Annotated in this window: 174 protein-coding genes and 3 pseudogenes; 77 read left to right on the forward strand and 100 right to left on the reverse strand. The window is 61.4% G+C overall.

Annotated features, from left to right (window positions below; all coding sequences use genetic code 11):
- Positions 1-91: 91 nt before the first annotated feature.
- Genes gspD through gspG form a run of 5 tightly spaced genes read right to left on the reverse strand, consistent with a single transcriptional unit; the run spans position 92 to position 5,249 of the window.
- Positions 92-2,365 carry a type II secretion system secretin GspD gene (gene gspD, locus CI807_RS24845; protein WP_095016640.1) on the reverse strand — a complete coding sequence of 758 codons (2,274 nt, stop codon included), beginning with the start codon at positions 2,363-2,365 and terminating at the stop codon, positions 92-94.
- Entirely contained in the window at positions 2,362-2,874 is a 513-nt protein-coding gene (gene gspM, locus CI807_RS24850) for a type II secretion system protein GspM (protein ID WP_095016641.1), read from the reverse strand. The genes gspD and gspM overlap by 4 nt, the downstream gene beginning before the upstream one ends.
- Complete coding sequence (gene gspL, locus CI807_RS24855; RefSeq protein ID WP_095016642.1) at positions 2,867-3,925, reverse strand: type II secretion system protein GspL; 1,059 nt, start codon at positions 3,923-3,925, stop codon at positions 2,867-2,869. The genes gspM and gspL overlap by 8 nt, the downstream gene beginning before the upstream one ends.
- Positions 3,922-4,791, reverse strand: coding sequence for a type II secretion system minor pseudopilin GspK (gene gspK / locus CI807_RS24860; RefSeq protein WP_157742078.1), 870 nt, complete (start codon positions 4,789-4,791; stop codon positions 3,922-3,924). The genes gspL and gspK overlap by 4 nt, the downstream gene beginning before the upstream one ends.
- Positions 4,792-4,799: 8 nt before the next feature.
- Positions 4,800-5,249, reverse strand: coding sequence for a type II secretion system major pseudopilin GspG (gspG, locus tag CI807_RS24865; protein WP_016980111.1), 450 nt, complete (start codon positions 5,247-5,249; stop codon positions 4,800-4,802).
- Between the two features lie 148 nt (positions 5,250-5,397).
- On the opposite strand from gspG, the gene gspI reads away from it, so the two are divergent.
- On the forward strand, positions 5,398-5,763 hold the full coding sequence (gene gspI / locus CI807_RS24870; protein ID WP_068933882.1) for a type II secretion system minor pseudopilin GspI: 366 nt from the start codon (positions 5,398-5,400) through the stop codon (positions 5,761-5,763).
- Here gspI and CI807_RS24875 read toward each other — a convergent pair.
- Positions 5,750-6,181, reverse strand: a complete 432-nt coding sequence (locus CI807_RS24875; RefSeq protein WP_095016644.1) for a type II secretion system protein N — start codon at positions 6,179-6,181, stop codon at positions 5,750-5,752. The two genes, gspI and CI807_RS24875, sit on opposite strands and share 14 nt — an antisense overlap.
- A gap of 93 nt (positions 6,182-6,274) precedes the next feature.
- Here CI807_RS24875 and gspH point away from each other — a divergent pair, with 93 nt between their 5' ends.
- Both gspH and CI807_RS24885 read left to right on the forward strand, forming a co-directional pair.
- Complete coding sequence (gene gspH / locus CI807_RS24880) at positions 6,275-6,727, forward strand: type II secretion system minor pseudopilin GspH (RefSeq protein ID WP_016980114.1); 453 nt, start codon at positions 6,275-6,277, stop codon at positions 6,725-6,727.
- Positions 6,724-7,344 carry a type II secretion system protein GspJ gene (locus CI807_RS24885; RefSeq protein ID WP_095016645.1) on the forward strand — a complete coding sequence of 207 codons (621 nt, stop codon included), beginning with the start codon at positions 6,724-6,726 and terminating at the stop codon, positions 7,342-7,344. The genes gspH and CI807_RS24885 overlap by 4 nt, the downstream gene beginning before the upstream one ends.
- On the opposite strand, the gene CI807_RS24890 is transcribed toward CI807_RS24885, so the two are convergent.
- Genes CI807_RS24890 through CI807_RS24900 form a run of 3 tightly spaced genes read right to left on the reverse strand, consistent with a single transcriptional unit; the run spans position 7,341 to position 9,506 of the window.
- Positions 7,341-8,267, reverse strand: coding sequence for a DUF4880 domain-containing protein (locus tag CI807_RS24890; protein WP_095016646.1), 927 nt, complete (start codon positions 8,265-8,267; stop codon positions 7,341-7,343). The two genes, CI807_RS24885 and CI807_RS24890, sit on opposite strands and share 4 nt — an antisense overlap.
- Before the next feature lie 37 nt (positions 8,268-8,304).
- Positions 8,305-8,850: an RNA polymerase sigma factor gene (locus CI807_RS24895; protein WP_016980117.1), complete on the reverse strand. Its 546-nt coding sequence runs from the start codon at positions 8,848-8,850 to the stop codon at positions 8,305-8,307.
- Positions 8,847-9,506: a TonB family protein gene (locus CI807_RS24900; RefSeq protein WP_177409603.1), complete on the reverse strand. Its 660-nt coding sequence runs from the start codon at positions 9,504-9,506 to the stop codon at positions 8,847-8,849. The genes CI807_RS24895 and CI807_RS24900 overlap by 4 nt, the downstream gene beginning before the upstream one ends.
- A 201-nt stretch (positions 9,507-9,707) precedes the next feature.
- Between CI807_RS24900 and CI807_RS24905 the strand changes: the two genes are divergently transcribed.
- Positions 9,708-10,019 carry a hypothetical protein gene (locus CI807_RS24905; protein WP_095016647.1) on the forward strand — a complete coding sequence of 104 codons (312 nt, stop codon included), beginning with the start codon at positions 9,708-9,710 and terminating at the stop codon, positions 10,017-10,019.
- Here the strand turns inward: CI807_RS24905 and CI807_RS24910 are convergent, their stop codons facing one another.
- The 8 genes from CI807_RS24910 to CI807_RS24945 all read right to left on the reverse strand — a co-directional run bounded on the left by CI807_RS24910 (position 10,020) and on the right by CI807_RS24945 (position 17,555).
- Positions 10,020-11,264 carry an OprD family porin gene (locus CI807_RS24910; protein ID WP_095016648.1) on the reverse strand — a complete coding sequence of 415 codons (1,245 nt, stop codon included), beginning with the start codon at positions 11,262-11,264 and terminating at the stop codon, positions 10,020-10,022.
- An 89-nt stretch (positions 11,265-11,353) separates the two neighbouring features.
- Positions 11,354-12,739, reverse strand: a complete 1,386-nt coding sequence (locus tag CI807_RS24915; RefSeq protein ID WP_177002930.1) for a tripartite tricarboxylate transporter permease — start codon at positions 12,737-12,739, stop codon at positions 11,354-11,356.
- Entirely contained in the window at positions 12,739-13,224 is a 486-nt protein-coding gene (locus CI807_RS24920) for a hypothetical protein (protein ID WP_095016650.1), read from the reverse strand. Before CI807_RS24920 ends, CI807_RS24915 begins: the two co-directional genes overlap by 1 nt.
- 51 nt (positions 13,225-13,275) lie before the next feature.
- Positions 13,276-13,671 carry a hypothetical protein gene (locus CI807_RS24925; RefSeq protein ID WP_095016651.1) on the reverse strand — a complete coding sequence of 132 codons (396 nt, stop codon included), beginning with the start codon at positions 13,669-13,671 and terminating at the stop codon, positions 13,276-13,278.
- Between the two features lie 2 nt (positions 13,672-13,673).
- On the reverse strand, positions 13,674-14,129 hold the full coding sequence (locus CI807_RS24930; protein WP_095016652.1) for a MaoC family dehydratase N-terminal domain-containing protein: 456 nt from the start codon (positions 14,127-14,129) through the stop codon (positions 13,674-13,676).
- Complete coding sequence (locus CI807_RS24935) at positions 14,126-15,352, reverse strand: CaiB/BaiF CoA-transferase family protein (RefSeq protein ID WP_095016653.1); 1,227 nt, start codon at positions 15,350-15,352, stop codon at positions 14,126-14,128. Before CI807_RS24935 ends, CI807_RS24930 begins: the two co-directional genes overlap by 4 nt.
- A gap of 17 nt (positions 15,353-15,369) precedes the next feature.
- On the reverse strand, positions 15,370-16,266 hold the full coding sequence (locus CI807_RS24940; RefSeq protein WP_095016654.1) for a hydroxymethylglutaryl-CoA lyase: 897 nt from the start codon (positions 16,264-16,266) through the stop codon (positions 15,370-15,372).
- A 2-nt stretch (positions 16,267-16,268) separates the two neighbouring features.
- Positions 16,269-17,555, reverse strand: coding sequence for a hydroxymethylglutaryl-CoA reductase, degradative (locus tag CI807_RS24945; RefSeq protein ID WP_095016655.1), 1,287 nt, complete (start codon positions 17,553-17,555; stop codon positions 16,269-16,271).
- A gap of 133 nt (positions 17,556-17,688) precedes the next feature.
- Between CI807_RS24945 and CI807_RS24950 the strand changes: the two genes are divergently transcribed.
- Both CI807_RS24950 and CI807_RS31920 read left to right on the forward strand, forming a co-directional pair.
- Positions 17,689-19,065 carry a PLP-dependent aminotransferase family protein gene (locus CI807_RS24950; protein WP_095016656.1) on the forward strand — a complete coding sequence of 459 codons (1,377 nt, stop codon included), beginning with the start codon at positions 17,689-17,691 and terminating at the stop codon, positions 19,063-19,065.
- 14 nt (positions 19,066-19,079) lie between these two features.
- Positions 19,080-19,175: pseudogene (locus tag CI807_RS31920) on the forward strand (hypothetical protein); the annotation flags it as partial.
- Positions 19,176-19,306: 131 nt separating this feature from the next.
- Here CI807_RS31920 and CI807_RS24960 read toward each other — a convergent pair.
- Positions 19,307-20,377: an NAD(P)-dependent alcohol dehydrogenase gene (locus tag CI807_RS24960; protein WP_095016657.1), complete on the reverse strand. Its 1,071-nt coding sequence runs from the start codon at positions 20,375-20,377 to the stop codon at positions 19,307-19,309.
- A 147-nt stretch (positions 20,378-20,524) separates the two neighbouring features.
- Here CI807_RS24960 and CI807_RS24965 point away from each other — a divergent pair, with 147 nt between their 5' ends.
- Together CI807_RS24965 and CI807_RS24970 are read left to right on the forward strand one after the other, a co-directional pair.
- The gene (locus CI807_RS24965) at positions 20,525-21,343 is read left to right on the forward strand and encodes an alpha/beta fold hydrolase (RefSeq protein ID WP_095016658.1); all 819 of its coding nucleotides are present in this window, start codon (positions 20,525-20,527) and stop codon (positions 21,341-21,343) included.
- Between the two features lie 111 nt (positions 21,344-21,454).
- Positions 21,455-22,441 carry an NAD(P)H-quinone oxidoreductase gene (locus CI807_RS24970; protein ID WP_095016659.1) on the forward strand — a complete coding sequence of 329 codons (987 nt, stop codon included), beginning with the start codon at positions 21,455-21,457 and terminating at the stop codon, positions 22,439-22,441.
- A 4-nt stretch (positions 22,442-22,445) separates the two neighbouring features.
- Here CI807_RS24970 and CI807_RS24975 read toward each other — a convergent pair whose 3' ends face one another.
- From CI807_RS24975 to CI807_RS24995, 5 genes are all read right to left on the reverse strand, one after another.
- A complete protein-coding gene (locus tag CI807_RS24975) occupies positions 22,446-22,739 on the reverse strand; it encodes a type II toxin-antitoxin system RelE/ParE family toxin (protein ID WP_095016660.1) in 294 nt (97 codons plus the stop codon).
- Entirely contained in the window at positions 22,727-22,999 is a 273-nt protein-coding gene (locus CI807_RS24980) for a CopG family ribbon-helix-helix protein (protein ID WP_095016661.1), read from the reverse strand. Before CI807_RS24980 ends, CI807_RS24975 begins: the two co-directional genes overlap by 13 nt.
- 104 nt (positions 23,000-23,103) lie before the next feature.
- Positions 23,104-24,231: an alkene reductase gene (locus CI807_RS24985; RefSeq protein WP_095016662.1), complete on the reverse strand. Its 1,128-nt coding sequence runs from the start codon at positions 24,229-24,231 to the stop codon at positions 23,104-23,106.
- A 79-nt stretch (positions 24,232-24,310) separates the two neighbouring features.
- Positions 24,311-24,988 (reverse strand): type 1 glutamine amidotransferase domain-containing protein, encoded by a 678-nt coding sequence (locus CI807_RS24990; protein ID WP_016980125.1) that lies wholly within the window; start codon positions 24,986-24,988, stop codon positions 24,311-24,313.
- Positions 24,985-25,614 (reverse strand): TetR/AcrR family transcriptional regulator, encoded by a 630-nt coding sequence (locus CI807_RS24995; protein ID WP_095016663.1) that lies wholly within the window; start codon positions 25,612-25,614, stop codon positions 24,985-24,987. Before CI807_RS24995 ends, CI807_RS24990 begins: the two co-directional genes overlap by 4 nt.
- A gap of 159 nt (positions 25,615-25,773) precedes the next feature.
- Here CI807_RS24995 and CI807_RS25000 point away from each other — a divergent pair, with 159 nt between their 5' ends.
- Positions 25,774-26,718 carry a GlxA family transcriptional regulator gene (locus tag CI807_RS25000; RefSeq protein WP_016980127.1) on the forward strand — a complete coding sequence of 315 codons (945 nt, stop codon included), beginning with the start codon at positions 25,774-25,776 and terminating at the stop codon, positions 26,716-26,718.
- Here the strand turns inward: CI807_RS25000 and CI807_RS25005 are convergent.
- On the reverse strand, positions 26,696-27,202 hold the full coding sequence (locus tag CI807_RS25005) for a GNAT family N-acetyltransferase (protein WP_095016664.1): 507 nt from the start codon (positions 27,200-27,202) through the stop codon (positions 26,696-26,698). The genes CI807_RS25000 and CI807_RS25005 overlap by 23 nt on opposite strands.
- A gap of 179 nt (positions 27,203-27,381) precedes the next feature.
- Between CI807_RS25005 and CI807_RS25010 the strand changes: the two genes are divergently transcribed.
- Positions 27,382-28,251: an undecaprenyl-diphosphate phosphatase gene (locus CI807_RS25010; RefSeq protein ID WP_095016665.1), complete on the forward strand. Its 870-nt coding sequence runs from the start codon at positions 27,382-27,384 to the stop codon at positions 28,249-28,251.
- Positions 28,252-28,341: 90 nt separating this feature from the next.
- Here the strand turns inward: CI807_RS25010 and CI807_RS25015 are convergent, their stop codons facing one another.
- From CI807_RS25015 to CI807_RS25035, 5 genes are read right to left on the reverse strand one after another with little or no spacing between them, the layout of a single operon-like run.
- The gene (locus tag CI807_RS25015; RefSeq protein WP_095016666.1) at positions 28,342-29,298 is read right to left on the reverse strand and encodes a Dyp-type peroxidase; all 957 of its coding nucleotides are present in this window, start codon (positions 29,296-29,298) and stop codon (positions 28,342-28,344) included.
- Positions 29,299-29,348: 50 nt separating this feature from the next.
- Positions 29,349-30,167 (reverse strand): sugar phosphate isomerase/epimerase, encoded by an 819-nt coding sequence (locus tag CI807_RS25020; RefSeq protein ID WP_095016667.1) that lies wholly within the window; start codon positions 30,165-30,167, stop codon positions 29,349-29,351.
- Position 30,168: 1 nt separating this feature from the next.
- Entirely contained in the window at positions 30,169-31,368 is a 1,200-nt protein-coding gene (locus tag CI807_RS25025) for an NAD(P)/FAD-dependent oxidoreductase (protein ID WP_095016668.1), read from the reverse strand.
- A 2-nt stretch (positions 31,369-31,370) separates the two neighbouring features.
- Entirely contained in the window at positions 31,371-31,691 is a 321-nt protein-coding gene (locus tag CI807_RS25030) for a MocE family 2Fe-2S type ferredoxin (protein WP_028619741.1), read from the reverse strand.
- Between the two features lie 28 nt (positions 31,692-31,719).
- Positions 31,720-32,814, reverse strand: a complete 1,095-nt coding sequence (locus CI807_RS25035; protein ID WP_095016669.1) for a fatty acid desaturase family protein — start codon at positions 32,812-32,814, stop codon at positions 31,720-31,722.
- A gap of 162 nt (positions 32,815-32,976) precedes the next feature.
- On the opposite strand from CI807_RS25035, the gene CI807_RS25040 reads away from it, so the two are divergent.
- Positions 32,977-34,026 carry a LacI family DNA-binding transcriptional regulator gene (locus CI807_RS25040; RefSeq protein ID WP_095016670.1) on the forward strand — a complete coding sequence of 350 codons (1,050 nt, stop codon included), beginning with the start codon at positions 32,977-32,979 and terminating at the stop codon, positions 34,024-34,026.
- A gap of 183 nt (positions 34,027-34,209) precedes the next feature.
- Here CI807_RS25040 and CI807_RS25045 read toward each other — a convergent pair whose 3' ends face one another.
- A complete protein-coding gene (locus CI807_RS25045; RefSeq protein WP_095016671.1) occupies positions 34,210-36,171 on the reverse strand; it encodes a sigma-54-dependent Fis family transcriptional regulator in 1,962 nt (653 codons plus the stop codon).
- Between the two features lie 184 nt (positions 36,172-36,355).
- Between CI807_RS25045 and CI807_RS25050 the strand changes: the two genes are divergently transcribed.
- Genes CI807_RS25050 through CI807_RS25060 form a run of 3 tightly spaced genes read left to right on the forward strand, consistent with a single transcriptional unit; the run spans position 36,356 to position 39,082 of the window.
- Positions 36,356-37,360 carry a Gfo/Idh/MocA family oxidoreductase gene (locus CI807_RS25050; RefSeq protein WP_095016672.1) on the forward strand — a complete coding sequence of 335 codons (1,005 nt, stop codon included), beginning with the start codon at positions 36,356-36,358 and terminating at the stop codon, positions 37,358-37,360.
- Positions 37,357-38,136, forward strand: a complete 780-nt coding sequence (locus CI807_RS25055; protein WP_095016673.1) for a TIM barrel protein — start codon at positions 37,357-37,359, stop codon at positions 38,134-38,136. Before CI807_RS25050 ends, CI807_RS25055 begins: the two co-directional genes overlap by 4 nt.
- 19 nt (positions 38,137-38,155) lie before the next feature.
- A complete protein-coding gene (locus CI807_RS25060; protein ID WP_095016674.1) occupies positions 38,156-39,082 on the forward strand; it encodes a sugar ABC transporter substrate-binding protein in 927 nt (308 codons plus the stop codon).
- A 90-nt stretch (positions 39,083-39,172) separates the two neighbouring features.
- On the opposite strand, the gene yghU is transcribed toward CI807_RS25060, so the two are convergent.
- Genes yghU through CI807_RS25085 form a run of 5 tightly spaced genes read right to left on the reverse strand, consistent with a single transcriptional unit; the run spans position 39,173 to position 44,154 of the window.
- A complete protein-coding gene (gene yghU, locus CI807_RS25065) occupies positions 39,173-40,006 on the reverse strand; it encodes a glutathione-dependent disulfide-bond oxidoreductase (RefSeq protein ID WP_095016675.1) in 834 nt (277 codons plus the stop codon).
- Between the two features lie 33 nt (positions 40,007-40,039).
- Positions 40,040-41,140, reverse strand: a complete 1,101-nt coding sequence (locus tag CI807_RS25070; RefSeq protein WP_095016676.1) for an agmatine/peptidylarginine deiminase — start codon at positions 41,138-41,140, stop codon at positions 40,040-40,042.
- 7 nt (positions 41,141-41,147) lie between these two features.
- Positions 41,148-42,230, reverse strand: a complete 1,083-nt coding sequence (locus tag CI807_RS25075; protein WP_095016677.1) for an extracellular solute-binding protein — start codon at positions 42,228-42,230, stop codon at positions 41,148-41,150.
- Positions 42,227-43,108, reverse strand: coding sequence for an N-carbamoylputrescine amidase (gene aguB, locus CI807_RS25080; RefSeq protein ID WP_095016678.1), 882 nt, complete (start codon positions 43,106-43,108; stop codon positions 42,227-42,229). The genes CI807_RS25075 and aguB overlap by 4 nt, the downstream gene beginning before the upstream one ends.
- The gene (locus CI807_RS25085; RefSeq protein ID WP_095016679.1) at positions 43,105-44,154 is read right to left on the reverse strand and encodes an agmatine/peptidylarginine deiminase; all 1,050 of its coding nucleotides are present in this window, start codon (positions 44,152-44,154) and stop codon (positions 43,105-43,107) included. Before CI807_RS25085 ends, aguB begins: the two co-directional genes overlap by 4 nt.
- 134 nt (positions 44,155-44,288) lie before the next feature.
- Between CI807_RS25085 and CI807_RS25090 the strand changes: the two genes are divergently transcribed.
- The 3 genes from CI807_RS25090 to CI807_RS25100 are packed head-to-tail and all read left to right on the forward strand — an operon-like array spanning position 44,289 to position 46,312.
- Positions 44,289-45,155 carry a LysR substrate-binding domain-containing protein gene (locus CI807_RS25090; RefSeq protein ID WP_095016680.1) on the forward strand — a complete coding sequence of 289 codons (867 nt, stop codon included), beginning with the start codon at positions 44,289-44,291 and terminating at the stop codon, positions 45,153-45,155.
- The gene (mug, locus tag CI807_RS25095) at positions 45,152-45,685 is read left to right on the forward strand and encodes a G/U mismatch-specific DNA glycosylase (RefSeq protein ID WP_095016681.1); all 534 of its coding nucleotides are present in this window, start codon (positions 45,152-45,154) and stop codon (positions 45,683-45,685) included. The genes CI807_RS25090 and mug overlap by 4 nt, the downstream gene beginning before the upstream one ends.
- 30 nt (positions 45,686-45,715) lie before the next feature.
- Positions 45,716-46,312 (forward strand): glutathione S-transferase, encoded by a 597-nt coding sequence (locus CI807_RS25100; RefSeq protein WP_095016682.1) that lies wholly within the window; start codon positions 45,716-45,718, stop codon positions 46,310-46,312.
- 6 nt (positions 46,313-46,318) lie between these two features.
- On the opposite strand, the gene CI807_RS25105 is transcribed toward CI807_RS25100, so the two are convergent.
- Positions 46,319-47,086 (reverse strand): SDR family NAD(P)-dependent oxidoreductase, encoded by a 768-nt coding sequence (locus CI807_RS25105; RefSeq protein ID WP_016980150.1) that lies wholly within the window; start codon positions 47,084-47,086, stop codon positions 46,319-46,321.
- A 137-nt stretch (positions 47,087-47,223) separates the two neighbouring features.
- Here CI807_RS25105 and CI807_RS25110 point away from each other — a divergent pair, with 137 nt between their 5' ends.
- Positions 47,224-48,372 (forward strand): aldose epimerase family protein, encoded by a 1,149-nt coding sequence (locus tag CI807_RS25110; RefSeq protein WP_095016683.1) that lies wholly within the window; start codon positions 47,224-47,226, stop codon positions 48,370-48,372.
- Between the two features lie 106 nt (positions 48,373-48,478).
- Here CI807_RS25110 and araH read toward each other — a convergent pair whose 3' ends face one another.
- From araH to CI807_RS25150, 7 genes are all read right to left on the reverse strand, one after another.
- Positions 48,479-49,447: an L-arabinose ABC transporter permease AraH gene (gene araH / locus CI807_RS25115; RefSeq protein ID WP_095016684.1), complete on the reverse strand. Its 969-nt coding sequence runs from the start codon at positions 49,445-49,447 to the stop codon at positions 48,479-48,481.
- Positions 49,448-49,456: 9 nt separating this feature from the next.
- Positions 49,457-50,959 carry an L-arabinose ABC transporter ATP-binding protein AraG gene (araG, locus tag CI807_RS25120; RefSeq protein WP_095016685.1) on the reverse strand — a complete coding sequence of 501 codons (1,503 nt, stop codon included), beginning with the start codon at positions 50,957-50,959 and terminating at the stop codon, positions 49,457-49,459.
- Positions 50,956-51,960: a substrate-binding domain-containing protein gene (locus CI807_RS25125; RefSeq protein ID WP_010211214.1), complete on the reverse strand. Its 1,005-nt coding sequence runs from the start codon at positions 51,958-51,960 to the stop codon at positions 50,956-50,958. The genes araG and CI807_RS25125 overlap by 4 nt, the downstream gene beginning before the upstream one ends.
- 153 nt (positions 51,961-52,113) lie before the next feature.
- Positions 52,114-52,977: an SMP-30/gluconolactonase/LRE family protein gene (locus tag CI807_RS25135; RefSeq protein WP_095016686.1), complete on the reverse strand. Its 864-nt coding sequence runs from the start codon at positions 52,975-52,977 to the stop codon at positions 52,114-52,116.
- Positions 52,978-53,013: 36 nt separating this feature from the next.
- On the reverse strand, positions 53,014-54,594 hold the full coding sequence (locus tag CI807_RS25140; protein ID WP_095016687.1) for an aldehyde dehydrogenase (NADP(+)): 1,581 nt from the start codon (positions 54,592-54,594) through the stop codon (positions 53,014-53,016).
- Positions 54,595-54,604: 10 nt separating this feature from the next.
- A complete protein-coding gene (gene araD1 / locus CI807_RS25145) occupies positions 54,605-55,594 on the reverse strand; it encodes an AraD1 family protein (RefSeq protein ID WP_095016688.1) in 990 nt (329 codons plus the stop codon).
- A gap of 15 nt (positions 55,595-55,609) precedes the next feature.
- Positions 55,610-56,932: an MFS transporter gene (locus CI807_RS25150; protein ID WP_095016689.1), complete on the reverse strand. Its 1,323-nt coding sequence runs from the start codon at positions 56,930-56,932 to the stop codon at positions 55,610-55,612.
- 192 nt (positions 56,933-57,124) lie between these two features.
- Between CI807_RS25150 and CI807_RS25155 the strand changes: the two genes are divergently transcribed.
- Together CI807_RS25155 and CI807_RS25160 are read left to right on the forward strand one after the other, a co-directional pair.
- Positions 57,125-58,861 (forward strand): IlvD/Edd family dehydratase, encoded by a 1,737-nt coding sequence (locus CI807_RS25155; protein ID WP_095016690.1) that lies wholly within the window; start codon positions 57,125-57,127, stop codon positions 58,859-58,861.
- A gap of 48 nt (positions 58,862-58,909) precedes the next feature.
- A complete protein-coding gene (locus CI807_RS25160) occupies positions 58,910-59,632 on the forward strand; it encodes a FadR/GntR family transcriptional regulator (RefSeq protein WP_016978830.1) in 723 nt (240 codons plus the stop codon).
- Between the two features lie 322 nt (positions 59,633-59,954).
- On the opposite strand, the gene CI807_RS25165 is transcribed toward CI807_RS25160, so the two are convergent.
- Positions 59,955-61,046, reverse strand: coding sequence for an NADH:flavin oxidoreductase/NADH oxidase (locus tag CI807_RS25165; RefSeq protein ID WP_095016691.1), 1,092 nt, complete (start codon positions 61,044-61,046; stop codon positions 59,955-59,957).
- A gap of 90 nt (positions 61,047-61,136) precedes the next feature.
- On the opposite strand from CI807_RS25165, the gene CI807_RS25170 reads away from it, so the two are divergent.
- Positions 61,137-61,436, forward strand: coding sequence for a helix-turn-helix transcriptional regulator (locus CI807_RS25170; protein ID WP_095017622.1), 300 nt, complete (start codon positions 61,137-61,139; stop codon positions 61,434-61,436).
- Positions 61,437-61,479: 43 nt separating this feature from the next.
- Here the strand turns inward: CI807_RS25170 and CI807_RS25175 are convergent, their stop codons facing one another.
- Positions 61,480-62,235, reverse strand: a complete 756-nt coding sequence (locus tag CI807_RS25175; protein ID WP_095016692.1) for a Fic family protein — start codon at positions 62,233-62,235, stop codon at positions 61,480-61,482.
- The gene (locus CI807_RS25180) at positions 62,232-62,495 is read right to left on the reverse strand and encodes a hypothetical protein (RefSeq protein WP_095017623.1); all 264 of its coding nucleotides are present in this window, start codon (positions 62,493-62,495) and stop codon (positions 62,232-62,234) included. Before CI807_RS25180 ends, CI807_RS25175 begins: the two co-directional genes overlap by 4 nt.
- Positions 62,496-62,657: 162 nt before the next feature.
- On the opposite strand from CI807_RS25180, the gene CI807_RS25185 reads away from it, so the two are divergent.
- The 5 genes and pseudogenes from CI807_RS25185 to CI807_RS25200 all read left to right on the forward strand — a co-directional run bounded on the left by CI807_RS25185 (position 62,658) and on the right by CI807_RS25200 (position 69,632).
- Positions 62,658-63,548 (forward strand): bestrophin family protein, encoded by an 891-nt coding sequence (locus CI807_RS25185; RefSeq protein WP_095016693.1) that lies wholly within the window; start codon positions 62,658-62,660, stop codon positions 63,546-63,548.
- Between the two features lie 145 nt (positions 63,549-63,693).
- A pseudogene (locus tag CI807_RS32185) lies at positions 63,694-64,773 on the forward strand (cache domain-containing protein); the annotation flags it as partial.
- 327 nt (positions 64,774-65,100) lie between these two features.
- Positions 65,101-65,637 (forward strand): annotated as a pseudogene (locus tag CI807_RS32190) (methyl-accepting chemotaxis protein); the annotation flags it as partial.
- Between the two features lie 263 nt (positions 65,638-65,900).
- Positions 65,901-68,309 (forward strand): glucose/quinate/shikimate family membrane-bound PQQ-dependent dehydrogenase, encoded by a 2,409-nt coding sequence (locus CI807_RS25195; protein WP_095016695.1) that lies wholly within the window; start codon positions 65,901-65,903, stop codon positions 68,307-68,309.
- A gap of 57 nt (positions 68,310-68,366) precedes the next feature.
- Positions 68,367-69,632: a carbohydrate porin gene (locus tag CI807_RS25200; RefSeq protein WP_095016696.1), complete on the forward strand. Its 1,266-nt coding sequence runs from the start codon at positions 68,367-68,369 to the stop codon at positions 69,630-69,632.
- Here CI807_RS25200 and CI807_RS25205 read toward each other — a convergent pair.
- The gene (locus CI807_RS25205) at positions 69,629-70,804 is read right to left on the reverse strand and encodes a XylR family transcriptional regulator (RefSeq protein ID WP_016978823.1); all 1,176 of its coding nucleotides are present in this window, start codon (positions 70,802-70,804) and stop codon (positions 69,629-69,631) included. The two genes, CI807_RS25200 and CI807_RS25205, sit on opposite strands and share 4 nt — an antisense overlap.
- Positions 70,805-70,942: 138 nt before the next feature.
- On the opposite strand from CI807_RS25205, the gene xylA reads away from it, so the two are divergent.
- From xylA to CI807_RS25225, 4 genes are all read left to right on the forward strand, one after another.
- Positions 70,943-72,259, forward strand: coding sequence for a xylose isomerase (gene xylA, locus CI807_RS25210; protein ID WP_095016697.1), 1,317 nt, complete (start codon positions 70,943-70,945; stop codon positions 72,257-72,259).
- 150 nt (positions 72,260-72,409) lie between these two features.
- Positions 72,410-73,411 carry a D-xylose ABC transporter substrate-binding protein gene (gene xylF, locus CI807_RS25215; RefSeq protein ID WP_095016698.1) on the forward strand — a complete coding sequence of 334 codons (1,002 nt, stop codon included), beginning with the start codon at positions 72,410-72,412 and terminating at the stop codon, positions 73,409-73,411.
- Complete coding sequence (gene xylG, locus CI807_RS25220) at positions 73,408-74,964, forward strand: D-xylose ABC transporter ATP-binding protein (RefSeq protein WP_095016699.1); 1,557 nt, start codon at positions 73,408-73,410, stop codon at positions 74,962-74,964. Before xylF ends, xylG begins: the two co-directional genes overlap by 4 nt.
- Positions 74,965-76,101, forward strand: a complete 1,137-nt coding sequence (locus CI807_RS25225; RefSeq protein WP_095016700.1) for a sugar ABC transporter permease — start codon at positions 74,965-74,967, stop codon at positions 76,099-76,101.
- An 86-nt stretch (positions 76,102-76,187) separates the two neighbouring features.
- Here the strand turns inward: CI807_RS25225 and CI807_RS25230 are convergent, their stop codons facing one another.
- The 3 genes from CI807_RS25230 to CI807_RS25240 all read right to left on the reverse strand — a co-directional run bounded on the left by CI807_RS25230 (position 76,188) and on the right by CI807_RS25240 (position 79,032).
- Positions 76,188-76,520, reverse strand: coding sequence for a hypothetical protein (locus tag CI807_RS25230; protein ID WP_256578623.1), 333 nt, complete (start codon positions 76,518-76,520; stop codon positions 76,188-76,190).
- A gap of 51 nt (positions 76,521-76,571) precedes the next feature.
- Positions 76,572-77,309 (reverse strand): hypothetical protein, encoded by a 738-nt coding sequence (locus CI807_RS25235; protein ID WP_095016701.1) that lies wholly within the window; start codon positions 77,307-77,309, stop codon positions 76,572-76,574.
- A gap of 223 nt (positions 77,310-77,532) precedes the next feature.
- A complete protein-coding gene (locus CI807_RS25240) occupies positions 77,533-79,032 on the reverse strand; it encodes a CoA-acylating methylmalonate-semialdehyde dehydrogenase (RefSeq protein ID WP_095017625.1) in 1,500 nt (499 codons plus the stop codon).
- 109 nt (positions 79,033-79,141) lie between these two features.
- Between CI807_RS25240 and CI807_RS25245 the strand changes: the two genes are divergently transcribed.
- The 5 genes from CI807_RS25245 to CI807_RS25265 all read left to right on the forward strand — a co-directional run bounded on the left by CI807_RS25245 (position 79,142) and on the right by CI807_RS25265 (position 83,260).
- Complete coding sequence (locus tag CI807_RS25245; RefSeq protein WP_095016702.1) at positions 79,142-80,083, forward strand: LysR family transcriptional regulator; 942 nt, start codon at positions 79,142-79,144, stop codon at positions 80,081-80,083.
- Between the two features lie 127 nt (positions 80,084-80,210).
- Positions 80,211-80,474 carry a hypothetical protein gene (locus CI807_RS25250; protein ID WP_218168643.1) on the forward strand — a complete coding sequence of 88 codons (264 nt, stop codon included), beginning with the start codon at positions 80,211-80,213 and terminating at the stop codon, positions 80,472-80,474.
- A gap of 85 nt (positions 80,475-80,559) precedes the next feature.
- Positions 80,560-81,504, forward strand: a complete 945-nt coding sequence (locus tag CI807_RS25255; protein WP_095016704.1) for an ornithine cyclodeaminase family protein — start codon at positions 80,560-80,562, stop codon at positions 81,502-81,504.
- Positions 81,501-82,634, forward strand: coding sequence for an FAD-binding oxidoreductase (locus CI807_RS25260; protein ID WP_095016705.1), 1,134 nt, complete (start codon positions 81,501-81,503; stop codon positions 82,632-82,634). The genes CI807_RS25255 and CI807_RS25260 overlap by 4 nt, the downstream gene beginning before the upstream one ends.
- Positions 82,634-83,260, forward strand: a complete 627-nt coding sequence (locus tag CI807_RS25265) for a transcriptional regulator (protein ID WP_016978348.1) — start codon at positions 82,634-82,636, stop codon at positions 83,258-83,260. The genes CI807_RS25260 and CI807_RS25265 overlap by 1 nt, the downstream gene beginning before the upstream one ends.
- A gap of 120 nt (positions 83,261-83,380) precedes the next feature.
- Here the strand turns inward: CI807_RS25265 and CI807_RS25270 are convergent, their stop codons facing one another.
- On the reverse strand, positions 83,381-84,157 hold the full coding sequence (locus CI807_RS25270) for an ABC transporter substrate-binding protein (protein WP_095016706.1): 777 nt from the start codon (positions 84,155-84,157) through the stop codon (positions 83,381-83,383).
- 263 nt (positions 84,158-84,420) lie between these two features.
- Between CI807_RS25270 and CI807_RS25275 the strand changes: the two genes are divergently transcribed.
- The 4 genes from CI807_RS25275 to CI807_RS25290 all read left to right on the forward strand — a co-directional run bounded on the left by CI807_RS25275 (position 84,421) and on the right by CI807_RS25290 (position 90,306).
- Positions 84,421-86,121 (forward strand): AMP-binding protein, encoded by a 1,701-nt coding sequence (locus CI807_RS25275; protein ID WP_095016707.1) that lies wholly within the window; start codon positions 84,421-84,423, stop codon positions 86,119-86,121.
- Between the two features lie 150 nt (positions 86,122-86,271).
- Entirely contained in the window at positions 86,272-86,727 is a 456-nt protein-coding gene (locus tag CI807_RS25280; protein ID WP_033903091.1) for a (2Fe-2S)-binding protein, read from the forward strand.
- The gene (locus CI807_RS25285) at positions 86,727-88,946 is read left to right on the forward strand and encodes a xanthine dehydrogenase family protein molybdopterin-binding subunit (RefSeq protein WP_095016708.1); all 2,220 of its coding nucleotides are present in this window, start codon (positions 86,727-86,729) and stop codon (positions 88,944-88,946) included. The genes CI807_RS25280 and CI807_RS25285 overlap by 1 nt, the downstream gene beginning before the upstream one ends.
- Before the next feature lie 16 nt (positions 88,947-88,962).
- Positions 88,963-90,306 carry a cytochrome c gene (locus tag CI807_RS25290; protein ID WP_095016709.1) on the forward strand — a complete coding sequence of 448 codons (1,344 nt, stop codon included), beginning with the start codon at positions 88,963-88,965 and terminating at the stop codon, positions 90,304-90,306.
- 2 nt (positions 90,307-90,308) lie between these two features.
- Here the strand turns inward: CI807_RS25290 and CI807_RS25295 are convergent, their stop codons facing one another.
- Together CI807_RS25295 and gabP are read right to left on the reverse strand one after the other, a co-directional pair.
- Positions 90,309-91,385 (reverse strand): GlxA family transcriptional regulator, encoded by a 1,077-nt coding sequence (locus CI807_RS25295; RefSeq protein WP_033903088.1) that lies wholly within the window; start codon positions 91,383-91,385, stop codon positions 90,309-90,311.
- A complete protein-coding gene (gabP, locus tag CI807_RS25300) occupies positions 91,382-92,791 on the reverse strand; it encodes a GABA permease (protein ID WP_095016710.1) in 1,410 nt (469 codons plus the stop codon). Before gabP ends, CI807_RS25295 begins: the two co-directional genes overlap by 4 nt.
- Before the next feature lie 362 nt (positions 92,792-93,153).
- On the opposite strand from gabP, the gene CI807_RS25305 reads away from it, so the two are divergent.
- The 6 genes from CI807_RS25305 to CI807_RS25335 all read left to right on the forward strand — a co-directional run bounded on the left by CI807_RS25305 (position 93,154) and on the right by CI807_RS25335 (position 101,233).
- Positions 93,154-94,311: a serine hydrolase gene (locus CI807_RS25305; RefSeq protein WP_095016711.1), complete on the forward strand. Its 1,158-nt coding sequence runs from the start codon at positions 93,154-93,156 to the stop codon at positions 94,309-94,311.
- A gap of 70 nt (positions 94,312-94,381) precedes the next feature.
- Positions 94,382-95,167 (forward strand): flagellar basal-body rod protein FlgG, encoded by a 786-nt coding sequence (flgG, locus tag CI807_RS25310; RefSeq protein WP_095016712.1) that lies wholly within the window; start codon positions 94,382-94,384, stop codon positions 95,165-95,167.
- A gap of 63 nt (positions 95,168-95,230) precedes the next feature.
- Positions 95,231-95,980, forward strand: a complete 750-nt coding sequence (locus CI807_RS25315) for a response regulator (RefSeq protein ID WP_095016713.1) — start codon at positions 95,231-95,233, stop codon at positions 95,978-95,980.
- Positions 95,977-97,038, forward strand: coding sequence for an ATP-binding protein (locus tag CI807_RS25320; protein WP_095016714.1), 1,062 nt, complete (start codon positions 95,977-95,979; stop codon positions 97,036-97,038). Before CI807_RS25315 ends, CI807_RS25320 begins: the two co-directional genes overlap by 4 nt.
- Positions 97,039-97,256: 218 nt before the next feature.
- Positions 97,257-97,577: a hypothetical protein gene (locus CI807_RS25330; RefSeq protein WP_016978385.1), complete on the forward strand. Its 321-nt coding sequence runs from the start codon at positions 97,257-97,259 to the stop codon at positions 97,575-97,577.
- A gap of 185 nt (positions 97,578-97,762) precedes the next feature.
- The gene (locus CI807_RS25335; protein WP_095016715.1) at positions 97,763-101,233 is read left to right on the forward strand and encodes a hypothetical protein; all 3,471 of its coding nucleotides are present in this window, start codon (positions 97,763-97,765) and stop codon (positions 101,231-101,233) included.
- 48 nt (positions 101,234-101,281) lie between these two features.
- Here CI807_RS25335 and CI807_RS25340 read toward each other — a convergent pair whose 3' ends face one another.
- From CI807_RS25340 to CI807_RS25405, 14 genes are all read right to left on the reverse strand, one after another.
- Positions 101,282-101,695, reverse strand: coding sequence for an ester cyclase (locus tag CI807_RS25340; RefSeq protein ID WP_095016716.1), 414 nt, complete (start codon positions 101,693-101,695; stop codon positions 101,282-101,284).
- A gap of 150 nt (positions 101,696-101,845) precedes the next feature.
- Positions 101,846-102,892: an EscU/YscU/HrcU family type III secretion system export apparatus switch protein gene (locus tag CI807_RS25345; RefSeq protein WP_095016717.1), complete on the reverse strand. Its 1,047-nt coding sequence runs from the start codon at positions 102,890-102,892 to the stop codon at positions 101,846-101,848.
- Positions 102,893-102,895: 3 nt separating this feature from the next.
- The gene (sctT, locus tag CI807_RS25350; RefSeq protein WP_095016718.1) at positions 102,896-103,708 is read right to left on the reverse strand and encodes a type III secretion system export apparatus subunit SctT; all 813 of its coding nucleotides are present in this window, start codon (positions 103,706-103,708) and stop codon (positions 102,896-102,898) included.
- Positions 103,709-103,714: 6 nt separating this feature from the next.
- Positions 103,715-103,984 carry an EscS/YscS/HrcS family type III secretion system export apparatus protein gene (locus CI807_RS25355; RefSeq protein ID WP_016969171.1) on the reverse strand — a complete coding sequence of 90 codons (270 nt, stop codon included), beginning with the start codon at positions 103,982-103,984 and terminating at the stop codon, positions 103,715-103,717.
- Between the two features lie 124 nt (positions 103,985-104,108).
- Entirely contained in the window at positions 104,109-104,762 is a 654-nt protein-coding gene (gene sctR, locus CI807_RS25360; RefSeq protein WP_016978391.1) for a type III secretion system export apparatus subunit SctR, read from the reverse strand.
- On the reverse strand, positions 104,759-105,760 hold the full coding sequence (sctQ, locus tag CI807_RS25365) for a type III secretion system cytoplasmic ring protein SctQ (protein WP_095016719.1): 1,002 nt from the start codon (positions 105,758-105,760) through the stop codon (positions 104,759-104,761). Before sctQ ends, sctR begins: the two co-directional genes overlap by 4 nt.
- Positions 105,757-106,203: a hypothetical protein gene (locus CI807_RS25370; protein ID WP_016978393.1), complete on the reverse strand. Its 447-nt coding sequence runs from the start codon at positions 106,201-106,203 to the stop codon at positions 105,757-105,759. The genes sctQ and CI807_RS25370 overlap by 4 nt, the downstream gene beginning before the upstream one ends.
- Positions 106,204-106,444: 241 nt before the next feature.
- Positions 106,445-107,767: a FliI/YscN family ATPase gene (locus CI807_RS25375; RefSeq protein WP_033901351.1), complete on the reverse strand. Its 1,323-nt coding sequence runs from the start codon at positions 107,765-107,767 to the stop codon at positions 106,445-106,447.
- Positions 107,764-108,348: a FliH/SctL family protein gene (locus tag CI807_RS25380; protein ID WP_095016720.1), complete on the reverse strand. Its 585-nt coding sequence runs from the start codon at positions 108,346-108,348 to the stop codon at positions 107,764-107,766. The genes CI807_RS25375 and CI807_RS25380 overlap by 4 nt, the downstream gene beginning before the upstream one ends.
- Complete coding sequence (locus CI807_RS25385; RefSeq protein ID WP_095016721.1) at positions 108,345-108,959, reverse strand: type III secretion protein; 615 nt, start codon at positions 108,957-108,959, stop codon at positions 108,345-108,347. Before CI807_RS25385 ends, CI807_RS25380 begins: the two co-directional genes overlap by 4 nt.
- On the reverse strand, positions 108,956-109,738 hold the full coding sequence (sctJ, locus tag CI807_RS25390) for a type III secretion system inner membrane ring lipoprotein SctJ (RefSeq protein ID WP_095016722.1): 783 nt from the start codon (positions 109,736-109,738) through the stop codon (positions 108,956-108,958). The genes CI807_RS25385 and sctJ overlap by 4 nt, the downstream gene beginning before the upstream one ends.
- 4 nt (positions 109,739-109,742) lie before the next feature.
- A complete protein-coding gene (locus CI807_RS25395) occupies positions 109,743-110,177 on the reverse strand; it encodes a hypothetical protein (protein ID WP_016978397.1) in 435 nt (144 codons plus the stop codon).
- 9 nt (positions 110,178-110,186) lie between these two features.
- Positions 110,187-110,420: a hypothetical protein gene (locus CI807_RS25400; protein ID WP_095016723.1), complete on the reverse strand. Its 234-nt coding sequence runs from the start codon at positions 110,418-110,420 to the stop codon at positions 110,187-110,189.
- A 12-nt stretch (positions 110,421-110,432) separates the two neighbouring features.
- Positions 110,433-110,996 carry a hypothetical protein gene (locus CI807_RS25405; protein ID WP_025999889.1) on the reverse strand — a complete coding sequence of 188 codons (564 nt, stop codon included), beginning with the start codon at positions 110,994-110,996 and terminating at the stop codon, positions 110,433-110,435.
- Between the two features lie 48 nt (positions 110,997-111,044).
- Between CI807_RS25405 and CI807_RS25410 the strand changes: the two genes are divergently transcribed.
- Positions 111,045-111,809: a tetratricopeptide repeat protein gene (locus CI807_RS25410; RefSeq protein WP_095016724.1), complete on the forward strand. Its 765-nt coding sequence runs from the start codon at positions 111,045-111,047 to the stop codon at positions 111,807-111,809.
- Between the two features lie 5 nt (positions 111,810-111,814).
- Here the strand turns inward: CI807_RS25410 and CI807_RS25415 are convergent, their stop codons facing one another.
- The 7 genes from CI807_RS25415 to CI807_RS31520 all read right to left on the reverse strand — a co-directional run bounded on the left by CI807_RS25415 (position 111,815) and on the right by CI807_RS31520 (position 117,578).
- Positions 111,815-112,195: a hypothetical protein gene (locus tag CI807_RS25415; protein WP_016977620.1), complete on the reverse strand. Its 381-nt coding sequence runs from the start codon at positions 112,193-112,195 to the stop codon at positions 111,815-111,817.
- A gap of 14 nt (positions 112,196-112,209) precedes the next feature.
- The gene (locus CI807_RS25420) at positions 112,210-113,490 is read right to left on the reverse strand and encodes a type II and III secretion system protein family protein (protein ID WP_095016725.1); all 1,281 of its coding nucleotides are present in this window, start codon (positions 113,488-113,490) and stop codon (positions 112,210-112,212) included.
- On the reverse strand, positions 113,487-115,619 hold the full coding sequence (gene sctV / locus CI807_RS25425) for a type III secretion system export apparatus subunit SctV (RefSeq protein WP_095016726.1): 2,133 nt from the start codon (positions 115,617-115,619) through the stop codon (positions 113,487-113,489). The genes CI807_RS25420 and sctV overlap by 4 nt, the downstream gene beginning before the upstream one ends.
- Positions 115,616-115,951 carry a lipopolysaccharide assembly protein LapB gene (locus tag CI807_RS25430; RefSeq protein ID WP_016977474.1) on the reverse strand — a complete coding sequence of 112 codons (336 nt, stop codon included), beginning with the start codon at positions 115,949-115,951 and terminating at the stop codon, positions 115,616-115,618. The genes sctV and CI807_RS25430 overlap by 4 nt, the downstream gene beginning before the upstream one ends.
- Positions 115,951-116,307: a hypothetical protein gene (locus CI807_RS25435; RefSeq protein ID WP_033901343.1), complete on the reverse strand. Its 357-nt coding sequence runs from the start codon at positions 116,305-116,307 to the stop codon at positions 115,951-115,953. The genes CI807_RS25430 and CI807_RS25435 overlap by 1 nt, the downstream gene beginning before the upstream one ends.
- A gap of 136 nt (positions 116,308-116,443) precedes the next feature.
- Positions 116,444-117,331: an FHA domain-containing protein gene (locus tag CI807_RS25440; RefSeq protein ID WP_095016727.1), complete on the reverse strand. Its 888-nt coding sequence runs from the start codon at positions 117,329-117,331 to the stop codon at positions 116,444-116,446.
- 85 nt (positions 117,332-117,416) lie between these two features.
- Positions 117,417-117,578: a hypothetical protein gene (locus CI807_RS31520; protein WP_016969018.1), complete on the reverse strand. Its 162-nt coding sequence runs from the start codon at positions 117,576-117,578 to the stop codon at positions 117,417-117,419.
- Between the two features lie 601 nt (positions 117,579-118,179).
- Here CI807_RS31520 and CI807_RS25445 point away from each other — a divergent pair.
- Together CI807_RS25445 and sodC are read left to right on the forward strand one after the other, a co-directional pair.
- A complete protein-coding gene (locus CI807_RS25445) occupies positions 118,180-118,641 on the forward strand; it encodes a transcriptional regulator (RefSeq protein ID WP_371858018.1) in 462 nt (153 codons plus the stop codon).
- Between the two features lie 115 nt (positions 118,642-118,756).
- Positions 118,757-119,278 carry a superoxide dismutase family protein gene (sodC, locus tag CI807_RS25450; RefSeq protein WP_016977469.1) on the forward strand — a complete coding sequence of 174 codons (522 nt, stop codon included), beginning with the start codon at positions 118,757-118,759 and terminating at the stop codon, positions 119,276-119,278.
- On the opposite strand, the gene CI807_RS25455 is transcribed toward sodC, so the two are convergent.
- Complete coding sequence (locus CI807_RS25455; protein WP_095016729.1) at positions 119,275-120,135, reverse strand: Dyp-type peroxidase; 861 nt, start codon at positions 120,133-120,135, stop codon at positions 119,275-119,277. The two genes, sodC and CI807_RS25455, sit on opposite strands and share 4 nt — an antisense overlap.
- Before the next feature lie 138 nt (positions 120,136-120,273).
- Between CI807_RS25455 and CI807_RS25460 the strand changes: the two genes are divergently transcribed.
- Both CI807_RS25460 and CI807_RS25465 read left to right on the forward strand, forming a co-directional pair.
- Positions 120,274-121,890, forward strand: coding sequence for an NADP-dependent glyceraldehyde-3-phosphate dehydrogenase (locus tag CI807_RS25460; RefSeq protein ID WP_095016730.1), 1,617 nt, complete (start codon positions 120,274-120,276; stop codon positions 121,888-121,890).
- Between the two features lie 23 nt (positions 121,891-121,913).
- Positions 121,914-122,972 carry an FUSC family protein gene (locus tag CI807_RS25465; protein WP_025999812.1) on the forward strand — a complete coding sequence of 353 codons (1,059 nt, stop codon included), beginning with the start codon at positions 121,914-121,916 and terminating at the stop codon, positions 122,970-122,972.
- Between the two features lie 181 nt (positions 122,973-123,153).
- Here the strand turns inward: CI807_RS25465 and CI807_RS25470 are convergent, their stop codons facing one another.
- Positions 123,154-123,912: a TetR/AcrR family transcriptional regulator gene (locus CI807_RS25470; protein WP_016977465.1), complete on the reverse strand. Its 759-nt coding sequence runs from the start codon at positions 123,910-123,912 to the stop codon at positions 123,154-123,156.
- Between the two features lie 360 nt (positions 123,913-124,272).
- On the opposite strand from CI807_RS25470, the gene CI807_RS25475 reads away from it, so the two are divergent.
- The 4 genes from CI807_RS25475 to CI807_RS25490 are packed head-to-tail and all read left to right on the forward strand — an operon-like array spanning position 124,273 to position 128,902.
- Positions 124,273-124,980: an ABC transporter ATP-binding protein gene (locus CI807_RS25475; RefSeq protein WP_095016731.1), complete on the forward strand. Its 708-nt coding sequence runs from the start codon at positions 124,273-124,275 to the stop codon at positions 124,978-124,980.
- Positions 124,977-126,194, forward strand: coding sequence for an ABC transporter permease (locus tag CI807_RS25480; protein WP_095016732.1), 1,218 nt, complete (start codon positions 124,977-124,979; stop codon positions 126,192-126,194). The genes CI807_RS25475 and CI807_RS25480 overlap by 4 nt, the downstream gene beginning before the upstream one ends.
- Positions 126,187-127,665, forward strand: coding sequence for a TolC family protein (locus tag CI807_RS25485; RefSeq protein ID WP_095016733.1), 1,479 nt, complete (start codon positions 126,187-126,189; stop codon positions 127,663-127,665). The genes CI807_RS25480 and CI807_RS25485 overlap by 8 nt, the downstream gene beginning before the upstream one ends.
- A complete protein-coding gene (locus CI807_RS25490) occupies positions 127,655-128,902 on the forward strand; it encodes an efflux RND transporter periplasmic adaptor subunit (RefSeq protein ID WP_095016734.1) in 1,248 nt (415 codons plus the stop codon). Before CI807_RS25485 ends, CI807_RS25490 begins: the two co-directional genes overlap by 11 nt.
- 74 nt (positions 128,903-128,976) lie before the next feature.
- Here the strand turns inward: CI807_RS25490 and CI807_RS25495 are convergent, their stop codons facing one another.
- Genes CI807_RS25495 through CI807_RS25525 form a run of 7 tightly spaced genes read right to left on the reverse strand, consistent with a single transcriptional unit; the run spans position 128,977 to position 136,118 of the window.
- Positions 128,977-130,368, reverse strand: a complete 1,392-nt coding sequence (locus CI807_RS25495) for an FAD/NAD(P)-binding protein (RefSeq protein ID WP_095016735.1) — start codon at positions 130,366-130,368, stop codon at positions 128,977-128,979.
- A gap of 12 nt (positions 130,369-130,380) precedes the next feature.
- The gene (locus tag CI807_RS25500; RefSeq protein ID WP_095016736.1) at positions 130,381-131,148 is read right to left on the reverse strand and encodes an ABC transporter ATP-binding protein; all 768 of its coding nucleotides are present in this window, start codon (positions 131,146-131,148) and stop codon (positions 130,381-130,383) included.
- Between the two features lie 3 nt (positions 131,149-131,151).
- Positions 131,152-132,492, reverse strand: a complete 1,341-nt coding sequence (locus CI807_RS25505; RefSeq protein ID WP_095016737.1) for an ABC transporter substrate-binding protein — start codon at positions 132,490-132,492, stop codon at positions 131,152-131,154.
- Between the two features lie 21 nt (positions 132,493-132,513).
- Positions 132,514-133,563 (reverse strand): branched-chain amino acid ABC transporter permease, encoded by a 1,050-nt coding sequence (locus CI807_RS25510; protein ID WP_095016738.1) that lies wholly within the window; start codon positions 133,561-133,563, stop codon positions 132,514-132,516.
- 4 nt (positions 133,564-133,567) lie between these two features.
- The gene (locus CI807_RS25515; RefSeq protein ID WP_034106908.1) at positions 133,568-134,449 is read right to left on the reverse strand and encodes a branched-chain amino acid ABC transporter permease; all 882 of its coding nucleotides are present in this window, start codon (positions 134,447-134,449) and stop codon (positions 133,568-133,570) included.
- Complete coding sequence (locus CI807_RS25520; protein WP_095016739.1) at positions 134,449-135,219, reverse strand: ABC transporter ATP-binding protein; 771 nt, start codon at positions 135,217-135,219, stop codon at positions 134,449-134,451. Before CI807_RS25520 ends, CI807_RS25515 begins: the two co-directional genes overlap by 1 nt.
- The gene (locus tag CI807_RS25525; RefSeq protein ID WP_095016740.1) at positions 135,216-136,118 is read right to left on the reverse strand and encodes an AMP-binding protein; all 903 of its coding nucleotides are present in this window, start codon (positions 136,116-136,118) and stop codon (positions 135,216-135,218) included. The genes CI807_RS25520 and CI807_RS25525 overlap by 4 nt, the downstream gene beginning before the upstream one ends.
- A gap of 381 nt (positions 136,119-136,499) precedes the next feature.
- On the opposite strand from CI807_RS25525, the gene CI807_RS25530 reads away from it, so the two are divergent.
- Entirely contained in the window at positions 136,500-137,390 is an 891-nt protein-coding gene (locus tag CI807_RS25530; protein WP_095016741.1) for a hypothetical protein, read from the forward strand.
- 68 nt (positions 137,391-137,458) lie between these two features.
- Here the strand turns inward: CI807_RS25530 and CI807_RS25535 are convergent, their stop codons facing one another.
- From CI807_RS25535 to CI807_RS25555, 5 genes are all read right to left on the reverse strand, one after another.
- Positions 137,459-138,853, reverse strand: coding sequence for an LLM class flavin-dependent oxidoreductase (locus tag CI807_RS25535; RefSeq protein ID WP_095016742.1), 1,395 nt, complete (start codon positions 138,851-138,853; stop codon positions 137,459-137,461).
- Positions 138,853-139,179 (reverse strand): acyl-CoA dehydrogenase, encoded by a 327-nt coding sequence (locus tag CI807_RS25540; protein WP_095016743.1) that lies wholly within the window; start codon positions 139,177-139,179, stop codon positions 138,853-138,855. The genes CI807_RS25535 and CI807_RS25540 overlap by 1 nt, the downstream gene beginning before the upstream one ends.
- Positions 139,180-139,188: 9 nt before the next feature.
- On the reverse strand, positions 139,189-140,385 hold the full coding sequence (locus CI807_RS25545; RefSeq protein ID WP_095016744.1) for an SfnB family sulfur acquisition oxidoreductase: 1,197 nt from the start codon (positions 140,383-140,385) through the stop codon (positions 139,189-139,191).
- Between the two features lie 194 nt (positions 140,386-140,579).
- The gene (locus CI807_RS25550; protein ID WP_095016745.1) at positions 140,580-140,927 is read right to left on the reverse strand and encodes a hypothetical protein; all 348 of its coding nucleotides are present in this window, start codon (positions 140,925-140,927) and stop codon (positions 140,580-140,582) included.
- Between the two features lie 177 nt (positions 140,928-141,104).
- Positions 141,105-141,668: a helix-turn-helix domain-containing protein gene (locus tag CI807_RS25555; RefSeq protein ID WP_025855939.1), complete on the reverse strand. Its 564-nt coding sequence runs from the start codon at positions 141,666-141,668 to the stop codon at positions 141,105-141,107.
- A gap of 92 nt (positions 141,669-141,760) precedes the next feature.
- Here CI807_RS25555 and CI807_RS25560 point away from each other — a divergent pair, with 92 nt between their 5' ends.
- The 7 genes from CI807_RS25560 to CI807_RS25590 all read left to right on the forward strand — a co-directional run bounded on the left by CI807_RS25560 (position 141,761) and on the right by CI807_RS25590 (position 148,903).
- Positions 141,761-142,705: a DMT family transporter gene (locus tag CI807_RS25560; RefSeq protein ID WP_016977448.1), complete on the forward strand. Its 945-nt coding sequence runs from the start codon at positions 141,761-141,763 to the stop codon at positions 142,703-142,705.
- Between the two features lie 158 nt (positions 142,706-142,863).
- A complete protein-coding gene (locus tag CI807_RS25565) occupies positions 142,864-145,785 on the forward strand; it encodes a monovalent cation/H+ antiporter subunit A (RefSeq protein ID WP_095016746.1) in 2,922 nt (973 codons plus the stop codon).
- Positions 145,785-146,129: a Na+/H+ antiporter subunit C gene (locus tag CI807_RS25570; RefSeq protein ID WP_003192163.1), complete on the forward strand. Its 345-nt coding sequence runs from the start codon at positions 145,785-145,787 to the stop codon at positions 146,127-146,129. Before CI807_RS25565 ends, CI807_RS25570 begins: the two co-directional genes overlap by 1 nt.
- Positions 146,126-147,808, forward strand: coding sequence for a monovalent cation/H+ antiporter subunit D (locus CI807_RS25575; RefSeq protein ID WP_095016747.1), 1,683 nt, complete (start codon positions 146,126-146,128; stop codon positions 147,806-147,808). The genes CI807_RS25570 and CI807_RS25575 overlap by 4 nt, the downstream gene beginning before the upstream one ends.
- Positions 147,805-148,293, forward strand: a complete 489-nt coding sequence (locus CI807_RS25580; RefSeq protein ID WP_095016748.1) for a Na+/H+ antiporter subunit E — start codon at positions 147,805-147,807, stop codon at positions 148,291-148,293. The genes CI807_RS25575 and CI807_RS25580 overlap by 4 nt, the downstream gene beginning before the upstream one ends.
- Complete coding sequence (locus CI807_RS25585; protein WP_005789171.1) at positions 148,290-148,568, forward strand: K+/H+ antiporter subunit F; 279 nt, start codon at positions 148,290-148,292, stop codon at positions 148,566-148,568. Before CI807_RS25580 ends, CI807_RS25585 begins: the two co-directional genes overlap by 4 nt.
- Positions 148,565-148,903, forward strand: a complete 339-nt coding sequence (locus CI807_RS25590) for a Na+/H+ antiporter subunit G (RefSeq protein WP_016977444.1) — start codon at positions 148,565-148,567, stop codon at positions 148,901-148,903. The genes CI807_RS25585 and CI807_RS25590 overlap by 4 nt, the downstream gene beginning before the upstream one ends.
- Before the next feature lie 98 nt (positions 148,904-149,001).
- On the opposite strand, the gene CI807_RS25595 is transcribed toward CI807_RS25590, so the two are convergent.
- Positions 149,002-149,460 carry an HIT family protein gene (locus CI807_RS25595; protein WP_095017626.1) on the reverse strand — a complete coding sequence of 153 codons (459 nt, stop codon included), beginning with the start codon at positions 149,458-149,460 and terminating at the stop codon, positions 149,002-149,004.
- Between the two features lie 101 nt (positions 149,461-149,561).
- Between CI807_RS25595 and CI807_RS25600 the strand changes: the two genes are divergently transcribed.
- Entirely contained in the window at positions 149,562-149,891 is a 330-nt protein-coding gene (locus CI807_RS25600) for a helix-turn-helix domain-containing protein (RefSeq protein ID WP_038849474.1), read from the forward strand.
- Here CI807_RS25600 and CI807_RS25605 read toward each other — a convergent pair.
- The gene (locus CI807_RS25605) at positions 149,888-150,670 is read right to left on the reverse strand and encodes an SDR family oxidoreductase (protein ID WP_095016749.1); all 783 of its coding nucleotides are present in this window, start codon (positions 150,668-150,670) and stop codon (positions 149,888-149,890) included. The two genes, CI807_RS25600 and CI807_RS25605, sit on opposite strands and share 4 nt — an antisense overlap.
- 236 nt (positions 150,671-150,906) lie before the next feature.
- On the opposite strand from CI807_RS25605, the gene CI807_RS25610 reads away from it, so the two are divergent.
- Together CI807_RS25610 and CI807_RS25615 are read left to right on the forward strand one after the other, a co-directional pair.
- Positions 150,907-151,659 carry a 3-oxoacyl-ACP reductase family protein gene (locus CI807_RS25610; RefSeq protein ID WP_095016750.1) on the forward strand — a complete coding sequence of 251 codons (753 nt, stop codon included), beginning with the start codon at positions 150,907-150,909 and terminating at the stop codon, positions 151,657-151,659.
- A 23-nt stretch (positions 151,660-151,682) separates the two neighbouring features.
- Positions 151,683-152,270 (forward strand): TetR/AcrR family transcriptional regulator, encoded by a 588-nt coding sequence (locus CI807_RS25615; RefSeq protein WP_095016751.1) that lies wholly within the window; start codon positions 151,683-151,685, stop codon positions 152,268-152,270.
- Here the strand turns inward: CI807_RS25615 and lepB are convergent, their stop codons facing one another.
- Positions 152,271-152,939, reverse strand: coding sequence for a signal peptidase I (gene lepB / locus CI807_RS25620; protein WP_095016752.1), 669 nt, complete (start codon positions 152,937-152,939; stop codon positions 152,271-152,273).
- Positions 152,940-153,050: 111 nt separating this feature from the next.
- On the opposite strand from lepB, the gene CI807_RS25625 reads away from it, so the two are divergent.
- The 3 genes from CI807_RS25625 to CI807_RS31930 all read left to right on the forward strand — a co-directional run bounded on the left by CI807_RS25625 (position 153,051) and on the right by CI807_RS31930 (position 154,973).
- Positions 153,051-153,602 (forward strand): dihydrofolate reductase family protein, encoded by a 552-nt coding sequence (locus CI807_RS25625; protein WP_095016753.1) that lies wholly within the window; start codon positions 153,051-153,053, stop codon positions 153,600-153,602.
- Between the two features lie 44 nt (positions 153,603-153,646).
- The gene (locus tag CI807_RS25630) at positions 153,647-154,345 is read left to right on the forward strand and encodes a peptidase E (protein ID WP_095016754.1); all 699 of its coding nucleotides are present in this window, start codon (positions 153,647-153,649) and stop codon (positions 154,343-154,345) included.
- A gap of 301 nt (positions 154,346-154,646) precedes the next feature.
- The gene (locus CI807_RS31930) at positions 154,647-154,973 is read left to right on the forward strand and encodes a DUF6124 family protein (RefSeq protein ID WP_095016755.1); all 327 of its coding nucleotides are present in this window, start codon (positions 154,647-154,649) and stop codon (positions 154,971-154,973) included.
- 80 nt (positions 154,974-155,053) lie between these two features.
- On the opposite strand, the gene CI807_RS25640 is transcribed toward CI807_RS31930, so the two are convergent.
- The 5 genes from CI807_RS25640 to CI807_RS25660 all read right to left on the reverse strand — a co-directional run bounded on the left by CI807_RS25640 (position 155,054) and on the right by CI807_RS25660 (position 161,352).
- Positions 155,054-156,838, reverse strand: a complete 1,785-nt coding sequence (locus CI807_RS25640; RefSeq protein ID WP_095016756.1) for a DUF2326 domain-containing protein — start codon at positions 156,836-156,838, stop codon at positions 155,054-155,056.
- Entirely contained in the window at positions 156,835-157,074 is a 240-nt protein-coding gene (locus tag CI807_RS32195; RefSeq protein WP_095016757.1) for an ABC-three component system middle component 8, read from the reverse strand. Before CI807_RS32195 ends, CI807_RS25640 begins: the two co-directional genes overlap by 4 nt.
- A complete protein-coding gene (locus tag CI807_RS25650; protein WP_095016758.1) occupies positions 157,055-158,005 on the reverse strand; it encodes an ABC-three component system protein in 951 nt (316 codons plus the stop codon). Before CI807_RS25650 ends, CI807_RS32195 begins: the two co-directional genes overlap by 20 nt.
- Positions 158,006-158,244: 239 nt before the next feature.
- Positions 158,245-159,633 (reverse strand): cysteine--tRNA ligase, encoded by a 1,389-nt coding sequence (cysS, locus tag CI807_RS25655; RefSeq protein WP_095016759.1) that lies wholly within the window; start codon positions 159,631-159,633, stop codon positions 158,245-158,247.
- An 18-nt stretch (positions 159,634-159,651) separates the two neighbouring features.
- Positions 159,652-161,352, reverse strand: coding sequence for a glutamine--tRNA ligase/YqeY domain fusion protein (locus CI807_RS25660; protein WP_095016760.1), 1,701 nt, complete (start codon positions 161,350-161,352; stop codon positions 159,652-159,654).
- A gap of 248 nt (positions 161,353-161,600) precedes the next feature.
- Here CI807_RS25660 and CI807_RS25665 point away from each other — a divergent pair, with 248 nt between their 5' ends.
- Together CI807_RS25665 and lpxH are read left to right on the forward strand one after the other, a co-directional pair.
- A complete protein-coding gene (locus CI807_RS25665) occupies positions 161,601-162,104 on the forward strand; it encodes a peptidylprolyl isomerase (RefSeq protein WP_095016761.1) in 504 nt (167 codons plus the stop codon).
- Positions 162,101-162,850: a UDP-2,3-diacylglucosamine diphosphatase gene (lpxH, locus tag CI807_RS25670; protein ID WP_095016762.1), complete on the forward strand. Its 750-nt coding sequence runs from the start codon at positions 162,101-162,103 to the stop codon at positions 162,848-162,850. The genes CI807_RS25665 and lpxH overlap by 4 nt, the downstream gene beginning before the upstream one ends.
- 114 nt (positions 162,851-162,964) lie before the next feature.
- Here the strand turns inward: lpxH and CI807_RS25675 are convergent, their stop codons facing one another.
- From CI807_RS25675 to CI807_RS25690, 4 genes are read right to left on the reverse strand one after another with little or no spacing between them, the layout of a single operon-like run.
- Positions 162,965-164,494, reverse strand: coding sequence for a DHA2 family efflux MFS transporter permease subunit (locus CI807_RS25675; protein WP_016977436.1), 1,530 nt, complete (start codon positions 164,492-164,494; stop codon positions 162,965-162,967).
- Positions 164,494-165,693, reverse strand: coding sequence for an efflux RND transporter periplasmic adaptor subunit (locus CI807_RS25680; protein ID WP_095016763.1), 1,200 nt, complete (start codon positions 165,691-165,693; stop codon positions 164,494-164,496). The genes CI807_RS25675 and CI807_RS25680 overlap by 1 nt, the downstream gene beginning before the upstream one ends.
- A gap of 15 nt (positions 165,694-165,708) precedes the next feature.
- Positions 165,709-167,157 carry an efflux transporter outer membrane subunit gene (locus tag CI807_RS25685; RefSeq protein WP_095016764.1) on the reverse strand — a complete coding sequence of 483 codons (1,449 nt, stop codon included), beginning with the start codon at positions 167,155-167,157 and terminating at the stop codon, positions 165,709-165,711.
- On the reverse strand, positions 167,154-167,627 hold the full coding sequence (locus CI807_RS25690) for a MarR family winged helix-turn-helix transcriptional regulator (RefSeq protein ID WP_016977433.1): 474 nt from the start codon (positions 167,625-167,627) through the stop codon (positions 167,154-167,156). Before CI807_RS25690 ends, CI807_RS25685 begins: the two co-directional genes overlap by 4 nt.
- A gap of 168 nt (positions 167,628-167,795) precedes the next feature.
- On the opposite strand from CI807_RS25690, the gene CI807_RS25695 reads away from it, so the two are divergent.
- From CI807_RS25695 to CI807_RS25725, 7 genes are all read left to right on the forward strand, one after another.
- Positions 167,796-170,582 (forward strand): ATP-binding protein, encoded by a 2,787-nt coding sequence (locus CI807_RS25695; protein ID WP_095016765.1) that lies wholly within the window; start codon positions 167,796-167,798, stop codon positions 170,580-170,582.
- Positions 170,569-171,756, forward strand: coding sequence for an EAL domain-containing response regulator (locus CI807_RS25700; RefSeq protein ID WP_095016766.1), 1,188 nt, complete (start codon positions 170,569-170,571; stop codon positions 171,754-171,756). Before CI807_RS25695 ends, CI807_RS25700 begins: the two co-directional genes overlap by 14 nt.
- 51 nt (positions 171,757-171,807) lie before the next feature.
- On the forward strand, positions 171,808-174,963 hold the full coding sequence (locus CI807_RS25705) for a hybrid sensor histidine kinase/response regulator (protein WP_095016767.1): 3,156 nt from the start codon (positions 171,808-171,810) through the stop codon (positions 174,961-174,963).
- A gap of 22 nt (positions 174,964-174,985) precedes the next feature.
- Positions 174,986-175,630, forward strand: coding sequence for a response regulator (locus tag CI807_RS25710; protein ID WP_016977429.1), 645 nt, complete (start codon positions 174,986-174,988; stop codon positions 175,628-175,630).
- Positions 175,631-175,712: 82 nt separating this feature from the next.
- Positions 175,713-176,303, forward strand: a complete 591-nt coding sequence (locus CI807_RS25715) for a fimbrial protein (protein ID WP_095016768.1) — start codon at positions 175,713-175,715, stop codon at positions 176,301-176,303.
- A 60-nt stretch (positions 176,304-176,363) separates the two neighbouring features.
- Positions 176,364-177,113 carry a molecular chaperone gene (locus CI807_RS25720; RefSeq protein ID WP_095016769.1) on the forward strand — a complete coding sequence of 250 codons (750 nt, stop codon included), beginning with the start codon at positions 176,364-176,366 and terminating at the stop codon, positions 177,111-177,113.
- Positions 177,114-177,198: 85 nt separating this feature from the next.
- Positions 177,199-179,679: a fimbria/pilus outer membrane usher protein gene (locus CI807_RS25725; RefSeq protein WP_095016770.1), complete on the forward strand. Its 2,481-nt coding sequence runs from the start codon at positions 177,199-177,201 to the stop codon at positions 179,677-179,679.
- Positions 179,680-179,888 lie beyond the last annotated feature (209 nt).

Genomic DNA, 179,888 nt, shown 5'->3' on the forward strand with positions numbered 1-179,888 from the left:
CTTTTGGTTACTTTTGGGCCTTTCCAAAAGTGACCCGCTGTAAGAGCGGAACCATAAGCCGCCGTTACCGCAGCAACGGATATGTACACAGTCAAGGCCGCCCCCCAGAAACAGGAATCGCCTTCTCCACCGAAGGCAACTGCGGCGCCTGCACATCCGGCATCGCCCAACTATGCTCCGGCTGCAACCCCCCTTGCGCCCGCCGCATAAACTCATACCGATTCAACGTAATACTGCGCCCCGCCCCACTGTCCCGAATAATGTAAGGCCGCAAAAACACCATCAGATTGGTCTTGTTCACACTGCGCTTTTCATTCCTGAACAAGGCCCCCAACCCCGGAATATCCGACAACCACGGCACCGCATCATTGCTTTGGCTATACCCATCCTGCAGCAACCCACCGAGCACCATGATCTGCCCGTCATCCAGCAAAATACTGGTATCGATCGCGCGCTTGTTGGTCACCGTCCCCGCCTCCACCGACGCCCGCGTATCCACCGTACTGACCTCCTGGTAGATATCCAGCTTCACCGTGCCGCCCTCGGAAATCTGCGGCCGCACATTCAGCTTCAGCCCCACCTCCTCACGCTGCACCGTCTGGAACGGGTTGTTGCTGGTGCCCCCGCCGCCAGTCACATAACTGCCAGTGACAAACGGAATCGTCTGCCCCACAAAAATGCTCGCCGCTTCGTTGTCCAGCGTCAGCAGGTTCGGCGTCGATAGCACGTTGGTGCCACCCTTGCTCTTCAACGCACGCGCCAACACCTTGAGGTCGAGCACCTTGCCGATACCGGGAATATCCACCGTACCGTTGACCAAGCCCACGTTCAGCCCCTTGGGCAACACGTCGATACTGGTGGGGCTACCCGGCTTGCCATTTACGCCGCTGCCGCCGAGGTTCACGCCACCAAACCCGCCTTTGCCACCGAGATTGCCGGCCTGCCACTGCACGCCAAACTCAGTGGCATCGTCTTCGCCGACTTCCACGATCAGGCTTTCGATCACTACCTGGGCGCGGCGCTGGTCGAGCATGTCGATGACTTCACGCAGGTTGCGGTACAACGGGTCCGGCGCGGAGATCAGCAGGGTGTTGGTGGTGGCGTCGGCCTGGATGGTCACACCCCCGGCGCTGAACGCGGTGTCCTGATCTTTGGCGGTACCACTGGCGTTGTCGGTTGAACCCGTGGATTGACCGTAACCGGATTGCACACCACTGCCGGTGGGTGTGCCGCTGCTGTTTTGCGCGTTGCTCGCACCTTGGGTGTTCTTGCCATTGCCGCCCATGGCACTGAGCTTGCCACGCGCGTCGTCGCTGACACCGGAATCGCTTTCGCCGGTCAACAACCCGCGCAGCGATTGCGCCAATTTTCCCGCCTGGGCGTTGCGCAGGTACACCACGTGCATGTTGCTGGGGTTGCTCTGGGCGTTGTCGAGTTTGTAGATCAGGTTGCGCGCCAGCTCGGTGCGCTCCGGGCTGCCGGAGCGGATGATGATCGAGTTGGAGCGCGGGTCGCCGATCACGTTGATCTTCTGGGTCTGGTCGGCGCCCTGGGTTTCCAGCAGTTCGGAGACCATCGCGGCGATGTCCACGGCGATGCCGTTCTGCACCATCACCACGTCGGTGTCGATGGCGCTGGGGGTGTCGATGCCGTTAATGATCTGCGCCACCCGCGCCAGGTTTTCCGCGTAGTCGGTGATGACGATGCTGTTGTTGCCGGGGTAGGCGTTGATCGGGTTGTTCGGCGACACGATGGGGCGCAGCACCGGGATCAGGTTCACCGCGTTCTCATACTGCAGGCGGAAGGTGCGGGTCTGCATGCCGCTGCTGCCGGCGCTGTAGATCGGCCCACCGAGCAATTTGGCATCGGCTTCGGGCACCACCTGGGCCACGCCGCCGACGTCGACCACGCTGAAGCCCTGCATGCGCAGCGCCGCCAGCAGCATATCGTAGGCCTGATGCGCCGGCACCTGGCCTTCGCTGACCAGGGTGAGGTTGCCCTTCACACGCGGGTCTACCAGGAATTGTTGGCCGGTGGCGCGGGACAGCGCGCGGACCACCGCCTGGATATCGGCGTCGACGAAGTTGAGCTGGACTGGCTGGTCACCCAATGGGTTGCGTGCCTTGACCACCGCCGGGGCATGGCCGCGTGCGCTGTTGGTGACCCGGTGTTGCACGGGGGCCTTGGGGGGCGGTTCGCGCAGGCGATCCTGCAAGGTCTCGCCGTTGCTACGCGTCTCGGCCAGCGGTTGGCCGAGTTCGCTGTCCACCAGCAACGGCTTAGCGGCCTGCTGGCTGCTGCACGCACTCAGGGCCAGCACCAGCAACGGCGCGACCAGACGAAACGGGGGAACTGACCACTTCATGAAGCTTCCTTAGCGCCAAGCGCCTGATCCATGCGAACGGTCCCGGACACAGTGCCGGCCGAGTTGTCGACGGTGTCGAGGGTGCGTTGCAATCGCGCCTCGGACACCTCCAGGGAAAACGAACGGGCATTGCCCAGCAGCCACCCCACCACGGCATCGGCCGGCGCGTTGTCAAAGGTCAGCCGCCAACCCGTGGGTTCCAGCGCCTGCAACTGGTAATGGCCTTGCAGACCCGCGCCATCCAAGGCCTGGCGCAGGGTGGTTTCGTCGCCCTGACGGGGCGCGGCGACATCCTGCAACAGCACCTGCAAGGCTGCGGCCTGGGCGCGCAGCTTGGGGGTTTCGGCCTGCCAGTAATCGATCTTCTTCAGCGCGGGCTGCACCAGCACCAACCAGGTCAGCAAGCTCGCCAGCACCAGCCCGGCACCACCGAGCAGGCGTTTTTCGCGCAGGGCCAGGCCGTTCCAGAGCACTTGGGCCTGGCTGCGCAGTCGCTGCACTTTATTCATCGCCGGCTCCTGGCTTTTCTGCGGCCTGGGCCGGGGCAATCGTCCAGGCATGCTCATCGCGGCTGGCGGTGAAACCGGCCTGGGCCAACGCCGCCTGCCACTCACCTTCGGCGGTCGGGTTACGGCTGTCGGCGAGCAATTCCACATGCAATCGGCCCTGTTCAAAGCTCAGGCTGTCGACGCTGCCGACCATAAACGGCAGGTTGCTACCCGCCAATTGCAGCAGGCTGATGAAGCGTTGGCCGGGATCAGCAGCGGCACCGTTCTGGCGTGCGGCCAATTGCTGACGGGCTTGCTGCAAGGGGTTGAGCACCACCGGCAATTCGGGAAACGCCTGGCGCACCTGCTGGCTCATCAATGCTTTGAAGCGCTGGCCTTCCTCGACCTGGCGCGCGGCATACAGGTTGAGGCCGAGGGCCCAGATGGCGGTGGCGAGCGCGACACACGCGAGCGCCCTGCCCCATCCAACAGTCGAAGGTTGACGCAGACGGCCGTGCAAGCCCCACGTGGGTACCGCTCCACTCCAACGCTGCGCCGCTTCAACCAGTGGTATATCCAGCGCCTGCAAGCCGAGCGGATGCACCGTGCCTTGTTGCAGGCTGTCACGTGTCAACAGATAGCCGTCATCCAACGCCGCAGCGCCCACCGGCAAGGCAAAGGGTGCCGGGTACAGGCCGCGCAGCTTGAATGGCAATTGGGCAATCCGCTCCAACCCGGTCTTGGGTACCCAAGCGACTTGCACACGCCCATCACTTTCGCGCGGGCCGTGGGCCACCTGCATCTGCTCCACCGGGCCGAGGATCAGCGCCTGCGCCGCACAGGCCACCGCCGCAGCCGTTTTCGCAGCAGGCAATGGTGGCAACTCCAGGCTGGTGAGCAGGCTGTCGCGCGGGTGCAGGAAACAGTCGACGGCCTGGCGGGACTTGGCCAGTTGCGCCAGGCTCGAATAACCCTCTTCAACCACCACGCCACGCTCCAGCCAGGCAAACGTGACCTGGCTTTCGGCGGTCAATTGATCCAGCGGCGGCAAGCCGATGCGCAAGCGTTTCATACGCCCACCCGCGACCAGATCACGCGTGGCTGACGGTCTTCGGGACGATGCAGCAAAGCATCAATCGTCACCCGCCGCTGCTCCCGCCTGGCCTGGCCCTGCACGCGAAACCATTCGCTGGTAATGCCCACGTGCACCGAATCCACCTCCACCTGAGGTAAACGCAAACGGTTGACGAAATCCCCACGGTTGATGAACCACTGCCCGCTGTCGCGCTCGGCCACCAACCCATGGGCCTGGGACAGACTGAGCTGCGGCACCACCGCGCTGAGCACTTCGGCACTGGCGGTGTTGCCGTTGACCCAAGTCTGGCCGGGCAACACGCTGATATAGGCCTGCATGCGCTGCAGCACGACGGGGTCGAGCCCTTCGATGCCGCTCAGGTCATCCAGGCTGCGCAGCATCGGGTATTTGGCAGGCGGCTCATAAGAAGCAATCACCCGCTGGCTGATGCGCCGGCTCACCGCCGGATCGACACCGATCAGTCGGCACAGCCGTTCGAAGCTCTGCAATTGATCAGCATCCACCTGCTGGCGATTGACCAGATTGCGCAAGTTGAACTTGCCTTGCTCGTCCTCGATCCGCCCCTCAAAGACGCCGCGTTGAACGCGGGCCCAGGGTTGATCGAGGCGCGTCAGCACGTCCTTCTGGCGTGCATCCCAGAGCATCTGTCGGCTGCGCTCAAGGCCACCCTGCAACAGCCATTGGCCCTGGATGCGCAATTGCTCGGCTTCCAGACCACGGGTGAACACGGTCTGGCGCGTGAGCATGGCGCCGGCCAACACGGCGACCACCGCAGCGATCAGCAAGGCGCTGATAATCGCCATGCCGCGCTGCTTCGCCGCTGGGGGCGAATACCGTTTCATGCTGGGCCTTACAGCTGCCAGGAGCCGATATCGGCATTCACACCCTCACCATCCGGCTGGCCGTCGGCACCGAGGGAGAACACGTCGACCTCACCATTGGCGCCTGGGTTGAGGTAGTGATAAGGGTTGCCCCAAGGGTCGTTGGGCAACCGTTCCAGGTAGGCGCGCCAGTTGCTGTTCTTCGCGTCCGCCGGGCGCTCCACCAGCACTTTCAATCCCTGGTTCATGCTGGGGTAGGAACCGTGGTCGAGGCGATAGAGTTTCAGCGCCTGCATCAACCCACCAATGTCCTGCTTGGCCGCCGTGGCCCGTGCCTGGTCCGGCCGGTCCAGCACCTTGGGCACCACCATGGCGGCCAGGATCCCGAGGATGACCACCACCACCATGATCTCGATCAAGGTGAAGCCACGCTGCCCGCGAGGGCCTGGCAATGGGGACGTTAGGCGCGCGATATCCATCTCGACATTCCTTGGCTTGAGTGCAATTCGAGCCGCAGTGTTGCAAGAACACATGTCAGTCGTATTGAAAATCCTCGGGAGTTTCGGTCGCCAATCGGTCAACTGCCGGCGCTAGTCTGCGGGCCTGTTTCCCGGCTTTGAGAGCGCCATGTACGGCCGTCGCAAGGAGCAAGGTTTTACCCTGATCGAGGTGCTGGTGGCCCTGGCGATCATCGCCGTGGCCATGGCCGCCGCCGTGCGCGTGGCCGGGCTGATGACCCAGAGCAACGGCTTGCTGCGGGATAAATCGATCGCGTTGCTGGCAGCGCAGAGTCGCCTGGCAGAACTGCGCCTGGAGGGCCACTTGCGCAGCGGCAAGAAGACCTTCGAGTGTGATCAAGGCCGCCTGAAACTGCGTTGCGAGCAAACCATCAACGCCGATGGCCGCCTGTTTCAGGTCAACCTGCAGGTGCTCGACGCCAGCCGCGAAGCGCCACCCCTGGCGCGGCTGGACACCCAGGTCATGGCCGAGTGAGCAGCGGCAGCGCAGGGCCGTCCGGCAACTTGTCGAGGTTGACACGCAGCTTCTCGCCACCGCGCTCGATCTCGACTCCATCGCCTTCGATGGCCGTCAACCGCACGCCGGGGCTGAGGCGTTCACCCACTAGAAAGCTGCGCGGCGGTCCGTCGTTGAGACTCAAGATCGCCACCGCACCACGGGCACCTGCCAACACGCCAGTGACTTTGACTTGCAGCGCTGTTGGCGCATTGGAAAACCATTGCAGCGCCGGGTTATCGCTGCGCGCCGCCAGTGCCTGGGGCGTGGCTTGGGGCGTGTGGGATTCTGCCGTGGTCAGCAGCAGCGGCGTCCATACCGCCACGCCCGCCAGGGCAGCCAGTACACCCAGCGCCTGCACGCCGTGGGCCAGGGTGAAACGAGGGGCAAATGCCATGGGGAGGACCTCCTGTTTGTCCGTCGCTCCAGCCTACAGATCAATTCGCACGCTTTTATTTCACAGACTCCCCAGTTCTCCAGGAAGCCCGCGATGAAACAGCAAGGTTTCACCCTGATCGAGCTGATGGTGGTGCTGGTGATCATCGGCATCGCCAGCGCCGCCATCAGCCTCACGATCAAACCCGACCCGCTGCACCTGTTGCGCAAAGACGCCGAGCGCCTGAGCCAGTTGCTGCAAATCGCCCAGGCCGAAGCCCACGCCGACGGCCGTCCCATCACCTGGCGTGCGGATGCCAAGGGCTTTCGCTTCAACCGCCGTAGCGATGACGGGACGAGCGTGGAGTCTTTCCAGGGCGACACCCAACTGCGGCCGCGTCTCTGGGAAAGCACGCCCATGCAGATCAACATCGAACCCCGGCAAACCCTGGTGCTCAATGCCGAATGGATCAACCCACCGCTGCGGGTGGTGCTGTCCGACGGGCAGCACAGCCTCAGCCTGCAACGCGACGCCGCCGGCTTGATGCGCGTAGTGAGTCAACCATGAACACCTCCCAGCAAGGCTTCACCCTGATCGAAGTGATGGTGGCGATCATGCTCATGGCGGTGGTCAGTCTGATCGCCTGGCGCGGGCTGGACAGCGTGACGCGCGCTGATCAGCATTTGCAGGCGAGCAGTGAGCAGACGGAGGTGCTGCTGCGGGCACTGAACCAGATGCAGCGCGATATCAGCTTGCGCGCCAGTGTTGAGCTGGTCGCCACCGATGTGGCACAAGACGAGGCGCCCAAAACCGAAGGGCTGGCCGCCGTGACGGTACGCAGTTCCGACAGCAAGGGCTTTCGGCTGGACGTGATCCGCAGCGCCCCTATGGCCGGGGATGGGCTGCAACGCGTGCGCTGGTGGCTCAAGGGCGACTCACTGTATCGCGCAGCCGCTCCGGCACGGGACCGTTATCCACTGCCCGCAGCCAAGGATGGGGTGGTGGTGTTGACGGGGGTGAGTGACTTGCAGGTGCGGGTGTGGGAAGCGGATAAAGGCTGGCGACAGTTGAGTGGAAATCGTCGGGAAGATCCGCTGGGACTGGAAATCAGTTTGTTGCGGCAGACGCCGCAGGGCATGGAAAAGTATCGGCAGGTGGTGGGGCCGTTGAGGTCTTTGAATTAACTCAACAACACCACCCCACCCGGCAACTCCGTGCACTTGGCCCCATACGCATCGCGAATCAACAACGCCACGCCCGCCAACTGCTGCAAACTGAACCGCGCCTGCACCCGGCGCTGGCCCAGTTCTTTGTTGAGCAATAACAGCATGCCCGGCCGGTAGCGGTTGATCTCATCCACCACCGTCGCCAGCGTGGCGTTGTTGAACACCAAAATCTGTTCACGCCAGGCCACGACCGCCTGGGTGTCTACCGTGGTCACTTCACTGACGCCAGCAATGCCGTAGGTCAGTTGCCGACCGCCATCCAAGCGCACACTGCGTCCGGCGATATCCACCGAGAGCGAGCCCTCGATACAAGTCACGCACACGTTGTGGTCGGTGTTGCGCACGTTGAAGCGTGCCTGCGCCGCGCTCACCCAGCCGTCGCCAGCCTGTACCTTAAGCGGTTGGGCAACGTGGGCGAGCACTTCGACTTCGCCTTCAAGCAGTTCAATGCCCTGCCCCACCCGACTGATGCGGGTCTGGGTGTTGAGTTCCAGGCTGATCCCCTCGCTCAACAGCACCTGGCGCTGCTCACCGACTTCGGTGCGATAGTCCGCCGTGAGCCCGGCAAAGCCACCCGGCACACCGACGCGCACCATCACCACCGCGGCCGAAGCGGCAATCGCGCCGCCCAGGAACGCCCGTCGACCAAAGCTGCTCGGTTGCGCCACCTGGTCGAGGGCCGGTGTGAGTTGCTGCCACAGCACCTTGGCCTGCTCGAATGCCTGGGCATGCTCCGGGCTCTGCGCGCACCAGGCTTTGAGCGCCTTGGCATCGGCCACGGTGGCGCGGCCCGAGGTCAGCAGGAGCAGCCAGTCGCGGGCTTCATCGTGCAGGGGGCTGGCGGCGGATGACCGGGCGTTGGGGAAGCTGAAAATATTCAAGCGCGCACGTACTCACGGATTTATCAGGGACTCGACACTAAGACGGTTTTCCGGCCCCGGGACCGAACCGCTGAATCACTTTTCTTTCGAGGCGCTTGGCACAGTGGCCCAGGGCGGCCTTGATTTCCTTCTCGACCATGCGCGTGGAGATGCCGAAACGCTGGGAAATCTCCAGGTGCGGCGCCTCTTCCAGGCGGGCGGCGATGAGGATTTTGCGGCGGCGTGCCGGCAGTTCGTAAAGCGCCTTGACCAGCGACTGGATTTCTTTCTGGCCGCCCACCACCCGCGACGGGTCCTGGGCTTCGTCGGCGCTTTGCAGCAGTTCTTCCACTTCACTGCCGGTGAGCAGGCGCGCATCGGCCTGGCGGCGGTCAGCGGCGATGTTCAGGGCCATGCGGTACAGGTAGGCGTTGGGCTGTTGCAGGTTGGGCGGCACGTCCATGCGGTCGACCCGCAGGTAGGTTTCGTGCAGCACGTCGTTGGCCAGGTCTTCCGAGCCCAGGCGCTTGCGCAAACGCACCTTGAAGTCTTCGTAGGAGGCCAGGAACAAGCTGACCATCGTACTGTGCCCGGTATTTTTCATCCGCCCCAGGTTCCTTTCGCTGCTGTGCATTCCATGCGTGTTCCTGTTGTGTCAGGCATCAGAAGTAAAGTCACCGGTTGGCGCAGTGAACTCGGCGCCGGGCGTTGGACCCGGGCTGCACTCAGGCTGCGTACCAGTGCTTCATCGCGTTGTTCATCGCCGGTGGAGCTGACCAGCCGACTGTGTTCAATCACCCCGTTTGGGTTGACCCATACCTGCACCAATGCCCGAAAACTGCCGGGCCGGGTCAGCGGCGAGCGGCACAGGCTGGTCTCGATGGCTTGCTGCAATGCCGTCGCGTAGCTGTTGTTGATCCGCGCGGCGCTGCGTGTCGCCGCCCCTTTTGTGGGCGGTGGCTGACTGACCTGCGGGGTCTGCAAGGTAAACGCATCGCTGCGTGCATAACGTGCCATCAGGCCACTCCCTGTCAGCAACATCGCCAGTGCTTCTTGCGCCGTAAAGCGCCCGCGTACCCCGATGGAGCGCCGGCCCCGCGTCAACTCGCGGTCCACCAGCACCGCCATCCCGGTGGCGCGGCTGTAGGCTTGCAGTGCGTGCTCCAGATCTTGCGCCGGCAGGTCCAACGACAGCAGCGGTGACTCTGCCTGCGCCGCACGACCGCCAGCCAGCAGCAACAGCAAGACCAGGACGCACATGACGCGCCTCCAGCCCCCCTGTTCACCCCCTGCTCTGCATCGCTGCACGGCCGACGCGCCCTAGAAAACCGTCATCCTGAGGCCAGTTTATGAACCTGATGTTACGGTGATAGCAAAAAAAACATCACGGTGACGAGAAGCCCGCTGCACTACACTTTCAACCCTTACCGGCCCACTCCTCAGGGCCTGCCAGGAGGCCCGATGAAGCTGTTACCGACCCTCGCCAGCCTGTTGCTGTGCGCTGCCTTGCCCGTGTTCGCCCACGCCGAAAACGCTGCCGGCACGTGCGCCGAAGTCAGCGTGGATGGCTACAAGGCGCCCGACTATGGCTGCCTCAGCCAGCAGATGGGCAACGATACCAATGCGACCAAGGCGGCGAAGAAAAACCGCGACGCCCAGAACATCCCTGTGGAAAAACGGCCGCCGAACGCGGTGGGTTTATCCACCCCGGCGGCGACCAGCGTGCGTATGGGCAACACGTTCGGGACGTCGGTAAAACCGCAGCGGCCCTGACTACAGCAATGACAGTGGGTAACTGATGATCAAGCGGTTTTCATCGAACTCATTGGTGCTGAAGTCCCGACGCAAGGTCGAATTGCGCCAGCGCACATTGAGGTTTTTGGCCGGTCCGCTCTGCACCACATAGGCCAACTCGGATTCGCGCCCCCATTCTTCACCGTCGGTACGTGCGCCGACATGGGCATTGCTGCCGCGGATATAGCGTGTCATCAGCGTCAGGCCAGGCAAGCCTTGGGCGGCGAAGTCGTAGTCGTAGCGCAGTTGCCAGGAGCGCTCTTTGGCGGCGTCGTAGCTGGAGTTGTAGCTGTCGTTGGCCAGGCTGGTGCCGGCGGTGCCATTGACGCGCATCCAGCCGTTGTCGCCGGACATCCGTTGCAACCCGACATAGACCGTATGCGCGCCGGTTTTGGCCGAAAGCATGGCCGATAAAGCGCGGTTCTCCAGGTTGCCGGCCAATGCCTTGCCGTTCTCCTCACCGGAGAAAAATCCCAGGTTGGCGCCCAACACCCAGCCGCCCATGGGTTGGCTGTGGGTCAAGTTGAAGTAGCGTTGCTGGTAGATGTCGGCCAGTTCTGAATACCAGGCGCCGACCTGGGTTTTTTTGTCGTTGAACAGGTACTCGGCCCCGCCGAAGTTGAAGCGGTCGGAGGTGGCATCCGGACGACCAGCCATGAACATGTCTTCCATGCTGGCATCGTTACGTGGGCTGTTGGCGCGGAATTGGCCGCCGTAAAGGGTCACGCCGCTGAATTCTTTCGAGGTCAACTGCGCGCCGCGAAAGGTCTGGGTCAGCGAACGGCCATCGTCAGAACGCAGCACCGGCAAGGCCGGCGCCCATTCCCCGGCCTTGAGTTCGGTGTTCGACAGCTTGGCCTTGAACGCCACGCCGAGCCGGCCGAAATCGTCCGCCGGGCGCCCATCGTCATGCACCGGCAGCAATTGGGTATTGGCGGTGCCTTTGCCGCCATCGAGCTTCAGCGAATATAGCCCCAGCACGTCCACGCCAAAGCCGACCACGCCTGCGGTGTAGCCGGAGCGCGCGTCAAGGATAAAGCTCTGGGTCCACTCCTCAGCCTTGGCCTGGGGGTAGTTGCCATCGACAAAGTTGCGGTTCAGGTAAAAATTACGCAGGTTCAGCGAGGCTTTGCCGTCTTCCAGGAAGCCATCGGCGTAACTGCTGGCGGCGCTGAAGACAAGGCAAGTGAACACAACAGGGTTGGAGCGCAAAAGGATCTTCATTTTTATTATTCCTTTCTGGGAGGCAAACGCCTCCCGTCGCAGATAACCGGTATCTGCTGGCTAGAGTGTTGAGGTGAGGTGTTGCGGGTTTAGTGGCCGGTCAACGCGATGATTGCAGGCACCGTCAGGACCGCCGTGTAGTAGCCCATGAATTGCACGCCGATGTTGAACCCCAGGAAGCGCGCCAGGAACCCGCCGAGCAAGCCCACGGTGATGATCACCATGAGACCGAGCAGCCCGCCTTCCCAGATACCGATCACCAGCACCAGGCCGATAAAGGTCGCAATCACCGCCTCATGACTGATCTTGCGCACCACATAAGCCGCCGCGCCGTGGGCGAAGTTCATGGTGAAGGGGTAAGCCACCAGGATCGCCACGATCACCGCAAGCATGCCGTAGCCGAGGAACTCCCAGGTGTTGAGCAGGTTATGCAGGTTGTTGATTTCACCGGTGGCGTTGTCGACGAAAAACCGTGGTGGCGCGTTGAACAACGGCGCAGCCGGGCCCGCTGCCACCGGGCTGAGGGGCAAACCGAATGCCATCAGCGGGATCAGGGTTTCAGCGATGTAGGTCGACTCGGTCACCCCGTTGCGCGCGGTGATCACCGTGGTCAGGCGGTCATAGGCATGCTTGATCCGCGAACCAATCACTTCGCCCATGATCACCGTCATCGCCACCGGGCTGAACACGAAGGTGGCGCTGGACACGCTGGCGGCCATGGCCGTCACACGCACCTGGCGCGGGTTGATGACCTTGAACGGGTTGGGGAAATAGCCACTCCAGCCCTTCACGTCCGGTGCCAGGGAAAACACCCGGTACTGATCGCGCCGCATGCGCTGGCGCTCGCTGGGAGCCAATAGCGAAAACAGCGAGGCAATCAGCGGCGCCACGGCAATACCCAGGAAGTAGCTTACCGACAGCTTGACCCCGTATTGCCCCGTCAGCGATTGCAGCGCCACGATCACCACCACGAACGGCACCAGAGCCAGCACTGCGGCCCAACGGCCCGCCGAGAAGTAGGCGATGGTGAATGCGGCGCACAGGAATACCCAGGGCGCGAACTGCTTGATCACCCCGCCAAACGGCGCCAGCAACACGGCGAACAGCACCGACAACGGCACCGCAATCAAGGCCGCCACCGCTCCGCCGGAGATCATCTTGCGCAGGGCTATATGCGGCACGCCGAGCTTGCGCAGGTAGTTCGCATCGGCAAGCAACGCCGTGGCCGAAGTGTCGCCGGGAATCCCCAGCAACGCGGTGGGCACGGCATGGGTCATGTGCTTGGCGACTGCTCCAGCGAGAAAGAACGTCAGCACCCCGGCTGGAGGCGCACCGAGGAGCACCACCAGCATGGTCAGGGGCGCCAGGGTGGTGGTTTCGTCAGTACCGGAGACCAGTCCGATGGCGGCAAACACCACCGCGCCGAGCAGCCCGAGGGCGAAGGCCATCATGATTTCATGCAACAAGATGTCCATCACCCGCGCCCTCCGCTGAGGCTGGCCGTAAGTGCGGGCGTCGCCGTGACGGGCACATTTTCTTCGCGGGCCTGGGCTTCGCGGAACAACTCATACAGCTCCAATTCACGCAGTTCCGCGATCACCTCGGCGGACAGGTCTTCCAGACGTCCCAGGCTGCCGTACTCCTTGAGCAGATCGGCCACCACTTGCTCGCGAAAGCTCTGGTCGGCGACGTTTTCCTGTACATCGCGCTTGGGCGCAAACAGCCTGGCACTGATCGCGCCGCCGGCGAGACAGCCGAGAATGCCGATCAACATGGCGTAGGCACGCGCCATCTGCGCCGACTCCACCACGTAGTGCAACAGGTGTTGCGCCGCAAAATACGCACCGAGGCTGACCACTGCGCCAATGCCGATGGACAGCGCCAGGTGACGCGCGTCAATGGTGTCGCCCCAGACTTCATACAGGTGTTGCTTGTCCGGCGGTAAAAGGGGTTGCTGCATGGTGCCCTCCGGCCCTTTCGGGCTTGTTGTTTTTATAAGGGGGGTGAAGCTTCAGGCCTTGCGAACCGTGGCGCGACCCACCGTGGTCGCCTGGCCCTGCTGATTGACTAGCTGCAACAGCAACGTGATGCAGTTGCCCTCCACCGCCTGGATCTCACCCTTGGCGGTAAACACATCGCCCACATAGGCGGCGCGACGGTTGCTGTATTCGAACGCCACCAGTTCGTCCGCGTCCGCCATCCAGTCGTAGAGCAACTGCGTCAACCAGTCACCCTGCAACGGGCCGTCCACCAACAGCGCCGGGTGGCCCTCGCTTTCCCGGGCGTAGGCCAGGTCGTAGTGAATGCGGTGTGCGTTCCAGATCGCCGCGTTGTACAGGAACAACTGCACCGTGCCCGGTGAGTATTGGCGTTCGGGCAACGCCTGGCCGATTTCGATCAGGGGCATGGTTACCTCGCTATCCGGGTCAGGTGTTCGATCACCAGCGGTTCGCCCGCCTCGCTTTCGAAGCGGTTTTCGAACACCAGGAAAATCAACGGTCCGTCACTGCCTTGTTTTTCATGGATATCCACCAAGGTCTGGCGGCAAACCAGCACATCACCCGGATAAATACGCCGGTGCGCCTGATAGCGGCTGCCCCCGGCCAGAATACGTTTGAGTGGCAGCTCCGGCAGCAGCGCGTTATCCGGGAAGTGGCCGTCCTCACGCAGTTGGTCCAGGGGCAACACCGGCATCAGCACGCTGAACAGAAACATCAGCGGCGCCTCATCCCCCGCCAGGAACCGTGCCTGGCGCTGGCCAGTGGCGACCGCGTATTTACGGATATCCTGGCGGCTGACTTCAAAGCGCACGGACGGCAATGCCAGGCCGATGCACGCCTTGATCTCGGCGGTAAGCAGGCTCAAATCACACCTCGCGCGACCAAGTCGTCGTATTGCGCCTGATCCAGGCCCAGCCATTCACGGTAAATCTGTTGGTTGTGCTGGCCGACGCCAGGGGCGCTGGCGCCTTTCTCCAAGGTGCCACCGGAAAGCTTCACCGGGTTACCGAACACCTCGAAATGCGCGCCTTGGCATTCGACGCTGACGACCATGTCGCGCTCACGCACATGGGGATCGGCCACCACTTCATCCATGCTCTTGATCGGTGACAACGGGAAGCGGTCGCCGGTCAGGGCCTCCAGCTCGGCCTTGGTGTAGGCGGCGCACCAACCTTCGACGATGGGCTTGACCCGCCGCAGGTAGGTGGCGTGGTCGAAACGCTTGGCCATGGTGTCGATTTCCGGGTCACTGGCCAGGGCCGCATCACCAAACGCATGGCAGGCCTCGCGCCAGAATTTGTCGGTGTAGGCACCGAAGAAGACGAAGCCGTCCTTGCACGCATAACGACCGTAGGGCTTGACGAAGGGATGGCCGTTGCCAGTAGGCCCGACCACTTCGCCGGTTTCGGTGTAGGTGACCAGGGCGTTTTCGGTCAGGGAGATGATCGAATCCTGCTGGGACACGTCCACCAATTGGCCCTGACCGCTGCGCTCGGCCTCACGCAGGGCCCCAAGGGTTCCGATGGCGGCATACAGCGCCGCCGACAAATCCCCCAGCACCGTGCCGACACGCATAGGTTCTTCGACAGTGCCATTCATCGACCACAACCCACCAGAGGCCTGGGCGCTGCTGTCAAACGCCGGGCGTGATGAGTTGGGCCCATGCTGGCCGAAGCCACTGATGGCGGTAAACACCAGCGCCGGGTTGACCGCCTTGAGAACCGCGTAGCCCAGGCCCAGCTTGTCCATGGTACCGGGGCGGAAGTTCTCTATAACGATATCGGCCTTGCGCACCATGTCCAGGAAGGTTGCCTTGCCGTCCGGGTGCTTGAGGTCCAGGCACACCGCCTGCTTGTTGCGATTGAACTGCGCGAAAAAGCCGCTGACCGGCGCGCTGACGCTGCGGCTCATGGGTGGGAATTCGCGGGTCAGGTCGGGATCGGTGGGGTGCTCGATCTTGATCACGCTGGCGCCCATGTCCGCCAGCAGCATGGCGCAATAAGGCCCGGCCACCACGCGGGTGAGGTCGAGTATGGTCACGCCCTTGAGCGGGCCGAAGCCGGCCAAGGTGGTTGCGAGAGGGTTCATGGGTGCTCCACGTATTGTTATTGGATGCGTGCGCGCAGTGCCTTGGCAACCCGCGACGCGCCGCTGCGGTGCAGCTGGCTATCAATAAAGACGCCTACCTCGATCAATTGTGCAAGGTCGACGCCCGTGGCGATGCCTTGGCCTTCAAACAGGTACACCAGCTCTTCAGTCGCTACGTTGCCAGTGGCGCCCGGTGAGTAAGGGCAACCCCCCAGGCCGGAGACAGAGCTGTCGAACACGCGAACGCCAGCGTGCCAAGCGGCCTGCACATTGGCCACGGCCATGCCATAGGTGTCATGGAAGTGCCCGGCCAATGCGCTGAGCGGCACTGCGTCGGCGCAGGCCTCGATCAACCGCGCGGTTGCCCCTGGCGTGCCGGTGCCAATGGTGTCGCCCAGGCTGATTTCATAGCAGCCCATGGTGTACAGGGCCTTGCTGACGGCGACCACTTGTTCGACGGGGACCGCGCCGGTAAACGGGCAGCCCAGCACACAGGACACGTAGCCGCGCACGGCAACGCCTGCCTCCAGGGCTTTGGCGAGCACCGGCTCGAAGCGCTCCAGGCTCTGAGCGATCGAACAGTTGATGTTCTTCTGCGAAAACGCCTCGGACGCGGCGGCGAACACCGCCACCTCACGGCAACCGGCGGCCAGGGCCATGTCCAGGCCTTGCAGGTTGGGCACCAACGCGGTGTAGGTCACGCCGGTGCGCTGGCCGAGGCCGCGCAGCACGGCATCGGAATTGGCCATTTGCGGCACCCACCGCGGCGACACAAAGGCCCCCGCCTCGAGGGTGCGCAAACCGGCATCGGCCAAGCGCTCCACCAAAGCGATTCGAGTGTCTACCGACAGGCTACGCGCTTCATTCTGCAAGCCGTCGCGCGCGCCCACCTCCACCAGCCGAACGCTGTCCATGCTCACTGCCCGCGCTTGTCGAGCAGCAGCGCGCGGGCACTGTCGGCACGCACGTCGTGGGTCGCGACCATGCGCTCGACCAGCCACTGCACTTCGTCGCCCTTGGCCCCAGCGGACAGCGCCACGTTGCGTGCATGCAGCGCCATATGCCCACGCTGGATACCTTCGGTGGCCAGGGCCCGCAAGGCACCCAAGTTCTGTGCCAGGCCGACGGCGACGGCGATTTCACCGAGTTCCTGGGCAGTTTTCACCCCTAGAATACGCAGCGACAGTTGCGCCAGCGGATGAGTCTTGGTGGCGCCGCCGACCAGGCCCAGGGGCATGGGCATTTCCAGGGTACCGACCAGGTGGCCCTGGCTGTCTTTCTCCCAGGTGGTCAGCGAACCGTAGTGACCGCTGCGGCAGGCGTAGGCATGCGCACCGGCTTCCACCGCGCGCCAGTCATTGCCGGTGGCAACCACCAAAGGGTCGATGCCATTCATGATGCCCTTGTTGTGGGTGGCGGCGCGATACGGGTCGATGGCAGCAAAGGTGTAGGCATCGATCACGCCTTCGATCACCTCTTCACCGCTGTATTCGGCGGTGGCCAAGTGTTCCGGGGCGATGCGCAACTGCGCGCGACACAGGCGCAGGTCGGCCAGGTTGGACAGGATGCGCAGGCGCACTTTGCCGCCGGTAAGGCGCTCCATCAGCGGCGCCACGGCCTCGGCCATGGTGTTGACGGTGTTGGCGCCCATGGCGTCGCGCACGTCGACGATCAGGTGTGCCACCAGCATCGGCCCGCGTGGACTGTCGGCGAAGGTGTGCACTTCGATGTCCCGGCAACCCCCGCCCAGCGTGTTCAGTAGCTGGTCCTTGCTATTGGCCAGGGCGATGATTTCGTCTTTGTTGCGCAGCAGGCTCAAGCGCGCATTAAACGGGTCGGGTATGCCGATGATCTGCACCTGCGCACGCATCAACGGCGCGCTGCTGGAGGTCTGGAAACCACCGGCCGGGCGGGTCAACTTGGCCATGAACGATGCGGCGGCGACCACCGACGGCTCCTCTACCACCAGCGGGATCACCACGTCGCGACCGTTGATACGGAAGTTGCTGGCGACGGCGTACGGCAACTCGAATTTGCCGATGACGTTCTCGATCATACCGTCGGCGATTTCCAGCGGCAGCGCACCGGCATCGCGCAGCAACGCCAGGTCTTCGTTGCTCAGGCCGAGCAAGGGTTGCAGGTGCTCAAGGCGCTGACTGGGGGTGAGGCTGCGGAAATTGGGCAAGCGGGAATCGATCGACATGCAGGGCTCCTCATGGAGTCATTTGTTATTGGATGCCGTCAAATTGCCCCATCTGTAGCCTTGAAAGAAGGTACAGTTTTGCCGGACAGTTCAGACACTGTACCCATCAGAAGCATCCACAAGGAATTGCAGCATGTCGCGCACGACCCTCGCGCAACAGGTGGCCAGCGCCATCGCCCAGCAAATCACCGACGGCGCCCTCAAGGCCGGCGAGAAGCTGCCGTCTCTGCGCGAATACATGCGCCTGCATGGGCATTCGAAGAACACGGTGATCACCGCCTATGAACACCTGGCCGCCGAGGGGCTGGTGGAGGCGCGCCACGGCCAGGGCTTTTTCGTGATCAAGCGCGTGGCCCACACCAGCGAAGAGGAAGACAGCCAACCCTACAACCGGGCCCTGGACACCATCTGGATGATGCGCCAGCAGTTCGTGCGCGACCCTGGCCACTCGCATCTGGGTGAAGGCTTTCCGCCAGTGGAATGGCTGATGGACATGCGCCTGGACAAGTTCCACCGCCAGGTCGTGCGGGCCGGCGTGACCACGTTGTTTCGCTATGGCACACGCCTGGGTAATGCCGGACTGCGCACACGGCTGGTGCAAAAACTGGCGGACTACGCGCTGCCCGTCTCACCGCGCCAACTGGTGACCACCCTGGGCGCCAACCACGCGATGGACCTGATCATCCGTCGTTACCTCAACCCCGGCGACCCGGTCCTGGTGGAAGACCCCGGTTACTACCCGCTGTTCGGCAAGCTGCAATTGCAAGGCGCGCGCATGTTTGGTGTGCCCCGCGAGCCCGACGGGCCGAACCTGCAGGTGCTGGAGCAGTTGATCAAGGCTCATCGCCCGCGCCTGTTCTTCCTGCAGTCCATCGGCCACAACCCCACCGGCTCGGACCTGTCCCCGGCCAAGGCGCACCAACTGCTGCGGATCGCCGAGACCTACGACCTGCTTCTGGTGGAAAACGATGCAATGGCCGACTTCAAGCCCAGCTCCGCGATCAAGTTGTCCGCCCTCGACCAGCTCAACCGCACGCTGTACGTCGGCAGTTTTTCCAAATCGGTGTCGGCAGCGTTGCGTGTGGGGTTTATCGCCGGCAGCAAACAACGCGTGGAAGAACTGGCGGACATCAAGATGATCCTGCACAACAGCGGCGCCGAATACAGCGAGCGCACTATCGACGTGATCCTCGGCGAAGGGCAGTTTTTACGGCACCTGTCGCGCCTGCAAGACCGCCTGCGCCACGCCACTGCACGCGGCCTCGACCTGCTCGACGACCTCGGCGCCGAGGTATTTTGCCGCCCGGAGCAGAGCCTGTACCTGTGGGCACGCTTCCCGAATATCGAGGATGCGAACGTGCTCACCCGGCATTGCCTGGCACAGGGCGTGATGCTCGCGCCCGGCTCGATCTTCTCGACCCAGCCCAAAGATACCTCGCCCTGGACCCGCCTGAACGTGGCGTACCTGGATGACCCGGTCTTTTGCCGGATCATCCGCGAGCTGCGATAAGCCCTTTTGACAGAAGGGTGCTGGGCACGGTGATGGGCAAGCGTGCGGAGATGGTTGGGGGCGTGGTGTTGATGCTGGTGGGCGCGACAATTCTGTACGAACACCTCTAGGCCTGAAGCCTGACCCACCTGTAGGAGCGAGCTTGCTCGCGAAAAACTCAAGGGCACCGCGTTTATCCTGAATAGCCGCGTTACCGTTGACGTTCTTCGCGAGCAAGCTCGCTCCTACGGACAAGCAAACGTCACGCCGCGGCGTGGCTTTCCTTTTTCAGGCTGTCCATATCGATCACAAACCGGTACTTCACATCGCCCTTGAGCATCCGCTCATAGGCCTCGTTGATGCCCTGGATATCGATCATTTCGATGTCCGAGACAATCCCGTGCTTGGCGCAAAAGTCGAGCATGTCCTGGGTTTCCTGGATCCCGCCAATCAGCGAGCCGGCCAGGCTGCGGCGCTTGAAGATCAGGTTGAATACCGTCGGCGACGGGTGCGGGCTGTCGGGCGCGCCGACCAGGGTCATGGTGCCGTCACGCTTGAGCAGGTTGAGGAACGCATCGAGATTGTGCGGTGCCGCAACGGTGTTGAGGATGAAGTCCAGGCTGTTGGCGACCTTGGCCATTTCGTCAGCATTCTTGGATACCACCACTTGATCGGCGCCCAGGCGCAGGCCGTCTTCACGCTTGTTGGGTGAGGTGGTGAACAGCGTCACATGGGCGCCCATGGCATGGGCGATCTTCACCGCCATATGGCCCAGGCCGCCCAGGCCCACCACGCCGACCTTCTTGCCGGGGCCGACCTTCCAGTGATGCAACGGCGAATAGGTGGTAATGCCCGCGCACAGCAACGGCGCCACGGCGGCCAGGTTGGACGCGTCGTGGGAAATGCGCAGCACGAACTTCTCCTTGACCACGATGCTGTCGGAGTAGCCGCCGAAGGTGTTCTCACCGCCGAATACCGGGCCGTTGTAGGTGCCGGTAAAGCCGTTCTCGCAGTATTGTTCCTCGCCCTCGGCGCAGGACGCGCAGTGCTGGCAACTGTCGACCATGCAACCGACGCCGGCCAGGTCACCGACCTTGAACGTCTTGACGTTGCCCCCCACTGCAGTCACGCGACCGACAATTTCATGGCCGGGCACGGAAGGATAAAGGGTGTTGTTCCATTCGTTGCGCACGGTGTGCAAGTCGGAGTGGCAGACCCCGCAGTAGAGAATGTCGATCTGCACATCATCCGCCCCCGGCGCACGGCGCTCGAAGGTGTAGGGCTTGAGGGAATCCTTGGCGTTCTGGGCGGCGTAACTGTAAGTCTTGGCCATTTCGTTCACCTGTGTGATCTGACGTTGGAAGTCAATCGACCAGCATAGACGCTCAACCGTTCAACCGAGCACAGGCGTACAAGCCCTTCGTCCGGTTTAGCGCAATAGTGAGCTAGCATTCTCTTCCCACCCTCCCAGGAGTTTTCCATGAGCACATTCGTTGCCAAAGACGGTACCCAGATCTACTTCAAGGACTGGGGCAGCGGTAAACCCGTGTTATTCAGCCATGGCTGGCCGCTGGATGCCGATATGTGGGAATACCAGATGGAATACCTGAGCAGCCGCGGCTTTCGCACTATCGCATTCGACCGCCGTGGTTTCGGCCGGTCGGACCAGCCGTGGACCGGCAACGACTACGACACCTTCGCCGACGATATCGCCCAGTTGATCGAGCACCTGGACCTCAAGGACGTGACCCTGGTGGGCTTCTCCATGGGTGGCGGCGACGTGGCGCGCTACATCGCACGCCATGGAAGCGCGCGCGTGGCCGGCCTGGTGTTGCTCGGCGCGGTGACACCGATTTTCGGCCAGCAAGCCGATTACCCGCAGGGTGTACCCCTCGACGTGTTCGCCGGCTTCAAGGCCGAGTTGCTGAAGGACCGCGCGCAATTCATCAGCGATTTCAACACGCCATTCTATGGCCTCAACAAAGGCCAGGTCGTCTCCGCAGGCGTACAGACCCAAACGTTGCAGATCGCCTTGCAGGCGTCCCTCAAGGCGACCGTGGACTGCGTCACCGCGTTCTCCGAAACCGACTTCCGCCCGGACATGGCCAAGATCGACGTGCCGACCCTGGTGATCCACGGCGATGGCGATCAGATCGTGCCGTTCGAAACCACCGGTAAAGTCGCGGCCGAGCTGATCAAAGGTGCCGAGTTGAAGGTGTACAAGGACGCGCCACACGGGTTTGCTGCCACCCATACCCAGCAGTTGAACGAAGACTTGCTGGCGTTTCTGAACCGCTGAAACGTCCTCCCCCTACTGGCGCGTATGCGCTGGTAGGGCCGGGTTCCGATTGAATCAACAGCCAGGTAAGGTGGTCCCACTTCATACGCTCACCGCAACAGGACCCGCAAAATGCCCCTGCCTACCGACATGACCTTGATTGAAATCACCACCCCTGGCGGCCCGGAAGTGCTCAAGCCGCGCCAGGCGCCGGTGCCCTCCCCGGCAGCCGGTGAAATCCTGATCCACGTGCACGCCGCCGGCGTCAACCGCCCGGACGCCTTGCAGCGCGCCGGCAAGTACCCGATGAAACCCGGCATGAGCCCAATCCCCGGCCTGGAAGTGGCGGGTGAAGTGGTGGCCCTGGGCGATGGCGTGACCGAGTACGCCGTCGGTGACAAGGTGTGTGCGCTCACCAATGGCGGTGGTTACGCCCAATACTGCGCAGTGCCCGCCAGCCAGGCGTTGCCGGTTCCCGCAGGCATGGACTGGATTCAAGCGGCGGCCATCCCGGAAACCTTCTTTACCGTATGGGCCAACCTGTTCGGCATCGGCGGCGCCCACAACGGCCAGCGTGTGCTGATCCACGGCGGCACCAGTGGTATCGGCACGACCGCATTGATGCTGTGCCGCGAGTTCGGCATCCAGGCATTTGCCACCGCCGGCAGCGAAGAAAAATGTGCAGCCATTCGTGCCCTGGGCGCAGAAGCGATCAACTATCGCGAACAGGATTTCGCCCAGGTGATCGGTGATCAAGGCGTGAATGTGATCCTCGACATCATGGGAGCCTCCTACCTCAACAACAACCTCAAAGCGCTGGCGATGGACGGTCGCCTGGTGATGCTGGGGTTCCTCGGCGGCGCCAAGGCCAATGAAGTGGACTTGCTGACCATCCTCGGCAAACGCGCAATCGTCACCGGTTCGCTGCTGCGCGCACGGACCAAGGACGAAAAAGCCGCAATCGCCGACCAACTGCGCCAGCACGTATGGCCAGTGCTGTCAGCTGGGCGCTGCCTGCCGATGATCGACCAGGTGTTCGATTACACCCAAGCCGATCAGGCGCATGCGCGGATGGAAGGTGGGGATCATATTGGCAAGATTGTGTTGCGGGTGAAGTGATGCGTCAGTAGCCCACCTCTCGCTGATGTCGGAAGGCCAATACATAAACCGCCGACTCAGATGGGACAAAGCGATAGAGCGCAACATACCCGGCGCCTCCAAAGGCTATGACCAGTTCACGCAACTCAGGTAACTCGTCGAAAGGTCGGCCAACGTTAGGGTCCGTCTCCAGGCGCATCAACTGGTTCTTTATCGTTTGAGCAGCCCGTTGTGCGACCTGGGGTTCTTTTTCGCTCAAAAAGCGACGGCACCGCTCCAATCCTGCTACGGCTGTTTCGGTAATAATCAGTCGTGGCATTTGGGCGGCTCGGACGCGTGTTCGGTCCCCCAACTGTCAAGCCAACCTTGGGTTTCGGAGCCGGTCAGGTGCAAGCCTGTTTCTTGATACGCCTTCCAAGATGCCAGTGCTTCCTGCTTGAAACTCTCACGGGCCTCCTCTCTTTCGACATACTGGGCGAGCGCTTCCCGCATGATCCAATGAGCGGTGCGCTGCCGCGCACCGGCCAGTTGTTGGATACGATGCTTCAAGTCATCATCGATTTTTATGGACGTTGCCATGATGCGCCCTCTTCGATATTCAAAGGTATTACCTTTAGATACGTTAGCGCGCACTGCCTGGTCTGTCTATTTCGACTATTGATTTCTGACGAAGCGCATTCACTTCAAGCTTGCGAATAGATTGGGTAATCGACATACCCCGCTTCCGTCCCGCCATACAACCCGTCAGCACGCAGCGGATTCAACGGCCACCCGTTGAACAGCCGCTGCGGCAGATCCGGGTTGGCGATGAACGGCCGCCCGAACGCGATCAAGTCCGCCAGCCCCGCCTCTACCCACCGCGCACCGCGTTCAGCGGTGTAGCGGCCGGCGTAGATGATCCGCCCGCTGAACGTCTCGCGCACTGCACGACGGAAGGTTTCAGGCAGGTCGGGGGCGTTGTCCCAGTCGGCTTCGGCGATGGAGACGTAGGCGATGCCCGACGCTTCCAGCACCTTGATGGCTTCGATGTAGGTGTGGTGCGGGTCGTCTTCCACAAGGCCGATGTACACGCGGTCCTGATCGGTGCCACTGAACAACGGCGAGAAGCGCACGCCCAGGCGTTCCGGCCCGACCACGGCGCTCACCGCTTCGACGATCTCGCTCAGAAAACGCAGACGGTTTTCCAACGAACCACCGTACTCATCGTCACGTTGATTGGCATGAGCCGAGATGAACTGGTTTACCAGGTAGCCATTGGCCGAATGGATTTCCACCCCATCAAACCCCGCATCCAGCGCATTGCGTGCAGCCTGGGCGTAGTGCCCGACCAGTTCTTTAACCTCCTGTGTCGCCAACGCACGTGGCACAGGCGGCTGTTTCAACTCACCCTCGCCCGGCGCCGTTTCGATAAAGGCTTTGGCTTGCAGGGCCTGGAGGGCCGACGGTGCGACTGGCACCGCCCCTTCTGGCTGCAAGGCGTTATGCGACACGCGACCGACATGCCACAACTGGGCAAAGATCACCCCGCCCTCGGCATGCACTGCGTCGGTGACCTTGCGCCAACCGTCGATCTGCGACGGGGTGTAGATGCCCGGTGTCCAGGCGTAGCCCTGGCCACGTGGCTCTATCTGCGTGCCTTCGCTGACCATGAAACCGGCACTGGCCCGCTGGCGGTAATACTCAGCCATCAAGTCGGTGGCGATATCACCCGGTTGGGCGCTGCGCTGGCGCGTCAATGGCGGCAAGACAATACGGTTGCTCAGCGTATGGTGACCCAGCTTTATTGGGGTACTTAAAACATTGTCAGTCATCTAATCATTTCCAAATTCTGGGCGTGCTAAAGCATTGGCGACTTATAAAAGTCGCCAATGAACCAAGCGGTCTAATTAATTAAGCGGTGAGTTTCAGCAGGGCTTTAGCGACATCACTGGAACTGCCAGGATTTTGCCCGGTAACCAACAAGCCGTCAGTAATGACAAAGGACTGCCAGTCAGCGCCTTTCTCATAAAGGCCGCCCAGCTTCTTGAATTCATCTTCCACCAGAAACGGCACCACATCGGTCAGCTCCACCGCCGCCTCTTCCGAGTTGGAGAACCCGGTGACGCGACGCCCCTTGACCAACGGTTCACCATTGACCGCCTTGACGTGACGCAGCGCGCCCGGTGCGTGGCAGACAAAGCCGATGGGCTTACCAGCACGCTCGAAGGACTCGATCAGCGCGATCGACACCGGCGATTCGGCCAGGTCCCACAACGGGCCGTGGCCGCCTGGGTAGAACACGGTGTCGAAATCGTCGGCGTTGACCGAGTCCAGTTTCACCGTGGTCGCCAGGGCTTGCTGGGCGGCAGGATCGGCGGCAAAGCGCTGAGTCTGTTCGGTCTGGAAATCCGGTTGGTCACTCACCGGGTCCAGCGGCGGCTGGCCGCCGGCCGGTGAAGCCAGGACGATCTCGGCGCCGGCGTCCTTGAACGCGTAGTAGGGTGCGGCAAACTCTTCGAGCCAGAAGCCGGTCTTGCGCCCGGTATCGCCAAGCTGGTCGTGAGAGGTCAGTACCATTAATACTTTCATTTTCCAGTGCCTCGATAGGTGTGAATGTCAGTTTCTTCCGGCTGACCCAACAACTGCCGGGTCAACCCCAACGCCTCATCAAAAGGCGCCGTAGTACGGGTGATCTTGCTCATGACGCTGGTCCCCAACCACAACGCATACAGGCGCTGGGCCAGGCTGTCCGGGTGTTGCGTAATCGCTAACGAGCCGTCTTCGACGCCCTGCTGCAAGGCCTCAGCCAGCAACCCGATGGTGCGTGCAGTGCCACGTTGCAGGGCCAGGCGCATCGGCTCTGAAAGGTCTGACACCTCCGCACCGAGTTTGACGGCAAGGCATTTGCCCGCGTCGGTGCAGCCGGTCTGGTTGTCGATCCAGCATTGCCAATAAGCCATCAACTTGGCGTGCTGGGTTAAACCTGGCTGCTCGAACAGTTTCTGCATACCGTGCACATAGTTGTCGAAGTAGTGGTCGAGCAATACAACGCCAAACGCATCTTTGGAGGTGAAGTAGTGATAAAACGAACCTTTGGGTACGTCGGCGGTTTGCAGTATTTCGTTCAGGCCCACCGCAGAAAATCCTTTGCGGCCAACAATCAATTGCGCCGTATCAAGAATGCTCTGGCGTACCGTTTTAGTTTCGTTGTTCATCGGATTAGACCAGTCGTCTAGTTCGTTGAGGGAATGTTAGGAGCCTGGCCAAACCCGCACAATGTCAGATCCGCAAGGATTTCGGACATCCGCCAAAGTCGGTTGCCGTTTTCCCGGCAGCCGCCGACAATCCCTGCTCCCCCCTCCCGGAGACATGCGATGCACAGCGTTGCGCTGATGGTTTACCCGAACTTCCAGTCCCTGAGCCTCAGCCTGGGCTCGGTGTTCGAGTGCGCGAACCTGCTGCGTGGCGAACCGGCTTATGAGTTTCACTTGGTGTCGGAGAGCGGCGGCGCGGTGATGACGTCCCAGGGCTTTTCGGTGAACACCACGCCGATTCGGCCGGAGGGCTACGACACGCTCATCGTCAGCGGCTACCTGGAGTTCCGCCTGCCGGAGGCCAACCTGCTGGAACTGGTCAAGGCCGCCTCCGCCCAGTCGCGGCGCGTCGCCTCGTTGTGCATGGGCATCTTCGTGCTGGCCGAAGCAGGCTTGCTGGAAGGCAAGCGCACCACCACCCACTGGATTCACGCGCCGGCCTTTCGCAAGCGCTATCCGCACATTCATTTGGAAGAAGACAAGCTGTTCGTGGTGGACGGCCAGGTGTGGACCGGCGCCGGCATGAGTGCCGGGGTGGACCTGGCACTGGCGATGGTGGAAAACGACCTGGGCAGCGATCTGGCACGGCGCATTGCACGAAAACTGGTGATCGCCCAACGCCGGGGCAGTGAACAGTCGCAGTTGTCGGCGCTGTTGGAACTGGACCCCAAGTCGGACCGCGTGCAACTGGCCCTGGCCTATGCCCGCGAGAACCTGACCCACGACTTGTCGGTAGACGCCCTGGCCGATGTCGCCCGCCTCAGCCCGCGCCAGTTCAGTCGGGTATTCCGGGAAGAGACCGGACAAACACCGGCCAAAGCCATCGAGTCGCTGCGGGTAGAAGCGGCACGGGCGATGATGGAAACCAGTCGCCACCCGGTCGAGGTGGTCGCCCGCGAAACCGGGTTTGGTGATCGCGAGCGCATGCGCCAGGCATTTTTAAGGGCGTTCGGGCAGCCGCCGCAGGTGATGCAGCAGGCGTTTAATGCAGCGCCGCCCGCGTAATCAGGTAACTCACCAACTGCGGGTCATCCTCCAGCTCAATCGTTTGCACCGGACGCGGCAGGTTATCCAGCACCGTGCGCCAGAACGCTTGGGACACTTCATCCTGATCATAGAAGCGCACCAGCCAATCGGCCTCGCCGCTGCACAGCACCTGGCTGGCAATGGCGCGGCCGATGCCTTTGCGGCGATAGCGTTTGAGGACGAACAAGTCAGCCAGCTCCAGGGCCTCAATGCCCGGCAGCTCGCTGCCTTCGATCAACAGGAACCCCGCGATATAGCCGTCCACCAACAGCAGGTTGGCGCTCCATTGCGGGTCCTGCCAGTAGCGGACCAGGTGTTCGTCATGGATGTAGAAACGGCCATCGGCCTCGACATCTTCCTGTTCCCAGTCAGAGGATTCATAGGCGTAGTACTGGTAAAGATTGCGGATCAGCTCGGCGTGCTCCGGGCCGGTCTGGATCAATTCGACGGTGACTTCGGGCATGAGACTCTCGGTGAAAAAACACAGGGCGCCATTGTTCACAAAACCGGTGGGCAGGCCAAGAGAGCGGCCAACCTTTCTACTTGCTGAACCGATTGCAAATAGGTGTTGCCTCGACCGAAACCCTGAAACATTTCGAATAGACTCCGCGAAATTGCCGCTCTCTTTCAAGGACACGTATTTTGACAAACGCCTGTACCGCCGGCCTGGACGTGGGTTTTGCCTCCCTGGACTACCTGCAGATCTTCATCCTGGGCGTGATCCAGGGCATTACCGAGCTGCTGCCGGTGTCGTCCACCGCCCATATGCGCGTAGTACCCGCCCTGCTCGGCTGGCAGGACCCCGGTTCAGCATTCTCCGCGGCGATGCAGTTGGCGGCGCTGGCGGCAGTGGTCAGTTACTTCTGGCGAGATGTGCGCCAGGTGACCACCGGCAGCATCGACGCCGTGCGCAGAGGTGACTACAACGATCGCTGGTTCAAGCTGGCGGTGGCGATTGTGCTGGCGACCCTCCCCATCGGCATCGCCGGCCTGGCGCTGTCTTCAACCCTGAACGCCTGCAACTCGCCGTTGCGCGGGTTGATGGTGATCGGTATTTCCTGCGTGGTCATGGCCGTGCTGCTGGCGGTGGCCGAAGTGCGCGCGCGCCACACCCGCGAGGTGAGCGAGATGCGCCTGCGGGATGCGTTGATCGTGGGCGTTGCGCAGATTGGTGCGCTGATTCCAGGGGTTTCGCGTTCCGGTTCCACGTTGACCGCCGCGCTGTTCCTCAACTTCAAGCGTGAGGAAGCCGCACGGTTCTCCTTCCTGCTCGGCTTGCCCGCCATCGCCCTCGCCGGCTTGAAGGAACTGTGGGTGCTGCTGCACGCCGACATGCCCGCCCATGCCTGGCCGCATTTGCTGTTCGGCCTGGTGGTGGCGAGCCTCTCGGCGTTTTTTGCGATCTGGGGCCTGATGAAGTTCCTGGAGCGGTTCTCCACCTGGCCGTTCGTGATCTATCGCGCGTTGCTGGGGGGGTTCCTGATCGTAGCCGTCAGCACCGGCTTACTGTAGGAGCGAGCTTGCTCGCGGAGAACGCACAGGCGCCGCAGCAAACCCGCAAGCCCGCGTTATCGTTGACGACCTTCGCGAGCAAGCTCGCTCCTACAGTTTGCGCTCGGCCAGTTCTTCCAACAGATCGGCCGAAGGCACGAAAAACAGGCCGCCGGTGACCGCCGTGCTGAAATCCAGCAGGCGGTCATAGTTGCCGACCGGACGGCCGACGAACATGTTTTCCAGCATCAATTCCAGAGGCTCCGGCGAACGTGCATAGCCGATAAAGTAGGTGCCGAACTCACCGGCACCGGGGCGGCCGAAAGGCATGTTGTCGCGCAGGATCTTCACTTCATCCCCGTTCTTGTCGGTGATGACTGTCAGCGCACTGTGGGAATTGCTCGGCTTGGTCTCTTCGTCCAATTCGATATCCGACAGCTTGGTCCGCCCGATCACCTTCTCCTGGGCCTCCACCGTCAGGCCGTTCCAGGCTGTCATGTTATGCAGGTACTTCTGCACCAGCACGTAACTGCCGCCGCGAAATTCGCTGTCCTCATCACCGACAATGGTGAACCCTTCGGCCTTGCGCCCCACCGGGTTCTCGGTGCCGTCGACAAAGCCGATGATGCTGCGCATGTCGAAATAGCGGAAACCCTGGACCTCATCCACCACCTTGACGCTGTCGCCCAGGGCCGCCATCACGTGGGTGGCCAGTTCGAAGCACAGGTCCATCTGTTCGGCGCGGATATGCAGCAGGATATCCCCCGGTGTAGACACGGCTTTGCGCCCTTCCACGCCGAATTCACGAAACGGATGCAGCGCCGCCGGGCGCGGTGCGCCGAACAGCCGGTCCCACGCGTGCGAGCCAAACCCGCAGACGCAGGTCAGATTGCCCGCCGGCACGCGCTTGCCCACCGAACGCACCAAGCCGGCGATGTCAGCACACCAGCCCCGCACCGTGTCTTCACTGCCGGGGGCAACGGTGGCAACCATGAAAATCGCGCTGCTGGTGATGGGATGGCAGACGGACTGCGGCTCAAGGGGCGGCTGAACAGAAGATGGCGTCATGGTGAAAGTCCAGGCTAAAGGGCAAGATTGAACCCGCGCAGATTAGCAGATCATGCCTGACAGCTCTCCCACACGTCGCGAATCAGCGCCTGCATCTTCAGCGCTTCGGCCCAGCGATTACTGATCTCACGCCCGTCCGCGTCGGTAATCGCATAGGGCGGCGGGCCCAGTTCACAGGTGAAAGACAGGCTCTGCGGCGTGTCGGGCCGGGCCAGCCAGTCTTCGATCCCGTAGCGCCACCACTGGGTAAAACGCTGTACCCAGGCTTGGTGTTGGGGAAAAGCCATGGAGACTTGCACCTGCTCGCTGCTGGCGACACGGCCGTGGAACCCCCAGCTGTGGCGCAAAATCGTACGGATCTGTTCGTCGTCTTCAGGCGTGCCCGGTTCGGGCAGTTCACGCCCGACCACGTAGTGGGACAGGTCGGCCAGCAGCTTCAAGTCCGGCATCTGCGCCAGCAGGTCGAGGGTGAACAGCAGGTCGTTGGTGAGGCGATAACGGTGGGTTTCCAGCAACACCGGAAAATCCACCTGCTCAGCCAGGCGTTGCCAGCCTTCGATCAACCGGGCCGCCTCGGCTTGGGTGCGCGGGCGTACGTCGGCTTGCAGGGTGAGGTGGTGGCAGCCATAGCGGCTGATCACCTCCAGCGCAGCGGCCAGGTCATCCACCGATTGCGGGAACAATTGGCCCTCGATCTGCAAGCCTCTTGAGCTAGCCGCCGCGTGCAAACGTGCGACGTCGGCAGGTTGCCAGTAATGATCGGTAATGCCGTCAAAACCGGCGGCCTGGATGCGGTCGAGATGGGTGTCGAGGCAGCCGGGTTCGGTCTGCATGGCCCACAGGGATTGGAACACCAGGAATTGGCGCATATCAGCCTCGCAGCAAGAGTTTGAGGGACAGCTCGGGGTTGGCCAGGCTGGCGGTATCGAGCGCAATCCGCGCGCTGATCAGGCGCTCGCAGAGCTTGATGTCCTTGGCCACGCTGTTGCCCGGCGCCCAACCACAGGCGCCTTGCAAGTGCTGATCGCTATCGAGGTAGAACAGCAACAGGCCGCCGCTCGGTAATGGGCGGCTGACCACTGTCGGGGTGATTACGCCCACGGTCTGCAAGCCCCAGTCGTACTGATCGGACCAGAAACCGGGCAGCGCCTCGAACGGCACTTCGCGCCCCAGCAGATTCAGCGCCGCATGCCGTCCCTGGGCTTCGGCATTGCGCCAGGTTTCCTGGCGCTGATAGAGACCGTCGAGGCGAAACTCGCACACATCGCCGGCGGCATAGATGTTCGGCGCGCTGGTGCGCAGGTACGCATCGACACGAATGCCCTGCCCCACCTCCAGCCCTGCTGCTGCCGCCAGTTCGAGATTGGGTTGCATGCCGATGCCGACCACAATCAGGTCGCAGGGCAATCGCTGCCCGTCCACCAACAGCACGGCATCCGCCTGGATGGATTCCAGCGCCACATTCAAACGCACCTGCACACCGTGCTCGCGATGCAGATCCAGCAACGCCTGGGAGATAACCGCTGGCAGCACACGCCCCGCCAGGCGCGGCCCGGCTTCCAGCACCGTCACCTCACAGCCCAGGCCACGTGCGGTCGCCGCCACTTCCAGGCCGATAAAACCACCGCCCACCACCACCAGCCGTGTGCCGGGGCGTAAGGCGCTGCGCAACGCCAGCGCTTCATCATGGGTACGCAGGTAAAGCACATTGGCCTGCGCCTGGGGCAATCGCCGCGCCCGGCCGCCGGTGGCCAATAGCAGACCGGCGTAAGGCAACCATTGTCCGTCGGCGAGTTGCAGGCGATGTTGCTGCGGTTCCAGATGAGTCACCGGGTTACCGGCGATGTGTTCGATACCCAGTCCGGCCAGTCGCGCACTGTCGCATAGGCTGTATCCGGCCAGATCCGCCGTGCCTTGCAACAGGCCTTTGGACAACGGCGGCCGCTCATAGGGCAAGTGCACTTCATCACCAATCAGGATCAGGCGGCCGGTATAACCTTCTTCGCGCAGGGTCAGCGCCGCCCGGCCACCGGCATGACCGGCCCCGACGATAATCAACGGAGCGTTCATCATCAGGCCGTGACAGCGAGCAACACCCGCCCCGCTTCGACCCGCACCGGGTAGGTCTTGAGGTTGACGCACACCGGCGCGCCGAGGGCCTTGCCCGTACGATAATCGAAGCGTCCGTTGTGCTTGGGACACTCGATCACGTGGTCCATCACCAAGCCGTCGGCCAGGTGGATTTTCTCGTGGGTGCACAGGCCGGCGGTGGCGAAGAATTCATTCTCGGCCGAGCGGTACAGCGCGTAGGTGTGCGGGCCGTGGTCGAAGCGCAGCACGTCTTCTTCGTCGATTTCGCCCACGGCGCAGACGTCGATCCATTGATCGTTCATGGTGTTTTCTCTTGTTCTAGGGGGGGATTCAGCCAGCAGCCGTTTCTGCATGCACCGGGGCATGGGCAGCCGGATCGGCTTTTTTGTGGATCGGGCGCTGGATGAAGTAGGTCGAATCGCTGCGCTGCCTCCAGATCGTCGGCAGGATTTCTTTGTACGCCTCGAACAGGTTGGCGTACGGCGGCGGGCAATCACTTCGAATCTCTTCGTGCAGTTGCGCGAGGGCGTGGTACGGCACCATCGGGTACATGTGGTGTTCGAGGTGGTAGTTCATGTCCATGTAGATAAAGCGCAGCACGCGGTTCATGTAGATGGTGCGGCAGTTGCTGCGGTGGTCCAGCACGTCTTCGGCCAGGCCGACGTGCTGGGTAAGGCCGAAGATATAGCCGAGCCAGGCACCATAGAGGCTCGGCAGACCAATCAGCATCAGCGGCAGCCAGCTGTGCAGGTACAACGCGGTGCCAATCACCAGGGCATAAATGCCGACCCAGATCCGAGCTGCGCGAAACACCTTGGGCCATTCGGATTCGGGGATGAAGTCGGCTTCCTGGGCGCTAATCTTGCCAATGGCATGCCGCGCCACACCGCTGAAGGTTTTCCAGGCCAGGGGCAGGTTGAACAGGCTCAAGAACATCATCAAAAAGCTTGGCGGGCGCGGCTCGACGATCTCCGGGTCGCGGCCGACCACGATGGTGTCGGTGTGGTGACGGGCATGGCTCCAGCGCCACACGTGGGGTTCAAAAATGCACATGAAGCTGGCGACCTGATACAGCCCGTCGTTCATCCAGCGGGTCTTGAACGCGGTGCCATGACCTGTTTCGTGCCAACGCGGATTGGATGCAGTGCCGTAGAGCACGCCATAGGCGAGGAAAAACGGCACACAGGCCCAAGTGCCCCAGAACCAGTAGCCACCAAAACCGGTGGCAAACAGCGCGATCACCCAGATGGCCGTGTCGAGCAAGGCCGGGCCGTCGCGGCGCTGCATCAGTTCTTTCATGCGTTTGCGCGAGATGGGCGACTGGTACCAACTGGCCGAGACCAGGCCCCTTTCAGCCGCGCGGGCGGCTTCGGGGCCGGTGAGGCTGTAATCGCGCCGGGCGGTGTGAGCGGTGTGTTCAGGCATTGTTATTGTTCTCCGCAAGCGGGTGGTTTCAGGTGCTGTGTGAAACCCACCTTAGAGAACCAATCTTTCACCCTCAATGCCTTGAATCCATTCCCTATCAAGCTATCATCCAGGCCCAGCGGGGCTTGATAGTTTTCTATCAAGACGCTCAAGGGGCCTGTCATGAACAACAATAAACGCCCAACCATCGCCACCGTCGCCGCCCAGGCGGGGCTCAGCGTGGCCACCGTCGACCGCGTGTTGAACGCACGTGCGCCGGTCAATCCCGAGACCGCCGAGCAGGTGTTCCAGGCGGCCGAAGCCGTGGGGTATTTCGCGGCGCGGTTGATCGGCCAGCGCATTCGCGAACGCCGGCCGACCTATCGTTTCGGCATCCTGTTGCTGGCCACCGCCCAGGCGTTCTATGCCAGCCTGGCGCAAGCCATCAACGCCGCCGCCGAACAGCATGCCGGCGCCAACCTGACGTGCCAGTTCGAGTACATCGTCGATCGCACGCCCGCCGCCATCGTCGCGCAAATTGAACAACTGGCCGTGCAATGCGATGGCCTTGCGGTGGTGAGCTTTGCCCATCCGCTGATCAACGCCTGCCTCAAGCAGATCCGCGAAGCCGGTGTGCCCGTGGTGGCCCTGCTCTCGGATATCCACGAACAGGCCGAAGAACCCTACGTGGGCCAGGACAACCATGTGGTCGGCCGCACCATGGGCTGGCTGCTCGCCCGCACCTGCGGCGCCCGCAAAGGCAGCGTGGGCATCCTGCTCGGCGGCCACCGTTTCCTCGGCCACCAGGCACGGGTCGAAGGCCTGCACAGCTACCTGGCCGAGCACGCGCCGGGGCTCAAACCGTTGGAACCGCTGATCAACCTGGACAACTGCGACATCACCGAAGAAGCCACCCTCGACCTGATCAGCCGCCACAGCGACCTGCGCGGATTATGCGTGGTGGGCGGCGGCGGTGACGGCATCATCAGCGCCTTGGCGCAGTTGCCCAAGCGGCCGGCGTTGTGTTGCATCCTGCAGGAGTCGACCGCGCTATCACGTCAGGCGCTGGGCCAGGGGTTGATCGATGTGGTGATGGATTCGCAGCCGGGGCAGACAGCGACGGCGTTGGTGCGGCTGATGGTGGAGTTGCAGAGTGCAGAGGGGTTCGATCCTGTGCGGCAGCGGGTGTATGTGCCGCCGCAGATTGTGACGTCCGAGAATAGGGGCAACTGAACGTGCCGCCTTCTTTTGTGGCGAGCGGGCTTGCCCCGCGCTGGGGCGCGAAGCGGCCCTAAAACCAGGCGCCTCGGTTTATCTGAACAAATGCGGTGGTCTTATTGGGGCCGCTTCGCAGCCCAACGCGGGACAAGCCCGCTCGCCACAATAAGCCCGCTCGCCACAGGGGGTTCTTGGCTCTCAGTTGCGACGGAAATCCCCGGCATTCAGGCCAAACCGACTCATCTTGTTGTACAGCCCACCCCGCGACACGTTGAGCTGCCGCGCAGCCAGACGGATGTTACCGCCGGTGCTGTTGAGCGCGGCGACGATGGCGTGCATTTCGTGGCTGCTCAGGTCCTGGGCAGGCGGCGCTTCGTGGGCGCGCAGCGGGGTGCGTTGGCGGCTTTCCAAAGGCAGATCCACCGGTTCGATCAGCTCTCCCATCGCCAGGTTGGTCGCCCGTTCGATGCTGTTCTCCAGCTCGCGCACATTGCCCGGCCAGCCATAGGCTGACAGCAGCGCCATCGCCTCCGGCGAAAAGCCCTGCACCGATTTACGCAACGAGCGCGCGCAGCGGGCGAGAAAATGCCGCGCCAGCAGCGCAATGTCTTCACGGCGCATGCGCAGCGGTGGCACGGTCAGGTTCAGCACGTTGAGGCGGTAGTAGAGGTCTTCACGAAACGCGCCTTCCGCGACCGCCTGGCTGAGGTTGCGGTGGGTGGCGGCGATGATGCGCACGTTCACTTGCCGCGAGTTTTTCGCGCCCACCCGAGTGATTTCACCCTCCTGCAACACCCGCAGCAGGCTGACCTGGGCATCGAAGGACATGTCGCCAATCTCATCGAGAAAGATGGTGCCGCCATCCGCCAGTTCGAACTTGCCCGCCGAGCCGCCACGGCTGGCGCCGGTGAACGCGCCTTCGACGTGGCCGAACAGCTCGCTTTGCACCAGGTCCCGTGGAATCGCACCGCAGTTGACCGCCACAAACGGGCCGTTGCAGCGCTCGCTGCCATTGTGGATGGCCTGGGCGAACAGCTCCTTGCCGGTGCCGCTTTCGCCAAGGATCAGGGTGGTGGAATCGCTGCGGCTGGCGATGCGCCCCAAATGCAGCGCGTCCTGGATCGCTCGCGAGCTGCCCTGGATGGTGTCGAAGGTGTAGCTGGCCTGGGTGCCGATGAGTCGCCGGGTGATTTCGCGGATACGGCGGTTCTCGCGCAGTGACACGATCACCCCGCCCTGCTCCAGCGGGCACACCGAGACCAGGCAGGCGAGTTGGCTGCGGTTGTGCAGGTGGAAGGTGCAGTCGAGGTCGCGCACGGGTTCGCCAAGGACGTCGTTCAGTTCGCTACGGCCCAGTTGCTGGAAAGGCCGCCCGATCAGCTCCAGCCCGACGCCAAACAGCTGCCTGGCATAGCGGTTGAGCGCCTTGATGCAGCCGCGTTCGTCGAGCACCACCAGGCCTTCGTTGAGCACTTCGAGGACAGTCTGCTGTTCTTCCAGCAGCCCTTGCAGGGCCATCTGCCGCGATACCGCGTCGGCCGCAGCCTGCACCGTGCCGAGGGTATGGAAGTGAAACCAGCCGGGCTCGGCGGTCAGCGTCAGCATGGCCACGGTCTGGCCCTGGGCATTCTTGATCGGCGCGGCGGCGCAATGCATGCGGCGCTGGCGCAGGCCGACGCCGAAGTTTTCCTCGGCCAACACGTACACCAGGCGATCCTCGGCCAGCGCCAGGCCGGTGCAGTTGGTGCCTTGCACCGATTCCAGCAGGCGACTGCCCACCGGAGTGATGTCCAGCCCACAGAAATACAGGGTAGTACCGTCGACATCGGTGAGGTTGATATGGCCGCGCGGGTTGTAGGCCAGCAAGCCATGCATGACCTGCGCGGCGGCCTCGATCAGCACCCGGTGTGCGGCCTGGGTGGCCGCCAGCGTGTCGGCGGCAACGAAGCGGTACGCGTTGTCGGCCGGGTCGATACCGGCCTGGACGCTGCGCCGCCAAGAATCCCAGATCACTTGACGCACGTGCATCGGGCGTTCGATCTGGCCGGCCAGGCAGTCGCGCCAGGCCTGTTCCAGTGCGGCAACCGGGCCATCATTCAGCGCGGCAGGCCCCAGGGCCGTGAGGTAGTCGAGGTCTTGCACGCTGAACGCCATGCTCATTGGGCGGTATCCATGTTCATGTTTTTGACATGTCAGTATAGGCATGTCATCAAAATGAACACTTTTTGTTTATAGATAATTATTAATCGTTATTTATCAACACGTTAATAAATGGCACAAGCCTTGCTCTTACCCCTTTGCCATCAGGACCGTCCTGCGGCCAATAACAACAAGGGGTTATTTCATGAGTACACAGAACATCCGCCTGGGCTTGATCGGTGCCGGCCGCATGGGCAGCTTCCACGGCCTGACCGCCGCGCGGCATATCCCCGGTGCCAGCCTGGCAGCGATTGCCGACCCGACGCCAGGCCAGGCCGCCCGCCTCGCCGCTGAACTGGGCGTGAGCAAGGTCTACACCGACCCGCAGCAGTTGCTCGACGACCCGGACATCGACGGCGTGCTGATCGCCGCCCCCGCCCGCAGCCACGCAGAGCTGGTGATCAGCGCCGCCCGCGCCGGCAAGGGCATCTTCTGCGAAAAACCCATGGCCATCACCCTCGATGAAGCCGACCGCGCCATCGCCGCTGCGGCCGAAGCGCGGGTGCCGCTGCAAGTCGGGTTCAACCGGCGCTTCGCCAAGAGCTTTCGCACCGCGCACCTCGACGTCGCCGCCGGCCGCATCGGCACCCCGCAGTTGCTGCGCTCGCTGACCCGCGACCCGGCACTGAACAACCCGGCCAAGTCGCCGCAATGGGTGATCTTCCTGGAAACCCTGATCCACGACTTCGACACCCTGCGCTACCTCAACCCTGGCGCCGAGGCGGTGCAGGTCTACGTGATGGCCGACGCTTTGATCGCCCCGGAATACAAAAGCAAAGGTTTCCTCGACACCGCCGTGGTCACGATCCGCTTCGACAACGGCGCCATTGCCACTGCCGAGGCCAACTTCCAGGCCGTGTACGGCTACGACGTGCGCGGCGAAGTGTTTGGCAGCGCCGGCATGCTGAGCATGGGCAGCCTCAACGATTGCGACCTGGTGCGCTACCTGGCCCAAGGCATCCAGGCCGACACCCAGCGCCTGGACACCGACCTGTTGCGCGACGCCTACATCGCCGAACTCAACCACTTCGTCGACTGCCTGCGCAGCGGCGCCAAGCCCCTGGCCAGCGGTGAAGACGCGCGCGCGGCATTGGCGATTGCCCGCGCCTGCATCGAGTCGTTCGAAACCGGCAAGGCGGTGGCCGTATGAGCCCCTTCAAGCTGGCCGTCAGCGCGGAGATGGTGTTTCTCGACCTGCCTTTCATCGAACGCGTGGAGCGCATTCATGCGCTGGGCTTCAGTGCCGAAATCTGGAACTGGACAAACAAGGACATCGCCGCCCTGGCTGCTACCGGCGCCGAGTTCACCTCCATGACCGGCTACATCAGCGGTACCCTCACCGACCCCGGCGGTATCCGCCAACTGCTCGACAGCGCCCGCGAATCCTTAGGGGTCGCCGAACGACTGAATTGCCCCAGCCTCAACCTGCACGGCACCGGCCTGGGTGACGGCGGCCTGCCCGTACAACCGGTGAGCCAGACCACCGGACGCATGTGGCTGAGCGCCTGCAAGACCCTGGAAAAAATCGCCCGCTTGGGGGAAGACGCCGGCCGTGTGTTCCTGCTGGAAAACCTCAACACAGAAGTTGACCACCCGGGCACACCCTTCGCCCGCGCCGACGACACCCTGGCGCTGATCGAGGCCGTGGGCAGCCCGCACCTGAAGATGAATTTGGACCTGTACCACGCGCAGGTCGGCGAAGGGAATTTGATCGAACTGATCCAGCGCGCCGGCACACATATCGGTGAAATCCAAGTGGCCGACGTGCCGGGCCGCAAGGAGCCCGGCACCGGTGAAATTCACTACCCGGCCATCGCCAGGGCCTTGCACGCCATGGGCTACAGCGGCGTGGTCGGCCTGGAAAGCTGGGCCAGCGGCGACAGCGAGTTGGCTTTGGCGCGTTTCCGCCAGGCGTTCACCCTATAACAATAAAAGGATCACCCTTATGAATCGCTATTCGTTGTTTGCTGCCACCTTGTTGCTGCTGTTCAGCCAATGGACCTTCGCCGCCTATCGCATCGGTGTGAGCATTGCCCGGGTCGACGACAACTTCATGACCTACGTGCGCACCGGCCTGGAAGCGGCCGCCCAGCAGCAGGATGTGCAGATCCAGTTCGAAGACGCCCAGGGCGACGTGGTGCGCCAGCTTAATCAGGTCGAGGGCTTCCTCAACCAGAAGGTCGACGCAGTGATCGTGCTGCCGGTGGACACCGCCGCCACCGCCAACATGACCCGTGCCGCCGTGGCGGCCAAGACGCCGCTGGTGTACGTCAACCGCCACCCGGACGAACGCACCCTGCCCAAGGGCGTGGTCACCGTGGCCTCCAACGACATTGAGGCCGGTCAATTGCAGATGCGCTACCTGGCGGAAAAACTCGGCGGCAAGGGCAATGTCGCGATCATCATGGGCGACCTTGCACAGAACGCCACCCATGACCGTACCGAGGGCGCGAAACAGGTGCTCAAGGACTTTCCCGGTATCAAGGTGGTCGAGCAGCAAAGCGCCGAATGGCAACGCAGCAAGGGCATGGACCTGACCAGCAACTGGCTGCTGGCGGGCACGCAGTTCGATGCCATCGTGGCCAATAACGATGAAATGGCGATTGGCGCGGCCATGGCCTTGCAGCAGGCGGGGAAAGCCAAGGGTGACGTGGCGATTGTGGGTATCGATGGCTTGCCCGATGGGCTGGCGGCGATCAAACGGGGGTTGCTGACGGCGTCGGTGTTCCAGGACCCGAAAGCCCAGGCGACCCAGGCAGTGCAGGCAGCGGTGCGGATGATCAAGGGCGAGTCGATTGCGCCGGAGGTGTGGGTGCCGTTTGAATTGATCAAGCCGGAGCAGGTGGCGGTGTTTGAGCAGCGCTACAAATAACTTCCGCCACCCACGCAAACTGTAGGAGCCGGCTTGCCGGCGATAGCGTTTATGAGGACGCCATCGCCGGCAAGCCGGCTCCTACAGGTGTTAATCCAGGTCGCTGGCGTTATGCCGCTCGGCCAATTGCTCATGGGGCTCACCGGACACCCGATTCACCCGCCGCCCGCGCTGCACCGCTGGCCGCGCTTCGATGGCGTCTGCCCAGCGCAACACGTGCGTGTACTCATGCACCGACAAGAACTGCGCCGCGCCATACAAGCGGCCTTTGACCAACCCGCCATACCACGGCCAGATGGCAATATCGGCGATGGTGTATTGATCACCCGCAATGTATTCGCTCACCGCCAGGCGCTGGTCGAGTACGTCTAGCTGACGTTTGGTTTCCATGGCGAACCGGTTGATTGCGTACTCCATCTTGCTCGGCGCATAGGCATAAAAATGCCCGAAACCACCGCCCAGGTACGGCGCGCTGCCCATCTGCCAGAACAGCCACGACAGGCATTCGGCACGGGCCGCAGGCTCGGTGGGGAAGAACGCGCCGAACTTCTCGGCCAGGTACTGCAGGATCGCGCCCGACTCGAACACCCGAATCGGCGTGGCGCCGCTGCGGTCCAGCAGAGCCGGGATCTTCGAGTTGGGGTTCACCCCCACAAAGCCGCTGCCGAACTGGTCGCCGTCGCCGATCTTGATCAGCCAGGCGTCATATTCCGCACCACTGTGCCCCAGGGCCAGCAGCTCCTCCAGCAGGATCGTGACTTTCTGGCCATTAGGCGTGGCCAGGGAATACAGCTGCAGCGGGTGCTTGCCTACCGGCAGTTCCTTGTCATGGGTCGCGCCGGCAATCGGGCGATTGATGCTGGCGAAGGTGCCGCCATTTTCGGTGTCCCAGGTCCACACGTTCGGGGGTACATAATCGGTCATGCTGACGGCTCCAGAGGCGTTTGCGATCCCAGACTAAACCAAAGGTTGATGACTCGTCACACAGTGAATGCCACCGCCCCCCGCTGCAATCGCATCGATATTCAGTGCGACCACCTTACGGTCCGGGTAGAGCCGGGCCAGCAGGTCCAGCGCCTTGCGGTCCGCCACCGGGTCGCCGAACTCCGGGGCGATCACCGCACCGTTTATCACGAAGTAATTGATGTAGCCCGCCGCAAAATCCGGATTGCCCTTGCTGAACTTGCTTTTACGCGGGTTGAGCGGCGGCGACACCGTGTGCACCTGTAAAGGCCGGCCGTCGGCATCAGTGGCCTTTTTGAGAATCTCCAAGTGCGCCAGGGTGACCTTGTGATCGTAGGATTCAGGGTCGGTATCGAGGTTGGCCAGCACCACGCCAGGCGCGACGAAACGCGCGTAGAAATCGACATGGGCGTCGGTGATGTCCTTGCCCTTGATGCCCGGCAGCCAGATGATCTTGCGCAGGCCTAGGCGCTCCTTCAGCTCGGCTTCGACCTCGGCCTTGCTCCAGTCCGGGTTGCGATTGCGGTTGATCCAGCTGCTTTCGGTCATGATGCCGGTGCCCAGGCCGTCAACCTCAATCCCGCCGCCCTCGCCCACCAGTTCGCTGCGCATAGGCCGGGCGCCGGTTTCCTCGGCGATCTGGGCCGCCAGCAGCGCATCATCGTCGTGCTGCTGCTTGTTGCCCCAGCCATTGAAGTTGAAGTCCACCGCGCCCAAGCCACCGCTGCCGTCGATGACGAAATTGGCGCCGGTGTCACGCATCCAGATGTCATCCAACGCGGTTTCCACGAAGGTGATGTTGCGGGTGCCACAGTGTTTTTCAGCAAGATGGCGTTCGTCTTCACGGCAGAACACGGTGACCGGCTCGTAATCCGCAATCGCCCTGGCGATACGGCCGAGGGCAGCTTGTACATCGGCGGTGAAGTCTTCCCAGATGGCGTCCTGGGCACCAAAGGCAATAAAGGCCTGGCGGTGTTTTTCGCCCTCGTCGGGCATGTAGAAGCGACCGCTCGCGGCGGCGCGCAGGTGCGGGGCGATCAAGGTCATGGCGCAGACCACACTGGCTTGTTTGATGAAGGTGCGACGGGTTGGCATGAAATACTCACTTCACAGTAGCTGTCTTGAATTTAGTCCATACACGCATCCGTGCGCGCATATCGGCCTGGGAGATGTCCTTGCCGGCAATCAACCGTTCGAAGGTGGCCGCGTCCGGGTAGATGTCCGGGTTATCGCGCATGCTCGCCTCCACGTCCGGCCGCGCCTTGGCATTCGCGGTGGGGTAGCCGGTGAGGTTAGTGATGGCCGCCATGTTTTGCGGGCGCATCACGAAGTTGATGAAAGCGTAGGCGTATTCCGGGTGTTGGGCGTCGACCGGGATGGCCATGGTGTCCATCCACACCGTGGTGCCTTCGCGGGGGATGTGATAGCCGAAGGTCACCGCTTTGCCGGCGGCATCGGCGGCGCGCTGGGCCTGGGTCATGTCGCCGCTGTAGCCGAGGGACAGGCACAGGTTGCCATTGACCAGGTCGGTCACTGGTTGCGACTGGAACTTGCGGATGTACGGGCGCACCTTGAGTAATAGATCGCTGGCCGCCGCCAGGTCTTCACGCTTGGCGCTGCGCGGGTCGCGGCCCAGGTAGTTGAGCACCACGGCGAGTACTTCGTCCGGCGAGTCGATCAGCGAGATGCCGCAATCGGCGAATCTGGCCGCGTTCTCCGGCTTGAACAACAGGTCGAGGCTGTTGACCGGCGCATTCGGCATGCGTTGCTGGATCTGCTGGGTGTTGGAGGTCAGGCCAATGGTGCCCCAGGTGTAGGGCACCGTGGCTTTGTTCGAGTTGACGTAATGGGTGCGCAGTTTCTGCAGGCCCGGCTCGATGTCGCTCATGGCGTCGAGCTTGGCGGGGTCCAGTGCTTGCAGGCTGCCGGCGCGCATCAGGCGTTCGGCCACGGTATCGCCGGGGAAGATCAGGTCGTAGCCGCTGCCGCCGGCCATCAACTTGGCTTCCAGGGTTTCACTGCCATCCATCACGTCGTAGATCACCCGGATACCGGTCTCGGCGGTGAATTTGGACAGGGTGTCGGCGGCGAAATAGTCAGCCCAGTTGTAGAGCTTGAGGGTTTTGTCCTCTGCCGAGGCGCAGACACTCGTCATGATCAACGCACAACTCAATAGCCGCTTCATGATGGACGCCCATCCAGGGTCAGCAGGCCGCTGTACATCTCCGGGCGGCGGTCGCGATAGATGCCCCAGGTCAGGCGGTCTTCGCGCATGGCGGACAGGTCGAGGCTGCGCAGCAGCACGCCGGTGGAGTCGCGATCCGCTTCGGCCAGCAGCTTGCCCTTGTGGTCGCAGATGAACGATGAGCCGTAGAAGTCCATTTGCAGGCTCGGGTCGGTGGTCGCCACTTCACGGCCGACGCGATTGGCCGCCACCACCGGCAACAGGTTCGCCGCCGCGTGGCCACGCATGGTCATCTGCCAATGGTCCCGTGAGTCGAGCGTGGCGCAGCCGGGTTCCGAGCCGATGGCGGTGGGAAACAGCAGCACTTCGGCGCCTTGCAACGCCAGGCAGCGCGCAGTCTCCGGGAACCACTGGTCCCAGCAGATGCCCACGCCCAGGCGCCCGAAGGCCGTCTCCCAGACGCGAAAACCTGTGTCGCCCGGGCTGAAATATTCCTTCTCCTGATAGCCGATGGCATTCGGGATATGGGTCTTGCGGTACACGCCGAGCAAACGCCCGTCGGCATCCGCCACACAGAGGGAATTGAAGAAGGCATTGCCGGCCTTTTCGAACCAACTCAGCGGCAATACCACGCCCAACTCCTTGGCCAGCGCGGCGAAGCGTTTGAGCACGTGGCTGTGCTGGTATTCCTCGGCCAATGCCAGATGCTTGTGGTGCTGCTCGATGCAGAAATACGGCGTGGCGAACAACTCCTGTAACAGGATGACCTGGGCACCCTGCTTCGCCGCATCTCGCACCAACTGCTCAGCGCGGTCTAGGTTGCCCGGCAGGTCCCAGGTGCAAGGCATCTGGGTAGTGGCAATCGTCAGAATACTCATGGCTTCACCCACGCTGGCTGTTGCTGGGTGATGCAGTGCACGCCGCCGCCGCCATGGGCCAGGTGGTTGATTTGCACCGGTACGATCTCGCGACCGGGGAATGCCTGGGCCAGGACTTCGGCCGCGACCTGATCGGCCGCAATGCCGTAGGCCGGCATGATGATTGCGCCGTTGGCAATGTAGAAGTTGGTGTAGGAGGCGCAGAACACCTCGGCTTCGGTGTCGACCGCATCGGTGGCTTCGTACAGCTCGATCAGCTCGAAACGGCGGCCTTGGGCGTCGGTGGAAAGCTCCAGGGCGCGGCGGTTTTCCCGTACGACTTCGGCGTAAACAGAACGTTGATCGTGAGTCGCATCGACCAGCAACACCCCAGGGCGGGCAAATGCGCAGACGCCATCAACATGGCCGTCGGTCATGTCGCCCGTGACGTAATCCGGATCGCCGGGCAACCAAATGGTCTTCTTGATGCCCAGCAGGCGCGTGAAGATGTCTTCCATCTCGGCCTTGCTCACGCCGGGGTTGCGGTTGGGGTTGAGCAGCACCGACTCGGTGGTGATCAGCGTGCCCTCGCCGTCCACATGGATCGCGCCGCCTTCATTGCTCAGGGGCGTGCCGAAGCATTCCAGCCCCAGATGATTGAGCACGCGACGTGCCAGGCTTTCGTCCAGGTCATGGGCCGACTTGCCGCCCCAGGCATTGAAGCGCCAGCTCACACCAGCCGTGCCCTGCTGCGGATGGCAGACAAAGGTCGGGCCGGAGTCGCGGCACCAGCTGTCGTTCACGGTCTGCTCGACCAGCTCGATGCCGGGCCCGCACAAGGCCTTGGCGCCCGCCACGGCAGACGGATCGACCACCATCTTCACCGGTTCAAAGCGAGCGATCGCATTGGCCACCCGCGCAAAATCCTGCTGTACCTGCGCCAGGGTCACGCCCCACGTGGTTTCCCACAAGGCCCGGTTATGCGGCCAGACCATCCACGTCGCCGCATGCCGGGCCCACTCCGCAGGCATCCACCAACCGTTGCTTTGCATTGCATTCTGCTGCATGACAAGTACCCTTCAGTTAAGTCATTGTGTTCAGTGAAAACTGCCCACGGAGTCTTGGCACACATGCTATGGCGGCTTTCAAAGCCGGACAAACGATGGATTTTGTAGAAAACTGATTAGAGGAACTTATCAGCATGCTCAACCACTGGCCGCCCCTCGGCACCCTGCGCGGTTTTGAAGCCGCGGCGCGACTGGGCAGCTTCCACAAGGCCGCCGAAGAACTGCACCTGACCCAATCGGCGATCAGCCAGCAGATCCGCAGCCTGGAGGCATACCTGGAACAGCCGCTGTTTTTCCGCAGCGGACGCAGCGTGAGCCTGACCGACGCGGGCCATGACTTCCTCAGCACCACCCAGGCGTTGCTGCAGCAACTGGCGGTGGGCGTGCGGCGCCTGGGGCAATACCGAAAGCCCAACCAACTGGTGCTCAACACCACGCCGACCTTTGCCCGGCACTGGCTGTTGCCACGGCTCGCGGATTTCCGCCAGCAGCACCCGGAAGTCGACCTGTGGATCTTCAGCACCGACGAAGTGCCCGACATGGCCAGCCAGACCATCGACTTGGCCGTGCGCGATGACATCAGCTCCCAGGCCGAATGCAGCTTCAAGGTGCTGCACGCCGACCGGCTGTTTCCCGCCTGCCACCCCCGGCTGTTGAAGCTGCCCTTGGCACAACGCACCACCCTGCACGGCGAACGGGAAATGGACTGGAGCCATTGGGCGGTGGAAGCCGGGGTCGATGTGGGGCAACAGGACCAGGGCCTGAATTTTTCCGACGCTGGCCTGTTGCTCGACGCCGTATGTACCGGCCTGGGGATTGGTTTGGTCAGCCAGTTGCTGAGCCGTCAGGCGCAAACCGACGGGTTGCTCACGCCGCTGGTCGACGCGACGATTCGCGGGCCGAGCTGGGCGCTGCTGACCCATCGCGACAGCGAGCATGACCCGCTGGCGCGCAGTTTCACGGCGTGGTTGCTGACCCACTTGCAGGTAGAGCCGACATGAACGACCGCCTCGAAGACATCCTGGCCGACCGCTTGAGCGTAGTGTTCTGCGGCATAAACCCCGGCAAAGGCTCCGCCGCACTGGGCCTGCACTTTGCCAATCGCAGCAACCGTTTCTGGCGCACCTTGCACCTGGCCGGTTTCACGCCCCATGAGCTGCGTCCCGAGGACGGCCCCACACTGGCGAACTATGGCTGCGGCCTGACCACGGTCGTGGAGCGGCCCACGGCCAGCGCCGGCGAGTTGGCCCGGCATGAGTTCACGGATGCCGCCGCGGCGTTTGAACAGAAGATCCGACGCTATCAGCCACGCTTCGTGGCCTTTCTCGGCAAGGCCGGTTACAGCGCGTTGTCGGGCCAGCGCGAGATTGGCTGGGGGTTGCAACCGCAGCGGCTCGGCGGTGCTTCGGTGTGGGTGTTGCCTAATCCCAGTGGACGCAACCTGGCGTTCAATCTGGAACAATTGGTGGCCACCTATCAGCAACTACGGCGGGCCATTGCGCATGCCGATCCTGAGCCCTTACTCTCTTGAGCCCATCACGTGGTAAGCAATGGAGGCTTCATGAAACTGATCGGTATGCTGGACTCGCCTTACGTAAGACGCGTGGCGATTTCCCTGGACCTGTACGGGGTGGATTTTGTGCATGAACCGCTGTCGGTATTCCGCAGCTTCGAGGCGTTCGCCCAGATCAACCCGGTGGTGAAGGCTCCGACCCTGGTGCTCGACGATGGCACCGTGCTGATGGACTCCAGCCTGATCTTGGACTACCTGGAAACCCTGGCCCCAGCGGACAAAAAGCTGCTCGCGCAGCAACCCGCCGCACGCGCCCGGGACCTGCACATCCTTGGCCTGGCCTTGGCAGCCTGCGAAAAAAGCGTGCAGATTGTCTACGAGCACAACTTGCGCCCGGCTGAAAAGCAGCATGCGCCGTGGCTTGACCGGGTCAGCGGGCAGTTGCTCGCTGCTTATTCGCTGCTGGAAAAACAACTGCCTGACAGTGAGGTGCTGACCCAGGCGTCGATTACAGCGGCGGTGGCCTGGTCGTTCAGCCAATTCACCGTGGCGTCGGTGGTCAAGGCGGATGCGTTTCCCAACCTGAGACGCCACGCCGAGCGGCTGGAACAGCATCCTGCCTTCAAGAAATACCCGATCGAGTAAGCGGACCTACACCCAGCCGCCATCCACAATAAAGTTCTGCGCCGAACACATCGCCGAGGCATCGGAGGCGAGAAACAACGCCATATTCGCGATGTGTTCCGGCAGCACACTGCCCGGCAAGCACTGGCTGCGGCTGATCAATTCCTTGGCCGCATCGTCGACCCACATCGCCAGTTGTTTTTCCGTCATCACCCAACCCGGCACCAGCGTATTCACGCGGATCTGGCTCGGCCCCAATTCCCTGGCCAAGGCGCGGGTCATGCCGTGGGCGGCGGCCTTGCTGGCGGCGTACACCGGGTAGCCGGCGGAAGCCATCATCCAGCCGACGGAGCCGAGGTTGATGATCGCCCCGCCGCCCGCAGTTTTCATCATCGGCACCACGGCCTTGGCGGCGAAAAAGGCGTGCTTGAGGTTGACGGAGATCAGCCGGTCGAACATTTCCGAGTCGACTTCGTCCAAGCTGTGGCGCACGTCGTTGGCGGCGTTGTTCACCAGCACCGTGATCGGCCCCAAGGAATGCTCAAAGCGCGTGATGGCGGCCTTGTAGGCGATCTCGTCGGTGATGTCGCAGTTCACGAATTCCACCGTGTGCCCTCGCGAACTCAGCAGCGCTGCCAGGCGTTCGCCCTGGCTTTGCGCGCGGTCGACAAAGCCGACCTTGGCACCCTGGGCGGCGAAGGCGCGCACCATGAATTCGCCAATGCCCGAAGCGCCTCCAGAGATCAGGACCGTCTTGCCTTCAAGGTCGGGGTAAACAGCGTGCTGGGTCGTCATGAAAACTTGCCTCGTTTAATTAGTCTTATTTTATTTTGCAAAAATGGCGTTAAAGGCTATAAATTCGCTGCTCTATCGACAAAATATCGCACATTAGTAGAACTATTCCACTCAAAACAACAAAAGGAAGTTCGATCATGAAGCACCCTCGATACCTGCTGTCGGGCCTGGCGATGTCCATGCTGATCGCCAGCGGCGGCACCCAGGCCGCAGGCCTCACCAGCGAACACAAACCCTTCGGTAAAACCAATGACGGCACGGCCGTCGAACAGTACATCCTGCGCAACAGCCACGGCATGCAAGCCACGGTGATCACCTATGGCGGCGTGCTGCAGTCGCTCAAGGTGCCGGACAAACATGGCAAGGTCGAAGACGTGGTGCTGGGCTTCGACGACGTGCAGGGCTATCAAAGCGGCACTGCATTCTTCGGCGCGACCATCGGGCGCTTCGGCAATCGCCTGGCCGGCGGCGCCTTTGAACTCGACGGCAAAGGCTACCAAGTACCGCTCAACGACGGCCCCAATTCGCTGCATGGCGGCGCCCAGGGTTTCGACAAACACGTGTGGAAAGCCACGCCCGTCAAGGCCAAGGACTCGGTGGGCGTGACCCTCACCTACCTGTCCAAGGACGGTGAAATGGGCTTCCCCGGCAACCTGAAGACCGAGGTCACCTACCGCCTCAACGACAACAACGAACTGCACATCGACTACAAGGCCACCACTGACAAACCCACGGTGCTCAACCTCACCAACCACAGCTACTTCAACCTGGCCGGTGCGGGCAATGGCGACATCCTCAAGCACGTCGCTACCTTGCACGCCAGCCATTACACGCCGGTGAATGCCACCTTGATCCCTACCGGCGAACTGGCGCCCGTCAAGGGCACGCCGATGGATTTCCTGAAACCCACGCCGATCGGCCAGCACATCAAGGACGATCACCCGCAGCTCAAGTTTGCCGAGCCGAAGCAGGGTGGGTTTGACTTCAACTGGGCGCTGGATAACAAAGGTGATGTGAAACAGCTTGCGGCCGAGGTGCATGATCCTGCGTCGGGGCGGCGCTTGCAGTTGTTTACCACGGAGCCTGGGGTGCAGTTTTATACCAGCAACTTCCTGGACGGGTCGGTGAAGGGCAAGGCTGGGAAGACCTATCTGCACTGGAGCGGGTTTACGCTGGAGACCCAGCATTTTCCGGATGCGCCTAATCAGCCGAAGTTCGCGTCTACCCGCCTGAATCCAGGGCAGACCTACACCCAGAACACAATCTTCAAATTCACCACCGATTAAACTGTAGGAGCGAGCTTGCTCGCGAAGAACTCAAAAGCACCGCGTTAATCCAGAATGCACGCGTTATCGTTGAAGTTTCTTCGCGAGCAAGCTCGCTCCTACAGTGTCAGCGTTGTTTCATGCGGTCGATGACCACGGCCAAGAGCAGGATCGAGCCCCGGATCACGTACTGATAGAACGTGTCGATGTTCTTCAGGTTCATCGCGTTTTCGATAATCGCCAAAATCAGCACCCCGGCGATCACATGGCGAATCATCCCTACCCCGCCACTCAACGAAACCCCGCCCAGCACGCACGCCGAAATCACCGTCAGCTCAAAGCCCTGGCCAATCATCGGCTGGCCGGAGGTCATGCGCGACGCCAAGATCACCCCGGCCAACGCCCCGATCACTCCGTGCACGGCAAAGATCAGGATCTTGGTGCGGTCCACATTCACGCCCGCCAGCAACGCCGCTTCCGGGTTGCCGCCGATGGCCATGGTGTTGCGCCCGTAGGTGGTGTAGTTGAGCAGCCAGCCGAAGAACAGGAAGCACAAAATGGTGATCAGGATCGGCACCGGCACGCCAAACAACTGGCCGTTGCCGAACACGAAGAACTGATCCTGGGACACGCCCACCGCCTTGCCGTTGGCAAAGATGTACGCCAGGCCACGCACGATCTGCATGGTCGCCAGCGTGGTGATCAACGCATTGACCCGCAGCTTGGCAATGACGATGCCGTTGATCAGCCCCACCACCAGACCCATCAGCAGCGCGCCGCCAATGCCAAGCATCACGCTGTCGGTGTCGCGCATCACAATCGCCGCCACCACCCCGGCGCAGGCGATGACCGAGCCCACCGACAGGTCAAAATGCCCCGACGCCAGGCAGAACAGCATGGTGCAGGCAGCGATGCCTACGGTGGAAATCGCCAGGCCCAGCCCGCGCATGTTCAACGGTGAAAGGAAGTTGTCGATCAGCAAGGCGCACAGCAAAAAGATGCTCACGGCCGCCAGCAGCATCGCCCAGTTGTCGAGCAGCGCACGCAGGTCAAGCGGCTTGCGCGCGGTGGGCAGCACGTTGTGTTGAGTGGTCATAATCGTCTCTCAGTTCGCCAGGCTGCGCGGCAAGGCCAGTTGCAGCAGGTTGGATTCAGTCGCGTGTTCGCGGGTTTGTTCGCCGCGCAGCGCGCCTTCGCACAGCACCAGGATGCGGTCGGCGATGCCCATCACTTCCATGAGGTCGCTGGACACCACGATCACCGCAATGCCCTGAGCAGCGAGGTTATGGATGATCTGGTAGATCTCGGCCTTGGCGCCGATATCGATGCCACGGGTGGGCTCGTCCAACAGCAACACTTTCATCGGCATCGACAGCCAGCGGCCGAGAATGGCTTTCTGCTGGTTGCCGCCGGAGAGGTACATGATCTTTTGCGCGGCGGTGGGCGTCTTGACCTTCATGGTCTTGATCTGCTGGTCGGCGTTGCCTTTCTCCCAGCCGTCGCGCAGCAGCCAGCCAAACCTGGAATGGGCGCCCCGCGCGCTGATATTGATGTTCTCGGCGACGCTGGACAGCGGAATGATGCCCTCCTTCTTGCGGTCTTCCGGGCACAACAGCACGCCGGCGGCGATAGCATCCCGTGGTGACTGCAGATGCAGCGGCTCGCCGCAGAGTTGCAGTTGCCCGGCGCTGGCACGCTCCAGGCCGCTAAGCAGGCGGAACAACTCCGTGCGCCCTGCCCCGACCAGCCCGAACAGGCCGAGAATCTCGCCCTTGCGCACGTTGAAGCTGATCGGCTCGCGCAGGCCGGGGCCCAACAGGCCGTCGACCTTGAGCGCTACCTCGCCGTGCTCACGCGGGCGGTAGTCGTAGATGTCCTGGATATCGCGGCCGACCATGCACGTCACCAACTGGTCATGGGTCAGCGTGCTCATGTCCTCGAAGGTGCGCACATAACGGCCGTCCTTGAACACCGTCACCGCATTGCAGATACGGAACACTTCCTCCATGCGGTGCGACACGTAGAGCACCACTTTGCCCTCATCCCGCAGGCGCGTGATGATCGCCATCAAGCGGTCGATTTCCCGCGCCGACAAGCTGCTGGTGGGCTCATCAAACGCAATCACATACGCGCCACGGGACAGCGCCTTGGCGATTTCCACCAGTTGGCGCTGGCCCAGGGACAGCCGCCCGAGCTTTTCGGCCGGGTCGATTTCATCCGCCAGGCCCTTGAGGCAAGCGAGGGCCTGCTCTCGCAGCAGCCTCCGGTTGACCACGCCGAGCCGCGATGGCAAATGCCCGAGAAACAGATTCTCGGCCACGCTCATTTCCGGCACCAGGTGCAGTTCCTGATGGATCACCGCCACGCCGCTGGCAATGCTGTCAGCAGCGTTTTTGAAGGCCATGACCTGCTCGCCGATCTGCAGCGTGCCGCTGTTGGGAATGTAGGCGCCGCCGAGGATCTTGAGCAGCGTCGACTTGCCCGCACCGTTCTCGCCCATCAACGCGTGCACCTGCCCTGGGAGGGCGCTGAAGCTGATGCCATCCAGCGCCTTGACCCCCGGAAAGGTTTTGCCGATGCCGTCAAATCGCAAAGCGGCAGCGGTCATTGCCACAGCCCGATCTTGGTCAGCTCGGCCTGGAAGTTTTCACGGGTGATCAGGGTCACTTCGTCCATGGCCGTGTACTTCGCAGGTTCGGTGCCTTTAGTGACCCACTCGTACATCATCAGCGCGGTGTTGTAGCCCTCGATGTGCGGGCTTGGCAGCATCGAGCCGAAGAAGCCGCTGCTCGGTTTTTTCAGTTCACCGATGGCGTCGGTGCCATTGATGCCGATGCCGATCACGTTGGCCGCCTTGAAGCCGGCGCTTTCGGTGGCGCGTACGCCGCCGAGCACAGTATTGTCGTTCATGCCGCCGATGATCAGGTTTTTCGCGCCGCTGGGCAGTTTCACCAGGGCCGAATTGGTGGCGTCCATGCTGCCTGGGACATCCAGGGTCTTGGCGGCCGTAAACAAGATGTGATCCTTGGGAATGCCGGCTTCTTCCAGGGATTTGACCGAGCCGTCGGTGCGCTTCTTACCGGTGTCGAGCTCGTTGAAGGTGTTGATCACCGCGTAGGTGTCCTTCCAGTCCCAGCCGCGTTTTTTCGCTTCAGCGGCCATGGCGGCGCCCTGCTTCTGGCCCACTTCAAACGCAGCCATGCCCAGGTACGGCACGTCTTCCATGAAGTTGCCTTTCGCGTCGACGAAGCGGTCATCCACCGCGATGACTTTCAAGCCGTTGGCCTTGGCCTTGGCGACAATGGCCGGGCCGAGGGACACGTCCGGCGGGCAGATCACAAAGCCCTTGGCGCCGTTGGCGGCCAGGCTGTCGATGGCCGAGAGGGTTTTCTCACCGTCGGGCACGGCGATCTTGATCACGGTGAAGCCATGTTCCTTGCCGGCTTTCTCGGCAAAGGCCCACTCGGTCTGGAACCACGGCTCCTCGGCCTGCTTGACCAGGAAACCGATCTTCACTTCTTCAGCGGCCAGCAACAGCCCGCTCAAGCTCATGGCCGAGACCGCCACAGCGGCGCAGCACAGGGAACGCAAACCACGACGACGATTCATACGGGTGACTCCTTGTTGTTGTTTTTAGACAAACGTAAAAAACGCTTTCTGTAGGAGCGAGCTTGCTCGCGAGAAGCCTGAGAGCGCCGCGTTCATCCAGGATGCCCGCGTTATCGTTGGCGTTTTTCGCGAGCAAGCTCGCTCCTACAAGGGTTATCCGGCGAAACGAGTACAAGATTTTCCGGGTACATCCACCTCCATCGCCAACACGGCACCGTCCAACGGATGATCCAAGGGGCTGGTAGCACTGGTGATATACAGCGTGGTGAGGTTGGGCCCGCCAAATACGCAACTGGTAGGTCGGCTGACGGGCAATTCGATAATGCGATCCACCTGGCCATCTGGGGCTATCCGCAGCAGGCAACTGCCGTCCCAACGGGCATTCCAGATGTAACCTTCTGCGTCCATCGCCGAACCGTCCGGCCCGCCGCGTTCGTGGGGGCCGAACCAGAGTTGCGCGGGACCGAGTTGGCCGTCCGCTTGAATGGCATATCGATACAGCGTGCCGTCCAGGCTGTCGCCAAAATGCACGTGACGGCCGTCATCGCTCCACAGCAAGGTATTGGGAATGCCCAGACCACTGAGCAACGGCGTGACCTGCGCATCGGCATCGATACGAAACAGGCCACCCGAGCGCCGGGTGATGGGCAGGTCTTCACCCTGCTCGCCGATGTTGTTCTGCATGGTGCCCAGCCATAGACGACCCTGGGCATCGCAGCGCGCTTCATTGCCACGGTTGCCCGGTTGCGGGTCCGCGACGCACAGCAGGGTCAGGGCTTCGGTGGCCAGGTCAAGGCGATACACGCCGCTGCTCAAGGTCACCAAGGCATCGCCGCTTTCACACGGGATGAAAGCCGAGACATGCTCGGGCAACTGCCACACCTGCAATTGCCCGCCCATCAGGCGCAGCGCCTGTTTACCGGCGATATTCACCCAGTACAGCGCCTGGGTCGGCGCGTCCCAGAACGGCCCCTCGCCCAACTGCGCACGGTGCGGGGTAACGGCGATACACGACATGATGCCTCCTGGATTGTTGTTGTTCTCAGGTGCGTGTTACAGCGGGTCGCGAGATGGCGTGCCATCCACCAGCCGCTGGATACGCAACGGGTTGGCGTTTTTCAACGCGTCGGGCAGCAGGCTATCAGGGTAATTCTGGAAGCACACGGGGCGCAGGAAACGGTCGATGGCCAAGGTGCCGACCGAGGTGCCACGGGCATCGGATGTGGCCGGGTACGGCCCGCCGTGCACCATCGAATCGCAGACCTCCACGCCGGTCGGGTAACCGTTGAGCAGGATGCGGCCGACCTTCTGTTCCAGCAGCGGCGTGAGTTCGGCGAACTGTTGCAGATCAGCCGGCTCGCCAATGATCGTGGCGGTGAGTTGGCCGTGTAGCCCCTGCAAAGCCGCGCTGAGCTGGGCCTGGTCGGCCACTTCGACAAACACGGTGGTTGGGCCGAAGACTTCTGCCTGCAGCACTTCATCACTGCCGATCAACAGGTTCGCATCAGCCTTGAACACCTGCGGTTGCGCTTGGTTGCCGGCCTGTTGGCGGCCCGCCAGGTGCTGGATGCCCGGATGTGCAAGAAGTTTTTCCAGGCCCTTTCCATAGCTGCCCAGGGTGCCGGCGTTGAGCATGGTCTGTGCCGGTTGGTCGCCGATCAATTGCGCGACTTGCTGGGTGAACGCGGTGAACTCAGGCGATGCGATGCCAATCACCAGGCCTGGGTTAGTGCAGAACTGGCCGCAGCCCTGGACCACCGAGGCGGTCAGGTCACGCGCGACGCTTTCGGCCCGTGATTTCAACGCCTGAGGCAGCACGATCACCGGGTTGATGCTCGACATCTCGGCAAACACCGGGATCGGCTGCGGGCGCGCTGCCGCCATGTCGCATAATGCACGGCCACCCTTGAGCGAGCCGGTAAAGCCCACCGCCTGGATCGCCGGGTGCTTGACCAGCGCTTCACCGACGCCGCCACCGAAGATCATATTGAACACACCGGCGGGCATCTCGGTGGTTTCGGCCGCGCGGATGATTGCATCGGCAACCCGCTCGGCCGTCGCCATGTGCCCGCTGTGGGCTTTGAACACCACCGGGCAACCTGCCGCCAGCGCGGCGGCGGTGTCGCCGCCCGCCGTGGAGAACGCCAAGGGAAAGTTGCTCGCACCAAACACGGCCACCGGCCCCAGGCCGATGCGGTATTGACGCAAATCCGGGCGCGGCATCGGCTGGCGATCAGGCAGCGCTTTGTCGATGCGTGCACCGTAGAAATCACCACGACGCAACACCGTGGCGAACAGACGCATCTGGCCACTGGTACGCCCGCGCTCGCCCTTGATGCGCGCGGCGGGCAAGGCGGTTTCGCGACAGACCAACTCGACAAACTCATCCCCCAACGCATCCAGCTCATCGGCTATCGCATCCAGGAACTGCGCGCGGCGTGCCGCACTCAACGCGCGGTACGCAGGATAAGCTTGCGCGGCAGCCTTGGCGGCGGCATCGACTTCCTGTGGCGTGGCCTGGTAGAACATCTGGGGCAAGGCTTCGCCGGTGGTGGCGTCGACGCTTTGCAAAGTGATGCTGCCGTTGGCGCTGCGCTGGCCGCCGATGTAGTTGTGGCCGAGGAACGAGGTCATGGTGTTCTCCTTAAAGGGTGATGACGTTGCCGGGTGCGAACGCTGCTTCGCTGCTGCCGACACGGTTGACCAGCGGCGCGCCGAACTCGGCCTGGCTGATCTCGAACACATCGCCCGGCTGGGTGCGGATACCGTCGGCGAATGACAGCGTGGCGGTGCCGAAGAAATGGACGTGCACATCACCCGGCGTGAGGAACTGGCGGTACTTGAAGTGGTGGTATTCGAGGTTTTCCAGGCTGTGGCACATATTGGCCTCGCCGCTGAGGAATTCGTTCTGCCAGATCACTTCGCCGTCGCGCAGAATGCGGCTGGTGCCCGCCAGGTGCTGGGGCAACTCGCCCACGCGCAACTCGGGGCCATAGCTGCAACTGCGCAACTTGGAATGGGCCAGGTACAGGTAGTTCTTGCGCTCCATGACATGATCGGAGAACTCGTTGCCCACCGCGAAACCAACGCGATAGGGCTTGGTGTCCGGGCCGATGACATAGAGGCCGCCGATTTCCGGTTCTTCGCCGGCATCTTCCGCGAAAGGCGGCGACGGGAAGGCAGCGCCGGGGCGCACCACAATGCTGCCGTCGCCTTTGTAGAACCACTCCGGTTGCACGCCTGCCTGACCGGATTCCGGCTTGCCGCCCTCCACGCCCCATTTGAAGATGCGCATGGTGTCGGTCAGCGCGGTGTCATCCCCAGCCTGATGCATCTTGTCCCGCGCCGAGGCGCTGCCCAGGTGGGTCAGGCCGGTGCCGCTGATCAGCATGTGGGCCGGATCCGGGTGGTCCAGTGGCGGCAGGATTTTCAGGTCGGCCAGCAAGGTGGCGTAGTCGTAGCTGTCGCCCAGGCCCAGGCTGTCCACCTGCTGCGCCAGGCCGACACCTGCTTCGATCGCAGCCAGGGCCAGCTCGCGCACAGTGCGGGCGCTGTTGACCTCACGCACTTTGCTGCCTTCTACCACACCGACACGACGCTCACCGTTACGCAATTCGAACTGAACTAAACGCATGCAACTTCTCCCAGATTAAGTACGTGTAGCGCCACGGGCACTGGCGGCAAATTGGTCGACAGGTAGCACGTGGCGGCGCTCCAGCAGGCGATAGACCACGCCCGTCAGCAGCAAGCCAAACACCATCACGGCGGACAAAAAGTACAAGCCCGACGCCAGGTTGCCGGTGTATTCCTTGAGCGCACCGATCACGAACGGGCCGATATAGCCGCCGAGGTTGCCCACCGAGTTGATCAATGCGATGCCCGCCGCCGCACTGGCGCCGGCAAAGAACCGTCCCGGCAAGGTCCAGAACACCGCCGTGCAGGAAAACATCGCGAACGCCGCCAGGCACAGCGCGGCCATTTGCAGCACCGGCACGCTGAGCCAGGCGCTGCAGAACAGGCCGATGGCACCCAGCACGTAGAGCACGGCGAGATGGCCGTAGCGGTCATTCAAACGATCGGAACTGCGCGGGATGATCAGCAGGCCGATGATGCCGAAGATGTACGGCACGGCAGAGATGAAACCGGTGGTGAGGTCACTGCCGCCGAATTGCTTGATCAAGGTCGGCAGCCACAGGCCCAGGCCATAAATGCTCAGGGTCACCGGCAGGTAGAACAGCGCCAGCAGCAATACGCGCTTGTCTTTGAGAGCATGTAGCGGGTTGCCGTGGCGGGTCTGGCCGTAGGCTTGCAGGTCTTTGGCAAGTTCGCCGGTCAGCCAGGCTTTTTCATCCTCACTCATCCAGTTGACCTGCTTGGGGCCGTCCGGCAGGTAGCGCAGCACCGGCCAGGTCAGCAGGATCGCCGGCGTGCCGATGACGATGAACAGCCACTGCCAGCCATGCAGGCCAAGAATGCCGTCCATGCCCAGCAAACCGCCGGACACCGGGCCAGTGATCATCATTGCGATGGGCTGGGACAGGATGAACAGCCCGAGGATCTTGCCGCGATGGCGCACCGGGAACCACTGGGTGATGTAGTAGAGCACGCCCGGAAAGAACCCCGCCTCCGCCGCGCCGAGCAAAAAACGCATCACATAGAAGCTGTGCGGCCCCTGCACGAAGGCCATGCCGATGGTGATGGTGCCCCAGGTGATCATGATCCGCGCAAACCAGCGCCGTGCGCCAAAGCGATCAAGCATCAGGTTGCTGGGGATCTCGAAGAGAAAGTAGCCAATGAAGAACAACCCCGCACCCAGGCCATAGGCGGCGTCGCCAATGCCGACGTCGGCGCCCATGTGTAACTTGGCGAACCCCACGGCGGAACGGTCCACGTAGGCGATCAGGTACAGCAGGATCAGGAAGGGAATCAGTTTCAGCGTGATGCGCCGAATAAGCCGCAGTTCCTGGCTCATGGGGTCGATCTCCGATTGTTGTTTTTATAGAAGCTCGGGGGACGCCTCTCGCGAAAATCCGCCAGGGCCATACCTCAGTTGAAGCCGACTATATAGTATGACTATTTGCAAAACAACTCTTCCAAAGCAGCGTTTTTGCGCTTATGTTTAAGCACGCATAGAACATATAGTCATACAATAAGAGAATCGATCATGTCTGATAAAAAGCCCGGCCTACGCTCCGCCCAGTGGTTTGGTACTGCCGACAAGAACGGCTTTATGTACCGCAGCTGGATGAAGAACCAGGGCATTGCCGACCATCAGTTCCATGGCAAACCGATCATCGGCATCTGCAACACCTGGTCGGAGCTGACCCCGTGCAACGCGCATTTCCGCCAGATCGCCGAGCACGTCAAACGCGGCGTGATCGAGGCCGGTGGTTTCCCGGTGGAATTTCCGGTGTTCTCCAATGGCGAATCGAACCTGCGCCCCACCGCCATGCTCACGCGCAACCTGGCGAGCATGGATGTGGAAGAAGCGATTCGTGGCAACCCGATTGACGGCGTGGTACTGCTGACCGGATGCGACAAAACCACCCCGGCCCTGCTGATGGGCGCCGCCAGTTGCGACGTGCCGGCCATCGTGGTCACCGGCGGGCCGATGCTCAACGGCAAGCACAAGGGCCAGGACATCGGCTCGGGTACCGTGGTGTGGCAGCTCAGCGAACAGGTCAAGGCCGGCACCATTACTCTGGACGATTTCCTCGCGGCCGAGGGCGGCATGTCGCGCTCGGCGGGCACCTGCAACACCATGGGTACTGCGTCGACCATGGCCTGCATGGCCGAGGCACTGGGCACTTCCCTGCCCCACAACGCGGCGATTCCGGCGGTGGACGCACGGCGTTATGTGCTGGCGCATATGTCGGGTATGCGCGCGGTGGAGATGGTGCGCGAAGACTTGAAGCTGTCGAAGATCCTCACCAAAGAGGCGTTTGAAAACGCGATCCGCGTGAATGCGACCATCGGCGGTTCGACCAACGCAGTGATCCACTTGAAGGCCATCGCCGGACGCATCGGCGTCGAACTCGATCTGGACGATTGGACCCGCATGGGCCGTGGCATGCCGACCATCGTCGATCTGCAGCCGTCGGGGCGCTTCCTGATGGAAGAGTTCTACTATGCCGGCGGCCTGCCCGCTGTGCTGCGTCGCCTTGGTGAAGCCAACCTGATTCCCCATCCAAATGCCTTGACCGTCAACGGCAAGTCACTCGGTGAGAACACTAAGGACTCGCCGATCTACGGCCAGGACGAAGTGATCCGCACCCTCGACAACCCGATCCGCGCCGACGGCGGAATCTGTGTGCTGCGCGGCAACCTGGCGCCGCTCGGTGCAGTCCTCAAGCCGTCCGCCGCCAGCCCTGAACTGATGCAGCACCGAGGCCGCGCCGTGGTGTTCGAGAACTTCGACATGTACAAGGCGCGCATCAACGACCCGGAACTGGACGTCGACGCGAACTCGATCCTGGTCATGAAAAACTGCGGGCCCAAGGGTTACCCAGGCATGGCCGAAGTCGGCAACATGGGCTTGCCCGCCAAGCTGCTGGCCCAGGGCGTAACGGATATGGTGCGGATTTCCGACGCGCGCATGAGCGGCACGGCCTACGGCACGGTGGTGTTGCACGTGGCGCCGGAGGCGGCGGCCGGCGGTCCGTTGGCCACGGTCAAGGAAGGTGACTGGATCGAACTCGACTGCGCCAACGGCCGCCTGCACCTGGACATCCCCGACGCAGAGCTGGCGGCCCGCATGGCCGACCTGGCACCACCCGAGAAGCTGATCGTCGGTGGCTATCGCCAGCTGTATATCGACCATGTGTTGCAGGCCGACCAGGGCTGCGACTTTGACTTCCTGGTGGGTTGCCGTGGGGCGGAAGTCCCACGGCATTCCCACTAATTGGGATGCTATGATGCCGCGTCTTTAAGCCAGAGCCGTCCTGTCGTCATGGATCACCAGCCGCCCAAGCCGCGCAAGAGCCAGCATGCCCAGATCGTCCAGGATTTGGGCATGCACATCGTTTCCGGTCGCTTCAAGCCCGAAGAACGCTTGCCCATGGAGGCCACGCTCTGCGAAGAGTACAAGGTCAGCCGCTCGGTGTTGCGTGAAGCGACCCGCGTGCTCAGCGCCAAGGGCCTGGTGTACTCCAAGCCACGGGTGGGCGCAGTGGTGCGGCCGCGCTTGAAATGGCACCTGCTCGACCCGGACGTGCTGTCCTGGTTGATGCAGTCCACGCCCCACAGCGAGTTCTTCAACACCTTGGCCGGCGTGCGGCGCATCCTCGAACCGGAAATCGCCGCCATGGCCGCGACCACCGCCACCGACGAAGACATCGCCACCATCGAGCAAGCCTACCTGGGCATGGAAACCGCGCAGACCCACGAACAGTTGCTGCAGGCCGACCTGGACTTCCACCGCGCGATTGCCGACGCCACTCGCAACGACCTGCTGGCCTACATGTGCAACATGCTGTCGCTGCCGTTGCGCGAGTCGATCAACATCACCAACCGCCGCCCGGATATCCAGGGCCTGAGCCTGCCCCGGCACAAGGCGATCCTTACTGCCATTCAAAACCGCGATGCCCTGGGCGCGCGGCATGCCTCGCTGGTGCAGCTGGATGACACGCGAGTGGCGTTGGATACGGTGATGAATGTGTTGACGCCGCTTTAACAGAGCCCACAACGGTTGGTCTTTTTGTAGGAGCGAGCTTGCTCGCGAAAAACTTGAAAGCAACGCAGTCAACCAGAGGTGCCGCGTCATCGTTGACGTTCTTCGCGAGCAAGCTCGCTCCTACAGTGGGTTGCTGTGAAGGTCAGAGGGTGTAGGCGATGCCCACCTGCATTGTGCGTGGTGCGCCTGGCGCCCTCTTCAAAGTCGCGATTGAACAGGTTCTTCACATCCAGGTTGAGCCGGACTTTGTCGTTGACCTTGTAGTAACACAGCGCAAAAAAAAGCCACTCTCACGAGTGGCCTCTGTCACGCCATGACCGCCTCAGCGATAACGTTCCAACCAGTGCGCATAAGGTGCAGGCAAGGTCCACGACGACTTCTCGACGCCCAGCTCCTTGGCCGCAAAGTACGCCCAATGCGGGTCAGCCAAGTGCGCACGCCCCACCGAAACCAGGTCCAAATGCCCGGCTTGCAACGCACCTTCCGCCAGTTGCGGCGTGCCAAAGCCCCAGGCCGAGGTCACCGGAATGCCGGCTTCACGACGCACGCGCTCAGCGATCGGCCCCATGAATGCCGGGCCCCACGGGATGTTGGTCTCAGGAATGGTGAAGCCGACGCTGACACTCAGCAGGTCCAGGCCACCGGCCTTGAAACGACGGGCCAGTTCGATGGATTCGGTGAGGGTCTGCTCGTCACGACCGTCGTATTCGATCACGCCGAAACGCGCGGTGAGCGGCAGGTTTTCCGGCCAGACTTCACGCACGGCGGCCAGGGTTTCCAGGAGGAATCGGCTGCGGTTGTCGAAGCTGCCGCCGTAGGCGTCGGTGCGCTGGTTGGAGTGCTCCGAAAAGAAGCTCTGGCCTAGGTAGCCGTGGGCGAAGTGCAGTTCGATCCACTCGAAACCGGCGTCACGCGCACGGCGGGCGGCGTCGACGAAGTCCTGGCGCACGCGTGCGATGTCGTCCAGGGTCATGGCGCGCGGTACTTGCGGCAGGTTGGCGCCAAAGGCGATGGCCGACGGTGCGATGGTTTCCCAACGGCGCGCATCGGACGCGGCCATATGGTCGTCACCTTCCCACGGGCGGTTGGCGCTGGCCTTGCGACCGGCGTGGCCGATCTGGATGCCCGGCACCGAACCGGCAGCCTTGATGGCCTGGACCATCGGCACAAACGCCTCGGCGTGGGCATCGCTCCAGAGCCCGGCGCAGCCTGGAGTGATACGCCCTTCCGGTGCGACGGCGGTGGCTTCCACCACCACCAGGCCTGCCCCGCCACGGGCCATGCTGGCCAAGTGCACCAGGTGCCAATCGTTGACGATGCCATCCTCGGCCATGTACTGACACATCGGTGGAATAGCGATGCGATTGCGCAGGGTGACGTCTTTGAGTGTGAACGGTTCGAACAATGCGGACATGTTGACTCCAGCCAGTGGGTGGTTGATTCGATAGTTCGATGGTAATCGAACTATGGTATTCAACGATAGCCCCCTGTTATGATTCGTTTCATGCGAGCCTTCAAACACCCTCCTCTTCAAGACCTGACTCTCGAGCGCCTGCTGTATGCCCTGAGTGATCCGGTGCGCCTGGAAATCGTGCGCTGCCTGGCGGGCGTGCCCGAAGCCACCTGCGGTGAGCTGGACGGCGGCCGGCCGAAGTCGAGCATGTCCCATCATTTTCGCGTGTTGCGCGATGCCGGGCTGGTGCAGACCCGCAGCGTGGGCACCACTCATCTGAATGCATTGCGTGCGGAGGATCTGGAAGGCCGCTTTCCCGGTTTACTGCAGAGTATTCTTGCGCAGCGGTGAAAGCCGGATCACGCGCGGCTTGATCCTTTGGATATTTGCGATCCTACTTTTCAGAGGGCGGCACATCGAGCGATTGCGATCTGTAGGTTTTATAAATCTGCTGAACCGCAGGGTTATCCAGGCTTTCATAAGTAATACCGTCCTTATCAAGCCCATCCAATCCCTTGATCCCGCCAATCATCGCTGGCCACTCATCGCGATGGCCAATATCTCTAACGAAGGGTTTCAGGTAATCACTCAAATGCCCTTTGAATGGTTCTCTGATTTCCGCACTGAGGGCCCGAAGGTAATCATCCTTATTGGTTCTTGACCACTCAATAGCGAACTTTGCTCGATAACAAAGCTCCATGAACACAAGCAGAGTCGTCCGCCCATTGCCATCAAGGAAAGGATGCGCAAATGCCAACTGCCCCATTACATCACCAGGACGATCTCTAAAACGTTTTTTATTCGAAGCCAGCTCAAGTGCATAGTCTACGGACAGTCTTATAGAAATCGGATGTTCGAACGGAGTATGGTGAGGATCATCTTGAGAGCCTTTGAAAACGGCGAGGTGTGGCACAAGTTCCGTTCGGTCTTTCCCCGCCCAAGGATAAAACCCAGAAAACAAAATCTCGTGCACTTTAAGTACAGATAAGTAATCGATAGGTTTTTTCTTGGCCAAGTATCCGAGCGCGTCCTCCATACTCAGTTCAAACGATAGGTGTTCGGACTCTTTTACTTCGACAGGATCTTTAAGCTGTAATGTATTACGAAGATACCCAGCGGTTTCAAAATCGCCGAAGGGATCAAACATCATGCGCTGCGCATCTTCTTGGCAAGCCGCTTCTCCTGAAGATAACTGCCCTGAAGCGCCAGGGTTTCCGATTTGCTCAGAACGCCCCTCCTCTTGAGATTGACCAGCAACTGCTCTACACCATCCAACTCGACCACATCACCCGCCAGACCAGTAATCGCAGCGGCCATACGGCTTATGCCGTCTCGCTCTGCGGTGACATGGTGGGCTTTAGCCATCTTGCGTACTTGGCTGGCGATACTGACATCGGCTGTCTCAGTCATCTGATATCCCTCAATTAGCTTCCAAAGCATAGCATGACGCCTGCCCCCCATCTCAACCGAAGCAATGCCAGCTTAAACGTTTCAGGCACTCATCGAACCTTTCCCCCGAACCCACGTCCGAGCTTAAGCACTGTTGCTTACCGCTCGTCGCGAGGTCTTCGTTTGAAAGCTGCCATCCTCAAAAAGTACCGCCTGATCATCAAGACCATGGGCTACGTGGGCTGGGCGCTGTTCTGGCTGTTGCTGTGGGACGTCGCCGTCACCGTGGACTTCATGCTGTTTCTCACCGCCAAGATCAATTTGCCGCTGATGCCCCTGACCCTGCTGGGTTCGGCGCTGGTGGTGCTGATCAGTTTCCGTAACAGCAGCGCCTACAATCGGTGGTGGGAAGCCCGCACGCTGTGGGGCGCGATGGTCAACAACTCGCGCAGTTTTGCGCGCCAGGTATTGACCTTGCTGGACGACCCCGACGGTGAAGTGAACCCGGTCAAGGCCACCCTGCTGCGCCGCCATGTGGCGTACGTGAATTGTCTGGCTGCCCACCTCAAGGGCCAACCCTGCCCCGAGGAAGTACGTGCATTCATTCCTGGCGACGAGTTCGCGCGCAATGGCGCGACCAACAACTTTGCCAACGACATCCTCACCGGCTCTGCCGCGCTGTTGGCCAAGGAATACAAAGCCGGCCACCTCGACAGCATCCGCCTGGCGCGGCTGGAGTCGACCCTGGTGGACTTGTCCAACGCCCAGGGCGGCATGGAACGGATTGCCAATACCCCACTGCCCTACCCCTACGTGTATTTCCCGCGCCTGTTTATCTCGCTGTTCTGCCTGATCGTGCCGGTGGGCCTGGTGGAATCCCTGGGTTGGTTCACCCCGCTGGCCTCGACCGTGGTGGGTTTCATGCTGCTGGCCATCGAGCGCATCGGCACCGACCTGCAAAGCCCGTTCAACTCCAGCGAACACCAGATCCAGATGGAAACCATCTGCGAAACCATCGAGAAAAACCTGCAGTCGATGCAGCGTGATGCGCTGGGTGGCGAGCGCATCGGTTAAACCCTTCTTTGGCCCTCAAGTGCGTGCTCCCGCAGTCGATACACAGGGAGTACGCATGGGCCACACCCCCTCAAAACAACACATGCGACGCTCGACGCCACTGTTTTCCCCTTGCCAAAAATTATAAATACCCGCGGGTGAAGTCATGAATATCAAGCAAAAGCTGACCTGGGCGTTTGCCGCCATCGCGTGCGTCCCGGTTATTCTGGTCGCGGTACTGGTTGTGCTGAATCTGCGCGAGGGGGCCCAGGCCAATTTCCTCGACAGCAGCGGCCGTGAGATCCGCCAGATCGACAATGGCATGAAGCAGTTCTTCGACGGCATCAGCCAGAACGTCGACTACGTGGCCAAGGACCCGCGCGTTGTCGCGGCCAAAGACCTCAAGAGCTACGCCGGCGCCGACGCCGCACAAATCCCCCTCACCCCCACCAATAAAGCACTGCTGGAAATTTTCGACCAGTTCGCCAAGAGCCATCCGAGCACCGCTTACCTGTCCCTGGGCTTGAAAGACGGCGGCTACGCCAGTTGGCCCGACGACACCAAACTCAACAATTACGACCCACGCGTACGCCCCTGGTACCAGGCGGCCATCGCCGCGCCGGGCAAGACCGTGCGCACCGGTGCCTATTATTGGGCGCCGGACGACGTGACGCTGATCGGCACCGTGCATACCGTCGCGGATGCCACCGGCAATATCCTCGGCGTGGTCGGCCTGGACGTGTCGCTCAAGCAGCTCACCGAACTGGTGCGCAACATCAAGCTCGGTGACAGCGGCTATCTGATGCTGGTGGAAGCCAACGGCAACGTGCTGGTGGACCCCAGCGATGCCAAGCACAACTTCAAACCCCTGGCCGACCTGGGCCCGAATTACGCCGAACTGGCCAAGCGCGGCGACGGCGTGACCCAGATCGAGATCGATGGCGTGGCCTACATGGCCAACATGGTCAGCTCCAAAGACCTGGGCTGGCGTTTTATCGGCCTGATCAAGCGCGACGAAGTCATGGCCGGCGCCACCCGCCTGACCTGGTTGATCGCGGCCATTGCCGCCGTATTGGCGTTGGTGTTCGCGGTGGTCGGCGCCAGCTTTGCCAGCGTGATCGTGCGGCCGATTCGCGGCGTGGCCGACGGCCTGCAAGAGATTGCCGAAGGTGAAGGCGACCTGACCCGTCAGCTCAAGGTACAAGGCAAGGACGAAACCGCCAGCCTGGCCGGCTGGTTCAACCAGTTCCTGAGCATGATCGCCCAGTTGGTGCAGCGTATCGGCAACGCCTCGTCGGACCTGCAGACCGCCGCCGCCGACACCAGCCAAGTCGCCAACAACATGAACCAGGCCGCCGGCCGACAACGCGAAGCCGTGGAGCTGGTGAGCACCGCGTTCAACGAAATGGTGGCCACGGCCAACGAAGTCGCCCGTTCTTGCAGCGCCGCCGCCACCAGTGCCGACGAGGGCTACCGCGACGTGCACGACGGCCAGCACCACATCGGCGAGGCCACCGGCAGCGTGCTCAAGCTGAGCGAAGACCTGCAGAAGTCGACCCAGACCATGCAGTTGCTGGAGCAGGACAGCAAGAACATCAACACCATCCTCGACACCATCCGTTCGATTGCCGAACAGACCAACTTGCTGGCACTCAACGCGGCGATCGAGGCCGCCCGCGCCGGGGATCAAGGCCGAGGTTTCGCCGTGGTTGCCGACGAGGTCCGCGCCCTCGCCCGTCGCACCGCCGACTCAACCGGCGAGATCGACAGCCTGCTCGGCAACCTCGCCCGGCGCACCCAGGAAGTCACCCAGCAGATGCAGGGCAGCCTGCTGGTCTCCCACACCAGCGTGGAACGCATCCAACAAGCCCGGGACAGCTTCGACAAGATCCGCGGCTCGGTGGACTCGATCCGCGACCAGAACACCCAGATCGCCACCGCCGCCGAGGAACAGCACCAGGTGGCCGAGGAGATCAACCGCCACATCGCGCAAATCCATGCCGACGCGCAACTGGTCGAAGGCTTTGCCCACTCAGCGCAGACCGGGTCAGGTCGGTTGACGGATATTTCGGGTCAGCTCAAGGGGTTGGTGGGGCGGTTCAAGTTCTAGGCTCGCCCCCCAACACTGTGTAGGAGCCAGCTTGCTCGCGAAGAACATCAACGATCACGCGTTATGTCTGGATAAACGTGTTGTTCATGCGTTCTTCGCGAGCAAGCTGGCTCCTACAGGATCATTGGAACCCTGAGCGACATTCCACCACATGCCATCATCGCAGCACCTGTAATAGTCTATTGCAGGACTCTAATGTACTAACCAGTTACTTATCTTGCTAAAATCGCGTCTTTGCCCTCTCACATTCGAGTCCTTTCGACATGAAACGAGCATCGCGCGCCGCTGGCGCCTCTAGATTCTTACTGCTGGGCCTGGGCGTGATCATCGCCCTGCTCGGCCTCGCGCTGGCCATTGGCGGCGTCAAACTGGTCAGTCTGGGAGGTTCCTGGTACTTCCTGATCGGCGGCGCAGTCATGACGATTGCCGGGCTGTTGATCGCCGGGCGCAAGCCAGCCGGTGCCTGGTTGTTCGCCGCCTTTCTGATCGGCACGGCCATTTGGGCCGTGGCGGATGTGGGCCTGGTGTTCTGGCCATTGTTCTCCCGCGTGTTCATGTTCGCGGCCATCGGCATGGTGGTGGCGCTGGTGTACCCGTTGCTCGTCAACCGGCCTGCACGTGGCGCCTATGCGGTGGCTGGCGTACTGGCGTTGGGCGTCGCAGTCGCGGCCGGCAATATGTTCGTCGCCCACCCGAGTGTGGCGCCTACCGGTGCCGGCCCTGGCATCACCCCGGTGGCTGCGGCCGACGCGCAGAAAGACTGGGCGCATTACGGCAACACCGAAGGTGGCAGCCGCTTCGCCGCGCTGGACCAGATCAACCGTGAGACGGTCAATAAGCTCAAAGTGGCCTGGACCTATCACACCGGCGACGTCGCGATCAGCGACGGCAACGGTGCCGAAGACCAGCTGACGCCCCTGCAGATTGGCAACAAGGTGTTCATCTGCACACCCCACAACAACCTGATCGCCCTGGACGCCGACACCGGCAAAGAGCTGTGGAAGAACGAGGTCAACGCCAAATCGGCGGTGTGGCAGCGTTGCCGTGGCATGGCCTATTTCGACGCCACCGCGCCGATTGCCCAACCCACCCAACCCAACAGCTCACCGATCATTGCCGCCAGCGTTCCAGCCGGCGCGCAATGCCAGCGTCGTCTGCTGACCAACACCATCGACGCGCGCCTGATCGCCGTGGATGCCGACACCGGCAAATTCTGCGAAGACTTCGGCACCCACGGCCAGGTGGACTTGAAAGCCGGCCTGGGTAACGTCCCGGACAGCTACTACCAGCTGTCTTCCGCGCCACTGATCGCCGGCACCACCGTAGTGGTAGGTGGCCGCGTGGCCGACAACGTGCAAACCGACATGCCCGGCGGCGTGATCCGTGGCTTTGACGTGATCACCGGCCAGATGCGCTGGGCTTTCGACCCGGGCAATCCGGAAGACAAAAAAGCCCCGGCCGACGGCAGCACCTACGTGCGCAGCACGCCGAACAGCTGGGCGCCAATGTCCTACGACCCGCTGATGAACACGGTCTTCCTGCCGATGGGCAGCTCGTCCACCGACATCTACGGCGTGGAACGCACCCAGCTCAACCACAAATACGGCGCTTCGGTGCTGGCGCTGGACGCCTCCACCGGTGCGGAAAAGTGGGTGTACCAGACCGTCCACAATGACCTGTGGGACTTCGACCTGCCGATGCAGCCAAGCCTGATCGACTTCACGCCACCGGGCAGCGACAAAGCCGTGCCTGCGGTCGTGATCGGCACCAAGGCCGGGCAGATCTACGTGCTCGACCGCGCCACCGGCAAACCACTGACGGACGTTAAAGAAGTACCGGTCAAGGCCGCCAACATCCCTAACGAACCCTACTCGCCGACCCAGCCAAAATCAGTGGGCATGCCGCAGATCGGCGCGCAAACCCTGACTGAATCGGACATGTGGGGCGCCACGCCGTTTGACCAATTGCTGTGCCGCATCGACTTCAAGGGCATGCGCTACGACGGTCTGTACACCGCGCCGGGCACCGATAAATCCCTGAGCTTCCCAGGCTCCCTGGGTGGCATGAACTGGGGCAGCATTTCCACCGACCCGGTCCACGGTTTCATCTTCGTCAATGACATGCGCCTGGGCCTGTGGATCCAGATGGTGCCGTCGCAGAACAAGGCCCAGGCCGCGTCCGGTGGCGAAGCGCTGAACACCGGCATGGGCGCCGTGCCGCTCAAGGGCACGCCGTATGCGGTGAACAAAAACCGCTTCCTGTCGGTGGCCGGCATTCCGTGCCAGGCGCCGCCGTTCGGCACCCTGACCGCGATCGACATGAAGACGCAAAAGGTCGCCTGGCAAGTGCCGGTTGGCACCGTGGAAGACACCGGTCCGCTGGGCATTCGCATGCACCTGCCGATCAAGGTCGGTTTGCCAACCCTCGGCGGCACCCTGTCGACCCAAGGCGGCCTGATCTTTATCGCCGGCACCCAGGATTTCTACCTGCGCGCCTTCAACAGCGGCAACGGTGATGAAGTCTGGAAAGCCCGCCTGCCCGTGGGCAGCCAAGGGGGCCCGATGACTTACGTGTCGCCGAAAACCGGCAAGCAATACATCGTCATCACCGCCGGCGGCGCACGCCAGTCCACCGACCGTGGCGACTACGTGATCGCCTACGCCCTGCCATAACCCCCTGTTCGCGCGGCGCCTCCCCCGGCGCCGCGCCTTCTGTCTGGAAGAACCCGCATGACCCCCACTTCTCCTATTCCCCTTGGGCGCCTGTTGCTGGGCCTGGCCCTGGGTGCCGCACTGCCTGTACAAGCCGATGACACCACCCTGACCGGCGACTGGGGCGGCCTGCGCCGTGAACTCGACGCGCAAGGCATTCGCTTTACCGGCGACTACAGCGGTGAAACCGCCTACAACGCCCACGGTGGCCAGCACCGCTCGGCGCGCTACTCGCAGAACCTCAAGCTCGGCGTGCAGTTCGACTTGGGCAAACTCTACGGTTTCAACAATGGTGATCGCATTCAGGTCACTATCAACGACCGTCGCGGCAACAGCGCTTCCGAGGATTTGGTGGGCAACCGCCTGCCAATCCAGGAAAACTACGGTGGCCTCTACACACGCCTGACCGAGCTGAGCTACGAGCGCACCCTGTTTACCCCTGCCCTCAATGTCAAGCTTGGCTACATGGCCATGGGCAATGACCTTGGCGGCCTGGACAGCGGGATTCTGTGCAACTTCATGAACGCCGGTTTCTGCGGGCACCCGCTGAACATGTCCGGCGGCAGCGGCTGGACCAACTACCCCAACGCACGCTTGGGTGCGCGGGTGAAATACGACTTCGCCCCCAACTGGCAACTGCGCGTCGCCGCGTTCAACGTCGACCCGCAGAGCAACGGCAATTCCAGCCGCGCCTGGAAACTGAGCCCCAAACACACCACCGGTACCGTGGTGCCGATCGAGCTGGTGTACAAACACGCCGGCAGCCTGCCGGGTGAATACAAGCTGGGCTATTACTACGACAGCTCCGACGTGAAACGCATCGGCAGCAGCAAGGAGGTCAGCGGTCGCGGTGGCCACTACCTGCTGATCGACCAGGCCGTTTGGGCTTCCGATTCCTCCGCCGGCCGCGTGCTGCACGCCTTCGGCCAATACTCTGCCGCCAGTGAAGCGGCCTCGCCGTTCAGCAAATGGTATGGCGCGGGCGTGGTGCTATACAAACCGTTCGAAGGCCGGCCGCGTGACACCCTGGCCCTGGGTTATGGTCGCGCCGTGCCCAACCCACGCAGCCGCGAGGTGCAGGAACTGGCCGCATTCAACGCCGGCAACGACTACCCCAACCTGAACAATGCAGAACAGCTGATCGAACTCAGCTACGGCTACCAGGCCACGCCCTGGCTGACCCTGCGCCCGGATGTGCAATACATCCTCGAACCGGGGGCGTTCTCAGGCGAGAACATCGACAACGCGCTGGTGCTGGGCTTGCAAGTCAAGGCCGTGTTCTAGGCCTCACTCTGCTGATACTCGCGTGGCGTACATCCAAACTCGCGGCGGAACACCGTGTGCAGGTACTGCGCGGACTTGAAGCCGCAGCTTTGCGCGATATCAGCAATCGCCAGGGCCTGATTCTGCAGGCCCTTGGCGGCCGCGGCGAGTTTGAAGCGCAGGATCTCGTCATGCACGCTGCACCCGCGCTCCTTGCGAAAATGCGACTCCAAGGATGAACGCGATATCCCCACATAGCCCGCCACCTGAGCCGTCTTGATACCCTGGCACGCGTATTGACGGATAAACAACAACGCCTGCATCACATACGGATTGCCCAAGGGCTGATGCAGACTGGACGCCTGCACATTGATTGCCTCCGGCGGCACCAGGATCTGCTCCGCCTTACAGGGCTTGCCGTGCAACATCTGATGCAGCAACGCGGCGGCGGTACGGCCCATGGTTTCGGTACCCTGGATCACCGAACTCAACGGCACCCGTGTGAGGGTTCGGGTCAGCGGATCATTGTCGATGCCGATCAGCGCCACCTCTTCCGGCACGGCAATCCCTGCCGTAAGACACGCTTGCAGCAACTGCCGCGCGCGGGCGTCGGTGACGGCGATGATGCCGATGGGTTTTGGCAGGCTGTGCAGCCAGGCGATTTGCTGTTCGACGGCGCTGTCCCACAGCGGTGCGCTGGTGCCCAGCCCACGATAGACCTCAACCTGCAAACCGTCCCGTTGCAGCAGGCGGCGAAAGGCTTTTTCGCGCTCCTGGGCCCAGCGATTGGCCTGGGCTTCGGGCAGGCTGAAACAGGCAAACCGCGTCAGACCGGCCTCGATCAAATGCTCGTAGGCCAACTTGATCAACGCATAGTTGTCCGTGGCCACGTAGGGAATGCCTTTGGGATAGGCATGCACATCCTCGTAGGAACCCCCCACCGCCACCACCGGCACCTTGCTGCCGGCCAGCGCCTCGCCGATCAGCGGGTCGTCGAAGTCGGCAATGATGCCGTCGCCCTGCCAGCGCTCGATGCCTTTAAGGCGGCACAGAAAGTCTTCCTCCAGGAACAGGTCCCAGGACGCGCGAGTGCTGCTCAGGTAGTTGCCGATGCCGGCGATGATGCCACGGTCGTAGATTTTGCTGCCGTTGAACAGCAAGGCAATGCGGTGCACGGGCGGTAAGGTTTTCATTGTTGTTGTCCTGGGCCGGTCAAGACAGCCTAGTCCCTGCCACGCAAAATCGCACCGTCTCTTGGTGATTTTCGTAATCGGCAGGCCGCACGCCGTTGCTAGTATCGAGCCACCGCCAAGAACAATAAGGAAAACGCCATGCCGTACTTCCCCGGTGTCGAGAAGGTTCGCTTCGAAGGCCCCAACAGCGATGCTGCCCTCGCCTTTCGCCACTACGATGCCAACAAGCTCATCCTCGGCAAACCCATGCGCGAACACTTACGCATGGCGGCCTGTTATTGGCACACCTTCGTGTGGCCGGGGGCGGATATGTTCGGGGTGGGCACCTTCAAGCGGCCGTGGCAGCGCAGCGGCGACCCGATGGAATTGGCTATCGGCAAGGCAGACGCCGCCTTCGAATTTTTCTCCAAGCTGGGCATCGACTACTACAGCTTTCACGACACGGACGTCGCCCCCGAAGGCAACTCGCTCAAGGAATACCGCCACCACTTTGCGCAGATGGTCGATCACCTGGAGCGCCATCAAGAACAGACCGGGATCAAGTTGCTGTGGGGCACCGCCAACTGCTTCAGCAACCCGCGCTTTGCCGCCGGTGCCGCCAGCAACCCGGACCCGGAGGTGTTTGCCTACGCCGCGGCCCAAGTTTTCAGCGCGATGAATGCGACCCTGCGGCTCAAGGGCGCCAACTATGTACTGTGGGGTGGCCGCGAAGGTTATGAAACCCTGCTCAACACCGACCTTAAGCGCGAGCGCGAACAGCTCGGGCGCTTCATGCGCATGGTGGTGGAACACAAGTATAAGATCGGCTTCAAGGGCGACCTGCTGATCGAACCCAAGCCCCAGGAACCGACCAAGCACCAATACGATTACGACAGCGCCACCGTGTTTGGCTTCCTGCATGAATACGGCCTGGAACAGGAGATCAAGGTGAACATCGAGGCCAACCACGCGACCCTGGCCGGGCACAGCTTTCATCATGAGATTGCCACCGCCGTGTCCCTGGGGATCTTCGGCAGTATCGACGCCAACCGGGGCGACCCGCAGAACGGCTGGGACACCGACCAGTTCCCCAACAGTGTTGAAGAGATGACCTTGGCCACCTATGAAATCCTCAAGGCTGGCGGGTTTAAGAATGGCGGCTATAACTTCGACTCCAAGGTGCGTCGCCAGAGCCTGGACGATGTGGACTTGTTCCACGGGCATGTGGCGGCCATGGATGTGCTGGCCCTGGCACTGGAACGCGCGGCGGCGATGGTCGAGAACGACCGGTTGCAGCAATTCAAGGACCAGCGTTATGCCGGCTGGCAGCAGCCGCTGGGCCAGGCCGTGCTGGCGGGTGAGTTCAGCCTGGAATCACTGGCTGAACATGCGTTTGCCCAGGCGCTGAACCCGCAGGCGGTGAGTGGGCGCCAGGAGATGCTGGAAGGGGTGGTCAACCGGTTCATTTACACGTAAACACCCTGTAGGAGCGAGCTTGCTCGCGAAGAACGTCAACGATAACGCAGCACCATCAGGTAGCCCGTGTCGCCTATGCGCTCTTCGCGAGCAAGCTCGCTCCTACAATCACGCTGTGTCTTTCCAACAACAATAAAAGGACGCACCACCATGAAGTCATTCACACGTACCCTGCTCGCCACGGCCCTGGCCCTGCTCGCCCTGCCAGCGATGGCCGATCCCGCCCACCCGAAAATCGGCTTTTCCATCGACGACCTGCGCCTGGAACGCTGGTCCCGCGACCGCGACTACTTCGTCGCCGCCGCAGAAAAACTCGACGCCAAGGTCTTCGTGCAATCGGCCGATGCCAACGAGCAGAAGCAGATCTCGCAGATTGAAAACCTGATTTCCCGTGGCGTCGACGTGATCGTCATCGTGCCGTTCAACGCCACCGTACTCACCAACGCCGTCGCCGAAGCCAAGAAGGCCGGGATCAAGGTGGTGTCCTACGACCGCCTGATTCTCAACGCGGACATTGACGCCTACATCTCCTTCGATAACGAAAAAGTCGGCGAAATGCAGGCCAGCGGCGTGCTGCAAGCGGCGCCCAAGGGCAACTACTTCCTGCTCGGCGGCGCGCCCACCGACAACAACGCCAAGGTGCTGCGCGAAGGCCAGATGAAGGTGTTGCAACCGGCCATCGACACGGGCGACATCAAGATCGTCGGCCAGCAGTGGGTCAAGGAATGGAATCCTACCGAAGCCCTGAGCATCGTCGAAAATGCCCTGACCCGCAACGACAACAAAATCGACGCCATCGTCGCCTCCAACGACGCCACCGCGGGCGGTGCGATCCAGGCCCTGGCCGCGCAGAAACTGGCGGGCAAGGTGCCGATCTCCGGGCAGGACGCCGACCTGGCCGCGATCAAGCGCGTGATCGACGGCACCCAGACCATGACCGTGTACAAGCCGCTCAAACTGATCGCCTCGGAAGCTGCCAAGCTCTCGGTGCAGTTGGCGCGCAATGAGAAACCCACCTACAGCTCGCAATACGACAATGGCAGCAAAAAGGTCGACACCATTCTGCTCACCCCGACACCGCTGACCAAGGCCAATATCGATCTATTGGAAAAGGACGGGTTCTATACCAAAGAGCAGATTGCCGGGCAATGACCGCCATGTCCGACTACCTGCTGCAAATGAACGGCATCGTCAAAACCTTTGGCGGTGTCAACGCCCTCAACGGCATCGACCTCCAGGTGCGACCGGGGGAATGTGTCGGCCTGTGCGGTGAGAACGGTGCCGGCAAGTCCACCTTGATGAAGGTGCTGTCGGCGGTCTACCCGCACGGCACCTGGGAGGGCGAAATCCTCTGGGACGGGCTGCCGCTCAAGGCCCATTCCATCAGCGAAACCGAGACTGCCGGCATCGTGATCATCCACCAGGAACTGACCCTGGTGCCCGACCTGTCGGTAGCCGAAAACATCTTCATGGGCCACGAACTGACGTTGCCGGGTGGGCGCATGAACTACCCGGCCATGTTCCACCACGCCGAAGCGCTGATGCGCGAACTCAAGGTGCCGGACATGAACGTGGCGCTGCCGGTGTCGCAGTATGGCGGCGGCTACCAGCAACTGGTGGAAATCGCCAAGGCCCTGAACAAGCAGGCGCGGCTGCTGATTCTCGACGAGCCCTCCTCGGCCCTGACCCGCTCGGAAATCGAGGTGCTGCTGGACATCATCCGTGGCCTCAAGGCCAAGGGCGTGGCCTGCGTGTACATCTCGCACAAGCTCGATGAAGTGGCGGCGGTGTGCGACACCATCGCGGTGATCCGCGACGGCAAGCACATCGCAACCACCGCCATGGGCGACATGGACATTGCGAAGATCATCACCCAGATGGTCGGCCGCGAAATGAGCAACCTCTACCCCACCGAGCCCCATGCAGTCGGCGAGGTGATGTTCGAGGCGCGCAACGTCACCTGTCATGACGTCGACAACCCCAAGCGCAAGCGCGTGGACGATGTGTCTTTTGTGCTCAAACGCGGGGAAATCCTCGGCATCGCCGGGCTGGTCGGCGCCGGGCGTACGGAACTGGTGTCGGCGCTGTTTGGCGCGTACCCCGGTCGCTACAGCTGCGAAGTGTGGCTGGACGGCCAGGTGATCGATACGCGCACACCGCTCAAGTCGATTCGCGCCGGGCTGTGCATGGTGCCTGAAGACCGCAAGCGCCAGGGCATCATCCCCGACCTCGGCGTGGGCCAGAACATCACCCTGGCGGTGCTCGACACCTACGCGTACCTGACCCGCATCGACGCCGAGGCCGAACTGGGCAGCATCGACCAGCAGATCGCGCGCATGCACCTCAAGACCGCCAGCCCGTTTTTGCCGATCACCAGCCTCTCCGGCGGCAATCAGCAAAAAGCCGTGCTGGCGAAAATGCTGATGGCCAAGCCCAAGGTGCTGATCCTCGACGAACCCACACGCGGCGTCGACGTGGGCGCCAAATACGAGATCTACAAGTTGATGGGCGCGCTGGCGGCCGAAGGCGTGGCGATCATCATGGTCTCCTCGGAGCTGGCCGAAGTCCTCGGCGTCTCCGACCGCGTGCTGGTGATCGGCGACGGCCAGTTGCGCGGTGACTTCATCAACAAGGGGCTCACCCAGGAACACGTGCTCGCCGCTGCGCTTAGCCAACACAACAATAATGATCGGAAGACCGCGTAGATGAATCAGGTCAAGTACCTTTTCACCCGCTACAAAATGCTCGCCCTGGTCATCGCCGTGGCGGTGATCTGGGTGTTTTTCAGTTGGCAGACTGAGGGTGGGTTTCTCACGCCGCGTAACCTGTCCAACCTGCTGCGGCAGATGTCGATCACCGGGATTCTGGCGTGCGGCATGGTGCTGGTGATTATCAGCGGCGAGATCGATCTGTCGGTGGGGTCCTTGCTTGGCTTGCTGGGTGGGTTGGCGGCGATTCTGGATGTGGTTTATCACATTCCATTGCTCGCCAACTTGGGTCTGGTGGCGTTGTGCGGGTTGATGATCGGGTTGGCCAATGGGTACATGACGGCCTATCTGCGCATCCCGTCATTCATTGTCGGCCTGGGTGGAATGCTGGCGTTTCGCGGGATTCTGCTGGGGATCACCGGCGGCACCACCATTGCGCCGGTGTCGCCGTCGCTGGTGTATGTGGGCCAGGGGTATTTGCCGCATTCGGTGGGTATTGGGCTCGGGGTTTTGTTATTTGCGTTGACGTTGTTTCTGACCTGGAAACAGCGGCGTAACCGGGCGTTGCATGGTCTGACGGCGCACTCGCTGACGCGTGACCTGGTGCGCGTGGCGGTGATCGGCGCCGTACTGGCCGGCTTCGTCACGACCCTCAACAGCTACGATGGGATTCCCGTGCCCGTCTTGCTGCTGTTGGTGTTATTGGGCGTATTCAGCTACGTCACCAGCCAGACGGTATTTGGCCGTCGCGTGTACGCGGTGGGCAGCAACATGGAGGCCACGCGCCTGTCGGGCATCAACGTGCAGGCCGTGAAGCTGTGGATCTTCGGCATCATGGGCGTGATGTGTGCCCTCGCCGGTTTGGTCAACACGGCTCGCCTGGCGGCCGGCTCGCCGTCGGCGGGGAGCATGGGCGAGCTGGATGCCATCGCCGCGTGTTTTATTGGCGGCACATCAATGCGCGGCGGCTCGGGCACGGTGTACGGTGCGTTGCTCGGGGCGTTGGTGATTACCAGCCTGGACAATGGGATGTCGATGCTGGATGTGGACAGCTACTGGCAGATGATTGTGAAGGGCAGCATTCTGGTGCTGGCGGTGTGGGTGGATGTGAGTACGCGGACGGGGCGGCGGTGAATCGATAAGCCACCGGTTTCCCAGACACCACAAAAGCCAGCTCCCACAGTTTGATCGCGTACAGGCTTTGGTTATTTGGGGAACGATCAAAAAATGTAACAGCTGCTACGGTCTTCATTCTCATAGCGCCACGACTGGATAACGCCCTCACCCGAGACGAGCACAGAGTACCGACAGTCGCGGATCCAGGTCACGAAGTAGCGCTGGCTGTCACCCTCCTTCACAACCTGGTCATAGACCTTTTTCTTGTTGACCGGGGACCAATAGGAATCGCCACAGCCGCGGCTGCAATCATCATAGAGATGGGCATCGAAGCGCGTGCCGACAAACGCGTTCCTGACGCCCGTCCATGCCGAGTGAGACGGCGCACAGCCCGCCAGCAACGTGGCTAACAAGGCGGCACCCATGAGTGTTTTCAAAGCGTTCTCCAATGGACGGGGGCAGGGATCCATTCCATACCGGGAAGTCATTTATCGTGACGCAGGGCTGGTTTCATCTTCTTTATAAGCCGAAATCAGCATGTAGAGGGCGACCAGCAACAAGTAAACGAGCGTCAGGACAGCCAACCAGAAAACGCCGTATCGGGCCATATACGCGTCGAGGCCAATGACATCCTCAGATACTCGAACCTGTGCCACGCCATCGCTGTAGCCGATGTGTACGTCTTTCTCCCTGAGCGTCTCCAGATCACCTTGAAAATAAACCCAGATCCTGTAGACGCCGTTTTGCACAATCGCCGGAATCTCCACGCTGCTCATCAAATCCGGTTTGAGGGTATCTATGCGTGAATCGTCCCTGATCTGAACGACGCCTTTCGCTGGCAGTTTGACGTGGACCTCCTTGATCACCTTGCTGCCGGTATTCCTGAGCGTAATCAAAAGCCTGACAGGGTAATTGTCGGGCCCGCTTTCGAACGGCGCATCGAATAAAGCCAGATAGGGTGCCTGGCTGAGGTCAACGATCTTATTGATCTGTTCATGGTTGAGCGCACCGTTGCCGGCATTCTTGATGTCGTCATACAGACGCGTGTACTTGAGGTGCTCAGAAATAGTTCCGAAGCGCTCAGTGAATAGACGTGGCGCACTGTCGTACTGGTAGGAAAGATCAGCCTCGAGTTTGTTGTCGTCCTTGAAAACCATATATATGCTCAGGATTGACAGCAGTGCCCCCGGCAAGGCCAGCAATACTCCGAATTTTACCCAGCTCAACGTGGCATTTCCCTATTGATTGACTTGACTGTGTTCGCTCGCTGGGTGAGCGTGCCAAGTTCCTCTAAGTAGAGCAAGCGAAGTCAAGACTTGTGCCCGTTCCTGACGCCAATGTGGGAGCTGGCTTGCCTGCGATAGCGGTGTATCAGAACCAAAAAGGTTGACTGACACTCCGCTATCGCGGGCAAGCCCGCTCCCACAGTTGACCGCGTACTGGCTTGAGTTATTTGGAGACGGGCATGGCGAATTCGGCACCCTGCTCAATACTCTCCGACCACCGCTGCATGATCGACTTCTGCTTGGTGTAGAAGCGCACGCCTTCCGTGCCGTACGCATGCATATCGCCAAACAAGCTCTTCTTCCAGCCACCAAACCCATGCCAGGCCATCGGCACCGGGATCGGCACGTTGATGCCGACCATGCCCACTTCAATCCGCCGCGCAAATTCACGGGCGATGTTGCCGTCGCGGGTAAAGCAGCTCACGCCGTTGCCGAACTCGTGATCGTTGACCAGCTTGATGGCCTCGGCGAAGTCATTCACACGCACACAGGCCAGCACCGGGCCGAAGATTTCTTCGCGGTAGATGCTCATTTCTTTGGTCACATGGTCGAACAGCGTCGCGCCCAGCCAGAAGCCGTTTTCCAGCCCCGCTTCAGTGGGCACGTAGTCACGCCCATCCAACAGCAATTGTGCGCCAGCCTGCACGCCTTGTTCGATGTAGCCGCTGATGCGTTCCAGCGCCGCGCGGGACACGATCGGACCCATCTCGGCTTTCAAATCACGACCGTCGGTGATGCGCAGTTGCTTGGCGCGTTCGGTCAGGGCGGCGATGACTTTGTCGCCCACATCGCCTACCAGCACCGCTACGGAGATGGCCATGCAGCGCTCGCCGGCACTGCCGTAGGCGGCGCCCATCAGGGCGTCGACGGTTTTTTCGATGTCGGCGTCAGGCATTACAACCATGTGGTTTTTCGCACCGCCCAGGCCTTGCACGCGCTTGCCGTTACGGGCGCCTGTTTCGTAGATGTATTGGGCGATTGGGGTCGAGCCAACGAAGCTCAGGGCCTTGACGTCCGGGTGTTCGATCAGCGCGTCCACCGACTCCTTATCGCCTTGAACCACGTTGAACACACCTTTTGGCAAGCCGGCTTCACGCAGCAGTTCGGCCATGAACAGCGAGGCGCTTGGGTCAGTCGGGCTTGGCTTGAGAATGAAGGTGTTACCCGCTGCGATGGCGATCGGGTACATCCACATCGGCACCATCACCGGGAAGTTGAACGGCGTGACGCCGGCCACAACGCCCAGGGGCTGGCGCATCGTCCAGTTGTCCATGCCACGGGAAACCTGGTCGGAATGCTCGCCCTTGAGCAGGTTGGGGATGCCACAGGCAAATTCGAGAATGTCGATGCCACGGTCGACTTCGCCCTGGGCGTCGGTGAAAACCTTGCCGTGTTCAGCGACGATGATGCGCGCCAGGTCGTCCTTGCGTTCGCGCAGCAGGTGCAGGTATTCGAAGAGCACGCGGGCGCGGCGGATCGGCGGCGTATCGGCCCAACCGGCGAACGCGGCCTGGGCGGCGGCAACGGCTTCGGACACGGTCTGGCGGCTGGCCAGGGCAACGCGTCCGGTCTTTTCGCCGGTGGCCGGGTTGAAGACATCCTGATAGCGATCATCGCGGGACACGCGTTGGTCGTTGATGTAGTGCTCGATTGTCGTTGTCATGGCAGTAGATCCCAGGTGGGTAGCGTTGGCGATCACGATAGGCTTTCGCTTTGTTCCAAACCAGAGCAGAATCCAGAACTTATTGTCCATAAACGCGAACAATACCAACATGGAAAAGGCTGAGATCGAAGGGCTTTGGACCCATATCCACTGGCTGTCGGTGTTGGAGGAACAAGGCACCTACACCGCTGCTGCCGTGCGCCTGGGCGTGAGCAAGTCCGCCATGAGCCAGCGTATTTCCGACTTGGAAAAGGCCACCGGCACGCGGCTGGTGACGCGCACCACGCGCAGTGTCAGGTTGACCGATGCAGGGCTGTCGTTGACCCGCGAAGTGCGCAGCGCTTATGAACAGATCGCCCGCAGCTTCTCGTCAGTGCGTGATTCGGTCGGGGAAATTCGCGGGCTGGTGCGGCTGACAGCGCCTGTCGCGTTCGCCCGTCAGCAACTGGTGCCGCATCTGTCGGAATTTTTGCAGCAGTACCCGCAGGTGCGTATCCAATTGGACGTCTCGGATGCCCTGAGTTCACTGGCCGCCGAGGGCTACGACCTGGCCGTGCGCCACGGTTTCCAGGTGCCGGAAACCCATGTGGCCTGGAAGCTGTGCGACACCGGCTCGGTGCTGGTCGCCACCCAGGATTACCTGCAACGCCACGGCGAACCGCGCGAACCCGGTGAGCTGTCCGCCCACAACTGTCTGTTCTACCCACGCGGCACCGACCAGCCGGCCTGGACCTTCGAACGCGGCACTAAACACGTCGAACGCCTCACCGTGCCCATCGCCGGCAGCTTCGCCACCAACAACAGCGAAGCCTTGCGTGACTCGGCGCTCAACCACCTGGGCATCGCCCTGCTGCCGGACTTCAGCGCCCATGCCGCCCTTTCCAGCGGCAAATTGGTGCAGGTGCTCAAGGGCTGGACGCTCAAGGGGGCGTTTGCCGATGAGATCTATTTGATCAGACCGTACTCGCCGCATGTGCCGAAGGCGGTGAGTGAGCTGGTCAGTTACTTGAAGGGGAAATTGTCCGGCGGGTTTCAATACAAAACCCACTAATGGCCTGATGAAATCAATTAGAAGTGGATCTTTTTCTGGAACCAATTGAACCGTAGGATTCTCTTGCGGCCACAACACTCCAGGCCGTTGCAGCTCAAGGGCTCCCCTGCGGGAAGTGTTGATCATCATGAACTGGAACATCGTCCCCTCCACCGCCTTTCAAACCACCGCAGCGGTGATGTCCGCCATTGCCTTGCTCGGCTGCCAACCGCCGACGCGGGCTGACTTCATCAAGTACCCGTCATTGCAGCAGCGCTGGACGATGATCTGCGATCCGCGCAGCAACCTTGCCGAGGCAAATGTGCAGGGCTGCCAGAATTTCCATGAGTGGCAAGCAGCCAGCCGGGAACCGGTGCTGGGCAATCTGATGAATCAGAACCTGGGCAAGTGAGGCACCAGCATTTTTTCTCGCGGGATATTGCTCAGCAGAACTAAAAGTCCATAATGGACAAATTAGTTTATCTGCGGAGACAACGATGTCCAGCACACCTCATGTGATCCATCACGCCCAGGCCCGCGAGCTGCTCAGCCAGATCGATGTTCCGCAGATCCTGCGCAAGCTGTTCCGCGACCTGGCGAACGAGCAAGCGGTGCAGCCAGCGCAGCAACTGGTGGAGTTCCCGCAAGCGGCGGGCGACTTCATCAACTACCTGGGCGTGCTGGCCGAGGATGGGGTGTACGGAGTCAAGACTTCGCCCTATATCGTGCGTGAACAAGGCCCGCTGGTGACGGCGTGGACCTTGTTGATGTCGATGCAGACCGGCCAGCCCTTGCTGTTGTGCGATGCAGCCGAGCTGACCACGGCACGCACGGCCGCGACCACGGCCCTGGCAGTGGACGCATTGGCGCCGTTATCCGCGCGACGACTGGCGATCATCGGCAGTGGCAAGGTGGCCCAAGCGCACCTGCAGTATGTGAAAGGCTTCAGGGATTGGCAGAGCATCCGTGTGTTTTCACCCAGCCTGGCCAATGCATCCGCCGGGGCACTCACGCAGCTCAAAAGCCTGGATTCACGTGTAATCATCGCCAGCAGTCGCGAGGCGGCAGTGGAAGACGCCGATGTGATTCTGCTGTGCACGTCGTCGGCCGGGCCGGTGCTCGACCCGGCGCACTTGAGCAAACCGGCGCTGATCACCTCGATCAGCACCAACGCTCCGCGCGCCCATGAAGTGCCGCCACACAGCCTCAACACGATGCAGGTATTCTGCGATTATCGCCGCACCACCCCTGGCGCGGCCGGCGAAATGCTGATCGCCGCCGAACAGCACGGTTGGGACCCGCGTACCGTGGCCGGTGACCTACCCGAGTTGCTCAGCGAACAGGTACAGCGCCCGACCTACGACCGCCACGTATTCTTCCGTTCCATCGGCCTGGGCCTGGAAGACATCGCCCTGGCCAATGCCCTCTGGAGACAGCTATGAACCACGCAGACTTCATCATCATCGGCGGCGGAATTGCCGGCGCGTCCACGGGGTTCTGGTTGTCGCAGCACGGCAAAGTGTTGGTGCTGGAGCGCGAAAACCACCCGGCCTATCACTCCACTGGGCGCTCAGCCGCACTGTATACCGCCGCCTATGGCACCCCGCAGGTGCGGGCGTTGACCCTGGCCAGTCGTGAGTTTTTCGACAACCCGCCCGCCGGTTTCTGTGAACACCCGTTGCTGACGCCACGGGGCGAACTGACCGTGGATTTCATTGGCGATGCCGCCGAGTTGAACGCCCAGTACCTGAGCGCCAAAGCCACCGTGCCGCAGGTGGAGTTACTCGGCGCCGATGAAGCCTGTGGGAAGTTGCCGATCCTGCGCCGCGAAAAAGTCCACGGTGCGCTGTATGACCCCACCGCCAGCGACATCGACACCGACGCCCTGCACCAAGGCTACCTGCGTGGCATCCGCCGCAACGGCGGTGAAGTACGCACCGACAGTCATGTGCTCGGCTTGAGCCGCGACACCGACGGCACCTGGCACGTGCAAACCCAGGATTCAACCTGCACCGCCCCCGTCATCATCAACGCCGCTGGCGCTTGGGCCGACCACATCGGCGGGCTCGCCGGCGCCGCATCCATCGGCTTGCAGCCCAAGCGGCGCTCGGCGTTCATCTTCGCCGGCCCCGAAGGCGTCGACAGCCACCACTGGCCAATGCTGGTGGCGCTGGACGAATCCTTCTACATGAAGCCCGACGCCGGCATGTTCCTCGGCTCACCGGCCAACGCCGACCCGGTCGAACCTCAGGATATCCAGCCCGAAGAGCTGGACGTTGCCATGGGCATCTACCAGATCGAAGAAGCCACCACCTTGACCATCCGCCGCCCGACCCGTACCTGGGCCGGCCTGCGCAGCTTTGTGCATGACGGTGATCTGCTCTCGGGTTTCGACCCGATGATACCGGGCCTGTTTTGGGTCGCGGCACAAGGCGGCTATGGCATCCAGACCTCGCCGGCCATGGGCCAGGCCAGTGCTGCCTTGGTGCGTGGCGCGCCGCTGCCGGAGGCACTGACGCGGTTCGGCCTCGACGCTGGTATGCTCTCCCCTGCCCGCCTGGAGCCCCATTGATGAACACCGCTGAACAAGACAAGGTCATGCAGAACTTCCGTGCGATGGCCGACGCCATCGCCACGCTGTTCTTCCCCCACGCCGAAGCGGTGCTGCATGACCTGCGCTCGCAAAAAGTCGACTACATCGCCAACAACCTGTCCAAGCGCAGCATCGGTGATGACTCGGCGCTGGAGGACATGCTCGACGCTGACGTCAGCGAAGTGAACATCGGCCCATACGAAAAGCTCAACTGGGACGGCCAGAAAATCCGCAGCCTAAGCACCGTGCTGCACGACCACAAAGGTCGTCGCCTGGCGGTGCTGTGCATCAACCTGAATATCTCACTGTTCGAAAACGCCAAGGCGGCGCTGGACCTGTTTCTGTCGCCGAGCAAACTGATCCCGCAACCGGACTCGTTGTTTCGCGATGACTGGCAGGAGCGCATCAACACGTTTCTGCATGCGTGGATGCGCGAGCGCCAGTTGAGCCTGAACCTGCTGACCCGTGACCACAAGCGCGAGCTGGTGCTGGCGCTGCACGCCGAAGGGGCGTTCAAGGGCAAGAGCGCGTCGAACTATGTAGCCAACGTGCTGGGCATGGGGCGGGCGACGGTCTACAAACACCTGAAAGAGTTGAAGGGCTGATCGACTTACCTCTGTAGGAGCGAGCTTGCTCGCGAAAAAATCACCGACGACGCGTTAAGCCATAATGAACGCGTTATCGTTAGCGTTTTTCGCGAGCAAGCTCGCTCCTACAGGGGGCAATCAATCGCCGTAGATGTCGGATTTGAAGTACTGCTGCGAAATCTTCTGATACTCACCACTGGCACGAATGCCATCGATGGCGGCATTCAACTCGCCCACCAACTCCGTATTGCCCTTGCGCACCGCAATCCCTGCACCCTCGCCCACGTATTTCGGGTCCTTGAGTTCCGGGCCGACAAACGCGTAGCCCTTGCCGCGTGGCATCTGCAGGAAGTCGTTCAGGGGAATGGTGTCGGCAAAGATCGCATCCAGGCGGCCGGCCGCCAGGTCCATGTAGATCTCTTCGTTATTGCTGTAGCGCTTGACGTTGATGCCCTTGGGCTCGAACACCTCGGTGGCATACCGGTCGGTGGTCGTGGCGCGCTGCACGCCGATGGTCTTGCCCTTGAGGCTAGCGTATTGGTCATCCACCACGGCGCCTTCCTTCATCACCAAACGCGATGACGTGAAGTAGTACTTGTGGGTGAAATCCACCGACTTCTTGCGGTCTTCGTTGATGGTCATGGACGACAGGGCCATGTCGATTTTCTTCACCTTGAGGGAGGGAATCAGACCGTCGAACTCACCTTCTACCCACACACACTTGACCTTCATCTGCGCGCACAACGCGTTGCCGATGTCGTAGTCGAAGCCGACGATCTTGCCCTCTTGCGTCTTGGACGCAAATGGCGGGTAAGCCGCCTCGATGCCGATGCGCAGGGTTTTCTCGGCGGCCACCAAGTGGCTGGACGCAAGCAGGCCAAAGGCCAGGGCGGTAATGAGGGCGCGTTTCTTCATGAGGATGTTCTCGCAAGTTGTTGTTGGTTTTGGCAAGCCTGAAGAAAGAGAGGGAAGTGGTGCTTTTGTACTTATAATTCCATATTGGACTTTTACGTCTTGATCGTCAATCACACCGCTTGACGGTTCAACACCCATGACTTTTTTGCACAACGCACCGGTGTTTTTGAGCGTTCTGCTCTGATTTCTGCGTGCCTATACTCGGTCCAGCCTCTCGGTTCAGCCGGGGGAAAGTCCCACAACAATAATTAAGGACAGCCACCATGACCCAGCCCTTCCTGGCCGCTCGGGATTTTCTGCTCGCTCACCGCACCGACTACGCCACCGCCGTACGGGATTTTCGCTGGCCGCAGTTGGACGAATTCAACTGGGCCCTGGACTATTTCGACACGATGGCCGAGGGCAACTCGGCGGATGCGCTGTGGATCGTCGAGGAAGACGGCAGCGAACAGCGCTATAGCTTCCAGCAACTGGCCACGCGCTCCAATCAGGTGGCCAACCACCTGCGCGCCCTCGGCGTGCGCCGGGGTGATCGTGTGTTGTTGATGCTCGGCAATGATGTGGCGTTGTGGGACACCATGCTCGCCGCGTTCAAGCTTGGGGCGGTGGTCATCCCCGCCACAGCGTTGCTGAACCCCGATGACCTGCGCGACCGCATCGAGCGCGGGCAGGTTCGTCACCTGGTGGTGGGTGAAGCTCATGTGCACAAGTTCGCCGGGCTGGCGGACGGTTGCAGCCGCGTCTGCGTGGGGTCTGCGCCTGCCGGCTGGGTCGCGCACAACGCGGCCTTTGAACACCCTGAACAGTTCGAGGCCGAAGGCCGCACCCTGGCCACCGACCCGATGTTGCTGTACTTCACGTCCGGCACCACGTCCAAGCCGAAGATGGTGCTGCACAGCCACCAGAGCTACCCCGTCGGCCACCTGTCGACCATGTACTGGATCGGCCTGCAACCGGGCGATCTGCACCTGAATATCTCGTCACCGGGCTGGGCCAAGCACGCATGGAGTTGCCTGTTCGCACCGTGGAACGCCGGCGCGTGCATCTTTATCCATAACGTCGCACGGTTCAGCGCGCCGGCCCTGCTCAGTGCCTTGGAACGCTACGGCGTGACCAGCCTGTGTGCGCCGCCCACGGTATGGCGCATGCTGATCCAGGAGGATCTCGCCAGCTACAAATCACGCCTGAGCCTGCGCGAACTGGTCGGCGCCGGCGAGCCGCTGAACCCGGAAATCATCGAACAGATCCAGCATGCCTGGGGCCTGCCGTTGCGTGATGGCTTCGGCCAATCGGAAACCACCGCGCTGGTGGGCAACACCCCCGGCCAGTTGCTCAAGCCCGGTTCCATGGGTCGCCCGTTGCCGGGTTATCAGGTTGCGCTGCTCGACCCGGACGGCATTCCCGGCAACGAAGGCGAAGTCGCCCTGCCCCTCGACGTGCGTCCGCTCGGCCTGATGCTGTGCTATGAAGACAGCCCGGAGAAAACCGCCGAGGTCATGCGTGACGGCTACTACCGCACCGGCGACACCGCGCAGATCGACGCCGACGGCTACATCACCTTCGTCGGTCGCGCCGACGATGTGTTCAAGGCCTCCGACTACCGCATCAGCCCATTCGAACTGGAAAGCGCCTTGATCGAACACCCGGCGGTCATGGAAGTGGCCGTAGTGCCGAGCCCCGACCCGTTGCGCCTGGCGGTGCCCAAGGCGTTCCTGATCCTGGCCCACGGCGAACCGGGCAGTGCCGAGCTTGCCCGGCACATCCTCGCCTTCGCCCGTGAGCATTTGGCGCCCTACAAACGTGTGCGACGTATCGAATTCGTCACCGAACTGCCCAAGACCATTTCCGGGAAAATCCGTCGGGTAGAACTGCGCCAGATGGAAGTGTTGCGGCGTCAAGGTGACGCTCGGGGTGAGCATGAACACTTCGAGGAGGACTTCGTGCGGCCCACGGCCGAATCCTAGTCGCACAATCCTGTTGAATACTTGCCTGATCCTCCGACTTATCGACTAACGGATAGATAGCCCTTGCGCACTGGTCTAGAGTTCGTCGATAAGCGGCCAGTGCATTGACTATTAAAAAGGCCGCACCTACCGTTGATCAGCAGGTGAGCCATGGAATTACGAATCAACCAAAAGGCCTATCAGGTCGATGCCGATGCGGACACGCCCTTGTTGTGGGTGATCCGCGATGACCTGGGCCTGACCGGCACCAAGTACGGCTGCGGCCTGGCCCAGTGCGGCGCCTGTTCGGTGCTGGTGGACGGCAATGTGGTGCGCTCCTGCGTCACGCCAGTGGCCGCCTTGGTCGGGCGTGAGATCACCACCATCGAAGCAATTGAAACCGATGAAGTGGGCAAGCGCGTGGTTGCGACCTGGGTCGAGCATCAGGTGGCGCAATGCGGGTATTGCCAGTCCGGGCAGGTAATGGCGGCCACTGCGCTGCTCAAGCACACCCCCGCGCCCAGCAAGGCGCAGATCGACGCGGCGATGATCAACCTGTGCCGCTGCGGCACCTATAACGCCATCCACGCGGCGGTCGACGCCCTGGCCAAGCAGGAGGGCGCTTGATGAGTATTCTCGACGAACTGCTTGATGCACCGGTCAACCTGTCGCGTCGCCGCTTTCTGGCGAGTACGGCGGTGGGCGCGCTGGTGATTGGCTTTGGCCTGCCCCTGGGCTCGGGCCGGGTGCAAGCCGCCACCGCTGCTGAACGTGGCACCCAGGTGCCGGCGTTCCTGGAGATTCGCCCGGACGGCACGGTGCGCCTGCTCAGCCCGTTCATGGAAGGCGGACAAGGCACCCACACCGCCATGGCGCAGATCGTCGGCGAAGAGTTGGATGCCGACCCCGCCACCTTTATCGTCGAAGCCGCCCCGCCCGGCGAAGCCTATGTGGTGATGGAGAACGGCCTGCGCATTACCGGCGGCAGCATGTCGGTGCGCATGAGCTACCCGACCATGCGCCGCCTCGGCGCCCTTGCCCGCGCGATGTTGCTGCAAGCTGGCGCTAAACAATTGGGCGTGCCGGTCGGCGAACTGACCACCCAGCCAGGCCGCGTGGTGCATGCGGCGTCCGGTCGTTCGCTGGGGTATGGCGAGCTGGCCAGTAGCGCCCTCGACATGCCTGTGCCCGATCCATCCAGCATCACCCTGCGCGACCCGAGCCAATTCCGCTGGATCGGCAAGCCGGTCAAGCGCCTGGACGCCTACGACAAATCCACCGGCAAGGCGCTCTACAGCATCGACCTGAAAGTCGACAACATGCTTCACGCCGCCGTCCAGCACGCGCCACGCCTGGGCATGACCGTCGGCAGCCTGCGCAACCAGCCGCAGGTCGAAGGCATGAAAGGCGTACATTCGGTGCACGTGCTGCCTGGCGCGGTGGCGGTGGTGGCGGAACGTTGGTGGCACGCCAAGCGTGCGGTTGAAGCGATCCAGGTCGACTGGCAGGAAGCGGCCGCCGACTCGACATTGCGCGTCATGCCGGCGGACTTCTCCAGCGACAAGCACTTCGAGTTCCTCGCTGCCCAGCAAGGCCCGGCCCGCGACGACGAGAACGAAGGTGACGTTGCCGCCGCGCTGAAAGGTGGCAAGACCCAGCTCGAGGCGACGTATCACAACCAATACCTCAACCACGGCCAACTGGAGCCGCCGTCAGCCCTGGCGCGCTTCAACCCGGATGGCAGCCTGGACATCTGGCTGCCCAACCAGGCGCCGGACATGTTCCGCGCCGACATCGCCAAGCGCACCGGCCTCGACCCTGCGCAAATCAACCTGCATTCGCCGTTACTCGGTGGCTTTTTCGGCCGGCACTTCCTGTATGACTCGGCCAACCCCTACCCGCAGGCCATTGCATTGGCCAAGGCGGTGGGCCGTCCGGTCAAGCTGATCTGGAGTCGCGAAGAAGAGTTCTTGCGCGATGTGCTGCGCCCCGTGGCGGTGGTCAAGTTCCGCGCCGCGCTGGATGACAAAGGCCTGCCAGTCGCCATTGAAGCCGTCAGTGCGACCGAAGGCCCGACCGAAGCCCTCGCCGGCAAACAGGGCGATAAAATCGACCCCACGGCGGTTGAAGGGTTATCGGGCAAGTCCTACGCGATCCCCAACAAACGCATCGCGCAGATCTACGTCAAAGGCGCGCCGATGCTCGGTTACTGGCGCTCGGTGGGCAATTCGCTCAACGACTTTTTCTACGAGTCGTTCCTTGATGAGCTGGCGGACAAGGGCGGGCAGGATCCCTATGAGCTGCGCCTGCACCTGCTGCGCGACAACCCACGGCTGACCACGTTGCTGCAAGCGGCGGGTGAACTGTCCGGTGGCTGGAAGCGCGGCCCCTTCACCGCCGAGGACGGCAGCCGACGCGCACGCGGCGTGGCCATGGCCTCGCCGTTTGGTTCCCACACGGCAGCGATCGCTGAAGTTTCCATCGAGAACGGCAAGGTCAGGGTGCACGATATCTGGCAGGCCATCGACCCGGGCAGCATCGTCAACCCGGCGATTGTCGAGGCGCAGGTCAACGGTGCGGTGGCGTTGGGCTTGTCCCAGACCTTGCTGGAAGAAGCGGTGTACGTGGACGGCAAGCCACGGGCGCGCAACTACGACTTGTACCCGATCCTGGCGCCCGCGCAGATGGCACGGGTGCATGTACGGATAGTCGAGAGTGGCGAAAAGATGGGCGGTATCGGCGAGCCGCCGTTGCCTGCCGTGGCGCCGGCCGTGGCCAATGCGGTGGCGCAGTTGACCGGCCAGCGCGTGCGCAGCCTGCCTTTGAGCCGACACACTTTCAGCTGACCTTCAGGAAATGCCCATGAACAACCGTCGATTCGCAAGAACCGCAGGCTGGCTGGCGCTGCCCTGCCTGGTCGCCGCAGGCCTGCTGGCCTGGTACGTCACCCGTGAACCGGCTACGCCGTTCGAACAGGAACAGGCGAAAGCCACCTTCGACCCCGCCCTGGTCAGCCGTGGCGAGTACGTCGCCCGCCTCAGCGATTGCGTGGCCTGCCACAGCCTGGCGGGTAAGGCGCCGTTTGCCGGGGGCCTGGAAATGGCTACGCCGTTGGGGGCGATCCATGCTACCAACATCACACCGGACAAGCAGACCGGCATCGGCACTTACAGCCTGGCCGATTTCGACCGTGCAGTGCGCCATGGCGTAGCACCGGGCGGTCGTCGACTGTACCCGGCCATGCCCTACCCGTCCTACGTAAAACTCAGCGATGACGACATCAAAGCGCTGTATGCGTTTTTCATGCAGGGCATACAACCGGCCAACCAACCGAATATCCCCAGTGATATTCCGTGGCCGCTGAACATGCGCTGGCCCATCGCCCTGTGGAACGGCGTGTTCGCGCCCACCGCGACCTATGCAGCCAAGCCTAACCAAGATGCGCTGTGGAACCGTGGCGCGTACATCGTCCAAGGCCCCGGCCACTGCGGCAGTTGCCACACGCCGCGCGGCCTGGCCTTCAACGAAAAAGCCCTGGATGAATCCGGCACGCCGTTCCTTGCCGGCGCCTTGCTCGACGGCTGGTATGCGCCGAGCCTGCGCCAGGACCCCAACACTGGGCTGGGCCGCTGGACGGAGCCGCAGATCGTGCAGTTCCTCAAGACCGGGCGCAACGCCCATGCGGTGGTCTACGGTTCGATGACCGAGGCTTTCAACAACTCCACGCAGTTCATGCAGGACGACGACCTGGCGGCCATCGCCCGCTACCTCAAGTCATTGCCTGGCGACCCGCAGCGCGACGGCGCACCCTGGCAGTATCAGGCGGTGGCGGCGGTGCAAGACGCCCCCGGCGCCCACACCTATGCTACCCGCTGCGCCTCTTGCCACGGCCTCGACGGCAAGGGCCAGCCCGAGTGGATGCCGCCCCTGGCCGGCGCCACGTCGGCACTGGCGAAGGAAAGCGCGTCAGCGATCAACATCACCCTCAACGGCTCGCAACGCGTGGTCGCGGCCGGCGTGCCGGATGCCTACCGCATGCCGGCGTTTCGTGAGCAGTTGTCCGACGCGGAAATCGCCGAGGTACTCAGCTACGTGCGCGGTACCTGGGGCAACAACGGTGGCGCAGTTGACGCCAAAGCAGTGGGCAAGTTGCGCGGGCACACCGACCCGGCGAGCAGCAGCCCGATCATCCTGCACATGCGCTGAGATCAGGGCTTCAGGTTTTTCACGCTGGCAAACGTTGCCTCGCCCCGCGCCTGCTCCAACACGTTCATGGGCGCGGGCGTAGGCAACGCATGCATCACCGGCTTGAGCACGATGGAGCGCTCGCTGTCGGTGACGGAGCGCTCGTCGCTGGGCGGCACGCCGAAGTATTCACGGTAGCACTTGGAGAAATGCGGCGTGGACACAAAGCCGCAAAGCACAGCCAGCTCCACGATGGAAATGGGCGTCTGCTTGAGCAACTGCCGCGCCCGGATAAGCCGCAGCCGCAGGTAGTAGCGTGACGGCGAACAGTGCAGGTATTTCTGGAACATGCGCTCCAGCTGACGGCGGGACAACGCGACATACGCAGCCAACTCATCCAGGTTGATCGGTTCCTCCAGGTTGGCCTCCATCAACGCGACGATTTCCTGCAGCTTGGGCTGCTGGGTGCCGAGCATGTGCTTGAGCGGCACGCGCTGATGGTCCTGCTCGTTGCGGATGCGCTCGTACACAAACATGTCGGAGATGGCCGCCGACAACTCATGCCCGTGATCACGGCCGATCAGGTGCAGCATCATGTCCAGGGGCGCCGTGCCACCCGAGCTGGTAAGGCGATCGCGATCGAGGGTAAACAGGCTGGAACTGACCGTCACCCGTGGAAACGCCTCCTGCATGGCCGCCAACCATTCCCAGTGCACGCTGCATTCATAGCCATCCAGCAAACCGGCCCGCGCCAACACAAAACTACCGGTACAGATACCGCCCAGTCGCTTGGCGTAACGCGCCTGGCTGCGCAACCACTTGACCAGCTCACCGGTCACGGTGCCCTGGATGCCGATGCCGCCGCAGACAATCACAATGTCGGCGGACGGCACGCTGAGAATCGAACCGTCCGGCGTGATGGGCACGCCGTCACTGGCCCACACGGGATTGCCGTCCGGGCTCGCGGTGTGCCATTTGTAGAGCTCCTGGCCCGACAGCTGGTTGGCCATGCGCAGGGGCTCAACCGCCGAGGCCAGTGACATCAAGGTGAACTGGTCCAGCAGCACGAACACGATGCTGCTTACAGGGCGGCCACTCATGGCGGTGACGCTGCGGCCACTGGTTTTTGCGTGCGTTCGGGCTGCCGCGCGGTGAGCAAGCCGACCAGGGAAATCATCAGGGCCAGGCCGATGGTGGATGACACCTCAAAACGGTGTTCAGGCGTGACCAGCATCACCGTCAAAGCGGCACAGATGAACGCGATGACCAGCCAGGTCAGCCAGGGAAACAGCCACATCTGGAAGGTGAGCGTGACGTTGCGCTGTCGCAGGATCTTGCGCATGCGCAACTGCGACACCGCGATCACCAGGTACACCAGCAAGGCGATGGCGCCCGAACTGGCCAGCAGGAACTGGAACAACCCTGCCGGCGCGAAGTAACTGAACAGAGTGACGCCTGCGCCCAGCACAGTGCTGGCAATCACCGCCGCCCTCGGTACGCTCGCCGCCGAGGTCTTTTTCATCGACGTGGGAGCATCCCCGCGTTTGCCCAGGGAAAACAGCATGCGCGAGGCAATGTAGATGGAGGAATTCATGCAACTGGCCACGGCGATCAACACCACAACATCAACAAGCAGCTTGGCGTGGGGAATGTTCATCAGCTCCAGGGCGCGCTGATAAGAGCCTACCGAGGCCAGCAACGGGTCGTTCCACGGCACCACGGAAATCACCACGAAGATCGACAACAGGTAGAACACCCCGATGCGCCACATCACCGAGCGCGTGGCCCGGGCGATGTTCTGCGCCGGGTTACTGGACTCCGCCGCAGCGATGGTGACCGCCTCAGTGCCGATAAAACTGAACATGATGGTGATGAAAGCACCGACTACCGCCGACAGCCCATTGGGCGCAAACCCGCCGTGTTCCTCCATCAACCGGCTCAACCCACCGACCTCACGCTCGGGAATCCAGCCCATCAGCACCGCAAAGCCCAAGCCGATGAAACCGATGATCGCGATCACCTTGGCCATGGCGAACCAGAACTCGAACTCGCCGTACTTGGACACGCTGAACAGATTGGTGACCACCAACAAAAAGATCGACAACAAGGCAAACAGCCAAGCGTCGATCTGCGGGAACCACTGGTTGAGGATATGCCCGGCAGCCAGGGCCTCGATGGGGATCACCAGCACCCAGAACCACCAGTACAACCAACCGATGGTAAACCCGGCCCAGCGCCCGATGGCCTGGTCGGCGTAGGTCGAAAAAGACCCGGTATCGGGGTTGGCCACCGCCATCTCCCCGAGCATGCGCATCACCAGCACCACCAACGTGCCGGAGAACAGATAAGCCAGCAGCACCGCCGGCCCCGCCGCCGCAATCGCATGCCCGGAACCGACAAACAACCCCGCCCCGATAATGCCCGCAATGGAAAGCATGGTCACATGACGCGGCTTGAAGCCTTGCGCCAACTGGCCGTTGGAATCGTTGGAATTCAGGCTATTCATTGTTTTTGTTGTTCTCGGTGATCGACGTCAAGGTGTACTGACTGAAGAGTCAGGCGATCATCATTTCTTAATGATGGGTCACCTTACGCGGCCTGAGTTCATCAAAAATAGCCTGGGAGCGGCGGGAATTGGTCTGATATCGACATCGACGTAAGGCGTGACTGCATAGCACCCACTCATGGATAGGCCCATTACCCTGTGGCGAGGGAGCTTGCTCCCGTTGGGCTGCGTAGCAGCCCTGGCCGTTTCAAACAAAGCGCTGGGTCTGCTCCACGCCCACTCCATCGAACCTCCCGTAAAACTCCACCGCCTTCGGGCACACTGGCGCCTCCCAAAACAGCGACAACGTTTTAGAGGTCTCCATGCTCCGAATTCTTGCGACCAGCCTCATGCTGATGTCGGCGCCCCCGGCGATTGCAACGCCGCTCACGGCCGAACAGCTCTCGGCCATCGACCGTTATGTCACCTCGCAAATGACCCGACAGCAGTTGCCGGGGCTTGCCCTGGGTGTCTATCGAAACGGCCACACCGTCCTCGCCAAAGGCTATGGCCTGGCGAACGTGGAACTCGATGTGCCCATGAGTGCGGACAGCGTTCTCCAATCCGGTTCGGTGGGCAAATCCTTCACTGCTACCGCCGTCATGATGCTGGTGGAACAAGGCAAGGTCAGCCTGGATGACAGCATCCGGCAGTATTTTCCCGAAGCGCCGGCCAGTTGGGCGCCGATTACAGTAGCCAACCTGCTGTCCCACACGTCCGGGCTGTCGGCCTATGACACGCCTGAGCTGCAAAAACCCGGCGCACCACTGGATATCCGCCAGGACTTTACCGACGCGCAACTGACGGCGGCCATTGCCAAACTGCCGATCAACTTCAAGGCGGGCGAAGGCTGGGCGTACGAAAACACCAACTTCGTGTTGCTCGGTATCCTGATCCATCGCGTCAGCGGGCAGCCCTATGGCGAGTTTCTCCAGCACCGTATTTTCACACCGTTGGGCATGACCTCGTCGCGCGTCATCTCAGACCTCGACCTTGTGCCCAACCGTGTCTCGGGCTACGAAAAGGTGGACGGTGTGTTGAGGAACCAGGAATGGGTCTCGCCGACGTTCAACGCCACCGCAGACGGCACGCTCTACTTCACCGTACGCGACCTGGAGCGCTGGGACCGTGCCCTTTACGATGAAACGCTGCTGAAAAAAGCCTCACTGAGAAAAATGTGGACGCCCTACCCCTACGCCGGTAAACAGCGTGCGCAAGGCTATGGTTTCGGTTGGGAAATTCGCACGATCAACGGGCACCCCGTGGTCGAGCACGGCGGCTCCTGGCAAGGCTTTACCTCGTCTATCTCGCGCTACCTCGACGACAGGCTGACGGTGGTGGTACTGACCAACCTGGATGCCGAGCACAGCTACCCGGAAGTCATCGGGCGGGGCGTGGCGGGTTTGATCGAGCCTGGCTTGAATGAGCCTGGCCGGAAAAAAACTTCCCTCTCCATCATTTCTCCACAAAACCTCCCATGAATGCGCACGTTGGCTGTGCACAATCAGGTTCATCACAGTGCCCCATCGAACGGGTCACACGGAGAGCCCAATGATTCCAGCCCTGTACGTCGCAAAAACCGGCTTGTCGGCCCAGGACACTCAGCTGACGACCATTTCCAATAACCTGGCGAACGTCTCGACCACCGGTTTCAAACGCGATCGTGCCGAGTTCCAGGATTTGCTCTATCAAATCAAGCGCCAGCCGGGCGCGCAATCGACGCAAGACAGTGCGTTGCCGTCGGGCCTGCAACTGGGCACCGGCGTGCAGATCGTCGGCACCCAGAAGAACTTCAGCGCCGGCAGCCTGCAGACCACCGGGCAACCGCTGGATCTGGCCGTGAATGGCCGGGGGTTTTTCCAGGTGCTGCACCCGGACGGCACCACGGGTTATACCCGTGACGGCACCTTTCATCTGAACGCCAATGGCCAGGTGGTCACGGCCAGCGGGTTCGCACTGGAGCCGGCCGTCGTGGTGCCGGACAACGCCAAGACGTTCACCGTCGGCCAGGACGGCACGGTGTCCATCACTGTGGCCGGCAACCCTGCGGCGCAAGTGATCGGCAACCTGCAGACCGCCGACTTCATCAACCCGGCTGGTTTGCAGGCAATCGGCAACAACCTGTTCCTGGAAACCGCGTCCAGCGGCGCGCCCCAGGTCGGCACGCCGGGGCTCAACGGCTTTGGCACCACGTTGCAACGCTCCCTGGAGACTTCGAACGTGAGCACGGTTGAAGAGATGGTCAATATGATCACCACGCAAAGGGCCTATGAGATGAACTCCAAAGTGATTTCCACCGCCAACCAGATGTTGGGCGCCCTCACCCAGAAGCTATGATCAACACCTGACAGCGTGGCCATGGCGCGGCCTCCACAACAAGGCCTATTCACCGAGCAGACTATGAACGATTACCCCGTCGCATCGACATCGCAGCCCAACAGCGTCCGGGAGACCCAGGCCTTGGTGCTGATTGCCGAAGACGAGCCCGAGATCGCGGACATCCTGATTGCCTATCTCAAACGCAGCGGCTTTCGTACTGCCCACGCCCTCGATGGCCGGCGTGCGCTGGAACTGCATCAGAGCCTCAAGCCGGATCTGATGCTGCTGGATGTGCTGATGCCCCATGTCGATGGCTGGCAGGTGCTGGCCGAGGTGCGTCATCGCGGCAACACGCCGGTGATCATGCTGACCGCGCAAGACCAGGACATGGACAAGTTGATGGGCCTGCGTATCGGTGCCGACGACTACATCGTCAAGCCATTCAACCCGGCCGAAGTGGTGGCACGTACCCAGGCGGTGCTGCGGCGCTCCGTCAACTACACATCCGGTGTCAGCGCCAGCGTGTTGCGGGTGGATGGGTTTGAAATCGATATCGAAAGCCATCAGGTCACGGTGAACATCGAAGGCAACACGCTGGCGCTGCTGCTGACCGTCACCGAGTTCAAATTACTGGCGCAGTTGGCCCGAGCACCGAAACGCGTGTTCAGCCGCGCGGAATTGTTGGCACTGTGCTCGCCGGAAAGCGACAGCCTGGAACGCACGGTCGACAGCCATATCAGCAAGTTGCGCCGCAAGATCGAAGACCTCGGGCTGCAAGGCGTGCCGGCGAGCATTCGCGGGGTGGGTTACCGGTTCGGGAGTGGCGCGTGAAGATCTTTAATGGTTTGAGCCGCCAGATCATCCTGTCCATGTCGGTCGTGGTGCTGTGCGTGATCGCCCTGGCTGTGATCGGTTCCTATGTGTTCTATGCCCTGCTTTGGACCTACTGGCCACTTCCGGACGAGCAGGTCGATGAGTGGATGCCGGCCAATGTCGAATGGGCATGGATGGGCTTGACCACCTGCGTCAGCCTGGCGGTCGGTGCTTTCGTGGCCACCAAGCTGTCCCGGCGCATCCTGATGCCGTTGAACTCGGTGGCCGAGAACCTGCGCAAACTGGCGGACGGCGATCTCGATGTACAGGCCGTAGCCGGCGACCAGTCCATCGGCGAAGCGGCCATCCTGGTAGATGACTTCAACAGCATGGCCAGACGCTTGAAACGCATGGCCCAGGAACAGGCGTTCTGGAATGCAGCGATTGCCCACGAACTGCGCACGCCCCTGACCATCTTGCGCGGCCGCCTGCAAGGTTTGGCCGAGGGTGTCTTCGAGCCGGAGACGGCGCAGTTCTATAGCCTGCTCGGCCAAGTCGAAGGGCTGACGCGGATGATCGAGGACCTGCGTGTGGTCGGCCTGGGTGACAGCGGCTACCTTGAAATCAATGTGCAAGACGCCGACCTGGCTGCCGGAATTGAAGAAGAGGTACGGCTGTTCGAACCGAGCCTGGTCGCCGGCGGCTTCAAGCTGCAACTGGACCTGCAGCGCCGCATTCTGCGCTGCGACCCCGCACGCATCCGCCAGGCCTTGCTGGCCCTGCTGGACAACGTGCGTCGGCACGCGACACCCGGCAACGTCAACGTGCACCTGAGCACGCGTGATGGCGTCCACTACCTGAGGGTGCGCGACGATGGTCCTGGCATTGATGAGGACTTTGCAACGCACCTGTTCGAGCCTTTCCAGCGCGGCGAGAACTCTCGCTCACGCGCCCAGGGCGGCAGCGGCCTGGGCCTGGCGGTGGTGCGCGCGATTGCCATTGCCCACGGTGGCGCCGTGACGTGTCGGAAAATGAAAAACGGTGGAACGCTGTTCGAACTCAGCTGGAACCTTTGAGCAAGCCAGGCCCGCCATGCGCATCTTTTCAACGCTGTTCAGAACCACACAACGCTATCGCTGCTTTGTCCTGTTGGACGCCGAATGTATCTGCATTGCGTTCAAAAGCTGTGTCACAGCACCTCAAAACGGACATTGGATAGAAGTTGAACGCATCAACCTGTCGTGGCTGGGCAACCCCCTCCCCTTCGTGCCCGGATAACTTAGCGAGTGTGAACATGAGCCCTTCCCTATCACTCCTTGAAGAGTCACTGCGACAGCACACGGCCCGCCTGAAACGGCTGCAACGGTTCTGGGTGCCGCTGCAACAGCGCGCGCCAAAGTGGGTGCTGGCGCTGTGGATCATCGGCGTTTTCGTATCGTTGTCGACCCAATGCTGGTGCCATTGGTTCGTGACCGCGCCGCTGATCTGCGCGTTGATCGTCGCGGAAATCGTGATCGACGAGGCGCAGATGACGCTGCTGTTACGCACCGATGCCGTTCGCGACTCACTGAGAGCGGCACGCGGCAACTATTCGTATGGCCTGACACTGTGGTGAGCGGGCGTGCCCCGATCACCCCAACAAGCCCGCTCACCCCAGGGAAAACCTCGCTACTCGCCGAACATGACAAGGTCATTTCACAGCTGTGAAAGCTTGTGCGATCTTGCCAAAAACCGCCTTTTCACCCCCCGCCTCCGCCTAGTATCGAGTCCTCGTGCGCCCCCACTCACATGGACTGAAGAATGATCAACCGACCCGAGAAAGCCGCCTCGCCCCGCGTCAGTGAACCCCGTGCACCGGAGCGCGTTTTTGATGCGGCGCTGAACAAGGCCAAGACCCTGGCGGCCACCGGGGCCGGCGATAAGCAGCTCAAGCCGGACGACTATAAGGAAGTCACCGCCCTGCCCGCCAAGCTGGATATCGACAAACTCAAGGTGGTGTCCGAAGACAAGGACGCCGGGGTGATCTATTTCGAGCAGGACGGCAGCAAACTCAAGATCACCCGCGAGGGCGCCGAGAAGGTCCAGGAAGGCTTCGACCTGCTCAAGGGCCTGCACTTCGGACACGCGGTGGCGCCGGTCAACCAGGGTGGGCCGAACGAGGGCACGCCGCTCTACGACCTGCTGCACACCCTGGCCGAGACCCAGGACACTCCGGCCGGCAAGGCAATCCGTGAAGCCCTGGGCAACCCCGATCAACAGCTATTGCGCGAAGACGACCCCACTGTGCGCCTGGCCAATGTGAAATCGGTCGGCGAAGCCAAGGACGGCGTCGTCAAGGTCGAGATGGAAAACGGCCAGACCCTGGTGATCTCCGAAACACTCACGCCCGAGGCCTTTGCCAGCTACAACAGCGCCGGCGTGACCAAGGAAGCGCTCAACGACGGCAAGGCCAAGGGCTTTGAAGAAGTCACCAGCCTGCCCGGCGACCTGAATTTCAGCCAGCTCAAAGTGGTGTCAGAAGACCCGAAATCCGGGGTGATCCTGTTCGAACACCAAGGCAAGAAATACATGATCAGCCAGTCCGAAGCTGCGCTGCCGCAGCCCGGCGCAGACCTGAGCAACCCCAACCCCAATGCCGGCAGCAGCCTCTACACCTTCCTGCATGCGGTGCACAAAAGCGAAGGCACCCCAGCGTTCGACTACATCAAGAATGCGCAGTCCCTGCCCGGCCAGGAACTGCTGCGCAAGGACGAAGCCAGCCTCAAACTCGGTGACATCAGCAAGGTCGATGCGCCCATGGACGGCATCCTGGTGGTCAACGGCGCCGACGGCAAACTGCTGGTGGTGTCCAAGGACATCACCCCCGAGGCCTTTGCGGCCTACACCACCAAGGGCCAGAGCCTGGCCGGTATCGAGAAGGCCAAGGGTGACGGCTACAGCCTGGCCGGGCCGGATGCTTACCTGGCATCCACCGAAGACATCATGAGCGTCGGCGGCGTGGGCGATTACGGCCCTGGGTTGATCGCCTTCACCCAACACAAACCGGGTGGTGCCGAAGAGAAGATCGTCGTCAGCGAAGACACCAACCCGCAGATGTTCGAGCAGATCTCCGGCTACCGCACCGACATCGCCCAGCAAACCACCGACGTCGACAAACTGCGCGCCGACAACGGCTTGCCACCGCTCAAGGACGTGTCTGTCGACAACCTCGCCACCACTGAAAAAGACGAAAGCGGCAACCCGTTGAGCGTGCAGGACCTGTCGATGAAAACCCTGGTGGACAGCTACCGCGCCGGGGTCAAGGACGGCAGCATCGGCAAGGACGACCCGCGCGCCAAGTTTCTGCGCGCGGTGGAAGCCAAGAGCATGGCCGACAACGGCATGTCGATCATTCCCGAACATGGCTTCGGCAACCAGGGCATCGCCACCACACCTATCGACGTGACCTCGCGAGATGTGCGCGACAACATCTTCGACACCAAATCCATCGACAAGACCATCAGCGAGCTGCTGGGCGACTCCACTATCCAGGCCGACATCAAGGCCAACCACGATGCGGCCGTGGGCAAAGTCGACGGCGGTCAGGCCAAGGTCGACGAGGTGCATCAGAAGCTGATCGACAGCACCTCCTCGGAGAATTTCACCAAATACATCAAGGCCCTGCAGGACGAGGGCAAGACCGAGCTGGCCACCCAGGAAATCCAGACCGCCTACACGGCGCTGGCCGACATCGACCCGGCCAAGGCCGACAACTTCCTGCAAAACCTGCAGATTGACGGCTACACCGACGCCGTCGAAAAACTGATGGACGACCCAAGCAAGATCAGCGACGACAACACCGCCCTGGCCACCACCGACAACACCCTGGCCATCCTTTCCATGCTCAAGGGCGGCGCCGATGGCCTGCCGCGCCAGGCGCTGGGGGTGTATTCCAAGTTCGTCGACCAGTTGCTCAAGGACAAAGGCGCCGCCGCCGACTTCGGCAAGGCGATGATTTCACTGGGTGACACCTGGCAGAAAAACGGCGTGATCAGCTTCAGCGACATCGAACACGCGGTGAGCAAGGAGATCATGCCGAGCCTCAGCGAAGAGAACCGCAGTTCGTTCGTGAAGAACCTGACCTTCCTCAAGGACAACGGCGTGCTCGGCTCGGTGGGCGGCGCCATTGGCATGGGCCGCATCGTCTATCAACTGGCGGGGCAAGGCGGCAAGCTGGCCGACACACCGATGAAACGCCTGGGGATTGCCAACGACTTCCTCGGTTTCCTCGGCACCGGCTCCCACTTCGCCACCCTGGGTCTTAAGGTCTACGACAAGCTGCGCGGCACCAACGCCTACAAACTGATGGGCTTCGACCGCTCGCTGCCCGACCTGTGGGCCAAGCCCGGCGAGGGTTACCACGCCCTGCCCAAGGACGCCGAAGCCGTGCAGAAGAAGTACTTCGAGATCGTCGACCAGGCCATGGACGACGGCAAAGATGTCGGCAAGGTGCTCAACAGCGGCGGCTGGAGCGATGAAGGCGCGAAGAAGGTCCAGGAAGGCATCGAAAAAGGCATCGCCAGCCGTGGCGGCGTGGCCGGTGCCGGTTTTGGCGCCAAGTTCGCCAGCAGTGCGATCAAGGTGATCGGCATGGCCACCGACGTGGCCGGTGGCGTGATCAGTGTGGTGCAGGCGGCCTTCACCCTGCGTGATGGCGTGCGCGAAAAAGACCCGGTGAAAATCGCGTCCGGTTCATTGTCGATGGCCGGTGGCGTGAGCAGCCTGGTCGCGGCCGGCGGCGGTGTGCTTACCACCCTCGGCGTCACGGGGCGCATCATCCCGTTCCTCGGGCCTGTGGGCTTCCTGATTTCCGGCGCGTTGTCGTTTGTCGGCGCAATTCTCAGCACTGTGCAGTCGCACAAGTTGCACAAGATTTCGATGCAGAACTGGGACCAGATCCAGGACTTTAAGCAGGATGGTTTGCTCAAGCCCAATGGCGATGAAGCCTATGTATGGCTGCAGACCTACCTGTCCGACTGGGGCCAGCGTGATGCGCCGAAGGACCAGAGCATCTTTGATTTCCGCAAGGAAGAATGGGATGCGCGGTCGAGTATCCGTGGCGGCGATCATCGGCGTGATCACCCGGATTACATCGGCGATGGCAATAACCGCAATTCGGAAGACTACAAGTATTCGCTGAAACCGTCGGAGTGGACCAACGATAACCACGACATCATCTGGCGGGTCGGCGACGGGTATGGCGGGGAATACCACGATGTAGACAAGCCCTGAAGCCCGACACACCGGGCCCTGCTGCATGGGGCCCGGCTTTGGAAACCGTCAGTTTTTGTCAAAACCCAACTGCCGGTACAACGTTTTCATGTCGTAGTAATCCGTGCACTTGATCAGTTTATTGCGCTTGATTCGGATGACACAGGCGCCATGTACCAAAATCTTTTTGTGGGTGGCTTTGTGTCCAAACAACTCACCTTCATGCGTACCCTTCATATGCCACTGTATGGTACCGCCGTGTTCGCAGAGACAGATCAAATCAGTGATCACTGTAAAATCGGGGAACGCCACTTTGATCAGTTTGAAGAAGTCACCCAGTTCAGTCTTTCCTCGCATGATTTTCCCTGCAGCAACATCTTCATAGAGGCATGACGTCGAAAAAATCCCGAGAAAATCGGCTTTGGAGGGGCCAGACCAGAGGTCAGCCCATTGCTGAATCAATTCACGGTTTGTATCTGTCATGGTGAAACTCCCTTGAGCGCTGGAGGCGGAGCAACGGCAACCTCCCGTCGACCCCACCGTTCATTACGCTGACAGATACAACCTCAGCTCCTGCCGAGCAGATACTTCCTCTGTAACAAAAGCGTTCAACAAGCGTAGCCCGGCCACTGCCTAAATCAACCGCGCGGCCACCAACCAATCCGCCACCGCCTGGAACGACGCATCCGGCACCGGGTCGCCGGGCACGGTTTTGCGGGCAATCTCCGCCGCCAGGCCCTTGTCCGGCGCATGGGGAATGCCCAGGTCATAGGCCTCCTGCAACATCAACAACGCCTCTTCCGGCGAGGCCCGGCAGACGATCACCGGCACCGGGGTTTCCCCACGCACGTAACGCACGCCAATCACCCAGCCGTCGGTGGTGCCGATCATCATCGAGGCGCGGTTCAAACCCAGCTTGGTGGCCAAGGCCTGCATCTCGTTGCGCTGGCGCCGGCGCTCGCTCTTGATCAGCGGGTCGCCGTCGATGTCCTTGCGTTCGCGCTTGGTCTCGCTGCGGGTCATCTTCATGTCGCGGCCGAACAGCCAGCGCTGCATCATCACGTCCACCCCGCCCACCAGAATGAACGCGCAGAGCACGGTGAATACCAGCGGCTTGAGTACCAGGAAAAACGTCGACTCCATGCACTCGGCACCGCAGCGTGACGACTCCATCAAGGCCTGCAACGCATGCTTGCCGACCACGTAGAACGCGATCGCCAACACATGCACCTTGATCAGGCCCTTGATGAACTCCACCAGGTTGCGCAGGGCAAAGATCTTCTTCATGCCCTCCGCCGGGTTGATGCGCTTGAACTCGGGCTTGATCGGGTCGGTGGAGAACACAAAGCCGCGCATGGTGATGATGTTGGTCAGGATCACCACGCCGGTGGTCACCGCCATCACCGGCAAGGTGATGCCGATCACCAGTTGCTCGGCATGGTCGAGCACCCGTGGCCACACCGTGGCGAACGGCTCGATGTAGATCTGCGCGGTGAGGTCGATCAGCGCCGTGACCTGGGCCTTGGCCCGGGGCGCGAGAATCGAGATGCACAGCGTGCAGAACAGGATGACCATGCCCGACACCAGGTCCTGGCTCTTGGCGACCTGGCCTTTCTTGCGCGCGTCCTGGAGCTTCTTGTCCGTGGCCGGCTGGGATTTCTCTTCGCTGGTATCGGCCATGGGCTACTCCATGCCGGCCAGGGTCTTGAGCAGTTCGACGGTGCCGCGAAACTCCGCCAATTGGTCAAGCATCATGGGGATCAGGAAGCCAATGTAGATCACCATCAGGATCGTGAAGAACAGGTTCTTCACCGGCAACGACAGGTCGAAGATGTGCAGGTTCGGCGCCATGCGTGACAGGTAGGCGAGCATCAGGTCCGTCACCAGCAGCGCGATCAACAACGGCGAGACCATCAGCACGCCGACGCGCATGATCTGATCAAGGATCGACAACACCGCCAGCAATGCCGAACTGGCAAATACCGGCGTAAACGAGGTGACCGGCCAGAGTTGGTAGCTGTGGTAATACCCGTCGACCATCAGGATGAACCCCCCGGACATGAAAAACAGCGTGATCAGCATCACCGTGAGCAGCGTCGCCATCACGCTGGACTCCCCGGACGACAACGGGTCCACCAGTTGCGCCATGGTCGAGCCGCGCTGCAGGTCGATCAATTCCCCCGCCACTTCAGCGGCCCAGAACGGAATGCCGAACAGCAGGCCGATCAAAATGCCAATGAGGAATTCCTTGATCAGCAACCCGGCGATAAACACACTGCCGTGTTCGGGCATCGCGGTCAGCGCTTCGAACACCGGGAAGAACATCGGGATGGAAATGGCCACGGCCACGCAGCCGCGAATCATGCCGGTGAGGCCGAGGCGGTTGAACGCCGGGGTGATCACCACCACGCCCATGGCGCGGCAGGCGGCGAGCGAGGCGGAGCTGATCACCGGGTAGGCGACCTCCAGGAACTGCGCGGTCAGGCTGGCATCCATGGGCGGTCAGCGCGTCCACATCGGGAAGTTGTCCAGCACCTGGCCACCGAGTTCCGCCACCTGCCCGGCGAGGACCGGGCCGAGGAACACGATGGTCAGCAACACCGCCACCAGCTTCACCACCTGCGGTAGCGTCTGGTCCTGGATCTGCGTCAGCGCCTGGAACAGGCCCACGCTCAAGCCCACGATAATCGCCACCCCCAACGCCGGCGCGGAGAGCATCAGCACGGTCATCAGTGCCTGTTTCATCAATGACAAAAACACGTCCTGGCCCATCATTCCCCCTCAATGCCCCCTGTAGGAGCGAGCTTGCTCGCGAAAAACCCAAGGACACCGCGCCCACTCGGGACGCCCGCGTTATCGTTAACGATCTTCGCGAGCAAGCTCGCTCCTACAAGGGTTAGCCGTAACTCAGAATCAAACCGTGCATCAAGCGCGACCAGCCGCTCAGGGACACGAATAAAAAGATCTTCAGCGGAATGGAGATCAGGTTCGGCGAGACCATCGACATGCCCATGGCCATCAGCACGTTGGACACCAGCAAGTCCACCACCAGGAACGGGATGTACAACAGAAAGCCGATCTCGAAGGCGCGGGTCAGTTCCGAACTGACGAACGCCGGAATCAGCACCACCAGGTCATCATCGCGCAGGTCGGCACGGGCTTGCGGCGACCAGATAGTCTCGGTGGCCTGCACGAAAAAGCCGCGCTCGGATTCATTCGCAAAGCGCTTCAGGTGCGCCTGCAACGGCGGGCGCAAGGCGTCCCCCAGATCCTTGAGTTGCTCGACATGCTCGATGTTGAGGTCGCGCCCCTCCACTTGCCGGTACATGTCGCCAATCAACGGCGTGGTCACGTACACCGACAGGATCAGCGCAATGCCGTACAGCACCAGGTTCGGCGGGGTCTGTTGCACGCCCAGGGCGTTGCGGATCAGGAACAGCACCACCGAGATCTTCATGAAACCGGTGAGTGTCACCACCGCCAACGGGATCAGCCCGATCGTCGCAACGACCAGGATGATCTCGATCAGGTTCGGCTGATAACCGGTCATGGGGTGGCGAAACTCAGCAGGCGCACGCCCAGGCCGTCACCGATTTTCACCAGTTGGCCCTGGCCGACGCGGCGGCCGTTGATCATCAGGTCGACGCTGTCCACGCCCGGCGTATTGAGCTGCAACAGGCTGCCCGCGCCCAATTCGCGCAATTGCGCCAGGGTCAGTTCCAGCGTGCCGACCTGGCACACCAGTTTCAACGGCAGGTCATCCAGCACCGCGGCGGCATCAACATCAGTCATGGGGTTCTCCGGTTCCACAAAGGGGGCTTTCAAGGCGTCCTGCAGGCGCAGGACTTCACCCTGGAATTGGCAGCGCGCCTGCAGGCGGCCGTCGAGGTCGAGCAGCAGGCCGGGGCCTTGCTCCAGCATCAGCACATCGCCGGGGCGCAGGCTGCGCAGTTCGCCGAGGCTCAGCCACTGTCGCCCCGCCACCACCGTCAAGGTCTGGTGCAGGGCCAGCAACGGGTCGGGCTCGGGCTGGGCGTACTGCGTCAGCAACTGCGCCACCCGCACGGCGGCGCTTTCGCTCAGGTCCAGTTGGGCGCTCATTGGTGGCTGGTTGGCGAAAGTCAGCTCCAGCGCCACGTGCACGACAAAGGGGTCTTGGCCTTCGCCCGCATCGAGCAACTGCACGGGGTGACCGAGCAGCGGCTCCAGGGTCTCGATCAGGTCGAGCAGCGCCAGTTCCAGCAACAGCGAACGCGGCAGTGCGGGCAACGGCTGCACATCGAATGACAGCGCCAGCGGCAGCAACAACTGCTCCATCGCTGCGGCGGACAACCGCAGGCGCGCGGGTGCGCGACCGAGTAACAGCAGCACGTCACGCGGTGAAGTGAGGGCTTGAGGTTCGGTGGCCCAGCTCACGCGCAGTTCCTGCCCGGCGCAACGGCCCTGCCAAGGACGGCAACGGCGGTGCAACGCGTTATGCAGGGCCAGCAACGCTGGGTCGAAATGGGTCAGCCAGGGCGACAACGGGTCGGCAAGGGCTGCAATCATGTGCCGACGCCTTCGTCACGCAGCTCGCCAACCCGGCGCTCATCGCTCTCACGGCCTTCCAGCAAGCTTTGCCAGGCGTCGGATTGACGCTGGCGGCTCAGCCGTTCCTGGCGGAACAGGTCGCGCTCGCGCTCCTGGCTTTCAAGCGTGGTGGACACGTGGGTCACGTCGTTTTCCAGTTGCTGCTGGTCATCCGACAGGCCGCGCAACCGATCCTGAGCCGCCTGCCAACTGGCCACCGACAGGCCTTCGGTGAGCGAGGCATACACCTGTCGCGCTTCCTCGGCGATGGCTTCACGGTGCAGGCGCAGTTGCTCCTTGGCATCGGTGAGCACGCCGTGGGTCTGTTCGCAGCGTTGTTGCTGGGCGGCCAGTTGACTGGCGGCGCGTTGTTCACGCAAGACCCGCAGGGTTTGCAGGGTGCGCAGTTGCTCGGTTTTCATTGGGCAGACTCCATTTTCATGCCGTTACGTACACTCTCTGTTGTGGTGAGCAGGCTTGTTGTGGCGAGCAGGCTTGCCCTGCGTTGGGGTGCGAAGCAGCCCCCTCTTACATTCACCACGGTCCTCCAGATAAAACTCAGTGCCTGGTTTTGGGGCTGCTTCGCAGCCCAACGCGGGGCAAGCCCGCTCGCCACAGGAAGCCCGCTCGCCACAACAAGCGCGCTCGCCACACATAGTCGTCTCATGCCAACACCCGGCGCATATGGGCCAGGGTCTGTTCCAGGTTGCTCGGCTCGCCTGCGTTCTGGCGCAGGAAGGCTTCGATGGCGGCGTGGCGGTTGATCGCTTCGTCGGCCAGGGGGTCGCTGCCGGCGGAGTATTCGCCGACGCGGATCAGCATTTCGATCTCGCCATACCGCGCCATCAATTCGCGAATGCGCATGGCCAGACGCTTGTGTTCTTCACCGGCCACCTGCTCCATCAAACGGCTGCGGCTGCGCAACACATCCACCGCCGGGAAGTAGTTGCGCTGGGCCAGTTCGGCGCTGAGAGCGATGTGCCCGTCGAGGATCGAACGGGCTTCCTCGGCCACCGGGTCACTGGCCGCATCACCCTCGGTAAGCACCGTGTACAACGCAGTGATGCTGCCGGTGGGGCCGGGGCCGGCGCGTTCCAGCAGGCGCGGTAAAGCAGAGAAGAACGACGGCGGATAGCCACGCCGTGTCGGCGGTTCGCCCACGGCCAGGCCGATCTCGCGCTGGGCACGGGCAAAGCGGGTCAGGCTGTCCATCAGCAGCAACACATTGCGGCCCTGGTCGCGGTGGTATTCGGCGAGGGTCGTGGCGACAAACGCCGCGCGCACCCGCTCGGCCGCCGGGCGGTCCGAGGTGGCGACCACCGCCACGGTGCGCGCACGGGCCTGGGCGTCGAGCTGCACATCGAGCAACTCGCGCACTTCCCTGCCCCGCTCGCCGATCAGGCCGATCACGATCACATCGGCTTCGCTGTTGCGAATGATGCTGGCCAGCAACGATGACTTGCCCACGCCAGGCTCACCAAAGATACCCATGCGTTGGCCCTGGGCCAGGGTCAGCAGGCCGTCGATGGAACGAATGCCCAGCGCCATGGAACGCACGATCAACTGCCGGGAAAACGGTGCCGGGGGTTCGGCGTGCAGCGGGTAATGCTGCAGGGCCACGGTCGGCGGGAGGCCGTCACCGTCGAGAAAATCGCCCATGGGGCTGATCACCCTCCCCAGCTGTGCATCACCCACCGCCACGCCCAGGGTTTCGCCGGTGGCGGTGATCTGAGTGCGGGTGGACAGCCCTTCCATGGAGCCGATGGGCGACAGGATCGCCTCGTCACCGTCAAAGCCGATCACCTCGGCGCTCAGGCTGCGAGCGCTGCCGGGATCACGCAGTTGGCACAGTTCACCGATGCTCGCGCCGGCCACACTGGCCCGCAGCAATACACCACGAATGCTCAACACCGTGCCGTGCATGGGGCGCAAGCGGGCCTGGGCCAGGCGCCCAGAGAGACGTGGCAGCAACTGTTCCAGGTTCATGCCACGCCCTCTTCGGCGAAGGGCAACAGGCTGCGTCGCAGGTTTTGCAATTGGGCTTCGAGGCCCAACTCTACCGAGCCGGCCGGGCTGTTCAGGCGAGCCTGGCCGGCGCTCAGTTGCTCATCCGCGTCCACCGCAATTGCCAGCCCTTCCAGCTTGAGGCGTTGACGCAACGCATCGACCTCCGCTGGCGGCACCCACAGGGTCAGCGCCTGGTCCTGGCGAAACGCGCTCAAGGCCTGACGGGTACTGCGCACCACGCGGTCGGCGTTGTCCAGCTCACCCAGTACTTCACGCACGATGCCCAAGGCCAGGTCGGCCAGGGAGGCTTCCAGGCTGCTCAAGTAATGCTGCACCTGGGACTGGGTGTGCAGCAGCAATTGCGCGACCTGTTCGGCCCCGGCTTGGCGGGCGCTTTCGAAGCCTTCGGCGCGGGCGCTGCTCAGCCATTGCTCGCTGTCGGCCTTGATCTGCTCGGCCTGGTGCTTGGCCGCTTGCAGGAAGGCAAATCCGTCGCTCCATAACGCGGCATCTTCGGCGCGCAGAATGCGTGCAGTGGGGCGACTCGGTAGCTCACTCATGACGTCATCTCCTCGGCCAGCAGGCACGCGGCGGCGGCCTGGACGATTTCCAGGTCACGCGGCACTCGGGCGCTATGGCCCTGGGGGAAGGCAAAGCGCAAACGCAACCAGCCCTGCCAATCGGCATGCTGGGCGTGCAGCCAGGCGGCGACACAGCCTTGGCCGTCGCGGTCGATGGCCTCGATCAATTCGCTGGGATCGCGCAGCAAATCCGCAGCGCCGCCGAGTTGGCGCAGGGCCAGGGCTGAGACAAAGACTTCAGCACCCAGGCCTTCGCGCAGCTCATTGACCACCTCGCGGCGGATCTCTCGGCTCAAGGTCGCGGCATGCCAAATCGCCCCGCACAGCCTCGGCAAGCGGGCGAACTGCGCGGGTGACAGCAGCAATACCGACAGGTCCGCTGCCAAGGGCGTGACCAACTGGTCCATGGGCGCCAATTGGTAATGGCTGACCAGCAACTGCTCCAGACGCTGGCGAAAACGCGGCTGGCCGTGCATCGCCTGCAGCACGGCGTCGGGCAACTCATCGGCAAAACACGCGCCCAGGCTCGGCCCACGCACGAACTGCAACGGCTCGGCGACCAGCCCCTGCCAGCGTTCGAACAGACTCATTCACCCTCCTTGAGCACATACAGCGCCTGGGACTGGCGACGCGCCCATTGCTGACGGGCCAGCACCCCCAAGGCGCCGAGCGCGATCAATAAAAGCGCACCGAACATCAGCCGCGCCTGGGGCAGGTTGTCTTCCAGCAGCCACAGACCCATGAAGCGGGCCAGGCGCGGCTGTGCCGGGTTATTGCTGATCGCCACGGCGGCCTTGATTGCCGTTACTGAAACGCCGTCATAGTTCAGCCCGGAAATACCGTTGGCGACCAGAGTCTTGATCTGCGGGATCAGCGTATTGATGTCGGTGCCTGGGTCGTAACGCACCAGCACCGAGGCCGATGACGGCGAAATCACCCGTTTGAGCAAGTCGTTGTCCGGCAGCACCACGTGCACGCGGGCGGCGACGATGCCGTCGATCTGCGACACCGAGTGCGACAGTTCTTCGCTCAGCGCAAAGATCATCTGCGCCCGCTCCTGCACCGGCGACGACACCAGGCCATTGCCCTTGAACACCTCGCCCATGTTGGAAAAGCTCTGTTGCGGCAGGCCGGCGTTGTCGAGCAAGGTCATGGCTTCGGCAAAGCGTGACTCATCGACCACCACCTTGAGCTGGCCGTTGTCCTGGGCCTTGCGCTCCGCCGGGATGCCACCGCGCAGCAGCACCGCGACCATGGCGTTGGCGTCGCGCTCGCTGAGGTTGGTGTAGAGGTCGGTGTTGCAGGCTTGCAACAGGCTGGCGAGCAGGCCGATCAGCAGCAGGCGCAAGGCGCGGTTGGGGCTTGGCATGGCGTTATTGGCCCTTGAGCAGTGTGTTGGCGGAACCGGAAATCTGCGTCGCACCGCGCACCACCATCTGGGTTTCGATGGAGTAATCGAACATCTTGCCCAGGGAGTGGACGATCTGGTCGACCTGCTGTTCGCCGACCTTTTTCCCCGGCTCGCCTTGAGGCGAAGCGCTGGCGGTGCGGATCTCGGCCGATGCCGGTGGCGGCGCCGACGGGTTGTTGGTGAGCAGGTCGGCGCGCTCGGAAAACGCCCGCGTGCGGTCGATGAAACTGTTCATGCGCTCCATCAGGCCCGAGCCAATCTGGTGCGGGCTGGCGCCTTCGGGCATGCCCTTGGCGGTGTTGGCCATGTGCTCGAACAGGTTCTGCGAGGCCCCGGCGGGCCCCGCGCCGGCAGACGGCGGCAGCGCCGAAGCGCCGGCGGCGAGACTGATAGTCATAGGGGTTTCCTACTCTTCGTCGTCATCGGACATGGCGTCGTTCAGCAGTTCCTGCATCTTCGGCATGATGATGAACTGACCGCCGATGGTGACCGCCTGGGTGATCAACGCATCGGTGAACTTGGGGTCATCGGTTTCGTTGGGTTTGTCGGCGGCCTTGGCGTTGTCCACCGCGGCATTGAACTTGGCTTCAGGGCTGGCGCCACCCGGGGCGAGATTGCTGTCTACGGCTGTTACGGACATGGTGCTGCTCCTTTACTGGGTTGGGGTTTCGGTACTGACTTGCGCGCCACGGAACACCCGCACCCCGCGCTCGCGCGCCACCGGGGCGGCCACGACCTTGGGTTGCAGGTGATCCACATGCTGCTGCACCAACGCCAGGTACGGCGGTGGTCCGGACACGAACACTTCATCGCCCTCGGGGCCATTGCGCATGGACAGTTGCTGGCCGAACACATCGAGGTTGCTGAGGTAGGCCTGCAACTGGTCGAGGTCCAGGGCGTTGGCCTTGAATAGCTTGGTGCTGATTTCATCGCTGGCATTGAGGTACAGCAGGTTGCCGTCGAAGTACCAGGTGAGGCCGTTGGTGCTGCACAGGGTCTGCAGGAACTCGCCGGCGGTGGCGCCGCGAATCGTGCTGCGGGCTTTGCCGCGCACCTTGTCTGAGAGCACCAGGGGCACATCGAGGTTGTGGCCGAATTCTTCCAGGGCGCTGCGCACATCCTGGTCCACCAGCACGTAGGCATAGGGCTGGGAAAACCACGCTGGTTCTTCGGCGGCGTTGGCAAAACGGCTGCCGAACAGGCATAGGACAGCCAGCAAAAATATGCTTACATGGCGTCCGCCTTCGCCAGACGAGTTGTGACGATGTCCAAGATTTTTCTGCTCGCCAGTACCCTGTTGCTGGCCGCCTGCGCCAGCAAGCCCGCGACCGATTCCGACAAGTCGTTGCAACTGGCCGATGACCTGAGCAAGCGCGGCGACTACGCCAGTGCGGCCGCGCTGTACGAGCGTGCGGCGCAGCAACCCGGTGCCGGCATCGAATTGTGGCTCAAGCTCGGCCAGGCCAGGCTCGACGCCAAGGACGCGCTGGGCGCCGAGCGGGCTTTCCAGCAAGCCCTGGGGTTCGATGCGCGTAACGCTGACGCGCTGCTCGGCCTGGGCACCGCGCAGCTCCAATTGGGAAAAACCCAGCGTGCCGTCACTGCCCTGGGCCAGGCGACGGAGATTGGCGGGTTGCCAGTGGCGTACACCCGCCTGGGTGTGGCGCAGATCCTCAATGGCCAGGCCGCTGCAGCGCAAACGGCGTTCGCCAAGAGCCTGAGCCTCAAGCCCGACGACCTCGACAACCGCTGCAACCTCGCCTTGGCGTATGCGCTGGGCGGGCAGTCGCAACAGGCGTTGGAGACCATCACACCGGTCGCGCAGTCGCCCCGCGCCTTGCCACGGCACCAGCGTAATGAGTTGTTGGTGATGGTGTTGGCGGGGTATGAGCAGCGGGTGACGGGGTTGCCGCTGGATGACATTCCAGCTGCCGAACGTGCACGGTTGGTGACGGAAGCCAAGCGCATCAAAGCCATCAGTGACCCGGTGGCGCAGGCTCGGGAGTTGGGGTTGGTAGACCCGCGATAAGCGGTTCATTGCTGGCCTCCCGCGGCGCCAGCCTTGGCCTCTTGCTGATCCTTGCGCCGCTGCAATTGCTCGCGGTCGAAACCTTCGATGTAGACCTGGGCGGCTCGGCCGACGGGCGCGGCCATCACCGGGCCGGTCGTGCGGCCTTGGGTCAGGTCTTGCTTGCGCTCGACCATCTGCATCAGGTTCAGGTTATTCGCGCAGCCCAACGCCAGGGTCGGTTTGAAATCCTCGCCCAGCCCGATGGTGTCCGTTGCCGGTGGTTGCTGGCATTGGGTCGGCAAGCCATCCGCGCGGTACTCGGATGAGTAGTAAGTGGGCGCCAGGTGGGTCTGGCAACCCATCAGCGCCAGGGGCAACAGCATCAATACGCGTAAAGCAGTCATGGCAGTCCCCCTGATCAATTCATGTAGAAACCGAACGCCCCGCCGCTACGCGGTCCGGTGGCCGCTGCGGTAGCCGGTTGCGCGTCGAGGGGCGTGGCGAGGGTGCGACCGCGTACCGGTTCCACCAGGTACGGCGTGATGAGAATCACCAGTTCGGTTTCATTGCGCTGGAAGCGCTTGGAGCGGAACAGGTTGCCGAGGATCGGCAGGTCGCCCAGCAGTGGCAGTTTCTCGATGTCCTGGCTGCTTTCACGCTGGAACAGCCCGGCGATGGCGAAGGTCTGCCCGCTGCCGACCTCCACCCGCGTATCGGCGCGGCGCACGCTGAAGGACGGCACGTGGAAGTTGCCGAAATCCACAGTGCCACCGCTGACCACGCTGCTGACTTCCGGACGCACTTGCAAGGCGATGCGGCCGTTGGGCAGCAGGGTCGGGTTGAACAGCAACGACACGCCGAACGACTTGTACTCGATGCCCACCAGGTCACGGTTGACCGGCACCGGGATCGCCACTTCGCCACCCGCAAGGAAGCTGGCGGTCTGGCCGGTCATGGCGGTGATGTTCGGTTCAGCCAGAATCTGCAACACGCCGTTGGCCTGCAACGCATCGAGCATGCCGTCGATATTCACATTGCCTGAACCGGCACCCGCTGCTGCCAAGCCACCTGCCGTGGCGGCGGCCAATGGTCCGCCGGTGATCAGGCCGAAGGAAAACGTGCCGTTGTTGAACATGGCGTTCCAGTTCACGCCGTAGTGCAGCAGCTCGGAGCGCGACACCTCGGCAAAACGCACACGCAGGTTCACTTGGGCGGAGCCTGCGTATTCGGTGGTGTTGATCGCGCTCTGGAAGCCTTGCCCCTGGGGGTTGAGCAAGGCATTCAGGTCGGTCGCCTCCGCCACCGAACCCAGGGTGCCCTTGGCGACCAGGCGGTTACCGGCGCCGCTGATCTGTGCGCCGTTACCGGGGTGCAGCGCCTGCATCGGCGTGCTCACCGCCTGGCTGCCACTGCTCACGGCCAGGGTCAGGCTCGCCAGTTGTTTGCCGTCACTGCCCAGGGCAATCAGGCTGGTGTTGCCCGGCGCTTTGCCGAAGATATAGATCGTGCCCGGCGACACCACTTGCAGGTCGGCCACATTCGGTTCGGCTACCAGCACCGAATCCACCGGCGCGACAAAATGCAGGATGCGCCCTTCACCGGAGGCCAGGGCAATCGAGCCCCCGGCACCCGCCGCGATTTCCTGAGCCTGGCTCACGCACGACAAAACACTCAGCAACAGCACACAAAAACGCATCATGAGGCGGACGCCAGGGGGGTGACGGAAGCCGCGGCAGGCGCGCGGCGGTTGGTGATTTCGGTAAGGCTGATGGTCACCAGCGCTTGCAGGTTGTACTCGGTGGCCAGCTCACGGAACGACAGCACCGCCAGCTCCAGCTCACCGCGCAGTACCAGGCGGCGCAGGCTGCGGCGCAGTTCCGGGTGCACCAGCAACACCGCGCTGTTGACTTCGCGAGTGTTGTCACAGGCCTGGCGCAGTTGGGCGAGCAAGGCGCGGCTGACTTCTTCGGGGATCAATTCGCGCTGCGGCTCCTGGCGACGCAGGGATGCACGCAATTGGTCTTCCAGGCCAGGCGCCAGCACCAGCGCACCGATCACCCGGTTGCGGTCGGCGTATTGATGGCTGATCTGCCGTGCCAGCGCGGCACGCAAGTGTTCGGCCAGGCGCCCGGCGTCGGTTTCGCGGGCGCCCCACTCCACCATGGCTTCGAGCAAGGCGCGCTGGTTGCGGATCGATACACCTTCGCCAACCAACAGGCGTAGGGTTTCAGCCACCCGTTGCAACGGCACCAGGCGCAAGGCTTCCTTGACCAGTTCACCGTAGGTGGCCTCCGTGCGCTCCAGCAGTAGGCGGGTTTCCTGGATGCCGAGGAAGTCGGCGGCATAGCGACGCAGGCTACGTTCCAGCACGCCGCGCAATACTTCGTCGGGCAGCAGGAAGCCGATGCCGGCGTTGCGCAGGGTGTCTTCGTGCTGGCGTTCGACCCAGTGGGCGCTGCGGCCATTGAGGGGTGAATCGGCCTGCACGGTGGCGATGTCCAGCAACTGCACATGCACCGGATCGTCCTGCACCAGCAGGCAGTTGATCGGCAATTCGCCTTCGCTCACCGGCACGCCTTCCAGGGACACACGGAAACTGCCCGGCGTGGCCTTGGCCTCCATGTAGATGCCCGGCACCGGCATGTCCACGCCGAGTTCGGTACGTAAATCGTGGCACAGCGTTTCGACGCGCTGGCGCAGCAGTTGGCGCGGCGCGCTCTGGGACACGCCGCTGCCAAGGGTCAGCAGCACCCGGGTATCGGGCAGCAGGTTGTCATCCAGTTCGGCCTGCACTTCGACCTCGGGTTCCGGTGCCTCGACCAGCACTTCCAGCTCAGGCTGCCGGTGATGGCGGCGATACATCATCAACGCCGCGCCGCCAAACACCAGGGACAGACCGAGGAACACCCAGGTCGGAAACCCCGGCAGCAGGCTCACGCCAATCATGATCAACGCGGTCAAGCCCAGCGCCCGGTAACTGGCGCCCAGTTGCTTGATGATCTCGCTGCCCAGGTCCCCCGCTTCGCCGTCGCTGTTGACGCGGGTGACCACAGTGCCCGCCGCCACGGAAATCAGCAGCGCCGGAATCTGCGCGATCAGGCCGTCACCCACGGTCAGCAACGAGTAGGTGTGCACCGCCACGCCGAAGGGCATGTCGCGCTCGATCATGCCGATCAACATGCCGCCGAGCAGGTTGACCGCAAGGATCACCAGGCCGGCGATGGCATCGCCTTTGACGAACTTCATGGCGCCGTCCATCGCGCCGAACATCTGGCTTTCACGCTCCAGGCGCGAGCGGCGGCGCCGGGCTTCAGCCTGGTCGATATCGCCGTTGCGTAGGTCGTTGTCGATGCTCATCTGTTTGCCGGGCATCGCGTCCAAAGTGAAACGCGCGGCCACTTCCGCCACGCGCTCGGCGCCCTTGGTGATCACCACGAACTGCGCCACGGTGATGATCAGGAACACCACCATGCCCACCACCACTTGCCCGGCAATCACAAAGTCACCGAAGGCCTTGACGATATGGCCAGCGTCGCCGTGCAGCAGGATCAAACGCGTGGTGGTGATCGACAGTGACAACCGGAACAGCGTGCTCAACAGGATCAGCGGCGGCAGCGCGGAAAATTCCACCGAATGGCCGATGTAGAACGCTACGATCAGGATCAGTATGCTCAGGGCGATGTTAAGGCCGATCAACGCATCCACCAGGTAGGTGGGCAGCGGGATGATCATCATCACGATCGCCATCAGCATGAACGCGACGATGATCACATCGGTGCGCTGCGCAGCGAGGCGTGCCAGGTTGTTCAGGCGGTTGAGTGCACTCATGCGCCGGCCCTGCGTGCGGCCAGGTAGCGTTTGAAGCATTGGCGCGCTTCGTCCTTGCGCTCGCCGTACCACAAGGCGCGGGCGCGCAGCAGCAACAGGCTGGCAGATTCGCCTTCCAGCGCCACCAGGCGGTCCAGGGCACTCAAGGCGCGGGCGGCGTCGCCGCTGTCGGTGAACGCCAGCACCAGCGAACGCAGCAACACACCGTCGTGGGGTGCGACGCTGACGGCAATCAGCAGCATCACCAGGGCGCGCTGGGACTGGCCGTTACGCCGATACAGTTCACCAATACCTTTGAGCAGTTGCACGGCGTCGTCGTTTTCGCGGGCCATCAGGTATGCACCTCCGAGCGTTGCTGTTCGAGGTTGCGGCGCATCTCGATCTCTTCGCCGATCAGCTCGACGGCCAATGCCTTGATGTGTGGCTCGGCGTCCAGGCCGGGCAGGATGTGTTCCATCACATGCTCCAGCAACTCCAGCGAACGCGCGCCGCCGAACAGCAACGAGTCGACGCCGGCGGCGGCGGTGAGCGCTTCGAGGTCACTGCGCAGGGATCGGCGGGTCTGGGTCTTGCGGGTCTTGAGCACCGCTTCGAAGGCGGTGGCCTGACGCGAGTTGACCGGGCGAACCGCTTCGACCGGCGCACTGCGTACATCACTGGGAATCAACGGGCGGGGTTCGACTTTCATGGAAGGACTCGCAGAAACACTGTAGGAGCGAGCTTGCTCGCGAAGGTCGTCAACGCTGACGCAGCCATTCAGAATGAACGGGTTGGCTGGGCGTTTTTCGCGAGCAAGCTCGCTCCTACAGGGAGGCGGTGTGTTTTCATAGGGTGAAGGTGAAGCGCTCCTCGCCACGGGCGAGGACCACTTGGTTGTTTTCGATGCGTTCCAGCACCCAGTTGTCCGCCAGGGCTGCGCCGGGGTACAGGCGCTTGCCGCTGTCGTTGATCACGTAGGGCTGGGCACCGAACCACACGGCCTGGAAGCGCACGCGCGGCGCGGCGGCATCGGCGCGGGCCGTCACACGCGGGTTGAGCACGATCTGCTGGCCGTAGCGCTGATCGAACGCCTGCTGCAACGCCAGCCACTGTGGCTTTTGCGACTGTTCAAAGGTGCCGGTGGCGCTGAGCTGGCCATTGCTGTCGCTGACTTTGACGGTGTCCAAGCGGGCGGTTTGTAGCTGCTGCTCCAACCAGGCCTTGGCTTGCTCGCGGGACGGTTTTTTCAGCGGCGCAACCTCGTCGGCCACGACCGTTGCGGGCACCAGTGGCGCTTCGCTACGAACCGCCAGCGCGCCTGCACAGATAAACAGCAGGACGGTCGCGACAATCCACGGGGTGATTTTGCGTGGGGCGTCCGATGGTTTTTCAGCTCCACCAGGCACAGCCAGACTCACAGCCGCCGTGCCGATCCGCAGTTGCAGCGGCAGACGCGCGCGATGGCCGCTGCCGTGGGGAATGCGCACATTGCCGGCGAGCAGCACATCACCGCCCAGCGCTTCGACCGCCACTTGGTCGCCTTCAAACCGAAGGCGCAGGTGCAGGCCGGCAATACCGGGATCAGTGAGTACCAAATCGGCCGCCAGGTCGGCGCCGAGGGTGTAGACCGGCTGGTCGAGCACCAGGGAACTGCCCTGGTGCAAACCACCGGTCACGGTCAAGGTCGGTGCGCCAGTAGCGGCGACCGGCCCCAAGGAAATCAAGGCTGTCATGGTTGGGTTTGCCCCCTTGAGCATGTGCAACGGGGTCAAGCATCAGAGGGTAAACGGGCAGCGCCGGCGCCGCCCGTTTGGCGAATCAGTTCTGCGGACGCTGTTTGGTGGCGTCGAGCTCCGCTTTTTTCGCGGTGCTGATTTCGGTGATCTTGGCCGACTTCTCGATAGCCATGTTGAAGGTCGCTTCCATCTTCGCGATAGCGTCGTCGGCGCCGCCTGCTTTTACTGGTGGGACATCAGCCATGTTCATCTCCTTGCATCGATAGGGAAGTTATTCAGTTGCGCAACAGCAAGCTGAAAGTATGCAAACCGGTGAAAGCCCAAAACGTCAGACAGTGAGCCTTCGAACTGCCGTCGGTTTGCATGGGTTCCATACTACTCACGATCAAAACGCCTTCGCTGTGAAAGCTTGTGAAACGTTCCGCACAGGTGCTGTGAAAGGTTTGGCTCAACCTGGCGTTGAGAAAAACTCATCCCTTTTGGGTCACGGAACTTTCTGAAAAAACTCAAGACACGCTGCAGCCCTCGATTTACGCGGACCTGACAACTGAGAGCAGAATGAATTTGAACAATAAGGCGCGATACAGACGATCTGCGCGGCAAGGCTTGGCATTTATTTTCGCGACGACTTCACATTTCTCGCTAATAGCCTTTTGCCCAACTTCCCAGATATTTCAATTTGTAACAACGGCGACTTAATCATCACGTTTGATAGCTCCTCTCCAGCAGCCTTATTGCTGGGAGAGCAACTTTCCTCCGCGCCCGTTAGTGCAACTGCACTAATAACCAAAGGACTAGTTCGCGGGCCGGCTATATATAAAACTTCCAGGTGATCTATGACCGACATGAATGATTCACCCACAACGCTCCTCGAAAACGACGGCTGCGCTGAGATTCACTTCGGCCCTTATCGACTGCTCCCCAAGCGCCATCAACTGCTCAAGCACGGACGACCCGTGAACCTGGGCAGCCGCGCCCTGACACTGCTGATCGCCCTCGCCTCGCGGCCTGGCGAACTGCTGAAAAAAGCTGAACTGCTCGACATCGCCTGGCCGAAACTGGTGGTGGAGGAATGCAACCTGCGCACACAGATCAAGACGCTGCGCCGCACCCTTGGTGACGATGACGCGCTGTACATCGCCACGGCACCCGGTCTGGGTTACCGCTTTGTGGCGCCGACCTGGTTCGAACGGGCGCCGAAACCGCTGGTGAAGGAGCCGGTGGTGCTGGGTGTGTACGGCTGCCGCCATTGTCGCGGCGCAGGGATGGCACCGCTGTTTGCACAGATAGGTATGCAGAACAGTTGATGGCCCAAGGTTATTCCGTTGGAAAAATATGTTTTTTCCAACGGAATGTTTGGCGCAGCCCAATCGTTGTTATTCCTGAAACTGCCCAACACCCATAACCTTCAGGAACGCTTTTATGAATCGCTCTCTTCTGCTCGGCCTGCTCAGTGTCTTCGCGGTCGGCTCCGCCCAGGCGGCTTCGTTGCAAGTCCCGGTCAACCTGGTAAGTGCCGATGGCGCACCACAGCCCGTCGGTAGCATCACCATCAGTGAGTCAGCCTATGGCTTGATCTTCACCCCGGATCTCAAATCCCTGCCAATGGGCGTGCATGGCTTTCATATCCACGAAAACGGCAGCTGTGAAGCCGGTGTGAAAGACGGCGTGAAAGTCGCGGCGCTGGCCGCCGGCGGGCACTTCGACCCGGAGAAGACCGGCAAGCACCTGGGCCCTTACGCCGACGGCCACCTGGGTGACCTGCCGGCGCTGTACGTGAACATGGACGGCACCTCGAACAACCCGGTGCTGGCGCCCCGCTTGAAAAGCCTGGCGCAGATCAAAGGCCACGCGCTGATGATCCATGCCGGCGGCGACAACCATTCCGACATGCCCAAGCCATTGGGCGGTGGCGGTGAGCGGCTGGTGTGCGGCGTGATCTAAGCCAGCGCGCTCAGGTCCAGGTGCCCATCCTTGATCGGCGGGCACCAGTAGTAACCGCCGGTCAACGGTGTGCTGATGCGGTACAGGCCATCGACAATCCCATCTTCCAGCCCGCTCATGCGGCGCAGTTGCGCTTCAAATGCGTCGAAGGAGTGGCCGAACGCGAGGAACATCAACCCCGCCTGGCCGTTCTCGGCCCAAGGCATGGAACGGCGCACCACGAAGGCTTCCGGGGTGAAGCTTTCCTGGGCGGTGCGTTTGGTGTGGGCGGACTCGGGAGCGTCGTCGAGTTCTTCGTTGTCGCCATGACGACGGCCGATGATGTGGTCGCGCTCTTGCGCAGGCAAGGCCGCGAAGCCGTCGAGGTCGTGCTGCCACTGCTGGATCGCGGCAAAGCTGGCGCCGCTGTCGGTCAGGGCCGCTTCAACGGCTGCGTCGTCGTGGGGGTTCTCGGTGCCGTCTTCGTAGTCGGTGAGGTCGAAACCGGTCTTGTAGCGGAAGCCTTCGGTCATCTGCACCAGGCGGAACGCTGGGGCCAGGGCCTTCTCGAAGGCACGGCTGCGCAACAGCAATTCACCGCGATCCACGCCGTGCAGCCATACCCACAGCGCCTGTTGGGTTGACGGGTTATGTGCGCCCGGCCCGCTGACGGTGGGGAATGTGCGCAGGCCTTCAATCCGGGCGCCCAAGGTTTTGACCAGCGGCTCGCCAAAACCGACCACCGCCGCCGAGTCGGTCAACTGCACCAGCGCGTCCAACGCAGCGGGCACGGCTGCCAGTGAATCCACGGCAAAGAACAGATGGCGTGCCTGCAATGGCACCGGTGCGGCAAGAATGCCCGGCTGGTACTGACTCATGTGAACTCCTTCTGAAAAGCCGCGCAGTTTAACCGGCAGGCGCAGTGCTGCGTACAAGAAAGCGCGCAAGCCTTGCCATAGAGCCTGTTGTTGGGTGACTCTCTAGTCATGTTTTGCAACTATTCCAGGGGTAGCGACATGACCACCAGCAACCTGCTCACCCAGCTGTTTCCCGCCTCCGCCGCCGAGATTCCCGAGCCATTCAAGCTCGGAGCGCCCATTGAACAGCGTGATTATCTGGTCGATGGCCAGTTGCAGGTGTGGAACGGCCCATTGGCCAAGGTGCAAAGCCCGGTGCAGTTTGGCGACGAACGTGTGCATATCGGCAGCACACCGCTGCTGGACGCCGACACCGCCCTCACCGCTCTGGATGCCGCCGTGCGTGCCTATGACCGTGGTCAGGGTGAATGGCCGACGATGCGCGTGGCCGAACGTATCCAGCACGTCGAAGCCTTTCTACGGCGCATGCGTGAACAGCGCGACGCGGTGGTCAAGCTGCTGATGTGGGAAATCGGCAAGAACCTCAAGGACTCGCAGAAAGAATTCGACCGCACCTGCGACTACATCACCGACACCATCAATGCCCTCAAGGAACTCGACCGCCGCTCCAGCCGCTTCGAGCTGGAACAGGACACCCTCGGCCAGATCCGTCGCGTGCCGCTGGGCGTAGCGTTGTGCATGGGCCCCTACAACTACCCGCTGAACGAAACCTTCACCACGCTGATCCCGGCGTTGATCATGGGCAACACCGTGGTGTTCAAGCCGGCCAAGCTTGGCGTGCTGTTGATCCGCCCACTGCTGGAAGCGTTCCGCGACAGCTTCCCGGCCGGGGTGATCAACGTGATCTACGGCAGCGGCCGCGAAACCGTCAGCGCGCTGATGGCCAGCGGCAAGATCGATATCTTTGCGTTTATCGGCACCAATAAAGCCGCCAGTGACTTGAAGAAACTGCATCCCAAGCCGCATCGCCTACGTGCCGCGTTGGGCCTGGACGCAAAAAATCCCGGCATCGTGCTACCTGAAGTCGACCTGGACAATGCCGTCAGCGAAGCGCTCACCGGCTCGTTGTCGTTCAACGGCCAACGCTGCACCGCGTTGAAAATCCTGTTTGTGCATGAGGATGTGGTCGATAGTTTTATCGAGAAATTCAACCAGAAGCTGTCCACGCTCAAACCCGGCATGCCGTGGGAAGACGGCGTGGCGCTGACGCCATTGCCCGAAGTCGGCAAGGTGGATTACCTCAACGGCCTGGTGGCGGATGCCGCGCAGCACGGTGCCAAGGTAGTGAATGAGCATGGCGCTGAAAGTCGCGGGTCGTTCTTCTACCCGGCGGTGCTGTACCCGGTGAACCCGCAGATGCGTGTGTACCACGAGGAGCAGTTCGGCCCGGTGGTGCCGATCGTGCCGTACCGCGACCTGGAGACGGTGATCGACTACGTGCTCGATTCCGATTTCGGCCAACAGTTGAGCATTTTCGGCACCAACGCCGTGCAAGTCGGGCGCCTGGTGGACACCTTCGCCAACCAAGTAGGCCGGATCAATATCAACGCCCAGTGCCAGCGCGGCCCGGACACGTTCCCGTTCAACGGTCGCAAGAACTCGGCCGAGGGCACGCTGTCGGTGCATGACGCCTTGCGCGTGTTCTCGATCCGCACGCTGGTGGCGACCAAGTTCCAGGAGAGCAACAAGGCGCTGGTCAGCGACATATTGCGCAACCGCGATTCAAGCTTCCTGACCACCGATTACATTTTCTAGAGGACGATTCGTCGTTGATAAACCTGCATCTGCCTGTGTTTGCCCGGCGCCTGTTGCGCCCACTGCTCGACCCGTACCGCCGCTATCGCCATGCCAAGCTGATCCACGCCGTGCGCGTGTCCATCGGCTTGCTGGCGACGATCCTGCTGACCACCGGCATCAACCTGCCTCACGGTGAGTGGGCGTCGGTGACCATGCTGATCGTGATTGGCGGTTTGCAGCACCACGGCAATATCGGCAAAAAAGCGGTGGAACGCGCTTATGGCACCTTGATCGGCGCCAGCGTCGGTTTGCTGCTGGTGCTGCAACAGGCATGGCTGGGCCAGCCGTTGCTGACCTATCTGCTGATGTCGGTGGTGTGCGGGTTCTTTTCCTATCACGCCATTGGCAAGGGCGGCTATATCGCGCTGCTGTCGGCGATCACGGTGTTTATCGTCGCCGGGCATGGTGACAATCCGGTATCGGACGGATTGTGGCGCACCGTGGATATCCTGATCGGTATCGTGCTGGCGCTGGCCTTTTCCTTCGCCCTGCCGCTGTATGCCGTGTATTCGTGGCGCTACAACCTGGCCAGTGCATTGCGCGATTGCGCCGCTATTTATAGCCGGATCATCAATGGCCAGTCGGTGACCGATGATGAGCACCTCAAACAGCTCAATCGCTTGAATGCATCGATGGTGCAATTGCGCTCGCTGATGCCGTCCGTGTCTAAGGAAGTGCGGATTTCCATGACGGAGTTGGACGCGATCCAACGACACCTGCGCCTGTGCATCAGCACCCTGGAGATTCTTGGCAATACCCGACCGGATCCGCGCGATGAGCAGGCGATGTCGCGCATGCAGATGATGTTGAAGGCCGAGCATCGGCAGATTCGCGTGCAGTTGGTGGGGATGGCGCGGGCGTTGAAGTCGGGGGTGACAGAGCGGTTGGAGCGGCCAAGTCATACCGGCGCTGAACCGGCGCTGGACGTACCGGTGTATAGCGCGCTGGATGGCTATCGATTACTGACATTGCAACTGGCACAGAATGTGGATGCAATGCGTCAGCGACTGGCCAAGAGCGCCGGGCACTGGAAAATCTGAATCCGCTGAGCAAAAAAGGATAATTCCGACGCGTTTACAGATTTCAAGAATTTCACACTTTGCCTTACAAAGTTTTCACGTTTTATTCACATCCAGGAACGTAGTGTGAAGCCTCATCCGTTACAAATGTTGCATATCAAGCCCGCCGCCCCAGCGGGCTTTTTTTTGCCTGGGAATTGAGTCAACGCGCTGCCTTGCTCGCTGGCGCGGCAGATTGCTCACGAATCGCGCGCTGGGTATCCAACACCTTGGCCAAGGCATGTTCCGCCTCAGGGCTTTGCTGCGGCACGCGAATCGCCGCCGACACCAACGTGATTAACTTGGCCATCACCTCGGCATCCGTGGCCGGGCGGCCCAGGCTCATGGAGTTCATCAGCAGGCGCAGTTCGGTGCCGGCCATCACCCCCGAAATCGCCTTGAGGGCAAATTGCAGGCGCACGCCCAGTTCATTGCGCGGCAGGTCCGGCAAGGCCAGGGCAAAGGCTTCGAAGAAACGCTGGAACACCGGCTGGTAATGCACCTTGAGGTATTCCTGGATAAACGGCGACGTGTCGCTGTACACCCGCCCCAGGAAACGGATGAATGAACGCCCTTCCCCACTGGCGCTGGCGGGATCGCTGCGCTCCAGGCCCATGGCCGGGGCAAACAGCACGCCGAGCAAGGTGTCGCAGTCCAGAGGGCCGTCGGACTCGGCCTCACAGCGCGCGAGCAGTTCCAGACGCTGCTCGTTGAGCGGTTCAAGGCGCTGCTTGAGCAGGGTCTGCATCAGGGAATCCTTGTCCCCGAAGTGGTAGTTCACCGCAGCCAGGTTTACCTGGGCACGCTCGGTAATCTGCCTGAGCAGAACGGCGTCGTAGCCATACTTGATGAAGAGAGCCTCTGTCGCATCCAGCAATCGAGTCTTGGTAATGTTTGGAGCGCTGACTTTCTTCGCGACCATAGAAGTTCCACGTGGGAAATATTGTTTTAAAAAATAATTTGATTTTTTATACCGGGCCGACCGTCCGAAAGCAAGTAGTGACACACCGCCATATAACCGAAAGCCTTTGCAGACGGGCGTGCAGAGGTTAGTCGAACGGGGTTTTAGCAGGCTCCCGCTGCCTGGGGAGCAATCGTTTCAAAGGGTGAAACCGCTCTATATCCATGGCTGGCGAAGCGGCTGGAACACGGTTAGTATTCAAACAATATTTTAAAAACAAGAAATAAAACCAGTCCGTGACGCGTACCAGGCAGCTCCCGAACTTGTTACAAGGCTTTACCAAGGGGGCATGGCAGCACCGTCGAGACTGAAGGCGTAGTCATGATGACAGATACCCCCGCGCAACCCGGCTTGATCTCCCTGCACGGCATCGGCAAAAGCTATCAGCTGGCCGGTCAGCACCTGTCCATTCTCAATAATGTCTGCCTCTGCATCGCCAGCGGCGACAGCTGCGGCATCCTCGGCGCCTCCGGCTCTGGCAAAAGCACGCTGCTCAATATCCTCGGCCTGCTGGACCTGCCCAACTGCGGCCAGTACCACTTTGCCGGGCACGATATCTTCAACGCCACGCCCGATGAACTGGCGGCGATCCGCAACCAGCAGATCGGTTTTGTGTTCCAGAGCTTCAACCTGTTGCCACGCCTCAGCGCCTTGGACAATGTCGCCCTGCCCCTGAGTTATCGCGGCGTGTCGCGCCATGAGTCGGTGGAACAAGCCCTGCGCATGCTCGAACAAGTCGGCCTGGCCGACCGCGCCCACCATCGCCCCGCCGACCTGTCCGGCGGCCAGCGCCAACGGGTCGCCATTGCGCGGGCGTTGGTAGGCAAGCCCTCGGTGATCCTCGCAGACGAACCCACCGGCAACCTCGACAGCACCACGGCCCAGGACATCATGGACCTGCTGCTGGCGCTGAACCGTGAACAACAAGTCACCCTGATCATCGTCACCCACGACCCCCACATCGCCGAGCGCCTGGACCGCAAGATCCTGGTGCGCAATGGCGTGGTACAGGAGGCCGGGCGCCCATGATCGAGGGGGTAAAGAGCAGCCTGCGGGTTGAACAGAACCTCAGCCAACTGCTGCATGAAGCGTTCGTCAGCCTGCGCACCCTGGGCAAGCGCTCGATCCTGGCCTTGCTGGGGATTGTGATCGGCAGCTCGTCGGTGGTGGCGCTGATCAACATCGGGCATAACGCGTCGGTGGATGCCGCGATGATCTTCAAGGACATGGGCACTGACACCCTGATCGCTCAGTTCCCCCCCAAGGGCGCCAGCACTGTGCCGATGCCCGCCCGCCTCGACCTCGACGCCATGCGCCAGACGGTGCCGGGCATTGCCCATATCGGCGCCCTCACACTGTTCAGCGGGCCCATCGTGTTCCATGGCCGTACCGCCAACGCCAACTTCGTGGGCAGTACACCGGACATCAAGGACGCGATGCGCCTAGTGGTGCAACGGGGGCGTTTCCTGTCGAGCTTCGATGCCAACGAAACCTACGGCGTGATCGGTGACCAAGTGGCCCAGTCACTGAGTGCGCCGGGCGACCCCTTGCAAGTGGGCGATCGTGTGCGCATCAACGACTACCTGTTCCTGATCGTGGGCATCCTGCGCAGCCAGCCACGGGCGATGCTGATGCCCGTACAGGCCAATGAGTCGCTGTTCATTCCCGCCGAAGGCATGCGCCGCATCTATGCAACACCACAGATCGGCAACCTGATCATTCGCGCTGCGCCCGGCCAGGACATGGAGCGCGTCGCCCAAGACGCGGCCGCCGCGCTGAAACCCCAGCTCCCCGACCACGATATGAACATCCAGGTGCCCCAGCAAATGATCGACGGCATGACCCGGCAAAGCCGCACATTCGCTTACCTGCTGCTGGCTTTGGGCGCGATCTCACTGGTGGGCGGTGGTGTGGGGGTGATGAACGTGATGCTGATGAACGTATCTGAGCGTCGCCGCGAGATCGGCATCCGCATGGCTCTCGGCGCCCGCCAGCGGGATATCCGCAACCTGTTCCTGCTCGAAGCCGTGACCCTCACCGCCGTCGGCGCCCTCTGCGGCGCGGTGCTGGGCATGACCGCTGCCTGGTTGTACGCCTGGCTGTCAGGCTGGGAATTTGCGCTGGCGGTGGCCGCCTTGCCGCTGGGGGTGGGCAGTACCTTGCTGGTGGGGTTGTTCTTCGGCATCTACCCAGCGGTGTCGGCCTCACGCTTGCAGCCGGTGGAGGCCCTGCGCGATGAATAAATGGCTCTGGCTGCTCGCATTCGTCAGCCTGCCCGGCACGGCCGCCGACGTGGTGATCAAGCCATCGGCGCCCAGTAGCACCCGCAGCGGCTATGACCGCAGCGTCTCGTTGAATGCTCAGGTCACCCGCCTGACACTGGGCGATGCGGTGTACCTTGGCTTGCGCAACAACCCGGCGATCCGCAGCGCCTACCTGCAACGGGTGGCGCAGAAATTCGACCTGCGGGTGGCCGAAGATGTGTTCAACCCCAAGCTCACCCTCAACAGTTATTACCGCACCAACCGTGGCTCCGCCGACAACACACGCAATGCCAACCTCGCGCCGGCCACCAGCCTGCTCAGTGAATACGGCACGCGCCTGAGCATGGCCTGGACCCAGCAACTGAACACCGCTGACCGCGCCGGCCGCTACCGCAGCGACGGCCTCGACCTGGCGATCATCCAACCGCTGTTGCGTGGCGCCGGCTGGGACGCCACCACTGCGCCGCTGCGCCTGTCGCGCCTGTCGGAACAGGCCAACCGCCTGAACCTCAAGGCCACCGTGGCGCAGACCATCAGCCAGATCATCGCCACTTACCGCGAACTGCTGCGCGCCCAGCAGCAACTGAGCATCGTGCAGGATGCCCTCAAGCGCTCCGGCACCTTGTTGGAAGTGAACAAGGCGCTGATCAATGCCGGGCGCATGGCTGAGTTCGAAATCGTGCAGACCGAAGCCGATATCGCCACCCAGCAACTGGGCGTGGAAGAAGCACAGAACCAACTGGACACCAGCCGCCTGGCCCTGCTGCGTCTGCTGGCCCTGGACCTGTCCACGCCGATTCGCGCCACCGAAGCCCTGGAGGCCCAGCCCGTGCAGGTCGACAAGCGCCAGGCCTTCAACCTCGCGCAGACCCAGCAGCCGGAATACCTGGCCGCGCTGCTCGGTAGCCAACAGGCCGACCTGAACCTGGTGATCGCCAAGGACTCCGGGCGCTGGCAGGTGGACCTGGTGGCCGGTGCCAACCAGATACGGGCCAACACCGACAACGACGCCGGCCGCTCCAACAACCGCTCCTGGGACAGCTACGCCGGGGTGCAGGTGCAAATCCCCATCGGCGACATCAGCACGCGCCAGGCTGAAGTGCGTGCGCGGGTGAATGTGGAGGATCAGGAGATCCGTATCACCGATGCGCGCCAGGAACTGGAACGCAGCGTCAACAACGTGGTGCGCGACCTCGGCACCCGCTGGCGACAATATGAAATCTCCCAGCGCGCCGTGGAGCTGTCGCGGCGCAAGATCGAGATCGAGCGGGAAAAACTCAGCGCAGGACGCTCCACCAACTTCCAGGTACTGAGTTTCGAGACCGACTTACGCAACGCCGAAAACGCACAGCTCAATGCGCTGATCGCTTATTTGAACGCCCAGACCCAGCTTGACTTGACCCTGGGCATGACGCTGGAAAGTTGGGAAATCGCCCTCAATGACTACTAATCAGAAACGCCTGCTGGGCGCTGTACTCATCCTGTTGCTGGGCAGCGCGGGCCTGGCCTTGCGCAGCCCGGCCTCCGATCCGGCCGGGATTCCCGAGCAGTGGCAGGCCGTCCAGCCCGACGCGCTGGTGCACCAGATCGGCCTGGTGGGCAAGATCGAGCCCGACACCACTATCACCCTCACTGCGCCGTTCGACGGCAACGTGCAAGCCAACCTGGTGGAACAAGGCCAAAGGGTCGAGGCCGGCCAGGTGTTGCTGCGCATGGACCCGGCCACCCTGGAGGTGCAATTGCGCGACGCCCTCTCCGTCCAACTCAGGGCCCGGCGTACCGTGCAGGAAATGCAGGACTGGGACAACGGCCCCACCGTCAGCCGCGCGCGCCGTGCCTTGCGCACCCTCGAAATGACCGCCAGCAACACCCAGCGCAAACTGACCGAAAGCGAAAACCTGTTCCAGCGCGGCATCATCCCGCGCAACGAGCTGGATGACCTCAAGCAGCAGACCCAGCAGCAACAACTGGACCTCGCCTCCGCGCGCAGCGAACTGCAGCAGGCCCTCGACCAAGGCAAGGGCGAATACCGCCAGATCGCCGACATGGAACTGGCCAATGCCACGGTGAAATACGACGCCCTGCACAAGCTGCTCGACGGCCAGGAAGTCAAGGCGCCGTTCTCCGGCATCGTGGTGCCGCCGCCCGGCAATACTTCAACTCAGAGCGGCGGCAACAACACCGCCCCGGTGCAGGCCGGCAGCAAGGTCAGCCAGGGTCAGGTGCTGTTTGGCCTGGCGAACATCGAACGGCTTAAAATCGTCGCCAAAGTCTCGGAGCTGGACATCAACCAGTTGCATCAAGGCCAGGCGGTGGAAGTGCTGGGGGATGGGTTTGACGGCGAGCGGCTGAGTGGCACGGTCAGCGTGGTGAGCGGCTTGGCGATTGCCAGTGACAGCCAGGGCAGTGCGCAGTTTCCGGTGACCTTGTCGATCCCCAAGCTCACGCCGCAGCAGTTGCAACGGGTGCGACTGGGGATGAGTGCGCGCTTGACCATCGTGACCTACAACAATGCGCAGGCGATGGTGATTCCGAGCCAGGCGATAGGGCCGGACATGACGGTGGAATACAGGGAAACGATGGATAAACCGGTGGAGCGGGTGAAGGTGACGACCGGGCAATCGACCGCCCTAGGCGTCGAGGTCTTCGGCCTGAAGCCCGGTTTCGTGAACACCCATCCCCTGTAGGAGCCGGCTTGCCGGCGATGAGGCCCTTGAGATCATTGCAATATTCAAGGCCGCCATCGCCGGCAAGCCGGCTCCTACAGGGTGAGTTGTGCAGCCAGTGCCTTGGCCTGCAACGCTACATCGGTTACCGCCGTGCTTTCCCACCACATCCCCCGTAACGGCGGCCCCATGGCGAACAAGCGCTGGCTGACCTGCCCCTGAGCATCCACCACCGCCCCCGAAACATCCGCCGCAATCCCCAACGCCAACGGCCCAGGCTGGATCAACCCACGCTTGAGCAACTGCTGCGGCAACGGCCGGGCCACGCGGCGCCAGTCGTATTCGATGCCGCTGGAGTTGATCAGGGCCGCGCCGCAAACCCGCTTCACCGCCTGCTCGCCTCGGTAACGCACACCAATGGTCACGCCCTCGACCGAAGGTTCCAGGCCTTTGAACGACGCCGCCCGAATCCGCAACCGTCCCTCATCCTGCAAGCGCGCCACCAACTGCGCGCTCAACGGCGGCGAACGGTGGTGATGGCTTTCCCACCACGGCCGCACATGGCGCACGAACTGGCGTTTTTCGCGCTCACTGGCCTGGCTCCACAGCCGGCCGATATGCGCACGCACCGTGTCCAGCGGTGCCTGCCAATCGATGCCCTGTGCTTGCGCCATCGTGCATTGCCGGCGCACCTCGCGTAGTAATTGCCGAGGGCTGCGCAGGCGCTGATCTTCGCCAAGGAAATCCACCCAGCTCGGCGGCTGGCGACGCACATGGGGCAACAGACCGTGGCGGGAGAAAATCTCGATCGGACCGCGATGCCCGGCCTGTTCCAGGGACACCACCGCGTCAACCATGGTCAGCCCGGAACCGATGATCAGCACCGGCGCTTGCGGGTCAATCGCGGTCATGGATTGCACATCCCAAGGATCCACCGCTGCTGCGTTCAACCCGCTGGACTCGGTCTGCGGAGTGCGCGCCGCCGGGAACATGCCGGTGGCCAGCACCGCAACACCGCCGCGCAATTGCTGGCCGTCATCCAGGGTGAGCAGTGCTGAACCTTCGTCCACCTGCAGGTCGACCCCTTCAGCACGCACATGCTCGACGCTGGAGGCAGACTGCGCCTTCGCCTCGGCCAAGCGTTGCTGGGCATACACGCCAAATATCCCGCGCGGCGGGAACAGTTCGCTGATCGGCACGTGCTGCTGGCGCGACTCCGGCCAGCCTCCGGCGCCAATGTACTCGGTGAGCCACTGGGTCAAATCGTCGGCATTGTCCGGGTCGACACTCATGCGCGCCGCGTTGCCGTTCAAGGTGTGGCCCAGTTCGACAGCACTGTAGGCCTCGCCCCGGCCGAGTTCGGCGCGCGGCTCGATCACCAGGATCCGGCGCCGACCCGGCAGGCGCAGCAGTTGCACGGCCAGCATCGTGCCGCTCAGGCCGCCACCGATGATCAGTACATCAGCGTTGCGGATGGATTCAGTCATGCAGAGTCGCCCTTACTGTTTGCCCAGGTAAATGTCATGCAAGTCGCCCCGCGCCAACAGCTCAGCGGCGCTGCCACTCAAGGCCACGCGGCCAGTATCCAATACGTAGCCGTGAGACGCATAGTTCAGTGCAACATTGATGTTCTGCTCGGCGATCAGGAAGCTCACCTGCTGCTCACGATTGAGCTGCGCGATGATCTCGAAAATCTCCTGCACGATCATAGGTGCCAAACCCATGGACGGCTCGTCGAGCAGTACCAAAGTAGGACGGGTCATCAACGCCCGGCCGATGGCGACCATCTGCTGCTCGCCGCCCGAGGTGAGCCCGGCGCGGGTGTGGCGCTTGGTCTTGAGCCTTGGGAACCAGGCGTACAGGCGCTCCAGGTCCTGTTCCATGTCCTTGCGGCTCAAGCGCCGCACGAAGCCGCCGCTGCGCAGGTTGTCTTCCACCGTGAGTTGGCCGAACACATGACGGCCTTCCAGCACGTGGACCATGCCCTTTCGCACGCGCTGGCTGGGATCGACACCGGCCAGGTCCAGGCCTGCATAGTCGATCACACCTCGGCTGACCTCCGCTCGCTCGGCCCGTACCAACCCCGAGATCGCCTTGAGCGTGGTGCTCTTGCCGGCGCCATTGGCACCGAGCAAGGCGACGATGGCGCCCTTGGGTACGTGCAGCGACACCCCGGCTACCGCCAGGATTGCGCCGTCGTAGATCACTTCGATGTCGTTGACCGTCAACAGTGACGGGCTGGCGGATTCAGCGGCAGGCTGGCTCATGCTTTATTCATCCCCGGAGCAGGTGCGCGGTGTCAGGCCTTTTTCCTTGGCGAAGGCGGCGGATTTTTCATCGATCAACGGGCGTAACAAGGCACGGTCGGCAGCGATCCACTCGCTGATCAGCGTCCAGTTGGCGCCGTCCCACTGCTGTACCCGCGCCGAGCCGCCACCTTCGTGGTCACGGCACGACAGCTTGAGGTTCTGCATCAGGCCCAGGTAGCCCATGTCTTTCAAGCGGGCGTCGTCGATGTTCAGGTGTTCCAGGCCCCAGCGGCCCTCTTCGCCATTCAGCGGACGCTTGCCGAACTTGGCCTGGCCGGTGCGGATCGCTTCCACCGCCACGGCGGCGTTTACCAGGCCGGAGTTGTAGTAGACGCTGCCGAAGTTTTTCAGGTCCTTGAGGTCGCTGTGGCCCTTGTCGAGGATGTATTGCTTGAGGCGCTTGTGGATTTCGAAGTCGGCACCCGCCGGGTACGGCGTGAGTGCCAGGTAGCCTTTGGCGGCGGCACCGGCAGGCAAGACGTCTTCGCTGGAACTGGCCCAGATGTCGCCGATGATGTGATCCACCGGAAAACCGAAGCGCGCGGCAGTCTTCACCGCCACCGGGGTGGAGACGCCCCAGGTGCGCAGGAACACCCAGTCCGGGTTGGCCTGGCGCACCTGGCGCCATTGCGCGGACTGTTCGTTGCCAGGGTCGGCCACCGGGATCTGGATGTTTTCGAAGCCGTATTTTTCCGCGAGCAATTTCAGCGGGCCGAGGGTTTCGCGGCCATAGGCCGAGTCGTGGTAGACCGTGGCGATTTTCTTGCCCTTGAGCTTGTCGAACCCGCCTTCACGCTGGGCGATGTAGTTCACCAGGGTCGATGCTTCGCTGTAGAAGGTCAGCATCACCGGGAAGTTGTAGGGGAACACGGTGCCGTCGGTGGCTTCGGTGCGGCCGTAGCCGAGGGTGATCAGCGGGATCTTGTCCACTTCCGCGCGCTCACTCAGCGCATACGCCGCCGGTGCGCCGTTGGGCTGGTACACCGCGACCGGCGCGCCATCCAGGCCATTCTTGAAGCGCTCGTAGCACTCGATGCCCTTCTCAGCCGTCCATTCGGTCTCGCATTCCTGCCACACCAGCTTGACGCCATTAATGCCGCCTTCGACCTCGTTGATATAACGCAGGTAGTCGATCATCCCGGCCCACACCTGCACGCCGCTGGACGCGTAGGCGCCGACGCGGTAGGTGGCCAGGGGAATGAACTGCTGGTCCGGCGAGGCCATCGCCTGGGGAACAGCACCGGCCAGGGCGGCCAGCGCAAATGCAGCGCCGACCAGGGAATGTTTCAAGGATACACGCATGGGAATTCTCTTGAGGGAATGTTAGAAACGCAGCGGCCACTGCCGCACACGGTCACGCAGGTTGTGCAACAGGCGAATCAAGCCCTCGGGTTCCTTTATGAGGAACACGATGATCAACACGCCAAAGATGATTTTTTGCAGGTTCTGTAACTGCCCCGCATCCACCGAACCGCCAAACAGCGCCTGCCCGGCGTGGCTGAGGAAGATCGGCAACAAACTGATGAAGGCCGCACCGACAAAGTTGCCGGCAATGCTGCCCATGCCGCCGATAATGATGATGAACAGGATCTGGAAAGAGCGATTGATATCGAAGCTGCTGGCGCTGGCCGTACCCAGGTAGGCAAAGGCCCACAGCGCGCCGGCGATGCCGAGGTAAAACGAGCTGACCGCAAACGCCAGGCGCTTGTAGCGCACCACCGGAATACCGACCACGGCGGCGGCGGTGTCCATGTCGCGGATCGCCATCCAGTTACGCCCGACCTGGCTGCGCACCAGGTTGATTGCGGTCCAGGTCAGCAGCAGCACGGTGACCAATGTCAGCAGGTAACGGCCCAGCGGGGTATTAAGGTCATGCCCCAACAGCGAAAGCTTCGGCGCGGAGATGGTCCCGGACGAGCCGTAGTTGTAGAACCAGGGGAATTTGACGAACAGCCACTCCAGGAAAAACTGCGCGGCCAAGGTGGTGACCATCAGGTAGAAGCCCTTGATCCGCGAGCTGGGCAGGCCGAACAGCAGGCCGACCAACGCGCTGATAATCCCGCCGCCGAGCAGCGCCACCGGCAAGCCCAGTTCCGGCAGGCGCAGCAAAAACCCGTAGGTGGCAAACGCGCCGACGGCCATGAAACCGGCGGCCCCTACCGAGGTTTGCCCGGTGTAGCCAGTGAGCAGGTTCAAGCCCAGCCCGGCCAAGGACAGCACTAAAAAAGGGATCAGAATCGCATTGAGCCAATAGTCATTGCCCCACAGCGGCACCACGACAAAGGCCAGCGCCAACAGGCCAATCAGCCCCCAGGGAATGCGCCGCTGGATCAGCAGCAATGGCGCGGTGTCTTGAGCAACGGGAATCGACATGGTTTCAGACTCGCTCGATGGCGCGCTCGCCGAACAGGCCGGCGGGACGGATATACAGGAAGGCCAAGGCCAGTACATAGGCGAACCACGGCGTGATGCCGCCGCCGATCAAAGGGCCGATATACACCTCGGCCAGGTTCTCCGCCGCGCCGACGATCAACCCGCCGACAATCGCCCCGCCAATCGAGGTAAACCCGCCGATGATCAGCACCGGCAAGGCCTTGAGCACCACCAACGACAACGAAAACTGCACCCCTTGGCGCGCGCCCCACAGGAGCCCCGCCACCAGCCCGACAATCCCGGCCACCGCCCAGACGATCTGCCAGATACGGTTGAGGTTGATACCGATGGACAGCGCAGCCGTGGTGTCATCCGCCACCGCGCGCAGCGACACACCGATGCGGGTCTTGTTGAACAGCAGCGCCAGCACCGTCACCAGCACCACCGCAGCGGCAGCGGCAATCAGGTCGAATTGACTGAGCATCAGCGGGCCGACGAACAGCGGCACGTCGTCGATGCCCAGGTCGAGGGCGCGTACTTGCGACCCCATCAAACCCTGGGCCAGGCCTTCGATAATGAACGACAGGCCCAAGGTGGCCATGAACAGCGTGATCTGCGAACGGTTCACCAGCGGCCGCAACACCAGGCGCTCGATGAGTAAGGCGCCGATGATCATCACGATCACAGTCAAGAGCAGCGCCAAGGCAAACGGCACGCCTTGATCATGCAGGCTGACAAAGGTCAGCGCGGCGAACAGCAGCATCGAGCCCTGGGCAAAGTTGAACACGCCGCTGGCTTTGTAGATCAGCACGAAACCGATGGCGACCAGCGAATACATGGTGCCGGCGAGCAGACCGCCGAGCAGGGTTTCAAAGAAAAACGTCATCAGTGCACCACTCCAAGGTAAGCCGCGATCACGTCGGGATTGGCTTGCACTTGGGCTGGCGTGCCGTCACCGACTTTGCGCCCGTAGTCGAGTACCACCACGTGATCGGACAGGCCCATCACCACGCCCATGTCGTGCTCGATCAACACCACGGTGGTGCCGAGGTCGCGGTTCACGTCGGCGACGAAGCGCGCCATTTCCTGTTTTTCCTCAGCGTTCATGCCCGCCATAGGTTCGTCGAGCAGTAACAGGCTGGGCCCGGCGATCAATGCCCGACCCAACTCGACACGCTTTTGCAGGCCATAAGAGAGGTTGCCCACCAGCACATCACGCTGAGCTTGCAACTCAAGAAATTCGAGAATGCCCTGGGCACGCAGGCGGAACGCTTCGGCTTCCCGGCGTGCGCGGGGCAAGCCCAGGGCCTGTTCGATAACGCTGCTGCGCATATGCCGCGACAGGCCCGTGAGAATGTTGTCGAGCACGCTCATCTTCTTGAACAGCGCGTTGTTCTGGAACGTACGACCAATGCCCCGGCGCGCGGCGCCGAGCGGGTCAATGCGATGGAAGTGCTGGTCTTCGAAGACGATCTCGCCAGCATCGAAGCGATACACGCCGTTGAGTACATTGAGCAATGAGCTTTTACCGGCACCATTGGGGCCGATCAGCGCGCAGATCTCGCCGCGCGCCACCTCGAAGGACAAGGCATTGATCGCCTTGACGCCCTTGAACGACAGCGAGATATCCCGCACCTGGAGAATGGCTTGGCTCATGCGATGTCCCGTTTGGATTCATACAGCCAGCTCGGTTCGGCAGTCGATTTGAGCGGTTGCCAGATATAAGCCAGGCGCTGGAAACCCAGCAGTTTGCGCACGCGGTTTTTCACCAGCCGGCGCAGGCCGCTGTGTGGCTGCGCAATGGCCCAGTCGCACAGACGCCGCCGCCAGGTGCCGTGGGGGGCCAGGCGGCTTTCGATCTCGTCGGCCAGGTACTGCAAGCGCGCAGGCGACAGCAGCAGGCCCGTGGGGGCAACTTCACCGCGATCACGCTGCGCCGAGGCCAGGCCTTCCGGAAACGCCAGGCCGTGGCCAGTGCTGAGCCATTGCTCCAGCGCCACCCTCAGGCCGCCCTGCCAGTGGGTGCCCTCCTCGCTCCACAACGCGGTTTCGCCGCTGGGCTGCCACCATCGGGTGAGGTGTTGCGCGGGGTCGATCGGGCCCAGTAATTGGGCGAATTCCAGCAGGTTTGCCGGTTGCCAATGCCGCACGTGCTGGCGGTTTTGGGTGTAGGAATGGGTGGGGCGAATACGCCACAGGTGGTGTTGGAGGGCTTCGGGGTCGAGGTTGTCGGCCAGGGTCAGCACCTGCCCGCCGATCGACTGGGCGGCCAGGGCCAAAAGCAACAGGTTCGGCTCAAACGCACCGCTGAGGGCCAAGCGCGACTGCTCGCTGAAACCCTGCTGGCGCAAACCATCGGCCAGGCGCTTTACATCACGCAAGGCGTCGATCCAGCGCCACGCGTACCACTGGCCCTTCCGTTTGTGGCGCAGGGCGGTGTGCAGCGGCGTGATCTGCGCCCAATGGTGCAGTTGTTCCAGGGCTTTGGGCAGGTCGCCGAGCAGTTCGGCGGGCCATTCCAGGGCCAGCGGGCGTTTGAGTGCATGCACGCTCATAGGGGTAAATCTCCTATTGGGAGTTAAGCGTGCGGTGGTCCGCTGGCTGTATGGGGTCAGGCCGCAGAAGCCTGAGTGCAAACAGTGCCGAGCATTAATTATGCCAATGCAAAACGCTCTTCAAACTCAGTCAATTCAGAGGCTTACAAAAAGTGACAGAAGCTCCATTGAACAAAATGCATATTAACTGTTGCTGGAGCAACAGAACGCCAGCCAAGCCGTTGAACACTTAAGGCACTCCGAACCTGGATAGAAACACGCCCCGACCGTCGCTTTCGAAATAAAAAAACACCTTGCTATACCTGTCATATTTGACAGTAGACGCTGCCCTCCCTCCTGAATACGCTTTAGCTTCATATCATCGCACAGGGAGAAACCCCCATGAGTACTTCTGGAAAAACCTCAACGAGTACGAGCCTGAAATGCAAAGCAACTATCGACGACGAGCAAGAAGATCATGACTCATTCACAGGCGCGCACTATTCAACCGACTTAGATGTTCAACACAAGGTGCGCATCAAGATATACACCGAAATCGATGCGCAACGACGCTTTCAAGAGATTTCGCTTTACATCCCTAAAGACGGTAATGTCACAGACAAAACATACAACATCACACAACACTTCAATAACCCCTCTGACGCCAATGCCATCTGGTCAAAGTCAAACTCATCCGCTCAAGTCAACTATACCGCCACCGAAGGAAGCCTGACGTTAACCTTTAATAACGACACCAAGACAGTGAAGGCAACTTTTAACTTCAAGGGTACAAACATGGGGAAAAAAGTCAGTGTCAGCGAGGGTGTTCTAGAGCTGGATGGCTTCACAGAAAACAGCAAAAATGATGTTGAATCGGCAGTTGCATGCGACCTGAGTCGCGACGTCGTAGCGCGATATAAGTCTCGTGAGACTGATCTCAGGAGCAATTCTAACAACCAAATCGTAGGATGGTCGCGAGCGTTTTCCTCAGAGCCAAATCTGTACGACTATCGAATAGCCATACTCTTTTCCATCGACCTCCCGACAGGCGTCTACAATATTAGTGCCGACAGTAAGAAGGTCACTATAATTTTCTTTCACGCCAGTGGGTCTTATATCTACGAAGGCGAATCGGGTCAGCTGACAGTGACCTCACTTCCTACCATTGACGGTGACAACAACCCCACGGGAACCTTCGCAGGAACATTCAACTTTGTGGCCGGTGCAACTGACTCAAGTGGCGTGCGCCACTTTACCGAAGCACAAAATGGCGTTTTCAGCATTACCAACTAGGCGATTGTCTTTCATGCGGGGTTTGCGATTGTCATCACATTCCCCGCTGAACGTCGGATACAGCAGAGTCACATGCGTTCTTGTCTGACTGTCCCCGTGCCTAATGCCCTGTAACCACTGCCGGGATGGGACGCCGGCAGCCTTGCCGCCTCACCAAACAACTTCTCGCGCAGCGTGCCCTGGGCATATTCGGTCTTGTACACCCCGCGCTTCTGCAACTCCGGCACCAGCAGGTCGACGGCGTCGATGAAGGTTTCGTGGGTCAGCGCATAGGCCAGGTTGAACCCATCCACATCCGTCTCTTCCACCCACTCCTGCAACAGATCCGCCACGGTTTCCGGGCCACCGACAAACAGCGGGCCAAAACCGCCGATGCCGACCCAATCGGCCAGCTCGTTGGGCGTCCAGACTTTGTTCGGGTCGGCCGTGGAAAAGGCTTCCACCGCCGACTGGATGGCATTGGTATGCACATGCTTGAGCGGCTCATCCGGCTTGAACTGGCTGAAATCGATACCGGTCCAGCCGGAGATCAGCGCCATCGCGCCTTCATAGCTGACGTAGGATTTGTACTCGTCGAACTTGGCCTTGGCCTTGGCATCGGTCTCACCGACGATCACGGTCTGCAGGTTGAAGATCAGGATTTTCTTCGGATCACGTCCGGCCTCGGCGGCGCGACGGCGGATGTCGGCAACGGTCTTTTTCAGCAAGACTTTGGACGGCGCGGCGACGAACACACACTCGGCCTGCTCGGCGGCGAACTGCTTGCCACGGCTGGACGCACCCGCCTGATACAGCACCGGCGTGCGCTGCGGCGAGGGTTCACACAGGTGAATGCCAGGCACCTGGAAGTGTTTGCCGACGTGACGGATCTCGTGGATCTTGCTCGGGTCGCTGAAAATCCGCCGCTCGCGGTCGCGCAACACGGCGCCCTCCTCCCAACTGCCTTCCCAGAGTTTGTAGCAGACCTCCAGGTATTCCTCCGCGTAGTCGTAGCGCGCGTCGTGTTCGGTCTGGGCTTTCTGGCCGAGGTTCTTGGCGCCACTTTCCAGGTAGGAGGTGACGATGTTCCAGCCGATGCGGCCCTTGGTCAGGTGATCCAAGGTCGAGAGGCGCCGGGCGAACGGGTACGGATGCTCAAAGGACAACGAAGCCGTCAGGCCAAACCCCAAGTGCTCGGTGACCAACGCCATCGGCGCGATCAGCGATAACGGGTCATTGACCGGCACCTGCGCCGCCTGGCGAATCGCCGCGTCGCCGTTGCCGTTGTACACGTCGTAGATGCCCAGCACGTCGGCGATAAACAGGCCATCGAACTTGCCCCGCTCTAGGATCTTGGCGAGGTCGGTCCAGTATTCCAGGTCCTTGTACTGCCACGAACGGTCACGCGGGTGCGCCCACAGGCCGGGCGATTGGTGGCCGACACAGTTCATGTCGAAGGCATTCAAGCGGATTTCACGGGACATCAAAGCACTCCGTTGAGGTGGTAGTTGCCGACAATCTGGTATTTCCAGCGCAACGGGTCATCGAGGCTCGACGGCAGCGCGGTGCGTTGGCCGGTCAGTTCGAATTCGGCGTTGCTCGCGGCGATGAGGGCTTCGGAGGCGGCGATCTGCGCTTCGGTGGCGGCCACCGGGCTTGGGTGGGTTTCAGCGCGCTCCAGCAAGGCGGCGGCCACATCGACGCGGATCTGCAGATCGCCGAAGCGGCTGATCACATAAGGGTCATCGCTGGTCTCGACATGGCGGCGGGTGCTGTCCAACAGTTGGCGCGCAAGGCTCAGTGCGGTCATGGTCAATTCTCAGTTCCAGGCGTGGCGCGCGGGCTTCACGCCGTTGAGCACGAAATTGCCGATCAGGTGGTATTTCCAGCGGGCCGGGTCGTGCAGGGTGTGGGTGCGTGCGTTGCGCCAGAAGCGGTCAAGGTTGTGTTTGCCGGTGACCGAGCGGGTGCCGGCCAGTTCGAAGAGCTTGCTGCTGGCGAGCAAGGCGGTTTCAGCGGACAGTACTTTGGCTTGGGCGACGACCAATGAGGCGTGGGCGACGGTGTCTTCGCTGGGGTCGGCGAGGGCGCGGTCCACGGCTTTACCCGCTTTGGCGAGGATGGCTTCGGTGCCGTGCACACGCCATTCCAGGTCGCCGATGGCGGCGATGGTGAACGGGTCTTGCCAGCCGTGATCCTGCTGGCTGTCGATCCAGGGTCGCGCCTGGCGCGCATGGATCTTGGCTTGTTCAAGGGCGCCCAGGGCGATGCCGGTGTCGACCGCCGCCTGGATGATCTGTGAAATCGGGCCGTTGGCGGTGGGTTGGTCGAAGGCCTGGTGAGCGGGGATCACCGCGCTGAGGGGCACGGTTACGCCATCGAGGGTCACGCCGCCGCTGGCGGTAGTGCGCTGACCGAAGCCGTCCCAGCTGTCGATCACACTCAGGCCTTGGGCATCGCGCTCGATGAAGGCGATGAACGCCTGGTCTTTTTCGTTATTGCCGACAGTGGGCACGATATGGGCAAACAACGCGCCGGTGCAGTAGAACTTCTCGCCGTTGATTTGCGCGCTGTCGCCGTTGAAGCGGATCTGCGTGTCGAAGGTGCCGGCGTTCTTGCTCTTGGCTTCGGAGAAGGCATTGCCGAAGCGATAGCCTTGCAGGACTTTGCCGAAGTAGTACTGCTTTTGTGCCTCTGTGGCCGTTTGCAGCAGGATGTCGACAACGCCAAGGTGGTTCTGCGGAATCTGCCCCAGGGACGGGTCGGCGGCGGAGATCAGTTTGATCACCTCGGCCACTGTCACGTACGACACCTCGGCACCGCCATAAGCCTTGGGAATGGTGATGCCCCACAAGCCGCTGGCCGAGAACTCGTCGAGTTCGGCCACCGGCAGGCGACGCTCACGGTCGCGCTCGCTGGCGTCGACGGCAAACCGTGCAGCCAGGCGCGAGGCGACCTCGATGGCTTCCGCGTCCGAGCGGATGATATGGGCAGGGTGTTGAGGGTGGGCTGACATGGGCCGACTCCAGGCTCCGATAAGATACGGAGGCCACTGCAGGAGTCATGCCCGAAGCTGACCCTTAACAAAACAGGCCAATTACACAATTTTCAGGAGAAAAAATGGGAGCAAACCAACAAAGTGTTGAACCTCTGTTGCTCCATCAACAGTTGCTTGTCAAAAGCAACCTTCTCTCACCCATCACATACTCATTAATCTACAACTTGATATATAGCCTGATGCGAGCGCATTTCCCCGCTTTGTTTCTTAATACTATAGTGCGCTGACGCAAAGGTGGCGCCAACAAAGAGCGCATCAAACAATGTTCGGGTAACGACTTCCGTTGTAGAGACGATCTCCCCAGAGGTAAACCAATAAAACTGTCCATCAGTATCTACAGTGAGCGAGTACTTATCGCCTTTCTCAATACCGAGGTAAAGAGGAAGGATATAAGCAGCTCTGTTATCTGCTACCTCCGAACGGGAGATCTTTCCATTTCGCGAAGGAACAATAGCTGGGGCTACGAGAAAATCCGATCGAGATACTAATACTCCGTTCATATCCATATCCTTATATTGGGTTCTTGACAGTTCAATTATTGCGACAACACCAACAAGTCAACACATAGCGAATATGCAAAAACTTAGTGATTAACGCAAAAACTTAGTGATTAACGCAAAAACACCATAACTGAAGGAAAAACCAAAAATAAGCTGTCAACTCTGACAGTTGACAAACTAAATAACGACATTCCGTACAAACTTCACGGCGACGTCCCCATCATTGCGATAGGCGTGAGGCTGATGGCTGGCGAACATGAAAAACTCACCTGCGTTGATGGTGTTTTCTGCGTCCCCCACCACCAGGGTCAGGCTGCCCTCAAAGACAAATAGCTGCTCACTCCACCCTTCCAGGTCCGGGTCCGGGCAGTAGCGATCACCGGGTTCAAGGCGCCACTCCCACAACTCTACTTCACGCCGCGCGGTGGCTTTGGCCAGCAATACCGCCTTGCTGCCGGTAATTTCACCGGCCCAGGCCAATTCGTTGATCCGGCTGTGGTCACGCACATCCGGGGCCTGAATCAGATCACTGAACGCCACATCCAGCGCTTCGGCGACTCGGTCCAGCGTGGACAGGCTGACGTTCTTCTCCCCCGCCTCAATGGCCACCAGCATTCGCCGGCTGACCCCGGATTTTTCCGAGAGCGCGGTCTGGCTCAAGTCGGCGGCATGGCGCAGGCGACGAACGTTTTGGCTGACGTGCTGCAGGACCGAGGCCCGTTGCGGATTTTCTTTGTGCACTATATTGCTCAATGGGTGGGTGTGCGCAGTATACTGCCCAGCGTGCGGCGCATTGTGCGGTCCGTGCCTTTCCCTTGCAAGACCGAGCCGCCATGACCACCCCGAACTCCCCTTCGCGTTTCAACCGTTTCAGTAAAGCCGAATGCATCCTGGTAGTGATCACCATGATCTGGGGCGGCACCTTTTTGCTGGTGCAGCACGCGATGACTGTCAGCGGGCCGATGTTTTTCGTGGGCCTGCGATTTGCGGCGGCGGCGATTGTGGTCGGCTTCTTTTCCTTGCGCACATTGCGTGACCTGACGCTGTTCGAGTTGAAGGCCGGCGTGTTTATCGGCGTGGCGATCATGTTTGGCTACGGGCTGCAAACCATTGGCTTGCAGACGATCCTGAGCAGCCAATCGGCGTTTATCACGGCGTTATATGTGCCGTTCGTGCCGTTGCTGCAATGGCTGGTGCTGGGACGCCGTCCAGGCTTGATGCCGAGCATTGGCATCATGCTGGCGTTTACCGGCTTGATGCTGCTGACCGGGCCGGCGGGCGCTTCACTGAATTTCAGCCCCGGCGAAATCGCCACCTTGATCGGTGCCGTCGCGATTGCCGCTGAAATCATCCTGATCAGCGCCTTTGCCGGGCAGGTGGATGTGCGCCGAGTGACCGTGGTGCAACTGGCCACGGCCTCGTTGCTGTCGTTCCTGATGGTGGTGCCGATGGGCGAGGCGTTGCCGGGGTTTTCGTGGTTGCTGCTGTTCAGCGCGGTGGGCCTGGGCCTGACCAGTGCGGTGATCCAGGTCGCCATGAACTGGGCCCAGCAAAGCGTTTCACCTACGCGAGCCACGTTGATTTATGCCGGTGAGCCGGTGTGGGCAGGCGTGGTAGGACGAATCGCCGGGGAGCGCTTCCCGCCGATTGCGATGCTGGGCGCAGCGTTGATTGTGGCGGCGGTGATTGTCAGTGAGATGAAGACCAAGGCCCAGAAGGCAGCCGCATCCACAGGTAGGAGCGAGCTTGCTCGCGAAGAACCTGAGAACACTGTGTGAATCCAGGAGGCCCGCGTTACCGTTGACGATTTTCGCGAGCAAGCTCGCTCCTACAAGGGTTTTCAGCTTAGCTTGTAGGATCCTGCCACATCTTGCCGTTTGGTGATCGAGAAAGCGGCACGTATGATGCATCCCAAACTCCCGCAGATTAGAAGCCTATGTCCCTGATAGTTCTACTGCTTCTGCCGTTCGCTGGCAGCTGTCTGGCGGCCTTGCTGCCGCACAATGCACGTAACACCGAATCCCTGCTGGCCGGCCTTGTGGCCCTGGTCGGCACCATTCAAGTCGCCCTGCTCTACCCCCAGATCGCCCATGGTGGCGTGATCCGCGAAGAATTCATGTGGCTGCCCAGCCTCGGGCTGAACTTCGTGCTGCGCATGGATGGGTTTGCCTGGCTGTTCTCGATGCTGGTGCTGGGCATCGGCACGCTGGTGTCGTTGTATGCGCGCTATTACATGTCACCGGACGACCCGGTGCCGCGCTTCTTTGCGTTTTTCCTGGCGTTCATGGGCGCGATGCTCGGGCTGGTGATCTCCGGCAACCTGGTCCAGATCGTGTTCTTCTGGGAACTGACCAGCCTGTTCTCGTTCCTGCTGATCGGCTACTGGCACCACCGCGCCGACGCGCGACGCGGCGCGTACATGGCGTTGATGGTCACCGGCGCGGGCGGCTTGTGCCTGCTGGCGGGCGTGATGTTGCTGGGGCATATCGTCGGCAGCTACGACCTGGACTTGGTGCTGGCAGCGGGCGATCAGATTCGCGCGCACGCGCTGTACCCGGTCATGCTGGCCCTGGTGCTGATCGGCGCCTTGAGCAAAAGCGCGCAGTTCCCCTTCCACTTCTGGCTGCCTCACGCGATGGCGGCGCCCACGCCGGTGTCGGCGTACCTGCATTCGGCCACGATGGTGAAAGCCGGCGTGTTCCTGCTGGCCCGCCTGTGGCCGTCGCTGTCCGGCAGCGAAGAATGGTTCTATATCGTCGGCGGTGCCGGCGCGATTACCCTGCTTCTCGGCGCTTACTGCGCCATGTTCCAGAATGATCTCAAAGGCCTGCTGGCCTACTCCACCATCAGCCACCTCGGGCTGATCACCTTACTGCTTGGCCTGAACAGCCCGCTGGCCGCTGTCGCGGCAGTGTTCCATATCCTCAACCACGCCACTTTCAAGGCCTCGCTGTTCATGGCCGCGGGCATCATCGACCACGAAAGCGGCACGCGGGATATCCGCAAGCTCAGCGGCCTGGTGCGGTTGATCCCGTTTACCGCGACCCTGGCGATGGTTGCCAGCGCGTCCATGGCCGGGGTGCCATTGCTCAATGGCTTCCTGTCCAAAGAGATGTTCTTCGCCGAAACCGTGTTTATCTCCTCGACCGCCTGGGTGGAGTTCGCCCTGCCGTTGATCGCGACCATTGCCGGTACGTTCAGCGTGGCCTATGCCCTGCGTTTCACGGTCGACGTGTTCTTCGGCCCTACCGCGACCAACCTGCCGCACACCCCACATGAACCGCCGCGCTGGATGCGCGCACCGGTTGAGCTGCTGGTGTTCACCTGCCTGCTGGTGGGGATTTTCCCGGCGCAGGTGGTCGGTTCTATCCTCGCTGCCGCCGCGTTGCCGGTTGTAGGCGGCGTGCTGCCGGAGTACAGCCTGGCCATCTGGCATGGCTGGAACGCGCCGATGATCATGAGCCTGGTGGCCATGTCCGGCGGCGTGGTGCTGTATCTGCTGCTGCGCAAGCAACTCAAGCGCGGCCGCTTCAAATACCCGCCAGTGATCAGCTACTTCAACGGCAAGCGCGGCTTCGAGCGCAGCCTGGTAGTGATGATGCGCGGCGTGCGCAAGATCGAGAAACGCATCAGCACCAAGCGCCTGCAGACCCAGTTGTTCCTGCTGGTGCTGGTGGCGGTGATCGGCGGCATGATCCCGATGCTCAACAGTGGCCTCAGTTGGGGCGACCGGCCGAAGATCCCGGGTTCCATCGTATTCGTCACCCTGTGGTTGCTGGCGATTGCCTGCGCCCTCGGTGCCGCCTGGCAAGCCAAGTACCACCGGCTGGCGGCCCTGACCATGGTCAGCGTGTGCGGCCTGATGACCTGCGTGACCTTCGTGTGGTTCTCGGCGCCGGACCTGGCGCTGACCCAACTGGTGGTCGAAGTGGTGACCACGGTGCTGATCCTGCTCGGCCTGCGCTGGCTGCCACGGCGGATCGAAGAAGTGTCGCCACTGCCGAGTTCGCTGCGCAAGGCACGGATTCGCCGCCTGCGCGACTTCTTGCTGTCGACTGTGGTGGGTGGCGGCATGGCGCTGCTGTCCTACGCGATGCTGACGCGCCAGACGCCCAACGACATTTCTTCGTTCTACTTAAGCCGCGCCCTGCCCGAAGGCGGTGGCAGCAATGTGGTGAACGTGATGCTGGTGGACTTCCGGGGCTTCGATACCCTGGGTGAAATCACCGTGCTCGGCGCCGTGGCGCTGACCGTGTACGCCCTGTTGCGCCGCTTCCGTCCGTCCAAGGAAAGCATGCAACTGCCCGCGCAACAGCGCCAGTTGGCGCCGGACGTGGCGACCGACCTGGTCAACCCACGCCAGGCCAGTGACACCGCCCTGGGCTTCATGATGGTGCCCGCAGTGCTGGTGCGCCTGCTGTTGCCGATTGCGCTGGTGGTGTCGTTCTACCTGTTCATGCGCGGCCACAACCAACCGGGCGGTGGGTTTGTCGCCGGCCTGGTGATGTCGGTGGCGTTTATCCTGCAATACATGGTCGCCGGCACGCAGTGGGTCGAAGCGCAGATGAGCCTGCGGCCGATGCGCTGGATGGGCTTCGGGCTGTTCTCGGCGACGCTGACCGGTCTCGGCGCGCTGTTTGCCGGGTACCCGTTCCTCACCACCCACACCTGGCATTTCAGCCTGCCGCTGCTCGGCGATATTCATATTGCCAGTGCACTGTTCTTTGACGTCGGCGTGTACGCCATGGTCGTCGGCTCGACGCTGCTGATGCTCACCGCCCTCGGTCACCAGTCCGTGCGGGCCCACAAACCGAGCAACCAGGCCAAAGTGGTTGCCGCAACGGAAGGAGCCGCCTGATGGAAGAAGTCATCGCAATTGCCATTGGGGTCCTGGCGGCCTCCGGCGTCTGGCTGATCCTGCGGCCACGAACGTTCCAGGTGGTGATGGGCCTTTGCCTGCTGTCGTACGGGGTCAACCTGTTCATTTTCAGCATGGGCAGCCTGTTTATCGGCAAGGAGCCGATCATCAAGGACGGCGTGCCGCAAGACTTGCTCAATTACACCGATCCCCTGCCCCAGGCGCTGGTGCTGACGGCTATCGTGATCAGCTTTGCCATGACCGCCTTGTTCCTGGTGGTGCTGCTTGCCTCCCGTGGCTTGACGGGCACGGACCATGTGGACGGCCGGGAGCCCAAGGAATGACGTGGATGAATCAACTGATCGTCGCGCCAATCCTGCTGCCGTTGCTGACGGCCGCATTGATGCTGATGCTCGGCGAGAAGCACCGCCCGCTCAAGGCGCGCATCAACCTGTTCTCCAGCATGATCGGCCTGGGCATTGCTGTTTTGCTGCTGTACTGGACGCAAAAAGGCGGCCCCGGCTCGATTGGCGTGTACCTGCCGGGCAACTGGCAAGTGCCGTTTGGCATTGTGCTGGTGGTCGATCAGTTATCGGCGCTGATGCTGGTGCTCACCGGCATCATCGGCGTGAGTGCGCTGCTGTTCGCCATGGCCCGCTGGGACCGTGCGGGCACCAGTTTCCATGCGCTGTTCCAGGTGCAGATGATGGGGTTGTACGGTGCGTTCCTCACCGCCGACCTGTTCAACCTGTTCGTGTTCTTCGAGGTGCTGCTGGCGGCGTCCTATGGCTTGATGCTGCACGGCTCGGGCCGGGCGCGGGTGTCGGCAGGGCTGCATTACATTGCGATCAACCTGTTGGCGTCGTCGTTGTTTTTGATTGGCGCGGCGATGATCTACGGGGTGACTGGCACGCTGAACTTCGCTGACCTGGCGTTGAAGATCCCGCTGGTGCCGGAGGCGGATCGTGGCCTGTTGCACGCCGGTGCGGCGATCCTGGCGACGGCGTTCCTGGCCAAGGCCGGCATGTGGCCACTGAACTTCTGGCTGGCGCCCGCCTATTCTTCGGCGAGTGCGCCGGTGGCGGCGATGTTTGCGATCATGACCAAGGTCGGCGTGTACACCGTGCTGCGCCTGTGGACCCTGCTGTTCTCCGGCCAGGCCGGCGCGTCGGCGCTATTTGGTGGGGACTGGCTGGTGTATGGCGGCATGGCGACCATCATCTGCGCCGGGTTGGCGATGGTGGCGGCGCAACGGCTGGAGCGCATGGCCAGCTTGAGCATTCTGGTGTCGGCGGGGATCTTGCTGTCGGCCGTGGGTTTTGCTCAGCCAAGCCTGACGGCGGGGGCGCTGTTCTATCTGGTCAGCTCGACGCTGGCGTTGAGTGCGCTGTTCCTGCTGGCCGAACTGATCGAGCGTTCGCGCTCGGCCAATGATTTGCCGCTGGATGAAGAGATCGATGCGCTGCCCAAAGCCATGGAATCGCTGCACCCGCGCCCCGGCGTGAACCTGGATGATGAACAGCAAGCCGTGGTCGGCCAGGTGATTCCCTGGACCATGGCCTTCCTGGGCCTGAGCTTTATCGCCTGCGCCCTGCTGATCATCGGCATGCCGCCGCTTTCCGGGTTTATCGGCAAGCTCAGCCTGTTGAGCGCACTGGTCAATCCGCTGGGCCTGGGCGTCAGTGTTGACGCGCCGATCCGCCCGGCGGCCTGGGGCTTGGTGGCGTTGTTGATCCTCTCGGGCCTGGCCTCGTTGATCGCCTTCGCCCGCCTCGGCATCCAGCGTTTCTGGACCCCGGAAGAGCGCCCTTCGCCGCTGCTGCGTCGCTACGAGTGCCTGCCGATCTTCTTCCTGCTGGGCCTGAGCATTCTGCTGACCTTCAAGGCCGAGCCACTGATGCGTTACACCCAGGACACGGCCGTCAGCCTGAACAACCCGGAACACTACGTGATGGCGGTGATGGCGACGCGCCCAGTGCCGAGCCCTGAAGCCAAGGCCGCCGCGCTGGAGGTGCAGCCATGAGACGCCTGTTCCCTGCCCCGTGGTTGTCGCTGGCGTTGTGGTTGCTGTGGCTGGTGCTCAACCTGTCCGTGAGCCCTGGCAACCTGCTGCTGGGTGCGGTACTAGGGTTTCTTGCGCCACTGATGATGGCACCGCTTCGCCCCCTGCCCATCCGCATCCGTCGTCCTGGCGTGATTATTCGCCTGTTCTTCCTGGTAGGCCGCGATGTGATCGTCTCCAACCTGCAAGTGGCCTGGGGCGTATTGACCTGCGGCTCCCGCCCGCCACGCTCACGCTTCATCAAGATCCCCCTGGACCTGCGCGATCCGAACGGCCTGGCTGCGCTGTCGATGATTACGACCGTGGTGCCTGGCACCATCTGGTCGGAACTGGCTCTGGACCGCAGCGTCCTTCTCTTGCACGTGTTTGATCTTGAGGATGAAGCGCCGTTTATCGAGCATTTCAAGACCGCCTACGAACGGCCCCTGATGGAGATCTTCGAATGAGCGCCCTGCTCTCCAATGCGATCCTGTTCAGCCTGTTCCTGTTCTCCCTGGCCATGGTGCTGACGCTGATCCGCCTGTTCAAAGGCCCATCGGCCCAGGACCGGGTACTGGCGCTGGACTACCTGTACATCCTGGCGATGCTGATGATGCTGGTGCTGGGCATTCGCTACGCCAGTGACACCTACTTTGAAGCGGCGCTGCTGATTGCGCTGTTCGGCTTCGTCGGCTCGTTTGCCCTGGCCAAATTCCTGCTGCGTGGGGAGGTGATTGAATGATGCCGTTATGGATGGAAGTCGTCGTGGCCGTGCTGCTGGTGTTGAGCAGTGTGTTTGCATTGATTGGCGCGATCGGCTTGCTAAGGATGAAGGACTTCTTCCAGCGCATGCACCCGCCGGCATTGGCTTCGACGTTGGGGGCGTGGTGTGTGGCGTTGGCGTCGATCATCTACTTTTCGGTGCTCAAGTCCGGGCCGGTGTTGCACGGGTGGTTGATTCCGATCTTGTTGTCGATCACGGTGCCGGTGACCACGTTGCTGCTGGCACGTACTGCGTTGTTCCGTAAGCGCATGGCGGGGGATGATGTGCCGGCCGAGGTCAGCAGCCGCCGCTGACGCCCAGTCTGAACACAACTCACTGTAGGAGCCGGCTTGCCGGCGATGGCGATTTTGAGGACGCCATCGCCGGCAAGCCGGCTCCTACAGTTTGGGAGTCAACCGAACGATCGGATATGGGCCGCCAATTCCGCCAATTCAGCATCATCCGCCCGCCCATGATCATGGGACGAAATATAGCCTTCATACGCCTCGAAGAACTTGTCCACCTTCGAACTCAACGGCTTGAACGCACTGTCCGACCCTGTCCCATGCATGGGAAACAACTTCGCATGCAAATGATCCACGCCATACCCCTCCATGATCAGCCCCGTGCGCGCCACATCGGGAAACGCCCGGTCGATCTGCAATGCGGTCTTCTTCGCCGCTATCGCGAGCCCGGCCAACACCTCATCCGACTGCGCAAACGCATAGCTGCCGTAATGCTGTTTGGGAATCACCACGCTGAAACCGGGGGTGTTGGGGAAGATCGACAGAAATGCCATATGCTGCTCGTCTTCCCACAGGATGTGCGCCGGGGAAGTTTTTCGAACAATGCTGCAGAAAATACATTCCATTTGAATCTCCGCCAGTTGGGTCGTGGCGACCATCTAAAGCCAGGATCGGGCGGGCGTCAAAACAAATGGAAACTTTCAGACATGTCCTAAGGACGTATGCGATGAGCAAAACCTACACCCCCGCCACCGCCGCAGCCGACGTCGAAACCACCCTCGCCTGGCTCGGTGGGCGTTGGAAATTGATCATCCTGTTTCATCTGTTCGGCGGCCAGGTGCAGCGTTATTCCGACCTTGAGCGGCTGATCCCGGAGATCTCGCAAAAGATGCTCGCCCAACAACTGCGCCAGCTTGAAGCCGATGGCCTGGTGCAGCGCACCGTCTACCCGGTGGTGCCGCCGAAAGTGGAATACCGCATGACCGAATGGGGTCAGAGCCTGTGCCCGGTGCTGGATGGCCTGCTCAAATGGCAGGCCGCGAAGCCTGTGATCTAGACCGTGGGCACGGTGCCGCCGTCGATCACGTATTCGGTGCCACTGATCGACCCGGCGCGGGGCGAGACCAGGAACGCGATCAAGTCCGCCACTTCCTGAGGCTTGGCCGGACGGCCCAGCGGAATGCCGCCCAGCGCTTGCATGATGATCTGCTTGCCGCCTTCGTAATCCGTGCCCGCCTCATCTGCCAGACGCTCTGCCAACGCGACCGCAGCGTCCGTCTCCACCCAGCCCGGCGAAACCCGCACCACCCGCACGCCCTTGGGCGTCACTTCTTTCGACAGGCTCTTGCTGTACGTCGCCAACGCCGCCTTGGCAGCGGCATAGGCCGTGGTCGATTCCGGCAACGGCAGCTCCCGCTGGATCGACGTGACATGAATGATCACCCCGGCCCCGCGCTCGACCATCCCCGGTAACAGCGCCCGATCCACCCGCACCGCCGCCATCAGGTTCTGGCCCAGCGCATTCATCCACTGCTCATCATCGAGCACCGCAAACCCCCCACCTGGCGCACTGGAACCGCCGAGGACATTGACGATGATATCCACACCGCCAAACTGCGCCTTCACCGCCTCGGTGGCGCTGGCACAACCGGCCGCAGTGCCCAGGTCGGCGGCAATGAAATGCACGCCCTCGGGTGACGTACCCGCTGCCGAACGCGCGATCGAAATCACCTGGGCGCCCTGTTCCTGCAACACGGCAACCACCGCCGCACCGATGCCCTTGGTGCCGCCCGTGACCAGCGCGCGAAGGCCTGTCAGTCCGAGATCAAAGCTCATGGAACCTACTCCTGGGTAAACGAAGAGCCCAGCATAGGAACGGGACGGAGAGGCCACAAGAACGCACGAAAAGGTAATGGGCTCACTCAAAAGTAAGTGTCTGGCTTCAGGAGGGCACAGGCCATGAGCAAGGGACAACCCAGTTAAAGATTAATTAATCCAAAAATAGCTTGGCGCACCCCAAGAGGCCTGATAGGGTTTAGTGGATTAATTAATCCACTAATACAGGCATTACCATGACTGCTCAACTCTCTCGATTCCACAGCAAAGTCGCCTTGGTCACCGGCGGTTCCCGCGGTATCGGCGAAGCCATCGTTCGCCGTCTCGCCGCCGAAGGCGCTGCGGTGGCCTTCACTTATTCTTCTTCCAGCGCAAAGGCCGATACGCTTGTCAGCCAGATCGAAAGCCAAGGCGGCAACGCCCTGGCCATCCAGGCTGACAGCGCTGATGTGGCAGCAATCGAGCGCGCAGTAGCGCATACCATGGAGCGTTTTGGCGCCTTGAATATCCTGGTCAACAACGCCGGTATCCTGCTGCGCGGTACCGTCGATGAGTTCAGCCTGGAAGACTTCGACCGCATGTTTGCGGTGAACGTCCGTGCGGCATTTGCGGCGGCCAAAGCCAGTTCTGCGGTCATGCACAGCGGTGATCGCATCATCACCGTTGGCAGTGTCGTGGCGCAACGTTCAGGCTTTCCGGGTGCCAGTGTCTATAGCATGACGAAGGCCGCGATCGCCGGTATGATTCGCGGCCTGGCCATTGATTTTGCCCCACGTGGCATCACCGTCAATAACGTCCAGCCCGGCCCGACCGGCACCGACATGAACCCCGCCGACGGACCGCATTCCGACCTGGTCAAAAGCCTGGTCCCGCTGGGTCGCCTGGGCACCGCCGACGACATCGCCGGCATGGTTGCCTACCTCGCGTCCGAGGAAGCCGCCTTTGTCACCGGTGCCAGCCTGACCATCGACGGTGGTTACCTGGCCTGATCCTTCATTTGCAGAGGTACCCCATGGCAAGACCCAGAGCATTCGACCGCGACCAGGTGCTGCAACAGGCCATACGTGTGTTCTGCGACAAGGGCTTCGCTGCAGCGTCTACCGAGGAACTGATGCAGGCCATGGGGCTCAGTCGCCAAAGCATGTACAACACGTTCGGCGACAAACGTCAGTTGTACTTGCAGGCCATGGCCGAGTATCAGCGCAATGGCGTTGACGATCTGATCGGGCGCCTCAACCAGGGCCAGACGCCGCTGCAGGCCATTCAAGACACCTTGCAATCCTTCGCCACCCGCGCCTTGCGCGAAGGCACCGCGGGCTGCATGGGCGTCAATGCCATCTGCGAATTCGGCCAGGAAGACGAAGAAATCAACCGACTCACCACCCACAGCGCCGAACGCTTGCGCGATGCGCTGGAGCGCGCCTTAGGCCGTGCACGGGAGCAGGGAGAGTTGGCACCCGGCACCGATTTATCGGGCGCCTGCGATTTTCTGATGGCCACCCTCAGCGGCATGAAAATCGCCGGCAAGGGCGGTGCCACCGTGGAGCAGTTGGGCAATATCGCAGTGTTTGCAATCCGAGCGCTGGCCGCGAACCCGTAGTCAGAGAATCGGCGCGCCAAATCTGTTCAGGCGTGGCATCCAGTGATCCAGGATCTGCGCTGATGCCAAAATGTGATGCGCGCGCCCGATCAACAACCGGCGCGGCACAAAACCGATATACCGGGAGTCGTCGCTGTTATCGCGGTTATCCCCCAGCATGAAGTAACTGTCAGCCGGCACAGTGACCGGGCCAAAATTGCGCAACGCCCGCACCGTCGGCATGAACTGCACCGTGCGCTGACGGCTGGCCGCCAGCTCCTTCAGCTTGATCCCCGGCACTGTATGACCGGGCACGATGGGCTCGCTGATGTCCTGCGCATCACTGTAAATGGCCGGCACGCCGTTGACCCACAGCACCTCATCTTTCATTTCCAGGGTGTCACCGGGAATACCGACGATGCGCTTGATCAGGCGCATACCGTCCTTGGGCGACGAGAATGTCACCACATCGCCGCGCTGGGGACTATCGATTTTGGCCAGGGAAATATCGGTGAGCGGCACCTTGAGGTCATAGGCCACACGGTTGACCAGCACCACATCGCCCTCCAGCAAGGTCGGGCGCATGGAGCCGGAGGGGATCGGGTTCCAATCGGCCAGGGAGGTACGGAAAACGCCGAAGCACACCCAGAACATGATTGCGTAACGGTAACGGATCAACCAACTTCGCATACATCCTCGCACTGCAGAAAGGGCGTCAGGGTTATTTCTTCGACATTCGGTTTTTGCATGGGCGGATTAAATTAACATTAGCGTCCAAGCGCACAAAAAGGAGTTTTCGCGATGGATATCAAATGCTCAGTCTTTATCGCTGCCAGCGTCGACGGCTTCATTGCCCGCTCGGACGGTGATATCGAATGGTTGCACCAACCCGCGTATGAAACCGCCGAGTTGAAGGGTGTGACCTATGAAAGCTTTATCGCTACGGTGGATGCGCTGGTGATGGGCCGAAAAACCCTGGAGAAGGTCCTGTCCTTTCCCGAGTGGCCCTACGAGGGCACGCCCGTCATTGTGCTCTCCCATCAGCCTCTGCAGATCCCTGCGTACCTAGAGGGCAAGGTCGAGTTGATGGCGGGAGACGTCACCTCACTCGTGGCAACGTTAGCCGAACGCGGTATGAAGCACCTCTATATCGACGGAGGCCAGACGATCCAGGCGTTTCTGGAAGCGGGCCTGATTGATGAGCTGATCATTACGCGTATCCCGGTTTTACTCGGGCAAGGGATCCCACTCTTCAGCCAGATCGGTCGAGAACTTGAGCTTCGCCATATCGGCACGCATGAGTCGGATAATGGTTTTGTTCAAAGTCGGTATCAAGTGATGCAATCTTCATAGCGGCGGCAGACACTCATATCGCGCAAGACGGACAGGAGGTCAGGATGACTAAGCACATTATTGTTATCGGCGGCGAGTCCACCGAAGACATGCAGCGTATGACGCGTATCGATAAACACATCGTCGCGTCATCATGCAAAACGCACCCTACTGTGCTCTACATCTCCACCGCCAATGGCGATGACCGAGTCAAGATTTCCGATTTCACCGCCAAATATGAAAGCGCTGGCTGCCCTGTAACCACGCTGGCATTTTTCATTTCACCTTTCCCCAATGCCAATCATGTTTCATCACTCTTTGAGCAAGCCGACATTATTTACGTACCAGGCGGAAATACCCGCGCCATGTTGGCGATCTGGCGCGAATTTGCTGTAGTGGACCATCTGAAGAGGGCCTGGGAAAACGGCAAAGTCCTGTGTGGTGTCAGTGCAGGCGCCATTTGCTGGTTCGAGCATGGGCATTCCGATTCAGGGGGAGTGTTTGCGCTGGTTCACGGCCTGGGCTTGCTACCAGGAGCACTGTGTCCGCATTTCAGCTCAGAAGCAGGAAGGGAAACGTCGTTTGTCGAGCTTGTTCAGCGTGAGGGGATACGACCAGCCTACGCAGTCGATGATGGCGTCGCGTTGCATTTCAAGGACGGCAAGTACCACGAGACGATCTATAACGACGCAGCTAGTAACGCCTATAAAGTCAGTACAAGGCCCCCCTACCTAGCACAGGTATTGCAAACTTCAGGTGGGTAAACGCAGCAAGGAAATTTCCGACAGCGTTTTAGGGTTGTCGCTCGGAAAATGGCGGCCTAATCTTCGGTGGTCGCTGAAAACTCAGCGACCGGGTTTCGCAGCCCGGTTAAACTCTAGACGCACAGCGTCCACCTCAAGATAGCGGGCGCTTTTTTATGCCTGATGTTATGGCGGCTGTGCGCGGGATACCTTTGGGTATGCCGGGTGCCTAGAGTCCCGGTCTGCGAACCTGCGTACAGCTGCCACCCGGGTATCGTTTCGCAGCGATGGGTGGTGGCTCCAATACTCTAGGAGCTTTGCCATGATTAAAGACAGTCCGAATCCGCCGTTAGATTCAACCGCATTTCACACCGCCGCTCATCGAGCAATTAACCACTATTTGAACCTATCCAAGAGACCAGAGCCATCTGCTCAGGGGGCTAATTTGTTTACCGTACGCGAAGGATTAGACGTCGAGACACTTCTGATCAATGCGTCGGAGGACATTGGCTCGGTTCAGGCGCTCACTAGTCATCTAGCGTTCGAAATCGAAGGTGCTCCACGTGACGTAGCGCTAGGGATTTGTCGAATTCTGGAGGGGATTCAGCTCTTGGTAGAGCGCGCACTAGACCAACGCTCGTCTAGATAAGCACATAAAAAATTCCACATACAGTCCGGGCGCATCTTTTTACGCTTGTATAGGATCGCCCGATCATCAATAGAAAACTTTCACCAAGTGGGAATATTGAACAACCTACCAGAGGCCCCATCATCATGTAGCACACGAACAACTTCATGATCAGGAAATTTAAACCCCGCAGGAAGGTCAGACTCAATCACCGTCAGTATATATTGAAACCCATTCATACTAGAAGCTGTTCGCACATACTCTATAAACTCAAGCTTTTTCCGATCATCTAACGTCTCCAAGCCTCCGTCATGATAAAGAAAGCGAACAAATTTTTCCTCTGAGTAAGCAGACATAACAGCCAAATCAAAACCAATACAAAGTATTTTTTTATAACTATGACCGTCACTTTCACCCGTAATAATTCCGTCAGGACCGATGAGCCCTGCAAAATACTCGAGATTCCCTTCGCCATTCTGTTCAGTTGTTATAGCACCGCTCTTATTCAAAATTTCCGAAATGCAATCTACAAACACATCTTTAATTTTATTATAAATCCCACCCTTACCACTTATAACCTTTTCACGATTAACGCGAATCCGCTCCACCGTATCCGTTTTTTCACGAACCAGCTCTCGAGACTCCTCTTCGAGCCTCTTTAAAGACTCACTAAGCTCGAGACCTTTATTAATCTCCGATATACTTAAATTTATTTCCGCCAATCTACCTGCAACTTCTTTATATTTGGAAAAAATATCATACGAACTCAGATAAGACAGCTTATTCGATCGTTCCGAGTTTAACTCATCTGTTCTACTTGCGGCCTCATCAAGCGTCTGCTCAAGCTCCGAGGTTTGCTGCTGAACAAATTCCCTACGTTCCGAAGTTATCTGGCGATTAAACTCGACCAAATCAGAGTAGGAGCGTTTTATTTGATCACCAAACACCACGCCTGCCTCCTCAAATAACTGAGCAACAGACTCAAGATCAAAGCGCCCACTATCTACCGCTGCAGTTTTTTGAAGCTTCCTAAGTCTTGCAGTCAAATAATATTTGACTCTATTTAGCTCCTCTAATTCAGCATCAATCTCCCCAGTCAACTCTTCAATATATTTTTTATCTGACTCATCGAAGTTCAGGTTATCCAACTGCCAGCTCAAGCTTTTAGATATTTCAATTTGACTTTGAAGATGCTGACTTAAAACCTCACCCTTGTCTCCCTGAGTAGATCCCAGAACTTTTTTCAAATCAGCCAGCTTAACCCCTAGAAGATCTATTTCGTTTCTTAACTCATAATTCCTTACAAGAGCTTGCGCTTGAAATCCAAGTACATGACCTAAATACGGCTTCCAAAATACATGTTGCCCCCGAAACTTATCCAGCTTAAAAACTTCTGTGTAATCTTCTTGAGAACGAAGACAATAAGCTACTGCATCCCTATAATTCCACGCCCCAACAACAGCAAGATCCAAGTACGACTCCAGCAACGTTTTTGCGATGTTAATGGGTTCATCTTCATAATCCCAAGACACTCCATCACCACGAAAATACTGACGACCCTCGCTGTGCTTCTTAATCGAGATTTTTGTATTTCTCGACACACCCCTTCTGATAGTTATATAACCACCAGAATTTAAAATTAACTCAATAAAAAATACATACTTAGTAAAAACCGTCGGGAACTTAAAAAGAAAAAACTCTGGACTCCGCCCTTTAAGAAGGCAAAAGTCTATTAATTCAGCAAGCTTTGACTTCCCCAGATTATGCGCATCTTTCTGTAAATTTTCGGGATGAAATATCTGACCTAGAACCACATTAAACCCACTACAAAAGTCAATCGTTTTAAACTCATCTTCGAAGTTTGAATAAATCCTTGATATTTTCATTTTCCCACATACTCTAAAATGTCATTTCTTGGATGATATTGAACAAGCCCCAATAAAAATAGGAGCTCAAGTGCCCTCTCAAACAAATAAGATGCACGCTTTTCGTGACTTACAAGCTTGCCATATAAATCCGAGTAAGGCTGGACTCTATACTTTCTAAGCACCGACAACAAAAATGCCGACACTGACAATATTGTTAAATCGGGGTGTGCATTCTTATTTGGCAACAGCAGCATGTTCTTCACCAATATCGCAATGATAATACATGTAATATATCATTAGCCTTGTGAGTGGCTTATTCATTCTCAAATCGCCATCACGCTCCAAGAGCAAATCAATTATTTTTTCTAGAACATGCTCAAATTTCTGATCTGGGCTATGAAATACACTTATTTTTGCTGCGAGCTCTTCAGCACTTTGCATGTATAGCTTTTGCAGCTCTTCATTTTCCGGCATGGCAAGAAATTCTTGTACTTGATACATCTCACCGATTTTCTTCTTGATCACGCCACCGTAAGAGTCACTTAGGTTATTGATCTGATTTTTCCGATCAAAACTAACCCTAACAATTCTGCGCGTAGCATCTACGGCCTTGATAGCCTGTAGATTATTTTTTAGGGTTACGATAATTTCAGCCAATTCATCCGGCTCGATATTAAGCGGCATATCAAATGGATTCAGGCCAACAGCTTCAGGGATATGCTTAAATCTTTTGAAGTAGTTCTCAAACTGCTCAACACCGATTAAACCAACACTGGAAGATTCCAAACCAGTCTGAAAAGATATATAGTTGCGTATATTTAAAGCCGCATTAGCCGGCAGCTTCCTATTAGAAAATAGAAAATAATTTTTAAGCAAATCGCTCTCTATCAACTTAATAATCTTGGGAATTTCCCCATCAATTTCCGAAGAGGCGGTTCCAAAAAACTCACCATCTGAAAATTTCTTGTTATATGCAGAAGTATGCTTTGCTTGTATTATCGTCACCCCCGTCCAAGGCTCGGCAATGCTTGGATATGAGTTTGCCTTACCCTCAAACCTCGAGTCTCGCCCACCATCTTTCCCATCGGAAAAAGTTTCAGTACCGAACCCAAGTAACTCATAGCAGAGATGGATCACCAATGACTCGAACTGTCCGGGTGACAAATGACTGTACTGAAATCTCACTCACCTACTCCCTGTAAAAAAGGCGGTTTCCAGCCCTTTCCATCTGAATGTTATGAATCACTCATAGCAAGCGAAAAGCCATAATGCCATCATCATTACAGAGGCATACCTATGACTGCAAGAAAACCTTGGATATCAGTAGGTAGGCTACATTCGACTCTGAGCATCAAGTACAAAGCTAAAACAGCCAAAAAAAAAGCCCCGAACCAGTCGGGGCGTTTTCATTCAGCGTTTACCGATCAAACCTGATCAGCCAACCGCCACGTCGTCCCACCCTTCCCGTCTTCCAACACCACGCCCATGGCGGTCAGTTGGTCACGGATACGGTCGGATTCCGCCCAGTCTTTGTTAGCGCGAGCAGTCAGACGCGCCTGAATCAACGCATCAACCTCAGCCGCATCCACACGCCCTTCAGCGCCGGCTTGCAGGAAGTCATCGGCTTCCATCTGCAACACGCCCAGCACGCTGGCCAGCTCTTTCAAGCGCGCCGCCAGACCCGACGCCGCGTCGAGATCGCTCTCACGCAAACGGTTGATCTCGCGCACCATCTCGAACAGCACCGCGCAGGCTTCCGGTGTGCCGAAGTCGTCGTTCATGACTTCGGTAAACCTTGCCACGAACGCGTCGCCACCCGCTGGGGCAACCGAAGGCAGGCCTTTCAACGCATGGTAGAACCGCTCCAGGGCGCCCTTGGCGTCCTTGAGGTTGTCTTCCGAGTAGTTGATGGCGCTGCGGTAGTGGCTCGACACCAGCAGGTAACGCACAACCTCTGGATGGTACTTTTCCAGCACGTCGCGAATGGTGAAGAAGTTGTTCAAGGACTTGGACATCTTCTCGCCATTGATGCGGATCATGCCGCAGTGCATCCAGGCGTTGGCGTAGGTCTTGCCGGTGGCGGCTTCGCTCTGGGCGATTTCGTTTTCGTGGTGCGGGAACTCAAGGTCGCTGCCGCCGCCATGAATGTCGAAGGTCTCGCCCAGGCAGCAGGTGGACATCACCGAGCATTCGATGTGCCAGCCCGGACGGCCCGCGCCCCATGGCGACTCCCAGCTCGGCTCGCCGGGCTTGGTGGCTTTCCACAGCACGAAGTCGAGCGGGTCCTGCTTGGCTTCGTCGACTTCGATGCGTGCGCCGATGCGCAGGTCTTCGATTTTCTTGCGCGACAGCTTGCCGTAGCCCATGAACTTGGCGACGCGGTAGTACACGTCACCATTGCCTGGGGCGTAGGCGTAGCCCTTGTCGATCAGGGTCTGGATCATCGCGTGCATGCCCGGGATGTGGTCCGTGGCACGCGGTTCCATGTCCGGCTTGAGGATGTTGAGGCGGGCCTCGTCCTCGTGCATCGCGGCGATCATGCGCTCGGTCAGCGCGTCGAACGACTCGCCGTTTTCATTGGCGCGGTTGATTATCTTGTCGTCGATGTCGGTGATGTTGCGCACATAGGTCAAGTCATAGCCGCTGAAACGCAACCAGCGGGTCACCAGGTCGAAGGCAACCATGCTGCGGCCGTGGCCGATGTGGCAGTAGTCGTACACGGTCATGCCGCACACGTACATGCGCACCTTGTTGCCATCCAGCGGCTTGAAGACTTCTTTGGTCTTGCTGAGTGTGTTGTAGATCGTTAGCACAACGGCTTCCTTAGAGAATCACTGGCCCCACGAATCACGCAAGGTCACGGTACGGTTGAATACCGGCTGACCTGGTTTCGAGTCCTTGATATCCGCGCAGAAGTAACCTTCGCGCTCGAACTGGAAACGGTCTTCCGGCTGTGCTTCGCCCAACGAGGGTTCGGCACGACAACCAGTGAGTACTTGCAGGGAGTCAGGGTTGATGTTGTCGAGGAAGCTGGCGCTGTCTTCGGCCTTTTCTGGGTTCGGCGAGCGGAACAGACGATCGTACAGGCGCACTTCGCACTCGATGCTGGCAGCCGCCGGCACCCAGTGGATCACGCCCTTGACCTTGCGGCCTTCAGGGTTCTTGCCCAGGGTGTCCGGATCGTAGGAGCAACGCAGTTCGACGATGTTGCCATCGGCGTCCTTGATCGCTTCGTCGGCACGGATCACGTAGCTGCCGCGCAGGCGCACTTCGCCGTTCGGCTCCAGGCGCTTGTAGCCCTTTGGCGGCTCTTCCATGAAGTCATCGCGGTCGATGTAGATTTCACGGGCGAACGGCAGCTTGCGCACGCCGAGTTCTTCTTTCTGCGGATGACGCGGCAGTTCGAGGTTGTCGACCTTGTCTTCCGGGTAGTTGGTGATCACGACTTTCAGCGGACGCAGCACGCACATGGCGCGCGGAGCGTTCGCGTCCAGGTCCTGGCGGATGCTGAATTCAAGCATGCCGAAATCGACCACGCCGTCGGAACGGTTGGTGCCGACCATGTCGCAGAAGTTGCGGATCGACGCCGGTGTGTAGCCACGACGGCGGAAGCCCGACAGGGTGGACATGCGCGGGTCGTCCCAACCGTGGACGTGTTTCTCGTCAACCAGTTGCTTGAGCTTGCGCTTGCTGGTGATGGTGTAGTTCAGGTTCAGGCGGCTGAACTCGTACTGACGCGGGTGCGCCGGCACCGGCAGGCTGTCCAGGAACCATTCGTACAGCGGACGATGGCTTTCGAACTCCAGGGTGCAGATGGAGTGGGTGATGCCTTCGATGGCGTCCGACTGACCGTGGGTGAAGTCGTAGTTCGGGTAGATGCACCACTTGTCACCGGTCTGGTGGTGATGGGCATGGCGGATGCGGTACATGATCGGATCGCGCAGGTTCATGTTCGGCGAGGCCATGTCGATCTTGGCACGCAGCACGCGGGCGCCGTCCGGGAACTCACCGGCACGCATACGGGCGAACCAGTCCAGGTTCTCTTCCACCGAACGGTCGCGGAACGGGCTGTTCTTGCCCGGCTCGGTCAGGGTGCCACGGTATTCCTTGGCCTGTTCCGGGCTGAGGTCGTCGACATAGGCCTTGCCGGCCTTGATCAGTTCGACGGCCCAATCGAACAGCTGGTCGAAGTATTTGGAGGCATAGCGCACTTCACCGGACCATTCGAAGCCCAGCCACTTGATGTCGCTTTCGATGGCGTCGATGTATTCCTGGTCTTCCTTGGCCGGGTTGGTGTCGTCGAAACGCAGGTGCGTGACGCCACCGAACTCCTGGGCCAGGCCGAAGTTCACACAGATCGACTTGGCGTGACCGATGTGCAGGTAGCCGTTGGGCTCTGGCGGGAAGCGGGTGACGATCTGCGTGTGCTTGCCCGAATCCAGGTCCGCCTGGATGATCGGGCGCAGGAAATTGACCGGGACGGCAGGTCCGGCCTTGGCATTCGAGGTAGGGTCGACAGTGGGCTTGCTCATAGGATCCTTGAACAGACAAGTACGTGGCCGGGCTAGGCCGACAAAACAAAGGCGATATCATAGCCGATGCTGTCAAGCACCTGACAGGGCGAGGTCGAAAACTGCTGCATTTATTGCACCGGCGGTAAAAAACCACCTCGAAATTCCTGCAGGGCACGCTAAACTGCGCGCCTTGGCCGCAGTTTCGCCATACCGGTCGTGGTGCCCAGGCACCCAAACCCACGAATTCCCTGAAAAGAGTAGTGAACATGACTCAAGTCAAACTGACCACCAACCACGGTGACATCGTCATCGAGCTGAACGCCGAGAAAGCGCCGATCACCGTCGCCAACTTCATCGAGTACGTGAACGCCGGCCACTACGAAAACACCGTTTTCCACCGTGTCATCGGCAACTTCATGGTCCAGGGCGGCGGTTTCGAGCCTGGCATGAAAGAAAAGAAAGACAAGCGTCCAAGCATCCAGAACGAAGCGGACAACGGCCTTTCCAACGACAAGTACACCGTCGCCATGGCCCGTACCATGGAGCCGCATTCGGCCTCCGCGCAGTTCTTCATCAACGTCGCCGACAACACCTTCCTGAACCACAGCGGCAAGAACGTGCAGGGTTGGGGCTACGCGGTATTCGGTAAAGTCACCGAAGGCCAGGACGTCGTTGATAAGATCAAAGGCGTGCAGACCACCGGTAAAGCCGGTCACCAGGACGTTCCGGTAGAAGACGTTATCGTCGAGAAAGCCGAGATCGTTGGGTGATATTGCTGATTTCAGATTTGCATCTGGAAGAGGAGCGCCCGGATATTACCCGGGCGTTTCTGGATCTGCTCCACACCCGCGCCCGTGGCGCCCAGGCGTTGTACATTCTGGGGGACTTCTTTGAAGCCTGGATTGGCGACGATGGGATGACCCCCTTCCAGCGTTCGATTTGCACAGCGTTGCGCGAGCTGAGCGACAGCGGCACCCCGATTTTCATCATGCACGGCAACCGCGATTTCCTGATCGGCAAGGCGTTCTGCAAAGCCGCAGGTGCCACCTTGCTCAAGGACCCGAGTGTCGTGCAGCTCCATGGCGAGCCCGTGCTGTTGATGCACGGCGACAGCCTCTGTACCCGCGACGTCGGCTATATGAAGCTGCGGCGCATCCTGCGCAACCCGATTGTGCTGTTTATCCTGCGCCACCTGCCCTTGAGCACCCGCCACAAGTTGGCGCGCAAGCTGCGCAGTGAAAGCCGGGCGCAAACGCGCATGAAAGCCAACGACATTGTCGATGTGACGCCCGAGGAAGTGCCACGGGTGATGCAGCAGTTCGGCGTGCGCACCCTGGTCCACGGCCACACCCACCGCCCCGCCATTCATAAGTTGCAGATTGGTGACCAGGCGGCCAAGCGCATTGTGCTGGGGGATTGGGACAAGCAAGGGTGGGCGTTGCAGGTGGACGAGCAAGGGTTTCAGTTGGCGGCGTTTGACTTCGTCAATCCACAGCTGGCCCTACCTGGCGCCTGATCACCCATCCCCCTGTAGGAGCCGGCTTGCCGGCGATGGCGGTACATCAGGTCATCCCGCTGAATCTGCTAGACCGCTATCGCCGGCAAGCCGGCTCCTACAGTGATCCGGGTATCAGTGGCCGGAGGCCGCTGGCCCCGCTTTCGCGGTGAACGGCGGCTTCGCCAGCCACACCAGCAACATCAACCCCATGAACATCCACCCCAGCAACGTGAAGTAGTCCACGGTGGACATCATGTACGCCTGGCTGGTGAGAATCTGATCGAGTTGCGTGTAGGCCTTCTGCCCTGCCCCGCCCAGCGCTTGCAAGGCATCGCGGGTGGCGGAGTCGTAGGTAGTCATGTTTTCGCTCATGTACGCATGGTGCTGGTCCGCCCGGCGGATCCAGATCCAGGTGGTCAGCGACGCGGCAAAACTACCGCCCAACGTCCGCAGGAAGGTGGCCAGGCCAGCGCCGTCGGCAATCTGGTGCGGCGGCAGGTCGGACATCAGGATGCTCAGGGTCGGCATGAAGAACAGCGCCACGCCAATGCCCATGAACAGTTGCACCAGGGCGATATGCTGGAAGTCCACCTCATTGGTAAAGCCTGCGCGCATGAAACAACTCAGACCAATCGCCAGGAATGCCAGACCCGCCAGCAGCCGCAGGTCGAACTTGTGCGCGTACTTGCCGACAAACGGCGACATCAGCACCGGCAAGATACCAATCGGCGCCACGGCCAGCCCCGCCCAGGTGGCGGTGTAGCCCATCTGGGTCTGCAGCCATTGCGGCAGGATCAGGTTGATACCGAAGAAGCCCGCGTAGCCCAGGATCAACACAATGGTGCCGATGCGGAAGTTACGGTAAGCGAACAGCTTCAGGTTGACCACCGGGTGTTTGTCAGTGAGTTCCCAGATGATGAACACCGCCAGCGCAATCACCGAAATCGCCGCACCGATGATGATGAAGTTGGATTCGAACCAGTCCAGGTCATTGCCCTTGTCGAGGATGATCTGCAAGGCGCCGACGCCGACGATCAGGCTCAACAGCCCCACATAGTCCATCGGTTGATGGCTGGTGACCACTGGGCGCTTCTTCAATTGGGAACGCACCACCATCACCGCAAAAATGCCGATCGGTACGTTGATGAAGAAGATCCACGGCCAGCTATAACTGTCGGTGATCCAGCCGCCGAGGATCGGCCCGGCAATCGGTGCCACCACCGTAACCATCGCGAGCAACGCCAGGGCCATGCCGCGCCTCGCCGGTGGATAGACCGCAATCAACAGGGTCTGGGTCATCGGGTACAAAGGCCCGGCCACCAGGCCCTGTATGACCCGAAAGGCGATCAGTTCGGGCATCGATGTGGAAATACCACAGAGGAATGACGCCAGCACAAACAGCATGGTCGCCCACAAGAACAGCTTCACCTCGCCAAAGCGGCGGCTCAGCCAGCCCGTGAGCGGCAAGGCAATCGCGTTGCTCACCGCAAACGAGGTGATGACCCAGGTACCCTGCTCCGAACTCACGCCGAGGTTGCCGGAAATGGTCGGCAACGCCACGTTGGCGATGGTGGTATCGAGCACCTGCATGAAGGTCGCCAGCGACAGGCCAATAGTGGCCATCAACAGGCTGGGTGGCGTGAAGGAGGCGTTATTGCTCATCAGCGTTGCACAGCCTTGGGCGCGGCGAGGCTGTTGTCATGGATCAACTGGGTGATCATGGCATCCGCTTCGGCAAGTTGGCGGTCATACACGTTGGTGGTAAACGAGGCTTTCTGCGGCGCCTGCTGCGCCAGCACCGGGCCGCTCTGGTCGTGCAAATCGACGTTGACCAGGGTGCTCAAGCCCACGCGCAGCGGGTGCTTGGCCAGCTCATCAGCGTTGATGTGGATGCGCACCGGCACCCGCTGCACGATCTTGATCCAGTTACCGGTGGCGTTCTGCGCCGGCAGCAAGGCAAATGCGCTACCCGTGCCCGCACCGAGGCTGTCGATGGTGCCGCTGAATTTCACGTCGCTGCCATAGATGTCCGACTCGATGTCCACCGGCTGGCCGATACGCATATCGCGCAGTTGGGTTTCCTTGAAGTTGGCGTCGATCCACAGCTGGTTCAGCGGAATCACCGCCATCAACGCGGTGCCCGGTTGCACGCGTTGACCCAGTTGCACAGTGCGCTTGGCCACGTAGCCAGTCACCGGCGCGATCAAGGTGCTGCGCGCATTGGTCAGGTACGCCTGGCGCAATTGCGCGGCGGCAGCCTGCACGTCCGGATGGGACGAGATCACCGTGTCATCCACCAACGCGTTGGTGGTTTTCAGTTGCTGCTCAAGGTTGGTCAGCGCGTTTTTCGCCGCGGTCAGGCTGTCACGGGCGTGGGACAGTTCTTCCTGGGAAATCGCTCCGCCCTGGGCCAGGGTTTTACGGCGGTTGAAGTTGTCCTGGGCGGTTTGCACATCGGCTTTCTGCGCATTGACCTGGGCTTTCATGCCGTCGACATTGCTGTACAAGCCCCGTACCTGGCGCACGGTGCGGGCCAGGTTGGCCTGGGCACTTTGCAGGCCGACGGCGGCGTCGTTCGGGTCGAAGTTGATCAGCACTTGGCCTTCGTGAACCAGGTCGCCATCGTCGGCGCCGATGCTGACCACCGTGCCGGTGACCAGTGGGGTGATTTCCACCACGTTGCCGTTCACGTAGGCGTCGTCGGTGCTCTCATTGAAGCGGCCATAGAGTTCATACCAACCCCACACGCCCACCACCGCCAGAATGACGATCAGCGCCAGGCCGATCAGCATCACTTTACGTTTGCGTGGGTTGTTGTCTTGGGGTTGTTCAGTTGCGTGGGTGTTTTCGGCAGTGGCCATGACAAATACCTCAAATTATTCCGAGCGGGCTGGGGTGGTCGCGGCCATGTTCCTGGCGTCGTATCCGCCACCCAGGGCCTGCATCAATTGAATCGACAGATCGATCTGCGCAGCATTCAGCGTCGCCAGCTGGCGTTGGGCTTGCAGCAATTGCTGCTCGATGCTGAGCACATCCAGGTAGTTGCCGATGCCGGAGCTGTAGCGCTGCACACCGGTGTCGTAGGACTGCTGGGCAATGTCCGCGGCATGTTGCTGGGCCTGGATCTGCCGGCCGGTGTCGCGCAGTTGTGAAAGGGTGTTGCCGATATCGCCCAGAGCTTGCACCAGGGTCTTGTTGTACTGCGCCACCGCCAGGTCGTAGTCGGCGTCGCGGGCGTCGAGGTCGGCGCGCAGGCGGCCGCCGTCGAAGATCGGCAGTGAGATCGTCGGCGCGATGTTGAAGAAGCGGCTGGCCGAACCGAACATCGCATCCCCCAGCAACGACTCGGCCCCAGCGCTCGCGCTCAGGTTGAGGTTGGGGTAGAAGCGGGTCTTGCTCGCGTCGATATTCTTGCCGGCTGCCTCCACGCGCCAGCGCGCGGCGATCAGGTCCGGGCGGCGACCCAGCAGCTCGGCGGGCAGCACCGAGGGCACGGCGACGGCGCTGGGCTTCAGCACGTTGGGCCGAGCGAGTTCACTGCCCCGGTCCGGGCCTTTGCCGAGCAACACCGCCAAGGCGATCTTGGCGCTTTGCAGTTGTTTTTCCGCGTCGATCAGTTGCGACTGGGAGCTGGCTTCCAGGCTTTCGGTCTGCTGGTACTGGTAGTGGCTGTCGATACCCGAGTTCAGGCGACGCTTGCCCAGGTCGAGCATCTGCCGGGTGCGCTTGAGGTCGTCGTTAGCCAAGTCGCGCACGATGTGGGCCTGGCCGAGGTCGCTGTAGGCCTTGGCCACGTTGGCGGCCAGGGTCAGGCGCGCGGCCTGTTGATCGACCTGGGCGGCGCGCGCCTCGCCCAACGCGGCTTCCCAGGCAGCCCGCTGGCCACCCCAGAGGTCGAAGTTGTAGTTGAAGCTGGCGCCGATGTTACGCACGGTGGAATAGGCATCGCCCTCCCCGCGTGGGTCCTGGTCTTTGGCCAGGCGCGAGCGGCTCACGCCCGCGCTGGCATCCAGCGTCGGCATGCGCTCGGCGTTGGCGGCATAGGCCGCGGCCTCGGCCTGGTGGGCACGGGCGCTGGCGACTTGCATGTCGGGGCTGTTCTGCAGGGCTTCCTGGATCAGGCCGTCGAGCTGGGGGTCGCCGAGGCTTTTCCACCAATCGGCGCTGGGCCAGGCCGCGCTCGACAAGGTCACGCCGCTCAGGGTCTTGCCCGTCTGCAGGCTACCGGCGTCGAGGCGTTTGCCTTGGGTGTCGAGGCCGCTGTAGTTGGCGCAACCGGCCATGCTCATGGCCACCAGCACCAGGCTAAGTGCGCGTCTGTTCATTCATTACCTACCCGCTGGATGACGATGGCGTCACCGGCAGCTACCAGAATTTTCTTGAGGATTCGTTCCAGGGTTTGCAACTCGCCAGGCTCCAGGGCGCCGGCCAACTCGTTCATCGACTGCGCGCCGATGTGCGGCAGCATGTCCGCCAGGCGCTGGCCGTCTTCGGTGAGCACCAGTCGCACCTGGCGCCGGTCCTGCTCGGAGCGCTGGCGCGCCAGCAGGCCCTTCTGTTCCAGGCGGTCGAGCATGCGGGTCATGGAGCCGCTGTCCAGGGACAGGTTGCGGCACAGTTCCGCCGGGGTATCGACGTCGAACTGGGCAATGATGATCAACACCTTGAACTGCGCGGCCGTCACGCCATGCGGTTCCATATGGGTATCGATAATGCGGTCCTTGAGCAGCGCCGCCCGGCCCAGGAGCAGGCCGAGATGGCAGTTGCGAAAACTGTCAGGCGTGAAGTGAGACATCGGAAGTCACCTTATTACTGCCTAGGCAGTGAATGTATGACAAGATGTTACTGCTTAGGCAGCGAATGTCAAATGGAATTATTAGCTTGCTTGGTATCTTGCGGATGAATGGCGGGTTCTAAGGATCGTCTGATTTTTCCCACGGTTGACCATCCCTAAAGTGGCGGGATGAGATTAAAGAGCTACCTGCACCAGATCAGCCCCGTGCTGTCCACGCCCCATGCCGCGCGCCGCCTTTTGCGTATTTTCGCGTTGGTACTGCTGGTGGGTATGTTGGGCGGCGTGTACAGCTTCCTGCTGTTCACGTTCAACAATGAGATCTCCCAGCGGCGCAGCTACATGAGCAGCGCCATCGCCGAGGCGCATACCTTTTTCACCACCCGTGAAGCGCTGTTGGAAAGCCTCAGCCTGTCAGCGACACGCAAGGCCGAATTGAATCTGCCGGTCTCCGAGGAAGAAATCCGCCTGTTGCTGGGAAATACCCCGGGCAAGCAATGGAGCATCTGGCTGACCCAGCGCATGCGTGATTTCTTGAGGGCCAAGCAGCTCAACCTGCTGTATGTCAGCACGGATGCCCAGGTGCTGCGGCTGTACGATGCTTCGCCCGTGGAAGCCGATTTCCCCGCGACCATGCTTGAGCAACTGCACGCCCTCAAACAGCAGAAAACCCTGCAGGAACTCTGGCTGACCCACGCCACGGACGGCCACTCACAGCTGTACATCTTCATTCGCCTGGATGAGCGCGACCTGGACTCCGGCTGGCTCGGCCTGGAAATGGATGACCGTGAAGTCTCCAACGCCTTGAGCGATCACAGCGCCGGCGAGTTCACCATGTTCAATGCCCAGGGCATGCCGCTCTTCAGTAACAGCCATAAACCGCCGCCAGGGCAAAACCTGCCGCACCTGCGCCAGCAGGACTTCTTCGGTTTTGTCGGCGATGGCTGGCTGCCCGAACAATTGGTGCTGCGCAAACAACTGAAGTCTTCAGACTGGCAACTCACCTACTCCATCGACCTGCGCGCGGTCCTGTGGGCGCTCTGGCCACAGATGCTCGGCGCCCTGCTGTTCTGCCTGCTGACCATCAGCCTGGTGTGCCTGCTCACCCGTCGCCTCGAACATCGCTTCATCACGCCGGCGATCCATCGCATCCAGGCACTGGTGGAAAGCGAGCTGTTCAGCCGCGACGTGATCCAGACCGCCCCCGTGGCGCTGTGCGTCCTGCGTCGCACCGATGGCACGGTGGTGCTGAAAAACACCCTCGCCCAACAGTGGCTCGGTGAGTGTGGCGCACAACTTGGTCCCGGCTGGATTCGTCAGGCCTTCGACCCCAACGCCCCCTGCCTCACCGACTACTTCGAAGCCGCCGACGGCCGCCATCTGTACCTGAGCTGCGCACCCACCCGCTACAAAGGTGAAGACGTGTTGCTCTGCGCCTTCAGCGACATCAGCGCACGCCGGCAGATCGAAGCGGCGCTGGAACAGGCACGCCAGTCCGCCGACGCCGCCAACGAAGCCAAGACCTTGTTCCTGGCCACCATGAGCCATGAGATCCGCACGCCGCTGTATGGCGTGCTCGGCACCCTGGAACTGCTCGCCCGCACCCGCCTGGATGCCCAGCAGAAAAGCTACCTGCACGCCATCGAGGGATCGTCCGCGACGTTGCTGCAACTGATCTGCGATGTGCTCGACGTGTCAAAAATCGAAGCCGGGCAACTGGCCCTGGAACTGAGCGAATTCTGTGTGCCGACCTTGGTACAAGAAGTGGTGCAAGGCTATGCGGCAGCGGCACACAGCAAAGGCTTGCAGTTGTATGCCTGCCTCGATCCGCAACTGCCCCGGCGCTTGATCGGCGACGCCAGCCGCGTACGCCAGATTCTCAACAATCTGCTGAGCAACGCGGTCAAGTTCACTGACTCCGGCCGCGTGGTGCTGCGGGTCAAAAAGCTCAGTCGCGAAGGCGAACGGGTGTGTCTGCAATGGCAAATCTCCGACACCGGCAAAGGCATCGCCCCTGCCGACCAGGCGTTTATCTTCGAGCCGTTCTACCAGAGCGAAGGCAACTCCCATGTGATCGCCGGAACCGGCCTTGGCCTGGCGATCTGCCTGCGCCTGACCCATTTGATGAACGGCACCCTGCGCTTGGTCAGCGAGCCGGGACTGGGCAGCAGCTTTTCCCTGAGCGTACCGCTGGAACAACCGAGCGGCAATACACCGCCAGCCTTGCAGCCATTGGCAGCGGAAATCGTGTATGTGCTGTCGCCGATCCGCGAACTGGCCGACAGCCTCTGCGGCTGGCTGCGCCGCTGGGGTGCGCGCGCGCAGGTCGGTCTGCCGACCAGCACAGAGCTGGCGGGGCCCGGTGTATTGCTTGAACTTATCGAACGCCGCCTCGACTTGCCCTGGCACGGGCCACGGGTACTGGCCAGCAATGACGGCGCCCATGAACCGCAGTTCAGCGGCGATGGCTGGCAGGTCAACCTCAATGACCTGGACGCGATCCAACAAGCCGTCCGCCACGCCCAGAACGGCCAGGTGGTGCCACCCCAGGCGCGCTGCGAAGTGCGCGACCTGCGTCCCTTGCACCTGCACATCCTGGTGGCCGAAGACAACGTCATCAACCAGTTGATCCTGCGCGACCAGCTTGAAGAACTCGGCTGCAGCGTGGAACTGGCCAGCGATGGCGAAGAGGCCTTGGCGCGCTGGCACGAGGGCACCTTCGACATTGTGCTCACCGACGTCAACATGCCCAGGCTCAACGGCTACGAACTGACCGAAGCGCTTCGACGCCTGGGCTGCACCACCCCGATCATCGGCGCAACCGCCAACGCCCTGCGCGGTGAAGAAGCCTTGTGCCTGGCGGCCGGCATGAATCACTGCCTGGTCAAACCCTTTACGCTGCGAGCCTTGTCCGCTGTCCTGGCTCCCTACGAACGAGCCATCCATGAAGCCCTGTAGCATTCTGATTGTCGAAGACCATCCCTTTCAGCACCTGTATTTGCAGAACCTGTTCAGCGAGTTGGGTGAGTTCGACCTGGTGTGCGCCCGCGACGGCGAGGAGGCGCTGGCCTGCCTGAAGCAACGAGACTTCGACCTGGTGCTCACTGACCTGTTGATGCCGGGCATGGACGGCGTGCAGTTTATCCAAGGCCTGGCTGCGCAACCGTCGCGCCCAGCATTAGCGATCATGAGCGCCGCCTCACGGCGCATGTTGATGGGCGCGAGCCTGGTGGCAAGCAACCTGCAAGTGAAGGTGATCGGGCTGATTTCCAAGCCGGTGAATGCCGCGGCCTTGCGCTGCCTGACCGATCAATTGCTGGCGCTGCGCCAGGTCGAACCGGCCGAGACCCAGCCCGGCATTGATTGCCAAAGCCTGATGAATGCCCTGGTCAATGGCGAGCTGCAAGCCTGGTTCCAACCCAAGAAAGCCCTGAGCAATGGTCGCATCGTCGCGGCCGAAGCCTTGGTGCGTTGGGTTCACCCCGAGCATGGCCTGTTGTTACCCGGCATGTTCCTGCCAGCATTGATCACCTGCAACCTCGAAGAACGCTTGTTGTGGTGCGTGCTGAAACAAGCGATGGCCGCTCAAGCCATGTGGCGCCAACACGGCTATGACATACCGGTATCCATCAACTTGCCCACTCACCTGCTCAACAGCCACGACCTGCCCGACCGCATCCTGGCGTTCGTGCAGGAACACCAGGGCTTGCCCGCGCGCATCTGTTTCGAGCTGATGGAGTGCTCGGTGCCGGATGACATCAGCAACTTCTACGCAGGGGCCTGCCGCTTGCGCATCAAGGGCTTTGGCTTGTCCCAGGATGATTTCGGCAAGGGCTACAGCTCGTACATGAACCTGGTGTCGGCGCCGTTTACCGAGGTGAAGATCGACCGCGCACTGGTGCAAGGCTGCAACGCCAACGAGGAACTGGCCCAGGCGCTCACCAGCATTGTCAGCCTGGGACGTCAGTTGGGCTTGATCGTGGTCGCCGAAGGCGTAGAAACCGCGCAAGAACTTGCGCTGTTGCGTAAGATCGACTGCACTCAGGTCCAAGGCTTCCTGATCTCCCACGCCGTATCTTCGGATCAGTTCCAGCAATTGCTGACCCACGACGGGCCGGCGAGCGCCTATTGACCCGCTGGCCGGGTGCGTACGAACGCCGTTAGCTTGCGAGGTCACCGCGTCATGCATCACCCCAACGCCTTCCTGGAGAAACTCACCAGCAGTTCGCTGCGCCTGAATAAAGGTTTGCTGGTACTGGGGGCCTTGGTGCTGTTGCTGCTGGGCATCAGCCTTCTTGGCGCGCAACGCATGATTCAGGAGCAACGCGACACCCTGCACTTTCACTTCGCCCGGCTGATGGAGAACATCCACGAGCAGGAAGTGTTCTTGATCGATATCTCACGGGGCAGCACCGACGCCAAGTACAAGTCCATTGGCCTGCCGCCGCCTTTTGTGCAAAAGCCGCTGCCCGAGGAAGGACCGAACACCTATGAAGGCCGCGGTTTGCCGTTCTCCCTGCCCTACAGTTTGAAAATCAACTCCGACAAAATAGCCGCCGACCAATACCCCAAGGTTTTCGCCCTTGGCACCTACCTGTCGGCTTACTACAGCGCCTTTTGGGCGGGCTCCCACTACCAGGCACCTCAAGTGGTCGTGGTCAACGGTCCGGACAATTTCGACATCGCCGTGCCCTCCTCCGGCCGGCTGCGCGATGGCGGCCACGTGCATATAGGCATGTTGGTGGACGTGATGACTCAACTCAACGAGCGCCTGCACCTACAGAACAACTCCCTGACCCACACCGTGCACTGGGAACCCTACGACACCGCCCCCGATGGCAAGGAAGCTCCGATATTGTTGGGTTATGTCGATATCAACCTGGCCTCCACCTCGCTGACCGTCACCGGCGCCAACACCTGGGTGGTGGTGGCCTCGCTGCTGGACCTGTCCAAGGTCAATAACATCGAGCGGCTGATGCAGTGGTCGATCTACGACGACTTCACCTTGATCACCCCAGGTGGCGTGGTGCTAACCGGGGCCGTCAAGCCCGGCGAGGTGCTCAATGAAGGTGTGAACCTCAACCGCGACGGTCTGGTGTTCAAGCTGACAAGCCAGGGCGAGCAGCCCTGGACGGCGATCTACGTGATCAGCCTGCAACGCTTTCTCGACTATGCGTTGTGGCCTTTGCTGTGCCTGGTAGGCGTGGTGCTGGTGATGCTGGGGTGCAGTCGCGCGTTCAATCGCTGGTACACCGCACGGGTAGTACTGCCTGCCCACCAAGCCCATGCCAGCATTGCCGAAAGCTCGGCATTCGCCCGAGCGGTCATCGACACCGCACCGACCGGCCTGTGTGTAATTCGGCGCAGCGACCATCATGTACTCCTGCAGAACCAGCGCGCCTTGGAGTGGCGCGACGCTCGCCCGCTGTTCGACTTGCTCAAGCAACAGACGCAGGCTGCACCGGGCCAGGCCGACCTGGAAAGCGAAGGCCGCCACCTGCACGTGGCCTTCGTGCCCACCCGCTACCAGGGCCAGGACGCGTGGCTGTGTGCGGTGCATGACGTGACCCGGCATATCGAAGACGCTGCGGCCCTGGAAGAAGCGCGCCAAGCCGCAGACTCGGCGAGCGAGGCCAAGAGCCGCTTCCTCGCGACCATGAGCCACGAAATTCGTACGCCGCTGTATGGCGTGCTGGGTACCTTGGAGCTGCTCGGCCTCACGTCGCTCGCGCCGCGCCAGCAGGATTACCTGCAGACCATCCAGCGCTCCTCAACCACGCTGTTCCAACTGATCAGCGACGTGCTGGATGTCTCCAAAATCGAAGCGGGGCAAATGACCCTCGAACTCCAGGATTTCTGCCCACTGGAACTGACCGAAGACTGCGTGCGCACCTACAGCGCGTTCGCCCGCTCCAAGGGCCTGCAGCTGTATGCCTGCATCGACGCGGACCTACCGGATCGGTTGCGCGGTGACCCCCTGCGTATCCGCCAGATCCTCAATAACCTGCTGAGCAATGCGATCAAGTTCACCGATAACGGGCGTGTGGTGCTGCGCCTGCGCGCGTCGGAGAACACCGCCGGCGAGGTAGACTTGCAATGGCAAGTCAGCGACTCCGGTGTGGGCATTTCCCAAGCGCAACAGCAACAATTGTTCGACCCGTTCTACCAGGCCGAAGATGCCACTAGCCAGGCCGGCGCAGGCCTGGGCCTGGCGATTTGCAAATGGTTGTGCGAGTTGATGCACGGCCAACTGAACGTCGTCAGCGAACCCGGCCTGGGCAGCAGCTTTACCCTGCACCTCGCGCTGGAATCAGTCCCCGGCGCCCTGACTGACTGCCCCGCCTTCAGCCCCGGCATGCCGACGGTCTATGTGCGCGCGCAGGAACTTGAACGGGCGCAACACCTGATCGACTGGCTCAAGCGCCTAGGGCTCGACAGCCGCGCGGTTTCACCCGATGCGCCGTCCTCTGCACTGCTAGTGGACTTCACCGGAGAACCGGCTTGGCCCGGCACGCGGATCATCGCCACAGCAGGCGGGCCGAACCCGGCGCAGCGGTGTGCCAGCGACTGGGCCGTCGACGCCGACGACGTGCGCGCGATTGCCTGGGCCATCGCCCTGGCACAACAGGGTGCCGAAGCCGGCAACCGCCCCGCCCCCACCCTCAACGCGCGCCCGCTCAACCTGCAAGTGCTGGTAGCCGAAGACAATGCGATCAACGCCGCCATCATCCAGGAACAACTGCAAGCCCTGGGCTGCTCGGTGGTGCTGGCCGCCAACGGTGAACAGGCACTCATGCAATGGCTACCGGGGCGCTTCGACCTGGTGCTGACCGACGTGAACATGCCGGTGATGAACGGCTACCAGCTCGCCAAGGCGTTGCGCCAGCAAGATGCCGCGCTGCCGATTATCGGGGTGACCGCCAATGCCATGCGTGAAGAAGGCGAGCACTGCACCGCCGTCGGCATGAATGCGTGGATGGTCAAGCCGCTGAACCTCGCCACCTTGCGTACCAAGTTGGAAAAGTACTGCAAGATCGAGGTGCCCGCCGTCGTCGACATGCCGCCGTTGTCGCCCAAAATGCGCGAACTGTTTGTCACCACCCTGCGTCAGGATGTACAGGCCACCCTGACCGCGCTAGAGAGCCAGGACGCCAATGGCGCAGCGCAGCAATTGCACAGCATGGCCGGTGCCCTTGGCGCGGTGCAGCTCGGTGACATGGCGAGTGCCTTTGTCGAGCTGGAACTGCGCCTGACTGGCATGGCGGTCACCCCCGCCCTGGCCCTGGAAGTGCGGCAGAACCTCGCTCGGCTCACCACTTTGCTCGACACACTTGAATAACCTCACTCTGGATAATCACCCCATGGAAACCCTCAACGTAGTCATTGCAGACGATCACCCCATCGTGCTGGTCGGGGTACGGGAACTGGTCGAGCGCGATGAGCGTTTTCGCGTGGTGGGCGAAGCCGTGTGTTCCAACGAATTGGTGACGCTGCTGGAAACCACGTCGGTCGATCTGGTTATCACCGATTTCAACATGCCGGCGGACTCGCCCTACGGCGATGGCCTAAAATTGGTGGAGTACCTGGTGCGGCACTTTCCCAAGGTGCGCGTGCTGGTGCTGACGATGATCTCCAATCCGCTGATCCTGACGCGCTTGCAGGAATTGGGCGTGCTGGCCGTGATCCAGAAAAACCAACTGCACAATGAGATCCAGGCCGCGCTCAAGGCCATCGCCCGAGGCAACCCGGTTCGCAGCAAGGGCCCGCAACCGACCTCGGTACTGGAATCGTCCGACCTCGATGAGCGCTTCACCCGGCTGTCGCCCAAGGAGCATGAGATCCTGCGTTTGTTTGTATCAGGACAGAGCGTCAATGAAATTGCACGAGGGTTGAACCGCAGTGCCAAAACCATCAGCACACAAAAAGTTGCGGCCATGCGCAAGTTGGAAGTCAACAGCGACCAAGACTTGCTGGCTTATTGCATAGAGCGAAACTTGTTCAACTAACACCCGCTTCTAGGGATCGTCTGATGTTCCACTAACCGTCGCCGTCTTATCGTGTTGTTTTAACCCCACCATGGAAAACAACATGAAACAGCTGTCTCGCACACTTCTGGCATTGTCGATCTTCGCCGCGGGTAATGCCTTTGCCGTCGACCCACCGGTAACACCGACCAAGGCCGGCAGCGGCACCATCAACTTCACCGGCAGTATCAACAATGATGCCTGCTCCGTTGAAGGCATCGGCGTAAACAAAACCATCTCGATCAACATGGGCGAAGTGTCGATCAAGGACATGGGCACTGCCACCGCCCCCAAAGGCAACGGCACCCTGAGCGCCGAGAACTTTGACATGAAGATCAGCTGCAACGCCGGCACCAAAGTGGCGATGATCTTCGAACCGACCAAAGGCGCCGGTTCAGGCATCGTGACCGGCACCAAAGTGTTGAAGCTGATCGACGGCCTGGGCGCCGCCAAGAACATCGGTATTGCCCTGCTGGACTCCAATGGCGCACTGATCGACCTGAGCTCGCCAACCACCGCGAAGATCGAGAACACCCTGCAAGACAGCAACACCACGCTGAAATTCTCGGCCGCCTACGTCACCACCATCGACGCTGCCTCTGCCGTGGCCGGTCGTGGCGATGCCACCCTGCCGTTCACCCTGCAGTACGAATAACCCCAGCCCGATGCGGGGCCTGCGGGCCTCGCACACCTCTCGAACGTAGCGGTAGCCATTATGTTTTTTCGCCACTCACTGTCCCTGTGCGCGGGCCTGCTCGGCCTGCTGGCAGTCGGGCAAGCCACAGCCGGCATTTCGTTGAGCAGCACGCGCTTGGTGTTCGACGGCCAACACAAAGAAGCCGGAATCACCGTTCGCAACAGCGGCGAGGACGTGTTGATCCAGTCCTGGGTCGACACGGACGCCGACGACGCGACTTCGGTACCCTTTGCCGTCACCCCGCCGCTGGCGCGGGTCACCAGCAATGAGCAGCAACTGTTGCGCGTGATCTATGAAGGCACGGGCATGCCTGCCGACCGCGAGTCGGTGGTGTGGCTCAACGTGCAGGAAATCCCCAAGGCCTCGAAAACCGAGAACACCTTGCAGCTTGCCGTGCGCCAGCGCATCAAGGTGTTCTTCCGCCCGCCCGCGTTGAAAAACAACGCCTACCTGGCGCCGACCGAACTGCTCTGGCAACTGGCCGAACACGGCGGTAAACGCGTGCTGCGGGTGAGCAACCCCGGGGTTTATCACGTGTCGATTGCCGACATCACCCTGCAGGCAGGTGCCGTCAGCGAACATCCATTTGATTCGATGATGATTGCGCCAGGCGAACAGAAAGAGTTTCAACTCAAGCAACTTTCCTCGATTAACTCCGCGCGCTTGAAGTTCAGCAGCATCAACGACTATGGCGCACAAGACCCTTATAGCGCGCAACTTTCTGATCGTGCTCAAACCAGCGCCAGTTTGAACAAAGAGTCACCATAACGCGCCTGCCGTTCGCGCAGCCGCACTTTCACTGTATTTCTCTTCGCTCCGTTAGTTCGTATCGGAGGTGATATAGGGTTCCTGCATGTTTTTATTCAAGCGCGATAGTCTGGCGCCATTTTTGATTGCCGTGGGCTTCAGTTCGGTCTGCCAGGCCGACGGCGATGAACAGTTCAATACGTCGTTTTTGCAAGGCGCCGCAGCGTCGGTCGACCTGCAGTCGTTGCTCGCCAGCAGCAGCGTGCTCCCCGGCAATTACCGAGTTGACCTGTATGGCAACGACACACTAGTGGGCCGACGCGATATCGACTTTCGCCGCAACCCTGTAAACGGCCGAGTCGAAGCCTGCCTGACCCTGGAGATGCTGCAACAAGTGGGCGTCGATATCGGCGCCTTGCAGTCCAGCGGCAAACTCGTCGACACCGATCCCAATGCCTGCCTCGACCTGCCTGCGCTGATCGAACACGCCAAAGTGCGCTACGACGTACCGCGCCTGCGCCTGCTGGTCAGTGTGCCGCAACGCGCCATGGAGCGCGGGCGCCGCGGTTACGTCGATCCGGCCTTGTGGGACGACGGCGTACCCGCCGCGTTCATCAACTACCAGTTGAGCAGCAACCGCAGCAACACCGACGCCGACACCACGCTGTCGAATAACCTGGGCCTGCGCAACGGGATCAACCTGGGAGCCTGGCGCTTGCGCAACGAGTCGAACTTCAGCAGCAGCACCGGTCGCCCCAGTACGTTCAAGAGCAACCGCAGCTACCTGCAACATGACGTGACCGACCTGAAAGGCCAGTTCAGTGCCGGGGACATTTTCTCGGATGCCGACCTGTTCGACAGCGTGCGCTATCGCGGCCTGAAACTGGCCTCCGACGACGGCATGCGCGCCGACAGCGAGCGCGGCTACGCGCCGATCATCCGCGGCATTGCGCAGTCCAGCGCCACCGTGGAGATCCGCCAGAACAACTACATCCTCTATACCGCCAACGTGCCGCCGGGTCCGTTCGAGATCAGCGACATTTACCCCAGCGGCTCCAACGGCGACCTTGAGGTGACGGTGATCGAAGCGGACGGCCGTCGCCGGGTCACGGTGCAGGCGTTTTCCAGCCTGCCGATCATGGTGCGTGAAGGCCAGCTGAAATACAGCTTCTCGGCGGGCAAATACAACAGCAACAGTGACGCGCAGAAAACCCCGCAGTTTGTCAGCAGCACCCTGGCCTATGGCATCAGCAGCAACCTGTCGGGAATCGTCGGGGTGCAGGCCACGCAGGACTTCCAGGCGCTATCCATCGGGGCCGGGCGCAACACGTCGATCGGTGCGGTGTCGCTGGACATGACCCACTCCGCCAGCCGCACCTTTGGCCGGCAGGTCACGGGCAACAGCCTGCGCGCGCTGTATGCCAAGACGTTTACCGGCACCGACACCAACTTCACCTTGGCGGCGTATCGGTATTCGACCGAGGGTTATCGCACCCTCACCGAGCATGTCGAGGAACTGAGCAGTGACGGCCGCACACGCCTGGGCAGCTCAAAAACCCGCACCGACCTGACCGTCAACCAGAGCCTGGGGCGCAACCAGCAGTTCGGTAGTGTGTACCTGAACGCCAGCGACCAGCGCTACTGGGGACGCGGCGGCGCGCAAAGCCTGTCAGCTGGCTACAGCAATTACTGGGGCGACGTGAGCTACAACGTCAGTGCCACCCATACCAAGGACGTGGGCAACTACGGGCCGTCGAACAACGACACGCTGGTCAACCTGTCACTGTCGTTTCCGTTGGGTTCAAAGCCACGTGCGCCAAGGGCATTTGTCTCCGCCAGCACGCAAAAAGGCAGCGACACCACGCAAATGGGCGTCAACGGTTACCTGACGGACGACAGCGACACCTATTACTCACTGCAAGCCGGCAACAGCAGCACGGGCGGCAGCACCGGCTCGGCCAACCTCAGCACGCGCACCTCGCTGATGGACATCAGCGGCGGTTACAGCCAGGGCCGTGGCTACAGCGCGCAGAACCTCAACGTGGCCGGGTCAGTGGTGGCCCATGCGGGTGGTATCAACCTGGGACAGACCGTGGGCGAGACCTTTGCGCTGGCGCAAGTCGAAGGCGTGCCCGGTGTGAAGATCGGCAGTTTCTCCGGCGCCAGGACCGGCAGCAACGGCTATGCCGTGATCCCCAATGCCCAGCCTTACCGGGTCAACTGGATCAGCCTGGACACCCGCGACCTGGGCGCTGATATCGAAATCGATAACGCCACCCAGCAAGTCGTGCCTCGGCGCGGCGCCGTGGTCCTGGCCCGCTACGCCAGCAAGACCGGACGCCGCGTACAGTTCGCCTTGTTCGACGCCCAGCACCGACCGATCCCGTTTGGCGCATCGCTGGAAAACATGGCGGGCAAGCAGATTGCAATCGCCGACCCGAGTGGCAAAGCGTTGGCCTTGGTGGAAGAAGACACGGGGACGCTGGTGATCAAATGGGGCGACCAGCACTGCCAGGCGCCCTATGCGCTGGGCGAACCCAACAAGGCGCTGAACTATGAGCGAGTGGCATTGACCTGCGCGCCCTAGCGCCAACCACGATGCGAAGCGAGTCGCTCTTGATCTGGCTTTTGATCTCAGGCGCCCCGTCAAACACGCTGGCCGAACGCAGGCTTGAATCCGTGGGTAACCCGGCAGGACGCCGGGTTAGCCGCGCTGGGCCAAGGATGGCCCATCGCGGCGGCCCACGGATTCAAGCCTGCGTTCGGGCACACCGAGCCTAGGCGAGGTGCCGAGTG

Origin of the sequence: Pseudomonas sp. NS1(2017) (assembly GCF_002269425.1) — a bacterium.
GTDB classification, from domain to species: Bacteria; Pseudomonadota; Gammaproteobacteria; order Pseudomonadales; family Pseudomonadaceae; genus Aquipseudomonas; species Aquipseudomonas reactans.

Coding starts and splice junctions, on each gene's coding strand:
- CI807_RS25720 (WP_095016769.1), top strand. CDS start 176,364: ATGTTTTTTCGCCACTCACTGTCCCTGTGCGCGGGCCTGCTCGGCCTG.
- CI807_RS25630 (WP_095016754.1), top strand. CDS start 153,647: ATGACTAAGCACATTATTGTTATCGGCGGCGAGTCCACCGAAGACATG.
- CI807_RS25275 (WP_095016707.1), top strand. CDS start 84,421: ATGACCCAGCCCTTCCTGGCCGCTCGGGATTTTCTGCTCGCTCACCGC.
- CI807_RS25015 (WP_095016666.1), bottom strand. CDS start 29,298: ATGACGCCATCTTCTGTTCAGCCGCCCCTTGAGCCGCAGTCCGTCTGC.
- sctT (WP_095016718.1), bottom strand. CDS start 103,708: ATGGATGCCAGCCTGACCGCGCAGTTCCTGGAGGTCGCCTACCCGGTG.
- CI807_RS24940 (WP_095016654.1), bottom strand. CDS start 16,266: ATGGACAGCGTTCGGCTGGTGGAGGTGGGCGCGCGCGACGGCTTGCAG.
- CI807_RS25100 (WP_095016682.1), top strand. CDS start 45,716: ATGAAACTGATCGGTATGCTGGACTCGCCTTACGTAAGACGCGTGGCG.
- CI807_RS25715 (WP_095016768.1), top strand. CDS start 175,713: ATGAAACAGCTGTCTCGCACACTTCTGGCATTGTCGATCTTCGCCGCG.
- CI807_RS24895 (WP_016980117.1), bottom strand. CDS start 8,850: ATGAAAAATACCGGGCACAGTACGATGGTCAGCTTGTTCCTGGCCTCC.
- CI807_RS25610 (WP_095016750.1), top strand. CDS start 150,907: ATGACTGCTCAACTCTCTCGATTCCACAGCAAAGTCGCCTTGGTCACC.
- CI807_RS25315 (WP_095016713.1), top strand. CDS start 95,231: ATGAACGATTACCCCGTCGCATCGACATCGCAGCCCAACAGCGTCCGG.
- CI807_RS24900 (WP_177409603.1), bottom strand. CDS start 9,506: ATGTGCGTCCTGGTCTTGCTGTTGCTGCTGGCTGGCGGTCGTGCGGCG.
- CI807_RS25000 (WP_016980127.1), top strand. CDS start 25,774: ATGCACAGCGTTGCGCTGATGGTTTACCCGAACTTCCAGTCCCTGAGC.
- CI807_RS25560 (WP_016977448.1), top strand. CDS start 141,761: ATGACCACCCCGAACTCCCCTTCGCGTTTCAACCGTTTCAGTAAAGCC.
- flgG (WP_095016712.1), top strand. CDS start 94,382: ATGATTCCAGCCCTGTACGTCGCAAAAACCGGCTTGTCGGCCCAGGAC.
- CI807_RS25660 (WP_095016760.1), bottom strand. CDS start 161,352: ATGAGCAAGCCCACTGTCGACCCTACCTCGAATGCCAAGGCCGGACCT.
- CI807_RS25055 (WP_095016673.1), top strand. CDS start 37,357: ATGAGCCCCTTCAAGCTGGCCGTCAGCGCGGAGATGGTGTTTCTCGAC.
- CI807_RS25535 (WP_095016742.1), bottom strand. CDS start 138,853: ATGTCCCGTGAAATCCGCTTGAATGCCTTCGACATGAACTGTGTCGGC.
- CI807_RS25420 (WP_095016725.1), bottom strand. CDS start 113,490: ATGATGCGTTTTTGTGTGCTGTTGCTGAGTGTTTTGTCGTGCGTGAGC.
- CI807_RS24980 (WP_095016661.1), bottom strand. CDS start 22,999: ATGGCAACGTCCATAAAAATCGATGATGACTTGAAGCATCGTATCCAA.
- CI807_RS25280 (WP_033903091.1), top strand. CDS start 86,272: ATGGAATTACGAATCAACCAAAAGGCCTATCAGGTCGATGCCGATGCG.
- CI807_RS25700 (WP_095016766.1), top strand. CDS start 170,569: ATGAAGCCCTGTAGCATTCTGATTGTCGAAGACCATCCCTTTCAGCAC.
- CI807_RS25725 (WP_095016770.1), top strand. CDS start 177,199: ATGTTTTTATTCAAGCGCGATAGTCTGGCGCCATTTTTGATTGCCGTG.
- CI807_RS25050 (WP_095016672.1), top strand. CDS start 36,356: ATGAGTACACAGAACATCCGCCTGGGCTTGATCGGTGCCGGCCGCATG.
- CI807_RS25150 (WP_095016689.1), bottom strand. CDS start 56,932: ATGAGCCAGGAACTGCGGCTTATTCGGCGCATCACGCTGAAACTGATT.
- CI807_RS25205 (WP_016978823.1), bottom strand. CDS start 70,804: ATGAAAACCTTACCGCCCGTGCACCGCATTGCCTTGCTGTTCAACGGC.
- CI807_RS25030 (WP_028619741.1), bottom strand. CDS start 31,691: ATGAACGATCAATGGATCGACGTCTGCGCCGTGGGCGAAATCGACGAA.
- CI807_RS25020 (WP_095016667.1), bottom strand. CDS start 30,167: ATGCGCCAATTCCTGGTGTTCCAATCCCTGTGGGCCATGCAGACCGAA.
- CI807_RS31930 (WP_095016755.1), top strand. CDS start 154,647: ATGATTAAAGACAGTCCGAATCCGCCGTTAGATTCAACCGCATTTCAC.
- CI807_RS25285 (WP_095016708.1), top strand. CDS start 86,727: ATGAGTATTCTCGACGAACTGCTTGATGCACCGGTCAACCTGTCGCGT.
- CI807_RS24995 (WP_095016663.1), bottom strand. CDS start 25,614: ATGAACAACGAAACTAAAACGGTACGCCAGAGCATTCTTGATACGGCG.
- CI807_RS25680 (WP_095016763.1), bottom strand. CDS start 165,693: ATGGCCACTGCCGAAAACACCCACGCAACTGAACAACCCCAAGACAAC.
- xylF (WP_095016698.1), top strand. CDS start 72,410: ATGAAGTCATTCACACGTACCCTGCTCGCCACGGCCCTGGCCCTGCTC.
- CI807_RS24920 (WP_095016650.1), bottom strand. CDS start 13,224: ATGCAGCAACCCCTTTTACCGCCGGACAAGCAACACCTGTATGAAGTC.
- CI807_RS25505 (WP_095016737.1), bottom strand. CDS start 132,492: ATGCGTGTATCCTTGAAACATTCCCTGGTCGGCGCTGCATTTGCGCTG.
- CI807_RS24915 (WP_177002930.1), bottom strand. CDS start 12,739: ATGGACATCTTGTTGCATGAAATCATGATGGCCTTCGCCCTCGGGCTG.
- CI807_RS25180 (WP_095017623.1), bottom strand. CDS start 62,495: ATGACTGAGACAGCCGATGTCAGTATCGCCAGCCAAGTACGCAAGATG.
- CI807_RS25430 (WP_016977474.1), bottom strand. CDS start 115,951: ATGGCCCGCGAAAACGACGACGCCGTGCAACTGCTCAAAGGTATTGGT.
- CI807_RS25040 (WP_095016670.1), top strand. CDS start 32,977: ATGAACAACAATAAACGCCCAACCATCGCCACCGTCGCCGCCCAGGCG.
- CI807_RS25110 (WP_095016683.1), top strand. CDS start 47,224: ATGAAGCACCCTCGATACCTGCTGTCGGGCCTGGCGATGTCCATGCTG.
- gspG (WP_016980111.1), bottom strand. CDS start 5,249: ATGGATATCGCGCGCCTAACGTCCCCATTGCCAGGCCCTCGCGGGCAG.
- CI807_RS25475 (WP_095016731.1), top strand. CDS start 124,273: ATGATGACAGATACCCCCGCGCAACCCGGCTTGATCTCCCTGCACGGC.
- CI807_RS25470 (WP_016977465.1), bottom strand. CDS start 123,912: ATGGTCGCGAAGAAAGTCAGCGCTCCAAACATTACCAAGACTCGATTG.
- CI807_RS25685 (WP_095016764.1), bottom strand. CDS start 167,157: ATGAACAGACGCGCACTTAGCCTGGTGCTGGTGGCCATGAGCATGGCC.
- CI807_RS24935 (WP_095016653.1), bottom strand. CDS start 15,352: ATGAACCCTCTCGCAACCACCTTGGCCGGCTTCGGCCCGCTCAAGGGC.
- CI807_RS31520 (WP_016969018.1), bottom strand. CDS start 117,578: ATGGCTGATGTCCCACCAGTAAAAGCAGGCGGCGCCGACGACGCTATC.
- sctJ (WP_095016722.1), bottom strand. CDS start 109,738: ATGCCAAGCCCCAACCGCGCCTTGCGCCTGCTGCTGATCGGCCTGCTC.
- CI807_RS24945 (WP_095016655.1), bottom strand. CDS start 17,555: ATGTCGATCGATTCCCGCTTGCCCAATTTCCGCAGCCTCACCCCCAGT.
- CI807_RS25045 (WP_095016671.1), bottom strand. CDS start 36,171: ATGAGCATGGCGTTCAGCGTGCAAGACCTCGACTACCTCACGGCCCTG.
- CI807_RS25175 (WP_095016692.1), bottom strand. CDS start 62,235: ATGATGTTTGATCCCTTCGGCGATTTTGAAACCGCTGGGTATCTTCGT.
- CI807_RS25290 (WP_095016709.1), top strand. CDS start 88,963: ATGAACAACCGTCGATTCGCAAGAACCGCAGGCTGGCTGGCGCTGCCC.
- yghU (WP_095016675.1), bottom strand. CDS start 40,006: ATGACCGATTATGTACCCCCGAACGTGTGGACCTGGGACACCGAAAAT.
- gspH (WP_016980114.1), top strand. CDS start 6,275: ATGAAACAGCAAGGTTTCACCCTGATCGAGCTGATGGTGGTGCTGGTG.
- CI807_RS24990 (WP_016980125.1), bottom strand. CDS start 24,988: ATGAAAGTATTAATGGTACTGACCTCTCACGACCAGCTTGGCGATACC.
- CI807_RS25160 (WP_016978830.1), top strand. CDS start 58,910: ATGGATCACCAGCCGCCCAAGCCGCGCAAGAGCCAGCATGCCCAGATC.
- CI807_RS25675 (WP_016977436.1), bottom strand. CDS start 164,494: ATGAGCAATAACGCCTCCTTCACGCCACCCAGCCTGTTGATGGCCACT.
- mug (WP_095016681.1), top strand. CDS start 45,152: ATGAACGACCGCCTCGAAGACATCCTGGCCGACCGCTTGAGCGTAGTG.
- CI807_RS25460 (WP_095016730.1), top strand. CDS start 120,274: ATGACCACCAGCAACCTGCTCACCCAGCTGTTTCCCGCCTCCGCCGCC.
- CI807_RS25140 (WP_095016687.1), bottom strand. CDS start 54,594: ATGACCTCGTTCCTCGGCCACAACTACATCGGCGGCCAGCGCAGCGCC.
- CI807_RS25695 (WP_095016765.1), top strand. CDS start 167,796: ATGAGATTAAAGAGCTACCTGCACCAGATCAGCCCCGTGCTGTCCACG.
- CI807_RS25395 (WP_016978397.1), bottom strand. CDS start 110,177: ATGACTATCAGTCTCGCCGCCGGCGCTTCGGCGCTGCCGCCGTCTGCC.
- CI807_RS25540 (WP_095016743.1), bottom strand. CDS start 139,179: ATGACCGCACTGAGCCTTGCGCGCCAACTGTTGGACAGCACCCGCCGC.
- CI807_RS25345 (WP_095016717.1), bottom strand. CDS start 102,892: ATGGCCGATACCAGCGAAGAGAAATCCCAGCCGGCCACGGACAAGAAG.
- CI807_RS25335 (WP_095016715.1), top strand. CDS start 97,763: ATGATCAACCGACCCGAGAAAGCCGCCTCGCCCCGCGTCAGTGAACCC.
- sctR (WP_016978391.1), bottom strand. CDS start 104,762: ATGACCGGTTATCAGCCGAACCTGATCGAGATCATCCTGGTCGTTGCG.
- CI807_RS25105 (WP_016980150.1), bottom strand. CDS start 47,086: ATGACGACCCAGCACGCTGTTTACCCCGACCTTGAAGGCAAGACGGTC.
- gabP (WP_095016710.1), bottom strand. CDS start 92,791: ATGAATAGCCTGAATTCCAACGATTCCAACGGCCAGTTGGCGCAAGGC.
- CI807_RS25640 (WP_095016756.1), bottom strand. CDS start 156,838: ATGAAAATATCAAGGATTTATTCAAACTTCGAAGATGAGTTTAAAACG.
- CI807_RS25500 (WP_095016736.1), bottom strand. CDS start 131,148: ATGAGCCAGCCTGCCGCTGAATCCGCCAGCCCGTCACTGTTGACGGTC.
- CI807_RS25565 (WP_095016746.1), top strand. CDS start 142,864: ATGTCCCTGATAGTTCTACTGCTTCTGCCGTTCGCTGGCAGCTGTCTG.
- sodC (WP_016977469.1), top strand. CDS start 118,757: ATGAATCGCTCTCTTCTGCTCGGCCTGCTCAGTGTCTTCGCGGTCGGC.
- CI807_RS25295 (WP_033903088.1), bottom strand. CDS start 91,385: ATGAGTGGCCGCCCTGTAAGCAGCATCGTGTTCGTGCTGCTGGACCAG.
- CI807_RS25410 (WP_095016724.1), top strand. CDS start 111,045: ATGTCCAAGATTTTTCTGCTCGCCAGTACCCTGTTGCTGGCCGCCTGC.
- CI807_RS25665 (WP_095016761.1), top strand. CDS start 161,601: ATGACTCAAGTCAAACTGACCACCAACCACGGTGACATCGTCATCGAG.
- CI807_RS25090 (WP_095016680.1), top strand. CDS start 44,289: ATGCTCAACCACTGGCCGCCCCTCGGCACCCTGCGCGGTTTTGAAGCC.
- CI807_RS24985 (WP_095016662.1), bottom strand. CDS start 24,231: ATGACTGACAATGTTTTAAGTACCCCAATAAAGCTGGGTCACCATACG.
- CI807_RS25330 (WP_016978385.1), top strand. CDS start 97,257: ATGAGCCCTTCCCTATCACTCCTTGAAGAGTCACTGCGACAGCACACG.
- CI807_RS25135 (WP_095016686.1), bottom strand. CDS start 52,977: ATGTCGTGTATCGCCGTTACCCCGCACCGTGCGCAGTTGGGCGAGGGG.
- CI807_RS25510 (WP_095016738.1), bottom strand. CDS start 133,563: ATGTCGATTCCCGTTGCTCAAGACACCGCGCCATTGCTGCTGATCCAG.
- CI807_RS25515 (WP_034106908.1), bottom strand. CDS start 134,449: ATGACGTTTTTCTTTGAAACCCTGCTCGGCGGTCTGCTCGCCGGCACC.
- CI807_RS24965 (WP_095016658.1), top strand. CDS start 20,525: ATGAGCACATTCGTTGCCAAAGACGGTACCCAGATCTACTTCAAGGAC.
- araG (WP_095016685.1), bottom strand. CDS start 50,959: ATGACCGCTGCCGCTTTGCGATTTGACGGCATCGGCAAAACCTTTCCG.
- CI807_RS25545 (WP_095016744.1), bottom strand. CDS start 140,385: ATGTCAGCCCACCCTCAACACCCTGCCCATATCATCCGCTCGGACGCG.
- CI807_RS24885 (WP_095016645.1), top strand. CDS start 6,724: ATGAACACCTCCCAGCAAGGCTTCACCCTGATCGAAGTGATGGTGGCG.
- CI807_RS25035 (WP_095016669.1), bottom strand. CDS start 32,814: ATGCCTGAACACACCGCTCACACCGCCCGGCGCGATTACAGCCTCACC.
- CI807_RS25370 (WP_016978393.1), bottom strand. CDS start 106,203: ATGAAAACCGAGCAACTGCGCACCCTGCAAACCCTGCGGGTCTTGCGT.
- CI807_RS25590 (WP_016977444.1), top strand. CDS start 148,565: ATGATGCCGTTATGGATGGAAGTCGTCGTGGCCGTGCTGCTGGTGTTG.
- CI807_RS24950 (WP_095016656.1), top strand. CDS start 17,689: ATGTCGCGCACGACCCTCGCGCAACAGGTGGCCAGCGCCATCGCCCAG.
- CI807_RS25570 (WP_003192163.1), top strand. CDS start 145,785: ATGGAAGAAGTCATCGCAATTGCCATTGGGGTCCTGGCGGCCTCCGGC.
- CI807_RS25530 (WP_095016741.1), top strand. CDS start 136,500: ATGAGTACTTCTGGAAAAACCTCAACGAGTACGAGCCTGAAATGCAAA.
- araH (WP_095016684.1), bottom strand. CDS start 49,447: ATGACCACTCAACACAACGTGCTGCCCACCGCGCGCAAGCCGCTTGAC.
- CI807_RS25600 (WP_038849474.1), top strand. CDS start 149,562: ATGAGCAAAACCTACACCCCCGCCACCGCCGCAGCCGACGTCGAAACC.
- CI807_RS25125 (WP_010211214.1), bottom strand. CDS start 51,960: ATGAATCGTCGTCGTGGTTTGCGTTCCCTGTGCTGCGCCGCTGTGGCG.
- CI807_RS25615 (WP_095016751.1), top strand. CDS start 151,683: ATGGCAAGACCCAGAGCATTCGACCGCGACCAGGTGCTGCAACAGGCC.
- CI807_RS25355 (WP_016969171.1), bottom strand. CDS start 103,984: ATGGGCCAGGACGTGTTTTTGTCATTGATGAAACAGGCACTGATGACC.
- xylG (WP_095016699.1), top strand. CDS start 73,408: ATGACCGCCATGTCCGACTACCTGCTGCAAATGAACGGCATCGTCAAA.
- CI807_RS25575 (WP_095016747.1), top strand. CDS start 146,126: ATGACGTGGATGAATCAACTGATCGTCGCGCCAATCCTGCTGCCGTTG.
- CI807_RS25495 (WP_095016735.1), bottom strand. CDS start 130,368: ATGACTGAATCCATCCGCAACGCTGATGTACTGATCATCGGTGGCGGC.
- CI807_RS25580 (WP_095016748.1), top strand. CDS start 147,805: ATGAGACGCCTGTTCCCTGCCCCGTGGTTGTCGCTGGCGTTGTGGTTG.
- CI807_RS25525 (WP_095016740.1), bottom strand. CDS start 136,118: ATGAGCGTGCATGCACTCAAACGCCCGCTGGCCCTGGAATGGCCCGCC.
- CI807_RS25155 (WP_095016690.1), top strand. CDS start 57,125: ATGTCTGATAAAAAGCCCGGCCTACGCTCCGCCCAGTGGTTTGGTACT.
- CI807_RS25375 (WP_033901351.1), bottom strand. CDS start 107,767: ATGAACCTGGAACAGTTGCTGCCACGTCTCTCTGGGCGCCTGGCCCAG.
- CI807_RS25260 (WP_095016705.1), top strand. CDS start 81,501: ATGAACCACGCAGACTTCATCATCATCGGCGGCGGAATTGCCGGCGCG.
- CI807_RS25520 (WP_095016739.1), bottom strand. CDS start 135,219: ATGAGCCAAGCCATTCTCCAGGTGCGGGATATCTCGCTGTCGTTCAAG.
- gspI (WP_068933882.1), top strand. CDS start 5,398: ATGTACGGCCGTCGCAAGGAGCAAGGTTTTACCCTGATCGAGGTGCTG.
- lepB (WP_095016752.1), bottom strand. CDS start 152,939: ATGCGAAGTTGGTTGATCCGTTACCGTTACGCAATCATGTTCTGGGTG.
- CI807_RS25070 (WP_095016676.1), bottom strand. CDS start 41,140: ATGCCAACCCGTCGCACCTTCATCAAACAAGCCAGTGTGGTCTGCGCC.
- CI807_RS25550 (WP_095016745.1), bottom strand. CDS start 140,927: ATGAACGGAGTATTAGTATCTCGATCGGATTTTCTCGTAGCCCCAGCT.
- CI807_RS25195 (WP_095016695.1), top strand. CDS start 65,901: ATGAAACGAGCATCGCGCGCCGCTGGCGCCTCTAGATTCTTACTGCTG.
- CI807_RS25225 (WP_095016700.1), top strand. CDS start 74,965: ATGAATCAGGTCAAGTACCTTTTCACCCGCTACAAAATGCTCGCCCTG.
- CI807_RS25340 (WP_095016716.1), bottom strand. CDS start 101,695: ATGACAGATACAAACCGTGAATTGATTCAGCAATGGGCTGACCTCTGG.
- CI807_RS24975 (WP_095016660.1), bottom strand. CDS start 22,739: ATGCCACGACTGATTATTACCGAAACAGCCGTAGCAGGATTGGAGCGG.
- CI807_RS25270 (WP_095016706.1), bottom strand. CDS start 84,157: ATGAAGAAACGCGCCCTCATTACCGCCCTGGCCTTTGGCCTGCTTGCG.
- CI807_RS25005 (WP_095016664.1), bottom strand. CDS start 27,202: ATGCCCGAAGTCACCGTCGAATTGATCCAGACCGGCCCGGAGCACGCC.
- gspM (WP_095016641.1), bottom strand. CDS start 2,874: ATGAATAAAGTGCAGCGACTGCGCAGCCAGGCCCAAGTGCTCTGGAAC.
- CI807_RS25165 (WP_095016691.1), bottom strand. CDS start 61,046: ATGTCCGCATTGTTCGAACCGTTCACACTCAAAGACGTCACCCTGCGC.
- CI807_RS25445 (WP_371858018.1), top strand. CDS start 118,180: ATGAATGATTCACCCACAACGCTCCTCGAAAACGACGGCTGCGCTGAG.
- CI807_RS25385 (WP_095016721.1), bottom strand. CDS start 108,959: ATGAGTCTGTTCGAACGCTGGCAGGGGCTGGTCGCCGAGCCGTTGCAG.
- gspD (WP_095016640.1), bottom strand. CDS start 2,365: ATGAAGTGGTCAGTTCCCCCGTTTCGTCTGGTCGCGCCGTTGCTGGTG.
- CI807_RS25245 (WP_095016702.1), top strand. CDS start 79,142: ATGGAAAAGGCTGAGATCGAAGGGCTTTGGACCCATATCCACTGGCTG.
- CI807_RS25250 (WP_218168643.1), top strand. CDS start 80,211: ATGAACTGGAACATCGTCCCCTCCACCGCCTTTCAAACCACCGCAGCG.
- CI807_RS25265 (WP_016978348.1), top strand. CDS start 82,634: ATGAACACCGCTGAACAAGACAAGGTCATGCAGAACTTCCGTGCGATG.
- CI807_RS25085 (WP_095016679.1), bottom strand. CDS start 44,154: ATGCAGCAGAATGCAATGCAAAGCAACGGTTGGTGGATGCCTGCGGAG.
- CI807_RS25060 (WP_095016674.1), top strand. CDS start 38,156: ATGAATCGCTATTCGTTGTTTGCTGCCACCTTGTTGCTGCTGTTCAGC.
- CI807_RS25440 (WP_095016727.1), bottom strand. CDS start 117,331: ATGACAGCCTTGATTTCCTTGGGGCCGGTCGCCGCTACTGGCGCACCG.
- CI807_RS24970 (WP_095016659.1), top strand. CDS start 21,455: ATGCCCCTGCCTACCGACATGACCTTGATTGAAATCACCACCCCTGGC.
- CI807_RS24875 (WP_095016644.1), bottom strand. CDS start 6,181: ATGGCATTTGCCCCTCGTTTCACCCTGGCCCACGGCGTGCAGGCGCTG.
- CI807_RS25025 (WP_095016668.1), bottom strand. CDS start 31,368: ATGAACGCTCCGTTGATTATCGTCGGGGCCGGTCATGCCGGTGGCCGG.
- sctQ (WP_095016719.1), bottom strand. CDS start 105,760: ATGATTGCAGCCCTTGCCGACCCGTTGTCGCCCTGGCTGACCCATTTC.
- CI807_RS32195 (WP_095016757.1), bottom strand. CDS start 157,074: ATGCTGCTGTTGCCAAATAAGAATGCACACCCCGATTTAACAATATTG.
- CI807_RS24910 (WP_095016648.1), bottom strand. CDS start 11,264: ATGAAGATCCTTTTGCGCTCCAACCCTGTTGTGTTCACTTGCCTTGTC.
- CI807_RS25690 (WP_016977433.1), bottom strand. CDS start 167,627: ATGTCTCACTTCACGCCTGACAGTTTTCGCAACTGCCATCTCGGCCTG.
- CI807_RS25200 (WP_095016696.1), top strand. CDS start 68,367: ATGACCCCCACTTCTCCTATTCCCCTTGGGCGCCTGTTGCTGGGCCTG.
- xylA (WP_095016697.1), top strand. CDS start 70,943: ATGCCGTACTTCCCCGGTGTCGAGAAGGTTCGCTTCGAAGGCCCCAAC.
- CI807_RS25480 (WP_095016732.1), top strand. CDS start 124,977: ATGATCGAGGGGGTAAAGAGCAGCCTGCGGGTTGAACAGAACCTCAGC.
- CI807_RS25305 (WP_095016711.1), top strand. CDS start 93,154: ATGCTCCGAATTCTTGCGACCAGCCTCATGCTGATGTCGGCGCCCCCG.
- CI807_RS25400 (WP_095016723.1), bottom strand. CDS start 110,420: ATGTCCGTAACAGCCGTAGACAGCAATCTCGCCCCGGGTGGCGCCAGC.
- CI807_RS25435 (WP_033901343.1), bottom strand. CDS start 116,307: ATGAAAGTCGAACCCCGCCCGTTGATTCCCAGTGATGTACGCAGTGCG.
- gspL (WP_095016642.1), bottom strand. CDS start 3,925: ATGAAACGCTTGCGCATCGGCTTGCCGCCGCTGGATCAATTGACCGCC.
- CI807_RS25170 (WP_095017622.1), top strand. CDS start 61,137: ATGCGAGCCTTCAAACACCCTCCTCTTCAAGACCTGACTCTCGAGCGC.
- CI807_RS25625 (WP_095016753.1), top strand. CDS start 153,051: ATGGATATCAAATGCTCAGTCTTTATCGCTGCCAGCGTCGACGGCTTC.
- CI807_RS25455 (WP_095016729.1), bottom strand. CDS start 120,135: ATGAGTCAGTACCAGCCGGGCATTCTTGCCGCACCGGTGCCATTGCAG.
- CI807_RS25380 (WP_095016720.1), bottom strand. CDS start 108,348: ATGAGTGAGCTACCGAGTCGCCCCACTGCACGCATTCTGCGCGCCGAA.
- CI807_RS25255 (WP_095016704.1), top strand. CDS start 80,560: ATGTCCAGCACACCTCATGTGATCCATCACGCCCAGGCCCGCGAGCTG.
- CI807_RS25605 (WP_095016749.1), bottom strand. CDS start 150,670: ATGAGCTTTGATCTCGGACTGACAGGCCTTCGCGCGCTGGTCACGGGC.
- aguB (WP_095016678.1), bottom strand. CDS start 43,108: ATGAGTATTCTGACGATTGCCACTACCCAGATGCCTTGCACCTGGGAC.
- CI807_RS25585 (WP_005789171.1), top strand. CDS start 148,290: ATGAGCGCCCTGCTCTCCAATGCGATCCTGTTCAGCCTGTTCCTGTTC.
- CI807_RS25595 (WP_095017626.1), bottom strand. CDS start 149,460: ATGGAATGTATTTTCTGCAGCATTGTTCGAAAAACTTCCCCGGCGCAC.
- CI807_RS24925 (WP_095016651.1), bottom strand. CDS start 13,671: ATGCCCCTGATCGAAATCGGCCAGGCGTTGCCCGAACGCCAATACTCA.
- sctV (WP_095016726.1), bottom strand. CDS start 115,619: ATGAGTGCACTCAACCGCCTGAACAACCTGGCACGCCTCGCTGCGCAG.
- CI807_RS25415 (WP_016977620.1), bottom strand. CDS start 112,195: ATGACTGCTTTACGCGTATTGATGCTGTTGCCCCTGGCGCTGATGGGT.
- CI807_RS25485 (WP_095016733.1), top strand. CDS start 126,187: ATGAATAAATGGCTCTGGCTGCTCGCATTCGTCAGCCTGCCCGGCACG.
- CI807_RS25490 (WP_095016734.1), top strand. CDS start 127,655: ATGACTACTAATCAGAAACGCCTGCTGGGCGCTGTACTCATCCTGTTG.
- gspK (WP_157742078.1), bottom strand. CDS start 4,791: ATGAAACGGTATTCGCCCCCAGCGGCGAAGCAGCGCGGCATGGCGATT.
- CI807_RS25705 (WP_095016767.1), top strand. CDS start 171,808: ATGCATCACCCCAACGCCTTCCTGGAGAAACTCACCAGCAGTTCGCTG.
- CI807_RS24905 (WP_095016647.1), top strand. CDS start 9,708: ATGAAGCTGTTACCGACCCTCGCCAGCCTGTTGCTGTGCGCTGCCTTG.
- CI807_RS25075 (WP_095016677.1), bottom strand. CDS start 42,230: ATGAAGCGGCTATTGAGTTGTGCGTTGATCATGACGAGTGTCTGCGCC.
- araD1 (WP_095016688.1), bottom strand. CDS start 55,594: ATGCGTTTAGTTCAGTTCGAATTGCGTAACGGTGAGCGTCGTGTCGGT.
- CI807_RS24960 (WP_095016657.1), bottom strand. CDS start 20,377: ATGGCCAAGACTTACAGTTACGCCGCCCAGAACGCCAAGGATTCCCTC.
- CI807_RS25240 (WP_095017625.1), bottom strand. CDS start 79,032: ATGACAACGACAATCGAGCACTACATCAACGACCAACGCGTGTCCCGC.
- CI807_RS25710 (WP_016977429.1), top strand. CDS start 174,986: ATGGAAACCCTCAACGTAGTCATTGCAGACGATCACCCCATCGTGCTG.